Here is a 230,686-nt window from a genome sequence, read left to right as displayed (position 1 = left end):
GAGCGGAGTGGTCGCCGGATACAGCATCGACACCGCATGGCCGAAGTCCGCGCAGCGGCGCAGCACCTCGGTCATCAGCGCCCGGCCGAGCCCCCGCCCGCGCGCCTCGGGCACCACCGCGACCCCGCCCACACCGCCCATCGACACCCGGCGGCCGTGCCACCACTGCCCCATGTCGTGCAGCCGCGCGGTGGCGACCAGCCGGCCGTCCTCATAGGCGCCGAACAGGCGGCCGGTCTCCAGAAGCGGCCGGGCGCCGCGGACGGATCGCTCCCAGTCGGCGTCGGTGATGGCACCGAACGCCTGGGCGAGCACGGCACGGGTGGGCTCATAGTCGTCAAGGGTCAGTGCGCGGATGTCCATGTGCCGACGTTAGAGCACAAAACGCCGACGCCGCCGGACCCCTGCGGGGTGCGGCGGCGTCGGCGGAGACGTACCGTCAGGCGTCGATGGAGGCCATGACCTCGTCCGAGACGTCGAAGTTGGCGTAGACCTCCTGGACGTCGTCGGAGTCCTCCAGCGCGTCCAGCAGGCGGAACACCTTGCGGGCGTTCTCCTCGTCCAGCTCGACCGACACGGTCGGCAGGAACTTGCTCTCGGCCGACTCGTAGTCGATGCCGGCGTCCTGCAGCGCCTTGCGGACGGCGATCAGGTCGCCCGCCTCGGAGACGACCTCGAACTCCTCGCCGATGTCGTTGACCTCCTCGGCGCCCGCGTCCAGGACCGCCATCATGACGTCGTCCTCGCTGGTGCCGTTCTTGGGCACGACCACGACGCCCTTGCGGTTGAACATGTAGGACACCGAGCCGGGGTCGGCCAGCGAGCCGCCGTTGCGGGTCAGCGCGACGCGCACCTCCGAGGCGGCCCGGTTGCGGTTGTCGGTGAGGCACTCGATGAGCACCGCGACGCCGCCGGGGGCGTAGCCCTCGTAGGTGATGTTCTGCCAGTCGGCGCCGCCCGCCTCCTCACCGGCGCCGCGCTTGCGCGCGCGCTCGATGTTGTCGTTCGGCACCGAGCTCTTCTTGGCCTTGTAGATGGCGTCGTAGAGCGTCGGGTTGGCCTCGGGGTCACCGCCGCCGGTGCGGGCCGCGACCTCGATGTTCTTGATGAGCTTGGCGAACAGCTTGCCGCGCTTGGCGTCCAGCGCGGCCTTCTTGTGCTTGGTCGTCGCCCATTTGGAATGGCCGGACATTCGTTACTCCTCCTCCATCGCCCGGCGCACCAGATCGGCGAAGTAGTGGTGCACGCGGTGGTCGCCCGTCAGTTCAGGGTGGAACGAGGTCGCCAGGAGACGGCCCTGACGGACGGCGACGATCCTACCGACGTTCGGGCCGCCCTCGGCACGTCCGAGCACCTCGACACCGGCGCCGACGCTCTCCACCCAGGGTGCGCGGATGAAAACGGCGTCGAACGGCGTGTCCCCCATGCCGGTCAGCCGCACCCGCGACTCGAAGGAGTCGACCTGGCGGCCGAAGGCGTTGCGGCGCACCGTCATGTCGATGCCGCCGATGGTCTCCTGGCCGGCCATGCCGTCCTGGATGCGGTCCGCCAGCATGATCATGCCGGCGCAGGAGCCGTAGACGGGCAGGCCCGCCTCCACCCGCTTGCGCAGCGGCTCCAGCAGGTCGAAGGAGCGGGCCAGCTTCCACATCGTGGTGGACTCGCCGCCGGGGATGACCAGGCCGTCCACCCGCTCCAGCTCCTCGGGGCGGCGGACCCGCAGCGTCGCGGCCCCGGCGCCCTCCAGCGCCTGCGCGTGCTCGCGCACGTCGCCCTGCAGGGCGAGGACACCGATGGTGGGCACAGCGGTCACAAGGCACCTTCCGGAAGAATATCGGGGGGTCGTCGCACCCCTGGATGTTGGCTACAACGCTCCTGGGAGCGGGGGTTCTTCCCCTCAGGAGAGCTTGAAGCGGCGCAGCGGCAGCTCCAGCGGCAGGAAGCCGTCGTCGCCGCGGTCGGCGATGCCGCGCCCGAACATGTGGGCGCGGGCGAGGGCCAGGCCGAACTCCTCGGGGTCGAACGGCAGCGGGACGTCGCCCGCCTCGCCGACGGCCGCCCAGAAGGGGGCCTCGGCGGGCAGCCGGTCGCCCTGGTCGACCACCACGCCGTCCTCGGCGGTGACGAAGACGTCGCGGCGCAGCTCGCCGGAGTCGTACCAGCGGAACCAGCAGCCCGCGATGACGCTGTGCAGGACCAGCACGCCGCAGCGGGCGCCGGGCAGCGCCGCGGCGGCCGTGTCGGCGATGCGGCGGGCGTCGTCGTCCAGGCCGAACAGCCGCCGGTCGCACAGCAGCAGGGCCCGGTCGAACACCCCGGCGAACAGCTCGTCCTCGTAGGGCCACAGGGCGAAGTCCAGGACGGTCTCGCCGGTCTCGGTCAGCCGGGCCCCGGGGTACAGGGCGCCGGCCAGGGCCGCGGCGGCCTCCGGGTCGGGCACCAGGCCCGGCCGGAACACCTCGGCGGGTTCTCCCCTGCTCGCGCAGGCGAGCGCGACCGACCAGCCCATGTCCAGCCCCTTCCCGCGGCCGCACACAACGCCGGCAAGACCCTGACGCCCCCCGGGCCGGCCGCGCCGTCAGCGTAACCCTCCGGCCGGGCCCTGTGGAGGGCGCCCGGCCGGTAACCGCCCGGTCAGCGGACCGGGCGGCCGCCCGCCTCGTCCGAGACCCCCGCCGGGGCCGGGGTCACCAGCCGCGGTGCGCGAACTTCTGGTCCTCGCCGAGGGAGGCGACGTTGATGCCGACCATGGCCTCGCCGAGCCCGCGGGAGACCTTGGCGATCACGTCGGGGTCGTCGTGGAAGGTGGTGGCCTTCACGATCGCCTCGGCGCGCTGGGCCGGGTTGCCGGACTTGAAGATGCCCGAGCCGACGAACACGCCCTCGGCGCCGAGCTGCATCATCATGGCGGCGTCGGCGGGGGTGGCGATGCCGCCCGCGGTGAACATCACGACCGGCAGCCTGCCGTTGCGGGCCACCTCGGCGACCAGCTCGTAGGGCGCCTGCAGCTCCTTGGCGGCGACGAACAGCTCGTCGTCGCGCAGCGCGCCGAGCGCCCGGATCTCGCCGAGGATCTTACGCATGTGCGTGGTGGCGTTGGAGACGTCGCCGGTGCCGGCCTCGCCCTTGGAGCGGATCATCGCCGCGCCCTCGGTGATGCGGCGCAGCGCCTCGCCGAGGTTGGTGGCGCCGCACACGAACGGCACGGTGAAGGCGTGCTTGTCGATGTGGTTGGCGTAGTCGGCCGGGGTGAGCACCTCGGACTCGTCGATGTAGTCGACGCCGAGGGCCTGCAGCACCTGGGCCTCGACGAAGTGGCCGATGCGGGCCTTGGCCATGACCGGGATGGAGACGGCCTGGATGATCCCGTCGATCATGTCCGGGTCGCTCATCCGGGAGATGCCGCCCTCGGCGCGGATGTCGGCGGGGACGCGCTCCAGGGCCATGACGGCGACGGCGCCGGCGTCTTCGGCGATCTTGGCCTGCTCCGGGGTGACGACGTCCATGATCACGCCGCCCTTGAGCTGCTCCGCCATGCCGCGCTTGACCCGCGCCGTCCCGGTGGCGGGTGCGGTGTTCTCAGAAGCCGGGCTGGAAGTGGACACGGGCAATCCTCACATGAACGGATGACAAGTCGGGTTCCATGATATTGCCTGCTAGGGCCACCTCTCGACCCGGCAGAGTGTCAGCGTGGCCGCCCGCCCTGTTACGGGATGTAGGGCTTTCCGTCGTTGAGCAGCACGATCCACACCTGGCCGGTCGCGAACGTCATCGGTTTGCCGTCGGCGGTGGTGAAGGAGGTGCCCTTGTCCTCACTCGGCCGCGACCACCTGGCGTCGTAGGACTTGCCGTCGCGCAGCACGGTGGCGCGGCCGGTGCCGGTGGTGTGGATCAGCGGGGTGTAGCTGCCGAGGAAGTCGTGGAACTTGGACCGGGTGGTCCTGGCGTACTGCAGGACGACGGTCTGCCCGCCGAGACGCCCGCCTTCGGCGGCCATGTCGGGGGTGCCGCCCCAGGAGGCCAGCCAGCGCTTCTCCTTGGCCGACCAGGTGAACCCCATGTTGGCGGCGGGCCACTTGGCGCTCGCCGTCGTGACGGGCTTGCCGCCCTCGGGCGCCGGGCCGAACCGGAAGCCGATGTCGCGCGGGCCTTCGGCCTTCGGGGCCTGCTTGAGCAGGTTCCTGGGGTCGGCGTACAGGTTGTAGGGGGGCCGGGCGTTGGCGCCGCGGAAGTAGGCCGAGCCGCCGTTGTCCTGGGAGATGTCGTCCACCGGCGCGCGGCGGATGTACTTCTTCATCTTGCTCTGCACGCCGGAGAAGGCGAAGGCGGGGTGGCCGAACTGCGGGAGCAGGTGCAGGTCGGAGATGCGGGCGCTGCGGACGGGGCCGACCTTCTTCGGCAGCTGGGAGGAGTAGACCGCCATCAGGCGGGTCTCGCCGCCCTCGACCTGCTCGACGTAGACGATGTCGGCGGCCTTGACGCCGCTCTGCGGCATCGCGGGGCGGGTGTTCTCGATCTTGACGGCGAGCACCGGGTTGCGCAGCCCGCTCTTGCCGCCGGTGAAGGGGTGCACGGTGGGCGCCGCGGCGGGCGTGCCGGCGGCGCCGCCGGTGCCGCCGGACGGGGCGACCTTGGCCGGTCCGTCCGAGCCCGAGCACGCGGTCAGCGCGGTGGCCAGGACCGCCGTCCCGGCCGTGGCGGCCATCCGCCCGGGCACCGACCGTACACCGACGAAAACCACCAGTTACCCCCTACTTCGGCAAAGTCAGCCTGAGGGTAGCGAATTGGTCAAAACCGGGGCGGCTCTACATCGATCTCGAAGAAGCCGGGCAGCGGCGCGCGGCCCGCGAGCGGCAGCACCCGGATCAGCAGCCTGCGGCGGGCGGCGCGGGCGGCGGCGACCGCGTCGTTGTAGAAGCTGCGCGCGTAGACCACCTTGGCGGCGGCGGCGGCGAGCTCCTCCAGGGTCTCCGCGCCGTCCGCGCGGCCGGCGAAGGCGGCGGCGAAGCCCGGCTGGTCGACCACGGCCCGCAGCGCCCGCGACAGGTCGCTCTCGGCGAACTCGCGGCGCTCGGCGTCGGCGGTGCGCGCCTCGTGCGCGGCGGTGGCGAGCACCAGGCTGGTCGCCGGGTCCAGCAGCCGGGACGCGGCCAGCTCCAGCGCGACGGCGGCGCGGCGCACCAGGGCGGCGTCGAGCGCGGCGCGGGCGGTCTCCACCCGCACGTGCAGCCGGTCCAGCCGGGTCGCCCGCCACGACACGTACACGCCGACCAGGAAGACGACCGCGACCCAGAACAGCACGTCGATGATCCAGTCGTAGGACACCGGTCCTCCTAGTCGCCGCGCCCGGCGACGACGGCGCCGGCGCCCGCGGTGACGGTCTCGTAGACGCGCAGCACGTCGCGGGCGACCGCCGACCAGTCGTAGGCGCGCACGGCCGCGCGGGCCTCGGCCGACAGCTGCTTGCGGCGCGCCGGGTCGTCCAGCAGCGCGGCGGCGGCGTCCGCGAGCGCCCGGTGGTCGCCGGCCGGGAACAGCGCGCCGGCCCGGCCGCCGAGCAGCACCCGGTCGAACGCCTCGATGTCGCTGGCCAGGATCGGCGCGCCCGCCGACATGGCCTCGGCGAGCACGATGCCGAAGCTCTCGCCGCCGAGGTTGGGCGCGACGAAGGCGTCCACCGAGTGGTAGGCGCGGACCTTGTCCTGCTCGCTGACCATGCCGAGCAGGACCACCCGGTCGCGCAGCCCGGGCGCGACCTTGGCGGTCACGTCCGCGGCGTCGCCGGGGCCGGCGATCAGCAGCCGCAGCCCGGGGCGGCCCGGGGCCAGGATCTCGAAGGCGCGCAGCAGCACCTGCAGTCCCTTGCGGGGCTCGTCCATGCGGCCGAGGAAGCCGAGCGCGCCGCCCTCGCCGGGCCAGCCGGGCAGCGGTTCGGCCATCGCGTAGCGCTCGGTGGCCACCCCGTTGGGGATCAGCACCGCGTCGCCGCCGAGGTGCTCGACCAGGGTGGTGCGGGCGGCCTCCGACACCGCGATCCGCCCGGTGATCTTCTCCAGCCCGCTCTGCAGGATGGGCGCGGTCACCGACACCACCCGCGACTTCTCGTAAGAGGCGTGGAAGGTGCCGACGATCGGCCCGTCGGCGGCCCAGCAGGCCAGCAGGCCGAGGGACGGCGCGGCCGGCTCGTGCACGTGCAGCACGTCGAAGCCGCCGTCGTTGATCCAGCGGCGGACCCGGGCGGCCGACAGGAACCCGAACGCCAGCCGCGCCACCGAGCCGTTGTAGGGCACCGGGACGGCGCGGCCCGCCGGGACCGCGTACGGCGGCAGCTCGGCGTCGTCGTCGGCCGGGGTGATCACCGACACCTCGTGGCCGAAGCCGATCAGCGCCTCGGCCAGGTCGCGGATGTGCTGCTGGACGCCGCCCGGCACGTTCCAGGTGTAGGGGCAGACGAGGCCGACCTTCACCGCGCGGCCCCCGGCAGGTCCGCCACCCAGACCTTCTGCAGCATGTGCCAGTCCTCGGGGTGCGCGGCGATGCCCTCCTGGAAGGCGGACGCGAGCTCCTGCGTCATCGCCCTGATCTTCTCCTGCCTGCCGCCGCCGTCGGGCACGGGGATCTCCTCGTGCACCCGGGCCCCCCAGTACTCGCCTTCGTACCACAGCGTCACCGGGAACAGCGCGGCGCTGGTCTGGACGGCCAGCGCCGCCGACACCGCGGGCATCCGCGCGGTCTGGCCGAAGAACTCCACGTCCACGCCGCTGTCGGTGAGGTCGCGGTCCACCACCAGGCAGACGGGCCGGCCGGCGCGCAGCCGCTGGGCGAGCCGCCCGAACGCCGAGGCGCCCTTGTGCGGCAGCACCTCCATGCCGAGGCTCTCGCGGAACTCCACGAAGCGGTCGAACAGCGACTCGGGCTTCAGCCGCTCGGCGACGGTGGTGAACGGGTAGCCGCTGTGCACCAGCCAGGCGCCGGCCTGCTCGTAGTTGCCCATGTGCGGCAGGGCGAGGATCGCGCCGCGGCCGGAGTCCAGGGTGGCGAACAGCTTCTCGTGGCCGGTGACGCGCATCCGGCCGACGATGCGGTCGCGGTCGTACTCGGGGAGGCGGAACACCTCCAGCCAGTACCGGAAGTAGGAGCGCAGCACCTTCTTGCTGAGGACGCGCACCTCGTCGTCGACGGCGTCCTTGCCGAGGACCCGGCACAGGTTGCGCTCCAGCTGCCGCACGCCGCCGCCGTGCTGGTGCCAGGTGCGGTCGGCCAGGCCGGTGAACGCCAGCCGCGCGGCCCGCTCGGGCATCTTGCGGACGACGGTCCAGCCGAGCGCGTAGGCGGCGTCCATGACCTCGTCGCGGATGCCGGCCGGGCCTGGCAGGGGGCTCATGCGCGGGGCTCCGCGGCCACCGGCGCCTCGCGCGCCTGCTTCCACACCGTGGCGAAGCGCTGCCCGACGGTGACGGTGCTGAGCACCGCCAGCACCCAGAGCGCGCCGGTGAGCACGTAGGGCAGGCCGAGGCCGTCGAGCCCGGCGGCGACCAGCGCGATGACCAGCCGCTCGGAGCGTTCGGCGATGCCCACGTTGCAGGTGTAGCCGAGGCCCTCGGCGCGGGCCTTGGCGTAGGACACCACCACGCCCGAGACCAGGCAGAACAGGGCGACGCCGGCCAGGGTGTGCTCGCCGTGCCGGTCCAGGCCGATCATCAGCCCGGCGAAGATGGCGGCGTCGGCGACGCGGTCCATGGTGGAGTCCAGGAACGCGCCGAACTTGGAGGTCTTGCCGGTGACCCGGGCGACCGCGCCGTCCAGCATGTCGAACAGCACGAAGGCGGTGATCACCAGCGTGCCCCAGAAGAAGGAGTGGCGGGGGAACCAGCCGAGCGCGCCCGCGACGACGCCGGCCGTCCCGATCAGGGTGATGGCGTTGGGCGAGACCCCGGTCCGCGCGACCGCCTGTCCGACGGGGGTCAGGACGCGTCCGATCGCGGGCCGCAGTTTGTTGAGCATCGCCGTCCGTTCGTGAGTGCGGATTTTCAGGGCCCTTCGGCCACGGGCGCGCCCATCGTAGTGGGCATGTCCGGCACCCGGGACGAGCCGCGGCACGCCGAGCGAAGTGACAACCCCGACATCGGGCCCCCTCTCTCATCAACACCCCGCTCATTGCCCCGCACCCCTTGTGATCCTGGCCCGGGCGGGAAAAGGTGGTGGTACGGGTGTGACGACGGTCACGCACGTCGCTGAGGCCGGACGCCGCACTCGGACGCCGGGGCCGGGCCCGGGAAGGGCCGGGCCCGAGCCGCACGCGGCCCCCGTCCCGGGGGCCCCGTCCGAGGAGGTAGTCATGGCGGACAAGGGAGGCCATCCGGGAGCCCCCGGCAGGGCACCGGAGGCCGGCCGGCCCGACAAGGTGCGCAACGTCGTGCTGGTCGGCCATTCGGGGGCGGGCAAGACGACCCTGGCCGAGGCGCTGCTGGCCGAGACCGGCACGATCCAGCGGGCCGGCCGGGTCGAGGAGGGCACCACGGTCGGCGACTTCGACGAGGTGGAGGTGCGCCAGCAGCGCTCGGTCAACCTGGCGGTCGTGCCGTTCATGGCCGGCGACGTCAAGGTCAACCTGATCGACACGCCCGGGTACGCCGACTTCACCGGCGATCTGCGGGCCGGGCTGCGGGCCGCCGACGCGGCGCTGTTCGTGGTCTCGGCGGTGGACGGCGTCGACGGGGTCACCCGGCTGCTGTGGGAGGAGTGCGCGGCGGTGGGGATGCCCCGCGCGGTCGTCATCACCAAGATCGACCAGCAGCGCGGCGACTTCGACGAGGTGCTGGCGACCTGCCAGGACGCCTTCGGCGAGGGCGTGCTGCCGTGCTACTTCCCGGTCGGCGAGGGCGACCGGCCGACCGCGCTGGTCGGGCTGCTCACCCAGCGCTGCTTCGACTACTCCGGTGACGGGCGGCGCGAGTGCGACCCCGACCCGGCGCTGCTGGACCGGATCGCCGAGCTGCGCGGCGCGCTGATCGAGGGGATCATCCAGGAGAGCGAGGACGAGTCGCTCATGGAGCGCTACGTCGGCGGCGAGGAGATCGACGTCAAGGCGCTCATCGCCGACCTGGAGACCGCGGTCGCGCGCGGCAGCTTCTACCCGGTGCTGACCACCTCGGTCCCGCACGGCGACCACCCCGGGCCGGTGATCGGGATGCGCGAGCTGCTGGAGGTCGTCACGCAGGCGTTCCCGTGCCCGGCCGAGCACGCCGTCCCGCCGGTGACCGCGGTGAAGGGCGGGCCGCCCAAGGCGGTGGCGTGCGATCCGGACGGGCCGCTGGTGGCCGAGGTGATCAAGACGACGTCCGACCCCTACGTCGGCCGGATCTCGCTGGTGCGGGTGTTCTCCGGGACGCTGCGCCCCGACACGGTGGTGCACGTGTCCGGGCACGGCCTGGCGGACCGCGGCCACGAGGACCACGACGTGGACGAGCGGGTCGGCGCGCTCGGCTCCCCGCTCGGCAAGGCGCAGCGCCCGATGGCCTCGTGCGCGGCGGGCGACATCTGCGCGGTGGCCAAGCTGACCCGGGCCGAGACCGGCGACACCCTGTCGGACCCGGCCGCGCCGATGCTGATGGCGCCCTGGTCGATGCCCGACCCGCTGCTGCCGGCGGCGATCCGGGCGCGGTCCAAGGCCGACGAGGACAAGCTCGGCCAGGCGCTGGCCCGCCTGGTCGCCGAGGACCCGACGCTGCGGCTGGAGAACAACGCCGAGACCCACCAGCTGGTGCTGTGGTGCATGGGCGAGGCGCACGCCGACGTGCTGATCGAGCGGCTGCGCACCCGTTACGGCGTGGAGGTGGAGCGGGTCGAGCCGCGGGTGCCGCTGCGCGAGACGTTCGGCGGGCGGGCCGAGGGGCTCGGCCGGCACGTCAAGCAGAGCGGCGGGCACGGGCAGTACGGCATCTGCCAGGTGGAGGTGGAGCCGCTGCCGCCCGGGTCGGGCCTGGAGTTCGTCGACAAGATCGTCGGCGGGGTGGTGCCGCGGCAGTTCATCCCGTCGGTGGAGAAGGGCGTGCGGCAGCAGATGGCGCGCGGCGTGGCCGCGGGGTACCCGCTGGTTGACCTCAAGGTCACCCTGTTCGACGGCAAGGCGCACTCGGTCGACTCCTCCGACATGGCCTTCCAGGCGGCGGGCGCGCTCGCGCTGAAGGACGCCGCGGCCAAGGTGCCGGTCCTGCTGCTGGAGCCGGTGGACGAGGTCGCGGTGCTGATCGCCGACGAGTACGTGGGCTCGGTCATGTCGGACCTGTCCGCGCGGCGCGGCCGGGTGCTCGGCACCGAGACGGTGCCGGGCGGCCGCACCCTGATCAAGGCGGAGGTGCCGCAGCTGGAGATCGTCCGCTACGCCACCGACCTGCGGTCGCTGTCGCAGGGCACCGGCACGTTCAGCCGCGCGTTCCTGCGGTACGAGCCGCTGCCGCCGCAGCTGACCGACAAGGTCGCCGCCGCCGAGCGGGCCGGCTGACCGGCCGGAGGACGCCGCCGTCCTGCCGCCGGCCCGTATAAGCCGGTGGCAGGACGTTCCCTCATTCTTCAGGTTGACATCAGGCGGCGTTCAGGTCGTTCATCGGGCCGATGACCGTGTCTCCCCGCCGTGGGATTCTGAAAAGGTCATGGGGCGCACACGGGATTCACAACCACATAACTCCCCATCGGCGGACATATCTCCGCCGGCCCGGCCGGACCGCCGCTCACTGGTCAAGGGGCTGCTGATCGGGGCGGGCGGGGTGGCGCTCGGGGGCGGCGCCGGGGCCTTCGCGCAGCGCGCGTTCGGTGAGGACGGCACGCCGGCGTCGGCCGCGTCGGTCGACTCCTGGATGGCGCCCGAGCGGCAGGTCGACATCATCTGGTCGGTGAACACGGCCGAGCGGCTGGTCGCGCTCACCTTCGACGACGGGCCGCTGCCGCGCTGGACCCCGCTGGCGCTGGACGCGCTGGAGGAGGCGCGGGTCCGGGCGACCTTCTTCGTGGTGGGCTCCCGGCTGGAGCGCCACGCCGCCGGGCTCGGCGCCCGGCTGGCCCGGCACGAGCTCGGCAACCACACCTGGGGCCACGACGACCTGTCCCGGCTCGGCCGCACCGCCGGGTACCGCACGGTGCACCGCACCCACGTGGCGATCACCAGGCTCACCGGCAAGGAGCCGCGGCTGCTGCGGCCGCCGTGGGGGCGCCTCGGCGGCACCACGGTGCACGTGGCCGCCCAGCACGGCTACGACATCGCGCTCTGGTCGCTGCTGGTGCAGGACAGCAGGCTGGCCCGCGACCCGCGGGCCCTGGTCGAGGGCGTGGTCGACAACGCCCGGCCGGGCACGGTGCTGCTCGCCCACGACGTCGGCCGGCCGAGCCGGCTGGAGGCGATCCGGCGGCTGCCCGAGATGATCGCCGGGCTGCGCCGCCGCGGCTTCGAGTTCGTCACCGTCTCCGAGCTGCGGCAGGCGGGCGTGCGCTCCCCCGGCCGCACTCCGCGGCCCTCGTGATCGGGCCGCCGGACGGCGTTAGGCTAGGCCCGTGAATCCGGGGGTCGCGCAACTCAGCACGCTCGGCCGGCTGTGGCGTTCCCTCGCCGCGGCGGCCGTCATCGGGGCCCTGTTCTACACCAGCTCCTACGGCACCGACGACGACTTCCCGATCGGCCCGATGAGCCAGTTCGCCTTCTCGGTGAAGAGCGACGGCGGGGAGATCAACTCGCACTGGCTGGAGGCCGACACCGTGGCCGGGACGCACGTCAAGCTGTCCATGGACGCCGTCGGCGCCGGCATGAAACGCGCCGAGGTGGAGGGGCAGATGGGGCGGTTCGTCCGCGACCCGTCGCTGCTGCAGGGCATCGCCGACGCCCAGCGCCGGCTGCGCCCGGACGCGCCCCGCCTGACCAGGATCTATGTGGTGTCGCAGGTGAAGACCTTGGAGCACGGCCGCGTCGTCGCGGTCCGCACGAGCAACCGCGTCTCCTGGGACGTGCGGTGACCGGCCCCGCCGCCGCCTGGCGGCACTGGTGGTACGCCCCGGTCCCCCGCGCCCGGATCGCCTGGCTGCGCGTCCTGGCCTACGGGTTCCTGCCGTTCGACATGCTGCTGCTGACCAACAGCACGCTCGCGCACGCCGAACTGCCCGCCGACCTCTACCAGCCGGTGCGCCTCGCCCGCTGGCTGCACATCCCCGCCCCCGCCCCGGGCGCGATGTACGCGCTGCTGGCCGTGGTCGTCGTCGCCGGGCTGGTCGCCGCGACCGGGCGCCTCACCCGCGTCGCGGGGTTCACCGCCGCGTTCGGCTACCTGTGGTGGGTGCTGGTCAGCATGTCCTACGGCAAGGTCGACCACGACCACCTGGCGCTGGTGGTGGCGCTGCTGGTGCTGCCGACCGCCGGGCGGGCCGGGCTGCGCGACCGGGCCGGGACCGAGGCCGGCGCCTGGGCGGCGCGCTGCGTCCAGGTCGCGGTCGTCGCCGCCTACTTCCTGTCGGCGTGGGCCAAGGTGCGCTTCGGCGGCTTCCCCGCCTGGCCGAACGGGTCCACCACGCAGTGGGCGCTCAGCCGCCGCGGCTCGCCGCTCGGCCGCCTGCTCATCGACTACCCGGTGCCGCTGAAGATCAGCCAGTGGTTCACGATGGCCGCCGAGACCGCCTCGCCGGCGCTGCTGTTCCTGCGCGGCCGCCCGCTCCACCTGGCCGTGCTCGGCTTCGCCGGCTTCCACGCGGTCACCTACGCGCTGATGAGCATCCACTTCCTGCCGCACGCGATCTGGCTGGCCGCGTTCCTGCCGCTGGAGCGCCTGTCGGAGCGGCTTCCCGGCGGGAGGCCGCAGGGCGCCGAGCCCGCGGCGGCCGTCCCCGCGGGGACGCCGCTCGCGTCGTCCTAGCCGCCCGTGCCGGGCCGCTGCGCGGCGGGCAGCGCGCACGCGGCGGTGCCGCCGGGCATCCGCTGGCGGTTGTTCGCGACCAGCCGGTAGACGGCGTGCGCGACCCAGCTCACCGGCGCGACCCGCATGAGCACGCCGGGCACGCGCCAGAGGCCGCCGGCGTCGGTGAGCAGCCGCCCGATCGCCTCCGCGCCGCCCGACACCCGCCCGTCGCGGGCGACCCACAGCACCTCGTACCCGGCCCGCTCGGCGGTGACGCCGAGCGCGTCCAGATCGGCGAACTGGTACGCCACCACCTCGGCCGAGGTGGGCACCCGGCGCTCCAGGAACCGCACCGAGGTGGTGCAGAAGCCGCAGTCGCCGTCGTAGACCAGCACCGGGCGTTCCCGCGGGGGCATGTCGGTCCGGGCCATGTCAGTCCTCTCCCGGCCAGGCGTCGGCGATGATCTGGCGGGTGTCGCGCAGCAGCTGCGGCAGCACCCGGGTGTGCCCGACCACCGGCATGAAGTTGGTGTCGCCGCCCCACCGCGGCACGATGTGCTGGTGCAGGTGCGCGGCGATGCCGGCGCCCGCGACCTGGCCGAGGTTCAGGCCGACGTTGAAGCCCTGCGCGCCGCTCGCCTTGCGCAGCGCGGTGAGCGCCCGCCGGGTCAGCTCGGCCAGCTCGGTGTACTCCCCGGCGTCCAGCTCGGTGTAGTCGGCGACGTGCCGGTAGGGGACGACCATGAGGTGGCCGGAGTTGTAGGGGTAGAGGTTCAGCACCGCGTAGACCGCGCGGCCCCGGGCCACGATCAGCCCGTCCTCGTCGGACATCTTGGGGATCTCGCAGAACGGGCAGCCGTCCTCGGCGCCGGCCCCGGTCGGCTTGTTCTCGCCCTTGATGTAGGCCATCCGGTGCGGCGTCCAGAGCCGCTGGAAGTTGTCGGCGACGCCCGCGCCCCCGCGTTCCTCCTCGAACAGGGGCTCCGGCACGGGCTGCGGGCCCGGTCCGGGCGCGTCCGAGCGCGCCTCCTGCACCACGTGCTCCTCCGGCTCTACGCTCAAGGCGGCGCTCTCCTTTGTTCACGGCCTGTCCAGCAGCATAGAGAGAGATGGGCGATGCCCTGTATCCGGGCTCCCCGGCGACGCCCCGGAACACCCGGCGTGAACAAGTCCGGACGGTATGTTCCCCGGGTATCGACGGGCGTCGTGCGCACCCGGCACCATGGACCGGCACAGGGACGACCGACACGCTCTGGGAGCCGCGCGATGACCGACCTCGGCAAGGGCCATCCGGACGGCGGCGGGCAGGACCCGTACTCCGAGGGCAGGTCCATGCCCTTCTTCCCCGGCCCGCCCGGCGGCCCGCCGCTCGCCGCGCCGACGGCCGCGCCGCCCGTTCCGCCCGCGCCGGGCCTCGCCTTCGGGGGGACCGCCTCCGCCACGGACCCGCCGGGCCTGATCAACATCGAGGACGAGGTCGTCGAGAAGATCGCCGTGCTGGCCGCGCTGGAGGTCGCCGGGGTCGCCGGGCTCGGCGGGCGGCGCGCGGACGGCGCCGGGCCCGCGGGCGCCGCGCGGCCGGACCGGCCCGGGGTGCGCGTCCTGCTGCGCGACGACGAGGTGACGCTGGACCTGCTGGTGGCCGTGGAGTACGGCAGCGTGATCATGGAGGTGGCGCGCAACGTGCGGGCCAACGTCACCCGCGTCGCCGGGCTGATGCTCGGCCGGCGGGTGGCCGCCGTCAACGTGACGGTCGAGGACGTGCGGCTGCCGGGCGCCTGAGCGCCGGCCCGCCCCGGATCAGGAGGCGGGACGGGCGTAGCAGGTCTCCATCGCGGCGCCGATCGACACCGTGGTGATCTTCACCCGCTGCACCAGCGCCGGGGAGATCCCCTGGAAGCGGAAGGTGTGCGGCCGGCCCGCCTTCACCGTGGCCTGCCTGACCTCCGGCTCGCGCCCGCCGAGCGTCATCTCGGCCCGGACCAGGCCGCTCGCGGTGACGCTGATCAGCAGGTCGACGCCGCCCTGCACCGCCCGGTAGACCGCGGTCCCCTCCGGGCACCAGGTGAGGGCGGTCCCGCCCGGCGCGGGGTACTGCGGCCCGATGTTGGGATTGCCGCCCTGCTGGTTCTGCTGCGGGGTGCGGCCGCCGGGATACGGCCGGCCGCCGTTGTTCTGCTGCGGCACCGGGTTGCCCGGGGTCGTGGGCACGCCGCCGCCCTGCCCGGGCACCGTCCCGGGCCCGGTCCCCTGGGCCGGGCCCGCCCCGGCCGCCGGCCCGCCGCCCACCGGGTCCTTGTCGAACAGCGGCATCAGCAGCACCGCCACGGCGATGACCACGAGCAGCCCGGCGCCGCCGTAACCGGCGACCCGGCCCCAGATCGGCCGCGCACCACGGGCACCTCTCGTGGACTTCATCCGCATTCTCCCCGGGTCGTGACAAGTGACCGCTGAGGCTACCAACTCCGCGCCGCCCCGGCGCCCAGGCCGGCGGCGGCCGGCCCCCGCGCGGGCGGGGGCCGGCCGCACGGCCCGGTCAGATCTGGACGCGCGCCTCGACGGTCTTGACGATCTCCTCGACCGCCTCCTCGATCGAGACGCCGTTCTTCTGCTCGCCGCTGCGGTAGCGGAACGACACCGCGTCCTTGGCGACGTCCTCGTCACCGGCCAGCAGCATGAACGGGACCTTCTGCTTCTGCGCGTTGCGGATCTTCTTCTGCATCCGGTCGGCGGAGGTGTCCACCTCGACCCGGATGCCGCGCGCGCGCAGCAGCCCGGCGATCCGCTCCAGGTGCGGGACGTGCGCGTCGCCGATCGGGATGCCGGTCACCTGGACGGGCGCCAGCCACGGCGGCATCGCGCCCGCGTAGTGCTCCAGCAGTACGCCGAAGAACCGCTCGATCGACCCGAACAGCGCCCGGTGGATCATGACGGGACGCTGCCGGGTGCCGTCGGCGGCCTGGTACTCCAGGCCGAACCGCTCGGGCTGGTTGAAGTCGACCTGGATGGTGGACAGCTGCCAGGTCCGGCCGATCGCGTCGCGGGCCTGCACCGAGATCTTGGGGCCGTAGAACGCCGCGCCGCCGGGGTCGGGCACCAGGTCCAGGCCGGTCTCCACCGCCGCCTCGCGCAGCGCCTCGGTGGCGGTCTCCCAGTTCTCGGCCGAGCCGATGAACTTCTCCGAGTCGTCCCTGGTGGACAGCTCCAGGTAGAACTCGTTCAGGCCGTAGTCGCGCAGCAGGCCGAGCACGAACCGCAGCAGGCTCTTGATCTCGCCGCCCATCTGCTCGCGGGTGCAGTAGATGTGCGCGTCGTCCTGGGTCATGCCGCGGACGCGGGTGAGGCCGTGCACCACGCCGGACTTCTCGAACCGGTAGACGCTGCCGAACTCGAACAGCCGCAGCGGCAGCTCCCGGTAGGACCGCCCGCGCGCGTCGAAGATCAGGTTGTGCATCGGGCAGTTCATCGGCTTGAGGTAGTAGTCGGCCCCGTCCACCTCCATCGCCGGGAACATGTCGTCCTTGTACCAGCCGAGGTGGCCGGAGGTCTCGAACAGGTGCCCCTTGGTGATGTGGGGGGTGTTGACGAACTCGTACCCCTCCTCCTCGTGCCGGCGGCGCGAGTAGTCCTCCATCACCCGGCGGACCACGCCGCCCTTCGGGTGGAAGACCGCCAGGCCGCTGCCGATCTGGTTCGGGAAGGAGAACAGGTCGAGCTCGGCGCCGAGCTTGCGGTGGTCGCGCTTCTCGGCCTCCTCCAGCATCTTCAGGTGCTCGTCCTGGCGCTCGCGCGACTCCCAGGCGGTGCCGTAGATGCGCTGCAGCTGCGGGTTCTTCTCGCTGCCGCGCCAGTACGCGCCGCCGGTGCGCATGAGCTTGAACGCCGGGATGACGCGGGTGGTCGGCAGGTGCGGGCCGCGGCACAGGTCCTTCCACTGCAGCTCGCCCGACTTGGCGTCCAGGTTGTCGTAGATGGTGAGCTCGCCGGCGCCCACCTCCACGTCGGCGCCGTCGTCGGAGGACGCCGCGCCCTTCAGCCCGATGAGCTCCAGCTTGTAAGGCTCGCCGGCCAGCTCGGCGCGGGCCTCGTCGTCGGAGACCACCCGGCGCGCGAACCGCTGCCCCTGCTTGACGATCTCGCGCATCCGCTTCTCGATGCGCTTCAGGTCGTCGGGGGTGAACGGCTCGGCGACGTCGAAGTCGTAGTAGAAGCCGTTCTCCACCGGCGGGCCGATGCCGAGCTTGGCCTCGGGGAACAGCTCCTGGACGGCCTGCGCCATCACGTGCGCGGCGGAGTGGCGCATGATCGCCCGGCCGTCGACCGAGCCGATCTCCACCGGCTCGATCCGCTCGCCGTCCGCCACCGGGTACTCCAGGTCGCGCAGCTCGCCGTCCACGCGGGCGGCGATGACGGTGCGGCCGTCGGCGTCCAGGGCCTGCCCGGCGGTCGTGCCGGCGGGCACCACTCGATCGCTCCCGTCGAGATTGATGCGCAGCTCTGACACGGTGGACACGGGTTTCTCCCTCGGGTGTGCGGACAGTGGGTGTGGGTTCAGCGGGCTCAGATTAGCGACTCGCAAAGCAGCAAGGCCCCGGGAACGGATTCCCGGGGCCTTGCCGTCTGCACGTTCAGGACATGCGACCGCGGCGCCGGGGCGTACCCGGCGTCGTCGTCTCCTGCGCGGCCGCCATCATGCCTCCCATGTTAGCGCACGGGCTCCTCGCCCGTACGGGACCGGCCGTGGCCCGGCGCGTGCAGGGAGTCCATGTCCTCCAGCTCGCGGCCCTTGGTCTCGGGCACCGCCTTGAAGACGAAGACGAAGGCCAGGGCGGCGAACACCGCGTAGGTGCCGTAGGCCAGGCCGAGGCTGACCGAGGCCATGCCGGGGAAGGAGGTGGTGATGATCCAGTTGGCGATCCACTGGGCGGCGGCGGCGACCGCGAGGGCCGAGGTGCGGATCCAGTTGTTGAACATCTCGCCGAGCAGCACCCACACCACCGGGCCCCAGGTGGCGCCGAAGGCGAGCACGTAGAGGTTGGCGGCGATCAGCGCGGTGGGCCCGGCCACGTCGCCGAGCGCGGGCTTGCCGTCCACCAGCGGGGCGGTGGCGAAGCAGACCGTCATCACCGCGAGCGTGACCGTCATGCCGGCGGCGCCGGCGAGCAGCAGCGGCCGGCGGCCGACCTTGTCCACCAGCGCGATCGCGATGAGCGTGGTGACGATGTTGGTGATCGAGGTGATCACCGAGGTGAGCATGGCGTCGCCCTCGCTGAAGCCGACCGACTGCCACAGCGTGGAGGAGTAGTAGAAGATCACGTTGATGCCGACGAACTGCTGGAACACCGACAGCAGGATGCCGGTCCACACGATCGGCTTCAGCCCGAACCGGTCGCCCTTGAGGTCGGACAGCCGGACCCGCCGGTCGCTCTTGACCGACTTGACGATCTCGCCGACCTTGGCGTCCACCTCCGGCGGCGGCATCAGCCGGCCGAGCACCTGGCGGGCGCGCCCGAGCTCGTGCTTTTTGACCAGGTAGCGCGGCGACTCGGGGATGGTGGTGGCGATCGCCCCGTACAGCAGCGCGGGCACGGCGGCGCTGGCGAACATCCACCGCCACGCCGAGCCGCCCCAGGGGAAGTCCCCGGCCGCGCCGCCGTCCGACACCTCGGCGATGATGTAGTCGGCGACGAGGGCGGCGAAGATGCCGAGCACGATCGCCAGCTGCTGCAGCGAGCCGAGCCGGCCGCGCATCGAGGCGGGCGCGACCTCGGCGATGTAGGCGGGCGCGATGACCGAGGCGGCGCCGATGGCCAGGCCGCCGACCACCCGCCAGAAGGTGAGGTCGACGGCGTTGAAGGCGAGCGCCGAGCCGACCGCGCTGACGAAGAACAGCAGCGCCGCGATCTGCATGACGCGGATCCGGCCGAGCCGGTCGGCGAGCGGCCCGGCGAACCAGGCGCCGACCGCGCAGCCGAGCAGCGCCGCGGAGACCACCAGGCCCACCACCACCGAGTTCAGGTGGAACTGGGACTTCAGGGCGTCCACGGTGCCGTTGATCACCGAGGTGTCGTAGCCGAAGAGGAAGCCGCCGAGCGCGGCCGCGCACGCCAGCAGCGCCGCGGTGGCCGTCGCGTGGGACGGGCCGTCCTCTTTCGATGCCGGGGACGGCTGCGCACCGCTACTGTGAGTGGCCATATCGTGAATCTTCCCCATCGCCCTGGCCTTATGCAGGAAGATCCATTGCCGCAGGCCAGCCACATGCCGCAGTACCGGCGGCATGCGCGGCGGCCGGGCGGGGCGGCGCGCGCCGGGGAACGGGGACCTCCGCCGCTCACGCAGCGTGAAGCCGGCGCCGGTGATCCGGCGGGCGGTACCGGGGGCGGTGGTCGCGATCTCCCTCTCAGGAGGCACGCGGGACCGGGGGCGCGCGGCCTAGGCTCGCCTCAAATGAACGACTCCGATCCCGCCCGGCACCGGCCGGGCACCGCCCTGGCGCACGGCGTCCGTCAGGCCCTCCTGCCCGGCCCCGACGACCCGCCCGGCGCGCGTCTGCCCTGGCCGCTGTGGGCGCGCGTGCTGTTCCTGACCCTGCTCACCGGGGCGACGGTGGGCCTCACCGGCGGCACGATCGCCATCCCGCTCACCGTCTTCCGCCCGCCGCCGCCCACCACCGTCGCCTGGCTGCTCGCCGCCGCGCAGGTGGTGCCGCTGCTGGCCTCGGCGCGCTGGCCGCTCGCCGCCTGGCGGGTGAGCGCCCTGGGGTTCCTGGTCGGCGGCCTGGTCCTCAGCGGCCGCTACTTCTTCCCCTGGCCGGTGCCCGGCTGGATCGCGTTCCTGGTCCTGCTGTTCCTGGTGGCGCTCGCGGGCGCGCGGGAGGCGACGGCGGGCGTCGGCGCGGTCACCATCTTCGGCGTCATCGCGCCGGTCGTGCTGGTCGGCGCGATGCCCGGCTGGTTCGGGGTGATCCTGTCGGGGATGGTGGTGCTGGCGCTGATCCTCGGCGACGCGATCGGCGGCCGCAGCTCGGCGGAGGCCGAGCTGCGGGTGCGCACCGAGCAGCACCGCCAGGACCTGGCCCGCCAGGCGGTGCTGGAGGAGCGCGCCCGCATCGCCCGCGAGCTGCACGACGTGGTCGCGCACCACATGTCGGTGATCGCGATGCAGGCCGAGGCGGCGCCCTACAAGATCACCGACATGCCGCCCGCGGCCCGGCAGACCTTCGAGGTGGTCCGCGACGCCGCGCGCGAGGCGCTCACCGAGACCCGCCGGGTGGTCGGGCTGCTGCGCTCGGACGACGAGGGCGCCGAGCGCGCCCCGCAGCCCGGCCTGGAGCGGCTGGACGACCTGGTCGCCACGGCCCGCCGCTACGGGCTGACGATCGAGGTGGCGGTCGTCGGGATGCCCCGGTCGCTCGGGGCGGGCGTGGACCTGTCGGCCTACCGCATCGTGCAGGAGTCGTTCAGCAACGCCGCCCGGTACGCGCCGGGCTCGGCCGTGCGGGCCGAGATCCACTACGGCCCGCAGGCGCTGCGGGTGGAGGTGACCGACGACGGGCCGCGCGGCGAGGCCGCCGACTCTCCCGGCGGCGGCGAGAACGGCGCCGACAAACACGGCGGCGGGCACGGCCTGGTCGGCATGCGCGAGCGGGTGACGATGCTCGGCGGCCGGCTGGCCGCCGGGCCGCGCGGACCGGGCTGGTCGGTCGTCGCCGAACTTCCGTACGGCGATCCGGATTAGGGTGCAGGCGTGACGATTCGGGTGCTGATCGCTGACGATCAGGTGATGATCCGCGACGGGCTGGCCGCGCTGCTGTCCTCCGACCCGCAGATCGAGGTGATCGGGCAGGCCGGCAACGGGCGCGAGGCGGTCGACCTCGCCCGGCGGCTCGATCCGGACGTGGTGGTGATGGACATCCGGATGCCGGAGATGGACGGGCTCGCCGCCACCGCCGAGCTCTGCCGGGACCATCCGGCGGGCGCCGATCCGGCGGAGCTACGGCCGAAGGTGCTGGTGCTGACCACCTTCGACCTGGACGAGTACGTCTACGAGGCGCTCGGCGCGGGCGCCAGCGGGTTCCTGCTGAAGGACGCCTCGGCCGCCGACCTGATCGCCGGGGTGCGGATCGTGGCGGCCGGCGACGCGCTGCTCGCGCCGTCGATCACCCGCCGGCTGATCGGCGACTTCGCCCGCCGCCGGCGGCACGAGCGCCCGAGCCCCGGCGCGACCGCCGGGCTGACCCCGCGCGAGCTGGACGTGCTGCGGCTCATCGCGCGGGGCCTGTCCAACGCCGAGATCGCCGCGGAGCTGGTGCTCGCCGAGCAGACGATCAAGACCCATGTCGGGCACGTGCTGACCAAGCTCGGCCTGCGCGACCGGACCCAGGCGGTCGTGTACGCCTACGAGAACGGCCTGGTCGGCCAGCAGGGCTAGGGCGTGTTCTATGGATCTATGTCCTGTTGCGCGACGCCCAGGCACGCACCTCGCCGCGTTGTCGTCGGTCACCGGCCGAACCAGGCCGGCTCCCTCCTCCGCCTTGCGATGCACGCACCTGGACGCCGCTCACGACGAACAAGATCCATAAAACACGCCCTAGCGGGAGGGGTCGATCACCAGCTTGCCGCTGGTGCGGCGGGCGCGCAGGTCCTCGTGCGCCCGCCGGGCCTCGCCGAGGCCGTACTCGCCGCCCGCCACCACGCGCAGCCGTCCCTCGGCGACCAGGGCGAACAGCTCGTCCAGGGCGGTGCGCATCACGTCGCCGGGCAGCTGGAACACGTGCGCGAGCCACATCCCGGCGATGGTGGTGGAGTGCGCCATCAGGTTGGCCGGCTGCACCGGCTGCGGCGCGGTGCGCGAGGCCATGCCGTAGAAGGCCAGGCGGCCGAACGGGGCGAGCGCGCGCAGGCTCTGGTCGGTGACGGTGCCGCCGGTCATCTCCAGGACGACGTCGACGCGGCGGCCCTCGTTGGCCTCGATGAGCGCGGCCTTCATGTCGGGCTCGGCGGCGTCGATCGCCACGTCGGCGCCGAGCTCCAGGGCCAGGTCCCGCTTGTCCTTGGAGGAGGCGGTGGCGATGACGCGGCCCGCGCCCCAGGCCTTGGCGAGCTGGACGGCGAGGGTGCCCACTCCCCCGGCGGCGGCGTGCACCACGACCGACTCGCCCGGCGCCAGGTGCACGCTGCGGCGGAGCAGCAGCCACGCCGACGCGCCCTGCACGATCATGCCGAGGGCGGTCACGTCGTCGATGGCGTCCGGCACGTCCCAGGCGAGCGCGGCGGGCGCGACGGCCTTCTCGGCGTAGCCGCCGGTGCCGACCAGCGCCACCACGCGGCGGCCGTCGGGGGTGCGGCCGACGACCTCGCCGCCGGGCACGAGCGGCAGCTCGGCCTTGGACAGGTAGCTGTTCTCGGCCTGGTGGGTGTCGGCGTAGTTCACCCCGGCGCGCGAGACCTCGACCAGCAGGTGGCCGGGACCGGCGACGGGGTCGGGCAGCTCGGCGAGGTTCAGCACCTCGGGGCCGCCGAACTCGGTGATCTGGATGGCGCGCATGTGCGTTGACTCCTAACGGGGGCCGGGGACACCACGGAACTTGAACGGACCGGGCTCGCGCCCCGGCACCACGAACCACGCCTCACCGCTGTCCTGCCCGGCCAGGATCGCCATGAACGCGTCCACCACGGCGGACACCTCCAGGATCGGGAAGCCGGTCTCGTCCAGGTGCTCCTTCAGCGGGACGAGGATGTCGGTGTCGGCGAACGAGGGGCACAGGGCGTTCACCCGGACGCCCTCCCCCGCGTGCGCGGGGCCGAGGGCGCGGACCAGGCCGACCACGGCGGCCTTGTTGGCGCCGTAGATCGGGTCGAAGGGGGTCGCGGTGAGGCCGGCCATGCTGGCCGTCGCGACGATGTCGCCGCCGCCGCGGGCGCGCAGCGCGGGCAGCGCGGCGCGGACGCCGTAGACGACGCCGTCGAGGTTGATCGCCATCGCGCGGCGGTACAGCTCGGGGTCGAAGTCGGCGTCCAGCGTGCAGCCGGAGGCGACGCCGGCGTTGAGGAAGGCCAGGTCGAGCCCGCCGTGGGCGTCCACGGCGGCGGCGACGGCGGCCAGCGAGTCGGCGGGGTCGCGCACGTCGCAGCGGACGAACACCGCGTCCAGCTCCGCCGCCAGCGCGGTGCCGCGCTCGGCGTCGACGTCGGCCAGCACCAGCCGCCAGCCCTCGCCCGCCAGCCGGCGGGCGGCCGCCGCGCCGATGCCGTTGGCCCCGCCGGTGATCATTGCCACCTTGCTCGCGGTCATCCGGACTCCCTCTCCCAAGTAACTGACTGGTCAGTTACTATAGCGCCATGGACTTCGGTTTGAGCGAGCGGGCCCAGGAGTACTACGGGCGACTGCAGGAATTCATGGACTCCCACGTCTACCCGGCCGAGCCGCGCTACGCCGAGCAGCGCGCGGAGCTGCGCGCCGCCGGCCAGGAGCACACGGTGCCGCCGGTGGTCGAGGAACTCAAGGCCGAGGCCCGCAGGCGGGGGCTGTGGAACCTGTTCCTGCCCGACAGCACCGACCCCGCGCACGGCCTCTCCGTCACCGACTACGCCTCGCTGGCCGAGGTCACCGGCCGCTCCCCGCACCTGGCGCCCGAGGCGACCAACTGCGCCGCGCCCGACACCGGCAACATGGAGGTGCTGCACCTGTTCGGCACCCCCGAGCAGAAGAAGCGGTGGCTGGAGCCGCTGCTGAACGGCGAGATCCGCAGCGCCTTCGGCATGACCGAGCCGGAGGTGGCCAGCTCCGACGCCACCAACATCGCCACCTCGATCGTGCGCGACGGCGACCACTACGTCATCAACGGCCGCAAGTGGTGGATCAGCGGTTCGGCCGACCCGCGCTGCAAGATCATGATCGTGATGGGCAAGACCGACCCCGACGGCCACCCCTACCTGCAGCAGTCGATGGTGCTGGTGCCGCTGGACACCCCCGGCGTGGAGATCGTCCGGCCGCTGCCGGTGTTCGGCTACTCCGACCAGCACGGGCACTGCGAGATCACGCTGACCGACGTGCGCGTCCCGGTGGAGAACCTGGTCGGCGAGGAGGGCGGCGGCTTCGCCATCGCGCAGGCCCGCCTCGGGCCGGGCCGCATCCACCACTGCATGCGCGCCATCGGCATGGCCGAGCGGGCGCTGGAGCTGATGTGCCGGCGCGCGGTGGACCGGGTCGCGTTCGGCAAGCCGCTCGCCGCGCAGGGCGTCGTGCGCCAGCAGATCGCCGAGTCGCGGATGGCGATCGAGCAGGCGCGGCTGCTCACCCTGAAGACCGCGTGGCTGATCGACAAGCAGGGCGTCAAGGCGGCCCGCTCCGAGGTCGCCGCGATCAAGGTGATCGCGCCCCGGGTCGCGCTGGAGGTGGTGGACCGCGCCATCCAGATCCACGGCGGCGCCGGCGTGTCCGACGACACCCCGCTCGCGGCGATGTGGGCCGGTCTGCGCACGCTGCGGCTCGCCGACGGGCCCGACGAGGTGCACGTCCGCTCCGTCGCGCGCGCCGAACTGGGTAAGTTCACCGGGAGATGACGAACGGCACGGGGGACGCGGAACCGGGGGTGCGGCGGCGGATGCCGCACGCCCGGCGCCGCGAGCAGCTGCTCAGGGAGGCGCTCGGCGAGTTCGGGCGCCGCGGCTACCACCTCACCCAGATGGAGCACGTGGCCACCGCCGCCCAGGTGTCCAAGGCGCTGCTCTACCAGCACTTCGCCTCCAAGGAGGAGCTGTTCGCCGAGGTCACCGAGGCCGTGGTGGCCGAACTGACCGGCCGGCTGAACCGCGCGGTGCTGGCCGAGCAGAGCTCGGTGGAGGGCATCCGGGCCATGGTGCGGGTGCTGTTCGACTACGCCACCGCCGAGCCCGACGCCTGGCACCTGGTGATCCGGCACCTGGACAAGGACGAGGTCGGGCTGGAGCTGCGGGGGCTGCGCGACCGGCTCGGCGAGGCGTTCGCCGACCTGCTGCTGCGCAAGCGGCGGGTCGACCCCGAGCTGTCGCCCGCCGCGCTGGCGGTGAACGAGCGCCGGGCGCGGCTGCTGGTGCCGCTGATGTACGGGTCGATGCTGTCGATGGTGTCGTGGTGGCTGGAGCACCCCGACACCCCCCGCGAGCGCGCCGAGTCCATGGCGGTCGAGTTCATCTGGCTCGGCCTGGACCGGCTGCGCTCCGGGGAGCGCCTGGACCGCGCGCCGCGTTAACCGGCGGTGCGCGGGACGGTCAGCGACGCCTTGGCCACCTCGACCCACCCGGTCGCCTTCTGGCCGGTGAACAGGCCGGTGGCCGGGGTGATCTGCAGGACCAGCCGGCTGGCCGGCCCGATCTTCCAGGAGACCGCCTCCAGGTCCCGCACGACGGTGCGGCGGCGGCCGTCCAGCCGGATCGGCAGCGGGGTGGCCTGGTTGCCGACGACCAGCCCGGTCGTCTTGTCGACCAGCTGGGCGTACACCGCGGTGCTCCCGTGCAGGGCACGGCCCTGGTAGGTCAGCTTCAGGTGCGGGACGCCGGCCGCCGTTCCGGGGGTCGCGGGCGCCGGGACGGGCACCTCGATCGCGTTCTCAGCGGGCTGCGCGACCGTCGCGGTGCCCGACTTGTCCAGCGGGGAGAGCGTCATCCTGCCCTTCCCGGCCGCCTTGAGCGTCCCGGCCGGGGGCGGCGGATAGGCGGCGGCGGAGTGGTAGGCGCCGTCCTGGTCGATGTACTCGAAGCCCGGCCCGGTCGGGACGGAGGCGTCGCGCTTCAGATAGCGGGCGAACCAGGCGAGCGTGGCGGTGGCGAGCTTGGCCGGGTCGCCGGGCTTGGTGGTGCACTGGCCGTGGCCGCCGCAGAACCAGATCATCTTCACCGGCGCGCCGTGCGCCTTGATCGGCCGGTAGAAGGTGAGGCCCTCGCGCAGGGTGAACAGGGTGTCGACGGTCCCCTGCAGGATCAGGGTGGGGATGCGGATCCGCTCGACCAGGTCGTTCGCGCCGGCCCGGTCGAACCACTGCTCCACGTCGGGGGTCAGCGTCCCGGACGCCGCGCCGGTGGCGCAGCCCTTCAGCACCTGCGGCGCGACCCGGTTGCCGCTCACCACGCCGCCGAGGCAGAGGTTGCCGCCCCAGCCGGCCCGGTAGATCCGGTCGCGGTACAGGCTGCGGGTGACGCTGCGGAACGCCACGGTCGGGACGATGACGTCCACCCGCCGGTCCAGCCCCGCCGCGACGAGCTGGATGCCGCCGCCGTAGCTGCCGCCCGCCATGCCGAGGCGCGGGTCGCCGGGCCGGTCGAGCAGCACCTCGGGCTGGCGGGCGGTCCAGTCGATCAGCTTCAGCACGTCGCGGCCCTCGACGGCCGGGGCGTCGACGTTGGCGGCGCCCTCGGAGCCGAACCCGCGCGCGTTCCAGGTGACGACGTTGTAGCCGGCCGACAGCAGCAGGCCGAGCTGCCCGGCGGCGGGGTCGGTCTCGCCGCGGCCGCCCCAGCCGTGCCCGAGCAGCACCGTCGGGGCCCTGCCGCCGGGCGGCAGGCCCTTGGCGGGGAAGAAGTTCGTGACGATCCGGGTGCCGTCGAACGAGGTGATGTTCAGCGTCCGGTTCCCCGTCGTGGCGGGCGCCGGTGCGGCGTGCGCGGGCAGGACGGGAAGGACGAGCAGCCCGCCGGCGAGGACGGCCGTGACCGCTGCGGAACGTGAGGACATGGGGGGACTCCCGGGATCACCGTGGAATAAGCACCTGATTCCTACCACTCGCTAGAGCGACGTTCTAGAGCAGAGCCACGGAAATTCCGGCTTATCGCCCGGTGTCGGCGCGGGGATTGCGCAAAGAATCCTTCATGGCGTCCCGGACGCACCGGGCGGCGTCCTTCCGCTGGTTAGGCTCGACCGCCGTGACGGCGGAGTCGGGGGACGCGCAGAACGGCGCACGGAACGGCGCGGGCGGCGACGGCGGGGACGAGCGCGCGAACCAGGGCGGCAACGAGTTCGCCGCCATGGAGACCGCCCTGCGCGGCGGGCACGAGCCGGGCGTCGGCGGCGACTCCTACGCCGCCATGGACCTGGCGCTGCGGATCGGCGAGCTGATGCTGGCGGGCGGCGACACCGCCGAGTCGGTCGACCTGGCCATCACCCGGATCGGCCGCGCCTACGGGCTGCCGCACCCGGAGGTGAACGTGACCCTCGCCGTCGTCGGGATGTCCTACCTGCCGCGCGGCGGCCGCCCGCCGGTGACCGCCGAGCGCCGGGTGCGCCGCCGGCTGCCCAACTACACCCGGCTCGCCGCGGTCGCCGACCTGGTCCGCGACGCCACCGCGCAGCGGCTCACCCTGCAGCAGGCCCGGTTCGCGCTCGGCGACATCATCGGCCGCCGCGCCGCCTACCCGGGCTGGGCGCAGGTCGGCGCGCTGTCGCTGCTCGGCGCGGCGGGCGCGGCCCTGGTCGGCGGCGGCCCGCTGGCGATCTGCGCCGCGTTCGTGGCGACGCTGCTGGGCGACCGGACCGGCGCCTGGCTCGGCCGCCGCGGCATCGCCGACTTCTTCCAGATGGGGGTGGCCGCCGCGATCGGCACCCTGGTCACCGTGCTGCTGGTGTGGAGCAGCGCCGACGTGCGGTCCGGCACGGTGATCATCGGGGTGCTGATCGCGCTGATCCCCGGCCGCGCCCTGGTGGCGGCGATGCAGGACGGCATCGCCGGCGACCTGGTCACCGGCACCACCCGGCTGGTGGAGGTGCTGTTCACCATCACCGCGATCCTCGGCGGGGTCGGCCTGGTCACCTACCTCGGCGCCCGCGCGGGCGTCCCGGTGTCGCTGCACGACCTGCCGCAGGCGCCGTTCTCGGTCGCGGCGCCGCAGACGCTCGGCGCGGCCGTCATCGCGATGGCGTTCGCCGTCTACCACCTGGTGTCGCGCGGCTACCTGCCGCCGGTCGCGGTCGGCGGCGTGCTGAGCTGGTCCGTCCTGGTGGAGCTGCGGGCGGTGCACCTGCCCGCCGCGCCCGCCACCGCCGTCGCGGCGACGCTGGTCGGCGTGCTCGGCACGCTGCTGGCCCGGTGGCGGGGCGTCCCGGCGCTGGTGTGCGTCACGCCGTGCATCGCGCCGCTGATGCCCGGCACGCTCATGTACCGGGGGATGCTGGAGCTCACCGTCGGCGACAGCGGCCGGGGCGCGCTGATCCTGGTCGAGGCCCTGGCCACCGCGCTCGCGATCGGCACGGGCGTCTACATCGGCGGGGAGCTGCTGCGGCTGGTCCGGCCGGTCCGCCGGGCGCTGCGGCCGGCCCGGCGGGTGCCGGTGACCCGCCGCTGAACCGGCCGGACCTGCGGGAACGCGGAAGGCCCGCACCGCTGGGACGCGGTGCGGGCCTTCGCTGAGGCTTGGATGCCTCGGTCGAGATGCGACCTTAGAGCGGGTAGACGCCCTCGGCCTGCGGGCCCTTCTGGCCCTGCGTGATCTCGAAACCGACGCGCTGGTTCTCCTCAAGGCTGCGGTAGCCCTGAGTGGCGATCGCCGAGTAGTGGACGAAAACGTCCGGGCCGCCGCCGTCGGGGGCGATGAACCCGAAGCCCTTTTCGGAGTTGAACCACTTCACGGTGCCTTCGGCCATGCTGACTTTCTCCTTGGGTATTGCTTCACCGGCCGCCACCTCGACGGTCGGGGCTGCGTGCGGACCGTGTCTTGCAATCCGCCGGGTTACCGGAGAAAGCAAAAAACGCCCGCTGTCTAGAAACTTCCGCGGGCGCCCATTGAGCAACGTTCGAGGAAACTACGACTGCAACGTGCTCCACACTATCCGACGATCGGCGGTTGGCAAGCCTCCCCGGGTAAAAAACAGCGCCAAGCCCGGTCCCCGGGCGGTTGCGGCCCGGGAACCGGTGGCGAAGGGGACTCAGGCCCACATAAGGGACGTCAGAGGCCGGAGTTGCGGAAGGGGGCCGAAGGGGCGCCGAGCCGCGGCTTGCCGATCAGCTGGCGCGACGACAGCGCGTAGATGCCGTCGTTGGTCAGCACCCAGACGATCTTGCGGTCCCACTCGACGTAGACGCCGTGGGTCTGGTTGCCGAGGGCCCAGTCCGGGACGTCCTTGCTGTAGCCGACCGGCACGAACTGCCCGGCGATCTTGGGGTGCCTCTTGTCCTTGACGTCGAAGAACTGCACGCCGGCGTTGTAGAAGCCGTAGGTCAGCAGGCCGTTCGGCGGGGTGCCGGGCGAGGTGTAGTAGCCCGTCCGCTTCGGCCCGAAGCTGCCGCCGCGCTGGCAGAAGTCGGTGAGCCCGGACGAGCGCGGCGGGACCGGGCGCGGCAGGGCGCCGACGATGCGCGGCTTGGCCGGGTTGCGGACGTCGACCTGGAAGATGTCCTTGTAGGGCTCGTAGCAGTCCTCGCCGAGCGGGTAGCCGCTGACGTAGACCATGCCGGTCCTGGCGTACTGCGAGACGTCGATGTTGTCGGCCTCGGTGCCGCCGACCGACATCGGCAGGTCGATGTGCGACACGGTCTTCATGTGCGCCGGGTCGGAGATGTCCAGCACGCTGAAGCCGAACCCGCCCTGCGCGGCGAAGCCGTACCGGCCGCCCTCCTCGACGGGCTTGGGGATGAACAGCGGCATGCGCGCGCCGTTCCAGGACGTCTGGTTGCCGCAGCGCGGGTTCTTGCGGTACGCGGCCTCCTCGCCCTTGACCTGGCCGGGCAGGTGCCACTCGCCGAGCTTGCGCGGGTGCGCGGGGTCGGACATGTCGTAGGAGAGGTAGCCGGCCGAGTACAGGTTCGTCGGGACCTCGCTGTTGCCCCAGCTGTCGCGCGGCGCGGCGGCGATGAACATGTACTTGCCGCCGGTGTAGTACGGCACGTCCAGCGAGCCGGAGCCCTGCTGCCCCTTGGTCATGTCGGAGTTGTAGGGGTCGCGCTGGGTGGCGTCGGTGCTGACGGTGGACAGCAGCTTCCAGTCCTTCTTGCGCGGCCCGTCCAGGCGGTAGACCTTGAAGCCCTTCAGCTGGACGGTCTTGCGCAGCGCGGCGACTCCGGCGGGGTTGCCGAACTTGCTGCGCTCGGGGCTGTCGCCGAGCTCGGCGACCTGGCGCTTGGCCTCGAAGCTCTGCACCATCACGTAGGCGTTCAGCTTCTTGTTCCACTGGACGGTGGAGGCGCCCCACATGTCGTGTGCGGCCCAGGTGCCGTTGGCCTTGGACTCGTCGCCGTCCACGTCGTCGCGGGTCATCTTCTCGACGACCTTGACCTTGCGGACGTCGGTGATGTCGTAGACGCGGCCCTCGCTGCGGTCGTACTGGAACAGGTAGCGCCGGCCCTTGAAGTCGACGATGTTCTGCCAGGTGTGGAAATAGTCCGGCGTGAACTCCTTGCCGCGGTAGGAGGCCTCCAGCTTGACCGGCCCGGAAGTGTAAGATTTCGGGTCATAGCCCTTGGTCTTCGGGAAAAGATCCTGCGCGCCGCCGGGGAACGGGTGCCGCTCCTCCCCCGGCGGGGTCAGCGACGGGTGCCGGAAGGTCCCGTCCAGCTGCATGCCGTAGCCGGCGGGGTCGGCCTCCTGGGGACGCCGGTCGCCGCAGACCGTGGGGACGTAGGGGTCCTTCGGCGCGGCCTGCGCGCCGGTCGCCACCAGCGGGGCGAGGACGGCGGCCGCGGAGCCCGCGGCCACGGCCGTCAGGCGAATTCTCCTCATACGGAATGCCCTTTCGTCTTCCCCCGAGCGATCACCTGTGTTCAGGTAGCCGAAATCATCGTCGGCGCGCGCCATAACGGCTAATACCTATATTCGCGGGCGCTATAGCCAACCGGTTATCACGGGAAAAGGGAGAAAAAGGCAAGGCTCCGCCCGTCCCGGCGCGGTGTCCGGGGCGGGCGGAGCCTGGCGGGGCGCCGCTCAGTCCTGCTGGGCGGTGAGGACGGTGAGGGCCTCGGCGACGCGGTGGCAGTCGTGGAAGGTGCAGTACAGCGGCACCGGGGCGAGCCGGATCACGTCCGGCTCGCGGGCGTCGGCGATCACGCCGTGCTCGGCGGCGAGCCGCTGGACCAGCCCGCGCGTGTCCGGGACGCGCAGCGACAGCTGGCTGCCGCGGTCGGCCTCGCTCTCCGGGGTGATCAGCTCGACGCCGCGGACCGGGACCAGCCGGGCGGCCAGGTAGCCGGTGAGCCGCCGGCTCTTGGCGCGCAGCGCCTCCATGCCGACCCGGTCGAAGATCTCGTAGGAGGCCAGCACCGGCGCCAGCGCCAGGATGGGCGGGTTGGACAGCTGCCAGGCGTCGGCCGAGGCCGGCGGGGTGATGTCGGGCGCCATCCGGAACCGGATGGCCGGGTCGGTGCCCCACCAGCCCGACAGCTTGGGCACCGAGGCGTCGCGGACGTGCCGCTCGTGCACGAAGCAGCCCGCGACGGCGCCGGGCCCGGCGTTGAGGTACTTGTAGGTGCACCAGGCGGCGAAGTCGACGTCCCAGTCGTGCAGCCGCAGCGGGACGTTGCCGGCGGCGTGCGCCAGGTCCCAGCCGACGACGGCGCCCGCGACGTGCCCGGCCTTGGTGATGGCCTGCATGTCCATCAGCTGGCCGGTGAGGTAGTTGACGCCGCCGAGCATGAGCAGCGCGACGGTGTGGCCCTCGCGGGCCAGGAACGCCTCGATGTCGGAGGTGCGCAGGTGCTCCTCGCCGTCGCGGGGCCGCAGCCGCACGACGGTCTCGGCCGGGTCCAGGCCGTGGTGGACGGCCTGGCTCGCCACCGCGTAGGAGTCGGAGGGGAACGCGCTGTCCTCGATGACGATCTTGGTGCGCTCCCCCGCCGGGCGGTAGAAGCTGGCCATCATCAGGTGCAGGTTCACCGTCAGGGTGTTCATCGCGACGACCTCGTGCGGCAGCGCGCCGACCAGCCGGGCGGCGGGCTCGCGCAGCAGCTCGTGGTAGTCCACCCAGGGGCGGCGGCCCTCGGTGTGGCCCTCCACGCCGAACCGGGCCCAGTCCGCCAGCTCCTCGGTCAGGTACCGCGCGGTCGCGCGCGGCTGCAGGCCGAGGGAGTTCCCGGCGAAGTAGGCCGCCTCCTCGTAGGGGCCTCCCGGCGCGGGCGGGATGAGGAACTCGCCGCGCAGGGTGGGCAGCGGGTCGATCTCGTCGAGGCGCCGGGCGTTGTCTTCGTTGTTCACGTGCTCTTTCCTTCGGCCAGGTCCAGCGCGATGTCCACGATCATGTCCTCCTGGCCGCCGACCATGCCGCGGCGGCCGACCTCGACGAGGATGTCGCGGGTGTCGAGCCCGTAGCGGCGGGCGGCGTCCTCGGCGTGCCGCAGGAAGCTGGAGTACACCCCGGCGTAGCCGAGGGTGAGGGTCTCGCGGTCCACCTGGACGGGGCGGTCCTGCAGCGGCCGGACGATGTCGTCGGCGGCGTCCATGAGCGCGAAGACGTCGCAGCCGTGCTTCCACCCCATGAGGTCGGCGACGGCGACGAACGCCTCCAGCGGGCAGTTGCCGGCGCCCGCGCCCATCCCGGCGAGGGAGGCGTCCACCCGCCGCACGCCGTTCTCGACGGCGACGACGGAGTTGGCGACGCCGAGGCCGAGGTTGTGGTGGGCGTGGATGCCGATCTCGGTGGCGGGGTCGAGCACGTCGCGGTAGGCGCGGACGCGGTCGCGGACGCCGTCCATGGTCAGCCGGCCGCCGGAGTCGGTGACGTACACGCACTGCGCGCCGTAGGACTCCATCAGCTTGGCCTGGCGGGCCAGCTCCTCGGCGGGCGCCATGTGCGACATCATCAGGAATCCGGCGACGTCCATGCCGAGCTCGCGGGCGGTCGCGATGTGCTGGGCCGAGATGTCGGCCTCGGTGCAGTGGGTGGCGACCCGCACCGAGCGGACGCCGAGCTCGTAGGCGCGCTTCAGCTCGGCGATGGTGCCGATGCCGGGCAGCAGCAGGGTGGTGAGGACGGCGCGCTCCATCACCTCTGCGGCGGCGGCGATCCACTCCTCGTCGAGGTGGGCGCCCGCGCCGTAGTTGACGCTGGAGCCCGCGAGGCCGTCGCCGTGCGCGACCTCGATCGCGTCGACACCGGCCGCGTCGAGCGCGGCGGCGATCCGCTGAACCTGCTCCACCGAGTACTGGTGGCGGATGGCGTGCATGCCGTCCCGCAGGGTGACGTCCTGGACGTACAGCTCGTGGGTCATCGGTCGGCCAGCCTTTCCGCGACCCGCAGCGCCGCCGAGGTCATGATGTCCAGGTTCCCCGCGTAGGCGGGCAGGTAGTGCGCGGCGCCCTCCACCTCCAGGAACACCGACACCAGGTGGCCGCCGCCTCCCGCGAGGCCGGCCAGCGGGTCGCCGGCGCCGATCGGGCGGATCTGCACCTGCTGCTTCAGCCGGTAGCCGGGCACGTAGGCGGCCACGTCGCCGATCATCTTCTCGATGGAGGCGGTGACCTGCGCGGGGTCGTGCTCGCCGATCACGCAGTACACGGTGTCGCGCATGATCAGCGGCGGCTCGGCCGGGTTCAGCACGATGATGGCCTTGCCGCGGGCGGCGCCGCCGACCTTCTCCAGCGCGCGGGAGGTGGTCTCGGTGAACTCGTCGATGTTGGCGCGGGTGCCGGGCCCGGCCGACTTCGAGGCGATGGACGCGACGATCTCGGCGTAGCGGACCGGCGTCACCCGCGACACCGCGGCGACGATCGGCACGGTGGCCTGGCCGCCGCACGTCACCATGTTCACGTTGCCGGCGTCCAGGTGCTCGTCCAGGTTGACCGCGGGCACCACGTAGGGGCCGATCGCGGCCGGGGTGAGGTCGACGATCCGCTTGCCGTAGGGCGCGAGCACCTCGGCGTTGTGCAGGTGCGCCTTGGCGGAGGTGGCGTCCAGCACCACCTTCACGTCGGCGAACCCGGGCATGGCGACCAGGCCCTCGACGCCTTCGTGGGTGGTGGCGACGCCGAGCCGGCGGGCCCGGGCGAGGCCGTCGGAGTCAGGGTCGATGCCGGCCATGACGGCCGGCTCCAGGGACCTCGAGGTGCGGATCACCTTGATCATCAGGTCGGTGCCGATGTTGCCCGATCCGATGATCGCGACGCGCTGCGCGTCCGGCATGGCCGTCCCTCCTTTCCTTCGTTGTCCGAGCCTTGGCAGAAGGCGGCGAACGCCGCCGTGGCGTCCCGGCCGAGCGCGGCGGCGCCGGGGCCGGTGAGCCGGGAGATCCGCTCGTCCTGGTAGGTGCCCAGCTGGAGCGGCACGTCCACCAGGTGGGCGGCGCCGAGCGTGACGCCGGCGCGGGCGAGCGGCGAGCGGTGGCCGAAGCGGACCCGGCGGACCGGCGCGCCGTGCGCGCGGTGCCAGCGGGCGAGCTCGGCGGCGGGCCGGTCGAACACCACCTCGGTGCGCACCCCGGCGCGCGAGAGGCCGTCGGGATCGAGGGCGGCGAACAGCCGCATCTCCTCCTCAGCGGTGGTGACCAGCAGCGGCACCCGCGCCGCGGCGCCCGCGCGGACGGCGTCCATCGGGTGGCGCGGCAGGAACTCCCCGTCCACGACCGGCGCGACGGGCAGCACGCCCTCGACCGGCGGCCGGGCCGCGACCGCGGCCTCCTCGGCGCCGAGCACCGAGCGCAGCCGCGCCGAACGCGGCAGCGCCCGGCCGAGGGACCGCAGGAACGCGCCGGTGATCGCGCGGGCCCGCTCGGTCGAGGCGAACCCGTAGGGCAGGGCGCTCATCAGCGCGGCCCGCGCGAACAGGCCGCGCGCGGCGGGCGCCGCCATCAGGGCGAGGACGCTGGTGCCGCCGGCCGAGTGGCCGGCCAGGGTGACCCGGTCCGGGTCCCCGCCGAAGGCCGCGATGTTCGCGCGCACCCACTCCAGCGCCGCGACCTGGTCGCGCAGCCCGAGGTTGGCGGGGATGTGGTCGTTGCAGGCGAAGCCGAGGAGGCCGAGCCGGTAGTTCACCGTCACCACGACCAGGCCGTGCTCGCGGGCCAGGACGTCGCCGCGGTACATCGGCTGCGCCCCGGAGCCGGACACGAACGCCCCGCCGTGCAGGAAGACCAGCACCGGGCGGTCTCCGGGGCCGGGCGTCCAGACGTTGAGGGTCAGGCTGTTCTCGCGGCCCGCCTCCGGGTCGATCTCCAGGCCGGGCACCCAGGACATCCGGCCGGGGCGCTGGGCGGCGGGCGGCCCGAACGCCCGCGCCTCCCGCACGCCGCGCCACGGGACGGGCGGCGCGGGCAGGGCGAACCGGCGGGCGGGGGCCGCGTAGGCGACGCCCCGGAAGACGGTGACGCCGTCCTCGCGGCTGCCGCGCAGCAGGCCGGCCCGGGTGGCGGCCTTGGTCTGCGCGCCCGCGTCCAGGGCGAGGGCGCTCATGGGACGCTCCCGGCGACGGGGGCAGGTGCGGGGGCGAAGAACGCCTCAGCGTTGCCGCCGAGCAGCCGCGCCTGGCCGGCCTCGTCCAGGAAGTCACATGCCCGGATGGTCGAACCGGGGATCTGCTCCCCCAGGGGGAAGGGGTAGTCGGTGCCGAGCATGACCCGCTCGACGCCCATCACTTCGACCAGCAGCCGGAGCGCGCGCGGGTCGAACACCGCCGAGTCGACATAGAAGCGGTCGGTGTACTCCGAAGGCGGGCGCGAGGAGTCGGCGCGGACGATGTCGCGGTTGTGCCAGGCGTTGTCGGCGCGGCCGAGCAGGAACGCGAAGCTGCCGCCGCCGTGGCAGAAGCACAGGCGCAGCGACTCGGGGAGCCGCTCGAACGCACCCGACAGCAGCAGCCCGAGGATGCTGAGCTGCGTCTCGGCGGGCATGCCGACCAGCCACGGCAGCATGTGCCCGCGCATCCGCTCGGTCGCCATCATGTCCCACGGGTGGGCCAGCACCGGCAGGCCGATCGTGGCGCAGTGCCGCAGGAACTCCACGATCTGCGGGTCGTCCAGGTTGCGCTCGCCGACGTGGTTGCCGATGTGCACGCCGCGGTGCCCGGCGGCGGCGGCGCGGGTGGCGACCTGGCAGGCCAGCGCGGTGTCCTGCAGCGGCACCTGGGCCAGCGGCAGCAGCCGGTCCGGTGCTCCGGCGCAGTAGGCCATGATGCGGTCGTTGACCAGGTCGCACCAGTCGGCGGCGCGCGCGGGCTCGGCGTCGTAGCCGAACATCAGCGGCGTCGAGGAGACGGCCTGGACGTCGACGCCGGCGGCGTCCATGTCGGCGACGCGCCGCTCGGGCTCCCAGAGGCCGGCGTGCACCGGCCGGTACTCCTGGTCGCCGCTCATCATCATCCCGGTGCCGTCGCCGTGGACGCGCAGCCACGGCTCCCCGGTACCGGTGAGGACGCGGCCCTCGGCGCGGGTGAGGTGGGGGAAGACGTGGGCGTGGACGTCGATGACAGCCACTGGGGCCTCCGTTCACGGGCAGGCTCCCGCGCGCGCACGGCGGCGCACGGGGACCGGGATGGGCAGGGGACGCGGGTCAGGCGCGGGGCGACGTGGTCGGGATCTTGTCGTCGGGCCACTGCTTGCCCGGGTGGACCGCGCCGCAGTTGCCGCAGCGGCGGTCGTCCTCGCTGTCGTAGAACGCCTGGAAGACCGGCGGCAGGTCGTCCACGATCGAGCGGACCTGCAGCTCCGCGCGGTGCACCAGGTGGTCGCACTCCATGCAGTACCACTCGAACGCCTCGGTCAGCCCCTCGGGCCGCGCCACCTCGACGACCAGGCCGATCGAGCCCTCCTCGGGCCGCTGCGGGGAGTGCCGGACGTGCGGCGGCAGCAGGAAGACGTCGCCCTCGTTGATCTGCACGTCGACCGGGGGCTTGCCCTCCTCCTCCATCACCCGCAGGACCATGTTGCCCTTCAGCTGGTAGAAGAACTCCTCGGTCGGGTCGTCGTGGAAGTCGGTCCGCTTGTTCGGGCCGCCGACGACCATGACGATCAGGTTGGCGTCCTGGAACACCTGGACGTTGCCGACCGGCGGCTTCAGCAGGTCGCGGTGCTCGTCGATCCAGCGCTCGAAGTTGAACGGCTGGCCGAACACCATCTTCGGCAGGGTCATGAACCGGCCTCCTTCACAGGGATGTGGGCCACACAGGAGATCTCGACGAGCAGGTGCGGGTGCGGGAGCTGGTGGACCGCGACCGTGGTGCGGGCCGGCCCGGTCTCGTCGAAGTAGGTGCCGTACACCTCGTTGTAGCCGCCGAAGTCGTTCATGCTGACCAGGTAGGCGGTCACGTTGACGACGTCGGACAGGTCTCCGCCGGCGGCGCGCAGCAGGTCGGCGATGTTCTCGATGACCGCGCGGGTCTGCTCGCGGATGTCGAGGTCGGTGACGCCCATCGGGTCGGCGCTCGCGCCGGCGAAGGTGCCGTCGGGGCGGCGGGAGCTGGTGCCGGAGACGAAGACGAGGTCCCCGGCCCGCTTCACGTGCGGGAACCTGCCCCGCGGCTTGGCCTTGCCCGCCACGAGGATTGCGTCATTCACTTCGTCGTCACCTCCACGCTGCCGAGGCCGGCACCGGTGACGCGGACGTGCGCGCCGGCGGGCAGCGGGATCGCGGCGGTGGCGGCACCGGCGAGGACGACCATGCCCGGCTCCAGCGCGATCCCGGCCTCCAGGGCGAGGCGGGCGGCGGCGCGCAGCGACCGGTAGGGGTCGCCGAGGATGGCCGCCGACGAGCCGGTCGCGACGGTCCGGCCGTCGATCTCCATGAGCAGGCCGACGTTGGCGATGTCGCGCGGGGCGTGCCAGGAGCCGACGCCGAAGCCCGACGCCGAGGCGTTGTCGGCGATCACGTCGGGCAGGGTGAACTTGAAGTCCTGGTAGCGCGAGTCGAGCACCTCGTAGCCGACCGCGACGCCGTCCACCGCGGCCTCCACGCCCGCGACCGAGCGGACCTCGCGGCCGATCAGGAACGCGATCTCCGGCTCGATGCGCGGGTGAATGAGCCCGCTCGTGTCCACGGCCGACTCGATCAGCATGGCGTCGGTGAGCAGGCCCCAGATGAGGTCGTCGACGCCCATCTGGACCATCTTGGCGCGGCTGGTGAAGCCCATCTTGACGCCGGCGATGTGCTCGCCGCGCGCCGTGCGCAGCCGGATCCCGGCGCGCTGGATCTTGTAGGCGGCGGCGACGTCGAACGGCTCGGCGTCGGTGAGCCGCGGGATCGCCGTGATGTCGCGGGCCGCGCGGTCCAGGGTGGCGGCGGCCGCCTTGACGTCGATGCTCACTTCTCCTCCTGGGCGAACGCGACGCGCACGTCGCCGAGGCCGTCGATGCGGGCCTCCAGGACGTCGCCGGGCGCGGCGGCGACCATCGGGCCGAGCGCGCCGGTGAGGACGGTGTCGCCGGCGCGCAGCGGGCGGCCGACGCGGGCGAGGGTGTCGGCGAGCCAGAGCGCGGCGTTCAGCGGGTGCCCGAGGCAGGCCGCGCCGGTGCCGGTGGACACCTGCTCGCCGCGCCGCTCCAGGACCATGCCGCACAGGCGCAGGTCCACCCCGGCGAGCGGGACGGGCCGGTTGCCGAGCACGTACATGCCGCAGGAGGCGTTGTCGGCGACGGTGTCGGCGAGGGTGATGTCCCAGTCGCGGATGCGGCTGCCGACGACCTCGATCGCGGGCAGCGCGAACGCGGTGGCGCGGATCAGGTCGGCGACGGTGTGCCGCTCGTGCGTCAGGTCGTGCTCCAGCACGAGGGCGACCTCGGCCTCGGCCTTGGCCTGCATGACGGCCCCGGCCGGGATCTCGGCGCCGTCGGGGACGGCCATGTCGGCGAACAGCATGCCGAAGTCGGGGCTGTCCACGCCGAGCTGCTTTTGCACCGCGGCCGACGTCAGGCCGATCTTGCGGCCGACCAGCCGGCGGCCCGCGCCGATCCAGCCGCGGGTGAGCCGCTCCTGGACGGCGTAGGCCTCCTCCGCCGAGCCGATCAGGTCCCGGACGGGCGCGCACGGCACACCGGAGGCGTGCGCCTCCAGCAGCCGGTCCGCGGCCTGGTCGATGGTCGAAATCGCTGTCTGTGTCACGTCACCGCTCTCAGATCTGGATGCACACGTTGACGGGCTCGGAGAAGAAGTCCAGGGAGTACTCCCCGCCCTCCCGGCCGATCCCGGAGGCCTTGACGCCGCCGAAGGGGGTGCGCAGGTCGCGCAGGTTCCAGCAGTTCACCCAGACGATGCCCGTCTCGATCTTCGGCGCGACCCGGTGCGCGCGCGACAGGTCGCGCGTCCACACGGTCGCGGCGAGTCCGTAGGGGCTGTCGTTGGCGAGCCGGACCGCCTCGTCCTCGGTGTCGAACGGCGCGATGTGGCAGATCGGCCCGAAGACCTCCTCGCGGACGGTGCGCGCGGTGGGCGGCAGGCCGGTGATGACGGTCGGCTCGACGTGGAAGCCGGAGTCGCGGTCGTCGCCGAAGACCGGGACGCCGCCGCCCGCCACGACCGTCGCGCCCTCCTCCACCGCGAGGCGGTAGTACGACAGGACCTTGTCGCGGTGCTCCGCCGAGATCATCGGCCCGTAGCCGTCGAGCTTGCGGGCCCGCTCGCCGACCGCGGCGACGAACTCCTCGAAGATCGGGCGCTCCACGTAGACCCGCTCGGTGCACAGGCAGATCTGGCCGGAGTGGGTGAAGGAGGAGCGGACCGTGCCGTCCACGGCGGCCTCGAAGTCGGCGTCGGCGAACACCAGCGCGGGGTTCTTGCCGCCGAGCTCGAACGAGACGGGGGTGACGTGCTCGGCGGCGCTCCGCATGATGGCCGCGCCCGTGGCCGACTCGCCGGTGAAGGCGATCGCGTCCACGCCGGGGTGGCCGGTGAGGAACGCGCCGGCGGCGTCCGCGCCGTGGCCGTGCACGAGGTTGAAGGCGCCGGCGGGCAGCCCCGCCTCGTGGATCACCTCGGCGAGCAGCGTCGCGGTGGAGGGGGTCTCCTCCGAGGGCTTGGCGACCACGGCGTTGCCGCTCGCCAGCGCCGGGGCGACCTTCCAGGTGAGCAGCAGCAGCGGCAGGTTCCACGGCGAGATGATCGCCACGACGCCGAGCGGGCGGCGCACGGTGTAGTTCAGCGCCTGCCCGGTGCCGGCGCTCCAGCCGGGGATCCGCGTGGTGTAGGCGCGCTCGGGGCGGGCGTACAGCAGGTCGGCGTAGGCGCGGAAGTTGCCGACGGCGCGCGGGATGTCCACGGTCGCGGCGAGCTCGCGGGGCTTGCCGGTGTCGGCGACCTCGGCGTCGACGAACTCCTCGAACCGGGCCTGGATGCCGTCGGCGATCCGGCGCAGCAGGGCCGCGCGCTCCTCGGCGCCGGTGGCGCCCCAGCCGGCGTCCAGGGCGCCGCGCGCAGCCCGGACGGCCTCGTCGACGATCTCGCGGGTGGCCTCGGGGACCCGGCCCGCCACCGAACCGTCCGCGGGGTCGATCAGGGGGAAGGTGTCCCCGCCCGGCCGGAACGTCCCGGCCACGTAGTGCGCGAGCACTCTCCGCCCCATCTGCGATCCCTTCTCGACGTTCTCCGACAGGCACATCATCCGCCCGGCAGCTATGCCTGTCTAATACCGAGTACATCGCAAGCTATGACCAGCTTGTGATAGTAAATCGGCATGCGCGCCATCGACCTGCTGAACGGACGGCTGAAGCTGCGGCACCTGGTGCTGGTGGTCGCCGTCGCCGACCAGGGCAGCGTGCTGCGCGCCGCCGAGCACCTGCGCCTCGCCCAGCCCGCGGTGACGCGCAGCCTGCGCGAGGTCGAGCAGATCCTCGGCGTGGAGCTGTTCAGCCGCGGGCCGCGCGGGATGACGCCGACGCTGTTCGGCGAGGCGTTCGTCGAGCACGCCCGCGCCGTGCTGGCCGAGCTGCGCCGGGCCGGCGAGCGGATCACCGGCCTGGCCGACGCCGCGGTCGGCACCGTCACCATCGGCACCCTGCTGGCCGGCTCGAACGTGCTGCTGCCGCGCGCGATCGCCGCGCTGAAGCGGGACCGGCCCGGCATCACCGTGGTCGTCCAGGAGGCCGCCTTCGACGCCCAGGTGCCCCGGCTGCTGGACGGCGAGATCGACCTGATCCTCGGCCGGCTGAACCCGATCGGGGACGTGCGCGGGCTGCGCCAGATCACCCTGTACAGCGAACCGGTCCGGCTGGTGGCGCGCCGCGGCCACCCCGCGCGCGAGCGCGCCGGCCTCACCCTGGCCGACCTGATGGACTACCCGTGGGTGCTGCCGCTGGAGCAGACCGCGCTGCGGCACGAGCTGGAGCAGCTGTTCCGGTCGGCGGGCCTCGGGCTGCCGGCCGACCTGGTCGAGTGCACCTCGATCCTCACCATCCGCTCGCTGGTCTGCGACACCGACATGATCGCCGCGCTGCCCGAGCTGGTGGCCCGCACCGACGCCGCGATCGCGCCGCTGCCGGTCGCGCTGGAACCGGTCCGCCGGCAGGTCGGCGTCACCCTGCCCGACCAGCGCGCGCTGACCCCGTCGGCCCGGCTGATGCTGCAGCACCTGCGCCGCGAGGCCGCCGAGATCAGCGCGCTGGTCACAGGGAGCGGATCAGATCCAGCAGAGCGCGGCTGACGTCCGTCGCGGGGTCGGCGAGATCCAGCACGTTGTAGGCGACGTCCAGTTCCTCATCGGACAGGTCCCTGCCCGGCCAGTCGTCCACGTCCATGACCGCAGCCTGGCCCGACGCGCCGGGGCGGGCGAATACCGTTCGGCGCGCAGGCTATGCCCCCGGTGTTATGCCCGCGGCCCGCCCCTACTTCTTGGCGGGCTTCTTCGCCTTGCCCTTGGCGGCCTTCTTGACCGGCTTCTCCACGGCCTTCTCAACCACTGCCTTCGCGGGCTTGGCCGCCTTCTTCTCGGACTTCTTCTCGGGCTTCTTCGCCTCCGCCTTCTTCTTGCCCTTCTTGGGCTTGGCGGGCGACCCGGCGATTTCCGCGGGCGCCTCCGGCGCCTCCTCTTCCGCGGCCGCGCCGTTCTGCTGCGCGACCCGGTTCTTGAAGGTCTGCCCGATGCGGAAGCGCGGGACCTCGGCCGCCGGGACCTCGATCGGCAGCCCGGTGCGCGGGTTGCGCGCGGTGCGGGCCGGGCGGGACTGGCGGTCGAAGGTGCCGAATCCGGTCACCAGCACGCGCTCGCCCGCGGCCACGTTCTCCATGATGGCCTCGAACACCGCGTCCACATGGCGGCGCGCCGCCGCGTGGTCGCTTCCCGCGCGCGCCGCGACGGCCTCGATCAACTCGGTTCTGTTCATTTCGCCGTTCCTTAAGCCAGGCCGCCTTGATTGGGGCCAGGCTAGACCAGAAAACCCTTCCCAGGTAGCCGGAAAAGCCCCCGGAGGAGCGCGTTCTCCCGTGATCCTCAAGGAACCGGGGCGGCCGGGCACCGCCGCCCTCCGCCGCGTGCCGCCCGGCCGGCCCCCGCCGGTGCGGCCGGTCGCTACCAGATCGTGATCATGTCCGTCACCTGGCCGGAACCGGTGCGGCGGACCTGCCGGTTCGACCGGATCCTGGCGGCCCGTCCCCATGGCGCACCGGACGCCGTTAACATTCCCGGAGTGCCAAGATCCTGTTGGCATGCTCTGTACCGGAACGGCGTGAAATGGATGACCTGGATCTCCGGCAGCACCTGCCGGGCAACCTGCCGCAGCTGTTCGCCGACGCCTCCGTCCCGCGGACGCTGTCGGTGCCGCTGCCCGCGGGTGACGTCGTCTGGCCGGATCCGGGCTATCCGCAGCGCCAGCTGACCCTGCGCCCGGCGTTCTGGGTGAGCGACGACCCGGTCCCGGGCGAGCTGTGGGCGCGGCTGCGGGCCGAGCACGAGCGCTCGGGCCTCTGGCCGCTGCTGCTCGACGAGTCCGACCAGCCCTGGGCCGCCGGGCAGGTCGCCCCCGAGCCGGTCTCCGAGATCGGCAACTACGCGCCCATCGCGTTCATGTCCGAGGTGTGGAGCGACTGGGCCGAGCAGGTCGCCGACGAGGACGCCGAGGACCTGGCGCCGTTCGGGCTGCAGTGCCCCGGCCCGGCGCCGCGCGGCATGGCGCTGGAGGACCCCGGCGTGGTCGCCGACCGGCACGCCCGCGCGCTCGCCGGGCGCGGCATGTCGCTCGGGCTCGTCGCGGTGGAGCGCAGCGCCGACGTCCTCGCCGCCGTCGGCTGGCAGGGCGCGCTGAACCACAACGAGTGGACCGCGCCGCTGTCGGCGGTGCTGCGCGGCTGGGAGGAGCGGTTCGGCGCCCGCGTCGTCGGCCTCGGCTTCAACACCCTGGAGCTCAGCGTGGCCGGGCCGCCGGTCACCACCCGGCACGCCCTGCAGGTCGCCGCCGAGCACTGGGCGTTCTGCCCCGACATCCTGTTCCAGGGGCCCGGCACCCTCGCCGGGTACGCCGAGGAGATCCGCGGCCGCACCAGCTGGTCGTTCTGGTGGGACTGAGCTAGCCGTCCCGGCCGGGCCGCAGCATCCGGACCGCCAGGTGCGCGTACAGGGCGCCGATCTCCTCCGGCGAGGCCGCGCCCTCGGGCCGGTACCAGCGGCACACGTCGATGGCGAGCGAGGCCAGCGCGCGGCCCGTGCCCGCCACGTCGGCGACGTCGAACACCCCGGCGGCGACGCCCGCCTGGATCTCCTCGTGCAGCACCGCCCGCACCCGGCGGCGCATCCCGGCGATCGTCCGCGCCGGCCCGGCCTCCAGCGCGCCGAGCTCGTTCTGGATGACGCGGGCGGCCCGGTGGTGGCGGGCGTGCCAGCAGGCGAAGGCGTACATCAGGGCCCGCACGCGCGCCGTGGGCCCGTGCACGTCCGCGAGCGCGTCGCGCAGCGCGGCCAGCACCGATTCATGGACGAGCTCCGCGATCCGGTACAGCAGATCGGCCTTGGTCCGGTAGTGGACGTACAGGGCCCCGGCGCTCATCCCGGCCCCCGCCGCGATCTGCCGCGTCGAGGTGCCGTGGTAGCCGAGCTCGGCGAACGAGTCCACGGCGGCGATCAGCAGGCGCCGGGAGGCGTCGGGGACGACACCGGCCCACATCGCTTCGTCGGAGGTCACCCGCCGACTCTAAGCGATCGCTCAGTACACTGTCCGGCGAGCCACGCCGGACCAGGAGGAAGCACATGCGCCGCACCGTCTACGACGCCGACCACGAACTGTTCCGCGAGTCCGTGCGGGCCTTCGTCGAGCGCACCCTGCTGCCCTTGGACGAGGACATCCGTAATGAGCGGATGCTCAGGCGCGAGGTCTGGCTGGAGGCCGGCCGGCAGGGCCTGCTCGGCATGCAGGTGCCCGAGGAGTACGGCGGCCAGGACGCCGGCGACTTCCGCTTCAACGCCGTCATCGGCGAGGAGCTGGCCCGGGTCGCGGCGGCCTACAACTCCATCGTCAGCATCCACGTGGACATCTGCGCGCCCTACCTGCTGGAACTGGCCACCGACGAGGCCAGGAAGAGGTGGCTGCCGGGCTTCTGCACCGGCGAGCTGATCACCGCGATCGGGATGACCGAGCCGTCGGGCGGCTCGGACCTGGCCGCGCTGAAGACCACCGCGGTCCGCGACGGCGACGCCTGGGTGATCAACGGCGGCAAGACCTTCATCACCAACGGCGGCCACGCCGACCTGATCATCGTCGCGGCCAAGACCTCCCCCGAGCGCGGCGCCAAGGGCATCACCCTGTTCGGCGTCGAGGCCGGCATGCCGGGCTTCACCCGCGGCACCAAGCTGGACAAGGTCGGCCAGCCCGAGGCCGACACCTCCGAGCTGTTCTTCGACAACGTCCGCGTCCCCGACTCCCACGTCATCGGCGAGCTGGACCGCGGCTTCATCCACATGATGGAGCGCCTCCCCCAGGAACGCCTGTCGTGCGCGATCGCCAACGTCGCCCACGCCCGCGGCGTCCTGGAGGAGACCGTCGCCTACGTCAAGGAGCGGCAGGCGTTCGGGCGGCCGATCGGCGCCTTCCAGCACAACAAGTTCCTGGTCGCCGAGCTCACCACCAAGCTGGACGTGGCGCAGGCCTTCGTCGACCAGTGCCTGGCCGCCCACGTGGCCGGCGAACTGGACGCGGTCGACGCGGCCAAGGCCAAGTGGTGGACCTCCGACGCGCAGAACCAGATCATCGACGGCTGCGTCCAGCTGTTCGGCGGCTACGGCTACATGCGCGAGTACCGCGTCGCCCGCGCCTGGATGGACGCCCGCGTCACCCGCATCTGGGCCGGCTCCAACGAGATCATGAAGGAGATCATCGGCCGCGCCGAGGGCCTGTAGCCCTGGCCCGCCACTTCACGTCTTCGCTACAGCGGCACCCCGACACTCCGACTCGCCGACCTGTGAGCGGCCTTGACCGCCCTTGGCGTCGACCTGATGGAGCTGCCAACCGCGAACGAGGGATACGGCGAGGACTGGCAGCCGGACCCGGCCGCCCACCTCCTCAGCCTCGGCGGCGAGGTCGAGCGGATCACTGCTCCCCTCGCCGCCGAGGCCGTCGCGAGCAGGTGCGGGGCTGCCTTGTCTGACGGGGGGTCAGGCCGGGGTGGGTATGGGGGTGTGGCCTAGGGAGCCGGTCGCGTGGTCGGTCCAGAGGCGGACGTCTTCGGTGCGGGAGCGGATGAGGATGGAGCGGGCGTTGCGGGGGTCGGGCGGGCCGACGACGACCTGGTGGAGGATGTCGGTCTGCGCGGTCAGGACGATCGGGGCCTGCAGGACCATCTCGTCGATCTGGTCGCAGCCGGTCGCGGCGGCGGCGTGGAGGGCCAGTTCGACGAAGACCGTCGCGGGGAGGACGGTCGCGCCAGCGATGGCGTGGTCGGCGAGCCACGGGAAGGACCGCATCGACAGGCGGCCGGTGAAGAGGAAGCCGCCGTCGGGCAGTTCGGTGCTCGTGGCCAGGAGCGGGTGGTCGGCCGGTTCGAGGCCCAGTCCGGCGGCGTCGCCGGTCGCCGAGGCCGCCTCCAGCCAGTAGCGTTCCCGCTGGAAGGCGTAGGTCGGCAGCGCGACGGTGCGGGCGCCGGGGTAGACGGCGTTCCAGTCGGGGTCGGCGCCGCCGATGTAGGCGGCGCCGAGGGCGGCCGCGACGCAGGCCGCTTCGGGGCGTCCCGGCCGCATCGAGGTGCCGAACACCACGTCGGGCCGGTCGGCGAGGGCGTTCTTGGCCAGGGTGGTGAGGACGGGGCCGGGGCCCAATTCCAGATAGGTGGTGGCGCCGAGGGCCCGCGTGGTCTCGATGCCGTCGTGGAAGCGCACGGCCTCGCGGATATGCCGGACCCAGTACTCCGGAGTCGTGATCTCCTCACCCGCCAGAGCGCCGGTCAGGTTCGAGACGATCGGAACGACCGGCGCACGATAGGTCAGCATACGCGCGACGTCGAAGAACGCCTCCAACGCGCCGTCCATATGCGGGGAATGGAAAGCATGACTGACGGTCAGCCGCCGCGACTTCGCAAACCCCGACGCCACCCCCAGCACCGCCTCCTCATCACCGGAGACCACCACCGAGCGGGGGCCGTTCACCGCCGCGACCGCGACCCGGTCCGCAAGACCCGCCATGGCGGCGCGGACCTCATCCTCCGCCGCCGGCAGCGCGACCATCGCGCCCCTGGCCGGCAGCTCCTGCATCAGCCGGGCCCGCGCCGCGACCAGCGCACACGCGTCCTCGAGGTCGAGCACGCCCGCCACATGCGCGGCGGCCAGCTCCCCCACCGAATGCCCCAGCAGCAGATCAGGGGACAGACCCCACGACTCGTACAACCGGTACAAGGCCACCTCAAGCGCGAACAGCGACGTCTGGGCGTACACGGTCCGGTTCAGCAGGGCGTCGTCCGCGCCGAACATGACCTCGCGCAGCGGATGCTCCACATGCCCGGCCAGGCGGGCGTCCACGAGCGCGCACACCTCGTCCAGCGCCGCGGCGAAGACCGGGTGGGCGGCGTGCAGCTCCCGGCCCATGCCCGGACGCTGCGCCCCCTGACCGGTGAACAGGTAGACCAGGCGGCCGCCGCCCGCGGCGCCCTCGACGACGCGCGGCGTCGCCTCGCCCCGAGCCAGTTCCCCGGCGCCGAGACGCAGGTCGGCGCCCGCCTCGCCGATCACGACGGCCCGGTGGTCGAAGACAGAGCGGGTCGTGGCCAGGGAGTAGGCGATGTCGGCGGGCCGCTCGCCCGACACCGACGCCAGCCGGGCGGCCTGGCCGCGCAGCGCCTCGCGGGTCTTCGCCGACAGCGGCCAGACGACCGGGAGGCCGGCCGGCTCGGGAGCGGGCTCCGGAGCCGGCTCCGCGCCGGGCACCTGCTCGATGATCACGTGGGCGTTGGTGCCGCTGATCCCGAACGACGACACCGCGGCGCGGCGCGGACGCCCGGTCTCCGGCCAGCGCTGCTCCTCGGTCAGCAGCCGGACGCTCCCCGCCGACCAGTCCACGTGCGGCGACGGCTCGTCGATGTGCAGGGTCCGCGGCAGGATGCCGTGCCGGATCGCCTGCACCATCTTGATGACGCCGCCGACGCCCGCGGCGGCCTGCGAGTGGCCGATGTTCGACTTCAGCGAGCCGAGCCACAGCGGCCCCCCGGCCCGGTCGCGGCCGTAGGCGGCCATCAGCGCCTGCGCCTCGATCGGGTCGCCGAGCCTGGTGCCGGTGCCGTGCGCCTCGACGGCGTCCACGTCGGCGGCCGACAGGCCCGCGTTGGTGAGCGCCTGGCGGATCACCCGCTCCTGGGCGAGGCCGTTCGGCGCGGTCAGCCCGTTGCTGGCGCCGTCCTGGTTGACGGCGCTCCCCCGGATCACCGCGACCACGGGGTGGCCGTTGCGCCGGGCGTCCGACAGGCGTTCCAGCAGCAGCATCCCGGCGCCCTCGCTCCAGCCGGTGCCGTCGGCGGCGGCGGAGAACGCCTTGCAGCGGCCGTCCGCCGACAGGCCGCGCTGGCGGCTGAACTCCACGAACGTCGACGGGGTCGCCATGACGGTCACCCCGCCCGCCAGGGCGAGGGAGCATTCGCCGGAACGCAGCGCCTGGCTCGCCAAATGCAGGGCCACCAGGGACGACGAGCACGCGGTGTCGACGGTGATCGCCGGGCCTTCGAGGCCGTAGGTGTAAGCGACGCGACCTGAAGCGACGCTCGGCATGCTCCCGCTGCCCACATACCCTTCGAACCCGTCGGGGGCGGACGGACGCAGCCGGGCGCCGTAGTCGTCGTACATGATGCCGGTGAAGACTCCCGTGCTGGTGCCGCGCAGCTCGGACGGCACGATCCCGGCCCGTTCGAAGGCCTCCCACGCGGTCTCCAGCAGGAGCCGCTGCTGCGGATCGATCGCGAGCGCCTCGCGCGGCGAGATCCCGAAGAACGCCGGGTCGAACTCGGCGGCGTCGTGCAGGAAGCCGCCGTGCCGGGTGTAGGACTTGCCGGGCCGGTCGGGGTCGGGGTCGTACAGGCCCTCCAGGTCCCAGCCGCGGTCGCCGGGGAACGCCGACACCGCGTCGGTGCCCTCGGCGACCAGGCGCCACAGGTCCTCGGGGGCGCGGACGTCCCCGGGGTACCGGCAGGCCATCGCGATGATCGCGATCGGGTCGTCGGCACCGGCCGCGGGCACCGGGGCGGGCGCGGCCGCCGCGGCCTCGGGACGGCCGAGGAGTTCGGCGCGGATGTGCGCGGCGAGCGCGGCGGGATCCGGGTGGTCGAACACGACGGTCGTGGAGAGGATCAGGCCCGTCGCGGCGTTCAGCTGGTTGCGCAGCTCGACCGCGGTGAGGGAGTCGAAGCCGAGGGCCTTGAAGGCGCGCCGGGGTTCCAGGCCGTCGGCGGAGGGGCGTCCGAGGACCGCCGCGGTGGTGGCCAGCACCAGCCGCCGCACCCGTTCGAGCTGCTCCTTCTCCGGCTCCCCGGCGAGCTGCCGGGCCAGCGGAAGCGCGGTCCGCGCCGCGGCGGCGGCCTTGCGCAGCGGCAGCCGCACCAGGTCGCGCAGGACGGCGGGCGCGGCGCCGGCGGCGCGCAGGGCCGCGAGGTCGAGCCGGGCCGCGACCAGCGCCGGCAGACCGGCCGCCTGCGCCTGCTCCAGCAGGGCGAGCCCCTGTTCGGCGGGCAGCGGGGCGAGCCCGGCCCGCCGCCACCGCGCCTGGTCGGCGCCGGACAGCTCGCTGGTCATGCCGGTCCGGTCCCACGGGCCCCAGGCGATGGAGGTGGCCGGGAGCCCCAGGGCATGGCGGTGCTCGGCGAGCGCGTCGAGGAAGGCGTTCGCGGCCGCGTAGTTGGCCTGGCCCGCCGTGCCGACCACCCCGGCCACCGAGGAGAACAGCACGAAGGCCGACAGGTCCAGTTCCCGGGTCAGCTCGTGCAGGTGCCAGGCCGCGGTGGCCTTGGCGTCCAGGACGGCCGCGAGCCGTTCGGGGGTGAGGGAGCCGACGATCCCGTCGTCCAGCACTCCGGCGGCGTGCACGACCGCGGTCAGCGGGTGCTCGGCCGGAAGGCCGGCGAGCAGCCCGGCCAGGGCGGCCCGGTCGGAGACGTCGCAGGCGGCGAAGGCGACCTCCGCGCCGAGCGCGGTCAGCTCGGCCTCCAGCCCGGACGCGCCGGGCGCGGCGGCCCCGCGCCTGCTGACCAGCAGCAGCCGGCGGGCGCCGCCCTCCTCGACCAGGTGCCGGGCGCACAGCGCGCCGAGCGCGCCGGTGGCCCCGGTGACCAGCACCGTGCCCTCCGGGGCGAGGCGGGGCAGGGCCGTCTCTGCGGCGCCGACCCGCGCCAGGCGCGGCACGTGGCAGGTCCCGGCGCGCAGCGCGAGCTGCGGTTCCCCGGTGGCGAGCGCGCCGCCGACCGCGGCGGCCGATTCCGGGGTGTCGTCGAGGTCCAGCAGGACGAACCGGTCGGGGTTCTCGGTCTGCGCCGACCGCACGAGCCCCCATACGGTGGCGGTGGCCGGGTCGGCGGGCTCGGTGTCCGGGCCCGCGGCGACGGCGCCCCGGGTCAGGAGGACCAGCCGCGATGCGCCGAAGCGGTCGTCGGCCAGCCAGTCCTGCACCAGGCCGAGGGCCCACCGGGCCGCCTCCGCCGCCCGTCCGGCGGCCGTGTCCGAAGCGCCGGCCGGCGGGCAGGGCACGAGCACGAGGTCGGGGGCGCCGGCCGCGGCCAGCGCGGCGAGGTCGGGGTGGGTCTCGTCGGCCGCGGGGTGCCCGGTCGTTCCGAGCGCCGCGGTGCGGGCCGCGCCGGGCGCGCCGGTCGGGACGGTCCGCCAGGCGAGGTGGAAGAGGGTGTCCCCGGTGGGGGCGGTGTCGGCGGCGAGGCGTTCGGCGGTGGTGGGCAGGAAGACGAGGGACTCGGCCGAGGCGAGGACGGCGCCGTCGGGGCCGGCGAGGGCCAGCGCGACGGTGTCGGCGCCGGTCCTGGTGAGGCGGACACGGATCCGGTCGGCGCCGGCCGCGCTCAGCCGCACCCCGGTCCAGGAGAACGGCAGCAGGAGCCGGCCGGTGTCGCCGTCGGCGGCCAGCAGGGTCTGCAGGGCGGCGTCGAGCAGGGCCGGGTGGAGGCCGTAGGGTTCGGCGGACGGCACCGAATCGGGCAGCGCGACCTCGGCGTACAGGTCGGCTCCGCGCCGCCAGACCGCTTCCAGGCCCTGGAAGGCGGGTCCGTAGGCGTAGCCGCGGGCAGCGAGCCGTTCGTACAGGCCGGCGGTGTCGACCGGGTCCGCGCCGGCGGGCGGCCACGCGCCGGTGAGCGCGGCGGGCTCGGCGGGGGCGTCGGCGGCCAGGACGCCGGTGGCGTGCCGGGTCCAGGGCGTTTCGGCGCCGGAGCGGGCGTGGACGGTGAAGTCGCGGCGGCCGACGGCGTCGGGGGCGGTGACCGCCACCTGCAGCTGGACGGCCTGCCGTGCCGGCAGGACGAGCGGAGCGTGCAGCGTGGCCTCGGCGACCTGGGCGCAGCCGGTCGCGGCGGCGGTGTGCAGCGCGATCTCGATGAAGGCGGCGGCCGGCAGCAGGGTGGCGCCGACGATGGTGTGGTCGGCGAGCCACTGTTCGATCCGCGCCGACAGCCGCCCGGTGAGCAGGAAGCCGCCGTCGGGCAGTTCGGTGGCGGTGCCCAGCAGCGGGTGCTCGGCGGGGTCCAGGCCGAGTCCGGCGGCGGCGCCGGCCACGGCGGGCGAGGCCAGCCAGAACCGTTCGTGCTGGAAGGCGTAGGTGGGCAGGTCGACCGGGCGCGCGCCGGGGAGCACCACCTCCCACCGGATCTCGGCTCCCGCGGTGAAGGCCGTGCCCAGCGCCGTCAGCGCGGACGCGGCTTCGGGACGTCCGGTGCGCAGGGCCGCGCCGAAGACCGCGCCGGGCAGATCGTCGAGGGCGTTCTGCGCGAGGGTCGACAGGACGGGGTCGGGGCCGAGTTCCAGGAAGGCCGTGGCGCCCTCGGCGCGCAGGGTCCGCAGGCCGTCGTGGAAGCGCACGGCCTCGCGGATATGCCGGACCCAGTACTCGGGAGTCGTGATCTCCTCGCCCGCGAGAGCGCCGCTCAGGTTCGAGACGATCGGAACGGCCGGCGCACGGTAGGTCAGCATACGGGCGACGTCGAAGAACGCCTCCAACGCGCCGTCCATATGCGGGGAGTGGAAAGCATGGCTGACGGTCAGCCGCCGCGACTTCGCGAACCCCGACGCCACGGCCAGCACCGCCTCCTCATCACCGGAGACCACCACTGAGCGGGGGCCGTTCACCGCCGCGATCGCGACCCGGTCCTTCAGGCCGACCAGAGCCTCCTCCGCCTCGTCCTCGCCGACGGGCAGCGCGACCATCGCGCCCCCGGCCGGCAGCTCCTGCATCAGCCGAGCCCGCGCCGCGACCAGCGCACACGCGTCGTCCAGATCCAGGACCCCGGCGACATGCGCGGCGGCCAGCTCCCCCACCGAATGCCCCAGCAGCAGATCGGGGGACAGACCCCACGACTCGTACAACCGGTACAAGGCCACCTCAAGCGCGAACAGCGACGTCTGGGCGTAGAGGGTCTGGTCCAGGAGCGGATCGCCGTCCGCGAACACCACCTCGCGCAGGGCACGCTGGGCGTGCCCGGCCAGCTGCACGTCGATCCGCGCGCAGACCTCGTCCAGCGCCGCGGCGAAGACCGGGTGGGCGGCGTGCAACTCCCGGCCCATGCCCGGACGCTGCGCCCCCTGACCGGTGAACAGGAAGGCCAGTCGGCCGCCGTCGGGCGTTCCCCGAACAGCCCCGGACGCGGTCCCGTCCGCCAGGCCGGCCAGGCCGGCCAGCAGCTCCTCGCGGTCCTCGCCGACCACCACCGCACGCCGTTCGAGGGCGGCGCGGGTCGTCCCCAGCGCGAACCCGACGTCCCGGACGGACAGCTCCGGACGCTCCTCCACGAACGCCTTCAGCCGCGCGGCCTGGGCGCGGACGGCGGCCTCCGTCGACCCCGACACCACCCACGGCACCGGCCCGCCGACGTTCTCGGCCTCCGGTTCCGGCCGCTCCTGCGGCGCCTGCTCGACGATGACATGGGCGTTGGTGCCGCTGATCCCGAACGACGACACCCCGGCCCGGCGCGGACGCCCGGTCTCCGGCCACTCCCGCTCCTCGGTCAGCAGCCGGACGTTGCCCGCCGACCAGTCCACGTGCGGCGACGGCTCGTCGGCGTGCAGGGTCCGCGGCAGGATGCCGTGCCGGATCGCCTCGACCATCTTGATCATGCCGCCGACACCGGCCGCGGCCTGCGAGTGCCCGACGTTCGACTTCAGCGAACCGAGCCACAGCGGCTCCCCGGCCCGGTCCCTGCCGTAGGCCGCCATCAGCGCCTGCGCCTCGATCGGATCGCCGAGCCGGGTCCCGGTGCCGTGGCCCTCCACCGCGTCCACCTCGGCGGCCGACAGACCGGCGCCGGCGAGCGCCTGGCGGATCACCCGCTCCTGGGCGGCACCGCTGGGCGCGGTCAGCCCGTTGCTGGCGCCGTCCTGGTTGACGGCGCTCCCCCGCAGGACGGCGAGCACCCGGTGGCCGTTGCGGCGCGCGTCCGACAGGCGTTCCAGCAGCACCAGCCCGGCGCCCTCGCTCCAGCCGGTGCCGTCGGCGTCCGCGCCGAAGGCCTTGCAGCGGCCGTCCGCCGACAGGCCGCGCTGGCGGCTGAACTCCACGAACAGGCCGGGCGCCGCCATAACGGTGACGCCGCCGGCGAGGGCGAGCGAGCACTCACCGGAACGCAGCGCCTGGCTCGCCAGGTGCACCGAGACCAGCGAAGACGAGCAGGCGGTGTCGGTGGTGATGGCCGGTCCCTCGAAACCGAAGGCGTAGGAGATCCGGCCGGACGCGACGCTCGGGGTGTTGCCGGTCAGCAGGTAGCCCTCGGTGCCGTCCCGGGCGGGCCGGTTCAGCGAGGCGTACTCCTGGCCGAACATCCCGGCGTAGACGCCGGTGCGGCTGCCGCGCAGCGAGCCGGGGTCGATGCCGGCCCGTTCGAAGGTCTCCCAGGCCAGCTCCAGCAGGACCCGCTGCTGCGGCTCCATCGCGAGGGCCTCGCGCGGGGAGATGCCGAAGAAGTCGGCGTCGAAGCCCGTCGCGTCGTAGAGGAACCCGCCGTGCCTGCTGTAGGAGGTGCCGGGCCGCTCGGAGTCGGGATCGTAGAGGGCGTCGAGATCCCAGCCGCGGTCGCCGGGCAGCTCGCCGATGGCGTCCACCCCGCCGGCGACCAGCCGCCACAGGTCCTCGGGTGAGCGCACGCCGCCCGGGTAGCGGCAGGCCATGCCGACGATCACGATCGGATCGCCGTCGTCTCCGGCGGCCGCCGGGACGGGCGCAGCGGGCTCGGGGTCCGCGCCGGTCAGCCGGTCGTGCAGATGCCGGGACAGCGCCGCGGGGGTCGGATGGTCGAAGGTGATCCCGGTCGGGAGTTCCAGGCCGGTCGCCGCGCTCAGCCGGTCGCGGAGCGCGACGGCCATCGTCGAGTCGAGGCCGAGGTCCTTGAAGGTGCGGCCGGTGCCGACCGCGTCGGCGGTGACATGGCCGAGCACGATCGCGGTCTGGGTGCGGACCACTTCGAGCAGAGCGCGCCTCCGCTCGGCCGGCGGCAGCCCGGCGACGGTCAGGCTCTCCGCCGGCTCGGGCACGGCGGCCTCGGCGGTCGCCTCCAGAGCGGGCAGGCCGGCCCATTCGCCGTCCTCCCCCGACGGCCAGAAGCGCGTGCGCTGGAAGGCGTAGGTGGGCAGCGCGGCCCGGCGCGGCGCCCGCCCCTCGAACACGGCCGGCCAGGCAACGGGGATCCCGCGCACGTGGAGTTCGGCGAGCACGCCGAGCAGCGGCGGCCAGGCGGCCTCGTCGCGGCGCAGCGTCCCGGCGGCGAACGCCTCCGGCACCGTCTCCTGGACGCCCAGCGTCAGCACCGGGTGCGGGCTGCTCTCGACGAAGGCGGTGTGCCCGTCGGCGGCCAGGGCGCGCACGGCCTGCTCGAACAGCACGGGGCTTCTCAGGTTCGTGTACCAGTACCGGGCGTCGAGCGGCTCGTCGCCGAGAAGCCCGCCGGTGACCGTCGAGTAGAAGGCGATCCGGGGCGTCCGAGGTTCGATGCCGGCCAGGTCGGCCAGCAGGCGCTCGCGGATCGGCTCGACCTCCGGCGAATGGGAGGCGTAGTCCACGGCGATCCGGCGGGCCCGCACCCCGTCCGCCTGGCAGCGCTCCACCAGCTCGGCTACGGCGTCCTGGGCGCCCGACACGACGGTGAGGGCGGGGCCGTTGACGGCGGCGACGCCGACCAGCCCGGCGTAGGGGGCGATCAGGTCGGCCACGTCGGCGGCGGGCAGCGGCACCGAGGCCATCGCCCCGGCCCCGGCCACCTCGACCAGGGCCCGGCTGCGCAGCGCGACCACCAGGGCGGCGTCCTCCAGGCTGAGGGCCCCCGCGACACAGGCCGCGGCGATCTCCCCCTGGGAGTGGCCGACAACGGCGTCCGGCCGCACGCCGAGCGACTCCCACAGCCGGGCGAGGCCGACCATGACGGCGAACAGGGCGGGCTGGACGACGTCCACCCGCGGCGGCAGCGGCCCGCCGAGCACCTCCAGCAGCGACCAGCCCGTGTGCGGGGCCAGCGCGGCGTCGCATTCCGCCATGCGCTCGCGGAAGACCGGCGAGGTCGCCAGCAGTTCGCGGGCCATCGCGTCCCACTGCGAGCCCTGGCCCGGGAAGACCAGCACGGTGCGGCCCGGCTCGTCGGCTACGCCCCGCACCACGCCGGGCGCGTCGGCGCGCCGGGCGACGGCGGCCAGCCCCGCGAGCAGGGCGGGACGGTCGGCGCCGAGCACCACCGCGCGGTGCTCGAACGCGGTCCTGGACGTCGCGAGCGTCCAGCCGACGTCCTCGGCGGCGAGTTCTTGCCGCTCCGCGAGGTGCGCGGCCAGCCGTTCGGCCTGCGCCCGCAGCGCGCTCTCGCTGCGGCCGGACAGGATCCACGGCAGCACCGGCACCCCGGTCTCCCCCGCGGGCCGCTCGGCTGCGGTCCCGGCGGGCGGCTCGGCGACCACGACGTGGCAGTTCGTGCCGCCCATGCCGAAGGAGCTGACCCCGGCGACCAGCGGAACGGCGGGCCGCGGCCAGGGGCCGAGCTCCCGCTGCACCCGCAGGTTCAGGGCGTCCAGGTCGATCCGCGGGTTCGGGGTGGCGAAGTTGAGGCTGGCGGGCAGCTCGCGGTGCCGGACGGCGAGCAGCGTCTTCAGCAGCCCGACGATGCCGGAGGCGCCCTCCAGATGGCCGACGTTCGTCTTGGCCGAGCCGACCGGCACCGGGGCGGGGGCGTCGCGGAGGATCCGGCCGAGGCCGTCGGCCTCGATCGGGTCGCCGACCGGGGTGCCGGTGCCGTGCAGCTCGACGTACTGCAGCGCGCCGGCCGGCACCTCGGCGCGCTCGCAGGCCAGCCGGATCACCTCGGCCTGGGCGGCGGCGCTCGGCACGGTCAGCCCGTCGGTCCCGCCGTCGTTGTTGACGGCGCTGCCGAGGATCAGCCCGTGCACCTCGTCGCCGTCCGCGACGGCCCGGGCCAGCGGCTTCAGCACGAGGACGACGCCGCCCTCGCCGCGGACGTAGCCGTTGGCGCGCGCGTCGAAGGTGTAGCAGCGGCCGTCCGGGGACAGCCCGCCGAACCGGGCGACGTTCAGGGCGCTCTCCGGGACGATGTTCAGGCTGACGCCGCCCGCGATGGCGAGCGCGGCGTCGCCGGACCGCAGGCTCTGGCAGGCCAGGTGCACCGCGACCAGGGAGGAGGCCTGGGCGGCGTCCACGGTCATGCTGGGCCCGTGCAGGCCGAGCTGGTAGGAGACCCGGTTGGCGATGATGCCCCGGTGGGTTCCGGCCAGGGTGTGCTGGGTGACGGCGTCGGGGCCGCCCCGGTGCAGCAGCGTCGCGTAGTCGCTGGAGATCGCGCCCAGGAAGACGCCGGTGCGGCTGCCGGCCAGGGTTCCCGGCACTATGCCGGCGTCCTCCAGCGCCTCCCAGCTCAGCTCGGCGACCAGCCGCTGCTGCGGGTCCATCAGCGCGGCCTCGCGCGGCGAGATCCCGAAGAAGGCGGGGTCGAATCCGTCGACCCGGTCGAGGAATCCGCCGTACCGGGTCGCGGCCCGGTCGGCGGGCGAGGCGAACGAGCCCGGGTCCCAGCGGTCGGCGGGGACCTCCGTGATCGCGCTCGTGCCGGCCCGCAGCAGCCGCCAGAAGGCTGCCGGGTCCGGCGCCTGCGGGAGCCGGCACGACATGCCGATGACGGCGATCGTGTCGGGTCCGGCGGGCCGCGTGTTGGATTCGGCGTGATCGAGTTCGCCCGTCATGGCGCCGAGCGCCTCCCTCGTCATTGGCGGAGCACCGGGGCGCCGCGGGGGTGCCGGGCGGAACCGCCCCTACACCGCTCGCAGGCGCGCCGCTACCGCTGATGGCCACCGCTTGTTCTGGGTAGATCGTTGGTCCACCCCTGCCGCCGCCACCACCCGTAGGGCACCCCTACCCTGCCCCGATCGCCCCTCTGTCCTCCAGGGGCGGGAAAGGCCCGGCCCCGGGACGCCGAAGCGCTCCGGGGCCGGGCTGCGGGCCGCTGCCGGGACGGTCAGTCGGAGCCCAGCTCCTGGGCCGCGCGCAGCAGTTCCGCGACGTCCATGTCCTGGAGTTCGGCGGTGCGGTCCGCCCGCTCCGGCTCGCCGAGGGCGTCCGGGACCGGCTCGGGCGCTTCGTCCGGGCCGACGAGCTCCGCCAGGACGAACCCGGCCAGGGCGAGGGCGGTCGGATGGTCGAAGACCAGGGTCGCCGGCAGCCGCAGCCCGACCGTCTCGCTCAGGCTGTTCCGGAACCGCACGGCCGCCAGCGAGTCGAAGCCCATGTCCCGGAAGGTCTGCTCGGGTTCGATCGCCTCGGGCCCCGCGTAGCCGAGAGTGGCCGCCGCCTGGGTGCGCACGAGCTCCACCAGCAGCGCTTCACGGCGAGCCGCCGACAGGTCCGCGAGCCGGTCGGTCAGCGATCCGGACGGCGCCGCGACGGCCGCGACGCCCCGGCGGGCGGGCGTCCTGACCAGGCCGCGCAGCGTATACGGCACCGGCCCCGCGGCCAGTTCCGCCAGGTCCAGGCGGACCGGGACGAGCAGCGGGTCGTCCAGCGCGCAGGCGGCGTCGAACAGGGCGAGGCCCTCCTCGGTGGCCATCGCGACCACGCCGCCCTCGGCCGCCGCCGCGGCGGTCATCCCGCTGGCCTCCGCCCACAGGCCCCACGCCAGCGACTGCGCCGGCAGGCCGAGGGCCCGCCGATGCGCGGCCAGCCCGTCCAGGAAGGTGTTGGCCGCCGCGTAGTTGGCCTGGCCCTCGCCGCCGGCCACACCGGCGGCCGAGGAGAACAGCACGAACGCCGTCAGGTCCATCCCGGCGGTCAGCTCGTGCAGGTTCAGGGCCGCGTCCGCCTTGGGCCGGAGCACGGTGTCGATCCGCCCCGGGGTCAGCGAGGCGATCACGCCGTCGTCGAGGACACCGGCGGCGTGCACGACCCCGCTCAGCGAGCGGTCCGCCAGCAGTGCCGCCAGCGCGTCGCGGTCGGCGGCGTCGCACGCGGCGATCTCGACGTCGGCGCCGAGCGCGGTCAGCTCCGCCGCCAGGTCGGCGGCGCCGGGCGCGTCCGGGCCGCGGCGGCTGGTCAGCAGCAGGCCGCCGACGCCGTGGGCGGTCACGAGGTGGCGGGCGACCAGCCCGCCCAGGGTGCCGGTGCCGCCGGTGACCAGGACCTGCCCCGGTCCGCCGAAGCGGGTGGCGGGCGCGGTGCCGTCCGGTGCGGCCGGGGCGGGCAGGAGGCGCGGGGTGAGCGCTTCCCCGCCGCGCACCGCGAGCTGCGGAGCGCCGGCCGCCAGGGCCGCGCCCAAGCCGCCGTCCTCGGCCGGGTCGCCGTCCTCCAGATCGGCCAGGACGAACCGGCCGGGCTCCTCGGCCTGGGCGCTGCGGACCAGACCCCAGACGGCCGCGCCGGCCAGATCGGTGACGTCCTCGCCCGCGGTGGAGACGGCGCCGCGGGTGACGACGACCAGCCGCGACCCGGCGAACCGGGCGGCCGACGACCATTCCTGGAGGACCGCGAGGACCTCGTGCAGCACCGGGCCGGCCGCCGTGCCGGGGCCGCCGGCCCGCAGGACGACGGTCTCGGGCACCGGGCCGTCCGGGACGAGGTCCGTCCACTCCCCTGCCGGGGCGGGAGCCTCCGCGGCGCCGGCCGGGCTCCAGCCGAGCCGGTACAGGTCCCGGTGGGCGGCGCGGCCCGGCCGGACCGCCGCCAGGTCGCCGGTCAGCGGGAGCAGCGCCAGCGACCCGATCGTCGCCACCGGCCGGCCCGTCTGGTCGGCGAGCCGCAGGACCACCTGGTCGGCGCCGGCCGGGGTCATCCGCACCCGCAGCGCCGCCGCGCCCGCGGCGTGCACCTCGACGTCCGTCCAGGCGAACGGCAGGGTGACGCGGTCGGTGCCGGCGTCGAGCAGGGCGGTGGCGTGCAGGGCCGCGTCCAGCGCCGCCGGATGCAGGACGAACCGCCCCGCGTCGTCCGCTGCCCCGTCGGGAAGGGCGACCTCCGCGAAGACGTCGCCGCCGGCGCGCCAGGCCGCCCGCAGCCCCTGGAACACCGGGCCGTAGGCGAGCCGGTCGGAGTTCCGCTCGGGGTAGAAGCCGTCGAGCCCGATCGGCTCGGCGCCGGGCGGCGGCCACTCCGCCAGGTCGAACGCCGGCTCCGCCGCGCCCGGCGCGAGGAATCCCAGGGCGTGGCGGCTCCACTCCCCGGCCCCGGCGTCCTCGGGACGGCTGTACACCGCGACCTCCCGGCGGCCGCCGGCGCCGGACGCGCCGACGGCGACCTGGACGGCCACCCCGCCGCGTTCGGGCAGGACCAGCGGCGCCTCCAGGGTCAGCTCCTCGACCCTGCCGCAGCCCGCCTCGTCGCCGGCCCTGACCGCGAGTTCGACGAAGCCCGCGCCGGGGAAGACCGGCGCGCCGCCGACGCGATGGTCGCCGAGCCACGGCTGGGCCCGGACGTCGAGCCGCCCGGTCAGCAACACCCCGTCGGTGCCCGCGACGGCCACCGCCGCGCCCAGCAGCGGATGATCCGCGGTGGCCTGGCCGAGCCCGGCGGCGTCGCCCGGCGTCCGCGGCACGTCCAGCCAGTAGCGCTGCCGCTGGAAGGGGTAGGTGGGCAGGTCCACCCGGCGGGCGCCGGGGAGCAGCGCCCGCCAGTCGACGGGCGCGCCCCGCACGTACGCCTCGGCCAGCGAGGTGACGACCTGCGCCATCCCGCCTTCGCCGCGCCGCAGCGTGCCGGCCAGGACCGCGTTGGCGCCGGCGGACGCGACGGTCTCGTCGAGGCCGACCAGCAGCCCCGGGTGCGGGCTGGCCTCGACGAAGACGCCGTAGCCGTCGTCCAGCAGCGCCCGCACCGCCTCCTCGAAGCGGACGGTCTGCCGCAGGTTGGTGTACCAGTACTCGGCGTCCAGGGCCGCGTCGTGCGCCTTGCCGGTGACGGTCGAGTAGAACGCGATGTCGGGGGCCTTCGGGGCGATCGCGGCCAGTTCGGTCAGCAGCCGGTCCCGCAGCCCCTCGACGTACCGCGAATGCGAGGCGTAGTCGACCGGGATCCGCCGGGTCTGGACGTTGTCGGCCTCCATCCGGACGCGCAACTCCTCCAGCGCCGCCGGGTCGCCGCAGACGACGACGGACCGCGGGCTGTTCACGACGGCGACCTGGAGGCGGCCGTCCCAGCGGGCGATGCTCTTGGCCGCGTCGGCGGCCGGCAGCGCGACCGACATCATGCCGCCCTGCCCGGCGAGGTCCTCGCGGATGGCGCGGCTGCGCAGCGCGACGACCTTCGCGCCGTCGGACAGGGTGAGCGCGCCGGCCACGCAGGCCGCGGCGATCTCGCCCTGGGAGTGGCCGACGACGGCGTCCGGGACGATGCCGGCGGCCCGCCACACCTCGGCCAGCGCCACCATGATCGCCCACAGGACGGGCTGGACGACGTCCACGGCGTCCAGGGAGGGGGCGTCCGGTCCGCCGCGCAGCACCTCCAGCAGATCCCAGTCGACGAACGGCCGGAGGGCCTCGGCGCACTCGGTCAGCCGGGCGGCGAACACCGGCGAGGACTCGAGCAGCGCCACTCCCATGCCCGCCCACTGCGAGCCCTGGCCGGGGAAGACGAACACGGTGCGTCCGGGGTCGCCGAACCCGGTGCCGCGCACGGCCGCGGCCGCGGTGCCGCCCGCCGCGACCTGGTCGAGCGCGGCCAGCAGCGCCGCGCGGTCGCCGCCGGTCACGACGGCGCGGTGCTCCAGGTCGGCGCGCCCGGCGACCAGCGAGAACGCCACGTCCACCACGTCGAGCGCGGGGTCGTCGCGCAGCAGCGCGGCGAGCCGGCCCGCGAGCGCGGGGACGGCCTCGGCGGTCCGGCCCGACAGCACCAGCGGCACGGCCTCGGGTCGGCCGGCGCCCAACGCCGGCCCGGCCGGCGCCGCGACCGGGGCGGGCGGCTCGTCGGGCGCCTGCTCGATCACGACGTGCGCGTTGGTGCCGCTGACCCCGAAGGACGACACCCCGGCGCGCCGCGGCCGGGCGTGGCCGGGCCAGTCGCGGGCCTCGGTGAGCAGCTCGACGGCGCCCTCGGACCAGTCGATGTGCGGCGAGGCGGCGTCGACGTGCAGGGTCTTCGGCAGCAGCCCCGCGCGCATCGCCTCGACCATCTTGATCACTCCGGCGACGCCGGCGGCGGCCTGGGTGTGGCCCACGTTGGACTTGACCGAGCCCAGCCAGAGCGGCTCCCCGCCGGGGCGCTCCTGCCCGTAGACGGCCATGAGCGCCTGCGCCTCGATCGGGTCGCCGAGGCGGGTGCCGGTGCCGTGCCCGTCCACGGCGTCCACGTCCGCCGGAGTCAGGCCGGCGTTGGCCAGCGCCTGCCGGATCACCCGCTGCTGCGACGGCCCGTTGGGCGCGGTCAGGCCGTTGGAGGCGCCGTCCTGGTTGACGGCGCTGCCCCGGACGACGGCCAGCACCGGGTGGCCGTTGCGGCGCGCGTCGCTGAGCCGCTCCAGCAGCACCATGCCGGCGCCTTCGCCCCAGCCCGTCCCGTCGGCGGCGGCCGCGTAGGACTTGCAGCGGCCGTCGGCGGCCAGGCCGCTCTGCAGGCTCATGTCGAGGAACGTCTCGGGGGTGGCCATCACCGTGACGCCTCCGGCCAGCGCCAGGGTGCACTCGCCCTGGCGGAGGGCCTGCACCGCCCAGTGGAGGGCGACGAGCGAGGAGGAGCAGGCGGTGTCGACGGTCACCGCGGGGCCTTCGAGGCCGAGGGTGTAGGAGATCCGGCCGGAGGCGACGCTGCCCGAGCTGCCGTTGCCGATGAAGCCGGCGACGTCGGCCGGGATCGCGCCGAGGCGGGTCGCCCAGTCGTGGTACATGACGCCCGCGTACACGCCGGTGCGGCTGCCCTTGACTGCGAGGGGGTCGATGCCGGCCCGCTCCAGCGCCTCCCAGGAGATCTCCAGCAGCAGCCGCTGCTGCGGGTCCATGGCGAGGGCCTCGTTGGGGCTGATGCCGAAGAACACCGGGTCGAAGTCGGCGGCGTCGTGCAGGAAGCCGCCCTCCCGGACGTAGGTGCGGCCGAGCTTGCCCGGTTCGGGATCGTAGATGTCGGCCACGTCCCAGCCGCGATCCTCGGGGAACGGGGTGATCGCGTCGTTCCCGCCGGACACCAGCCCCCACAGCTCCTCCGGCGTGGTGATCCCGCCGGGGTAGCGGCAGGCCATCGCGACGATCGCGATCGGCCCGTCGCCGGAGGCTGCCGTCGCGGGGACGGCGGCCGTCCCGGCCGGGACGGCGTTGAGCGCCTTGTCCCTGACGTGCTCGGCGAGCGCCTTCGGGGTCGGATAGTCGAAGATCAGCGTGGAGCCGAGCCGCAGGCCCGTCGCGGTGGTGAGGGCGTTGCGCAGTTCGACCGCGGCGAGCGAGTCGAAGCCCAGCTCGGCGAAGGCCCGTTCGGGCCGGACGGCCGCGGGCCCGTCGTGGCCGAGGACGGCGGCGACCTGGGCGCGGACCAGGTCGAGGGCGGCCCGGTCGCGGTCGGCCTTGCCGAGTCCGGCCAGCCGGTGTCCGAAGCCCTCGGCGCCGGCGGCCGCCGCCGCGATCTGCCGCCGGGCCGGGGCGCGGACCAGGCCGCGCAGCATCACGGGCGGACCGTCGGGCAGGGCGCGGAGCGCGGCGTGGTCGAGGCGGACCGGCACCACCGCCGGTTCCGGCGCGACGACGGCGCGGTCGAGCAGCGCGAGGTTCTCCGCCGGGCCCAGCGGCACGATCCCGGAGCGGGCGGCGCGGCGCAGCGTCACCTCGTCCAGGCGGCCGCCCATGCCGGCCTCCCCCGCCCACAGCGCCCAGGCGAGCGAGGTGGCCGGGAGGCCGGCCGCCGCGCGGTGCCCGGCGAGCGCGTCGAGGAAGACGTTGGCGGCGGCGTAGTTGCCCTGGCCGGCCGCCTCGAAGGTGCCCGCGCCGGAGGAGAACAGCACGAACGCCGTGAGGTCGAGGTCGCGGGTGAGCTCGTGCAGGTGCCAGGCTCCGTCGGCCTTGCCGCGGAAGACGGCGGCGACCTGCTCGGCGGTGAGGGTCGCGGCCAGGCCGTCGGCGAGGGAGCCCGCGGTGTGCACGACCCCGGTCAGCGGATGGCCGTCGGGGACGGCGGCCAGGACGGCGGCGAGCGCGTCCCGGTCGGCGGCGTCGCACGCGGCGACGGTGACCTGCGCGCCGAGCGCCGCCAGCTCGGCCCGCAGGTCGGCCGCGCCCGGGGCGTCGGGCCCGCGCCGGCTGGTCAGCACGAGGTGGCGGACGCCGTGCTCGGCCACCAGGTGCCGGGCGACCAGGCCGCCGAGGCCGCCGGTCCCGCCCGTGACCAGCACGGTTCCGCCCGGCCGCCACACGCCCGCGGGGGCCTCCTCGGGTTCGGCCGCGGGGACCAGGCGCGGCACCAGGACGGCGCCGGCCCGCACGGCGAGCTGGGGTTCGCCGGAAGCGGCCGCCGCGCGCAGCACGGCGAGGGAGGCTTCGGCGCCGTCGTGGTCCAGCAGCACGAACCGGCCGGGGTTCTCGGCCTGCGCGGCCCGGACCAGGCCCCAGAGCGGGGCGGTCGCCAGGTCGGGCGTCTCGCCGGGACCGGCCGCCGCCGCGCCCCGGGTGAGCAGGACCAGGCGGGAAGAGGCGAAGCGGTCGTCCGCCGACCAGGCCTGCAGGAGTTCGAGGGCGGCGACGGTGGCGTCGCGGGCGGCGTCGGCGGGCCGGTCCGAGACCGGTGCCGTGATCGGGGCGAGGACGATCTCCGGCGCCGGCCCGGCGCCCGCGAGTGCGCCCAGGTCGCGGTGGACGCCGTCCGCGCCGAGCCCGTCAGCCAGCGCGGCGACCCGGACCGCGGGCGTCTCGTGCGGCGGGAGGGGCTGCCACGCGATCCGCAGCAGCAGGTCGGGGCGGTGGCCGAGGGCGCGCAGCCGGCCGGCGGGGACGACCCGCTCGACGATCGAGCCGACCGTGGCGACCGGCGCCCCGGTGGAGTCGGCGAGGGCGACCGCGACGGACTCCGGCCCGGTCGGGGTGATCCTGACGCGCAGGGCCGACGCCCCGGCGGCGTGCAGCTCGACGCCCGTCCAGGCGAACGGCAGCCGCGTCTCGGCGCCCCCGGAACGGGACCCGGCCAGGTCCGCGGGGTGCAGGGCGGCGTCCAGGAGGGCCGGGTGCAGGCCGAACCCGCCGGCGAGCGTCCTGGCCTGGTCGTCCAGGCCGATCTCGGCGAACACCTCGGCGCCCCGCCGCCACGCCGCCCGGACGTTCCGGAAGGCCGGGCCGTACTCGTAGCCCTGCTCGGCCTGCCGCTCGTACAGGTCGGCGGTCTCCAGCGGCTCGGCGTCCGGCGGCGGCCACTGGGCCAGGCCGAAGGCGGCCGGGTCCGGGACGGCCGCCGCGGACGGCGCGAGCACGCCGCTACCGTGGCGGACCCACTCCTGCTCACCGCTCCGGGAGTACACCTCGATGGACCGGCGGCCGGTGGCGTCGGCGGCGCCGACGACGGCCTGGAGGGCCACCCCGGCGCCGTCGGCGGGCAGGGCCAGCGGCGCTTCGAGGGTCAGCTCGTCCAGGACGCCGCAGCCGGCCTCGTCACCGGCCCGGATCGCCAGCTCCACGAAGGCCGTGCCGGGCAGCAGGACCGTCCCGGAGATCACATGGTCGGCCAGCCACGGCTGCGAACGCACCGACAGGCGGCCGGTCAGCACGATGCCGTCGGCGGCCGCGAGGCGGACGATCGCGCCCAGCAGCGGGTGTTCGGCGCGGTCGAGTCCCGCGGTGGCGACGTCGGCGTCGGGACGGGCGTCCAGCCAGAACCGCTTGCGTTCGAAGGCGTAGGTCGGCAGCGGGACCCGGCGGGCGCCGCGCCCGGCGAAGAAGGCGTGCCAGTCGACGGCCGCGCCGCGGCTGTGGGCGAGGGCGACGGCCGCGACGGTCTCGCGCTCGTCGTCGCGCCCCTCCCGCAGCAGCGGCGCGAACGCGGCGTCGGCGTCGGGATCGGCGAGGCAGTCGCGGCCCATCGCCGACAGGACCGGGCCGGGGCCGAGCTCGAGGAACGTGGTGACGCCCTGGGACTCCAGCCAGCGGACGCAGTCCTGGAACCGGACCGGTTCGCGCACGTGCCGCACCCAGTGGTCGGCGTCGGGGGCGACGGGCAGGCCGGTCAGGTTGGAGACCAGCGGGATGCGCGGCGCGTGGTGGGTCATGGCCGACGCGACCCGCCGGAACTCGGCGAGCATCGGCTCCATCCGGGCGGAGTGGAAGGCGTGGGAGACCGTCAGCGCGCGGGTCCGGCGGCCGTCGGCGGAGAAGACCGCGGCGATCTCGGTGAGCACGTCGGCGTCGCCGGACAGCACGACCGCCCGCGGCCCGTTGACGGCGGCCAGGTCCACCTGCGCGGTGAGGAACGGGGTGATCTCCTCCTCGGTGGCCTGGATCGCGACCATGGCGCCGCCGGGCGGCAGTTCCTGCATCAGCCGGCCGCGGGCGGCCACCAGCAGCGCGGCGTCCTCCAGCGACAGGACCCCGGCGGCGTGCGCGGCGGCCAGTTCGCCGACCGAGTGGCCGGTGACGTGATCCGGCGTGATCCCCCACGACTCCAGCAGGCGGAACTGGGCCGTCTCGACGGCGAACAGCGCGCACTGGGCGTACCGGGTCTGGTGCAGCAGGTCGGCCTCGGGGCTGCCGGGTTCGGCGAACAGCACGTCCCACAGCGGCACTTCGAGCTGCAGGTCCAGATAGCCGATCGCCTCGTCCAGGGCGTCGGCGAAGACCGGGAAGGCCTCCACCAGACCGGCGCTCATCCCCGGCCGCTGGCTGCCCTGGCCCGTGAACAGGAACGCGGTCGGACCCGACGGCACCGTGCCGCGCAGCGCGGGCGCCGTCCCGGCGGCGATCGCCTCCAGCGCGCGCACGGCCTCGTCGCGGTCGGCGGCGACGATCGCGGCCCGGTGCTCCATGGCGGCGCGGGTGGTGGCCGCCGAGTAGGCGACGTCGCCGAGCGCGGGGGCGTCACCGGTGAGCAGGGCGCTCAGGCGGGCGGCCTGCTCGCGCAGCGCGGTCTCGGTGCGCGCAGACAGCAGCAGCGGCACCGCCCGGTCGGCGGGCGGACCGCCGGCGGCCTCGGCCGGCTCCGGCTCTTCGATGATGACGTGGGCGTTCGTGCCGCTCGCGCCGAAGGACGACACGCCCGCCCGGCGCGGGGCGCCGCCGGTATCCCACGGGACCGGCTCGGTGAGCAGCCGGACGGTCCCGGCCGACCAGTCGACGTGCGGGGTCGGCGCGTCGACGTGCAGCGTGCGGGGCAGGGTGCCGTGCCGCATCGCCTGCACCATCTTGATCAGGCCGGCGGCGCCGGCCGCGGCCCCGGTGTGGCCGATGTTCGACTTCACCGAGCCCAGCCACAGCGGCCGCTCGGCGGTGCGCTCGCGGCCGTAGGCGGCGATGAGCGCCCCGGCCTCGATCGGGTCGCCGAGGCGGGTGCCGGTGCCGTGCGCCTCGACGGCGTCGATCTCGGCGGCGGCCAGGCCGGCGTCGGCGAGGGCGTCCTGGACGACCTGCCGCTGGGCGAGGCCGTTCGGCGCGGTCAGGCCGTTGCTGGCGCCGTCCTGGTTGATCGCGGTGCCGCGGACGAGGGCCTGGACGTCGTGGCCGGCGGCCCGGGCGTCCGACAGGCGCATCAGGACGAGCACTCCGGCGCCCTCGGCGAAGCCGGTGCCGTCGGCGGCGGCGGCGAACGCCTTGCAGCGGCCGTCGGCGGCCAGCCCGTTCTGGGTGCTGAAGGCGGCGAACGTGCCGGGGCTGGACAGGACGGCGACGCCGCCGGCCAGCGCCAGGTCGCACTCGCCGGAGCGCAGGGAGCGGACGGCGAGGTGCAGCGCGGTCAGCGAGCCGGAGCAGGCCGTGTCGACGGTCAGCGCGGGGCCTTCGAGGCCCAGCGTGTAGGCGACGCGGCCGGACACGATGCTCGGCAGGGTCCCCGACATCACGTAGCTGTCCATGCCTTCGGGCGCCTCGTGCACCCGGGGGCCGTACTCGTGCGGTTCGACGCCGATGAAGACTCCGGACCGGCTGCCGTGCAGGGTCGCCGGGTCGATTCCGGCCCGTTCGAGCGCCTCCCAGGTCGTCTCCAGCAGCAGCCGCTGCTGGGGGTCCATGGCGAGGGCCTCCTTCGGGCTGATCCGGAAGAACGCGGCGTCGAAGTCGGCGGCGTCGGGAAGGAACCCGGCCTGCCGGACGAGGCTCGCGCCGGGCGCGCTCGGGTCGGGGCCGAACAGGCGCTCCAGGTCCCAGCCGCGGTCCTCGGGGAAGTCGGAGATGGTGTGGACGCCGTCGTCCAGCAGCCGCCACAGGTCGTCGGGGGAGGCGACGCCGCCGGGATAGCGGCAGCCGATGCCGACAATGGCGATCGGCTCGTCGGCGGCGGGCCGGATCGGGGAGGGCCGCTCGGCGGGCGCCTCGTCCGCGCCGAACAGGACCTCGCCGAGGTGGCGGGCGAGGACCGCGGGCGTCGGGTGGTCGAACCCGATCGTGACGGGCAGCTCGGCCCCGGTCGCGGCGGTGAGCCGCGCGTGCAGCGAGACGAGGCCGAGCGAGTCGAGGCCCGCTTCGAGGAAGGGCCGGGCGGCCTCGACGGCGGTCGTGCCGTCCGGGTCGACCCGGCGCAGGACCGCGGTGGCCTCGGTGAGGACCAGGTCGAGCAGCGCGGCCCGCCGCCCGGCGGCGGGCAGATCGCCCACCTGCGCTGCGAAATCGAGGTTTTCAACCGGCTCGGCCATTTACGCACCCCGTAATCACGGCAGATTCCAATGAATGGCGTTTGTCTAACATGACCTAATTAATGCCCACAAGAACCCCTAGCCGGTCTTACGGCAACTTAGGGGGCTATAGGGGCTTCATTAGCAATCGCCCCAACGCGAGACTGCACAGGCGGCATAGCCGAAATATGCCAATTCGTCATGAAGGGTTGGGGAATATGGAGCACGAGACCGGAACCGGTGCCCGCGGCGCCGTCGTCTTTCCCGGCATCGGCCCGGCGCGGTTCGCGGACGCGGCCAAGTTCATGCTCCTCAACCCGGTGGCGCGGCGGCTGACGGCCGAGGCCGACGACGTCCTCGGCTACTGCCTCACCGACCGCTACCAGAGCAGCGAGGCCGCGTTCTCCGAAGCGGCCCGCATCTCCTTCCTGCTCAACTGCGTGGCCCTGGCCGAGTGGTCGGGAGCCGCCCCCGAGGTGTGCGCCGGCGCGAGCTTCGGCGGCATCCCCGCCGCGGTCCACACCGGGGCGCTGGCGTTCGCCGACGCCGTGCGGATGACCGCCGAGTGGGGCCGCCGCACCGAGGCCTACTTCGCCCGCGAGCACACCGACGTGGTCACCCTCTCTTTCGCCCGGGTGCCGGAGGAGCGGCTGGCGGAGATCCGCGCCGAACTCGACGCGGAGGGCGCCTGGCACGACGTGGCCTGCCACGTCGACCACGACTTCCACATGCTGTCGGTGCGGCAGGAGAGCGTGGAGCCGCTGCGGGCGCGGCTGCGCTCCGCCGGCGGCCTCCCCCTGTACGAGATGCGCCCGCCGATGCACTCCGCGGCCTTCACCGCCCTGCGGGACGAACTGGCCGCCGAGGTCGCCGCCGGGGCCGGGTTCCGCGATCCCGCGATCCCGATCGTCTCCGACCACGACGGCTCCCTGGTGCGGACCGCGGACGGCGTGCGCTCCCTGCTGCTCGACGCGGTCGTCCGGACGGTGCGCTGGCCCGCCGTGACCGCCACGCTGCGCGGCCTCGGCGTGGAACGGGTCCATGTCGTCGGCCAGGACGCGCTGTGGGGCCGGGTCGCCTGCATGACCGGGAACTTCGAGATCGTCGCCGTCAGGCCCGAGACCGCGATGCGCCCGCGCCGGCGGACCGCCGCCGCCTGACCCCGGCCGCGCCGGCCGTCACACCCTGTGGAGGGGAACCATGTCCGAGCCCTCGGGCCGAGCGCTGCACGAGAGGTTCCTGCGGGGCCTCGCCATCTCCCCCGCCGGGGAGGCCGTCAGGGCCGGCGACCGGTCGATCACCTATGAGGCCGCCCACGAGCGGGCGCTGCGCTGGGCGGGCGCGCTAACCTCCGCCCCCGCCGGGCCGCCGGGCGCGGTCGGGATCCTGGCGGACAAGAGCGTCGAAGCTTACGTCGCGGTGCTGGCCGCCCTGTACGCGGGCGCCACCGCCGTGCCGCTGCACCCGAAGTTCCCCGCGCTCCGCACCCGCCGCATGCTGGACGACGCCCAGGTGGGGGCGGTGCTGGCCGACGGCGCCGGCCGGGCCGCCCTCGCGGAGACCGGTCTCGACCTGCCGGTCCTCGACCTGGCCGCGCCCGCGGCGGGGCCGGCGCTGGACGCGCCGCTGCCGGCCAAGCCGTCGGACGTCGCCTACATGCTGTTCACCTCCGGCTCCACCGGCCGCCCCAAAGGCGTGCCGATCACCCATGGCAGCACCGCCCACTACTTCGACCTCATGGACCGGCGCTACGACTTCGGTCCCGAGGACGTGTTCTCCCAGTCGGTCGAGCTGAACTTCGACTGCGCCATGTTCGAGCTGTTCTGCCCGTGGGGCGTGGGCGGCAGCGCCCACGCCGTGCCCGCCCGCGCCTACCTGGACCTGCCCGCCTTCCTCGCCGAACGCCGCATGACCGTGTGGTTCTCGGTGCCGAGCGGCATCGGCCTGGTCCGCCGGATGGGCGGCCTCGCGCCCGGCTCGCTGCCGTCGCTGCGCTGGAGCTTCTTCGCCGGCGAGGCCCTGCTGTGCTCCGACGCCGCCGCCTGGCAGGAGGCCGCGCCGAACTCGGCGGTGGAGAACCTGTACGGGCCGACCGAGCTGACCATCACGGTCACCCGGCACCGCTGGTCGGCGCGGTCGCCCGGGCTGGCGGTGAACGGCGTCGTCCCGATCGGCGGGCTGCACCCCGGGCACGCGATGCTGCTGCGCGCCGACGACGGCGCGTCCGCCGAGACCGAGGGCGAGCTGTGCATCGCCGGGGAGCAGATGACGGCCGGCTACCTGAACCCCGAGGACGACCGCGGCCGGTTCCTGGAGCGGGACGGCCGGCTCTGGTACCGCACTGGCGACCGGGTGCGGCTGCTGCCCGGCGGCGAGCTGGCCTATCTCGGCCGCCTCGACTCCCAGGTGCAGGTGCAGGGCTGGCGGGTCGAGCTGGCCGAGATCGACCACGCGGTGCGCGGGTTCGACGGCGTCCAGGCCGCGGTGACCACCACCCGGCCCGCCCGGGACGGCCTTGAGCTCGTCGTCTTCTACACCGGGACCCGCGTCCCGCCCGCCGGTCTGGCGCGGCGGCTCCGCGAGGTCCTGCCCGCCGGAATGATCCCCAAGGACTTCCGGCATCTGGCGGAGTTCCCCCTGAACTCCAACGGCAAGGTCGACCGCCCCCTTCTCGCGAAGTGGGCCGAGGCACAGGACTGACGGCCCCGCAGGGCGATCAGAACGTCGGGGTCTCCAGCTCCTGATCGAGGATGTCGAACAGGTCTCCGGCGCTGGCCTCGGCGAGGTCGGCGCCGGTGTCCTCGGCTTCCTCGGGGCGGTGGGCGCCGAGCCAGCGCGCGGTGAGCGCCCTCAGCCGGGACGCGATCCGGTCGATCTCCGCCTCGTCCGGTGCGGCCGACTCCAGCAGGGACTCCAGCCGGGCCAGGCCGGCGTCCAGCGGTGCCTGCGCCGGCGCCGCGTCCGGTGCCAGTTCCGCCAGCAGCAGGGCCGTGATGGCGTCCGGGGTGGGATGGTCGAACACCAGCGTCGCCGGAAGCCGCAGCCCGGTCGCGGCCCGCAGGCCGTTGCGCAGCTCGACGGCGGTGAGGGAGTCGAATCCGAGGTCCTGGAACGCGCGGTCGCGCGCCACCGCTCCCGTCCCCTCGTGGCCGAGGACCGCGGCGACGTGCGTGCGGACCAGGTCCAGCACGACCCGTTCGCGTTCGGCGGCGTCGGCGAGCCCGGCCAGCCGGCTCCGCAGCGCCGCCGAGCCGTCCTGGCCGGCGGTCCGCCGGGCCGGGGCCCTGACCAGGCCGCGTAGCAGCGCCGGCAGTTCGGCGGCGCGGGAGCGGAGCGTCGGCAGGTCCAGCCGGATCGGCACGACCAGTGCCTCGTCCACGGCCAAGGCGGCGTCGAACAGGGCCAGGCCCTCCGCGGCGGGCAGCGGCGGGTAGCCGAGGCGGACCAGGCGCTTCAGGTCGGCCTCGGTGCTTTCGCCGAGGCCGGTGGCGACGTCCCAGAGCCCGTAGGCCAGGGCGGTGCCCGGCAGTCCCGCGGCCCGCCGGGTCTCGGCGAGGGTGTCGAGGAAGAGGTTCGCGGCGGCGTAGCCGCCCTGCCCGGCGGCGAGCACCAGCCCGCCCGCGGAGGAGATCAGCACGAACGCCGTCAGGTCCAGGTCGCGGGTCAGCTCGTGCAGATGCCAGGCCCCGGCCACCTTGGGGGTGAGGACGGCGGTCAGGTCCTCGGGACGCAGCGCCTCGACGAGCCCGGTGTCCGCGACGCCCGCGGCGTGCACCACGCCGGTGAGCCGCCGGTCGGCGGGGATCGCGTCGAGGACGGCGGCGAGCGCGTCCCGGTCGGCGACGTCGCAGGCCACGACCTCGGCGGCCGCGCCCAGCTCGGACAGCCCGGCGACCAGTTCGGGCACGCCCGGCGCGGCCGGGCCGCGGCGGCTGGTCAGCAGCAGGTTCCGGGCGCCGTGTTCGGCGGCCAGATGGCGGGCCATGAGGGCGCCCAGGCCGCTGGTGCCGCCGGTGACCAGCACCGTCCCGGCCGGATCCCAGGCCGGACGCGCCGTCGTCTCGGCGGCGGCGATCCGCGCCAGGCGCGGCGCGAAGGCCGCATCCGCCCGGACGGCCACCTCGGGCTCGCCCGCGGCCAGCGCCACCGGGACGGCCGCGGCGGGATCGCCGTCGGTCTCCAGCAGCAGGAACCGGCCGGGATTCTCGGCCTCGGCCGCCCGGACCAGGCCGCGCGCCGGGGCGTGGGCCGGTTCGCCGGGCCGGACGACCACGACCAGCCGGCCCGTCGTCTCGGCGGAAAGATGCGCCTGGACGGCCGCGAGGGTCCGTTCGGCCACGGTGTAGGCGGCGCCGGGCAAGCCGCCGGAGTCCTCCGTGCAGACGAACACGCCGTCGGCCTCCTCGGGCTCGGCCGCGCCGGAAGGCACGGGCGCCCAGGCGACCCGGAACAGCGACTCGCGATGGCCACCGCCGCCGAGCTGGTCGGCCGACACCGGCCGCGAGACCAGCGCCTCCACCGACAGCACCGGCCGTCCGGTCTCGTCGGCGGCCTCCACGCTCGTGGCGCCGTCCGCGCCGGTCGCGATCCGGACCCGGAGCGCCGCCGCGCCCGCGGTGTGCAGGTGGACCCCGTTCCACTCGAACGGCAGCTCGGTGGTGTCGCCGCCCTCCATCAGGCCGGCGTGCATGGCGGTGTCGAGCAGCGCGGGATGCAGGCCGAACCGGCCGGCCTCGGCCCGGTCGGGCAGGGCGACCTCCGTGAACAGTTCGTCGCCCCGCCGCCAGGCCGCCTTGAGGCCCTGGAACATCGGACCGTAGGCGTAGCCGCGGTCCTTGAGCCGTTCGTAGGCGCCGTCGATCCCGACGGGGACCGCGCCTTCGGGCGGCCACACCGCCAGGTCGGGCGGCGCCGCCGCGGGGCCGGGCACGAGCAGGCCGGTGGCGTTGCGCAGCCACGGCAGGTCGTCGGCCCCGTCGGCGCGGGAGAACACCTCGAAGCGGCGGCCGCCGGACCCGTCGGGGCCCTCGACCACCATCCGGACGGCGGTCCCGCCGCGCGCGGGCAGGGTGAGGGGCGCTTCCAGGACGAGTTCGGCCAGGCCCGGGCAGCCGGTCTCGGCGCCGGCCCGCAGCGCCAGCTCGACCAGGCCGGTGCCGGGGAGCAGGACCGTGCCGAGCACGTCGTGGTCGGCCAGCCACGGCTGGGTGTCGACCGACAGCCGGCCGGTCAGCAGGACGCCATCGGAGCCGGGCACGGCGACGACCGCGCCGAGCAGCGGGTGTTCGGCCGAGCGCAGGCCGGCCGAGCCGAGGTCGCCGGGGCCGGCCCCCGCGCCGGACCGCCAGTAGCGGCGCCGCTGGAAGGCGTAGGTCGGCAGTTCCACCCGGACGCCGCCCCGCCCGGCGAAGAACCGCTCCCAGTCCACGGTCGCCCCGCCCGCGTAGGCCTGGGCGAGGCCGGTCACCAGCTGGCGGACCTCGTCCCGGTCGCGCCGCTGGAGCGCGACGAACCGGGCGTCGGGTGCGCACTCGGTGCCCATCGCGCTCAGGACGCCGTCCGGGCCGAGTTCCACGAACGTCGTCGCGCCCTCGGTCTCCAGCGTCGCGACGGCGTCGGCGAACCGGACGGGTTCGCGCACGTGCCGCACCCAGTGCTCCGGATCGGTCAGGTCGGCGTCGCCGCCGGTCAGGCCCGACACGACCCGAACAGCGGGTTCGGTGTAGGCGAGGTCCGCGGCCACGGCGCGGAAGTCGGCGAGCATCGGTTCCATCAGCGGCGAGTGGAAGGCGTGCGAGACCTTCAGCCGGCTCGTGCGCCGGCCCAGGTCGGCGAAGTGGCCAGCGATCGCGGTGACGGCGTCCTCGGCCCCGGACAGCACGAGCGATCCGGGAGCGTTGATCGCGGCGATGCCCGCCTCGGGGCCCAGGAACGGGAGGGCCTCGTCCTCGGCGGCCTGCACGGCGATCATCGCGCCGCCCGGCGGGAGCGCCTGCATGAGGCGGCCGCGCGCCGCGACGAGCCGGGCGGCGTCGGCGAGGGAGAACACCCCGGCCGCGTGCGCCGCCGCGATCTCCCCGACGGAGTGCCCGGCCAGGAGATGGGGGCGGACGCTCCAGGACTCCAGCAGCCGGAACAGCGCCACCTCGAACGCGAACAGGGACGCCTGGGCGTGGACCGTCTGGTTCAGCTCCGCCGCGTCCGCGGTCCAGGCGGCCTCCTTGACCGGCCGGTCGAGGTGGGCGTCCAGGGCGTCGCACGCGGCGTCGAAGGCGGCCGCGAACGCCGGGAAGGCGGCGTGCAGGTCCCGCGCCATGCCGGGACGCTGGGCGCCTTGGCCGGTGAACAGGAACGCGAGCCTTCCCTGGCGGGCCGTGCCGGTCACGGCCCCGGTCCCGGTGAGGGCCTGGAGCAGCTCGTCGCGTTCTCCGCCGACGGCGACGGCGCGGTGGGCCATGGCGGTGCGGCCGGTCGCCAGCGAGCGGGCGACGTCCAGGGGGTCGAGGCCGGGATCGGCGGTGACGGCCGCGGCGAGGCGGCTCAGCTGCTCCTCCAGCGCCTCGGGGTCGCGGGCCGAGACGATCCAGGGGATCGCCGGGGGCGGAGTGCGCGGACCGGCCTCCTCGGCGGGCGGCGGCTCCTCGATGATGACGTGGGCGTTGGTGCCGCTGATGCCGAAGGCGGAGATCCCGGCGCGTCGCGGACGTCCGTTCGCCGGCCACTCCCGGGCCTCGGTCAGCAGGCCCACCTTCCCCGCCGACCAGTCGACCTGCGGGCTCGGCGCGTCGACGTGCAGGGTCTTCGGCAGCATGCCGTGGCGCATCGCCAGCACCATCTTGATGACCGCGGCGGCCCCGGCGGCGGCCTGGGTGTGCCCGATGTTGGACTTCACCGAGCCCAGCCACAGCGGCTGCTCGCGGTCCTGCCCGTAGGTCGCCAGCAGCGCCTGGGCCTCGATCGGGTCGCCCAGCGCGGTGCCGGTGCCGTGCGCCTCGACGGCGTCCACGTCGGACGCCGACAGCCCGGACAGGGCCAGGGCGCGGCGGATCAGGCGCCGCTGGGACGGGCCGTTCGGCGCGGTCAGGCCGTTGGACGCGCCGTCCTGGTTGGTGGCGGAGCCGCGCACGACGGCCAGCACCGGATGCCCGGCCCGGCGCGCGTCGCTGAGCCGTTCGAGCAGCAGGACGCCGACGCCCTCGCCCCAGCTGGTGCCGTCGGCGGCGGCGGCGAACGCCTTGGCCCGCCCGTCGGGGGCGAGGCCGCGCTGCCGGCTGAACTCGATGAAGCTGTCCGGGGTGGCCATGACGGTCACCCCGCCGGCCAGGGCGAGCGTGCACTCGCCGGAGCGCAGCGACTGGGCGGCCAGGTGGAGGGCGACGAGGGAGGAGGAGCAGGCGGTGTCGATGGTGACGGCCGGCCCTTCCAGGCCGAGGGTGTAGGCGACCCGGCCGGAGACGACGCTGCCGCTGTTGTCGCCCGGGTAGTCGTGGTACATCACGCCGGCGAACACTCCGGTGGGGCTGCCCTTGAGCGTCGCCGGGTCGATCCCGGCCCGCTCCAGGGCCTCCCATCCGGCTTCCAGCAGCAGCCGCTGCTGGGGGTCCATGTCGTGGGCCTCGCGCGGGCTGATCCCGAAGAAGGCCGCGTCGAAGCGGGCGGCGTCGTAGAGGAATCCACCGTCCCGCACGTAGGTGCGGCCGGGCACGCCGGGCTCGGGGTCGTAGATGCGCTCGGTGTCCCAGCCGCGGTCGGCCGGGAATCCGGCGATGCCGTCGCCGCCTTCGGCGACCAGCCGCCACAGGTCGTCCGGTGAGGCGACGCCGCCCGGCAGTCGGCACGCCATCCCGACGATCACGATGGGGTCGTCGTCGGCGGCCGCGACGATGTCCGTGGCGCCGTCCCGGCCGCCGCCCGACAGCTCGGCGACGAGCCGGCGGGCCAGGACGGCCGGTGAGGGATGGTCGAAGACGAGGGTGGCGGGCAGCCGCAGGCCGGTCGTCCGGGCCAGCCGGTCGCGCAGTTCGATCGCGGTGAGCGAGTCGAAGCCGAGATCGCGGAAGGCCCGGTCGGGGTCGATCGCGTCGGCGTCGTCGTGCTGGAGCACAGCGGCGGCCTGGGCGCGCACGACCTCGATGAGCGCGGCCACCCGGTCGGCGGGGTCCAGCGCGGCGAGGCGCCGCCGCAGCTCGGCCGAGCCGGTCCCGGCGACCCGCCGGGTCCTGGCCGGGACGAGCCCGCGCAGCATCGCGGGCGGTTCGGCGGACGCGCGGAGCGCCGCCCGGTCCAGCCGCACCGGGACGAGCGCGGGCTCCTCGACCGCGGCGGCGGCGTCGAACAGGGCGAGTCCCTCGGCGGTGGCCAGCGGCACCATCCCGGTGCGGGCCAGCCGCCGCCGCTCGACCTCGGAGAGCGTTCCGGCCATGCCGTCGGCCCACGGCCCCCAGGCCAAGGAGCGGGCGGGCAGGCCCCGGTCGCGGCGGTGCCGGGCCAGCTCGTCCAGCCAGGCGTTGGCGGCGGCGTAGTTGGCCTGGCCGGGGGCGTCGACCACGCCCGCGACGGAGGAGAACAGCACGAACGCCCGCAGGTCCAGGTGTTCGGTCAGCTCGTGCAGATGCCAGGCGGCGTCGGCCTTGGGCCGCAGGACGGCGCCCAGGCGGTCCGGGGTCAGCGCGCCGACCACCCCGTCGTCCAGCACACCCGCCGCGTGGACGACCGCGCTGAGCGGGCGTTCCGCCGGGATGGCGGCGATCACCGCGGCCAGGGCGGCGCGGTCGGCGGCGTCGCAGGCCGGGACCGAGACGCGGGCGCCGAGGGCCCGCAGCCGTCCGGCCAGTTCGGCGGCGCCGGGCGCGTCGATGCCGCGGCGGCCGGTGAGGACCAGGTCGCGCACCCCGTGCCCGGTGACCAGATGGTGGGCCAGCAGCGCGCCGAGGGCGCCGGTGCCGCCGGTGATCAGGACCGTGCCGTCGCCGCTCCACGGGGCGGGCGGCTCGTCGGGGATCCGCACCGGGGCCAGCCTCGGCACCGTGACCGTTCCGGCGCGCACCGCGGCCTCGGGTTCGCCGGTGGCGAGCGCGGCCCGCACCGCCTCGGCGGGGTCGGCGCCGGGGTCGGTCTCCACCAGCAGGAAGCGGCCGGGGCTCTCGCCCTCCGCCGCCCGGACGAGCCCCCGGACGGCCGCGTGCGCGAGCCCGCCGTGGTGGACCACGGCCAGCCGGCCGGAGTCCTCGCCGGCGAGGTGCTCCTGGACGGCCCGCAGGACCGCCTCCGCCGAGGCCCGGACGTCGGCGAGGACGTCGCCGGTGCCGGGCGGGCAGCGGAACACCGCGGGTTCGGCCTGCTCGGAGGCGGCGGCCGGGGCTGGGGCCGGCTTCCATTCCACCCGGAAGAGCGCGTCGGTGCCGGCCGCGGGCGGGCCGGCGGACAGGGGCAGCAGCCCGAGGGATTCGACGGCGGCGACCGGGACGCCCGCGGCGTCGGCCAGGTCGAGGGACAGGGAGCCGCCGTCGAGGCCGCGGATCCGGACCCGCAGCTCGTCGGCGCCGACGGCCCACAGCGACACGCCCGCCCAGGTGAAGGGCACCAGCGGGGGTCCGTCGCCGGCCGGGCGGGCGGCGTCGGCGGCGTGCAGCGCGGCGTCCAGCAGGGCCGGATGCAGGCCGAAGCGGTGGCCGGGCTCGGGCAGGGCGACCTCGGCGAGCACGTCGCCGCCGTCGTGCCAGGCGGCGCGCAGCCCCTGGAACAGCGGGCCGTAGGCGAGGCCGGTGCCGGCGAGCCGCTCGTACAGGCCGTCGAGATCGAGCGGCCGGGCGCCGGGCGGCGGCCAGGCGGCGGGGCCGGGCGCAGGGGCGGGGACGCTCTCGGCCAGAGTGCCCTCGGCGTGCTGGATCCACGCTCCGCCGGCGTGGGAGACGACGCCGACGGGGCGGCGGCCGGCGCCGTCGGCCGCGCCGACCACCACGCGGAGCTTCACTCCGCCGTGGTCGGGCAGCACGAGGGGCGCCCGCAGGGTGAGCTCCTCGACGCGGCCGCAGCCGACCTCCTCGCCGGCGCGCAGCGCGAGTTCGACGAACGCGGTGCCCGGCAGCAGCACCGCGCCGAGGACGCTGTGGTCGGCCAGCCACGGCTGGTCGTCCAGCGACAGGAGACCGGTGAGCACGACGCCGTCGTCGTCGGGGAGGCTGACCAGCGCGCCGAGCAGCGGATGGTCGGCGGCGGCCAGCCCCGCGGCGGCCACGTCGGCGGACGCCGAGCGCCGGGTGCGCCAGTAGCGCTGCCGCTGGAAGGCGTAAGTGGGCAGGTCGACCCGCCGGGCGTCCCGGCCCGCGTAGAGGGCGGGCCAGTCCGGGCGGACCCCGCCGGCGTGCAGCAGCCCGACGGCCTCGAGGAGCGCCGCCGGCTCGGAGCGGTCCTTGCGGAGCGCCGGGACCGCCGCGGCGGTCTCTGCGCGCAGGACGCGCCGGGCCAGACCGGTGAGGACGCCGTCGGGGCCCAGTTCGAGGAAGGTGGTGACGCCCTCGCGCTCCAGGTGGCCGATGCCGTCGGCGAAGCGGACCGCCTCGCGGACGTGCCGGACCCAGTAGCCGGGGTCGGTGACGTCGGCGGCGCCGCCCGTCACATTGGACACGATGGGGACGGAGGGGGCGCTGTAGGCGAGGCTCTCGGCCGTCTTCCCGAACTCGGCCAGCATCGGCTCCATCAGCGGCGAGTGGAAGGCGTGCGACACCTTGAGCCGGGTGGTCCTGCGGCCTTCGCCGGTGAAGTGCTCCGCGATCGCGGTGACGGCGGCGTCCGCGCCGGAGACCACGACCGCGTCGGGGCCGTTGACGGCCGCGATCCCGGCCTCGCCAGTGAGCAGCGGCAGCACCTCGGCCTCGGACGCCTGGACGGCGACCATCGCGCCCCCGGAAGGCAGCGCCTGCATCAGCCGGCCCCGCGCCGCGACCAAACGGGCGGCGTCGGCAAGGGAGAACACCCCGGCCACATGAGCAGCCGCAATCTCCCCGATCGAATGCCCCGCCACAAAATCCGGACGGATCCCCCACGACTCCACCAAGCGGTACAGGGCCACCTCGAACGCGAACAACCCCGCCTGGGCGTGAACCGTCTGGTTCAGCGCCTCCGCATCGCCCCACACCACCTCCCGCAGCGGCCGGCCGGGGAGCCCGTCCAGCTCGGCGCAGACGGCGTCGAAGGCCTCGGCGAACACCGGGAACGTCTCATGGAGTTCCCGGCCCATGCCGACCCGCTGGCTACCCTGCCCCGAGAACAGGAACGCGGTGAGGCCGACGCCGGGACGGACCCGTCCGCGCACCAGCCCGGCCCGGGAGGCGCCCTCTGCGAGGGCGGCGAGGCCCGCCAGCAGCTCGTCGCGGCCGGAGCCGATCACGGCGGCGCGGTGGTCGAGGGCGGCCCGCCCGGTCGCCAGCGACAGGCCCACGTCGGACGGCCGCAGCTCCGGGCGCTCGGCCAGGTGGGCGTGCAGCGCCGCGGCCTGGGCGGCGAGCGCCTCGGCGGTCTTGCCCGCGACCGGCCACAGCACGGGGCCGCCGGGGTCGGCGCCGGCCGCCGGCGGTGCCGGCTCGGGCGGCTGCTCGATGATCACGTGGGCGTTGGTGCCGCTGACGCCGAAGGACGACACCGCGGCCCGGCGCGGCGCGCCCTTGTCGGGCCACTCGCGCGCCTCGGTCAGCAGCCGGATCTCCCCGGCCGTCCAGTCGACCTGCGGGGTCGGCGCGTCCACGTGCAGGGTCTTGGGCAGCACGCCGTGGCGCATCGCCTCGACCATCTTGATGATCCCGGCGACGCCCGCGGCGGCCTGGGTGTGCCCCAGGTTCGACTTGATCGAGCCCAGCCACAGCGGCCGCTCGCGGTCCTGGCCGTACGTCGCCAGCAGCGCCTGCGCCTCGATCGGGTCGCCCAGCGCGGTGCCGGTGCCGTGGCCCTCGACCACGTCCACGTCGGCGGGGGCCAGGCGGGCGTTGGCGAGGGCCTGGCGGATGACCCGGCGCTGGGACGGGCCGTTCGGCGCGGTCAGGCCGTTGGACGCGCCGTCCTGGTTGACGGCGGAGCCGCTGACGACCGCGAGGATCGGACGGCCGTCGCGTTCGGCGTCGGAGAGCCGCTGCAGCAGCAGCATCCCGGCGCCCTCGCCCCAGCCGGTGCCGTCCGCGGCGGCGGCGAACGAGCGGCACCGGCCGTCGGGGGACAGCCCGCGCTGTTCGCTGAACTCCACGTAGGTGTCCGGCGTCGCCATCACTGACACCCCGCCCGCCAGTGCGAGGGCGCAGTCGCCCGACCGCAGCGCCTGGACCGCCCAGTGCAGGGCGACCAGCGACGAGGAGCAGGCGGTGTCGACCGTGACGGCCGGACCCTCCAGGCCCAGCGTGTAGGCGACCCGGCCGGACACCAGGCTGCCGTCGCTGGAGGTGATGCCGTAGTCGTGGTACATCGCCCCGGCGAACACCCCGGTGCGGCTGCCGCGCAGCGCCAGCGGGTCGATACCCGCTCGCTCCAGCGCCTCCCAGGAGATCTCCAGCAGCACCCGCTGCTGCGGGTCCATCGCGAGGGCCTCGCGCGGGCTGATCCCGAACAGTTCGGGGTCGAAGTCGGCCGCGTCGTGCAGGAACGCGCCGCGGCGCACGTAGCTCTTGCCCGGCTTGCCGGGTTCGGGGTCGTACAGGCCCTCCAGGTCCCAGCCGCGGTCGGCGGGGAACGCCGAGGTGGCGTCCACTCCCCCGGCGACCAGCTCCCACAGCCGCTCCGGGGTCGCGGCCCCGCCCGGATAGCGGCACGCCATCCCCACGATCGCGATCGGCGCGGACGCGGCGGCGGCCAGCCTGGTGTTGCGCTGCCGGAGGCGCTCGTTCTCCACGAGGGAGTTCCGCAGCGCCTCGACGACCTTCTCGACGGACGTGTCCATGCCGGTGCTCAGCCTTCCGTCGCGGTGGTGTCCAGGCCGCCCAGGAAGTCCAGCATCAACGTGCCGAACCGGTCGGGCTCCTCAAGGTGGGGCGCGTGGCTGGAGTCCTCGAAGATCTCCCAGCGGGCGCCCGGGATCAGGTCGTGGTAGGGCCGGACGGTCCTGGGCGTCGCCTCGTCGTGACGACCCGAGATCACCAGGGTGGGGACGTCGATGTCGGGCAGGACGCCCGTCACCGACCAGTCCTTCAGCGTCCCGATGACGTGGAACTCGCTCGGGCCGTTCATGGCGTGGTAGACGGTCGGATCGTTCGACGTCTCCATGAGCGTCGCGAGGTACTCTCGCGGCCAGGGGTCGAGCCGGCAGACGTGCTTGTCGTAGAAGACCATCATCGCGGTCTGGTACTCCTCGCTGGCGGTCGTGCCGGCCGCCTCGTGCCGCAGCAGCGTCTCGTTGACGCCGGGCGGGAGCCGGGCGCGCAGCACCTCCATCTCCTCCAGCCACAGCCGGTAGGAGGCGGGCGCGTTCGCGACGACCAGCCCGCGCAGCCCCGGCGGCCGGTCGGCGGCGTGCCGGGCGGCCAGCATCCCGCCCCACGACTGGCCGAACAGCACGTAGCCGTCGGCGATGCCGAGCCGCTCCAGCAGGTTGTCCAGCTCGTCGAGGAACAGCCGGACGGTCCAGAAGTCGGCGCCGCGCTCGGGCAGATGCGTGGAGCCGCCGTTGCCGAGCTGGTCGTAGTGCACGACGGGCCAGCCGTGCTCGGCGAACGCCGCCAGGCCGACGAGGTAGTCGTGGGTGGCGCCCGGCCCGCCGTGCACGGCGACGAGCGCCGGACGCCCCCGGTGGAGTTCACCGGTGACGCGGTACCAGGTCCTGAACTCCCGGAAGGGGACCGTGCCCTTCGCGCTGGGCGTCAATGCCATTCTTGAAACCACCTGACTCGGCTCGATTCCCACTTTTTATGCGGGGTCTCCGGGCGGTGGACACCCCTGTGTTCTTCCGGCGACCCCTAATCTCCTGCCGGGGTCCGTCCGATGGATCCGAGCCATTCCTCGATGATCGCCGCGGTCGTGGGCGCGTCCTGCTCGCCGAGCGTGAAATGGCTGCCGGGCGCGGTCCGCAGGGTGTGTCCGGGGTCCCAGGGGGCGGGCCGGGTGTCGCCGGAGCCGCCGGGCAGGACGATGAAGGGGTCCTCGGCGCGGACGAACAGGACCGGGGCCCGCAGGGGGGCGGGGGTGAATCCGGTGAGCAGGGTGACGTAGTGGCTCATGCCCGACAGCCGGGCGCCGTCGAAGCGGCCGTAGGTCGCCTCCTGGCCGAGCAACGCGACGATGAGCTGTTCGAGCCCGGCGCCCATGGCCTCGTCGCCCGTCCGGTAGGTGTCCATCATGACGACGCCCGCCGGCCCGGCGTCCGGGGTGCGCTCCAGCCGGGCGGCGGTCAGATGCGCGACGAGGCCGCCCGAGGAGTGGCCGAGCAGGATGTAGGGGTCGCCCTCGGCGGCCTCCAGCACGCCGCGGGCCAGCACCTCGGCGATGGTGTCGAGGGAGCCCGGCACGCGTTCCCCGCGGGCGAACCCGGGCAGCGGCAGCGCCGAGACCTGACGAGAGCCGCGGAACTGGGCGGCGAGCCTGGCGTGCTGGTGGACCCCGCCGCCTGCCATCGGGGTGGCGAGGCAGATCAGCCGGGGCCGCAGCGGGCCGTCGGCGAGCCGGACGGCGCCCTGCCAGGGGCCGAGGTCGGCGGCGGAGGCGAACCGGGGGCGCAGCGCGGCGGCGGCACTCAGCAGGGTGAGTCCCTCCGCGGTCCGGCCGCTGTGCACGGCGGTGCGGAACAGGGCGCCGAAGGAGTCGTCGGGGTCCTCTTCGTCCTGGCCCGGGCCGGTCTCGGTCAGCAGACCCGCCAGGCCGTCGCGGAGGTGGCGGGCCAGTTCGGCGGGGTTCTTGTTGTCGAAGACGGCCATCGCCGACAGGCGCAGCCCCGTCGCACCGTTGAGGACATTGCGCAGCTCCATCGCGGTGAGCGAGTCGAAGCCCGACTCGAGGAAGTCACGGTCGGGGTCCACGGCCTCGGGGCCGTCATGGCCGAGGAGGGCGGCCGCGTGCGTCAGGACGAGCGCGCGCAGCTCGCTCTCCTGGTCGGCGGGGGGCAGCCCGGCGAGCCTGCGGCGCAGGGCGGCCGGGTCGCCGGCCGCCCGCGCCGGGCTGCGCCGCACGGCGGGCACGAGGTCGCGCAGCAGGTACGGGGCCTCGCCCGCGGCGCCCAGCGCCCGCGGGTTCAGGCCCATCGGGACGAGCACCGCTTCGCCGGCGGCCGCGGCCGCGTCGAACAGGGCCAGGCCGTTCTCCCCGGTGAGCGGCGGCAGGCCCATGCCGTTCATGCGGCGCAGGTCGGCGTCGCTGAGGCCGCCCGCCATGCCGCTGCCGTCCGCCCACAGGCCCCAGGCCAGCGACTGGGCGGGCAGGTCGCGGACGCGCCGGTGCGCGGCCAGGGCGTCGAGGAAGGTGTTGGCCGCCGCGTAGTTGCCCTGGCCGGGCGCGCCGAAGACGCCGGCGGCCGAGGAGAACAGGACGAACGCGGTGAGGTCGAGGCCGAGCGTCAGCTCGTGCAGGTTCCAGGCGGCGTCGGCCTTCGGCCGCAGCACGGCGTCGAGGCGTTCGGGCGTCAGGGCGGAGATCATGCCGTCGTCGAGGACGCCCGCGGCGTGCACCACGCCGGTGAGGGGGTGCGCCGCGGGGACGGCCGCGAGGAGGGCGGCCGTCGCGGTCCGGTCGGCGACGTCGCAGGCGGCGAGGTCGACGTCCGCGCCCAGCGCGATCAGCTCCGCGGCGAGCTCGCGGGCGCCGGGCGCGTCCGGGCCGCGGCGGCTCACCAGCAGCAGCCGCCGCACCCCGTGCGCGATGACGAGGTGGCGGGCGACGAGCGCGCCGAGCCCGCCGGTGCCGCCGGTGACCAGCACGGTGCCGCCGGACTCCCAGGGCGGGGCCGCCTCGGGCCGCGGCGTGCCGGCGCGGACCAGGCGGGGGGTGCTGAGGACCCCTTCACGGATCATGATCTCGGGTTCTGCTGAGGCCACGGCGTCGGCGAGGCGGAGCCGGGAGGTCTCGGCGCCGTCGAGGTCGATCAGCGCGAACCGGTCGGGATCCTCGGCGCGGGCGGCCCGCACCAGGCCCCAGAGGGCGGCCTGCGCCGGGTCCGCGCCGTCGAGCGCGCCGCTGGTGACGACGGCGAGGCGGGAGGCGGCGAACCGGGCGTCGGAGATCCACGCCTGGACCGCGGCCAGCCCCTGGTGGAGGGCCGCGCGGACCGTCTCCGGCACGGTCGTCCCCGGCGCGCTCTTCTGGAACGGCATCAGGACGACGTCCGCGGGGACGGGGGTCAGCGCGGCGGCGTCCGCCAGGTCGGTGAAGACCGGGACCTCGGGGCCGGGCGCGGCGGTGAGCGGGGCCCAGTCCAGCCGGAACAGGTCGCCGGGCGCGGCCGGTGCGAGCCCGCCGGGGGCGAGTTCGCGCACGACGAGCGACGTCACGGAGGCGATCGGGGCGCCGGCGGGGTCGGCGAAGTCGAGGGCGAGGGCGCCGTCGTCCGACCGGGTCAGGCGGACGCGGGCGGTGGACGCGCCCGCGCCGTGGACGCTGACGCCCGTCCAGACGAACGGGAGGACCGGCCCGGAGCCGTCGTCGTCGCCGGCGGTGAGGAAGGTGGTGTGGAGGGCGGCGTCCAGAAGGGCCGGGTGGAGCCGGAACCGGTCCGCCGCCGCGGGGTCGGGCAGAGCGACCTCGGCGAACAGTTCGCCGCCGCGCCGCCATGCCGCGCGCAGCCCCTGGAAAAGCGGTCCGTAGGAGTAGCCGAGGGACCGCAGGTGGTCGTAGACCCCCTCGACGGGCAGTTCGGCGGCGCCGGGCGGCGGCCACTCGGTGAGGGCGGCCGGGGTGGGGGCGGCCGCCCCGGTCAGGGTTCCTTCGGCGTGGACGGTCCAGGCGTCGTCCTGCCGCGAGCGGACGGTGACCGGGCGGCGGCCGGACGCGTCGGCCTCCCCCACCAGGACTTGCAGGTCGACGCCGTTCTCTCCGGTCAGCACCAGGGGCGTCTGGAGGGTGAGTTCCTCGACGACGGAGCAGCCGGTCTCCTCGCCTGCGCGGACTGCGAGGTCGACGAAAGCGGTCCCCGGCAGCAGCACTGCGTCCAGCACGGTGTGGTCGGCGAGCCAGGGCTGGTCGGTCAGGGACAGCCGGCCGGTGAACAGCAGTCCGTCACCGCCGGGAAGCGGCACCATCGCGCCGAGCAGCGGATGGTCGGCGGCGGCCAGGCCCAGCGCGGCGGGGTCGCCGCCGGCGGCGGGTTCCTGCGCCCAGTAGCGGCGGTGCTGGAAGGCGTAGGTGGGCAGGTCGACGGTGCGGGGGGCGCGGTCGGCGAGGAGGGCGGCGGCGTCCAGCGGCAGGCCGGCGGCGTGCAGGCGGGAGAGACCCAGCAGTAGGGTGGCGGGTTCGGGCCGGTCCTTGCGGAGCGTCGCGGCCGCCACCGTGTGCTCGCCGGTGATCGACTGGGCGGCCAGCCCGGTCAGGACCCCGTCGGGGCCGATCTCCAGGAACCGGGTCACCCCTGCCGACTCCAGGGTCCGCATCCCGTCGGCGAACCTGACCGCCTCACGGACATGCCGCACCCAGTACCCGGGATCCTGAAGGTCGTCCGCAACGGCCGCACCGGTCAGATTCGACACCAGGCGAATCGACGGCGGCCCGTAGGACAGCCCCTCGGCGACCTGCCGGAACTCCGCCAGCATCGGCTCCATCAGCGGCGAATGGAACGCATGCGACACCTTCAGCCGCGAGGTCTTACGGCCCTGTTCGGCGAAGACCGCCGCGATGTCCAGCACCGCGGCCTCGTCGCCGGAGACCACCACCGACTCCGGGCCGTTGACGGCCGCGATTCCGGCCTCGCCGGTGAGCAGCGGCAGTACCTCGGCCTCTGTCGCCTGGACGGCGATCATCGCCCCGCCGGAAGGCAGCGCCTGCATCAGCCGGCCGCGCGCCGCGACCAGACGGGCGGCGTCGGCGAGGGAGAACACCCCGGCCACATGAGCGGCCGCGATCTCCCCGATCGAATGCCCCGCCACGAAGTCCGGGCGGATGCCCCACGACTCGACCAGGCGGTACAGAGCCACCTCGACGGCGAACAGTCCCGCCTGGGTGTGGACGGTCTGGTTCAGGGCCTCCTCGTCGTCCCAGACGACCTCGCGCAGCGGCCGGTCGAGGTGGCCGTCCAGTTCGGCGCAGACCTGGTCGAAGGCCTCAGCGAAGACCGGGTGGGCGGCGTGGAGTTCGCGGCCCATGCCGACCCGCTGGCTGCCCTGCCCGGAGAACAGGAAGGCGGTCAGCCCGGTGAAGCGCGCCCTGCCGTGGACCACGGCGCTGTTCCGGCGGCCATCCGCGAGGGCGGCGAGGCCGGCGAGGAACTCATCGCGGTCGGTTCCGACGACGACGGCGCGGTGTTCGAGGGACGCCCGTCCGGTCGCCAGAGAGAAGGCGATGTCGGCCGGGTCCAGGTCGGAGCGGGCGGCGGCGAAGGCGTGCAGGCGTCCGGCCTGGGCCGCTAGGGCCTCCGGCGTCTTGGCGGAGAGCGTCCACGGCACGGGGGCGGTGGGCGCCGGACGGTCGGGGGCGGGCGCGGGGGCCGGGCCCTGCTCGATGATCACGTGGGCGTTGGTGCCACTGATGCCGAAGGAGGAGATGCCGGCCCGGCGCGGACGATCGGTCTCGGGCCAGTCGCGGGCCTCGGTCAGCAGGCTGATGTCGCCCTCGGACCAGTCCACCTTGGAGGTCGGCCGGTCCACGTGGAGAGTCCTGGGCAGCACGCCGTGGCGCATCGCCTCGATCATCTTGATGATCCCGGCGACGCCGGCGGCGGCCTGGGTGTGCCCGATGTTGGACTTGATCGAGCCCAGCCACAGCGGAGCACCCTCGAGACGGTCCTGGCCGTAGGTCGCGAGCAGTGCCTGGGCTTCGATCGGGTCGCCCAGGGTCGTTCCGGTGCCGTGTGCCTCGACGGCGTCCACGTCGGCGGTCGTGAGGCCCGCGTTGGCGAGCGCGGCCCGGATCACCCGGCGCTGCGACGGCCCGTTCGGGGCGGTCAGGCCGTTGGACGCGCCGTCCTGGTTGATCGCGCTGCCGCGCAGGATCGCGTGGACGGTGTGGCCGTTGCGGACGGCGTCCGACAAGCGCTCCACGACGAGGACGCCGACGCCTTCGCCCCAGCCGGTGCCGTCACTGGCCTCGGCGAAGGACTTGCACCGGCCGTCGGCGGAAAGGCCGCGCTGCCGGCTGAACTCGATGAACGTGCCCGGGGTGGCCATCACCGTCACACCGCCGGCCAGCGCGAGGGAGCACTCCCCCGCCCGGAGCGCCTGCGCGGCCAGGTGCAGTGCGACCAGCGAGGAGGAGCAGGCGGTGTCGACGGTGACGGCCGGGCCCTCAAGGCCGAGCGAGTAGGCGACCCGGCCCGAGACGATCGAGCCCGAACTGTTGTTGAAGGCGTAGTCGTGGTACATCAGGCCCGCGAAGACGCCGACCGGCGCGCCCTTCAAGGACTGCGGGTCGAGTCCCGTCCGCTCCAGGGCCTCCCAGGACACCTCCAGGAGGAGCCGCTGCTGCGGGTCGATGACCAGCGCCTCGTTCGGCGAGATGCCGAAGAACCCGGCGTCGAAATCGCCCGCGTCATAGAGGAAGGCGCCCTCCCGCGTGTAGGTCTTGCCCTCGGCGCCGGGCACCGGGTCGTAGATCGACGCCACGTCCCAGCCCCGGTCGTCCGGAAACAGGGAGATGCCGTCGCGGCCGTCGGCGACCAGGTCCCACAGGTCCTCGGCCGACCGGACGCCGCCGGGATAGCGGCAGGCCATGCCGACGATGACGATCGGGTCGTCGTCGGCCGCCGACCCGGCGGCGGGGAGGGCGGGGCCCGCGTCGGCGCGGCCGGACAGTTCGGCGAGCAGGTGATCGGCGAGCACGACCGGTGCCGGATGGTCGAACACGAGCGTCGCCGGCAGGCGCAGACCGGTCGCCTGGGCGAGCCGGTTGCGCAGTTCGACGGCCGACAGCGAGTCGAAGCCCAGGTCGCGGAACGCCCGTTCGGGCTCGACCGCCTCGGCGCCGGAGTGGCCGAGGATCGCGGCGGCCTGTGTGCGGACCAGGTCGAGGAGCATGCGGGCGCGTTCGGCGGCGGGAAGCCCCGCCAGGGTGCCGCGCAGTTCAGTGGTGGCGGCGGCGTCGGGCTCGGCTCGGCGGCGCGCCGGGCCGCGGATGAGGCCGCGCAGCACGTCGGGGGCCTCGTCGGCGCGCAGTCCCGTCAGGTCGAGCCGGATCGGAACGAGCAGCGGATCGTCGAGGCCGAGCGCGGCGTCGAACAGGGCGAGCCCTTCGGCGGGGGTGATCGGCAGGACGCCGCCCCGGCCGAGCCGGGTCCGGTCGGCGCCGTCGAGAGCGGCGGCCATGCCGTCCTCCCAGAGCCCCCAGGCGAGGGAGTGGGCGGGCAGGCCGCGGGCGCGGCGGTGGGCGGCGAGCGCGTCCAGCGAGGTGTTCGCGGCGGCGTAGTTGCCCTGGCCCGGGGCGCCCATGACGCCCGCCGCCGAGGAGAACAGCACGAACGCCGCCAGGTCCATCGCGCGGGTCAGCTCGTGCAGGTTCCAGGCGGCGTCGGCCTTGGGGCGCAGCACCTTGGCGAGGCGTTCAGGAGTGAGGGAGGAGATCACTCCGTCGTCCAGGACTCCGGCGACGTGGACGACGGCGCCGAGGCGGCGTCCGGCGAGCAGCCCGGCCACCGCGGCGCGGTCGGCGACGTCGCAGGCGGCGGTCTCGACCGCGGCGCCCAGCCCGGTCAGCTCCGCGACCAGGTCGGCGGCGCCGGGCGTCTCCGCGCCGCGCCGGCTGACCAGCAGCAGTTCGCGGACGCCGTGCGCGGTCACCAGATGCCGGGCGAGCAGCCCGCCGAGCGCGCCGAACGCGCCGGTGACCAGCACCGGTCCGGCGCCGGGCAGGACCTGCTCCGGCGGTGGTCCCGGCCGGACCCTGGCGAGGCGGGGCGCGTGGACGGTCCCGGCCCGCACCACCACCTGGGGTTCGCCCGAGCCGAGCGCCGCGGCGAGGGCCGCCGGGTCGTCGTCGAGGTCGGCCAGGACGATCCGGCCGGGCTCCTCGGACTGGGCGCTGCGGACCAGGCCCCACACCGCGGCCCCGGCCGGGTCGGTGACGTCCTCGCCGGGCAGCGCCATCGCCCCCGACGTCGCCACCACGAGGGTCGCGGCGGCGAACCGCCCGTCGGACAGCCAGGCCTGGACGGCGTCGAGCGCCGCGAACACGTCCGCGGGACGGGCGACCACCATCTCCGGCGCCGGGCCTTCGGACGGGACGGCGTCCCAGGCGACGGCCCGGACGGCGGCGGGCACGGCCGGGACGGGAACCCAGTCGAGCCGGAACAGCGCCTCGTGGGCGGGGGACGGCGCCGGGTCCGCGGCGGAGAACGCGCGCAGCGCCAGCGCTTCGACCGACACGACGGGCCGGCCCGCGCCGTCGGCCGCGGTGAACGCGGCGCGGCCCTCGCCGAGCCGGGTCAGGTGGAGCCGCAGCAGGGCCGCGCCGGAGGCGTGCAGTTCGACGCCCGCCCAGGCGAACGGAAGGGCCGCCGCGCCTGCGCTGGCGGTGAGGGCGATGCCGTGGAGGCAGGCGTCCAGGAGGGCGGGGTGCACGCCGTAGCCGCCGGTGTCGGTCTCGACGGGCAGCGCGACCTCGGCGAACACCTCGTCGCCGCGCCGCCAGGCGGCGCGCAGGCCCCGGAACACCGGGCCGTACCGCAGGCCGCTTTCGGCGAGTCCCTCGTACAGTCCGGTCAGGTCGACGGCGGTGGCGCCTTCGGGCGGCCATGCCCCGGCCGGTTCCTCGCGGGGCGCGGTGGCGGCCGTCAGGGTGCCGGTGGCGTGCCGGGTCCAGGGCAGGTCCGGGGAGTCGTCGGGGCGGGAGAACACCTCGACCGGGCGGCCTCCCCCGCCGTCCGTCTCGCCGACGACGACCTGGACGGCGACGCCGCCGCCGTCCGGCAGGACCAGGGGTGCTTCGAGCGTCAGTTCCTCGATCCGGGGCAGGCCGACCTCGTCGCCGGCCCTGACGGCGAGTTCGACGAAGCCGGTCCCGGGGAACAGGACGGCCCCGCCGATGGAGTGGTCGGCCAGCCAGGGACGCGACCCGGCCGACAGCCGTCCGGTCAGGACGATCCCGTCGGAGCCGGCCAGCGGGACGGCCGCGCCGAGCAGCGGGTGGGCGGTGCCGGTCAGGCCGATCGAGGCGGGGTCTCCGCCGGAGGCCGGGTCGGTCAGCCAGTAGCGGCGGCGGTCGAAGCCATAGGTCGGCAGGTCCACCCGGCGGCCCCGGCCCGCGAGCAGGTCCGCCCAGCCGACGGGGACGCCGCAGGCGTGCAGGCCGGCGACGGCGGCCAGCAACGAACTTTCTTCGGGCCGGTCCTTGCGGGACGCCGCCACGAGGACGGCCTTCTCCGACTCCACCGACTGGGCGGCCAGCCCGGTCAGGACCCCGTCGGGGCCGATCTCCAGGAACCGGGTCACCCCTGCCGACTCCAGGGTCCGCATCCCGTCGGCGAAGCGGACCGCCTCACGAACGTGCCGCACCCAGTACCCGGGATCCTGAAGATCGTCCACGACGACCGCACCGGTCAGATTCGACACCAGGCGAATCGACGGCGACCCATAGGACAACCCCTCGGCCACCCGACGGAACTCCGCCAGCATCGGCTCCATCAACGGCGAATGGAACGCATGCGACACCTTCAGCCGCGAGAACTTGCGGCCCTGTTCGGTGAACACGGCGACGAGCTTCGCGACGGCCGCCTCCTCCCCGGAGACCACCACCGATGCGGGCCCGTTCACGGCCGCGATCCCGACCCGGTCGGTGAGCAGCGGCAGCACCTCGGCCTCGGACGCCTGGACGGCGACCATCGCGCCCCCGGAAGGCAGCGCCTGCATCAGCCGACCCCGCGCCGCGACCAAACGGGCGGCGTCGGCAAGGGAGAACACCCCGGCCACATGAGCAGCCGCGATCTCCCCGATCGAATGCCCCGCCACGAAATCGGGACGGATGCCCCACGACTCGACCAGGCGGTACAGGGCCACCTCGAACGCGAACAATCCCGCCTGGGCGTGAACCGTCTGGTTCAGCGCCTCCGCATCGCCCCACACCACCTCCCGCAGCGGCCGGCCGGGGAGCCCGTCCAGCTCGGCGCAGACGGCGTCGAAGGCCTCGGCGAACACCGGGAACGTCTCATGGAGTTCCCGGCCCATGCCGACCCGCTGGCTACCCTGCCCGGAGAAAAGGAAGGCGAGCTTGCCGTCGCGGACCGCGTCCACGGCCGTCCCGGGGAGGGGCCGTCCCCCGGCAAGGGCGTCGAGGGCGGCGAGCAGTTCGGTGCGGTCCTCGCCCAGGACGACCGCCCGGTGCTCCAGCATCGCCCGCGACGCCGCCAGCGAGAAGGCCACGTCACCGACAGGAACGTCGGGGTGGGAGCGCAGATGGTGGGCGAGGCGTCCGGCCTGGAGGGCGACCGCTTCGGCGGACCGGGCCGAGACCAACAGCGGCGTGGTCAGTCCGGCGTCCGGAGCGGGCTCGGGCTCCGGCTCGGCGGGCGGCGCCTGCTCGATGATCACGTGGGCGTTGGTGCCGCTGATGCCGAAGGAGGAGATGCCGGCCCGGCGCGGACGGCCGTCCGCCGGCCAGTCGCGGGCCTCGGTCAGCAGGCTGACGTCGCCCTCGGACCAGTCCACCTTGGAGGTCGGCTCGTCGACGTGGAGCGTCTTCGGGAGCACCCCGTGCCGCATCGCCTCGACCATCTTGATGATCCCGGCGACCCCGGCCGCCGCCTGCGTGTGCCCCAGGTTCGACTTGATCGAGCCCAGCCACAGCGGCCGCTCGCGATCCTGGCCATACGTCGCGAGCAGCGCCTGGGCTTCGATCGGGTCGCCCAGGGTCGTCCCGGTGCCGTGCGCCTCGACCGCGTCGACCTGATCGGCCGACAGCCGGGCATTGGCCAGCGCCGCGCGGATCACCCGCCGCTGCGACGGCCCGTTCGGCGCGGTCAGCCCGTTGGACGCGCCGTCCTGGTTGACCGCGCTCCCCCGCACGATCGCGTGCACCTTGTGGCCGTTGCGGAGAGCGTCCGACAGGCGCTCCACGACCAGCACGCCGACGCCCTCACCCCAGCCGGTGCCGTCACTGGCCTCCGCGAAGGACTTGCACCGGCCATCGGCCGACAGACCGCGCTGCCGGCTGAACTCGATGAACGTGCCGGGCGTCGCCATCACCGTCACACCGCCGGCCAGAGCGAGAGAGCACTCCCCCGACCGCAGCGCCTGAACCGCCAGATGCAGCGCCACGAGCGAGGAGGAGCAGGCGGTGTCGACCGTGACGGCCGGCCCCTCCAGGCCGAGCGAGTAGGCGACCCGACCCGACACGATCGAGCCCGAACTGTTGTTGAAGGCGTAGTCGTGGTACATCAGCCCCGCGAACACACCGACCGGCGCGCCCTTCAGCGACTGCGGGTCGACGCCCGCCCGTTCCAGCGCCTCCCAGGACACCTCCAGAAGGAGCCGCTGCTGCGGATCGATGACCAGCGCCTCGTTCGGGCTGATCCCGAAGAACCCGGCGTCGAAATCGCCCGCGTCATACAGGAAGCCACCTTCCCGCGTGTAGGTCTTACCCTCGGTGCCGGGCACCGGGTCGTAGATCGACGCCACGTCCCAGCCCCGGTCGTCCGGAAACAGGGAGATGCCGTCGCGACCGTCGGCGACCAGGTCCCACAGGGATTCCGGGGAGTCCACGCCGCCGGGGAAGCGGCACGCCATGCCCACGATCGCGATGGGCTCGCGGGACGCGGCCTCCAGCTTGCGGTTGCGCTCCCGCAACCGCTCGGTCTCCTTGAGTGAGGCGCGCAGCGCCGTCACCAGCTTGTCGTCGGACCCGCCGGCCATGTCACGCCTCCCGCATCAGGTCGTCGAGGCCGGAGCCGTCGAGCGCCATGTTGATCAGATCCTCGGTGTCCATCGTGTCGATCGAAACGTCGTCGGCCTCGGCCTCGGCGGGGTGGCCGTCCGGCCGTCCGGTGCCGAGGCCCGCGAGTTCCAGCAGGCTGTCGAGCAGGCCCGCGTCGCGGAGGCGGTGCAGGGGGATGTCGCGCAGGGCCACGCGGACCGCGGCCTCCTCGCCCGTGCCGTCGGCCTCCGCCGGGACGAGCACCTCCAGCAGGTGGTCGGCGAGCTCCCGCGCGCTCGGATGGTCGAACACCATCGTGGCGGGCAGCCGCCTGCCGACGATCGCGCCCAGGCTGTTGCGGAGCTCGACCGCCGCCAGCGAGTCGAAGCCGAGGTCGCGGAAGGCCCGTTCGGGTTCGATCGTGTCGGCCCTGGTGTGGCCGAGCGCGACCGCCGCCTGGGTGCGGACGGTGTCCAGGACCAGGTCGTCGCGGTCGGCCGGGGACAGCGCGGCGAGCTTGCGCTGGAAGGCCTCGCCCGCGCCGGAGTCGGCATGGGCGGTGCGCCGCGACGGTCCGCGGACCAGGCCGCGCAGGATCTCCGGCGCCTCCGCCGCGGTGAGGCCGGTCAGGTCGAGCGGCATCGGGACGAGCAGGGGCGTGCCCAGGGCCAAGGCGGTGTCGAACAGGCCGAGGCCTTCCGCCGGGGAGATCGGGACGACTCCGCCCCGGCTGAGCCTCGTCCGGTCGGCGCCGTCCAGGCCCGCGCCCATGCCGTCCTCCCACAGGCCCCAGGCCAGGGACTGGGCGGGCAGGCCCCGGGCGCGGCGGTGGGCGGCGAGCGCGTCGAGGGAGACGTTCGCCGCCGCGTACGCCGCCTGGCCCGGCGCGCCCATCACCCCGGCAGCGGAGGAGAACAGGACGAACGCGGCCAGATCCATGCCGAGCGTCAGTTCGTGCAGGTTCCAGGCCGCCTCGGCCTTCGGCCGCAGCACCCGCGCCAGCCGGTCCGCGGTCAGCGCGGAGACGACACCGTCGTCCAGGACGCCCGCGGCATGGACCACCGCGCCGAGCCGGCGCCCGTCGAGCAGTTCTTCCACGGCCGCCCGGTCGGCGACGTCGCACGCCACGACCTCCACGACCGCGCCCAGCCCGGTCAGCTCGGCGACCAGCTCGGCCGCGCCCGGAGCCTCCGGACCGCGCCGGCCGGTCAGCAGCAGCTCCCTGACCCCGTGAGCCGTCACCAGATGGCGGGCCAGCAACCGGCCGAGCGCGCCGAGCCCGCCGGTGATCAGGACCGGCCCGTCGGCGACGAGGACGTGGTCGGCGGCGCCGTCCGTGAGGCGGGCGAGCCTCGGCACGTAAGCCGTGCCGTCCCGGACGACGACCTGTGATCCGTTCGCGGCGAGCGCGAGCGGCAGGGCGGCGTCCTCGTCGAGGTCGGCGAGGACGATCCGGCCCGGATCCTCCGACTGGGCGCTGCGGACCAGGCCCCACACCGCGGCGCCCGGCAGGTCGGAGACGTCCTCGCCGGGCAGCCCCATCGCCCCCGACGTCGCGATCACCAGGGTCGCGTCGGCGAACCGGTCGCCGCCGAGCCAGTCCTGGACGATCCCGAGCGCCGCCGCGGCGTCGGCGGGACGGGCCACCACCACCGCGGGCACCGGGCCGTCCGCCGGGATCTCGCTCCAGTCGACCGCCTCGGCGTCCGCCGGGACGGCCGGGACGGGGATCCAGTCGACCTGGAACAGGCCGTCGTGGACGGGGGCGGCCGCGGCGAGCGCGTCCGCCGGCAGGGGGCGCAGGACCAGGGAGCCGACGGAGGCCACCGGATGGCCGGAGGCGTCAGCCGCGCTCAGCGAGAACCCGCCGTCCCCGGCCGGGGAGACCCTCAACCGCAGGGCGTTGGCGCCGGTCGCATGCAGTTCCACCCCGGTCCAGGCGAACGGAAGGGCCGCCTCGTCGCCGCCCGAGGACAGGGCGATGGCGTGGAGGGCGGCGTCCAGGAGGGCCGGGTGGAGACCGAATCCGGTGGCGTCGGTGTCGGCGGGCAGCGCCACCTCGGCGTAGACGTCGGCGCCGGCCGACCAGGCCGCGCGCAGCCCGCGGAACACCGGGCCGTACTCCAGCCCGCCTTCCGCGAGATCGGCGTAGAGGCCGTCGAGCGGGATCGGCCGTGCCCCGGCCGGCGGCCACTGCGTGAGCCCCGACGGCCGTTCGGCGGCGGCCGTCAACAGGCCTTCGGCGTGCCGGATCCAGGTCCGGCCGGACCGGGAGTGGACGCTGACGGTGCGGCGGCCGGTGCCGTCGTCGCCACCGACCGTCACCCGGATCGGGACGGCGGACCGCTCGGGCAGCACGAGCGGCGCTTCCAGGGTGAGCTCCTCCACCCGGGACAGCCCGATCTCGTCCCCGGCCCGGACCGCGAGCTCCACGAGCCCGGCGCCGGGGAACAGGAGCGTGCCGCCGACGGCGTGGTCGGCGAGCCAGGGCTGGTCGGCCACCGAGAGCCTGCCGGTGAGGACGAGGCCGTCGGTCGCGGGCAGCACCATCGACGCGCCCAGCAGCGGATGGGTCACCGCCTCCAGGCCGGCGGTGTCGGCGCCCGTCCCGTAGGACGACTCGATCCAGAACCGCTCCCGCTGGAAGGCGTAGGTCGGCAGATCGACCCGGCGGCCGTCGGCGAGGAGCCGTTCCCAGGCGAGCCCGACCCCGTTGACGTGCAGCCCGGCGATGGCCGTCAGCAGGGTGCGGGCCTCGGGGCGGTCGCCGCGCAGCGCGGCCGCGGTCAGTGCCTTCTCTGACGCGGCCGACCGGGCGGCCAGCCCGGTGAGGACCCCGTCGGGGCCGATCTCCAGGTAGCGGGTGACGCCGGCGGACTCCAGGTGGCGGATGCCGTCGGCGAACCGGACGGCCGCGCGGACGTGCCGCACCCAGTAGTCCGCGTCGGCGGCGTCGAGGAGCCCGCCGGTCACGTTCGACACGACCGGGATCGCCGGCGGCCGGTACTCCAGGGCCTCGGCCTCCCGGCGGAACTCCGCCAGCATCGGCTCCATCAGCGGCGAGTGGAACGCGTGCGACACCCGCAGCCGGCTGGTCTTGCGTCCCTGCCCGGAGAAGATCTCCGCGATCTTCGTCGTGGTGACGGCTTCGCCCGAGACCACGACCGAGCGGGGACCGTTGACCGCCGCGATCCCCACCTCGCCGGTGAGCAGCGGCAGCACCTCCTCCTCGGTCGCCTCGATCGCGATCATCGCTCCGCCGGGTGGCAACGCCTGCATCAGCCGGCCGCGCGCGGCGACCAGACGCGCCGCGTCGGCCAGCGAGAGGATCCCGGCCGCGTGGGCGGCGCCGATCTCGCCGATCGAATGGCCCGCCACGAAGTCGGGGCGGACGCCCCAGGACTCCAGCAGCCGGTAGAGGGCCACCTCGAACGCGAACAGTCCGGTCTGGGTGTAGACCGTCTGGTTCAGGGCCTCCTCGTCGCCCCACGCCACTTCCCGCAGCGGCCGCTCCAGCAGACCGTCGAGTTCGGCGCAGGCCGCGTCGAAGGCCTCCGCGAACACCGGGAACGCCTCATACAGCTCCCGCCCCATGCCCGGCCGCTGGCTGCCCTGACCGGAGAACAGGAACGCCAGCTTGCCGGAGGCGGCCGAGCCGGTGGTGAGGCCGGCCGCCGGGACGCCGTCGGCGAGCGCCGTGAGCCCGGCGAGCGCCTCGGCGCGGTCGGCGACGACGACGATCGCCCGGTGCTCCAGTGCGGCCCGCAGGGTGCCGAGCGAGTACGCGACGTCCAGCGGTTCCAGGTCGGGACGGTCGGCGAGGAAGTCGCGAAGCCTGCGGGCCTGGCCCCTGAGCGCCGCGGCGTCCGGGGCCGTCACCGGCAGCGGTACGGGAGCCTTGGGCTCCGGGCGCGGCGCGGGCTCGGCGGGCTCCGGCGCCTCCTCGATGATCACGTGGGCGTTGGTGCCGCTGATGCCGAAGGAGGAGATCCCGGCCCTGCGCGGACGTCCGTTCACGGGCCAGTCGCGGGCCTCGGTCAGCAGGCTGACGTCGCCTTCCGTCCAGTCGACCTGGTGGGTCGGCTCGTCGACGTGCAGCGTCTTGGGCAGCACGCCGTGCCGCATCGCCTGCACCATCTTGATGATCCCGGCGACGCCGGCCGCGGCCTGGGTGTGCCCGATGTTGGACTTGATCGAGCCCAGCCACAGTGGGGAGTCCTCGGGACGGTCCTGGCCGTAGGTCGCCAGCAGCGCCTGCGCCTCGATCGGGTCGCCCAAGGTGGTTCCGGTGCCATGCGCCTCGACGGCGTCCACGTCGGCGACCGTAAGGCCCGCGTTGGCAAGCGCCGCGCGGATCACCCGCCGCTGCGACGGCCCGTTCGGCGCGGTCAGGCCGTTGGACGCGCCGTCCTGGTTGACCGCACTCCCCCGCAGGATCGCCAGCACGGGATGGCCGAGCCGGCGCGCGTCCGACAGCCGCTCCACCACCAGCGTTCCGACGCCCTCGCCCCAGCCGGTGCCGTCGGTGGACGCGGCGAAGGACTTGCAGCGCCCGTCCCTGGCGAGGCCGCGCTGCCGGCTGAACTCGATGAAGGTCTCCGGCGTCGCCATGACCGTGACGCCGCCGGCCAGCGCGAGGGAGCATTCCCCCGCCCGGAGCGCCTGCGCGGCCAGGTGCAGCGCCACCAGCGAGGAGGAGCAGGCGGTGTCGACCGAGATGGCCGGCCCTTCGAGGCCGAGGGCGTAGGCGATGCGGCCGGAGACGATGGCGCCCGTGCTGTTGTTGAAGGTGTAGTCGTGGTACATCACCCCGGCGAACACGCCCGTGGAGCTGCCCTTGAGGGTGGTCGGGTCGATCCCGGCCCGCTCCAGCGCCTCCCACGACGCCTCCAGCAGCAGCCGCTGCTGCGGGTCGATCGTCAGCGCCTCGTTCGGGCTGATCCCGAAGAACCCGGCGTCGAAGTCGCCCGCGTCGTAAAGGAATCCGCCCTGGTCGGTGTAGGTGGTCTCGGGGCGCAGTCCTTCGGGGTCGTAGATGCGCTCCAGGTTCCAGCCGCGGTCGTCGGGGAACGCCGAGATACCGTCGGCGCCTTCGGAGACCAGCCGCCACAGGTCGTCGGGGGACTCGACGCCGCCCGGATAGCGGCAGGCCATCCCGACGATCGCGATCGGCTCGTCGCTCGTGGCGGCCCTGGCGACCGGCACTGCCTCCTCGGCGCCGGACCCCAGCAGTTCGTCGTGCAGGAACCTGGCCAGGACGGGCGGGGCCGGGTGGTCGAAGACGAGCGTCGCGGGCAGCCGCAGCCCGGTGACCTCGGCGAGGCCGTTGCGGAGCTCCACCGCCGACAGAGAGTCGAAACCGAGGTCGCGGAACGCCCGGTCCTCGATCGCGTCCGCGCCGGCGTGGCCGAGGATCGTCGCGGCCAGGTCGCGGACCAGGTCGAGCAGCGCCTCCTCACGGTCCTGGACGGGCAGCGCCGTGAGCTGCTCGCGGAACCGGGAGGCGGCGGCCGACCGCGCTCCGGCCGAGCGGCGGGACGGGCCCCGCACCAGGCCCCGCAGGACGGCCGGCACGTCGGCCGTGTCCTGTCCCCGCAGATCGAGCCGCATCGGCACCAGCAGCGGTTCGGCATGGCCGATCGCGGCGTCGAACAGGGCCAGTCCCTGTTCCGGTGTGAGCCCGGTCGTGCCGGTGCGCTGCCGGTCGGCGTCGCTGAGGTCGGCGCCCATGCCGGTGCCGGTGTCCCACAGGCCCCAGGCGAGAGCCTGGGCCGGCAGGCCGAGGGCGCGGCGGTGGTAGGCGAGGGCGTCGAGGTAGGCGTTGGCGGCGGCGTAGCTGCCCTGTCCAGGAGAGCCGACCACACCGGCCGCGGAGGAGAACAGCACGAACGCGGCCAGGTCCATGCCGAGCGTCAGGTCGTGCAGGTTCCGGGCCGCCTCGGCCTTCGGCCGCAGCACCCGCTCCAAGCGCTCCGCGGTGAGCGAGGAGATGACCCCGTCGTCCAGGACGCCCGCGGCATGGATCACCGCGCCGAGCCGGCGCCCTTCGAGCAGGTCGGCGAGGGCCGCGCGGTCGGCGGCGTCGCACGCCACCGCCTCGACGGCCGCGCCCAGGCCGGTCAGCTCGGCGACCAGCTCGGCCGCGCCCGGAGCCTTCAGACCGCGCCGGCCGACGAGCACCAGTTCCCGCGCTCCGTGCGCCGTCACCAGATGGCGGGCCAGCAGCCCGCCGAGGGTGCCCAGCCCGCCGGTGATGAGGACGGGACCGGTGCCGAACGCGGGTGCGTCCACGGGGTCCCCCGCCGGGCGGGCCCGGGTGAGGCGCGGCACGAGAACGGTGCCGTCCCGCACGACGACCTGCGGTTCCGCGGCGGCGACGGCCGCCGCCAGCGCCGCGGGCCCGTCGAGGTCGGCGAGCAAGATCCGGCCCGGATCCTCCGACTGGGCGCTGCGGACCAGGCCCCACACGGCGGCCGCCGCCGGATCGACCGGGTCCGCGCCGAGGGGCCCCATCGCGCCCGACGTCGCCACGACGAGCGTCGCGTCGGCGTACCGGTCGCCGCCGAGCCAGTCCTGGACGATCCCGAGCGCCGCCGCGGCGTCGGCGGGACGGGCCACCACCACCGCGGGCACCGGGCCGTCCGCCGGAAGGCCGGCCCACTCCGCCGCCGTGATCTCGGCCGGGGTGACGGGGACGGGCGTCCACTGGAGCCGGAAGAGCGCCTCGTTCACGATCGGCCGGGACAAGGCCTCCTCGGCGGCGGCGAGCGGCCGCACCGTCAGGGAGCTCACCGAGGCGACCGGTGCCCCGTCGGCGCCCGCCGCGTCGAGCGCCACGACGCCGTCGCGGAGCGGGCGGATCCGCAAGCGGAGCTCCGCCGCACCGGAGGCGTGCAGCTCGATGCCCGACCAGGCGAACGGCAGCGCCGGCTCCTCGCCCCGCTCGGCGGCCGTCAGCGCGATCGCGTGCAGGCCCGCGTCGAGCAGCGCCGGGTGCAGGCCGAAGGCGTCGGCCTCGGCGCCGTCCGGCAGGACGGCCTCCGCGAAGATCTCGCCGCCGGAACGCCAGGCCGCCTTCAGCCCCTGGAAGACCGGGCCGTAGGCGAGGCCGCCTTCCGCCAGTCCGGGGTAGAGGCCGCCGAGCGGGATCGGCTCGGCGCCCGCCGGCGGCCAGGGGCCGGTCCCGGCGGCCGGGGCCGCCGCTCCGCGGGTCAGGGAGCCGGCGGCGTGCCGGGTCCACGGAAGGTCGGGGGCGTCGTCGACGCGCGAGAACACCTCGACGGTGCGGTGCGGGCCGTCCTGCGGGCCGACGACGACCTGGACGGCGACGCCGCCGCGCTCGGGCAGCACCAGCGGCGCCTCCAGGGTCAGTTCCTCGATCCGCGGCAGGCCGACCTGGTCGCCCGCGCGGACGGCGAGTTCCACGAACCCGGTGCCGGGGAAGATCACCGTGCCGGCGACGACATGGTCGGCGAGCCAGGGCTGGGCGGCCGCCGAGAGGCGTCCGGTCAGTACGACGCCGCCGGTTCCGGCGAGGGCCACGGCGGCGCCGAGCAGCGGATGGCCGGCGTCGTCCAGGCCGATCGAGACCGGGTCGCCGCTCGCGGCGGAGTCCGTCAGCCAGTAGTGCTGCCGGTCGAAGGCGTAGGTGGGCAGGTCGACGCGGGTGCCGGCGAGCATCCGCGCCCAGCCGACCGGGACGCCCACGCTGTGCAGCCGCGCCAGGGCCGCCAGCACGGAGCGCGCCTCGGGCCGTCCCTTGCGCAGGGTCGCCGCCAGGACCGCGTCAGTGGACTCGACGCTCTGCTGGGCGAGGCCGGTCAGGACCCCGTCGGGGCCGATCTCCAGGTAGCGGGTGACGCCCTCGCCCTCCAGATAGCGGATGCCGTCGGCGAACCGGACCGCCTCCCGGACGTGCCGCACCCAGTACTCGGCGGACGCCACGTCGGCCACGCCGCCGGACACGTTCGACACGACGGGAATCCGCGGCGCCAGGAACTCCAGCCCCTCGACCACCTGCCGGAACTCCGCCAGCATCGGCTCCATCAGCGGCGAATGGAACGCATGCGACACCTTGAGCCGCGACGACTTGCGGCCCCGCCCGGAGAAGACCTCCACGACCTCCGCCACGGCCGCCTCCTCACCGGAGACCACCACCGACGCGGGCCCGTTGACGGCCGCGATCCCCACCCCGCCGGTGAGCAGCGGCAGCACCTCCTCCTCGGACGCCTCGACCGCGACCATCGCCCCGCCCGAAGGCAGCCCCTGCATCAGCCGGCCACGAGCCGCCACCAGACGGCAAGCGTCCGCCAGCGAGAGGATCCCGGCTGCGTGGGCGGCGCCGATCTCACCGATCGAATGCCCCGCCACGAAATCGGGGCGGACACCCCACGACTCCAGCAGCCGGTACAGGGCCACCTCGAACGCGAACAGTCCGGTCTGGGTGAACACCGTCTGGTTCAGGGCCTCCTCATCACCCCACACCACTTCCCGCAGCGGCCGCTCCAGCAGCCCGTCCAGCTCCGCACACACCGCATCGAAAGCCTCAGCGAACACCGGGAACGCCTCATACAGCTCCCGCCCCATGCCCGGCCGCTGGCTGCCCTGACCGGAGAACAGGAACGCCAGCCGGCCGAGGACGGCCCGCCCCGCGAAGACCGCCGCCGAGCGCTCGCCCGCGGCGAGCGCCGCCAGGCCCGCCAGGAGTTCCTCGCGGTCAACGCCGACGACCACACCGCGGTGTTCGAGCACCGACCGGCCGGTCGCCAGCGAGAACGCCACGTCGGCCGGGTCCAGGTCCGGCCGCTCCTCGACATGGGAGCGCAGGCGGGCGGCCTGCGCGGCCAGCGCCTCCCGGGTCCTCCCCGACACGAGCCACGGCACCGCTCCCCCGGGGACGGCGGCGGGCGCGGCGGGCTCCTCCCCCGGCACGTACTCGATGATCACGTGGGCGTTGGTGCCGCTGATCCCGAACGACGACACCCCGGCCCGGCGCGGACGCCCGGTCTCCGGCCACGGGTGCTCCTCGGTGAGCAGGCGGACGTCACCGGCGGTCCAGTCGACCTGCGGGGTCGGCTCGTCCACGTTCAGCGTCCTGGGCAGCACCCCGTGCCGCATCGCCTCGATCATCTTGATGACGCTCGCCGCGCCGGCCGCCGCCTGGGCGTGCCCGATGTTCGACTTCACCGACCCCAGCCACAGTGGACGCCCCTCGGGACGGTCCTGCCCGTAGGTCGCCAGCAGCGCCTGCGCCTCGATCGGATCGCCCAGCATCGTTCCGGTGCCGTGCGCGTCGACCGCGTCGACCTCCGCCGCGGTCAGCCCGGCCACCGCGAGGGCCTGCCGGATCACCCGCCGCTGCGACGGCCCGTTCGGGGCGGTCAGGCCGTTGGACGCGCCGTCCTGGTTGACCGCGCTGCCCCGCACGATCGCGTGCACCTTGTGGCCGTTGCGGACGGCGTCCGACAGGCGTTCGACGAGCAGCACGCCGACGCCCTCGCCCCAGGCGGTCCCGTCGGCGCCGGCCGCGAACGCCTTCACCCGGCCGTCGCGGGCCAGGCCGCGCTGCCGGCTGAACTCCACGAACGTCTCCGGCGTCGACATCACCACGACACCGCCGGCCAGCGCCAGCGAGCACTCCCCCGACCGCAGCGCCTGCGCGGCCAGGTGCAACGCCACCAGCGACGACGAACACGCGGTGTCGATCATGATGGAGGGGCCTTCGAATCCGAAGGTGTAGGAGACCCGGCCCGCGAGCAGGGCCCCGGTGCTGCTGCTGTGCGCGTAGTCGTGGTAGGTCATGCCGGCGAACACGCCGGTGGCGCTGCCGCGCAGGGTCGCGGGGTCGATGCCGGCCCGCTCCAGCGCCTCCCACGACACCTCCAGCAGCAGCCGCTGCTGCGGGTCCATGAGCAGGGCCTCGTTGGGGCTGATGCCGAAGAACCCGGCGTCGAAGCGGGCCGCGTCGTAGAGGAAGCCGCCCTGGTCGACGTAGCTGGTGTCGGGGCGGGTCTCGGTGGGGTCGTAGATCCGGTCGGCGTCCCAGCCCCGGTCGCCGGGGAAGCCCGCGATGCCCTCCCGGCCCTCGGCGACCAGCCGCCACAGGTCCTCCGGCGATCCGACGCCGCCGGGATAGCGGCACGCCATGCCGACGATCACGATCGGGTCGTCGTCCAGGGCCGCGACCGGCAGCACCGCGCCGTCGTCGACGGCGCCCGCCAGCTCGTCCAGGAGATGCCCGGCGAGCACGGCCGGCGTCGGATAGTCGAACACCAGGGTGGCCGGCAGGCGCAGGCCGGTCGCCTCGGCGACGCCGTTGCGCAGCTCGACGGCGGCGAGGGAGTCCACGCCCAGCTCGCGGAACGCCCGGTCCGGCTCGATGTCCTCGCCCCTGGCGTAGCCGAGGACGGCGGCCGCCTGACGGCGCACGATGGCCAGCAGCGCGCCGGACCACTCGGTCTCCGGCAGCCCCGCCAGCAGGCTCCGCAGCGCCGCCGACCCGGCCGAGGCGTCGGCCGCGCGCCGCCTCGTCGCCGGGACCAGCGCGTGGAAGATCTCCGGGAGCTGCTCCTCGGCGCGCAGGCCCGCGAGGTCCAGCCGGATCGGGACCACGGCGGGCAGGCCGGTGCGGCCCGCCGCGTCGAACACCTCAAGGCCCTGCTCGGGCGGCATGGCGAGCATGCCGCCGCGCGAGTGCCGGGCGCGGTCGGCACCGCCGAGCGCGCCCGCCATGCCGCCGTCCAGGTCCCACAGGCCCCAGGCGAGGGCCTGCGCGGGCAGACCGGCCGCACGGCGGTGGACGGCGAGCGCGTCCAGGTAGGCGTTGGCGGCGGCGTAGTTGCCCTGGCCCGGCGCGCCGATCACGCCGGCGGCGGAGGAGAACATCACGAACGCCGTCAGGTCCATGTCCCTGGTCAGCTCGTGCAGGTTCCAGGCGGCGTCGGTCTTCGGGCGCATCACGGCCTCGAGCCGCTCCGGAGTCAGCGACGCCAGGACGCCGTCGTCCAGGACGCCCGCGATGTGCAGGACCCCGCCGAGCCGGCGGCCCGCCAGCAGCGCGGCCACGGCTTCGCCGTCGGCGACGTCGCAGGCCGCCACCTCCACCCGCGCGCCCAGCCCGGCCAGCTCCTCGGCCAGGTCGGCGGCGCCCGGGGTGGCGAGGCCGCGGCGGCCGGTCAGCAGCAGCTCCCGCACCCCGTGGACGGTGACGAGGTGGCGGGCCAGCAGCCCGCCCAGCGCGCCGAGCGCACCGGTGATCAGGACGGGTCCGGTGAACACCGTGACGGGGCGGGGTTCGTCCGGGTCGATCGCGACCCGGCTCATCCGGGGCGCGTGGAGGCGTCCGCCGCGGACCGCGAGATGCGGTTCGCCGGTGGCCAGCGCGGCGGGGACGGCCGACAGGTCCGCCGGGTCCTCGACATCGATCAGGACGACGCGTCCCGGCTCCTCCATCTGGGCGCTGCGGACCAGGCCGGCGACGGCCGCCCCGGCGAGGTCGGTGACGTCGCCGGCGGGCACGGCGACCGCGCCGGACGTCACCACGGCGAGCGTCGCGGCGGCGTGGCGGTCGTCGGCGAGCCACTCCTGGACGACGGCCATGGCCCGCTCGGCGGCGGCCCGCGCCTCCGGCCCCGTCGTGCCGGGCGGGGAGGCGAACACCACGGCCGCCGGGACGTCCGCGCCGGCTTCGCGTTCGTCCCAGGCGACCGGCGCCGGCCCGGTGGTCTCCGGAGCGGTGACGGGCACCCACCTGACCCGGTACAGGGACTCGTGGCGGGGCGCCCGGGAGAGCCGGTCGCGGACCTCGGCGACCGGCGCGGCGGCCAGGGACCCGGCCGACAGCACGGGCCTGCCGGCGGAGTCGGCGGCGGCCGCCTCCAGCAGGCCGTCCCCGATCGGGCGGAGCCGGATCCGCAGGGCCGCGGCGCCCGCGGCGTGCAGCTCCACTCCGGACCAGGCGACCGGGACGGCCGCCGTTCCCACCCCGGTCAGCGCGACGGACTGGAGGACGCCGTCGAGGAGGGCAGGGTGCAGCCCGTAGGAGCCGGGCGCGGTCCCTTCGGGCAGGGCCGCCTCGGCGAACACCTCCTCGCCGGACCGCCACGCCGCCCGCAGCACCCGGAAGACGGGCCCGTGGTCGAGGCCTTCTTCGGCGAAACGCTCGTACAGCCCCGCCAGGTCGACCGGTTCCGCTCCGGGCGGCGGCCAGGCCGCGAGACCGGATGCGTCGGCTTCGGCCCGGACGGCGCCCAGCGCGCCGGTCGCATGCCGGACCCACGGCAGGTCGGGGGCGTCCTCACCCCGCGAATGGATCTCCACGGGGCGGCGGCCGTCGGCGCCGGGGGCTCCGACGAGCACCTGGAGGACGATGCCGCCCCGCTCGGGCAGCGGGAGAGGCGCCTCGAGGGTGAGTTCCTCGATCCGGGACAGGCCGATCTCGTCGCCGGCGCGGACGGCCAGGTCGACGAAGGCGGCGCCGGGGAACACCGGGGTGCCGTCGATGGCGTGGTCGGCGGTCCAGGGGTGGGTTCCGGCGGTGAGACGGCCGGTGAGGACCAGTTCACCGGAGGCCGCCATCGTGACGGCCGCGCCGAGCAGCGGGTGGTCGGGGGCGCTCAGGCCGACCGCCGACAGGTCGCCGGTGCCGGCGCCCGACGGCAGCCAGTAGGTCTGCCGTTCGAAGGGGTAGGTCGGCAGGTCCACCCGGTGGGCGTCCCGGCCGGCGAAGAACGCCTCCCAGGCGACCGGGACCCCGTTCACGTGCAGTCCCGCGACCGCGGACAGCAGGGATCGCACCTCGGGCCGGTCCTTGCGGGACGCCGCCACGAGGACGGCCTTCGCCGACTCCACCGACGCGGCCGCCATCGCGGTCAGCACCCCGTCGGGACCGATCTCCAGGAAGCGGGACGCCCCGGCCGCCTCCAGTGCCCGCACCCCGTCGGCGAACCGGACCGCCTCACGGACGTGCCGCACCCAGTGGTCGGCGGAGGCCAGCTGCTCGGTGGAGGCGGCCCCGCCCGTCAGCGTCGACACCAGGCGGATCGTCGGCTGCCCGTAGGACAGCCCCTCGGCGACCTGCCGGAACTCCGCCAGCATCGGCTCCATCAGCGGCGAATGGAACGCGTGCGACACCTTGAGCCGCGAGGTCTTGCGGCCCCGTTCGGCGAAGGCCTCGACGATCTTCGCGACGGCGCCCTCGGCGCCGGACACGACGACCGCGTCGGGCCCGTTCACGGCGGCGATCCCGATCTCGCCGGTGAGCAGCGGCAGCACCTCGGCCTCCGCAGCCTGGATCGCGGCCATCGCCCCGCCGGCGGGAAGCGCCTGCATCAGCCGGCCGCGCGCCGCGACCAGGCGGGCGGCGTCCCGCAGCGGCAGAAGCCCCGCCACATGCGCCGCGCCGATCTCGCCGATCGAATGGCCCGCCACGAAATCGGGGCGGACACCCCAGGACTCCAGCAGCCGGTACAGGGCCACCTCGAACGCGAACAGTCCGGTCTGGGTGTAGACCGTCTGGTTCAGGGCCTCCTCATCACCCCACACCACTTCCCGCAACGGCCGCTCCAACAGGCCGTCCAGCTCCGCACACACCGCCTCGAAAGCCTCCGCGAACACCGGAAACGCCTCATACAGCTCCCGCCCCATGCCCGGCCGCTGGCTGCCCTGACCGGAGAAGACGAACGCGAGCCGCCCCGCCCCCGCCTTGCCGGAGATGGCGGACGCCGAACGGCCGCCGTCCGCGAGCACGGCGAGACCGTCCAGCAGCTCGGCCCGGCCCTCGCCGACCACGACCGCCCGGTGTTCGAGCGCCGCGCGCCCCGCCGCCAGGGAGAAGCCCACCGACGCCGGGTCGAGATCGGGGTCGGCCGCGACATGGGCGTGCAGCCTGCGCGCCTGCGCGGCCAGCGCCTCCGGCGTCTTCCCGGACACCGGCCACGGCACGGCACCGGTCGAGGAGACCTCGGGGACCGGTTCCGCCACCGGCTGCTCGATGATCACGTGGGCGTTGGTGCCGCTGATCCCGAAGGAGGAGATCCCGGCCCGCCGCGGGCGCCCGTCCCGCGGCCACTCCCGCGCCTCGGTCAGCAGCCGGACGTTCCCCATCGACCAGTCGACCTGGTGGGTCGGCTCGTCGACGTGCAGCGTCTTGGGCAGCACGCCGTGCCGCATCGCCTGCACCATCTTGATGATCCCGGCGACGCCGGCCGCGGCCTGGGTGTGCCCGATGTTGGACTTGATCGAGCCCAGCCACAGCGGGGAGTCCTCGGGACGATCCTGGCCGTAGGTCGCCAGCAGCGCCTGCGCCTCGATCGGGTCGCCCAGCGTCGTCCCGGTGCCATGCGCCTCGACGGCGTCCACGTCGGCGACCGTAAGGCCCGCGTTGGCCAGCGCCGCGCGGATCACCCGGCGCTGCGACGGCCCGTTCGGCGCGGTCAGGCCGTTGGACGCGCCATCCTGGTTGACCGCGCTCCCCCGCAGGATCGCCAGCACAGGATGGCCGAGCCGGCGGGCGTCCGACAGCCGCTCCACCACCAGGACGCCGACACCCTCGCCCCAGGCGGTGCCGTCGGCCGCCGCCGCGAACGGCTTGGGCCGGCCGTCGGGGGCGAGGTTGCCCTGCGTGCTGAACTCGACGAACGTGTCCGGGGTCGCCATCACGACGACGCCCCCGGCGAGGGCCAGCGAGCACTCCCCCGACCGCAGCGCCTGCGCGGCCAGGTGCAGCGCCACCAGCGAGGAGGAGCAGGCGGTGTCGACCGTCAGCGCCGGGCCCTCCAGGCCGAGGGCGTAGGAGACCCGGCCCGCGACGATCGATCCGGTGTTCGTGTTGTAGGCGTAGTCGTGGTAGGTCAGCCCGGCGAACACGCCGGCCGAGCCGCCCTTCAACGAGTGCGGGTCGATCCCGGCCCGCTCCAGCGCCTCCCACGACGCCTCCAGCAGCAGCCGCTGCTGCGGGTCGATGACCAGCGCCTCGTTCGGGCTGATCCCGAAGAACCCGGCGTCGAAGTCGCCCGCGTCGTGCAGGAAGCCGCCTTCCCGCGTGTAGGTCTTGCCGGGCCGGCCGGGCTCGGGGTCGTAGATCCCGTCGGTGTCCCAGGACCGGCCGGCGGGGAACCCGGTGATGCCTTCGCCGCCCTCGGCGACCAGCCGCCACAGGTCCTCGGGCGACGCGACGCCGCCCGGGTAGCGGCACGCCATGCCGACGATCACGATCGGGTCGTCGTCGGCCCTGGCGACGGTCCGCGCCGGCCCGTCGTCGGCGGCGCCGAGCAGCTCGTCGGCGAGGAATCCGGCCAGGACGACCGGCGTCGGATAGTCGAAGACCAGCGTGGCGGGCAGCCGCAGCCCGGTCGCGGCCGTCATCACGTTGCGGTACTCGACGGCCGACAGCGAGTCGAACCCGAGGTCGCGGAAGGCACGGGCCGGGTCGATCCCGTCGGTTCCGGCATGGCCGAGGACGGCGGCGGCCTGGACCCGCACGATCTCTAGCAGCAGGTCGGCGCGTTCGGGTTCGGTGCGGCGGGCCAGCTGCTCCCTGAGTTCCGAGGTGGCGCCGGAGCCGGACTCGGCGTGCCGCCGGCCGGTGCCGCGGACGAGGTCGCGCAGCAGGTCGGGGACGTCGGCGGCGCGCAGCCCGGCCAGGTCGAGGCGGACCGGCACGAGCAGCGGCCGGTCGACGCCGGTGGCGGTGTCGAACAGGGCGAGGACCTCTTCGGTGGAGAGCGTCCCGCCGATCCGGTGCCGGGCGCCGCTCGGGTCGCCCGCCCATGGGCCCCAGGCCAGCGACCGGGCCGGCAGCCCCCGCGCCCTGCGGTGCGCGGCGAGGGCGTCGAGGCAGGAGGCGGCGGCCGCGTGCGCGCCCTGCGCCGGAGCGCCCAGGACACCGGCGGCCGAGGACAGGAGCACGAACGCCGACAGGTCCATGCCGAGCGTCAGTTCGTGCAGGTTCCACGCCGGGTCCGCGTCGGCGCGCAGGACCGCGGCGACCCGCTCCGGGGTGAGCGAGGAGAGGACGCCGTCGTCCAGGTGGTGCGCGGTGTGGACGACGGCGCCCAGGCTCCGGCCGTCCAGGAGGGCCGCGAGCGCGGCGCGGTCGGCGGTGTCGCAGGCGGCGGTCTCCACCCGCGCGCCGAGCGCGGTCAGCTCGGCCGCCAGACCGGCGAGGACGTCGGTGCCGGGGGCGGTCAGCAACAGGTCGCGGACGCCGCGTCCGGCGACGAGATGGCGGGCCAGTGCGGCGGTCCTGGCATCCTGCGCGCCCGTCACGAGGACGACGCCCGTGATGGCGTCGGGCTCGGCCGCCGCGCCGCGGGGGATCCTGGTCAGGCGGGGAGCGTGGACGACGCCGTCACGGATCATGACCTGGGGTTCGGCGACGGCCAGGGCCAGGTGGGCCGTTTCGGGATCGTCGACGTCGGCGAGGACGATGCGTCCGGGGTCCTCGGACTGGGCGGAGCGGACGAGGCCCCAGACCGCGGCGCCGGACGGGTCCGCGACGTCCTCGCCGTCCCGGGCGACGGCGCCCGAGGTGACCACGAGCAGGGCGGCGCCGTCGGAGCGTCCGCCGGACGACCAGGCGTGCAGGGCGTCGAGGGCCTCGTGGACGTCCGCGGGCCTGGCCGTCTCGACCCGTCCGGGAACGGGAGCGCCGGCGGGGACCGGGACCCAGTCGACGGCGAAGAGCGCGTCGTGGAAGCCGGTGCGGGCGGCGGCGAGCTCGGCGGTGGAGACCGCCCGGAGGGTGAGGGCCCGCACCGAGACGACGGGCCGGCCGGCCGGGTCCAGCGCTTCGAGGGACAGCTCGCCCTCGCCGCGCGGGGTGAGGAGGACGCGGAGGGCGCGGGCGCCCGAGGCGTGCAGTTCGACGCCCGACCAGTGCGCCGGCAGGACGGTGCCGTCGCCGGCGAGCGCGAGTCCCGCGCCGAGCAGCGCCGGGTGCAGGCCGAAGGCGTCCGCGTCGGCCGAGGCGGGAAGCTCCACCTCGGCGAGCAGGGTGTCGCCGTGCCGCCAAGCGGCGCGCAGCCCCTGGAAGACGGGGCCGTATTCGAGGCCGGCGGCCGCCAGGTCGTCGTACAGGCCGGTGACGGACAGCGGTTCGGCGCCGGCCGGCGGCCAGGCCGCGCCGGCGGGCTCGCCGGCGCGGGGCGCGGCGGCCGTGAGCGTGCCGGCGGCGTGGCGCGTCCAGGGCAGGTCGGGGTCGTCGCCGGGACGCGAGTAGATCTCGACGGTGCGGCCGGCCGTGCCGCCGGCGCCCACGACGACCTGGACGGCGACGCCGCCGCGCGCGGGCAGCACCAGCGGCGCCTCGACCTCCAGGTCGGCGACCTGGGGAAGGCCGACCTCGTCGCCCGCCCGGACGGCCAGCTCCACCAGTCCCGCGCCGGGGAAGACGATGGACCCGCCGATGACGTGCTCGGCGAGCCACGGATGGGTGTCGACCGACAGCCGTCCGGTGAGGACCACGCCCTCGGTTCCGGCCAGCATGACGGCCGCGCCCAGCAGCGGATGTCCGGGGACGCCGAGCCCGAAGGAGACGGGGTCGCCGCCGGCGGAGGGGCCGGCCAGCCAGTAGTTCTCGCGGTCGAAGGCGTAGGTGGGCAGGTCGACCCGGCGCCGGCCCGCGCCGCCGTAGAAGGCGGTCCAGTCGACCGGAACGCCGGAGGCGTGCAGGCGCCCGGCGGCCAGCAGCAGGGTGCCGGGCTCGGCGCGGTCCCGGCGGCCGGAGGCGGCCAGGACCGCGTCCTCGGACTCGACGTTCTGCTGGGCGAGGCCGGTCAGGACCCCGTCGGGGCCGATCTCCAGGAAGCGGGTGACGCCCTCGCCCTCCAGATAGCGGATGCCGTCAGCGAACCGGACCGCCTCCCGGACGTGCCGCACCCAGTAGTCCGCGTCGGCCGCGTCGAGGAGCCCGCCGGTCACGTTCGACACGACGGGAATGCGCGGCGCCCGGAACTCCAGCCCCTCTGCCACCTGCCGGAACTCCGCCAGCATCGGCTCCATCAACGGCGAATGGAACGCATGCGACACCTTCAGCCGCGAGGACTTACGGCCCTGTTCGGTGAACACGGCGACGAGCTTCGCGACGGCCGCCTCCTCCCCGGAGACCACCACCGATGCGGGCCCGTTCACGGCCGCGATCCCGACCTCACCGGCGAGCAGCGGCAGCACCTCGGCCTCCGTCGCCTGGACAGCGACCATCGCGCCCCCGGAAGGCAGCGCCTGCATCAGCCGGCCCCGCGCCGCGACCAAACGGGCCGCGTCGGCAAGGGAGAACACCCCGGCCACATGAGCAGCCGCGATCTCCCCGATCGAATGCCCCGCCACAAAATCCGGACGGATCCCCCACGACTCCACCAGGCGATACAGAGCCACCTCGAACGCGAACAACCCCGCCTGGGCGTGAACCGTCTGGTTCAGCGCCTCCTCATCACCCCACACCACCTCACGCAGCGGCCGCTCCAGTAACCCGTCCAGCTCCGCGCAGACCGCATCGAAAGCCTCCGCGAACACCGGAAACGCCTCATACAGCTCCCGCCCCATGCCCGGCCGCTGGCTGCCCTGACCGGAGAACAGGAACGCCGGCCTCCCGGCGGAGTCGGCCTTCCCGCGGACGACGTTGGCCGCCGGGACGCCCTCCGCCAAGGCGGCCAGGCCGCGCAGCAGCCCGTCCCTGTCCTCGCCGACCACGACGCCGCGGTGTTCCAGCGCCGCCCGCCCGGACGCGAGCGAGAACCCCACGTCGGAAAGGTCGAGGCCGGGGCGTTCGGTCAGGAAGGCGTGCAGCCGCCCCGCCTGGGCGGCCAAGGTCTCCGGGGTGCGGCCGGACACGACCCACGGCAGCGCCCCGCCGGCCGGACCCGCCGTGGCGGGGGCCTCCTCCGCCGGAGCCTCCTCGATGATCACGTGCGCGTTGGTGCCGCTGATGCCGAACGACGACACCCCGGCCCGGCGCGGCCGTTCCCCCTCCGGCCAGGCGCGCGCCTCGGTGAGCAGCCGCACGTTCCCGGTCGTCCAGTCCGCCTGCGGGGTCGGCTCGTCGACGTGCAGCGTCTTGGGGAGCACGCCGTTGCGCAGCGCCTCGACCATCTTGATGACGCTCGCCACCCCGGCCGCCGCCTGGGCGTGCCCGATGTTCGACTTCACCGAGCCGAGCCACAACGGGGCGTCGTCCGGGCGGCCCTGGCCGTAGGTCGCGAGCAGCGCCTGCGCCTCGATCGGGTCGCCCAGGGTCGTGCCCGTGCCGTGCGCCTCGACCGCGTCGACGTCGGCGAACGACAGGCCCGCGCCGGCGAGCGCCGCGCGGATCACCCGGCGCTGCGACGGCCCGTTCGGCGCGGTCAGGCCGTTGGACGCGCCGTCCTGGTTGACCGCGCTGCCCCGCACCACCGCGAGCACCGGGTGGCCGAGCCGCCGCGCGTCCGACAGCCGCTCGACGACGAGCATGCCGACGCCCTCGCCCCAGCCGGTCCCGTCGGCCGCGGCGGCGAACGCCTTCACCCGGCCGTCGGGGGCGAGCCCGCGCTGCCTGCTGAACTCCACGAACGTGCCGGGCGTCGCCATGACGGTCACACCGCCGGCCAGCGCCAGCGAGCACTCGCCCGCCCGCAGCGACCTGACCGCCCAGTGCAGCGCCACCAGCGACGACGAGCACGCGGTGTCGACGGTGATCGCCGGTCCCTCGAACCCGAAGGAGTAGGCGACCCGGCCCGAGACCAGCGCTCCGGTCGTCGTGCTGTCGGGGTAGTCGTGGTAGACGAGCCCCGCGAACACCCCGGTGGGGCTGCCCTTCAGCGCCGAAGGGTCGATGCCGGCCCGCTCCAGCGCTTCCCACGACACCTCCAGCAGCAGCCGCTGCTGCGGGTCGGTGATGAGGGCCTCGTTCGGGCTGATCCCGAAGTGGGCGGCGTCGAACGCGCCCGCGTCGTAGAGGAAGCCGCCCTCCCGCACATAGCTGGTGCCGGGACGGCTCGACTCGGGGTCGTACAGTCCGGGGTCCCAGCCGCGGTCGGCCGGGAACTCCCCGACGGCGTCGACCCCGCCGGCCACCAGGTCCCACAGCTTCGCCGGGCTGTCGGCGCCGCCGGGGAACCGGCACGCCATCCCGACGATCGCGATGGGCTCGTGCTCCCGCTCCTCGACCTCCCGAAGGCGCCGCCGGGTGATCTGCAACTCGGCCGTGGCCCGCTTCAGATAGTCGCGGAGCCTGTCATCAGTCGCCATCGAAAAAGTCACTCCAATACCGGGGTCGTCGCAGAGCTGGTGCGAGGCGGCGCTAGGAAAGTCCCAGCTCCCTTTCGAGGACCTCGAAGAGTTCGCCGTCGGTCGCCGACTCGAGGTCGGCCACGGGGTCCTCCGACGGAACGGGTCCCGACGGGTCGCGCCATCTGCGCAGGAGCGCTTCCAGGCGGGCGGTGACCAGTGCGCGGGTGGCGTCCTCTGGAGCAAGGGCGCTGAAGGAGGCTTCGAGCCGGTCGACCTCGCCGATCAGCCGCTGCGCCTCGTCGGCACCGTCGGCGGAGTCCAGCGACTCCGCGAGGTGGCGGGCGACCGCGCGGGCCGTCGGATGGTCGAAGACCAGGGTGCTCGGCAGCCGCAGGCCGCTCTCGCCGTTGAGGGCGTTGCGCAGCTCGACCGCGGTGAGCGAGGTGAAGCCCAGCTCGTTGAACGCCCGGTCCGGGTCGACCGCGGCGCCGCCGCCGTGGCCGAGGACCCGGGCGACCTGGGCGCGTACCAGCTCCAGCAGGATCCGGTCGCGGTCGGGTCCGGAGAGCCCGGCCAGCTTGCGCAGCAGGGCCGAGCCGTCGCCGCCGGACCGGCGGGCCGGTACCCGGACCAGGCCGCGGAGCATCGCCTGCACCACCGGCTGGGTCCGCAGGACCGCGGGGTCGAGCCGGACCGCCACCGGGACGGGCTCGGCCCCGCCCAGCGCGGCGTCGAACAGGGCGAGGCCCTCCGCCGGTTCCAGCGCGGGCATCCCGGTGCGGCGCAGACGCTCCACGTCGGCTTCGCCGAGCCGGTCGGCCATACCGCCGACGTCGACCAGCGGCCCGAACGCCACGGACGTCCCGGGCAGGCCCTGCCCCTGACGGTGCCGGGCCAGCGCGTCGAGCCAGGCGTTGGCCGCCGAGTAGTTCGCCTGGCCGGGGCCGCCCAGAGTGCCGGCGACCGAGGAGAACAGCACGAACGCCGACAGGTCCATGCCGAGGGTCAGCTGGTGCAGATGCCAGGCGCCGTCGAGCTTGGGGCGCAGCACCCGGTCCATCCGGTCGGCGGTGAGCGAGGCGATGACGCCGTCGTCGAGCACGCCCGCCGAGTGGATCACCGCGGTGAGGCTCCGGCCCGCCAGCAGCCCGGCGACGGCCGCGCGGTCGGCGACGTCGCAGGCGGCGATCTCCACGTCGGCGCCCAGGGCGGCCAGCTCGGCGGCGAGTTCGGCCGCGCCGGGCGCGTCGAGACCGCGGCGGCTGGTGAGGAGCAGGCCGCGCACCCCGTGCCGGACGACCAGATGCCGGGCGACGAGCGCGCCCAGGCCGCTGGTGCCGCCGGTGATGAGCACCGTGCCGCCGGGCGCGAAGCCGGCCGGGGCGGGCTCGGCGGTGATCCTGCGCAGCCGGGAGACCTGGAGGGCGCCGCCGCGGACGGCGAGTTCGGGCTCATCGGAGGCCAGCGCGAGGTCCAGCGGGCCGGGGCCGCCGTCCCAGGCGATCAGGGCGAACCGGCCGGGGTTCTCGGCCTCGGCGGCCCGCAGCAGCCCCCAGACGGGCGCTTCGCCCAGGTCGCCGTCGCGGAGCACGACCGCGAGCTTCGCGGCGGCGAACCGGTCGTCGGCCAGCCACTCCCGGACGGTCTCCAGCATCGCGTTCACCGCCGCCCTGACCTGCTCGGGGGCGTCACCGGAGGGGGCGGGGCAGGGCAGCACCACCCGGTCGAAGCCGCCGTCGGCGAGCGCGGCCAGATCGGGGAAGAGCGGGGCGGCCAGGCCGAGGGGGTCGGCGCCGAGCACGGCCCAGCGGCCCTCGGCGGCCGGCGTCCGCGCGGCCGGAGCCCAGTCCACCCGGTACAGGTCGCGAGCCCCGCCCTCCGGCGGATCGAGGGAGAGTTCGCCGCGGGCCACCGAGGCGGCCGACAGCACGGGCAGGCCATCGCCGTCGGCGACGCTCAGCCGGATCGCGCCCTCGGGGCCGGCGTCGATCCTGACCCGGGCCGTGCCGGCGGCCGTGCCGTGCCGGGCCACCCCCGTCCAGGCGGTGGGCAGGAGCCGGCCGCCGTCCAGGTCGAGGGCGGCGGCGTGCAGGGCCGCGTCGAGCAGCGCCGGGTGGGCGCCGAAGCCGTCCGTCGCGGTCGACTCCTCCAGCACGATCTCGGCGAACAGGGTCGCGCCCGCGCGCCAGGCCGCGCGCAGGCCCTGCAGGGCGGGCCCGTAGCCGTGCCCCCGGGCCAGGAGCCGGTCGTAGGCGTCCTCGACGTCCACCGGGACGGCCCCCGCGGGCGGCCAGACCGGGAACTCGAAGGACGGCTCGGCGGCGTCGGGGGACAGGGTGCCGGTGGCGTGCGTGGTCCAGCCGTCCGCGCCGGTCCGGCGGGAGCGCACGCTATAGCGGCGGCGGCCCGCCTCGTCGGCGGCGCGCACCACGACCTGGACCGCGACGCTCCCCTCCTCGGGCAGGAGCAGCGGGCTATGCACGGCCAGGTCGGCGACGGCCGGCAGCCCGAACCGCTCGCCGGCGTGCAGCGCCAGTTCCACGAACGCGGCGGTCGGCAGCAGCGGAACGCCGAGCAGGTCGTGGTCGGCGAGCCACGGCTGCCGGTCGGCCGACAGGGAGCCCGTCAGCACGGCCCCGTCGCCGTCGGGCAGATCCAGGACGGCGTCGAGCAGCGGGTGGTCGGCGGCGGCGAGGCCGAGCGCGGCCGGGTCGCCCGCCGCGGCCGGCGCGGCCGCCCAGAACCGCTGCTTCTGGAAGGCGTAGGTCGGCAGGTCGACGCGGCCCGCCCCGGCGAAGACCGTCCCCCAGCGCACCGGCGTCCCGGCGGCGTGCAGCCGGCCAAGGCCGTCGAGCAGGGCGGTCCGCTCGGGGCGGTCGCGGCGCTGCAGCGGCACGAACCGGAGGCCGCCCGCGTCGGCGCTCTGCTGGGCGAGGGCCGCCAGCACCCCGTCGGGGCCGATCTCGGCGAACCGGGTCACCCCCGCCTCCGCCAGCGCCCGGACCCCGTCGGCGAACCGGACGGCCTCCCGGACGTGCCGCACCCAGTGGTCGGCCGAGCCCAGCTCCTCCGGAGCGGCCGGCGCGCCCGTCACGAGGGAGATCACCGGGAGGCCCGGGCGCCCGTAGGCCACGGACTCGGCGACCCGCCGGAACTCCGCCAGCATCGGGTCCATCAGCGCCGAGTGGAAGGCGTGCGAGACGCGCAGCCGGGTCGTCTTGCGGCCCTGCGCGGCGAAGACCTCCATGATCTTCGTGACGGCGGCGTCGTCGCCGGAGACCACGACCGACCGGGGGCCGTTCACCGCGGCGATGCCGGCCCCGCCGCCGAGCAGTGGAGCCGTCTCGGCCTCGGTGGCCTCGATGGCGGCCATCGCGCCGCCGGGCGGAAGGGCCTGCATGAGGCGGCCGCGGGCGGCGACGAGCCGGGCGGCGTCGGCCAGCGAGAACACCCCGGCGACGTGCGCCGCGGCGATCTCGCCGATCGAGTGCCCGGCCAGGTGGTCGGGGCGGACGCCCCACGACTCCACCAGCCGGTACAGCGCCACCTCGAACGCGAACAGGCCCGCCTGGGTGTAGACCGTCTGGTCCAGGGCGTCGGCGTCGTCCCAGGCGACCTCGCGCAGCGGCCGGTCCAGCAGCGGGTCCAGAGCGGCGCAGACCGCGTCGAAGGCCTCGGCGAACACCGGGTGCGCGGTGGACAGCTCCCGGCCCATTCCGGCCCGCTGGCTGCCCTGCCCGGAGAACAGGAAGGCCACGAGGCCCTCCTGGGCGGCGTCCACGGTCAGGCCGGGGGCGGGGTCTCCCGCGGCGAGCGCGGCCAGCCCGGCCAGCAGCCCGGCCGGCTCCTCCCCCACGATGACGGCGCGGTGCTCCAGGGCGGCGCGGCCGGTGGCCAGGGAGAAGGCGACGTCGGCCGGTTCGGCGGACGGGTCGAGCGCGTCCGCCAGGCGGGCCGCCTGCGCCCGCAGCGCGGCCGGGCTCTTGGCCGAAAGCGTCCACGCGACCGCGCCCGGCGGCACCGGGCCGCCGTCCTCGGCGGGCTCCTCGGCGGGCGGAGCCTCCTCGATGATCACGTGCGCGTTGGTGCCGCTCAGCCCGAACGACGACACCCCGGCCCGGCGCGGACGCCCCGTCTCCGGCCACGCCCGCTCCTCGGTGAGCAGCCGGACGTCGCCCTCGGTCCAGTCCACCTGCGGGGTCGGCTCGTCGGCGTGCAGGGTCCTGGGCAGCGCGCCGTGCCGGATCGCCTCGACCATCTTGATCACTCCGGCGACGCCGGCGGCGGCCTGGGTGTGCCCCAGGTTCGACTTGATCGAGCCCAGCCACAGCGGGAACCCCTCGGGGCGGTCCCGGCCGTAGGTCGCCAGCAGCGCCTGCGCCTCGATCGGGTCACCGAGCGCGGTGCCGGTGCCGTGGGCCTCGACGGCGTCGACCTGGTCGGCGGTCAGCCGGGCGTTGGCCAGCGCCGCCCGGATGACCCGCCGCTGGGACGGCCCGTTGGGCGCGGTCAGTCCGTTGGAGGCGCCGTCCTGGTTGAGTGCGCTGCCCCGGACGACGGCCAGCACCGGGTGGCCGAGGCGGCGGGCGTCGTCCAGCCGCTCCAGCAGCAGCACGCCCACGCCTTCGGAGCAGCCCATGCCGTCGGCGGACGCGGAGAACGCCTTGCACCGGCCGTCGGCCGCCAGACCGCGCTGGGTGTTGAAGTAGACGTACATGTCGGGCGTGCTCATGACGGTCACCCCGCCCGCCAGCGCGAGCGAGCACTCCCCCGAGCGCAGCGCCTGCGCGGCCAGGTGCAGCGCCACCAGCGACGACGAGCACGCGGTGTCGACGGTGACGGCCGGCCCCTCCAGGCCGAGGGTGTAGGCGACCCGGCCGGAGACGAGGCTGCCGCCGCTGCTGCTGTCGGCGTAGTCGTGGTACATCACCCCGGCGAAGACCCCCGTCGGGCTGCCCTTCAGGGAGGTCGGGTCGATGCCCGCCCGCTCCAGGGCCTCCCAGGACGCCTCCAGCAGCAGCCGCTGCTGCGGGTCGGTCTCGACGGCCTCGCGCGGCGAGATGCCGAAGAAGTCGGCGTCGAAGTCGGCGGCGTCGTAGAGGAAGCCGCCCTCGCGCGTCACGCTCTTGCCTGGCTTGCCGGGTTCGGGGTCGTAGAGCCCGGCGAGGTCCCAGCCGCGGTCGGCGGGGAACGGGGCCACCGCGTCCGTCCCGGCGGCCACCAGGCGCCACAGGTCCTCCGGAGTGGCGACGCCGCCCGGATAGCGGCACGCCATCCCCACGATGGCGATGGGGGCGAATTCCCGCTTTTCCTTCTCCGCGAGGCGCTTTCGCGCGTCCCGCAGATCCGCGGTCGCCCTCTTCAAATAGTCGAGAAGCTTTTCCTCGTTGCTCACAAAAGCCACCCCGGTCGAATGTCGCCACGCAAGACGATCACCATCAAGCTAGTTATCGGGAATGGGGCCACCAACCCCTAGCTCGCCCCTAGGTCTGGGCCTCAGCGGGACGACCAGGCGCCCGGTGGGCGGTAGCCGGCCGGTCGGCGCCAGCCCGCCGGCCGCGCCGGCGCGGGACGCGCCGCGGACTCCGCCCGTCCGCGCAGCAGCGCGAGGATCGCGACCGTCACGGCCGCCAGTTCCGCCGCGTCGGGGGCTCCGGCGACGACGCGCAGCAGCGGGCTCGCGCCGTCCGGTTCGGGTCCCGCCATCACATCGGGAGGTTTCCGTGCTTGCGGGACGGCAGGGCCGCTTCCTTGTGCCGGAGCGCGCCGAGCGCGTCGATGAGGGCGGCGCGGGTGTCGGCGGGGTCGATGACCTCGTCCACCAGGCCGCGTTCGGCGGCGTAGTAGGGGTGCATCAGCTCTTTCTTGTACTCCTTGATGCGCTGCGCGCGGGCCGCGGCGGGATCGTCGGCCGCGGCGATCTCCCGGCGGAACACCACGTTGGCGGCGCCCTCGGCGCCCATCACGGCGATCTCGTTGGTCGGCCACGCGAACGACAGGTCGCAGCCGATCGACCGCGAGTCCATGACGATGTAGGCGCCTCCGTAGGCCTTGCGGAGGATCACCTGGACGCGCGGGACGGTCGCGTTGCAGTAGGCGTACAGCAGCTTGGCGCCGTGCCGGATGATCCCGCCGTGCTCCTGGTCGCGGCCCGGCAGGAAGCCCGGCACGTCCACCAGGGTGACCAGCGGGATGCTGAAGGCGTCGCACATCTGGACGAACCGCGCCGCCTTCTCCGAGGAGTGGATGTCCAGGACCCCGGCCTGGGAGTAAGGCTGGTTGGCGACGATCCCCACGACGTGGCCGTCGAGCCGGGCCAGCGTGCAGATGATGTTGGTCGCCCAGGTGGCGTGCACCTCCATCATCTCGCCGTCGTCGACGATCTCCTCGATGACCAGCCGCATGTCATAGGCGCGGCTCGGGTCGGCCGGCACCAGGTCCAGCAGGGCTTCGACCCGCCGGGCGGGGCTGTCGGACGGGGCCACCGCGGGCGGCAGCTCCCGGTTGTTGGCGGGCAGCAGCGACAGCAGGTACCGCACCTCCTCCAGGCACTCCTCCTCGGTGTCGCAGGCGATCGACGCCACGCCGGAGACCGAGGCGTGCACGGCGGCGCCGCCCAGCTCGTCGTGCGAGATCACCTCGCCGGTCACCGACTGCACGACGTCGGGGCCGGTGATGTACATCTGGGAGATGTCCCGCACCATGAAGACGAAGTCGGTGAGGGCGGGCGAGTAGGTGGCGCCGCCCGCGCAGGGGCCGAGGACGACGCTGATCTGCGGGATCACCCCGGAGGAGGCGACGTTGCGGCGGAAGATGCCGCCGTAGCCGGCGAGCGCGGTGACGCCCTCCTGGATCCGGGCGCCGGCCCCGTCGCTCAGGCTGACCAGCGGGGCCCCCGCGGCCGCCGCCAGGTCCATCAGCTTGTGGATCTTCGCGGCGTGGGCCTCGCCCAGCGAGCCGCCGAAGATGCGGAAGTCGTGCGCGTAGGCGAAGACGGTGCGGCCGTGGACCTCGCCCCAGCCCGTCACCACCCCGTCGGTGTGCGGGCGGCGGTCCTCAAGGCCGAACCCGGAGGCCCGGTGCCGGCGGAACCGCTCGATCTCCCGGAACGTGCCCGGGTCGAAGAGCAGCTCGACACGCTCCCGGACGGTCAGCTTGCCGCGGGCGCGCTGCTGCTCGGTCGCCCGCTCGGACGGCCCCGCCAGCGCCTGCTCCCGCAGCGCCCGCAGCTCCGCCGCCTTGAACCGCGTGTCCTCGATGTCGGCGGCGGCGTCGCGCTCCGCCCCGACGTCCACGACCTCGGTCACCATACCTCCCGCTATTTATGGAAATGACCTGACTGGTCGCATTCGATTGAATCCGGGGGACTCTTGCCGCGCCAAGGACCGCGCACCCCACAAAAGCACGCGCGCCACCCCTATCGCCGCGATTGCAGGGGCCGGTAGGGGTGGTGCCGCGCGTCGCGCCGTTGCCAGCATTGGCCCGGAAGTGACCGGGAGATGACATCGGGCGGGTCGAGCGGACTCCGCCGGGATGAGGAGTTGACGGCGATGACCGGCCCCACCGAGAGCGACACCTGGATCAGGCGTTTCCACCCGGTGCCGGAGGCCGCCGTCCGGCTGGTGTGCTTTCCGCACGCGGGCGGCTCCGCCACCTACTACTTCCCCGTCTCCACCGCGCTGAGCCGCTCGGCGGACCTCGCGCAGAAGGTGGAGGTGCTGGCCGTCCAGTACCCCGGACGCCAGGACCGCCGGCACGAGACGCCCTTCACCGACCTCGGCCTGCTGGCCGACGCCGTCCACGAGGCGCTGCTCCCCTGGCAGGACGACCGGCTGGTGTTCTTCGGGCACAGCATGGGCGCGTCCCTGGCGTTCGAGGTGGCCCGGCGGATGGACCGGCCGCCGGTGGCGCTGGTCGCCTCCGGGCGGCGGGCGCCGTCGACGCCCCGCGACGAGTCGGTGCACCGGCGGGACGAGGCCGGCGTCATCGCCGAGCTGAAGCGGCTCAGCGGCACCGACCCGAGCCTGCTCCAGGACGACGAGCTGCTGCGGCTGTTCCTGCCGGCGATCCGCGCCGACTACCAGGCGATCGAGACCTACCGCTGCCCGGCGGGCACGACCGTGCCGTGCCCGGTGACGGTGTTCGTCGGCGACAGCGATCCGCACGTCACCATGGACGAGGCGCGCGCCTGGGCCGGGCACACCACCGGCGGCTTCGGGATGGAGGTGTTCGAGGGCGGCCACTTCTATCTGAGCGCCCGGCCGGCCGCGACCATCGAGCGGCTCTCCGCGGTGCTGCGCGCCCATGTCTGAGCCCGCCCTGTACGCGATCAGCGACCTGCACGTCGGCCACGAGGAGAACCGGCGGCTCGTGGAGTCGCTCCGCCCCTCGACCGGGGCCGACTGGCTGCTCGTCGCCGGCGACGTCGGCGAGTTCGCCGAGGACGTCGTGTGGGCGTTGCGGACGCTCAGCGAGCGGTTCGCCACCGTGGTGTGGACGCCCGGCAACCACGAGCTGTGGACCCCGCCGACGGACCCGGTGCCGCTGCGCGGCGCCGCCCGCTACGACCACCTCGTCGCGGAGTGCCGCCGCCTCGGCGTGCTCACCCCCGAGGACCCCTACCCGGTGTGGACGGGCGCGGGCGGTCCCGTGGTCGTCGCCCCGCTGTTCACCCTCTACGACTACAGCTTCCTGCCGGCCGGAAGCCGCTCGAAGGCGCACGCGCTGCGGCTCGCCTACGACGCCGGGGTCGTCTGCACCGACGAGATCCTCCTGCACCCCGACCCCTACCCCACCCGCGAGGACTGGAGCCGCGCCCGGATCGAGGAGACCGAGCGCCGGCTCGGCGATCTCGATCCCGATCTGCCGACCGTCCTGGTCAGCCACTGGCCGCTGGTGCGAGAGCCCACCGACATCCTGACGCACCCCGAGTTCTCGCTGTGGTGCGGCACCGAACGCACCGCGCAGTGGCATGTGAAGTTCCGGGCGAAGGCCGCGGTCTACGGCCATCTGCACATCCCCCGCAGCCTCGTCGTGGACGGCGTCCGGTTCGAGGAGGTGTCGGTCGGCTACCCGCGCGAGTCCCGGCGCTGGCCGCAGCGGCCGCGCCGGCTGCACCGCGTGTTCCCCGGCGATCCGGCATGATCGAACGGATCGTCCCGGAGGCCGTCGTGGCGGTCGAGGCCTTCGGCGACGCCCGCACCGACACCTGGCTGTTCCCCGAGGAGCGGGCGGTGATCGCACGCGCCGTCGACAAGCGGCGCCGCGAGTTCACCGCCGCCCGCGGCTGCGCCCACGACGCGATGGCGAAGCTCGGTGTGCCCGCCGCTCCGCTGCTGCCCGGCGAACGCGGCGCCCCCGCCTGGCCGGCCGGGGTCAACGGCAGCATCACCCACTGCGCCGGCTACCACGCCGCGGCCGTCGCGTCCGCCGGGGAGGTCGCGGCGCTCGGCATCGACGCCGAGCCGCACGCCCCGCTTCCCGGCGGCGTCCTGGACGCGATCGCCCTGCCCGGCGAGGCCGCCCGCCTGCGGAACCTGTCGGCGGCCGATCCGTCGATCAGCTGGGACCGGCTGCTGTTCAGCGCCAAGGAATCGGTCTACAAGACCTGGTTCCCCCTCACCGGCCGGCCGCTCGCCTTCGAGGGCGCGGACCTGGCGTTCGAGCGCGACGGCACCTTCACCGCCCGCATCCTCGTGCCCGGAGTGCCGGCCGTCCTCGGCCCGCCGCTTCGGGGCCGCTGGCTGGTCGGGGCCGGTCTCGCGATGACGGCGATCGCCGTCCCCACCCCTGTTCCCACCCCATCTCCGAAGGAGACCACCCATGACGGCCGGCGCTGAGCTGGGCAAGCAAGTTCACGAGGACGACCGGGCGCACGTCTTCCACTCCTGGTCGGCGCAGAGCCTCATCGATCCGCTCCCGGTGGCCGGCGCGGAGGGCTCCTACTTCTGGGACTTCGAGGGCAACCGCTACCTCGACTTCTCCGCCCAGCTCGCCAACGTGAACATCGGCCACCAGCATCCGCGGGTCGTCGCGGCGATCCGGCGGCAGGCCGGCCTGCTGTGCACGATCAGCCCGCACGTCGCCAACGACGTGCGCGGCCGGGCCGCCCGGCTGATCGCCGAACGCGCCCCGGCCGGGCTGGACCGGGTGATGTTCACCAACAGCGGCGCGGAGGCCGTCGAGAACGCGGTCCGGATGGCCCGGCTGCACACCGGCCGTCCCAAGGTCCTCGCCCCCTACCGCTCCTACCACGGCTCCACCGGCACGGCCATCGGCCTCACCGGCGACCAGCGGCGCATCCCCAACGACGCCGCCGGCCACGCCGACCCGCTGGTCCGCCACTTCTTCGGCCCCTACCTCTACCGGTCGGCGTTCCACGCCACGACCGAGCCGGAGGAGTGCGAACGGGCGCTCACCCACCTGCGCGACCTGATCGAACTGGAGGGGCCGGCGACGATCGCGGCGATCGTCATGGAGACCGTCATCGGCGGGTCGGGGCTGCTCGTCCCTCCGGACGGCTACCTCGCCGGGGTCCGCGAGCTGTGCGACCGGTACGGCCTGCTGCTGGTCCTCGACGAGGTCATGTGCGGCTTCGGCCGGACCGGCGCCTGGTTCGCCTTCGACCACTGGGGCGTCGTACCCGATCTGGTCACCTTCGCCAAGGGCGTGAACTCCGGCTACGTCCCGCTCGGCGGCGTCATCGTCTCCCAGCCGGTCTACGACACGTTCGCCGAGCGCGCCTACCCGGGCGGCCACACCTACTCGGGGCATCCGCTGGCCTGCGCCGCGGCGGAGGCGGCCATCGAGGCGATGGCCGAGGAGGACGTCATCGGGAACGCCGGCCGCCTGGGCGGCGAGGTGCTCGGCCCCGGCCTGCGCGCGCTCGCGGGCTCCCACCCGTCGGTCGGCGACGTCCGCGGGATCGGCGCGTTCTGGGCGGTCGAGCTCGTCAAGGACCGCGCCACCCGGGAACCGCTCGTCCCCTACGGCGCGGCGGGCGCGGCGAACCGGCCGATGCTGGAGCTGCTGGCGGCCTGCCGGTCCCAGGGCCTGTGGGTCCTGGCCGGCGGCAACCGCGTCCACGTGACGCCGCCGTGCACCCTGACGGCCGCCGAGGCCGCCGACGGCATCGCCGTCCTCGACCGGGTCCTCGACCTCGCCGACCAGCACGGAGCCGGCTGATGATCCGCAGCGCGCTCACCGCGGCGGGCCGCGGGCTGTCCCTGTTCGCGCTGGGCTTCGCGCAGCTCGCCGCCTTCGTCTGGACGGTCACCGCGCTCGCCCTGCTGCCGGCGTTCGCCGGGATCTTCCTCGTGCCCGGGGCGGTGGCGGGGATGCGCCTCGTCGCCCGGATCTCCCGGCACCGGGCGCGGGCGTGGAGCGGGGTCGACATCCCCGAGCCGTACGCCCCGGTGCCCCGCTTCAAGACCGGCCTCGTCGGGCAGATCGAACGCTGCCGGTACGTGCTGCTCGACATCGCGACCTACCGCGATCTGATCTGGTCGCTGGCCGACCCGGTGATCGGCAGCGTGCTCGCGGTGCTGCCCGCCGCCCTGCTGCTGTACGGGGTGGAGGGCATCGTGATGCCGGTGCTCTGGGAGAACTTCCACCCGCACGGCTTCCGCGACTGGTACGTCGGGATCCACGTCACGAACCGGACCGCCGCCTGGGTATGCGTACCGCTCGGGGCGGTGATCCTGGTGGCGGCCGTCCGGAACGCCGAACGGCTGCTCGGCGTGCACGCCCGGTGGACCCGGGTGCTGCTGGCGCCGATGGCAGGGCTCGCACCCGAGCCGCGCCCGCGCGTCTCCGGCGGCCAGCAGGCCGAGCTGCGCCGGATCGAACGGGATCTGCACGACGGCGCCCAGGCCAGGCTCGTCGCGATGGGCATGAGCCTGGACGCCGTCGAACAGCTCCTGGAACGCGACCCGGCCAAGGCCAGGCTGCTGCTGACCGAGGCCCGGCAGGCGTCCGCGACGGCCCTCAGCGAGCTGCGCGACCTCGTCCGCGGCATCCACCCGCCGGTGCTCGCCGACCGCGGGCTCGGCGCCGCCGTACAGTCCCTCGCCCAGGACAGCCCGCTGGACGTCGCCGTCGTCGCGGAACTGGACGGCCGGCTGGACCCGCCGGTGGAGGCCGCCGCCTACTTCGCCGTCGCCGAGGTCCTGGCCAACGCCGCCAAGCACGCCGCCGCCCGGCGGGTCCGGATCCGGCTGCGGCACGGCGCGGGCCGCCTCCACCTGACCGTCAGCGACGACGGCCGCGGCGGCGCCTCCGTGGCCGCGGGCACCGGGCTGGCCGGCGTCCAGGAGCGGCTCCGGGCACTGGGCGGCCACCTCACCCTGGACAGTCCCCCGGACGGGCCGACGATCGTGATGATGGAGTTGCCGTGCGAGTTGTCCTCGGCGAGGACCTCTTCCTCCTGAGATACGCGCTCGAGCGGCTGCTCGAGACGCACGGCTGCGAGATCGTCGCGGCCGTCGGCACCGGTCCCGACCTGCTCCAGGAGCTCCTGCGGCAGCGCCCGGACGTCGCCGTCGTGGACGTGCGGATGCCGCCGACCTTCACCGACGAGGGCCTGCGCGCCGCACTGGAGGCCCGGCGCAGGGTGCCGGGCCTGCCGGTGCTGGTGCTGTCCCAGTACGTGGAGCCGCTGTACTCCCGTGAGCTGCTCGCCGACCCGGCGGGCGGCGTCGGCTACCTGCTCAAGGACCGCGTCATGGAGTCGGGCCCGTTCATCGACGCGGTCCGCCGGGTCGCGGCCGGCAGCGTCGCCCTGGACCAGGAGGTGATCGCGCGGATGCTGGCCGGCCAGACCCGCGACGAACCGCTCGCCCGGCTGACGGCCCGGGAGCGGACCGTCCTGGAGCTCATGGCGGAGGGCCTGTCCAACTCCGGCATCGCCCAGCACATGAGGGTCAGCGGCCGCGCGGTCGCCAAGCACATCGCCAACATCTTCGCCAAGCTCGGCCTGCCCCCCTCCGACAGCGACAACCGGCGGGTGCGCGCCGTCCTCGCCTACCTCGGCAGAGGATCCGCGGCGACCGGGTAGGGGTGCTTTCGACGCACCCCTACTAGGGGTGCGCCAAGGCCATTGCTCGACCTTTGACGTCTTGTCAGACTTGAGTCATGACGACGACCGGTTCAGGAAAGGCGGACGGATGCGCGTCCGGCTGAAGTCCGAGGTGGAGGTCACCCTGCTCCGCGACGGGAGTCTGCGGCTGTTCTGCGAGGTGACGGGCGCCGACTACACGGGCGAGCCGGCGGCCGCCGCCATGTGGGTCGCCCTCGTCCAGCACGACGGCGACTCCCGTCAGGCGGCCGACCTGCTCGCCGAGACCTGGGACACCGATCCCGCCTACACCCGGGCGTCCATGGAGGTGTGGATCGAGGAGCTGTGCGCCCTCAGCCTGGTCCGGCTGGAGATCTGACGGCGACCGAACCCCGCGGAGCAGGGTCGGGTAGGGGTTGTGCCGGGGCTGCGGCGCAGGTTGGCTCGATGACGATCCGCAACCATCCGCCGGACCCTGAGGACACCGAGGTAGCGATGTGGGATGAACAGTTCGAGAGCATTCTGCGCCAGCATCTGCCGTTCCTGGCGGCCGACGGCCCGCTCGAGGCCGACCTGAGCCTGCGCGACTTCGGCCTCGACTCGATGGGCACGGTCGAACTGCTGTCGAAGCTGGAGCGCGTCTACGCCGTCAAGTTCGTCGACGACGCGCTGAACGCGGAGAACTTCGCCGCCCCGGGCGCGCTGTGGGCCACCGTCCGCGAGCTACGGTGACCGCCCGCCCCTACCCGGTCGACAACTTCCGCGACTACCTGCTGGCCGCCGGGCTCACCACCCCGGACAAGGCCGCGGTCGTCGAGGTCGACGCCGAGGGCGTGCCGCGGCCGCTCAGCTACCGGGAGCTGACGGAGCGGACCGACGCCTACGCGGCGGCTCTGGACCGGCTCGACCTGGAGGTCGGCGACCGGGTCATCGTCGAGGCGCACACCAGCGGTTCGGCCATCGCCGCCCTGCTGGCCTGCGCGACGCTCGGCCTGCCCTTCATCCCGGTCAGCCCCGACACCCCCGACAAGCGCCTGCTGACGATCGTGGAACTGGCCCGTCCCGCGCTGTTCCTCGCGGCCGAGGGCGGTGTCAGGGAGGGGCTGCCGCAGGAGGTCGGCACCGGCGTCTTCGGGCCCGGCGGACTGACCGTCGAGCGGGCGCCCGCCCCCCGGGACCGGCACCGCCGGCGGCCGGTCGGCACCGACCCCGCCTACCTGATCTTCACCTCGGGTACGACCGGCCGGCCCAAGGGCGTGGTGATGAGCCATCGCGCCAACATCGCCTTCTACGACGGGCTGCACGCCCAGAACGTGGTCGACCCCGACGACCGGGTCGCGATCGCCGCGCCCTTCCACTTCGACCTGTGCCTCGGCGGCCTCGCGATGACGCTGAGCCGCGGCGCGACCGTCGTCCCGGTGCCCCGCGAACGGCTCGACTGGCCGCGCCGCTTCGCCGGCTTCCTGCGGGAGGCCGAGGTGACCCACGTCCAGGGGGTGCCGTCGATCTGGCGCATGCTGATCCGGCACGAGCCCGCGGAGCTGGCGTCGCTGGAGCTGGTGCGGCGGGTGTTCTTCACCGGCGAGGAGTTCCCGCTGGCGGAGCTGCGCGAGTTCCAGCGGCTGCTGCCGGGGCGGCGCGTCATCAACTGCTACGGGGCCACCGAGTCGATGGCGGCGTCCTTCACCGACGTCCCCGAGCCGCTCCCCGATGACCTCGAGCGGCTGTCCATCGGCCACGCCCACGCCGGCGCCGAGTGGACGATCCACGACGAGGACGGCCGGCCGATCCGCGAGGTCGGCGTCACCGGGCAGATCTATCTGCGCAGCCCCGCCCTGTTCTCGGGCTACTGGGACGACCCGGAGGCCACCGCGAACGCCCTGGTGCCCGACCCGCTCAACCCCGCGAGCGGGCAGCGGGTCCTGCGCACCGGCGACCTCGCCTACCGCGGCGCCACCGGCGAGCTCTACTTCTGCGGGCGCGCCGACTCCCAGGTGCAGGTCCGCGGCAACCGGGTCGAGCTCGGCGAGGTCGAGCGCAGGATCCAGGAGCACCCCCGGGTCGCGGCGGCCGTCGTGCTGCTGCCGCCACGGGCCGACGGCCAGGCCGAGCTGAGCGCGTTCGTGGTCATGAAGCCCGGCGAGGACCCGGTCAGCCTGGTCGAACTGCGGGCCTTCTGCCTGGAGACCCTGCCCGCCTACATGGCGCCGCGGGACCTGCGCGTGCTGTCGGATCTGCCGGTCACCGCGAACGGGAAAGCCGACCGCAAATCCCTGGCCGAACGGTTCTTCGAGGCGGTCTCTTAGGGGTCCGCTAGGGGTTAGAAGGGAGTTCTCCGCGACGTTACCGTGAGCGCATGGATTCTTCGGTGATCGCGCAGGAACGCACCACGCAATACCCGAACGACGACGAACTCCTGACACGCGTAATGACGCCGTACCGGTCGAAGAACTGCGTGTACCTGAAGGAAGCCCTGGTCACCGTCGAAGGGGAGCCCCTGGAGAACGGCAGGATCTTCGCCGGCTGCCGCTTCGAGATCCCCGAATCGTGCTACATCGACGACACGGGCCATTTCAACTCCGTGGAATTCAACATCTGCTACAACCAGATGGCCTACTACCTCATCGCCAAGTCCATCAAGGAAGGGCTCGTCCACCCTTTCTCCCAGTGGTCGATGGACGAGTTCTGGAACGCCCAGCTCGGTGACATCCTGATCACCGACTTCCGGAGCATGTTCCGCACGCAGATGCGCGGCCGGTTCTTCCGCGGCGAGATCGAGCTGGTGGAGACCGTCGCGTGGGACGGCAGCGACCTGCGCGACTCGCTGGTCGTGGTCCGCACCAAGTGCCGCTACTGGGACGACTTCGGCGGCGACTCCCGCGGCGAGGTCAGTGCCGCGATCACCAACCCTCCGCCGCTTGCCGGGAGCTGACGATGATCGGCTACGAGGAGACCGTCCTCGACCACGACACGCCCGCCTCCTGGCCGCCGGCCGGCGTCCAGGAGATCGACACCGCCGACCTCTACTCCAGGCTCGACGCCCGCGGCTTCGCCTACGGCCCGGCCTTCCGCGGCCTGCGCGCGGCGTGGCGCGGCGGCGACGACATCTACGCCGAGGTGGATCTGGCGACCGCGCAGCCCGCCACGGGACCGTCCTACGTGATGCACCCGGCGCTGTTCGACTCCGCGCTGCACGCCGCCCTCGCTCCCGTCCTCGACCGGGAGGACGGCGTGTTCCTGCCGTTCATCCTGCGCGATGTGCGGGTCCACGCGCCCGCTGCGCGATCCCTGCGGGTCCGTCTCTCCGCCACGGGCGAGGACACCCTGTCCCTGTCGGCGACCGACGAGAGCGGCGCGGCCGTCGCGTCGATCGGATCGCTCGCGCTGCACCGGGTCGACACCCGCGAACTCACCGCCACCGGGCAGAGCAGCCGGCTGCTGCGGCTGGCCTGGAAGCGGTGCCGGCTCTCCCCCGCCGGCGCCGACGGCGGCCGCTGGGCCCACCTCGGCACCGACCACCTGGGCCTCACCGGGGCACTGAAGGCCGCGGGCCGGCAGATGGGCGCCTACTCCTCCCTGCACGCGCTCGACGCCGGGCTGCGCGGCGGCGACCCGGCGCCCGACGTCTTCATCGTCTCCTGCACCGACGAGGGCGGCGAGAGCGGTGCCGGCGCCGCGGTGCGGACCGCCGTCCAGCGGGCACTGGTGCTGGTCCAGGAGATGGCCGCCGACGACCGGCTCGCCGGCTCCCGGCTGGTGGTCGTCACCCGGGGCGCCGTCGCCGCCGCCCAAGACGAGGGCTGCCCCGACCTGGCCGGCGCGGCCGTGTGGGGGCTCATCCGCAGCGCCCAGACCGAATACCCCGGACGGTTCGCGCTCATCGACGTCGACGACGAGGAGAGCTCCGAGCAGGCCGTCCTCGCCGCCGTCGCCACCGGCGAACCTCAGCTCGCGGTGCGTCGCGGCGCCCTGCTGCGGCCCCGCCTGACCCGCGGGCGGCCCGCGGCCAGGAACGCCGAACGGGCGGCCGGCCGCTGGAACCCCGACGGCACCGTCATGATCACCGGTGGGACGGGCGCTCTCGGCGCCCTCATCGCCCGGCACCTGGTGCGCCGGCGCGGCGTCCGGCACCTCCTCCTGCTCAGCCGGAAGGGCCCGGCGGCCCAGGGCGCCGCCGAACTGGTCGAGGAGCTGACCGCGCTGGGCGCCGAGGTGCGCGTCGCGGCGGGCGACGCGGCCGACCTCGCCGACCTCGGCCGGGCCGTCGCCGGCCTGCCCGCCGCGCACCCGCTGACCGCGGTGGTCCACAGCGCGGGCGTCGTCGCCGACTGCACCCTCGCCGCCCTCACGCCCCGCCGGCTGCAGCAGGTGCTCCGGCCGAAGGTCGATGCGGTGCTCGCGCTGCACGAACTGACCAAGGACCTGCCGGACTGCGATCTCGTGCTGTTCTCCTCGGTTTCCGGCCTGTTCGGCGGCGCGGGACAGGCCAACTACGCAGCGGCCAACGCCTTCCTCGACGCCATGGCGCACCGGCGCCGCGCCCTCGGTCTGCGCGCCGTCTCCCTGGCCTGGGGCCTGTGGGAGTCGGGCGACGGCATGGGCGGCGGCCTGGGCTCGGCCGACCTCCAGCGGATCTCCCGGCTGGGGCTGGCCGCGATGACGGCCGAGGAGGGCCTGGCGCTGCTCGACGCGAGCATCGCCCGGCCCGAAGCGCTGCTCGTGCCCGTCAAGCTCGACGATGCCGCGCTCCGCGAGGGCGGCCCGTCCCTGCCGGCGCTGCTGCTCGACCTGGTCCCCGACAGCGCCGCCGGACGGCGTTCCGACGCGGGCCGGGACGACGCCGAAGCGCTGCGGGAACTGCTCGCCCGGCTGCCGGACGAGGAGCGGGAGCAGGCCGTCGTGGCGTTCGTGTGCGCCCAGGCGGCGGTCGTCCTCGGCCATCAGGGCGCGGAGGCCGTCGATCCGGAGCAGGAGCTGGCGGCCGTCGGCTTCGACTCGCTGACCAACCTGGAGCTGATCAGGCGGCTCGCTTCGGCGACCGGCCTGCGGTTGCCGGCCACCCTGGCCTTCGACCATCCCACGCCCCTGCAGCTCGGGCGCCACCTGCGCCGGCTCCTGCAGTAGCACCGGGCGGAAGATCATCTTGTCGGGAACGAGCGGCCGGGGGCCGAGCATGCATGTGGTCATCGTCGGTGGCGGAGTGATCGGTCTGAGCACCGCGTGGCGCGCTCTGGAGCGCGGCCTCGAGGTGACGGTCGTCGACCCCGCGCCGGGCAGCGAAGCGTCGCACGCGTCGGCGGGGATGCTCCCGCCGGCCAACGAGCTGATCCTCGAGCAGGAGGACCTGCTGAGGCTCTGCCTGTCCTCCCGCGAGCGGTACCCCGCCTTCGTGGCCGGCCTCGAAGCGGTCTCGGGGCGGTCGGTCGGTTTCCGCCGCGACGGCGTCCTCGACGTCGCCTTCGACCAGGACGGCCTCGCCGCCCTGGAGGAGGTGCGCAAGCTCGAGGAGTCGCTCGGCATCGCCATCGAGCGGCTCGACCCCGGCGAGTGCCTCGCCCACGAGCCGGCGCTGGCGCCCACCGTCACCGGCGGGCTGCTGGCCCCCGACGACGGCGCGATCGACCCGCGGGAGATGACGCCCGCGCTGCTGGCCGCGATCGACGCCCATGGCGGCCTGCTCCTGCGGGAGCGGGCCATCGAGGTGATCATGGAGGGCGACCGGGCCGCCGGGGTGCGGCTGGCCGGCGGCGCGTCCGTGCGCGGCGACAAGATCGTGCTGGCGGCCGGCTGCTGGACGCACGGGATCGGCGGCCTGCCGCCGGGCGTCGTCCCGGAGATCCGGCCGGTCAAGGGCCAGATCCTGCGGCTGAGATCGGCGGAACCGTACCTCAGGCGGACGACCCGGGCCGTGGCCGGCGGTTCCGCCGTCTACCTCGTGCCGAGGAGCAACGGCGAACTCGTCGTCGGCGCCACCTACGAGGAGCGCGGCTACGACACGACCGTCACCGCGGGCGGCGTCTGCGAACTGCTGGACAAGGCGCGCAAGGCGCTGCCGGGGGTGGGCGCGCTCGAACTGGCCGAGGCGGGCGTCGGGCTGCGGCCCGCGGCCCCCGACGACCTGCCCGTCCTCGGCGCGACCGCTGTCCCCGGGCTGCTGCTGGTGACCGGGCACTCGCGGATCGGGGTGCAGCTCACCCCGGTGACCGCCGACCTGATGGCCGGCCTGCTCGCCGACGACCTGGTCGCCGGCCTCGCCGAGCCCTTCGCGCCGACCCGCTTCGCCGGCTGACCTCAGCGACGAAGAAAGACCTGCGGAGCCCACCTTCCGCAGGTCTTTTCCCGTCTCGGGACCGCGTCAGGCCAGGCCGAGCAGGCGCTCGATCTCCGGTACGTCGCGGCCCGGGTCGGCGAACGGCAGCGCGATCATGCCCAGCGCCTCGGCGGGCGGCAGGTGCGACCGGTTGTCGTCGGTGAACACGCAGTCCTCCGGCGCCACGCCGAGCTTGTCGAGGACCAGGCGGTAAGCCGGCTCCTCGGGCTTGCGGACGCCGACCAGATGCGAGATCACGACGACGTCGAAACGCCGGTCGAGGTCGTACCCGGCGTGGATGTCGTGGGCGCCGGGGCCCGCGCCCCAGTAGTTCGACAGCACCGCCGTGGCGACGCCCGCGGCCCGGGCGCGTCCGGCCAGGTCGAGGACGGGGGCGCTGGGACGCAGACCGGCGGTCATCCGGGCGGACAGGCCCTCGGCGGGCAGGCCGAGCCCCGCCCCGAGGACGGCGTCGAACTCCCGCTGGGAGATGCGTCCGCACTCGGCGTCCGCGACCGCCTTCCTGGCCCGCGCGTCGGTGCGCACCAACTGCTCGATGGCGTCGGGCGGGAGTCCCTCGGCTGCGCAGAAGTCGCGCAGCGTGCCGAAGAAGTCCGTGGTGAGGACGCCCGCGAAGTCGAGGATCAGTCCTCTGCGGCCGGGCACGGGAGGGTCGACGCGCATGGTGGGAGATCCCATCTGGTCGAGGGTTCGGATCAGGCGAAATTGGCGGGCAGTTCCTGGCGGTGCCGGATGTTCAGCTTGCGGTAGACCCGCGTGAGGTGCTGTTCGACCGTCGAGACGGTGATGAACAGCTTGTTGGAGATCTCCCGGTTGGTGAATCCCTGCGCGGCCAGCGCGGTCACCCGCATCTCGGCCTCCGACAGCAGCCGGGTCACCCCGTGCGGCGCGGCGGTCTCGCCGGCCGGCTCGGGCTCCTCGCCGCCCGCGGGCTTGGGCATCAGCGTGGTCTGGAGTTCCTCCGCCCCGCATTCCTTGGCCATGTACCACGCCTGGCGGATGATCAGCCGGGCCCGGCCGGCCCGGCCGTGCCGCTGATAGGTCCGGCCCAGGTCGGCGAGCGTCAGCGCGGTCTCGTACCGGTCGCCGGTGGGCTGCAGCATCTCCAGGCTCTTGCTGAGCTGCTCCAGCTGCTGGGACGGCGGCCGGGTCGCCGCCGCCGCTCGCAGCGCGATGCCGTGGGTGCGCCGCTGCCCGGTGCTGGCGAGGGCGAGATGCTCGTCGGCGATCTCACCGGCCCGTTCCCGCTGTCCGCGCACGAGCAGCGCCTCCGCCGCGCCGACCCGCCAGGGCGCCAGGACCGGCGAGTCCAGGCCCCAGGCGCGGGCCTTCTCCCCGCAGGCGAGGAAGTCGGCGAGCGCGACGTCGTGATCGCCGTTCGCGAGGTGGTAGCGGCCCCTGGCGTACAGGTAGTGCAGGCCGAACCGGGTCAGGAACAGCGACTCCGGCACCGGGCGGTTGACCAGGTCGGCGCTCGCCTTGTAGTCGCCCATCGCGGTGCGGGCCTCGACCAGCACCGCCAGCGGCATCCCGATCCCGACGCCCCACGCCTCCTCGGGCATCAGGTCGAGCGCGGTCTCCGCCAGCTCCGTCGCCCGGCCCAGACCGCCCTGGCGCAGCGCGATGAGCGCCCGGCTCGTCAGCAGCTGGGCCGTCCACATCGGGACCTCGCGGTCCGCCGCCCTGGTCAGCACCTGGTCGCACCAGCTGGCCGCGGTCTTCAGCCGGTCGGCGTAGACCAGCGTCATCACGGCCGAGACGATGCTGTCGATCGTCCGGTCGCCGATCGGGAGACTCTGCAGCACCCGCTCGGCGTCGGCGACCACGCACTCGTCGGCGCCCTTCGTCAGGGTGAGCCACAGGGCGCGGTTGGCGCCGACCCGGAGCACCGCGGTGTGCCGCGCCGCGGCGGGCTGCTGCCCGGGCGGCCGGCCCAGCGCGCCGGCCAGCCGGTCGGCGACGCCCGGATAGGTGGACGCCAGCCATAATCGGGCGATGTCCATCTCGGCGGCGAACTGCCGGTCGGTGGTCCGCTCCTCGCCGAGCAGCTTGAGGATCTCGACCGCCTCGTCGACCTGCCCGCGCATCAGCAGGCCGTGCGCCACCTTGATCCGCACCACGCCGGGCACGTTGCCCTCCTTGGCGGGGCCTGCGAGGTCCTGCAGGATCCGGGTGGACGCCTCCGGCCGGACCCGGCGCATGATCTGGGCCAGGCCCATGCTGATCAGATGCCGCTGCTTGTCGTCGGTGCAGCTCGTCCCGGCGAGGCCGAGGAACCTGGTGGCCTGCTCGACCTGGTCGGCCGCCAGGGCCTCGTCGGCGGCCGCCACGAGCAGGCGCACCGCCCAGTCGTCGCGGACCGTGCCGCACGCGAGCAGGTGGGAGGCGACCGCGGTCGTCGCCGCGCCCTCCTCCCACAGCAGCGAAGCGGCCTTGCCGTGCAGGCGGGTCCGGTCCTCGGCCGGGATCTCGTCCAGGACTCCGCCGCGGATCGTCGGATGGCGGAAGCGCGTGCCGTCCAGGAGCCGGGCGTCGGACAAGACCTTCAGGGCCGAGCGGACGTCCCGCTCGCCGAGGCCGACGAGCTGCCCCAGCAGCGCCGTCGAGCCCGCGCCGTTGAGCACGGCGATGCCGCGGGCGACCCGCAGCGAGTCGCGTCCGCTGCGGTGGACGCAGGCCAGGGAGGCGTCGCGGAAGACGTCGCCGGGGGCCGGGCGCAGGTCGCCGTCGAGGGCCGCCTGTACCGAGTGGTCGTGCAGCAGCGCCTGGACGAGCAGCGGGTTCCCGCCGCTCACGGCGTAGAACTCGCGGGAGCGCTGATCGGCCGAGCCCACGCCGAACCGGTCGACGACCAGCCGGGCGACGCCCTCCCGGGACAGCGCGGTCAGGCTGAGATGCCGGATCCCCGGCCGGCACGCGAGCTCGGCCAGCAGGGTCTGGGACTCTCCGGGATCGGTGGAGCCGCAGGCCAGGAAGACCGTGACCGGCGCCCGCCGGCAGCGCCGGATCAGATGCAGCAGGCAGCGTAGCGATTCGGGATCGGCGTACTGGGTGTCGTCGATGGAGATCGTGACCGGTGCCAGGTCGCCGATCTCCCGCAGCGTCCGGTAGGCCGCCTGCATGATCTGGGCCGGGCTGACGTCCGGGCGGGACATCGTGGCCCGTTCCAGCAGATCCAGGAGGCCGGCGCCGTTCTCCGTGTGCTCCACACTGTGGAAGAGCTGCTCGAGCACCGTGTAGGGGAATTCGGACTCAGCCCTCGATCCGACGGCGCCGAGGATCGTGTGCCCCCGTTGCGCCGCCCTTTCCGCGACCGCCTCCAGCAGCGCCGTCTTGCCCATTCCGACGCCGCCGCTGATGATGACGGTCGCCCCCAGTCCCTCCGTGCATTCCTTGAAGAGCGGTTCGATCCGCTCCATGAGCTCATCGCGTTCCACTAACAACCGAGAGTCACCCCAACCTCACCGCCCGCCAGAAGCACAGATCGCCGGGCCGTTCTTTCGGTCGTGAAACAGCCTCCGCGCACGCCACAACTGCCGCCGCACCGCTTCAGCCGATTGACTTCACGCCGTTACTGCGAATTCTTGTGGCCACAAATTAACCTAATGGCCATCCTCAAGAGAACCCCGAAGAGCCCCCGATTACTACGAATATGTTACATAAAACTCGCGATCGCCGGACGCGCCGCGAGTCATATCCACGCGCACAGTTTACACAGGTCATCCCGGCCATCAACGGGGGCCGACTCCACCGTCCAGCCCGGGATTCGCCCTTAGTTCAGGCCCTGAACTGCAAGAATGCCGAAGGCGGGCGATCCGCCGCGCACCGCCTCCGACCTGGCCTCATTAGGTCAGTCGGCTCCGGAAATAAATCCGGACCGCCCGCCGAGCCGTTTTACCGGCAAGTCAAATCCGGGCCGCCACCGGCGCATGACGACACGAAATGGAAGTCCCAGGCCCGGGAGACCTCCGTTCCCAAGGCCGACCCGGCGCCTCCGCCGCACACAGTGCGGAATTTCCAGTAGCAGTGGTGGGGCGGCGACGAGCGGCGTGAGAGCCATTGGCAGCAGAAGAGCCCCTGGCAGAACGGGCGATCTCTCACAACCCACCGCTCGAACCAGAGGCTCCGCATGCTTTTCTACCGCGCTTCGCTGCCGTTGCCGCGTCAGACCTTGACCTATGTGGCTGGTGCGGTCCGCCGCGACCGCGCCAGCCGAGGCAGCCGCCGGCACCAGGCACTGCCACCGGGGCAACAGCCTTGATGGCGCTGGTGTACCTGCGCAAGGGCGGGACTTTCGCTGCCCTGGCCTGCGGGTTCGCCGTCTCGACCGCCACCGCCTGGCGCTATGTGCACCGCACCGTGGACCTGCCGGCCGCCCGCGCGCCCGATCTCGGCACCGCACTGCGCCGCGCGGCCCGCGGCCGGCTGCTGTATGCGGTGTCGGACGGCACCCTGGTGCCGATCGGCTGTTCTACTCGGGAAAACACCACAAGCACGGCGCGAACCTGCAAGTGCCGGCCGCTCTCGACGGGCGGCTGCTGTGGGTGCCGGGATGCCTGCCCGGCAGTGTGCACGACCTGACCGCCGCCCGGATCCGGGGTCTGCCCCGCCACCTGCGCGCCGCCGGGCTGCTGGTACTGGCGGACAAGGGCTATCAGGGCATGGGCGAGGCCAAAGTGCCCTACAGGGGCCGGGGCAAGCCCGGGTCACAAAAAGACGCCAACCGTTCCCATGCCCGGCTGCGCGGCCCGGGTGAGCGGGCCAACACCCGACTGAAGTCCTGGCACGTCCTGGACAAGCTGCGCTGCTGCCCCCACCGCGCCGGGCGCCTGGCCAAAGCCATCCTGAAAAGGCTCATTGCAAAGGATCCTCAGAGCCTCGACGCTTTTTTCACAGAGGCCGAGCTCGCCAAGGGCTCGGACCACCACCCCGACACCGCTATCGACCAGGCCATGGACCTCTTCACCGACTTGGAGACGGTCGAAATGCGCGCCCGCCGCATCGCCGAGCACCTCACCCTTCATCATTGCCGGTCAGGCACGGTCACCCAGCCGTCGCCGACGCCTTCTGCACGACCCGGCTCGGCGGTGACTGGGGCATCGCTTACGGCCCCCTGCCGCCCGGCCTGGGCCTCGCCCCGATCATCGAACGCGCCGTCCCGAAGAATTCTTAACCGACCAAAGAAATGCAATTAACCGCTCTAGACCTCATCACAAAAAAGTTCTCAGGCGGACACACTCTCACCCAACAGCGAAGATCATCCGTTAGTGACCTCGTTAGCAGCAGGCCGTCTGGACACATCACTGGCGCCTCGTGGTGCCCAGTGCGACGGCATGGCGTACTTCGCTGTCCCGCTGGCGGCCGACCGACACGACATCGGGGCCGCATCGAAGGCAACACCAGATCAAGTTCACATCGACCAAGTTGTATTCACATGATGCGCTTGAGGCCAGCTGGACCATGCCGAACATGTACGACGCGTCACCAGTTCACCCCACGGACGTGGGGAGCACAACGTCACCGACGCCGAGCGCATCGCTCGCCGCAGACCACCCCCACGTGCGGAGAGGACGACGCCCAGCTGGAATGCGGCCTCCACGTGGCCGGCTCACCTCCGCGTGCGCGGGGCAGGTACCGGCATCCCTGGCGCGTCAGCGGCGTGGAGTGGTGGTACTTCAGGGAGCGCTCGTCCCCGAACTCGCGGATCGTCGCGGACGGAGTCTTCGGCAAGCGCAGCGTTCAGCCCCGGTCTGCCGGAACGGCGGTCGGTCTAGGCATCGCCACCTTTTGGAATGCATAGATTTATCAATTGCATGCGTGTTGCGGTAGCGGGGCATGGCGATCCCCGACCGAGACAGGGCGATGCGGAAGGTTGCGGGTCATGCCGCTAGCGGGGCTGCGCGGGGGCTCCAGGGATCCCGTGGGTCTGTACCGCGGACGGCGCGGGGAACAGCGCCGAGATCCACGAGACGCCGCACCGGATCTCCCTGACACCGCAGGCCGGCAAGACCCCTTTCCCCGATGAAGCAAATAAGGCGACCTTCGCGATCGATGCGCTCAAGACGAGGATCGATCGCCGTCATGGACGGGTCTTTCATGCGATCCGTCCAGCAAGCAACCCCTATCTGATCTGCGCGTTCGCGCCGAGTGAGTCCGATCCCGATTGACGCAGGCATTGCGGCCTGAAATGCGGGCGCATCTTGCGCGCACGCAGTCTCCACCCGAACCATCCAGGTGAACGACCATAGGATTTCCGTGACACAGACATTGACCCGGCCATCGACAATGACCATGGGAAGTCTGCAGGCCTGGCTGAAGCAGCTCAGCGCGCCGGACGGGCTGGAGATCCCCGGTGGGCTTCCTCCCGAACTGGGGGCCGTTCAGGCCGCCATCGATCTGAGCGTCATCAAGGACTGGTTCGCCGAGCTCGCCAGGACGACGACGCTCATCGGAATATCGGTGAACGCCACTAAGTTGGCGGAGTTGTCGCTGCGTGGCACGGTCACCGGCACGAAGCTGGAGCTGACCGTCCGGTTCGTCGCCGGAAGCGACAAGCCCAAGGCCGACGACCCGGTCGCCGGTGTCGTGGTGAGCCTGTCGCTGGCCGGGAAGGACAAGTTCGCGCTCCTGGCGGACGTCCTGAAGACGGTGAACCTCGACTTCGAGGTACGGGTGGTGGACGGCGCGACGCGGCGCCGCTTGTCCATTTCCACGAAGTTCCAGATCTCCAGCGACAAGACGCTGACGGCCACCGCCGAACTGGACGCCAAAGGCGCCGCCAAGAAGGAGGACTCCAAGGCCACCCCCAAGGGAGACTCCAAGGGCACCGCCAAGCTGGACACCAAGGCCACCGCCAAGAGCTTCGAGTTCACCGTGGCGGCGTCCAAGCCGATCTCGGTGGCCGACGCGCTGTACGCGCTCGGCTTCACTGAGGCTCAGTCGCTGACGTTCCTTCCGTCGTTCACCGGCATCGCACTGCGCTACGACGTCCCGGAGACGGGCCGGCACCGCATCGTCGTCCATCCGACCGGGACGGAGAAAGAGACGGTGGCGTGGGCCGCCGCGGTACTGCCCAAGGAGGGCGGGGAGAAGAGCCGGCCCGTCGTGGCCTCGGCGATGGTGCCGTTCGGCTCCAAGACGCGGCTGTCCGATCTGGATCTGCTGCGCGGGCAGGTCCCCGCCGACAGCGATCTCCAGATCGGCCTCCAGGCCGTCTACGCCTCCCAGGACCTGAAGGTGAAGCGGATCAAGGCGCTGAACGGCGCCTTGGGCGAGTCGGCGGCGCCGCTGCCGGAGGCCGCGGACCTGGCGGCCGGGACCACTTTGACCGCGTGGGTGACGATCGGCGACAAGACCCACAAGATGCCGGTGCGCGAGCCCGCTTCCGGGCGGTCCCGGCGGAGCGGTGACGGGAAGCAGGCCGGTGACGGGAAGCAGGACGAGTCCGGCGGTGACCCGCAGGCGGTGCAGAAGGTCGAGCGGGCGCTGGGGACGCTGCATCTGCGGCAGGTCGAGGTCCGGCTGGTCCCCGCGGGCGACGGCCGGGCGGCGAGGCTCCTCGTGGGCCTGGACGCGGGGTTCGTCGCGGCCGGCTTCGAACTGCAGGCGACCGGCCTCGGCATGGAGATCGAGCTGACCGAGGACCCCGCCGTCCGGGTGGTCCTGCGCGGGCTCGGCGTGACGTACGCGCGGGACCCGCTGCACGTGGTGGGCACGCTCGCGGCCCGTCCCCCCGACCGCGGGTACGAGTTCGCCTACGACGGGCTGATCATGGTCAAGGCCGCCACATGGGGGCTCATGGCCGTGGGGTCCTACGCCCGCGTCAAGAAGACGGACCAGCACCCCGCCTACACCTCGCTGTTCGTCTTCGGCGCGTCGGAGGGGAAGATCGGCGGGCCGCCGCCCGTGGTCTTCACCGGGCTGGCCTTGGGTTTCGGTTACAACAGCAGGCTCGCTCTGCCCGCGGCCGACAAGGTGGCCCGGTTCCCGTTCGTGCGGGCCCTGGGCAACATGAAGGAGCTGACCGGGACCGAACCGGACAAGCCGATCAGCCCCACCAAGGTGCTGGAGAAGGTCACCGGCGGCGCCGACGCCGTCGTGTCACCGGCCAACGGTGTGCTGTGGCTGGCGGCCGGTGTGCGGGCCTCGGTCGCCGAGACGGTGGACCTGGCGGGACTGCTGATCGTCCAGTTCAGCGACCGGGACTTCCTGGTGGCGCTGCTCGGGACGATGTCGGCGGACTTCCCGGCGCGTTCGGCCGGGTCCGAGAAGGCGCCCAGCGTCGCCCACATCGAGCTGGGGTTCCGGGCGCTGTACGAGCACGCCGAGCGGCGGTTCTCACTGACGGCGGCGCTCGGCGACAACTCCTGGATCTTCCACAAGGACTGCAAGCTGTCCGGCGGCGCCGCCCTGTGCGTGTGGTTCCCCGGCAGCGTCCACGAGGGCGACTTCGTGGCCACGGTCGGCGGCTACCATCCCGCCTTCACGAAACCCGACCATTATCCGGCGGTGCCGCGGCTGGGGCTGAGCTGGTCGGCGAGTTCCGAGGTCGCCGTCAAGGGCGAACTGTACGTCGCCGTCACTCCCGAGGCGGGCATGGTCGGCGGGCGGCTGGAGGTCGGCTACGACGCCGGGGGGCTGCGCGCCTGGCTGGTGGCCTACTTCAACGTCATCGTGTGGTGGGCGCCCCTGTACTTCCACGCCGACATCGGCATCACCATCGGCGCGTCCTACACCCTGGACTGCGGGCTGTTCAGTGTGACCGTCCGGGTGGAGATCGGGGCCACGTTGCAGGTGTGGGGCCCGCCCGCCGGTGGGCGCGCCCGCCTGAAGGCGGGCCCGTTCTCGGTGACCATCGGCTTCGGGGCCGAGGAGGACCGGCGCTCGCAGCAGCTGGCGTGGAAGGAGTTCCGGAGCAGGCAGCTGCCCGCGGCACCGGTGACCCTGTCGGTGCTCGACGGCCTGCTCACCGATCCGGCCATGGTCAAGAAGGCGGTGCCGGGGAGCTGGATCGTGTCCACCGACGGGTTCGCGTTCACGACCCGCACCGCGATCCCCGCCACGCAGGTCGGCTACAACTCCGCGCGGCAGGCGCTCGAGGACGAGCCGAAGGTCGGCGGAGTCAGGCGCCACCGCAAGAAGCAGCTCGACGTGCGGCCCATGCGCTACACCGGGAGACCGTCGAAGGGCTCCGCCCACACCGTGTCGGTCGTGAAGGACACGCGCGGCGGATACCAGGACGCCGAGCGGTACGCCGACGCCGACGACTGGATCGCCGTCCCCCAGTACTCGGCGGTCCCCAATGCGCTGTGGGGCACGGTGACGGACGCGCCGCCGCGCCCCGAGGACGTCGCGGCGTGCCCCACCGAGGTGTACGCGACCGGCCTCCAGGTGCGGATGCCGGCGCCGCAGCTGGTCGGCGCCAAGGTCGACACGTCCGTGGAGGTGATCCGGGAGCGGCCGTGGACGGGACCGGTCAACCCGCTCCGGCACGCCGCGTCCCAATGCCCTGCGCCGCGCCCCCCGAGGCTCCCCCGCGAGACCGCGTTCAACGAGATGAGCAAGGCGCTCACCGGACTGGGGCTGCTGGAGGTCCTGACATGACCACGCGTCCTCTGACGTTCGCCGACAACCAAACGCCGTCCGTTGGCCGGGGCACCTACACCATCACCGTCACGCAGAAGCTGCCGGACGACCTGCCGCTCGGCGGCGAGGCGCCGCCGGCGCCCGTCACCCAGCAGATCGAGGTGACGGGCCTGCGCCTGCACATAGGAGAGCAGGAGGTCCACGGCGCCTACCCGCCGCCCGGCTCCAGCGGCCCGCTGCACACCGTGCTGCCGCACATCGCCTTCGAACGGCGCGTACTGCCCTGGGAGAACCGGCTGGACTGGAAGGCCGGCCAGGAGGAGAACCGGAAACGCCCCTGGCTGGCGCTCCTGCTGTTCACCCGTGGCGAGCTCGTCGACGACCCGGAGGCGGCCGGCCTGACCACCGCGGGCACGGCAGGGGAACTACTGGTCGACGCCGCGGATGTGACGGTGCCGGTGTTCGCCCCGGAGCTCACCGCCGACGAGAGGGCCCAACCGGTTCGCACCATTCGCCTCACCAAGCAGACCTTCGCCCAGATCGCCCCGCGCGCGGGCGAGGTCGCGCACCTGGCGCACGTCCGCAGCGCTCTGCCCGAGGGCACAGGGGACGACGCGGCCAGGCGGGCGGCCGAGTACTCGTTCATAACGGCCAACCGCGTCCCGTCCAGGACGACCGGCCCCTACGTGGCGCACCTGGTCTCGCTCGAAGGGCACACCGAACGCTTCGCCGACCCGGGCACGCTCACCCGTGACATCCGGCTCCTGTCCCTGTACTCGTGGACCTTCACCTCCGAGCCGGACGGGCATGCGAGTTTCTCGGGACTACGTGAGCAGCTGCTCCGGTCGGCGATGCCGACCGGACGCACGGACAATTCGAGGTGCCTGCTGCTGCGCCTGCCGCAACCGGAGACCACCGACACCGGCAACTACACCCAACACATCCGATACCGGCTGGACAACGGCTTCGTCCCGGTCGCCCACGACAGCGAGAAGCCGGCGGACTTCGCCTGGTACCGAGGGCCGCTGGTGCCCTACAAGGTGACCGGCCCGTCCCCCACCGACGCCAAGTACGGCGTCGACGACCTCGGCTACCAGGCCGCGCACGCCCTGGGCCGGGGGCTCGTCCTGACCGACCAGAACATCGCCGCCGCGCTGGCCTCCTACCTCGACCGTGCGCACGCCCGCCTCGCGAACGCCTGCAGCATCATCGCGCCCCGGATCCCTGCGGCGGCGCCGGCAGGGGCGGCCGATGGGGGCGCTGAGAACCTGCGGCAGGCGGTCGTCTCGCTGCTCGAACAGGCCGGCGACACCTGGCACGCGGCGTTCCGGAGCGTGGTCGTGGACGGTGAGCCCGCCCACTACCACGTCGCCGACCTGGCCGCGGACGCCCCGGCCGCCGACGGTCCGGCCGGAGCCGGATCCGAAGCCGACCTGGTCGCGACGCTCCGCGAGGGCGACCTCGGCTCGGTTGCGGCACCGGCCATGACAGAGCTGATGAGCGCGTTCCTCGCCGCTGACGATTCGGTCCTGGGCGGCCTCGCCGCGCAGGCCGTGGCGTCGGCCGGCCCGGGCGACACCGAGGCCGCCGAGAGCACCGACCCGGACGAACCGACGATCGTCCAGTGGCTGGACCGGCTGCGCCGCCTGGAACAGGTGCCGTTCGACCACCTCGTGCCGCACCCGGAGATGCTGCCGGAAGAGAGCATCCGCGTCTTCCGGGTCGACGCCGCATGGCTGGACCACCTGATGGACGGTGCCTTCGCCGTGGCCGAGCGTTCGAGCATCGATCGCAAGGCGCTGGAGAAGCTGCGCGACAGCTACCTGGAGAGGCCCGGCAGCCCTCCCCGGTCCGGGATTCTGATCCGCTCGCAGCTGGTGTCGGCGTACCCGGAGACGCGGGTGAGCGTCTCCGCCGAGCAGGCCGACGGCGCCGCTCCGGCCGCCGGGGAGGTGCTGCGGTGCGACCGGGTCGCCCCCGATGTCCTGCTGTGCCTGTTCGACGGCCTGCCCAGCAGGATCGCCCTGCACGAGCCGATGCAGGGCCTGCACATCGGCATCCAGAAGGCCGACGGCGACGAGGACGACTGGGTCGGCCTGCGCACCCTGGTGGACAGCGGCAAGCTCAAAGCCGGCCAGGCACTGCCGTCCACCGCGCGGGTCAAGGTCCCCTACCGCTCGGCCGGAGGCGCCGGCGCCACCGTCCTCAACATCAACGACGGCGCCTCAGGCCTGGCGACGGCGATCGCCAAGGAGCTCGGCGCCGGCCACAAGCCCGCTGGCACCGCACGGCTCAGCCCGAGCCAGCTCGCCCTGCAGATGGTCCAGTCACCGGAAACGGCGACCCTGACCGTCTTCCCCGGCTGACCGCCGTCCCGATTCCCATCGACGCACCGGCCCGGAGACCGTCCGGGACGTGCCTGCGAGGAGCGCCCTGTGAGCAACCCGGAAGCCGTCATCGTGCCCGTCCGCGTCACGGCACTGATGGTCAACGACGCCGTCCGCAACCAGGACTGGCGCCGCTGGCGCCCCGACTTCACCACGCCGGGACACCTCGGCCCGGAGCCGGATCCGCTGAGCCGGCCGGTGAGCCGCCCCGACACGGGCGTGCTGGTGCACTGGGAACTGCCGGCCGCCTTGCGCAACGGCACTCTGCAATCTGACGGAATGACGACCTACGCGGCGGTCCCCACCCGGTGGCTCGTGGTGCGCTACGGCGGCAAGTCCCACACCGATGAGCGTTCCGCCGCCGGATGGCTGGTCCACAGCGATTGCCTGAGCGACCGCGAAGCCGCTGACAACTCCCCCTATGCCATCCCGGCGTCCGACACCGACCCGACACCGGTTCCCAAGCGCATCGGACGCGTCCGGCCGCTGGACGGCGACCTGGCCGAGCCCGCCGGGGTCCGGCCCGGCCCGCTCACCGCGGTCGGCCCCGGCCTGCCGACCTTCGCGACCTACCAGCCCTACAACCTGGGCGCCTTCTCGATGCACGACCCCCTCACGGGGCTCACCGGCGACACACTGGACCTCAGCTACCTGGTCATGGGCTGGTACGGCACCGACGCAGACGATCCGTTCGCCGACATCACCGCCAACCCACCCACCAGATTCCAGGAGAAGATCACCGAGCGGCTCGAGCGCCTCGGCTGGGACTGCCCGGTGCCGGCGGCGCCGGTCCGCACCGTCTGCGCCGGCGCCGCCGTCGGCGTCCGCTGGGAGAAGACCGGCGTGCCGGGGCCGAACCGCGACGAGGCACCCGCCACCGTGGACGACCCGAAGAAGCGCCCCGTCACATACGGCGTCGCCGAATCGTCGGTGGACGGGATCAGCGCGCTGGCCCTCGCCCACGACATCGGCTTCTGGAAGGACCCGAACCGGCTCCGGCGGCTTCAGGCCCTCCAGTACGGACTGCTGCATCAGCTCGACACCCGGGACGGCATGGCGGTCGTACAACAGCGCACGCGCGAGGCACGGTTCGAGCCGGTGGCGGGCGGCTTCACCTGGGACCTCACCACCCCGCGCTCGGCCAAGGGCAAGGAGTCGCAGCCGGTCCGGCCGCTGCCCGAGCCGGAGCGGACATGGCTGGCGGACACCAACGAGGCCCAGCGGGCCCACGACGCCGCCGCTCGGCGACTCACCCGCCGCCAGGAACGGCTCTACGAACTGTGGTGGTACGCCGAGCGGCTCGAAGCGATGATCCCGTCCGCCAAACCGAAGGTGGTCAAGGACCGGCTGAAAAAGCTGAAGCAGAAGGTCGATACGGACCTGACCTCCCTCACCGGCAAGGTCAAGGCCGAGCGTTCCGCGCTGACGCAGGCCCCGGCGCTGCTGCAGGCCGTGACGCCCGAAGACCTGGACACCGCGATCGACGCCGAGGTCAAGCGGCTCACCGAGCTGTGGAAGCGCGCCCCGGAGGGGCGGCCGACCCGGGCCCCTCGGCCGGTATTCCACAACGCCCGCGAGCCGGTCGTCCTCATCAAGGGAGCCAAGGCGACCCGGCTGCTCGACGACCCTGCGGTCATCCCGTGCCGGCTGTCGGAGCAGACGGTGACCAAGGCCGGTAGGAACGCCGCAGTCACCACCGTGCGGCCTCCGGGCTGGGCGGCGTTGAAGAAGAAGATCCCCGCCAAAATCCCCACCGGCCTGCCCGAGAATCTGCTGACCGAATTCGCCGTGCTCGACCGGCACCGCGCCCCGGCCACCGTCATCTTCGGTGACCAGGCAACACCCGTCGCCTGGTCCGCCCCTGACCGGCGGGCCCTCGCCGCCCGCCGTGCGACCGCGCCGTGGAAACAGCCGTGGACTCCACTGCTGCTGGTGTGGGAGGCGGACTACTTCGCCGTCCCCTACCACCACTATCAGGACGTCGAGAAGTCCACCCCGCGCCGGAACTGGGAGTTCGGAGAGGACTTCTACCAGTGGCGCGGCGAAGGCGACGCGGCCGAGAACGAAGCCGTCCCGCGCAGCGTCTCGGGTTCCATCCTGTTGTCGGCGCACGCTGTGCACAACATCGCCGAACGCCTCCAACGCGTCGACGCCGAGGCTCCTGGACAGAGCCAGGAGTTCCTCGACGCGGTGGGCGACCTCGCCGGTCACCTCGCCGATGGCAGCAGCGGCACCGACCTGATCTCGCAAGCCCTGGGCGGCTTCACCGCACAGCTCACCGGCCGCGAATCCAAGGTCCGCCCACGCCCGAAGGCCACCGTCGCCGACATCCTCGACGGACACCACACCTTCGCGCCGAGAGCCCTGTCCGCCGCCACCAAGAGACCGGCGGACCCCGCCCCGGACGAGAACTGGGTCGCCGCCCCCTACTACGAGCCCTACCGAGCAGGCCAGTTCCGATTCCGCCGCCTGTTCCTGGTCGACCGCTTCGGCCGCGGATACGAGATCGTCCACACGGCCGACCGGCCCGATCAGCGCCCGGCGCCCGCCAGGGCCGCGACGGTCGTCCCCGATGCCAAGGACCCGCGCAAGCCGGGTGACGCCGACGCGCTCGTCCACATCGGGCAGCAGAGATCCTGGGCGCGGCACCTGTTCCAACTCCGGCCGCGGCTCCCGCAGCCCGCCCGGCTCGGCTTCGACTTCATCTCCCGGCTGGACGACGCGCAGGTCGCGTTCAGTGCCGACGCCGGCGACCAGATCAGCGCCTGGATCGTTCCCAACTACTTCGACGGGGCCCTGCTGTGCATGGCGCCCGACGGCCTCCTGCTGGGGGAACTGCGCTCCGCGCAGAGCACCCTCGTCTTCGAGCGATATCACCCGGACGCCCCCACCCTCGGGCAGAACAGCGCCGAACACCCCAACCTCGCTCGTTTCCTCAACGGTCTCGACGCCAGGGACGACCGGGTGGCGTCCCTGACGGACCTGATCGCCACGGTCGAGACGGCACGGCTGGCCATCGTCCCGGACCGTCCGTCGTCGTCACATCCCACGCTGCGGATGCTCGGCCACCCGCTCGCGCTGATGCGCGCCCGGCTCGAACTGGAGGGCGATGCCGAACCGATCGTCCCGATCCTGCCCAGCCGGCTGGCGGCCGACCCTCCCGCCGCCGACTACCAGGAATACGCCTGGCCGATCCTGCTCGGCTCGAACGCCTCGTTCGAGGACGGCCTCATCGGCTACTTCGACCAGAACGACCACACCAGACTCCACGCCGTGGCTCCTCCGCACAACTCACGGGAGGGCTACGTGGCCGGACGGGACAAGGGGGCCGGCCTGGCCCTGAGGTTGGGCGAGTCGCGCCTGGTCACACTGCTCGCCGACCCATGGGCAGGCGTCCAGGCCGAAACCCATATCCTGCCGACCGGTTTCCTGCGCCCCGATGTCGACTACATCGCCCATGCTCTCGCGCAGATGGACGCCGTCTTCCACATCGGCCCGGCCCTGGGACGCCTCCAAGGCGTCACCGTCGAACGCGGTGACGGCACCGAGACCGTCACACAGGCCTTCAGCCTTCCGCTACCGGTGGTGGAGAGCGGCGAGTGGACCTGGAGGCGGCCCGACGGGACCACGATCGCCGTCACCGCCACCGACACCACCGCTCGCATCACGCCCGAAGCCCGCGCGCACCTGCGCACCGGGCTGCTGCATCTCGCCAACGGCATGACCCGGCACCGCGACTCGACCACTCGCCCGTAACCCGATCACTCACCAGGAGCCCAGCATGACCAGCACCATCGCACCGCCCGACACCGGCACCGAAGAGCTCGACTTCCCGTTTCGTTCCAGCATCAGCACCCACCCCGCGCCGATGACGGTCTCCATGAACTCCAACACGCCGACAAAGGCGTCCTTGGACCTTCTGATTTCCAATGACGGCTTTTCCGAGATCGAGATCGAATCCCTGACGATCACGTTCACCGTCGCCGACGACAACTGGGGTGAGGACGCCTCCGGCATCCTCACCCCGGTATGGAACAAGGTCAGCCGGCCAAAGCCCGAACTGCCCCCCGGCTGGACCGAGGACACCAGCAGCCCGGAACCGGGCCGGTTCACCTTCAAACCGAAGAACAAGAAGGCCCAGCCGGATGACGCGCTGCGCCTGCACCTCGACGACATCCATGTCAGTGCCATCAAGGGCATCACCGACGTCGTCATCTCCATCGAGACTCCCGGCGGTCGACCAGAATTCAAGGAAGCCACTCATTCGATCGGAAAGTTTCCCGTCGGTTTCGAGCTGAAGAACTTCCGCGCCGATGACCCGATCGTGGAAAATGGTCAGTCGACAAAAATCAACTGGACGGTCGGCGGCGACCGCGACGTCCATTATCAATTTTTCGTGAACGGCGTCGAGAGGAAAAACAGAAGCGGCAGAATCGAACCACCCTTCAACACCGGTCCCCTGCATGCCACAACGATCTACAAGATCATCGCCAAGCAGCAGGTCGGCAACGACTGGCTTCCCTACTCCGACTCGGCCGTCGTCCACGTCCACGGCGGTGAGATCACCGCCGCCAACGCACTCATCGCCGACCTGCGGCCCGCGCTCCTCGCGACTCTGACGACCGGAGAGCATCGAAGTTCCAATGGTCGGAGATTTACTCCCAACCAACAGTACAGGGGCAAATTCAGAGGACCCGGCGACGGTCTCATCGTGGGCGTTTTGAAAATATCAGGCGAAGGTAACGCGAAAGCGGAAGTCACGGCGCTGCTGGCATGCGAGGGGTTTCCCGCTACCGAGGTAAAGGCGTCGATCGGCGACAGCGGCTATTCCAAGCAGCACATCATCATGCCGCTTCCCGGCGGGGAGCTTTGTAGAGTAAGAGTCATACCAAAATCGCACAACAACCTGAGTGCCACGGTTCAGTTCGCGCTCCACTGGGTCTCTCTGTCCGGTGACACCCGGGCCCCGGATGTTGTGTATCCTGTGTACGATTGACCGGGTTGCTTCTTTGACAACACGGCAGCCGAGCAAGGATGCAAGCACCGAAAGTCCTGGACCACCGTACCGAGGGCTCACCTTCTGAGGTGCAAGGAGCCGATGGACGAATCCGGTCCTGCGGGCCCGGTGCACCGCCCCGATAGCGCCACCGGCCTCTGCTCCGCAGGGACCGTCCGGAGTCGATGAAGGGCTTGAACGCCCCGAGCCGTTGCGGTCCTCCGCTCCCGGAGAGTTTCCTCGATCCAGGCGTCTGACCGCGTCCTGATCGTCGGCGCGGCCGGCGCGGGAGGCGGTGGCGTGGGGGTGCGGCAGGCGGTCCTAGGTGTGTTGTCCTGACAGGTTGGTGACGCGGCTGGCGGGTGTTTGGCCGTTGATGCCGGTGTGGGGTCGGTGGTGGTTGTACCAGCCCAGCCAGTCGGGGAATGCCGCTTGGCGTTCGGTGTCTGAGGTGCAGGGCCGGATGTAGGCCCGTTCTTCGAGCAGGGTGCGGTGGAAGCGTTCGACCTTGCCGTTGGTCTGCGGCCGCCAGGGCCGGGTCCAGCGCGGGCCGATGCCCAGTTCGTGGCAGGAGAGGCGCCAGGTGGACTTGGTGCAGGCCCAGGCGTTGTCGGTCAGCACCCGTTCGAGGGTGATGCCGTGTGCGGCGAACCAGGCGGTGGCCCGGCGCAGGAAGGCGGCGCAGGTGGCTGCGGTCTCATCGGGCAGGGCTTGGGTGCAGGCCAGGCGGGAGTGATCGTCCAGGACGGTGTGCAGGTAGGTGTAGCCGACGCCGGTCCGATGGCGGCGGCCTTCGGGCTGCTCGTGCCGGGCGGCAAGGCGTACCAGAGCACCGGCACGCAGATCAGCGACGCCCAAGCGGTGGCGGTGATCGCCGCACCTGCTGACGATGAGAGCGTTGCGCATCGGGTGAGGCCAAAGTCCTTCCCGGCTTCCCGGAGCGGCCGCGAGGTGGCTGAGGGATTCACCGGGCTGCCGGCGGCCGCCCAATGGCCGAAGTCGCTGCCGGCTCCAAGCTGGACAGCTGTCCCCAGGCCTCGTCTGGGGACGCAAGACCTGGGGCACCCTGATCACTTTGCAGCAATACGCTTCCGCTGAACACGCTGCACTCACCACGGCCGACACCTCAGCCGGCATCACGGCCGAGGCCGGCGGCGCACTGATCAGCGCGAACACCATCGCCCTGGGCGAATCCAGCCGGGTGAACGACGACGAACGCTACCGCCGCCGCCCACGTCCGCCAGGTCGTCCAGGCCGAGGCCGCACTCCTCCACATGCTCATCGCGAAGCGCCGCCGGTCTGGTGCGTCGGCGAGTGGCCCAGCAGGACGTGTTCCATGCGTTCCGACTCCTCGCGGACGGCGACGAGGTCCGCTCGATGCTGCGGACGGAGTGTCGGTGCGATGGGCGTGCTTCTCTCGCTCAGCCCCTGTGGTTAGCTCTGCAAGCGTGGATGATTCGCAAGTTCCTGCTCAGCCATCGGATCTGAGTACCTACGCGCGTATCCGGAACGCCGCGTTGCAGGGGTTCGCCGCCAAGGGCGTCGCCGCGACGTCGATCCGGGACGTCGCCGCCGCCGCCGGGTTGTCGCCGGGGCTGGTGCAGCATCATTTCGGCACCAAGGCCCGGCTGCGCGAGGCGGTCGACGAGTACGTGGTCGCGGTCGCCGTGGAGACCTTCCGTGATCTAGTCCAGGGCGGCGGCGAGGCGGAGTGGGACGCGATGGGCGACACGGTGACGGCCTGGGTCCGCGACAACGCGGTCGCGCTGCGGTACCTGGCGCGGGCGCTCGCCGAGGGGGACGAGGAGGCGGCGAAGATCTTCGACGCGCTGGTCGGGATCGCGCGCACCGGCTGGCTGGCGCCGCTCGAGCGCGAGGGGCGGCTGCGCGACGGCGCCGACCGGGAGTGGGCCGCGATCCACGTGGTGGTGTTCAACCTGGCCTGCGTGTTCTTCGAGCCGGTCATCAGCCGGCATCTTCCCGGGCCGTTCTTCGATCCCGAGCAGCTGCGCCGGTGGAACACGGCGACGACGGAGCTGTACCGCCGGGCCCTGACCACCTGACCGATGCGCTTGTATTGCAAAAAATACACTTGTATCGTGGCGGCATGACGCGGTTCGTGCGGTTCTGGAAGGACGGCGGCGGTGCGGCCGGCGACGGCCCGGTGCACGTCAGCATGAACGACTACCTGGTGCACCGCTTCCGCGACGTCCCCCGCGTGGCGAGGGCCGGGTTGCGGTTCCGCCGCGCCTGGCCGGAGACCGAGGGGGCGCTCGGCCTGTGGCTCGCCACGGCGGGCGACGGGCGGCGGCAGATCTCGGTCTCGGTCTGGCGGGAGCCGGCCGACCTCAAGCTCTTCGTCCACTCGCCGAGCCACCGGCAGGTGGTGCGCGACTTCCGTGACGCCGGAGCGCTCATCACCACCGCCTGGACAGCCGAGCGACTCGATCGCCGGCTGATCTGGGGCCAGGCCGTGGAGCGCCTCACCGGCGCGCTGCCCGAGGCCCGCCACCACTAGAGGCGACCATGGCCACGGTGCTGGTGCTGGGCGGTTACGGCGCGGTCGGCCGCCACCTCGTCACACGGCTGCGGCAGGACGGGCATACCGCGCTCGCGGCCGGCCGGGACGCCGTCCGCGCCGACCGGACGGTCGACCTCGCCCGGCCCGGCCTGCGCTCCTACCGGTCCGCGCTGAGCGGCGTGGACGTCGTGGTCAACGCCTCGGGCGTGGAGGAGCCGCGGCTGGCCGAGCAGGCGACGGCGCGGGGCGCCGCGTTCGTCGACATCACGGCCACCGCCTCCTACATCGCCGCGCTGGAACGGCTCGACCCGCCGCGGCCGGTGCTCCTCAGCGTCGGGCTGGCCCCCGGCCTGACCAATCTGCTCGCCGCCGCCGTCCACCGCGCCGCTCCCGGCCCGGTCGACGTGGCCGTCCTGCTCGGAGCGGGCGAACGGCACGGCCCGGCGGCCGGCGAATGGACCTACCGGCTGCTCGGCAGGCGTTTCCACCACCACGGCGACACGATCCGCAACTTCACCCGGCCCCGGCGGTTCGACCTGCCCCGCCTCGGCCGCAGGCGGCTCTACCGCCTGGACTTCTCCGATCAGCACACCCTCAGCCGGGACCTGGGCGTCCCGGTGCGCACCTACTTCGGCCTCGACTCCAGGGCGGCGACCACCGCCCTGGCCGCCCTGACCTGGCTGCCCGGCGGCTCGCGCCCGCCCCGCGGCCTGCACGTCCCGGGCGGCGACGGCTGGCTCGTCCTGGCCCGCGGCCACGACGGCACCACGCGATGGGCCCGCGGGCGCGGCCAGTCCCACGGCACGGCGGTCATCGCGGCCGCCGCCGTCGGCCTGGCGACCGCGCTGCCGCCCGGAACCCGCCATCTCCACCACGGCCTCGGCCTCGGCGACCTCCCCGCGGGCCGGGGCATCGAGTTCGGCGCCCCGGCCGGACGCTGAGACGGGCCCCGGGTCAGCGGCGCAGGCCGTGCAGGAGTGCCAGGACGGCGGGCTCGGCTTCGGCGCGGGCGGCGGCGGGGTCGTCGGCGGCGGCGATGAGCAGGCCGGCCTCGCCCAGCCCGGCGAGGAGCACATGGGCGAGGGGCCGGAGCGGGACGTCGTCGCGCAGCAGCCCGGCCGCCCGGCCCGCTTCGAGCCCCGCGACCACGACGCCGAGGGCGTAGCGCTCGTCGATGTCGCGCCACTCGGCCCAGCCGAGCACGGACGGCGCCTCGACCAGGCCGATGCGCGCCCGGTCCGGCTCCACGCAGGACCGCAGGAAGGTCCGCGTCCCCGCTTCGAGGGCCGCCAGCGGGTCGGCGCCGCCCAGGCCGGCCATGTCCGCGGCCACCCGCTCCATCAGCTCCTGCTGGAGCTGCTCGTACACGGCCCGGAACAGGTCCTTCTTGTCCTTGAAGTGGTGGTACATGGCGCCCCGGGAGCTGCCGGCGCGCTCGACGATCTCCGGGGTGCCGACCGCCGCGTAGCCGCGCTCGGCGAACAGCGCGCGCGCCGCCGCGATCAGGTTGGCACGGGTCGCTTCGGACTTCTCGGCCTGCCGGCTCATCGCTGGTCTCTCCATGGTTCGTCCGCCGCCCTTTAAAACAGGCAGCCTGTTTGTTATCTTCGCTTCCGGACCCATTCTCTCGGCAAGGGGCGTGGAGATGAGCGATGCACGGACCGCCACCCCGGCGCGGTGGCGTGACGCGGACCTGGGCGCACGGCGCGAGATCGAGGTGCCGGGCGGGCGGATCGCGGTGTTCGAGGCGGGCGAGGGCGCACCGGTGGTGTTCGTCCACGGCGTCCTGGCCAACGCCAACCTCTGGCGCCGGGTGGTGGCGCGGCTGTCGGACCGCTACCGCTGCGTGACGCTGGACCTGCCGTTCGGCGCGCACACGACGGCGATGCCCGGCGCCGACCTCACCCCGCCGGCCCTGGCCGCCATGGTCGCCGCCGCGATCGAGGCCCTGGACGCCGGGCCGGTCACCCTGGTCGGCAACGACAGCGGCGGGGCCGTCTGCCAGATCGTCGCGACGACCCGGCCCGGCCTGGTCGGCCGGCTCGTGCTCACCTCGTGCGACGCCTACGACAACTTCCCGCCGCGGTTCTTCGGCTACCTCAAGGTCGTGGTGCGCGTCCCCGGCGGGATCGGGGCGCTGCTGAACACGCTGCGCCTGCTCCCGCCGCTGCGCCGGCTGCCGATCGCCTTCGGCTGGCTGGCGAACCGTCCGCTGCCGCGCGCGGTGAGCGACTCCTACGTCCTGCCCGCCTGCGTGGACCCCGGCGTCCGCGACGACCTGCACCGGGTGCTGCGCGGCCTGGACCGGCGGCACACCATCGCCGCCGCGAAGCGGTTCGGGGACTTCACCTCGCCGGTGCTCATCGCCTGGTCCGAACGCGACCGCTTCTTCCCCGCCGCCCACGCCGAGCGGCTGGCCGCCGACCTGGCCGGCGCCCGGCTCGCCTGGATCCCCGGGGCGCGCACCTTCTCCCCCGAGGACCAGCCCGCCCGCCTGGCCTCCGCGATCGCCGGGTTCGTCCCGGAGCAGGCCGCCCGGTGAGCACCCGGCCCCTCCCCCACCTGGACGGCGTCGAGCACCGGTTCGTCGACGTCGACGGCCTGCGCATGCACGTGGCCCTGGCCGGGCGGGGCGAACCGCTGGTCCTGCTGCACGGCTGGCCCCAGCACTGGTGGCAGTGGCGGCACCTCATCGGCCCGCTCGCCGAGCACCACCGGGTCATCTGCCCGGACCTGCGCGGCCTCGGCTGGACCGCGGCCCCGCCGGACGGCTACAGCCCCGCCGCCATGGCCGACGACGTGATCGGCCTGCTCGACCGGCTCGGCGTGCCCGCCTTCGCCCTGATCGGGCACGACTGGGGAGGGGCCGCCGGGTACGTCCTCGCCCTCCGGCATCCCGGGCGGGTGACACGCCTCATCGCGATCAACACCGCGAACCCCTTCCTGCGCCCGACCCCGCGGGTCCTCGTCGACGGAACCCGGCTGTGGCACATCGTCGCCAACGCCGCCGGCCGCCGGCCCGCGGGATCGGTGATACCGCGCTGGGCGCTGCGCCACTGGGCGACGCGTCCCGGCGCGCTGTCCCCCGAGGACCGGCTGGTCTTCCTGGCCCAGTTCTGCGAACCCGCGCGGGTGCGCGCCACCGTCCGCTACTACCGGAACCTGCTGCTCCGGGAGATCCCGTCGCTGCTGGCGGGCCGGTACCGGTGGGCGCGCCTGACCGTTCCCACGCTCGTGCTGTCGGGCGACCGGGACCCGCTCCTGCCGCCCGGCCAGATGTCCGGCTTCGGCGGGCACGCCACCGACCTGCGCGTGGAACTCCTCGAAGGCGTCGGCCACTTCCCGGCCACCGAGGATCCCGCCGAGGTCGTGCGGCGGATCCTGCGGTTCCTCGCGGCCAGGCCCCTGCCATGGGCCGGCGAGCCGTCCTTGAAGTAGTCCCGCGGCGTCTTCGCCGGGATCACCTCACGGGGTGCCCGAGGAGGTCGCGAGGCGGGCGGCGATGAGGGCGCTGTTGATGGAGATCTCGCCGCGCATCCCCGGAGCGGCGACCATGTCCCCGGCCAGGAACACGCCGTCGCCGCGATCGATGGCCGGACGGTCGCGCCAGGTCCGGCCGGGCAGGTCGAGCGCGCCGGTGCGGCCCTTGGCGATCGCGGAGCGCTGGAAGGTGACCCGGCCGGCCCATCCGGGCAGGAGCCGGTCGGCGAAGGCGCGCAGGCGCAGGTGCGCCTGCTCGTGCGGCTCGGCGGCCCGCACGGGCATCTGGAGCTGGTAGAGCGACTCGCCGCGGGGGGCGATGGTGTCGTCCTGCATCGTGTAGCTCTCGTGGAAGCCGCCTTCGTCGAGGTCGAAGGCCAGGGTGCGGTCGCGGCGGTCGGCGGTGACGGCGATGTCGAGCAGAGCGGTGTGGCCGCTGGTCCACTCCAGCTTCTCGCCGAGGAGCCGGGACGCCGCGGACAGCTCGGTGGCCACGATGACCGGTCCGCCCTCGGGCAGGGAGTCGATGCGGGCGCCGGTCTCGATCTTGACACCGAGCCCCGCGGCGTGCGCGGCCATGCGGTCGAGCACGGTCTGCCAGCCGCCGCGGACCCAGCGGATCGCGGGCGGGTTCGGCCCGAGCACCCGCTGGAACAGGTCCCAGACGAACGCCGCCGACAGGCGTCCCGTGCCGGCGTCGTAGGTGACCACGCTGATGGCGTTGGCCATCTGCCGTGCGGTGCCCTCGCCCCAGCGGCCCGAAGCCCAGGCGTGGAAGTCCTCGTCGACGGGGGCTTGGAGCCGGCGCCGCGACTGCGCGCGCAGCATCCGGGCCGGCGGGGCCAGGCGCAGGCGGCCGTCGACGCGGAAGCGCGCGCGGGCGAAGGCGGCCGGCGACGGCCAGCCCAGCCCCTTGACGAAGCCGCGTTCGGCCAGCCACGTGTAGTGGGGTCCGTCCGCGTAGAACACATGGGCGCCGTCGTGGGCCACGTACGGCGCGGGCGTCGCCCTGCCGCGCCCGCCGAGCGCGCGGTGCGCCTCGTACAGCAGGACGTCGGCGCCGGCCTCCGCGCAGGCGATGGACGCGGTCAGGCCCGCCAGGCCGCCGCCGATGATGGTGATGTCGGTCGTCATGCCGTCAAGGACGCGGCACCGGCCCGGCTTGTGACATGCCCGCGGATTCCCCGGCGGCAAGACGCAGCTCGCCGTGGAGACCACCGCCCAAGCCGCGCGGCAATGGGGCGAGGCCATCGACGCCATCGAGGGCGCGTTTCTGCTGGCGCGTACCCGGCGCGACATCGCCCAAGAGCTCCCCTCCCCAACGGACGCGGTCGCCGATCAGGCCTAAGGCGTCTCACCGAAAGAAGCACCGGCACTGATCGTGGCGGTGGCCGACGCTCGACTACTTCTCGCTCGCACAGGCCGACGGCGCCGACTCCCAGGGCATCCTCGCCAAGCGAAGCACCCACGAGCGGGAACTCAGGAAACTGTGCAACGGATGATCGGCTGCAATGGCGACCGTCCTGCGATCAGCGCGCGAGGGCCTTCAGCGGGTCATTTCCAGCTATGGATGTAGACACCGGGCGCGGTGAAGGAACCGCCGGGAGCGATGGTGATGACGTCACCCTTGCAGCCGCCGCCGGTATAGAAGGACCGGAACTGGTTGTCATGGTTGACGACGGACCGGGCGGGGCGCGCAGGAGTGGGCCCGCAGCCGGGGGACGAGGGCTTGGGGACGGCCACCATCTCACCGGCGAAAGCGCCACCGCTCCAAAAGCACACAGAGCCATCGGGGCAGGAGCCGGGCCCGGTCGGCCGCGTCGCGCCGGCCGGAGCGGCCGGCACGATCGTGACCGCCCAGGCCAGCGCGATCGCCGCGGCGGTGAATCTGGGGCGGGAGACGGACCGGTAGACGGGCATGGTTCCTCCGAACGGCAAGGCGCGCGGTCATTTCGGCAGGCAGGAGCCGCAAAAGGCGGCCTATCCTGTAATGAATTGACTACTCTGGGTGATGATATCGCACGCGGTGTACAGCGGTGAGGAAGCGCGCGCTGAGGGATGCCGCGCTCCTGCTTGGCCGACTCCAGCCATAGATCGGCGACCCGCGCTTCTGGCGCGTGGATCTGCTGTCATGTAGACGACCCGGTCCACCCACATCCGTCGTCCGCCCCCCAGGCGGCAGAGCGGACGGCACGGAGGCGCGCTATGACCACCCAATCCCCGCCCGGCGGCCCGATCGACACCTCCGTGCCGCACTCGGCCCGCATCTGGAACTACTGGCTCGGCGGCAAGGACAACTACCCCGTGGACCAGGAGGCCGGCGACGCCTACGCCAAGGTGTACCCCGACATCGTGCACCTCGCCCGGGCCTCCCGGGCGTTCCTCGGCCGCGCCGTACGCCACCTCGCCGGCGAGCACGGCGTGCGCCAGTTCCTCGACATCGGCACCGGCCTGCCCGTCGAGGAGAACACCCACCAGGCCGCCCAGCGCGTCGCCCCCGAGAGCCACATCGTCTACGTGGACAACGACCCGCTCGTCCTCGCCCACGCCCGCGCCCTGCTCACCAGCAGGCCCGAGGGCGCCACCAGTTACATCGACGCCGACCTGCACGACCCCGACGGCATCATGGACCAGGCCGAGCCGCTCCTGGACTTCTCCCGTCCGGTCGCGCTGATGCTCATGGGCATCCTCGGCCACATCAACGACGACGACGAGGCCGTCCAGATCACCCGCCGCCTCCTGGACCGGCTCCCGCCGGGCAGTTTCCTCACCCTCTACGACGGCGCCGCCACCGACGAGGCCTTCGTCGAGGCGCAGGAGGAGTACGACGACACCGGCGCCATCCCCTACCGCCTGCGCTCCCCCGACCAGATCCGCGGCTTCTTCGCCGGCCTCGACCTCATCGAGCCCGGTGTCGTGCCGCTCCACGCCTGGCGCCCCGCCCCCTCGCCCGCGCCTCCCCGGGAGGTCGACGGCTACGGAGGCATCGGCCGCAAGCGGTGAGACGCCGTCGCCCCGGGGCCGCCGAGGCGGTCCCGGGGCGACGGGCGGGCGCCTACTCGGCGGCCGGGGCGGCCGGGGAGAGGGTGCGCGGCAGCAGGGCCACGATCGCCGCGCCGAGCACGGCGGGGATCATGAAGGCGATGAAACCGGCCCGCGGCGAGACCACCAGGGCCGTCGCCAGCGACAGGTAGGACGGCCCGGCGATCGCGCCGAGCCGGCCGACGCCGAGGCCGACGCCGAGGCCCGTGCCGCGCAGGTGCGGCGGGTAGAAGGCCGACATGTACGCGATGATCATGTTCTGGCAGCCCAGCGAGCCGAGCCCGGCGAGGGCCGAGACCACCAGCAGCAGCGGGCGCGGCTGGTTGGAGCTGAGGGTGAGCAGGGCCACCGCGGCCAGGGCGAAGGTGCCCATGGTGACGTACTTGAGGTGGCCGCGGTCGGCGAGCAGTGAGACCAGCAGGCCGCCCGCGCTCGCCCCGACGGTGAAGGCGATCATGAACTCCAGGGACGAGCCCAGGTTGTAGCCGCTCTTCATCATGATCGTCGGCAGCCACGCGGTGGTGCTGTAGACCAGCGCCATGCTCATGAACGTCGCCACCCAGAGCAGGACGGTGCCGCGCCGGGCCTGCGGGGTGAACAGCTCCGCGACGGGGCGGCGGGCGCCCTGGGCCGGTTCGGGCCGCCCCGCCGGGACCGTCAGCCAGATGGCCGGCACGAGGAGGACGGGCAGGACGCCGATCCAGAACAGGGTCTGGAAGTGGTGCCCGGGGAGCAGGAAGCGCCCGAGCAGCGCCGAGGCGGTGCCGCCGACGCCGATGGAGCCGAGCGCGATCGCCAGGTGCAGGGTGCGGCGGCCGGCCGGGGCGCCGTCGGAGACCAGCGCCGAGACCAGCGGCGCGAGCGCGCCGATGCCGATGCCGGTGCAGAACCGGGCGGCGCCCAGCTGGGTGAGGTCGCCCGCGAGCGCGGCGGCCAGCATCGCCGCCGAGATCCAGGCGACCGACACCGCCAGCGGGGTGCGGCGGCCCCACCGGTCGGCGGCCCAGCCCGCCAGGACGGACCCGAACGGCATCCCCATGGCCGTGACGCTGCCGAGCGTGCCGAGGGAGGAGGGCACCGCGCCCCAGGACCGGTCGTGCATCAGGCTCGGGCCGATGGTGCCGAGGGTGAACAGGTCGTAGCCGTCGATGAACAGGACGAGGCACGCCAGGGTGAGCATGCCCGCTCGCGTGCGTGTCGCTGGAGGCGCGAGGGTCGCGGTCACGGGTTCTCCTTACGCGAAGGCCCCGCTCCCGTGCCGGGGCGGCACGGACGGGTGTGGCGGGGCCTGGGTGGGGGTGGGCGGAGCGGGCGGGGAGCGTGTCAGGAGGGGACGGGAGCCCGGCACGGGAGCTGGACCACGGCGCCGGACTAATTCATAGTAATGATTAGAGTGATAATGCTCACTCGCTCACCCCGGCGTCAAGAGCCCGGGACCGACAATGTTCATGATGAATAGGCTTGTTTTGTCCGGCCGGTTCGTCAGTCCACCGGCGGGGTGCCGTGGCGGTGGAAGGACTCGATGGTCTTCAGGCCCCACGCCTGGCCCTTGGCCCGTTCCGCCTCGGTCCAGGTGACCACCTGCCAGTCCGGTGCCAGCATCATCCGGGCCCCGGCGTTGCACAGCTCGATGCGGTTGCCGCCCGGCTCGTAGACGTAGAGGAAGAACGTCTGCTGGATGGCGTGCTTGTGCGGGCCGGTCTCGATGTGGACGCCGGCCTCCAGGAAGACGTCGGCGGCGCGCAGGATGTCCTCGCGCGTGTCGGTGGCGAACGCGACATGGTGCAGCCGGCCCGCGGTGCCCGTCCGGTCGCCGGTGTAGACCAGGTCGTAGGTCTTGTCCGAGACGGTGGTCCAGAAGCCCGAGACCTCGCCGCCGTCGAGCATGATCTGCTCGGTCGGCCTGGCCCGGATCCGCTCGGTCAGGAAGGACCGGGCGCCCGGCATGTCGGCGGCCAGGTAGTTGACGTGGTCCAGGCGGCGGATGTTGGCGCCCCGGCCGGGGAAGCGGGCGGCCTGGTTCTTCAGCGCCGGGCGCTGCCCCTCCCCCGGCCGGTACCACTCGGTGTCCCAGTACAGGCCGAACTCGTGGCCGTCGGGGTCCTGGCACAGGTAGACGTCGCCGAGGCCGAACTCGCCGGTGACCCAGCGGCCGCCGGGCAGTTCGGCCACCCGGCGCCGCAGCGCGTCCGGGCCGGCCGCCCGCAGGTAGGTGCGGCCGATGCCGGACCGGTCCCGTTCGGTGATCTTGACGGTGAACCGCTCGTAGTCGTCCCAGGCGTGGACGTAGACCGACCGGCCGTCGCGGCCCACCTCCTCCATGCCCATGAGGCCGGTGAAGAAGGCGGTGGTGGCGTCGGCGTCGGGGGTGAACAGCTCGACCGAGCCGACATGGGCGATGTCGCGGCAGCGTTCGGTGAACTCGGCGGGCGGGATCTGCGGCATGGGTCAGCTCCGGTGGAGAGGGCGGGGCCAGGCGGTCCCGTCGGACAGCAGGCGGGCGGTGCGCAGGACCGCCGCACCCCCCGAGGGGGTGCGGCGGGTGTCGAAGCGGCCGGTCGGGTGCTCCAGCCGGACCAGGTCGGTTCCGGTCGCGTACGGCGCGGCCACCGACCCGGGCAGGCCCACGGCGGTCGCGACGCTGACCGCGCCGAGCACGCCGATCGCCGTATGGCAGCGGTGCGGGATGAAGGTGCGGGTGGCCAGCGTGCCGCCCGCGCGCGGCGCGGAGATCAGGGTGACCTTGGGGACGGTCGCGTCCGCGACGTCGCCGAGCCCCATCAGCTCGCCCGCCCGGAGCCGCACCCGTTCCCGGCGGGCGGTCAGTTCGCCGTCGGCCTCCAGTTCGGCGGGCGTCTCGTGGCCGGTGAGCCCGAAGTCGGCGGCGGCGGCCACCACGACCGGCATCCCGTTGTCGATGCAGGTCACCGGGATGCCGTCGATCTCGTCGCGGACGTTCCCGGTCGGCAGCAGGTCACCGCAGACCGACCCGGCGGTGTCCTGGAACTCCAGCGCGACCTCGATCTCCTCCCCCGGCGCGCCGGGACCGAGCACCGCGGTGACCAGCCCGCCGGTGTTGACCATGCGGATGCGCACGGTGCCGGCGTCCGGCGCGACCAGGCCGCGCAGCCGGGCGTACGGGCCGATCCCGGCCAGGATGTTGCCGCACGGCTGCTCGGCCGACACCAGCGGCCGGTCGACGTGCACCTGGAGGAACAGGTAGTCCACGTCCGCGGTGGCCGGGTCGGCGGCGGGTGACACCACGGCGACCTTGCTGGTCAGGGGGTGACCGCCGCCGAGGCCGTCGATCTGCCGCTCGTCCGGCGAGCCGAGCAGCCGCAGCAGCAGGTCGTCCCGTTCGGCCGGATCGGCCGGCAGGTCGGCGGCGTTGAGGTAGACGCCCTTGGAGGTGCCGCCGCGCAGCACGGCCGCCGGGATCATCCGTCCTCCCCTTCCGGGGTGTACGGCACGTACCGGACGCCGAGCCGCTCCAGCAGCGGGCGCAGTTCGTAGCGGTCGAGCCCGAGCTGGCCGCCGGCCAGTGCCGCCCGGGTCCGCTCCTCGCGTTCGGCCCGGGCCTGTGCGGCGGCGGCGACCTCGGCGGCGCGCGGCCGGGGCACGGTCACCACGCCGTCGTCGTCGGCCACCACCACGTCGCCCGGCCGCACCAGCCGGCCGCCGATGACCAGCGGCACGTTCACGCTGCCGGCGGTGGCCTTGACGGTGCCCTGGGCGCTGACGGCCGTGGACCAGACGGGGAAGCCCATCGCGGTCAGCGGGCCGACGTCGCGCACGCCGGTGCCGATGACCAGCCCCCGCACGCCGCGCGCGCGCAGCGAGGTGGCCAGCAGCTCGCCGAACAGGCCGTCGGTGCACGGCGACGTCGTGGCGACCACCAGCACGTCGCCGTCGCGGCACTGCTCCACGGCCACGTGGATCATCAGGTTGTCGCCGGGGTGGCACAGCGCGGTGACCGCGGTGCCCGCGAGCGCCGCCCCCGGGTAGATCGGCCGGAACGACGGGTCGAGCAGCCCCTCGCGGCCCATGGCCTCGTGCACGGTCGCGACGCCGTGCCCGCCGAGCGCCCGGACGTCCTCGGCGGCGGCGCGCGGCGTCCCGGTCACCACGATCGGCGTCATGCCAGCACCCCGGCGACCTGCGGGTAGACGCGCTGGTACGCCTCGGCGTAGCGGATGGCGCGGTCCCCGCCGTTGCGGACGGCCTGGACGCCCCGGCGGCGCGCCAGCTCGGTGTAGTAGTCCCAGAGGTGCTCCTGGGCGTTCATGCACTCCATGGCGGCGCGCTTGACGTCGAACACCTCGGTGATGTCGACCAGGACGTCCGGCTGGAAGCCGCACATCTCGGGCTGGTGCGGTTCGAAGCGGAAGACCGGCGGCGCGCCGATGATCGGGTGCTCGCTCGGGTAGCCCTCGGCCTGCGCCAGGATGCGCGCCTCCAGGGCCAGTTCGGCGGCGCGCGGGTGGTCGGCGTTGTAGGGGTCGGCGGCGCTGTGCACCAGGATCGCGGCGGGCCGCACGGCCCTGATCCGCTGCACCAGGGCGTCCATCAGCCCCGCGTCGGCGCGCGGCAGCGGGTAGTCCCCGGCGTCCAGGAAGGTGATCTGCGCGCCGAGCGCCTTCGCGGCGGCCTCGGCCTCGGCCCGCCGGGCGGCCTTGACCTGCTCCAGCGTCGCGCCGGACTTCCACAGCGCGGCGGACTCCCCGCGCTCGCCGTAGGAGAGGCAGACCACGTGCGCGCCGGCGCCGCGCCGGGCGGCGAGCGCGGCGTAGCCGCCCGCCCGCCAGACGAAGTCCGCCGCGTGCGCGCTGACGATCAGTACGGGTCCATCGGACATGGACGGCTCCTCAGGTGGCCGAAGGGGTGTGCCGGGAACCCTAGAATTCTGTCGCCAAGATTGTCAATAATCTTGTATCCAATCCTGGGAGGGCTGGATGATCGCGGTGATGGGGCCGGAGTCGCCGGCGGCGGCGCGGGCGGCCGGACGTGAGCCCTGGATGCGGGACAATCTCGAACGGGAGCCGGGCGTCGGCCTGGTGCGCCGCCCGGAGACCGGCAGCCGCGCGCACGCGGTCCGCCGGGTGGCCGAACCGGCCGGGAAGGGAGCGGTGGATGACTGAGGCGACGGTGCTGGACGGGATCCGCGGGGGCATCCGGCACGGCGAGTTCGTCCCGGGCCAGCGGCTGGTCGAGGCCGACCTGATGGAGCGCTTCACCGCCACCCGGGCCGGGGTGCGGCAGGCGCTGGCCGACCTGGCCGCCGAGGGCCTGGTCGAGCGGGTGCCGAACAAGGGCGCGCGGGTCCGCGTGGTCAGCGTCGCCGAGGCCGTGGAGATCACCGAGTGCCGGATGGCGCTGGAGGGCCTCTGCGCGGCCAAGGCCGCCGAACGGGTCACCGAGGCCGACCGCGCCGGGCTGACCGGGCTGGTGGCCAGGATGCGCGCCGCCGTCGAGGCCGGCGACCCGCTCGGCTACTCCGACCTCAACCACCAGGTGCACGGGCGCATCCTGGAGATCTCCGCGCAGCGCACGGCCGTCGCCACCATCGAGCGGCTGCGCGGCCAGCTCGTCCGCCACCAGTTCCGGCTGGCGCTCCAGCCCGACCGGCCGCAGCGGTCACTGGCCGAGCACGAGCGCGTCGTGGCGGCCGTGCTCGCCGGGGACCCCGCGGCGGCCGAGGCCGCGATGCGCGACCACCTGCGCCACGTGATCGACGCCTTGGCGGCCGGCGTCCGGTGAGCCGCGGCGGCTCACCGGACGCCGCGCCGGGAGGCGGCCGGTCTCACTCCCCCGCGGGCAGGTGCCGGTCGAGGAAGGCGTGGGTGCGCGTCCAGGCCAGTTCGGCGGGCTCGTCGCGGTACATGTGCGGGCGGGCGTCGCAGGCGAAGGCGTGGCCCGCACCGGGATAGACGTGCTGGACGAAGTCGGCGCCCGCCGCGGTGAGCGCGTCCTGGATCGCGGTGACCTGCTCGGCCGGGATGGTGGGGTCTTCGGCGCCGACGTGCAGCAGCAGCGGCGCGTCGATCGCCTTGGCGCGGTCGAGCACGGCATGCGGTCCGGCGGCGATGCCCGGGCCGTAGAACACCACCGCCGCGCCCAGACCCGGGATCGCGGTGGCGGCGGTGAACGCGGCACGCCCGCCGAAGCAGAAGCCGACGACGGCGGTCCGCCCGGCGTCAATGCCCTCCTCCTCCAGGAGGCCGAGGGCGGCGCGCACATCGGTGACGATCGCGTCCGGCCCGATGGCCCCGATCAGCGGCATCGCCTCGGCGTGCTGGTCGTAGCCCAGCGTCCCGGCGCCGTTGCGGTGGAACAGGTCCGGGGCTACGGCCAGGAAACCGCGCTCGGCGAACCGGCGGGCGATGTCCTGGATGTGGTCGTTGACGCCGAACGCCTCCTGCAGGACGACGACGGCGCGCGTCGCCGGCGTGGCGGGACGGGCGACGTACACGCGCATCGGCCCGTCAGCGGTCTCGACGGTGGTCCATTCGGTCATGCGGTAAAGCTCCCAACACAAGGGGAAAGAGGAACGGGGAACGCGGTCAAGGGCGGATGACGCCCATCCACATGGGTTCGCTGCGTTCGTTGAGGGCCGTCAGAGCGGCGCCGATGTCGTCGAGCGCGAACCGGTGCGTGATCAGCCGCTCGGCCTGGAGCTTGCCGGAGGCCAGCAGGCTCAGCACGGTGTCGGTGTCGCCGCGGGTGCAGGCCCGGGTGCCGACGAAGCGCCAGCAGCCGAGCATCGTCTCCCGCATCGGGACGGCGATCGGGGCGGGGTTGCCGCCCATGTGCACGAACACGCCCCCGTTGGCCAGCGACCGCAGGGCCTGCTCGCCGCCGGGGCCGCCGGGCAGGTAGTCCAGCACCGCCTCGGGCCCGGCGGGGACCAGCTCGCGGATGCGGGCGGTGAGCCCGCCGGCCGTCTGCCAGTCCGGGCCGAGGTCCTCCAGCGCGATCGTGTCCGCGCGCAGGTGGGGGACGAGCTCGCGGGCGGCCCGGAGCCGCTCGGCGGACCGGCCCACCAGGACCAGGCGGCCGATGCCGAAGTGCTCGGCGAGCATGATGGTGGCGGTGCCCATCGTGCCGGTGGCCGCCGTGACCACCACGGTGGCCGCGCCGAGGTCGCCCGCGCACTTGAGCGCGCGGACGGCGTTGCCGAGGTCGTGCACCTTGGCGGCGAGGTCGAAGCTGACGTTGTCGGGGATCTCGTCGATCAGCCAGTGCGGCGCCCGGACGAACTCGGCGAGCCCGCCGTCGTGGTAGCGGGCGTACAGCTCCAGGGCCCCGGTGCCGAAGGCGCCCTGGCCGATCATGGCGGCCTCGGCGCACATCTGCTGGCGGTCGCTGGTGCAGTAGCCGCACTCGCCGCACGACAGCATGGGGTGGACCCGGACGCGCCTGCCCAGCAGGGCCGGGTCGACTCCGGAGCCCACCCGCTCCACGGTCCCGGCCGCCTCGTGGCCCGGGACGGTGGGCAGGTGCCGGAACATGCCGGCGGCCAGCAGCTTCATGGTGCTGGGCGCCAGTCCCGCGGCGGCGACGCGGACCAGCACGTCGTGCTCGCCCGGCTCCGGAACGGGCACCCGCTCCAGGTGGAGGACATCGGATCCCTTGTGGGCACGCGCGGCTTTCATCTCAGACATGGCGATGACCTTTCGATGCGGGGGGGGGCAGGGTCGGCCGTCATTCGGCGGGGCGCAGCCGGTCCAGCTCGGGGACGTCCAGCACCCGCCCGGTCTTGTTCGTCTCGGCGACCTGCGGCACGGTCAGCGCGGACAGCACGGTGAGGTGCTCGCTCGGCTCGGTCACGATGCTGGTGAAGGCGACGCCGACCGGGATGCGCACGAAGTCGCCGGGTTCCAGCTCCAGCGCGCCGAGCTGCGTGACCAGCAGGCGCCGCCCGCTGATCTGGTACTGGATGTCGTCGGCGTCGCGGTGGGTGCGGTACAGCCGGCCGTCCGACCGGCCGACCGCCGTGTGGCCGATCCTGATCTGCGCGGAGCGGTAGAGCCAGTCGGTCCCGTCGGCGTCGGCGGACTCGGCGGACGGGCGGAGCACGTTGATGCGTTCCGGTTCGGACCTGGCCTGCTCCAGCAGCAGCTGCTCGTCGACGGGCGTCATGACGATGTCGTGCTCGGGGCCGCCCAGGCACTCGGTGGTCATGAGGTTGCGCACCTCGGGCTCCCACCCGGCGAACGGCGGGAACACCGGCTCGGAGGTGCGGACGGGCGGGCTCAGCTCCGCCACGTGCGCGGGCACGTAGAACAGGATGTGGATGTCGTCGTGGGCGTGGTTGTCGTGCGCGACCGTGACCGGGATCCGGGAGAAGTCGCCGGCGACCAGGTCGACGCTGCCCAGCTCCGTCATGAGCGTGCGCGTGCCGTGCACCTGGTAGGACAGCTCGTCGACGTCGCAGTTGCGGTGGTAGAAGGGCTGCCGGAAGCCGGCCATCGTCTGCCGCTCGATCCGTACGTGGTCGCTCTCGAAGATGCCCTTGGGCGGCTCGAACCCCTGCGGCACGAAGTGCGCCGGGAAGTGGACGGCCTCGATGGGCCGGTAGGAGCGCGGCGGCCGTTTGGGCGAGGGCAGGGGCGCGCCCAGCAACAGCTCCTCTCGCCGGGCGACCCGCCGGACGGGCTCCGCGGGGTCGAATCCGTCGATGATCTCGTGCACGAGTCCCACGGGGCCCACTCCTCGATCTCGGGTGCGGCTGCGCCGACGCCGGGATGAAAATTAATCATAATGAATTCGATACCGGTATGATGGTCAGCTCCGGCCGGAGCCGTCAAGGCGGTGCGGGCGATCGATCGCGATGGAGGAACCGTGGCCCCGAAGGCGACCTTGCGGGAGGAGCGGGGCGGGCAGCGGCCGGCCGGGCGCGCGGAGGAGGCGGCGGCGCACGTCTCCCGGCTGCTGGCGCGGCTGGAGCCCGGCGCCCGGCTGGGCACCAAGGAGCAGGTCCGCACGACGTGCGGCGTCTCGGCCGGCACCTTCAACGTGACCCTGCGGCTGCTCCAGGAACGCGGCCTGGTCGTGGTCCGGCCGGGCCCCGGCGGCGGCCTGTTCGCCCCGGAGGGGCCCCCGGGCCCGGGGGCGGCCCGCCACGACGCGGACGACGAGGACGCGGCCGCCGCGCTGCGCGACGCCTTCCGGGTCCGCGAGGCGATCGAGCCGCTGATCATCGAGGACGCGCTGTGGCACGGCTCGCCCGCGGACTTCGCCGAGCTGCGCGAGTTCACACGGGCGATGGGCGAGGCCGCCGACCGCTCGGACGGCACCGCCTACGTGCACGCCGCCTGGCGGTTCCACGCGCGGCTGGCCGCCATCAGCCCGGGCCCGCTGCTGCGGGACTGCTACCTGCGCGCCCAGGAGGTGATCGAGACGCGCACCGGGGCGATCCTGCCGGACGGGGAGCCGGCGGAGGGCTTCCTGCGGCGCCGCTGCGAACTGCACGCCGCCCTCGTCGACGCGCTGGACCGCCGCGACCGCGAGGCGATCATGGGCCTGCTGGGCGAGCACAACGACGGCTGAATTCGTATATTGATTATTATTGATTCCTGTGATGGAGTCGCCGTCGTGACCGGGCGGGCGCCCAGGCGGCGCGCCGGGCCCTCCCGGAGGGGCCGACGCCCCGGCACGACCACGCCTCTTCGCTAGGAGCGACCATGCCTCCGCCCGCACCCTCCCTCGGCCGCTCGGTCTCCCTGCACCTCCAGGGGGACTGGGGCACCGCGAACCTGCACCGCGTCTGCGGGTGGATCGCCCAGGAGCTCACCGACCGCTGCGGGCCGCACACCCGCGTCGGCATCTGGAGCGGCCGCGGCGGCGCCGACGCCGCCCGCGCGGTCGGCCGCGGCCAGGTCCACCTCGCCCTGACCACCCCCGCCGCCTTCGCCGCCGCCGCGCTGGACGGGCGGGGCCCGTTCGCCGGCGAGGCCGTCCCCGACCTGCGCGCGCTCGGCGTCCTCCCCCAGCGCGACCGGCTGGTGGTGGGCGTGGACAGGTCCCTCGGCATCACCTCCTTCGCCGAGCTGCGGGCGGCCCGGCCCGCGCTGCGGCTGGCCACCGGCCCGCACGACGGCACCAACCTCATCGGCTGGGCCGCCCATGAGGTCCTGCACCGCTCACAGGTCGACGTGACCGGCTGGGGCGGCCGGCTGCTGACCGACGAGCGGCCGCGGCAGACCTTCGAACGCGTCATCAGCGGAGAGGCCGACGCCATCGTCCACGAGGCGTACATGCTGCCGCCCTGGCAGGAGTTCGGCGCCCGGATGGCCTTCCTGCCGGTCGAACGCCACGTGCTGGACGGGCTGGAGGCCGACTACGGCTGGCCGTCCGCGACCGTGGCGGAGGGCCATTTCCCCGGCTGCCCGCGGTTCGAGACCCTGGACTTCTCCGACTTCCTGGTGCTGACCCGGTCCGACCTGCCCGACGACCTGGCCCATCTGATCGCCTGGATCCTCGGCGAGACCCGCGCGACCATCGAGGCCCAGTACCGGCACATCCCGCCCGAGCGCAGCCCGCTGACCTACCCGCTCGACCCGGTGGCGATGGGCCGGACACCTGTTCCGCTGCACCCCGGGGCCGCCCGCTACTACCGATCGCTGGAGGCGTCATGAAGCAGAGCGTGCTGCAGGCCGGCCGCGTCCTCGCCATGGCCGGGCACGGCGACATGGTGTGGGGCCATGTCGCCGTCCGCGACCCCGGCGGCCGCGGTATCTGGATCAAGGCGCCGGGCCGGGGGCTGGAGGAGGTCCAGGACCGGCACCTGCAGCTGGTGTCGTTCGACGCCGAGGTGCTGGAGGGCGCGGGCACGCCGCACATCGAGGCCCACATCCACCTGGAGATCATGCGGCGGAACCCCGCGGTGACCTGCACGGTGCACTCCCACGCCCAGGCGGCCGTCGCGTTCGCGGCGCTCGGCACGCCGCTGCTGCCCATCTCGCACGACGGCGCCCTGTTCGCGGGGCAGGACGTGCCCCGCTTCACCGCCACCGGCGCGCTGGTCTCCACCGCGGCCCTGGGCCGGGCGCTGGCGGACACGCTCGGCGGCGCGCCGGCGGCGCTGATGCCCCGGCACGGCCTGGTCGCCGCGGGCGCCGGCGTCCACGCCGCCGTCATGCACGCGGTCCTGCTCGAACGCGCCTGCCGCGTCCAGCTGACCGCGATGGCCGCCGGGCCGGTCCGCGACTTCTCCGACCCCGCCGAGGCCGAGGCCAAACGCCGGCAGTGCTGGTCGGAGACCCAGCTGAAAGCCGGCTGGGACTACCTGCTGCGCCAAGCGGAGCGGGGCGCGCAGACGGCCGCGGACCTCCTGCCGCCGTCCCCCTGACCGAGGCGTCAGAGAGGCGTCCGGTGCTTGACCGTGCTGTGCTCGCGGATCAGGCGCGCCGCGGCCGCGCGGTCGTGGGCGGCGATGGCGTCCACCAGGTCGGCGTGCAGGCGGTGGCGTTCGCGCAGATAGGGCGGGAGGGGCTCGTCCCCGTCGGGCAGCACCGACAGGGTGTGCGACTCGATGAGGTCCAGCAGGCTGGCGTACAGCGACCGCAGGAGCACGTGCGGGCTGGTCTCGGCGATGCGGTTGTGCAGCCGCCAGTTGGTGTGCACGAAGGCGGTCGCGTCGCCGGCCTCGGCGGAGCGGCCCATCTCGTCGACGACGGCGCGCATCTCGGCGATGTCGGCGGGCGAGGCGTGCCAGAGGGCGTCCTCGATGAGCAGGGGGTCGAGGGCGTCGCGGATGCGGATGGCCTCGGCGACGGTGGTCTGGTCGGCGTCCAGCGCGAGCACCGAGTTGCCGAGCCGGACGATCGGCGACTGCTCGGCGGCGAACAGGCCGCCGCCGGGGCCGGGGCGGACGGTGACCAGGCCGCGCGCCTGCAAGAGGCGCAGCGCCTCGTTGAACGTGCTGACCGAGACGCCGCAGAGCGCGCGCAGGTCGTTCTTGGTGCCGAGCCGCGCCCCGGGCTCGCGGTCGCGGACCAGGCCGGCGATGCGCTCGGCGGCCTGTTCGGCACGGCCGGTGGTGCTCGGGCCGTCCAGGTGTCCGAGGCTCAAGCGGCCCTCCCGCGCTCTCCGGCGAATTCACCATGCACATTATCAGACCAAGGTCTTGACGGCCTGGCGGCTAGGTGAGCATCATCACCATAATCATCATGCTGAATTGGAGTCGAGATGCGAGTGGCCAACCTTGACGGCCGGGCGGTACTGATCGCGGCGGACCGGGCCGTGGACGTGGAGCACGCCAGCGCGGGCCGCTTCGGCCACGAGCCGCAGGCGCTCTACGACGACTGGGACGCGTTCGCCGCCTGGGCGCGCGAGGCCGAGCTGCCGGCGGGCCGGGAGTTCGACCACGCGCGGCTCGGCGCGCCCGTGCCCGCGCCGCGGCAGATCATCGCGGTCGGGCTGAACTACCGCGACCACGCCGCCGAGTCCGGGTTCGCGGTGCCCGAGGGACTGCCGCCGGTGTTCACCAAGTTCGTCTCGTCCCTGTCGGGCCCGGTCACCCGGGTCGTGCTGCCCGAGGGCGGCCACACCGACTGGGAGGTCGAGCTGGTCGCCGTCATCGGCCGGACCGCCTCCAACGTCACCGAGGCCGAGGCGTGGGACCACGTCGCCGGCCTGACCGTCGGGCAGGACCTCAGCGAGCGGGTGTCCCAGCTCGCCGGGCCGGCGCCGCAGTTCAGCCTCGGCAAGTCCTTCCCCGGGTTCGCGCCGACGGGGCCGTGGGTCGTCACGCCCGACGAGCTCGCCGACCGCGACGACCTGGAACTGCGCGCCGCCGTCAACGGCGAGGAGGTGCAGAAGGGCCGCACCCGCGACCTGGTCTTCTCCATCCCCGCGCTGGTCTCGCGGCTGTCGGCGGTGCTGACGCTGCTGCCGGGCGACCTGCTGTTCACCGGCACCCCGGCGGGCGTCGGCCTCGGCCGCGACCCGCAGCGCTGGCTCGCCCCCGGCGACGAGCTCGTCAGCCACGTCGCGGGCATCGGCGAGCTGCGCCAGTCGTTCGTCTCGGCCTGATCGGAGGAAGACATGGGCCTGCACCGCCTCAGTTCCGTCACCATCGGGGTCCCCAACCTCGCCGAGACCGCCGGCTACTACGCCGACTTCGGCCTGGCCCCCGGCGCCGGCGGCTGGTTCGCCACCCGCGACGGCGGCGACCAGCTCCGCCTGGTCACCGCGCCCACCCGGCGGCTGGTCGAGCTCGTCGTCGGCGTCGACGACTTCGACGACCTGGACCGCGCCGCCCGGCGCCTGGAGGGCCTCGGCGTCGCCGCCCGGCGGAGCGCCGACGCGCTGGCGGCCCGCGACGCGGTGACCGGGGTGCGGGCCGTCCTGCGGGTCGAACCGCGCGTGCGCCAGCCGGAGGTCCCGGCCACCCCCTACAACGGCCCCGGCCGGGTCGAGCGCGCCGGGGCGCGGGCGCCGGGCGTGCTGCGCGCCGGCCCGGTCCGGCCGCGCAAGCTCGGCCACGCGGTGGTCGGCACCACCGACTTCGCGGCGACGTCGGCGTTCTTCCGCGACGGCCTCGGCTTCAAGACCAGCGACATGATCGGCGACGCGGGGGTCTTCCTGCGCTGCTCGACCGACCACCACAACGTGCTGGTCCTCGCCGCGCCCGTCGCGTTCCTGCACCACACCTCCTGGCAGGTCGACGACGTCGACGACGTCGGCCGCGGCGCGTCGGCGATGCTGGAGGGCCACCCCGAACGGCACGTGTGGGGCCTCGGCCGCCACCACGCCGGGTCGAACTTCTTCTGGTACCTCAAGGACCCGGCGGGCAACTTCGCCGAGTACTACTCCGACATGGACACCGTCCTGGACGACCAGCTGTGGACCCCCGAGACCCTGGAGGGCGCCAAGGGCCTGTTCAACTGGGGGCCGCCGCCCCCGCCCTCGTTCCTGCACCCCGACGACCTGGCCGCCCTCATGACCGGAGCGCACAGCCGATGACCCCCGACAGCGCACACGTCCCGGTCCTGATCGCCGGCGGCGGCCCGGCCGGGCTCGCCACCGCGCTGGAGCTGGCCCACCACGGCGTCGCCTCGCTGGTGGTCGAGCCGCGCGAGGAGGTGTCGTGGCTGCGCCCGCGCGCCAAGACGACCTCGGCCCGCACCATGGAGCTGTTCCGCCGCTGGGGCCTGGCCGCCCGCGTCCGGGAGCGGGCGGCGCTGCCGGTCTCCTGGTCGGACGAGGCGGTGTTCACCACCGGGCTGCTCGGCCGCGAGATCACCCGCTTCCGCGGCTGCTTCGGCCTCGACCTGACCGGCGACGACCGGGCCGCCGAGGCGGGGCAGCAGATCGGCCAGCCCGCCGTCGAGCAGGTCCTGCGCGAGGCGGTCGCCGCGTCCCCGCACGCCGAACTGCGCACCGGGTGGTCCCTCACCGGCCTGGCCGAGGACGCCGGCGGCGTCACCGCGACGCTGGCCGGCCCCGGCGGGGCCGTCCGCGAGGTGCGCGCCGGCTACCTGGTGGGCGCCGACGGCGCGTGGAGCACGGTCCGCGACGCCATCGGCGTGTCCTACGAGGGCAGCGCCGACGAGCGGCCCAACTTCAACATCGTCTTCCGCGCGCCGGGCCTGGCCGGCCGCGTCCCGCACGGACCGGCCGTCCACTACTGGGTGCTCCACCCCGACCGGCCCGGGCTCGTCGGCCGCCTGGACCTGGACGACCTGTGGTGGTGCATCGCCCAGGGCGTCACCCAGCAGGAGGGCGAGGCCGACCCGCTGCGGCTGGTGCGCGCCCTGGTCGGCGGCGACGTCGACGCCGAGATCGTCGCGACCGACCCGTGGAAGGCCAAGATGCTGCTGGCGCAGCGCTACGGCACCGCGCGGGTCTTCCTCGCCGGGGACGCCGCCCACCTGAACCCGCCCTGGGGCGGGCACGGCTTCAACACCGGCATCGGCGACGCGGTCAACCTCGGCTGGAAGCTCGCCGCCGTCCTGTCCGGCTGGGCGCCCCCCGCCCTGCTGGACAGCTACGAGGCGGAGCGCCGGCCGGTCGCCGCGCGGACGATCGCCGAGGCCGCCCGCAACATGGCCACCCTGGCGCCCGAGCTCGCCGACCCGCGCCTCACCGGCACCGACACCGAGTTCGCCGCCGCCCGCCCGGCCGTCGCCCGCGCCGTCCAGGAGACCAAGGACGCCGAGTTCCACAGCCTGGACCTGGTCCTCGGCTACACCTACCACGGCACGCCCCTCGTCACCGGCCCGGCCGGCGGGCGCCTCGCCCACCGCTGGCTCGCCCCCGGCGACTCCCTGTTCGACCACCTCGGCCGCGGCTTCACCCTGACCGGCGACCTGGACCGGCCCGAGGCCGAGGAGTTCGTGAAGGCCGCCGCCGCCGAGGGCGTCCCGCTGGAGCTGTTCCACCACCCGCCGGCCGGCCTCGCGCTGGTGCGGCCCGACCAGCACGTCGCCTGGACCGCGGCCGGCGACGGGCCGGCGGACCCGCGCGAGATCCTGCGCCGTGCCGTCGGCCACCCCTGACCGCCCCGGCTTCCGGGGGCCCGATTCCGGCCAGTACAGTGCGGGAATGGCGAACCTACGGGAGCAGATCCTCGCCGAGCTCGGCGTCAAGGCGACCATCGTCCCCAAGGACGAGATCCGGCGGCGGGTCGAGTTCCTCAAGGACTACCTGCGGTCGACGCCCGCCAAGGGCTACGTGCTCGGGATCAGCGGCGGGCAGGACAGCACGCTGACGGGCCGGCTCTGCCAGCTCGCCGCCGAGGAGCTGCGCGCCGAGGGGCGCGAGGCCACCTTCGTGGCGGTGCGGCTGCCCTACGGCGTGCAGGCCGACGAGCACGACGCGCAGATCGCGCTGGAGTTCGTCCGGCCCGACCGGTCGATCGCGGTGAACGTCAAGCCGAGCGCGGACGCCGTCGCCGCCGAGGCCGCGCTCGGCCTGCGCGAGCTGCTGGGCGAGGAGCCCCGGCTGCGCGACTTCGTGCGCGGCAACATCAAGGCCCGCGAGCGCATGGTGATCCAGTACGCGATCGCCGGGCAGCTGAACCTGATCGTCGTGGGCACCGACCACGCGGCCGAGGCGGTGACCGGCTTCTTCACCAAGTACGGCGACGGCGGCGTCGACGTCACCCCGCTGACCGGGCTGACCAAGCGCCAGGGCGCCGCGCTGCTGCAGGAGCTCGGCGCGCCGCCGAGCTCCTGGCAGAAGGTGCCGACCGCCGACCTGGAGGACGACCGGCCCGCGCTGCCCGACGAGGTGGCGCTCGGCCTGAAGTACGCCGAGATCGACGACTACCTGGAGGGCACCGACGTCACGCCGGACGTGGCGGCGAAGGTGGAGTCGGTCTACCTCGCGACCCGGCACAAGCGGGCCGTCCCGGTCACCCCGCTCGACGACTGGTGGCGGGGCTGACCCGCCCGGTCAGCCCCCGCTCTCCTCGGCGCTGACGACGGCCAGCAGCGACCCCGACACCGCCGTCGCGCACAGCAGGACGACGCCCGCCAGGAGCGCCCAGCCGTCGCCGACGACGACGGTGAGGACGAGGCCCAGCACGAGGCAGACGACGGTGAACGCGCCCAGCGCCTTGGACCGGTGCTCCACCGGGGCGGCGGGCACGTCGGGCCCCTCGGGCCCGTCGCCGGCCAGCTGCCCGCGCAGGAACAGCCGGAACAGCAGGAACAGCGACGGTAGGAGGATGACGGCGCCGGCCAGGACCGAGATGACCACGGCGGCCAGCGTCTCGCGGCCGGCCGCGGCCTGCTTCACGGTGAGGTCGCGCAGGAAGTAGGGCCGCTGCGCGGCCGCCCACCCGGCCACCAGCGCCGCGACGGCGAGCGCGGCCGAGGCGCGCGCCTCGTCGAAGCGGTTGCGCCCGACGAGCAGGAAGGTCGCCAGCCCGGCGGCGGCCGACACGACGGCCATGACGAGCCCGGCGCCGCCGGTGAGGCCGTCCCAGAGCGGCCGGGCGTCCGCGCGCGCGACGAACAGGCCGGCGATGGCGATCGCCCCGGTGACCACGCCGGTCACCAGCGCGCGCGTCCGGAAGTCGTGCTCCAGGTCCTGCTCGCCCAGCCGGCGCGCGTCGGCGGCCAGGTAGACCGCGGCCAGGTAGGCCGAGACCGCCACCGCGAGCACCCCCACCAGGATCGAGGTGGGGTTCAGCCAGCTGGTGACCAGGTCGCCCGCGGCGTTGCCGGTGGGCACCCGCCGGGAGGCGATGCCGCCGGCGACGGCGCCCATGGCGAACGGCGTCAGCACCGACGAGAGCGCGAAGACGTCGTCGACGGGCCGGCTGCCGGGCGCCGCGTCGAGCGTGCCGCGCAGCGCGTACGCGGTGCCGCGCAGGATGATCCCGACCGCGGCGGCGAACAGCGGGATCACGAGCGTGGAGGTGATCGAGGCGAAGGCGACCGGATAGGCGGTCCAGGTGACCACCAGCACGAAGATCAGCCAGACGTGGTTGGCCTCCCAGACCGGCCCCATCGCGTGGTGGGCGTGCGCGCGGGTCGCGGCCGCGCCCGCCTTCCCGCCGCCGGGCAGCAGGGTCCAGACGCCGGCGCCGAAGTCCGCCCCGGCGAGGACGGTGTAGGCGGCGATGCCGATGAGGACGAAGACGATCGGGAGTTCAGCGAGCATGCCGGCCCTTCCCCTCCTGCGGCCCGGCCGGCGCGGCCTGCCGCGCGTCGGCCTCCAGCGGGACCCGGCTGAACCGGTACAGCAGCCAGGCCACGGCGCCGGCCAGCGCGAGGTAGACGACCACCAGCGTCCACAGGCCGACCGGGACGCCGCGGGCGCCGGTGACGGCCTGCCCGGTGCGCATCACCTGGTACACCACCCAGGGCTGCCGCCCGACCTCGGTGGCCGTCCAGCCGGCCTCCAGCGCCACCACCGACAGCGGACCGGCGACGATCAGCGCGCGGTAGAACCACGGTGTCTCGGGCAGGCGCCGCCGCCGGAACCGTACGTACAGGTAGAAGACGCCGATCAGCGCGAGCAGTGTCCCGATCCCGACCATGGCCTGGAACGCGTAGCGGACGACGTTGACCGGCGGCCGGCCGTCGGGCGGCACCGTCTCCAGCCCCTGCACCCGCGCGTCGGGATTGTGGTAGGCCAGCAGGGACAGCAGCTTCGGGACCTCGATCCCGTACTTGACCTCGCCGCCCGTGTACCAGCCGCCCAGGTGCTCGGGGGCGCCCTCGGTCGTCCGCCCGAGCCCCTCCAGCGCGGCGAGCTTCACCGGCTGGTGGTCGGCGACCTCGCGGGCCGCCCAGTCGCCGATCGCGACCTGCAGCGGCGCGGCGACCGCCGCGATCGACAGCGCGATCACCAGCGCCGTCCGGTGGTAGCGGTCCCGGCGGCCGCGCAGGAACCCCCACGCGTAGGCGCCGGCGATCACGAAGCCGGCGACGACGAAGGCGGCGAAGTACATGTGCACGAACTCGTGCCAGAAGTAGGAGTTGGCGAACAGCGCCGACCACGGCTCGGCCTGGACGGCGCGCCCGTCGCGCACCGTGAACCCCGACGGGTGGTTCATCCAGGCGTTGACCGAGATGACGAAGAACGACCCGGTCATGCCGGTGACGCACACGACGGCGCCCGACAGCATGTGCGGCAGGGTCGCCATCCGGCCCCAGCCGTACACGTAGATCGCGCTGAAGATCGCCTCCATGAAGAACGAGAAGCCCTCCAGCGCGAACCCGAGCCCGAACACGTTGCCGAAGCTCGCCGTGAACGCCGGCCACAGCAGCCCGAACTGGAAGCTGAGGATGGTGCCGGTGACGACGCCCACCGCCAGCAGCGCGATCATCACCTTCGACCAGCGCTTGGCGAGCAGGCGGTAGACGTGGTCGCCGGTGCGCAGGTAGCGCCACTGCGTGAACAAGATGATCACCGGGAACGCGATCCCGAAGCAGACCAGCGGGATGTGCACGACGAACGACAGCGCCTGCATCTGCCGGGCCTGGAGCAGGTAGTCCTGGTCCACCGGCGGGAAGCCCGGGCCGTGGCGGGCGGACAGGGCGCCGGCCGATGACACGGCGTGCGCGATGGCGTGCATGATCATGTCTGCTGGCTCCCCCTGAAGCGTCGGCGCCGACGTCCCGCCCACCGGCCGCGTTCAGGGGCGTACCCGCTGGTCAGCGCTTTCGCACCTGATGATCTAGGCACCGGAGTGCCGGGCGCCCGGCGGCGGCGCCGCGCGCACCTGGCGGAAGTCACCATGTTCCGCCGGGTGATTGTGTGGACCGGCCACATGGGTGCGGCCGCGGGGGCTTTCTATCGTGCGGCCATGGAACCCAACGCGGAAGCGAGACCGCTCGCCGGGCGCACGGCGCTGGTCACCGGCGCCGCCGGCGGCATCGGCCGGGCCTGCGCCGTGCGGCTCGGCGCGGCGGGCGCGCGGGTGCACGTCGTCGACCGGGCCGGCGAGGCCGCCGAGAAGGTGGCCGCGGAGGTCGGCGGCGTCGCGCACGTCGTCGACCTCGCCGATCCCGGCGCGGCCGACGCGCTGCCCTCGGACGCCGACATCGTCGTCAACAACGCCGGCCTCCAGCACGTCGCGCCCCTGCACGAATTCCCCCCGGACACGTTCGCGCTGATGCAGCGGGTCATGGTGGAGGCGCCGTTCCGGATCCTGCGCCGCACCCTGCCGCACATGTACCGGCGGGGCTGGGGGCGCGTCGTCAACATCTCCTCGGTGCACGGCCTGCGCGCCAGCCCCTACAAGTCGGCCTACGTCACGGCCAAGCACGCGCTGGAGGGCCTCAGCAAGGTCACCGCGCTGGAGGGCGCCCCGCACGGGGTGACCAGCAACTGCGTCAGCCCCGGCTACGTCGCGACGCCGCTGGTCACCGGGCAGATCGCCGCGCAGGCCGAGGCGCACGGGATCCCCGAGGACCAGGTGGTCGGGCAGGTCCTGCTCGCCCGCAGCGCCATCAAGCACCTGGTCGCGCCGGACGAGGTCGCCGAGGCGGTGCTGTGGCTGTGCGGCCCGCACTCGGGGCACATCACCGGCGCCTCCCTCCCTCTCGACGGCGGCTGGACCGCCCAGTAGCCCGCTCCACCCCCACCCCCCTGAGAACGGTGAAGCCATGACCGACACCTCCCCGCCCACGACCGCGCCCGGCGCGCTGCGCCGCGTCGTCGCCGCCAGCCTCATCGGCACCACCATCGAGTGGTACGACTACTTCCTGTACGGGTCCGCCGCCGCCCTGGTGTTCGGGCACGTCTTCTTCCCCAAGTCCGACCCGCTCACCGGGACGCTGCTGGCGTTCCTCACCTACGCCATCGGCTTCGCCGCCCGGCCCGTCGGCGCGCTGGTGTTCGGCCACTTCGGCGACCGGATCGGCCGCAAGAACCTGCTGGTCGTCAGCCTGCTGCTGATGGGGGGCGCGACCACCCTGATCGGCCTGCTGCCCGGCTACGACTCCATCGGCGTCGCCGCGCCGCTGCTGCTCACCGTGCTGCGCCTCGTGCAGGGGTTCGCGGTCGGCGGCGAGTGGGGCGGCGCGGTGCTGCTGGTCTCCGAGCACGGCGACGCCCGGCGCCGCGGGTTCTGGGCGTCCTGGCCGCAGGGCGGCGTCCCGGCGGGCAACCTGCTCGCGGCCGGCGTGCTGTCGCTCATGACCGCCGTGCAGGACGACGCGGCGTTCCTGTCGTGGGGCTGGCGGGTGCCGTTCCTGCTGTCGGCCGTCCTCGTCGGCGTCGGCCTGTGGATCCGCATCTCGGTGGACGAGTCGCCGGTGTTCAAGGAGGCCCTCGCCGAGGCCGGGCGGCGCGAGGCCGCCGCGCCCGAGCAGCCGCCCCTGCTCGCGGTGCTGCGCCACCACTGGCGCGACGTGCTGGTCGCCATGGGCGCGCGGATGGCCGAGAACATCTCCTACTACGTGCTGACGACGTTCGTCCTCGCCTACTGCGTCGAGCACCTCGGGCTCGGCAAGCAGACCGCGCTGAACGCCGTGCTCATCGCCTCCGCCGTGCAGTTCTGCCTGATCCCGCTGTTCGGCGCACTGTCGGACAAGGTCGGCCGCAGGCCGGTCTACCTCGCCGGGGCGGTCGGCGTCGGCGCCTGGGCGTGGGCGTTCTTCGCGCTGGTCGACACCAAGTCGTTCCCCCTGCTGACGCTCGCCGTCACCGTCGGGCTGGTCTTCCACAGCGCGATGTACGCGCCGCAGGCGGCGTACTTCTCCGAGCTGTTCTCCACCCGCACCCGCTACTCGGGCGCCTCCATCGGCGCGCAGTTCGCCTCGGTCGCCGCGGGCGCCCCCGCGCCGCTCATCGCGACCGCGCTGCTTAAGTCCGCCGGGGACTCCACCCCGATCTCGGTGTACGTGTCGCTCGCCGCGCTCGTCACCGTCCTCGCCCTGCTCGCCGGACGCGAGACCCGGGGCCGCGACCTGGCGGCGGCCGGCTCCGGCACGGCCGCCCGGCCCGCCTCCCCGGCGTCGACCTGAGGTCCGCGCCCGTGCCACGATGACCGGACCGATGTCAGCAGAACCCGTCCCGGCCGCCGCGTACGCCCGCCGCCTGCTGGAGCTCCTCGCCGAGGACGCCCCGGCCGGGGCGTTCGGCGCCGTGGCGGCCGAGGCGCGCGCCCGGGGCGCCGCCGAACGCGACCTCACCGAGGTGGAGCTGGCCACCGCCACGGCCCTGCGCCTGCGCGACGTGCTGCACCAGCACCGCCGCCGGGAGGCCGAGCTCACCGCGCTGTTCGACACCGCCGGCGACCTGGCCGCGCTGCGCGACCTGGACGCGGTGCTGCGGTCGATCGTGCGGCGCGCCCGGATGCTGCTCGGCACCGACACCGCCTACCTGACGCTGCCCGACGAGGACGCCGGCGACACCTACATGCGCGTCACCGACGGCTCGGTCTCCCCGCTGTTCCAGAGCCTGCGGCTCAGCCTCGGCGACGGCCTCGGCGGCCTGGTCGCCCAGACCGCGCGGCCCTACGCCACCCCCGACTACCGCACCGACACCCGGTTCCGGCACACGCCGGCCATCGACGCCGGGGTGCTGGACGAGGGCCTCGTCGCGATCCTCGGCGTCCCGCTGCTGCTCGGCTCGGGCGGCGGGACGGGCGGCAAGGTCATCGGCGTGCTGTTCGCCGCCGACCGCACCCCGCGCGCGTTCTCCCCCGACGAGGTGGCGCTGCTGTGCTCCCTGGCCGCGCACGCCGCCATCGCCATCGACACCGCCGGCGTCATCGCCGGCAACCGGGCGACGCTGGCCGACCTCGCCGAGGCCAACGCCGTCATCCGCGCGCACTCGGCGGCGATGCAGCGCGCCGCCGAGGCCCACGACCGGCTCACCGACCTGGTGCTGCGCGGCGGCGGGGCCGGCCAGGTCGCCGCCGCCGTCGCCGAGCTGCTGGACGGCGCGATCACCGTGCACGACGCCGGCGGCCGCGAGCTCGCCGCCGCCCCGGACGGCCCGGCTCCCCCGGGCCCCTCCCCCGCCGGGCTCGCCGAGGCCGCGGCCGAGTCCCGCGCGTCCGGGCGGGCGGTCCGGCGCGGCGGGCGCTGGGTGTGCGCCGTCCTCGCCGGCCCCGAGCCGCTCGGCGCGCTCGTCCTGCACGGGCGGCCGCGGCTGGACGACCCCGACCGGCGGCTGTTCGAGCGGGCGAGCGTGGTCACCGCGCTGCTGCTGCTCCTGCGCCGCTCGGTCGCCGAGGCCGAGAACCGGGTCCGCGGCGACCTCATCGTCGACCTGCTCACCGCGCCGGGCCGCGACCCGCGCGGGCTGGTCGAGCGCGGCCGCCGCCTCGGCGTCGACCTGGACCGCCCCCACCTGGTCCTGCTCGCCGAGGGCGACGCCCCGCCGGGCGCGCTGGCCTCGGCCGCCCGGCAGTACCTGTTCGGCGGCGACCGGGTGAGCGCCGACCACGCCGGGGCCACCGTCATGCTCCTCCCCGCGAACAGCAGTACGGGCGACGGCACGGGCGGCACCGCGCCCGGCGCGGCCGCCCGGACCGCCGCCGCGCAGCTCACCCGGCTCGCCGGCGTGCCCGTCACCGTCGCCGCGGCGGGCCCGGCGGCCGGGCCCGCCGCGCTGGCCGCCGCCCACGCCGAGGCGGCGCGCTGCCTGCGGGCGCTCACCGCGCTCGGCCGCACCGGGGACGGCGCGAGCGCCGCCGACCTCGGCTTCCTCGGCGTCCTGCTCGGCGACGTCCACGACCTGGACGGCTACGTCACCGCGACGCTCGGCCCGGTCCTGGACTACGACGCCCGGCGCGGCACCGGCCTGGTGCGGACGCTGCGCGCCTACTTCGCCTGCGGCGGCAGCCTCGCCCGCGCCAAGGACGAGCTGCACGTGCACGTCAACACCGTCGTGCAGCGCCTGGACCGGGTGGCGGCGCTGCTCGGCCCGGACTGGAACTCCCCCGAGCGGGCCCTGGAGATCCAACTCGCTCTGCGTCTGAACGATCTCTCTCGGTGACCGACCCTGGCCAATCGGTGCGCCGCAAAGCCCCGGTGGACATGAGCGGCGGGTGCCATGGTGAGGAGATCGCCAGCCGGAGGGGGAGACCATGGCCGAGGTGATCAGGAAAGCGCTGCCGGGATCGGCGGGAGAGCACGAGCTCCAGCTGCGCTGGGGCACGGCGGAACGCGCCCGGCGTTTCTACGACGACCAGGTGCTGGACCATCTGAACCCCGCGATGGCGGAGTTCGTGGCCCGCCAGGAGATGGCGTTCGTCGCCACCGCCGACGAGGGGGGTGAGTGCGACTGCACCCTGCGCGCCGGGCCGCCGGGGTTCCTCAGCGTGCTGGATCCGCGGACGGTCGCCTATCCCGAGTACCGGGGCAACGGCGTCATGGCCAGCCTCGGCAACATCTCCAGGAACCCCTACGTCGGCATCCTGCTCGTCGACTTCTTCAAGGACGTCATCGGGCTGCACATCAACGGCATCGCGCGGATCGCGGACGACGCCGGCCTGCGCCGCCTGTACCCCGAGCTGCCCGCCCCCGACATGCCCGGCCGCCGCGCCGAGCGCTGGGTCGTGGTGTCGGTGCAGGAGGCCTACATCCACTGCTCCAAGCACATCCCACTGCTGGCCAAGCTGCCGCGGGAGCGGTACTGGGGCAGCGACGACCTCAAGCGCAAGGGCGGCGACTTCTTCGGGGCCAAGGGCACCCCGCGCCTCTGAGCGCGGGGTCCGCCGCGGGCCCGCCCTCCTGCGCCACCATGGGGAGGACGAGGCCTGGAGTGTTCGCACGCCGGTGCCGCCGCCCTCTTCCCGTGGCGGGACAGGGCCCCCGATCCTGTCCCGCCGGATTGCGCCGGCCCTGAAGGGCCCGGCCACGCTTTACCGGCCGTCCCGCAGGCTGCCGGTCTTCGCCCGCGGCGGCGGGTCAGCCCCGGGGCCGGGCGGCGTCGCGGCGGCGGCGCCCGGTCAGCAGCAGGCCGCCGACGCCGCCGAGGGCCAGCCCCACGGTGCCGGCGATCATCGCGGTGCCCGCCGCGTCACCCGAGGCCGGGGAGTCGTTGGACGCCGGACGGCTCTTCAGCGCGACCTGGTCGTCGTGGTGGGTGTGCGGGGGCGCGATGGGCGCGCAGGGGCGTCCCGGCTGCGTCGGCGCGGGCTTGGGCTTGGCCGTGGGCTTGGTGGACGGCTTGCCCGCGCCGCCGCCCGCCGAGCCGCCGGTCCCGCCGAACACCACGTCGGAGCAGGAGTAGAACGCCTCGGGGCTGTCGGTGCGCTGCCAGATCATGTAGATCAGGTGCCGGCCCTTCTTCCCGGCGGGCAGCTTGCCCGGCAGGGTGTAGACGCCGCCGGAGGCCACCGGGTCGTTCTTGGTGAGGAACGGCTTGCTCTCCAGGTTCGCCCAGGTGAGCGGCTTGCGGGGGTCGTAGCCGTTCTTGGTGATGTAGAGCTGGAAGCCGCCCCGGTGCTGGGCCGTGACCCGGAAGCGGAAGGTGTAGGCCGCGCCCGACTTCAGGTTGGTGGCCGGCCAGTCGGCCCGGGCCAGGTCCAGGCCGCGGAACGCGGGGTCGCCCGCGCTGCACAGCTTGCCGTTCGGGACGACCTGCCGGTGCCGCCCGGCGGCGTTGGCGCTCCGCACGCCGTTCCAGTCGTAGAACGGCTGCGGGCCGCCCGCCGCGACCGCGGCCTTGCAGGCCGCCGAACGCGGCGACTCGGGGTTCTCCTGGTAGCAGGCGAGCGAGCGGCTGATCGGGTTCTGCATCGTCCCGTGGGCCAGGGCGGGCGAGGCGGCCAGCGTGAGGCCGGCGACCGGGGCGGTCGCCGCGGTGACGGCCGCCGCGGTCCGCCCGAAGGTCTTCACACGATTGTTCATCGGGGCTCCAAAGGGGATTCCGTTGTGTCGGACGCCCGGCAGCCTAAGTCGAGAAAATGCCGGAAAACGCCTTTTCAGAATCCCTTAAGAGAGCCCTCAACAGCGCCTAATGCCTCGTCGGCGACCCTGCTTAAGAACCACTGATGATCACCTTAAGAGTTGCGGAAGACGGCACATTCCGCCTTGTGAAGGAGTATTTGTGAACAATCTTCGGGTTTGCGTGGTCCGGTCGCCGCTGGAGCGCACCGGCGGCGCGGCCCTCCGACAGCGCTTTTCGGTACGGGGTTGTAACGATGATGCTCGGTTCTGGCGGTGCCCATGCCGTTTCGGCCAGGGAGCGCCGCGCTCGCCATGCACGACGGGGACAGGGGGCGCACCGCGCACCGCGCGAGTGGAGCGCCCCGCTCCTCGCGACCGAACCGCCCGCGATCCCGCCCCGCGCCCTCGGCGGCGCGCTCGCCGCCGGCGGCGCGGCCCTCGCCGGCGCGTGGACGGCCCATCCGGCGGACGCCCTGACGGCCGGCGCGCAGCTGACCGGGCTCGGCGCCGGCTACGGGCTGCTGGTGATCCTGCTGCTGTGGGCCCGCATCCCCGCGGTCGTGCGGGGCATGGGCCGCGACCGGATCGCCTGCTGGCGCGACTGGGCCGTGGCCTGGGTCATGGCGTGCACGCTGGCGCACGCGGTGCTGATGGCCGGCACGGCGGACCTGTGGCGGCCGGTGGTCGTCGCGGCCATGCTCGGCCTCGGGCTGCTGGTCGGGGCGGTCGCGGTGACCTTGAACGTCCTTCGCGAACGCGCCGGGCACGGCGTCCGCCGGACGGTGCGCGGTCTCGTCTACGGAGGCGCCGCGCTGAGCTTCCTGCACCAGTCCGGGGACGCCGGCATCGGCGCGCACGCGACGCTGACGCTCCTGTGGACGTGGCTGCACACCCAGGTCGCGGTGCTGATCGTGTGGTATCGGCTGGTGCAGCCCTACCGCAGGGCCGCCGTGCCGTCCCCCGCGTCGGCCGCCACCCGGCTGCACCGGCTGGCGGCCACGGTGTGGCTCGTGAACGCCGCGCTCGTCGCCGCGGCGCTGTTCCTGGCCGCCCGCTGAGCGCGCCTCAGGAGGGGGCCGTACCGCGCCGGGCGGCCCGCCGGGCGGCGCGGCGGGCCGCCCGGCGGGGCTCGGCCTTCGGCACCGTGCGCAGCCACACCTCGATCTGCGCGCCGCCGAGCGGCGCGGCACCGACCTTCAGCGAGCCGCCGGTGGACTCGGCGAGCCGGCGGGCGATGTCCAGGCCGAGCCCGGTGGACCCGGCGCCGCTCGTGCCGCGCCGCAGCGCGGCCTCGGCGTCGGGGATGCCCGGGCCCGCGTCGCTGAACAGCAGGCCGGTGGAGTGGCGGCCGCGGTGGAGGGTGAGCGAGAAGGCGGTGCCGTGCGGGGTGTGCCGGAAGATGTTGCCGAGCAGCGCGTCGACGACCGCGGCCAGTTCGGCGTCGGGCACCGGGACCGGGACCGGCTCCTCGGGCGCGGTCAGGTTCCAGGCCCGCTCCTGGTCGTCGGCGAGCGCCGACCAGAACTCCAGCCGCCGCCGGACCACCGCGGCGGCGTCGCAGCCCGCGGGCGCCCGGTCCGGTTCCCGCGCGGTCGCGATGAGGGCGTCGACGGCCTCCTCCAGCCGCCCGAGGGCGGCCTGGCTCTGGGCCAGCCGGGTGAGGTCGCCCGGGTGGTCGGCGAGCCCGGTGAGGTTCAGCCGCAGCGCGGTGAGCGGGGTGCGCAGCCGGTGCGACAGGTCCGCCGACGCCTCCCGTTCGGCGACCAGCAGCCGGACCAGCCGGTCGGTCATCTGGTTGAACGCCTCACCGGCGGCGCGCAGCTCGGCCGGGCCGTCCGGCTCGATCCGGGCCGACAGGTCGCCGCCGCCGACCCGGGTCACCGCGAGCGCGAGCCGGTCGGCGGCCCGCACCACCCGGGTGGCCAGCCGGTCGGCCATCGCGACCGACACCAGGACCAGGGCCAGCGCCACCAGCGCCAGGATCACCCAGGACTTCAGCACGCCCCGGGTGAGCTCGGCCTCCGGCACGTACGCCTCGACGACCGCGAGCCCCCCGCTCTTCAGCGCCACCGGGCGCAGCAGCACCGTGCCGCCGCGCGCCCCGACGGTGAGGGGGCGGCCGAGCCGCCGGACCCTCGCCAGGTCGGCGGGCGCGGCGTGCGGGGCGCCGACGCCGGGACCGGCCGGCAGGTGCAGCGCGAGCCGTCCCGCCGCGCCGGCCGGGATCGACCCGAGCGCGCCGGCGAGCGCCGCCGGCTCCGCGGTCACCGTCAGCACCGGCACCAGCGCCGACGCCTGCCGCTCGGCCGCGATGAGCGCCTGCTCGCGCGCCATCTGGCCGTTCAGCAGGCCGAGCGGAACGACGAACGACAGTGCCACCATCGCCGTCACCGCCGTCGCGACCCGCGCGAGCGCGCCCCTCATCGCCGTCCCCCCAGCCCCTCCGTACCCGTCGCCGCGGACGATGTCCGGCGGCCCGCACAGACATAATGAGGCATATGCGGCCACGAATCGGTTTCATCGCGGTCTGGATCGCCGCCACGACGGCGGGCACGGCGATCAGCTGGGCCGGCGTGGGCGACGCGCTGCGCGGCACCGTCCTCGCCGCGCCCGATCCGGCGGTCGACGTGCCCGTGCGGCAGGAGCGGCCGCCCGCGCCGGCCCCCTCTCCCGAGCCCCTGCCGTCGACCGGGCGGCCCTCCGCCCCGGCCACGCCGAGCGGCGGCCCGACCGCCCGGCGCATGCCGCCCCGGCGGACGGCCCCGAGCGCCCCGGACGGCCGGATCCGCACCTACGTGGTCAAGTCCGGCCGGGTGACGCTGTCGCTGTCGGCCACGTCGGCGCGAGTGGTTTCGGCCACCCCCGGCAGCGGCTTCCAGGTCAGGTCGTGGCGCAAGGAGAAGGACGGGTGGCTGCGCGTCGACCTGACCGACGGCACCCACGGCTCGGCGGTCTTCGCCACCTGGAACGGCCACCCGCCGCTGGTGGAGACCTACGAGTACTGACCGGCCTCACTCCGGCTCGGTGAGCATCACCCCGACGCCGCGCACGGTGTGCAGGTAGCGGGGGGAGGCCGCGCTCTCGCCCATCTTGCGGCGCAGCCACGACAGGTGCACGTCGATGGTCTGGTCGTCGCCGTAGGGCTGCTGCCACACCTCGGCCAGCAGCTCGCGGCGGCGGACGACCCGCCCGGCGTTGCCGGCCAGGAACGCCAGCAGGTCGAACTCGCGGCGCGACAGCTGGAGCGGCACCTCCTCCAGCCACGCCTGCCGCCGGTCCGCGTCCACGCGCAGCCCGCCCACCACGAGCGCGTCCCGGCGCGGCGCCGTCCGGGCGCGGCGCAGCACCGCCTCGATGCGCGCGTTCAGGTGCCCGGCCGAGAAGGGCTTGACCACGTAGTCGTCGGCGCCGGAGCCGAGCAGCCGGATGATCTCCTGCTCGCCGTCCCGGGCGGTCGCCACGATCACCGGCACGTCCGAGACCGCGCGCATCATCTTCAGCGCCTCGCCGCCGTCCAGGTCGGGCAGGCCGAGGTCCAGCACCACGACCTCGGGGACGTCGGCGGTCACCTCCCGCAGCGCGTCCAGGGCGCGGCCCGCGCTGCGCACGGCGTGGCCCATCTCGCGCAGCTCGCGCAGCAGCGCCTGCCTGACGTGATCGTCGTCTTCTACCAGCAACACTGTGGCCACGATCGGACAATAGGGCATCGCCCGCCGTCGCGTGATCGTTCCGGGCGGACCCGGCGGCGGCCCGCCGCCCCGGCCGCGCTCGGCCCATCGGGCGCCGTCCGCCCGTAGGATGCCGAAGGAGAAGATCGGTTGCGGGCCCCTCCCCGCAGCCGGCTCGTCACTGCTGCAAAGGACGGACGCCGAGTGCGCGGATATGCGAGGCCGGGTGAGGGCGGGTTCGTGCGGAGGGGCAGGCTGTTCCCGGCCGCGGTGGGCGCCGCCCTGCTGGTCACCGTCGCCGCCGACGTCGCGGTGCTGGCCACCGGGCGGGTCGGCGGCCCGGACCGGCGCGATCCCGCCGGCGACGGGCATCTGGTGTCGGTCACCCAGAACGCCGGGCCGCCGCGCGCCACCGTCGCGCCGCTCGGGCGCCGGCTCGTCCCGCACCTGCTGGTCGCCGGGACCGCGCCGCTGCCCGGGGAGACGGTGGAGCGGGCCCGCCGGCTGAAGGGCGTGGCGGGCGTCGCGGTGGTCGACGCGGCCCAGGCCCAGGTCGCCGGGCGCCGCGTCGGGCTGCTCGGCGTGGACCCCTCGACGTTCCGCGCGTTCGCGCCCGCCCAGACCGCCGAGTCCGACCAGCTGTGGCAGACCGTGGCGACCGGCGGCCTGGCGGTGTCGTTCGATCTCAGCCAGGACGGCTCGCTGCCGCTCGGCGGCGTCGTGCAGGCCGGCAGCTCCGAGCATCCCGGGCAGGTCCGTGTCGGCGCCTACGCCTCGATGGGCATCGCCGACGTCGACGCCGTGGTGTCGCGCGAGCAGGCCCGCACCCTCGGCATGCCCGACGGCAACGCGCTGGTGCTGAGCACCGCCAAGGCCGACCCGAAGAAGCTCAGCAGGCAGCTCCGCAAGATCCTGCCGCGCGACACCAAGATCGCGCTGCTCGGCGCGCAGAGCGGGCAGGTCCCCGCCAAGGGCCCCAAGGCGCAGCCGCAGGTCACCGGCCGCCCCGACGGCGTGACCGGGCCGCGCACCCTGATCACCGGCAACCAGATGACGCCGACGATGCGCAACCTGGTGCTGGCCGTCGACGGCATGTTCGGCCCGTTCTCCGTCATCGGCTGCTACCGGGGCGGCGCCGACGCCCAGGACCACGCCCTCGGCCGCGCCTGCGACTTCATGGAGAGCACCGGCGGCCGGATGCCGAGCGCGAGCGCGCAGCGGCACGGCGACCAGGTCGCCCAGTACGCCATCAGCAACGCCCGGCAGCTCGGCATCTCCTACGTGATCTGGAAGCAGCACATCTGGAACGTGCGCGGCGGCGGCTGGCGGCAGATGGAGAACCGCGGCGGCATCACCGCCAACCACTACGACCACGTGCACATCTCGGTGCTGCGCTGACGCCCCGCCCCGCTACGGCAGCTCCTGCTCGCACCAGACGGCCTTGCCGCCGGGGGTGCGGCGCACGCCCCATCGGTGGGCCAGCCGGCTGACCACGTTCAGGCCGCGCCCGGACTCGGCGGACGCGGCGTCGGTGTCGCAGCGGATGCGCGGCCGTCCGTCGGAGGCGTCGAACACCTCGCAGACCAGGCCGCCCTCGCGCACCAGCCGCAGCGTGATCCGCCCGCCCGCGTGCCGGACCGCGTTGGTGACCAGCTCCGAGGCCAGCAGCGCGGTGGTGTCGGCCAGGCCGGCCAGGTCCCAGCGCGCCAGCCGGTCGCGGACCAGGCCGCGGGCGCGGCGCACCGCGGCGGCCTCGGCGGGCAGCTCCCAGGAGACGTGGTCATCGGCGGGGATGCGGCGCAGCCGGGCCAGCAGCATCGCGATGTCGTCGCGGTGCTGGTCGTCGTAGACGCCGTCCAGGGCGGCCTGGCAGAGGCCGTCCAGCGACGGCGCGCCCCGGTCGAAGGTGCGGCGCAGCCGGTCCAGGCCGTCGTCGATGTCGCGGGCGCGGTTCTCCACCAGCCCGTCGGTGTACAGGAACAGCAGCGTGCCGTCCTGCACGGTGAACTCGCGGCTGACGATCGGGCCGTCGCCGATGCCGAGGGGCGGCGCGGGCGGCACGTCCAGGTAGGCGGCGGGCGCGCCGGGCGGCACCAGCAGCGGCGGCAGGTGCCCGGCGCTCGCCACCTCGCAGCGGCCGCTCACCGCGTCGTAGAGCACGTAGGCGCAGGTCGCGAAGTGCGGCTCGCGCTCGCCGAGGCTGCGCATCAGCGAGTCCAGCCGCTCCAGCGCCTCGGCGGGCGGCAGGTCCAGCCCGGCCAGGGTGTGGATGGCGGTGCGCAGCCGGCCCATGGTGACGGCCGCGCGCACGCCGTGCCCGGCGACGTCGCCGACGACGAGCGCGACCCGGGCGCCGGGCAGCGCGATCGACTCGTACCAGTCGCCGCCGACCTCGATGAGCCGGCTGCCGGGCAGGTAGCGGTGCTGCACCTCCACCGAGGACGGCGCCGACAGCCCCGTCGGCAGCAGGCTGCGCTGCAGCGTGAGCGCGGTGGCGCGCTCGCGGCCGAACCGGCGGGCGCTCTCGACGAACCCGGCGGCGCGGGAGGCGAACTCCATCCCGATCTCGACGTCGTAGGCGTCGAACGGCCGGTGCGCGGTGTCGCGGGTGCAGGCGAAGAAGCCGAGCGCCGCGTCCCCCGCCATGATCGGCAGGAGCAGCAGCGAGGCGCCCTTCAGCAGGGCGGCGACGGGCGGCCGGTGCCACGCCTGCGCGATGGCGGCGGCCTCGTCGCCGACCGGGCCGGCCAGCACCGCCTCGCCGCCGCGCAGGCACCGCATGTGCGGGGTGTCCTCGGGGTAGGCCACGGCCTCGCCGGTCGGGAAGGCGGCGTCCCAGGCCGGATCGCCGTCGTCGCAGGCGACCGCCATCCGGCGCAGCAGCGGGGCGCCGCCCGCGGGCGGCTCGTCGGCGTCGACCAGGCTGTCGAGCAGCAGCAGCGCGCCGGTGTTGCAGAAGTGCGGGACGAGGATGTCCATCAGCCCGCGCGCCAGCAGGTCCAGGTCCAGCGTCGCGCCGACGCGCGGCAGCGAGCCCTCCAGCAGGGCGCGCCGGATGACGGCCGGGTCCAGGAACCGGTCGGCGAGCGGCACCGGCACCCGCACGACGGCGAGGGCGGCCGCCTCGGACCCGCCGCCGGCCATCGGGTGGACGGTGACCACGGCGTCGCAGGCGGCCCCGCCGGGAGTGCGCAGCGTGAGCATGACGGTGCGCTCACGGCCGCTGCGGACGGCCTCCAGCAGGGGCTCGCGCGCACCGGCGATCACGTCGTCCAGTTGCGCTCCCGGCTCCGCGCCCAGCACCGCGGCGGCGTTTCGGTCGAACTGGAGAACCTTCCCCGTCGAATCCGTGCCGAGAATGAGAATTCGGGTGGACGACTCCATCGCTCGATTATGGGACACGCGATGCCCTTGGCGAGGCGATACGGCGTCCCAAATACGTCTCGGCGATTCGGTCTTCTGGTAATTGCCGATGCGTCCTGACTTAATGCCGGGTCCGAGGTCAGCCGCGGCCGAACAGCTGGGGCGGCGGGGCCGGCACGTCCACCCCCTCGGCGGCGCGGATGGGGGCGCCGCCCGCGACGAACGCGGTGAGGTCCGCGCCCTCGACCAGCCGGGCGCGGGCCAGGCCGCCGGCCGCCAGCCGGCCGAGCGCGGCGACCGGCAGCGGCCGCCGGGACCCGGCGAGGACGAGGTTGCCGAAGCGGCGGCCGCGCAGCACGCCGGGGTCGCCCATCAGCAGCGCGTGCGGGAACACCTCGCCGACGGTGGCGGCGACGCGGCGGGCGAACATCAGCCGGAACCCGTCGGCGATGTTCATCAGGTAGACGCCGCCGGGCCGCAGCACCCGCGCCACGTCCGCGGTGAACTCGGCGGTGACCAGCTCGGCGGGGACCTTGGCGTCGGCGAAGGCGTCCAGCACCGCCAGGTCGTCGGCGGCGTCCGGCAGCGCGGCGATCCCGGCCAGCCCGTCCACGACGCGGATGCGCAGGCCCGGCACGTTCTTGACGGGCAGCCGCTCGCGGACCAGCCGCACCAGCCCGGCGTCGGGCTCCAGCACCACCTGCCGCGAGCCCGGCCGGGTCGCGGCGATGTAGCGGGGCAGCGTGCAGCCGGCGCCGCCGATGTGCACCGCGTCGAGCGCCTCGCCCTCCAGGCCGAGGCTGTCGACGATGTCGCCGAGCAGCCGCATGTACTCGAAGTCCAGGTGGGTGGGGTCGGTCAGGTGCACGTAGGACTGCGGCACGCCGTCGACGCAGAGCACCCAGCCGCCGTCGCGGTCGGTGTCGCGCAGCAGCTCGGCCCGGCCGCTGCTGATCTCGTACGTGTCCCGCGGCGACTCCGCCGCGTTCCTGCCCTTACGCCCCATCCCTCTACCTTACGGATGCCGTTCTGTCGGTGCCCTCTCCTAGCGTTCGGGGCGTCGGCCATGGATGTGCGCGGAGGCGGAGCGATGACACAGCAGACCACCTATCTGGAGCTGTCGGAGACGGGCGGCGGCGCCCACAAGTTCTACGAGGTGGTGGTGGACGGCACCGACGTCACGATCTCCTACGGCCGGATCGGCGAGCGGGGGCAGCGCAAGACGACCGCGTTCGCCACGCCGGCGAAGGCGCAGGCCGCCGCGGCCAAGAAGGTCGGCGAGAAGCTGCGCAAGGGCTACGCGCACGCGGTGCGCGGGGGCCGGCAGGCGCGGCCGGTGTCGCGGCGGCCGGTGGTCAGCACCCGGTCCACCGCGCGCCAGGCGCCGGTGCTGTGGCGGTTCGCCAGCGGCGCCGCCGCGTTCGGCGTCTTCGTGGACCGGGACCGCTGCCTGGTCGGCAACCAGCACGGCGACGTCTACACCGTCACCCACGACGGCACGGTGACCGGCCGCTTCCACCTGCCCGACGGCGTCAAGTGCATCGTCGCCGACGACTTCTGGATCTACGCGGGCTGCGACGACGGCCGGGTCTACGACCTGAGCGGCAAGGTCCCCCGGGTCGCCTACGAGATCTCCGCCGATGTCGACATCTATTGGGTCGACATCCATGACGGCGTGCTCGGGGTGTCGGACCGCAACGGCCGCGCCACCGTCATCGACCACGAGGACGAGTTCCAGTGGGCGCGCGACGTGGACGGCGACTCGGCGTGGATGGTGCGCTGCGACGGCGACGCGGTCTACCACGGCCACTCGGCGGGCGTCGCGCGCTACGAGGCCGTGGGCGGGCGGCCGGTGTGGCAGACACCGGTCGGCGGGAACGTGCTGTTCGGCTGGCAGGAGCGCGACTCGGTCTACGCCGGGACCGGCACCGGCCAGGTGCACCGCCTCGCCAAGGCCGACGGCCGCACCGAGGCGGTCTACCGCTGCGACGCGGCGGTGTACTCGTGCGCCGCCGCCCCCGACGGCCGGTACGTCTTCGCGGGCGACTACACCTCCTCGGTGTACTGCTTCGACCGCGACGGCACCCGCCTGTGGAAGCTGGCGACCGGCTGCGGGTCGGCGTTCTCCATGCAGTTCCTGGACGACCGCCTCTACCTGGTCACCACCAACGGCTCGCTGGCCTGCGTGGACGTGAGCGAGCAGGCCATCCGCGACGCCGAGCAGGGCTCGGTGCCGACGCCGCTGGACGTCAAGGCCACCGCCGGGCTGGTGGCGGTGGAGCCGACGCTGACGGTGGAGACCGCCACGTCCGCCGACGAGGGCGTGGTCGTCGAGTGCTACCGGGACGGCTCGCGGCTGCGCGTCCGGGTGCTCGACGCGGGTTATGACAGCGGGTGGAACGTGCAGTTCCCGAAGGGCATCCGGGAGCCCGGCGCCCGTTATCTGGTGCAGGAGGTGCGACTGTCCGAACGCGGGGGCTTTTACCGTGCTTATGGCGATATCAAGCGTCTTCGCTGACCACCCGCTCCGCCGCGAAATGGCAGGCGCTCGGGTGGGCCGAGCCCGCGCGGGGCACGAGCGCCGGCTCCTCGGCGGCGCAGATCTCCGCCGCCTTCCAGCAGCGGGTGCGGAAGCGGCAGCCGGAGGGCGGGTCGATCGGCGACGGCGGCTCGCCCTCCAGCAGGATCTGCCCGGCCCAGCCGGGCGCGCCGGGGTCGGGGATGGGCGCCGCAGACAGCAGCGCCTGCGTGTAGGGGTGGGTCGGGTGGTCGTAGATCCGCTCCCGCTCCCCCGTCTCCACGATCCGGCCGAGGTACATGACGGCGATCCGGTCCGACAGGTGCCGGACGGCGGCGAGGTCGTGCGCGATGAACACGTAGGCGAGGCCGAGCTCGCGCTGCAGCCCGGCGAGCAGGTTCATCACCTGGGCCTGGACGGAGACGTCCAGCGCCGACACCGGCTCGTCGCACACCACCACGTCGGGCCGCAGCGCGAGGGCGCGGGCGATGCCGACGCGCTGGCGCTGCCCGCCGGAGAACTGGTGCGGATAGCGGCCGACGTGCCCGGCGTCGAGGCCGACGAGCTCGAGCAGTTCGCGCACCCGCGCGCGGCGGTCGCCCTTGGGGGCGGCGTCGGGATGGATCTCGAACGGCTCGCCGACGATGTCGCCGACGGTCATGCGGGGGTTCAGCGAGGAGTAGGGGTCCTGCATGACGAGCTGGACGCGGCGGCGCAGGGCGCGCAGCTCGCGGCGCGGCAGGGCGGACAGGTCGCGGCCGGCGAAGCGGACGGTGCCGGCGGTCGGGCGCTCGGCGGCGAGCAGCAGCCGGGCGAGGGTGGACTTGCCGCAGCCGGACTCGCCGACGACGCCGAGGGTCTCGCCGGGCCGCAGCGCCAGGTCGACGCCGTCGACGGCCTTCACCTGCCCGACCGTCCGCTTGAACAGCACGCCGCGGGTGACGGGGTAGTGCTTCACCAGCCCCTCGGCCCGCAGGATCGGTTCGTCACTGTCCATCGCGCACCTCCCGGGCGCCGTGCTGTTCGACCGCGAAGTGACAGGCGGCGGCGTGCCCCGGCGCGACGGTGACGAGCGGCGGCCGTTCGGCCGCGCACACCGCCTCGGCGCGCGGGCAGCGCGGGTGGAAGGGGCAGCCGGGCGGCAGCGCGGCGGGGTCGGGCGGCGCGCCCTTGATCGGGGTGAGCGGCCCGGCGGGCCGGTCCAGGCGCGGCACCGAGGCGAGCAGCCCGGCGGTGTAGGGGTGCGCGGGGCGGGTGTACAGGGCGCGGGCGGGGGCCTGCTCGGCGACCGACCCGGCGTACATGACCACGATCCGGTCGGCGACGCCCGCCACCACGCCGAGGTCGTGGGTGATGAGGACCAGGCCCATGCGCAGCTCGTCGCGCAGGCTCGCGAGCAGCCGCATGATCTGGGCCTGCACGGTGACGTCCAGGGCGGTGGTCGGCTCGTCGGCGATGAGCACGTCGGGCTCCAGCGCCAGCGCCATCGCGATCATGATGCGCTGGCGCATGCCGCCGGAGAACTGGTGCGGGTGGTCCGACAGGCGCCGCGCGGCCGAGGGGATGCGCACCCGCTCCATCAGCGCGGCGGCCTCGGCGCGGGCGGCGCGGCGGCGCATGCCCCGGTGCACCTGGAACATCTCGCAGATCTGGTCGCCGACGGTGAAGACGGGGTTGAGGGCGGTGAGGGCGTCCTGGAAGACCATCGCGATCCGGTCGCCGCGGAACTCGCGGCGGCGGCGCTCGGGCAGGCCGAGCAGTTCGGCGCCGCGCAGCCGCACCGACCCGGCGGTGACGCGGGCGGGCGGGGTGTCCAGGATGCCCATCACCGCCTGCGCCGCGACGCTCTTGCCCGACCCCGACTCGCCGAGGATCGCGACGGTCTCCCCCTCCCCCAGGTGGTAGGTGAGGTCGTTGACGGCGCGGACGGTCGCGCCGCGCACGGCGAACTCCACGCTGAGGCCGGTGACCTCCAGCAGCCGGTCGGCAGGTTCCATCGTCACCGCAGTTTCGGGTCGAGGGCGTCGCGGACGGCGTCGCCGAGGAGCAGGAGCGCCAGCACCGTGGCCGACAGGAAGACGGCCGGGAACAGCAGCAGGTGCGGGTGGTCGACGACGTAGGACTGCGCCTGGTTCAGCTGCAGCCCCCACGACACCTGGGGGTACTGCAGGCCGACGCCGAGGAAGTCCAGCGTCGCCTCGCCGGAGATGACGTTGCCGACGCTGAGGGTGGCGACCACGATCACCGGCGCGATCGCGTTCGGCAGGATGTGCCGGCGCATGATCCGCGCGTCGGAGGCGCCGAGCAGCCGGGCGGCCTGCACGTAGTCGGCCGAGCGCACCGCGATGACCTGGCCGCGCATGATGCGGATCATCGTGGTCCAGCCGAGCAGCACCAGCACCAGCGTCATCGCGCCGACGCCGTGGCCGGGGAAGGCGACCAGGATGACGGTGGCGCCGAGCACGAACGGCAGGCCGAAGAACACGTCGGTGAGCCGCGCCACGACCGTGTCCAGCAGGCCGCCGTAGTAGCCCGACAGCGTGCCGAGGACGACGGCGATGAGCGTCGCGAACGCGGTGACCGCGATGCCGATGAGCAGGGTCGGGCGGGCTCCGTGCACGACGTGCGCGAAGTAGTCGCAGCCCGCCACGTCGGTGCCGAACCAGTGCGCGCCGGACGGCCCGAGCTTGGCGAGGTTGGGGTCGCAGCCCTCGTTGGCGCCCCGCGAGGTGAACAGCCGGGGGAACGCCGCCATCACCGTCACCAGCGTGAGCTCGGCGGTGCAGGCCCAGAACAGGCGGCGGCGCCGCAGGTCCTGCCAGGCGTCCCCCCACAGCGAGGCGGCACGGCCGGTGACCGGGCCCGCGGCCTCGGCGACGACGGCGGCGACGCCGGGATCGGGGGCGCTCATTCGTACCGGATCCGGGGGTCGAGCAGCCCGTACAGCAGGTCCACGGCCAGGTTCACCACCAGGAAGATCAGCACGAGCAGGGTGACCGCGCCGACCACGACGGGCCCCTCCTTCAGCTGGATGGACTGGAACACCTGCTGGCCGATGCCGGGCAGGTTGAAGATGCCCTCGGTGACGATCGCGCCGCCCATCAGCGCGCCGAGGTCGACGCCGAGGTAGGTCACCACCGGGATCAGCGAGTTGCGCAGCGTGTGCCGGCCGACGACGCGGGCCCGCGACAGGCCCTTGGCGCGGGCGGTGCGCACGTAGTCGGCGCGCAGGTTCTCGGCGAGGCCGGTGCGGGTGAGCCGCGCCACGTAGGACAGGCCGAGGGAGCCGAGGACCATCGCGGGCAGCAGGTAGCCGACCGGCCACCCCTCGTCGGTGCCGGCGGAGGGGAAGACCGGCCAGCGCACCCCGAACAGCAGCTGCGCGCCGTAGCCGAGCACGAACACCGGGACGGCGATGAGCAGCGTCGTCCCACCGAGCACGAGTGTGTCGGCGAGGCGGCCGCGGCGCAGCCCCGCCCACACCCCGAGCGCGATGCCGAAGACCAGCTCGAACGCCCACGCGGTGACCGCGAGCCGCAGCGTCACGCCCCACCGGCCGGCCAGCATGTCGGCGACGCGCTGCCCGTCGTAGTTCTCACCGAGGTCGCCGTGCAGCAGCCCGATCATGTACTTGCCGTACTGGACCAGCAGCGGGTCGTCGAGGTGGTAGCGGGCGCGCAGGGCCGCCACCACCGACTCGGGGACGGGCTTGTCCCCGGCCAGGGCGTTGATCGGGTCGCCGGGCAGCGCGAACACCATCAGGTAGATCAGCAGTGTGGTGCCGAGGAAGACCGGGACGGCCTGCAGGAGCCGCCGCAGGGTGTAGCGCCGCATCGCGGGTCACTTCACCGTCACTTCGTGGGCGAGCAGGCCGTTGGAGTAGGCGGTGATGGTGACGTTGTCGACGCGCTTGGAGCGGCCGCCCTGCCCGGCCCAGGTCCACAACGGGATCTGCGGCATCTCGCGCAGCGCGACGTCCTCGGCCTGGTTGTAGAAGCGCAGTGCCTCCTGCTCGCTGCCGGCCTGGTTGCCCTTGGCGATGAGGTCGTCGAACTCCTTGCTCTTCCAGCCCATCTTGTTGCCCGCGCCGCCCCACATGTTCTCCAGATAGTTCTGGGCGCTCGGGTAGTCGGCCTCCCAGTTCTGCCGGTAGGGGCCCTTCTCGGCCTTCTTGGACAGCGTCGAGAAGTAGTCGGCGGCCGGGATCTGCCGGAACTGGATGTCGGTGATGCCGAGGTTCTGCTTGAGGGAGTTGGCGACGATCTGCATCCACTGGGCGTAGGTCGGCTGCGCGCTGGAGAAGTACAGCTCCAGCGTCCCCTTGAAGCCGCCGGCCTTGTCGAACAGCTGCTTGGCCTTGGCCGGGTCGTAGGTGCACGCCTCGCCGCACGCGTTCGGGCGGTGCCCGGGGATGACGGCGGGCAGCAGCGAGTCGGCGGGGATGTAGTCGCCGTTGTAGACGGCCTTGTTGATGCCCTGGCGGTCGATGGCCATGGAGATGGCCCTGCGCAGGTCGGGGCTGTTGAATCTTCCTGTGAACAGGGGGAAGCCGAGGTAGTCGGTGGTGCCCATCTGGCGGGTGAGGAAACGGTCACCGAGAATGCGCTTGGCCTCGGGTACCTTGGCGGCGGGAATGGTCTGCATGATGTCGATGCGGCCCGCGCGCAGGTCGGTGTAGGTGGTGTCGGCGTTGGAGTAGCTCTTCCAGGTGACGCCCTTGTTCCGCGGCTTGCGGGTGCCGGTGTAACCGGCGAAGGGGACCAGCTTGATCGCCCCGTTGCGCTGCCAGTCGCCGCTCATCTGGTACGGACCGTTCCCGATCGGGTGGTTCTCGTAGGCCTTGAGGTCGGTGAAGGCGGCCTTGGGCATCGGCGCGAAGGCGGGGTAGGTGAGCAGCAGGGGGAACTGGCTGAACGGCGCGCTCAGCGTGACCTTCAGGGTGGACTCGTCGACGGCCTGCAGGCCCGACAGCTTGTCGGTCTTCGGCTTGGTCTTGCCGTCCTCGGGGTTGAGATCGGCGTAACCCAGGAAGTGCGAGAAATAGTCGTTGGCCTCGTAGGCGTTCGGGCCATAGGCGGCGTTGTTCCAGGCGTCCACGAAGCTGGTGGCCGTGACGGGCTCGCCGTTGTGGAACCGCTGCCCTGGCCTGATCTTGATCGTCCAGACCTTCTGGTCGGTGCTGGTGACGGACGCGGCGGCCTGGTTCACCGTCTTGCCGTCCTTGGTCAGCCCGACCAGGTTCTCGAACAGCCCGCTCAGCACGTCGAAGGCGTACGAGCTCGTGGTGTTCCCGGGGACGAGGTGGTCGGGTTCGGCATGGCCCACGACGAAGGTCCCGTCTCCGGACCTTGCGCCGTCTCCGCCGCACGCGGCGGCCGCGGTCACTACGGTGAGCATGATCGCCGTGAGCCCGGCGACGTTCCTGAGGTGGGTCATGGTCCTCCTCACGCGTTGATCGGGAGTCGTACCCCGGGCCGTCACGCGGCCCCGGCACTGATCAATTCGCAATCCGATCGAGACAACGCGGGCGAAGAACGGGAAACGGAAGGCGGGTAGATGACCCAGACCGAGGTGTGCGAGCGCACGGCGGCCGACGAGGTGGCCGGCATCTGTGCCGGGCTGCTGCGGATCGACACGACCAACGAGGGCGAGGGCGCGGGCCGTCCCGAACGCCCGGCGGCCGAGCACGTCGCCGGGCTGCTGGAGGAGGCCGGCGCCGACCCCGTCGTGGTGGAGTCCGCCCCGGGCCGCGCCAGCACGCTGGTGCGCATCCCCGGCACCGACCCGTCCGCCCCGGCCTTCCTGATCCACGGCCATCTGGACGTCGTGCCCGCGGATCCGGCCGAGTGGAGCGTGCACCCGTTCGCCGGCGAGGTCCGCGACGGCTGCCTGTGGGGACGCGGCGCGGTCGACATGAAGGGGTCGCTGGCGATGACGCTCGCCGTCGTCCGGCAGCGCCTGCGCGAGGGCCGCCGCACCCGCGGCGACCTGGTGCTGGCGTTCCTGGCCGACGAGGAGTGCACCGGCGACTACGGCTCGCGGTACGTGGTGCGCGAGCACCGCGACTTCTTCACCGGCTGCACCGAGGCGATCAGCGAGTCCGGCGGGTACAGCGTGACCGCCGCGCCGGGCAAGCGGATCTACCCGATCGCCGCCGGCGAGCGCGGCACCGCGTGGATGCGGCTGACCGCGCGCGGCACCGCCGGGCACGGCTCCAAGCCGGCGCCCGACAACGCCGTCGCCGAGCTGTGCCACGCGGTCTCCCGCCTGGCCTCGCACACCTGGCCGGTGCGGCTGACGCCGGGCGTGCGGGCGCTGCTGGACGGCCTGGCGGGCGCGCTCGGCACCACCATCGACCACGACCGGCTGGACGCCGAGGCGGCGCGCCTCGGCCAGGTCGGCCGGCTGTTCGCCGGCACGGTCCGCAACTCGGCCAACCCGACCCGCCTGGACGCCGGCTACAAGGTCAACGTGGTGCCCGGCACCGCGTCCGCGCAGGTCGACGGGCGGTTCCTGCCCGGCACCGAGGAGGAGTTCCTGGCCACGGTGGACCGGCTGCTCGGGCCGCGGATCGTGCGCGAGTTCATCAGCCACGACCCGGCGCCCGTGGCCGACCCGTCGGGCCCGACGTTCGCCGCGCTGGCCGGGTCGCTGTGCGCCGAGGACCCCGCCGCGCACCCGGTGCCGTTCGTGATGACCGGCGGCACCGACGCCAAGTCGTTCGCCCGGATCGGCATCAAGAGCTTCGGCTTCGCGCCGCTGCTGCTCCCGCCGGAGCTGGACTACCAGGCCATGTTCCACGGCGTGGACGAGCGCGTCCCGGTCGAGGGGCTGAAGTTCGGCACCCGCGTGCTGGACCGCTTCCTCGACTCGCGCTGACCCGCCCCGGATACCAAGCGGTTGGTACCAATGAAGTAGGTTCTGCCCGGATTATCGTGGCGACGGAGGGGGACACGGTGGCAGCACCGATCTTGGAGCAGCCCGCGGACTGGACCGAGCCGGGGGCCCACCCGGTCGCCCCGGGGGTGCACCGCGTCCCGCTGGCGCTGCCGATCCCGACCCTGCACGCGGTGAACGTGTACGTGATCGAGGACCCCGGCGGCCTGGTCGTGGTCGACTCGGGCTGGTCGATGCCCGACTCGCGCGCGGCCCTGGCGGACGCGCTGCGCACCCTCGGCCACCGGCTGGACGACGTGACCCAGTTCCTGGTCACGCACGCGCACTGGGACCACTACTCCCAGGCGCTCGCGCTGCGCGAGTCGTTCGGCAGCCGGGTGCGGATCGGGCGCGGCGAGCGGCCCTCGATCGAGGCGTTCGACACCCGCCGGGGCCTGCACCCGCGCCAGGTCGAGCTGCTGCGCCGCTGCGGCGCGCCGGAGCTGGCCGGCCAGGTCGCCGGGCGGCCGGTGAACGCCGAGGAGCGCGAGGTCCCGCACACCATGCCCGACTCCTGGATGGACGACGGCGAGCGGATCGCGCTCACCCGCCGCGATCTGGACGTGTTCGCCACCCCGGGCCACACCCGCGGGCACGTGGTGCTGCGCGACGCCGCCGCCGGGCTGCTGTTCGCCGGCGACCACGTGCTGCCGCACATCAGCCCCTCGATCGGGCTGGAGACCGAGCCGGAGCCCAAGCCGCTGCGCAGCTACCTGGCGTCGCTGCGGATCGTCCGCGACATGCCCGACACGCTGCTGCTGCCGGCGCACGGCCCGGTGACGCCGAGCGTGCACACCCGCGTCGACGAGCTGCTCCGCCACCACGAGGAGCGGCTGGACACCGCCGCCGCGCAGGTCCGCGCGGGCTGCGCGACGGCCTACGAGGTCGCCGCGGCGATGCCGTGGACGCGGCGCCGCCGCAAGCTGGACGAGCTGGACGTGTTCTCGCAGATGCTGGCCGTCCTGGAGATCGACGCGCATCTGGACGTCCTCACCGACCAGGGCGTGCTGGACGCGCAGGAGACCGGCGGCGTCCGCCGCTACGCGCCGAGGGCCTGACCGGGGTCGCGGCCGAGGAAGGCGACCAGCCGGTCGCCCGGCGGCGCGCCCGGCGGCGGCTCGGCGGGCGCCGCGAACAGCCCCTCGCGCCCGCCGGCGGCGAGGGTCGCCGCGACCGGCAGCAGCGCCGCGGCGAGCGCCCGCGGGATCGGCCGGCGGCCGCCGAGCGCGCGGGAGGCGTCCCAGCCGTGCACCGCGATCTCGACGGCGCCCGCGCCCGCGACCAGGCCGGCCTGCAGCGGGCAGGCCCCGACGGTGACCGCGCGGCCGGTGCGGGCCGCGGCGGTCCAGGCGCCGACCAGCCGCGCCGCGCCCGCCCGGCAGGCCGCCACCGGGTCGCCGGGGGCGGGCGGCGGCGAGGCCGGCGCGACCGATCCGGCGTCGACGGCCTCGTGCAGCGCGGCGAGGGAGTCGTCCAGGTGCCACAGGAGCATCCCCAGGTCCCAGCCGGCGCACGGCGTCGGCCGGGACAGCGCCGCGGGCGTGACGTCGTGCAGGACGACCAGCGTGTAGGCGACCGCGCGCTCCAGCAGCCCCGCGTGATCAAGCCGAAGCGCCGTCACCGCGTCGTCCATGGCCTCTCCCCTCACCGAAAGGGTTGACCGCGACGCCGCCGGAAAGTCATCGATGAGTTCTCCGCCGTCGCCGGGTCCCTACCTACGGAAGGCATCCGCGACGAAGGAGGACCCATGGCGCTCCCGGAGATCGCCACACGGGAGGAATGGCTGGCCGCCCGCAAGGAGCTGCTGGTCAAGGAGAAGGAGCTGACCCGCGCCCGCGACGCGCTGAACGCCGAGCGCCGCCGTCTGCCGATGGTGCGGATCGACAAGGGGTACGTCTTCGAGGGCCCGGACGGCGAGGCGTCCCTGCTCGACCTGTTCCAGGGGCGCGACCAGCTCATCGTCGGCCACGTCATGTGGGACCCGGCCTGGGACCGCGCCTGCCGGAGCTGCTCGTCGGGCCTCGCCGAGATCTCGGTCGGGCACCTGCGGCACCTGAACGAGCGCGCCACCACCTACGCGGCGGTGTCGCGCGCCCCGTACGCCAAGATCGGGCCGTTCAGAGAGGAGATGGGCTGGGTGTTCCCCTGGTACTCCTCCCACGGCAGCGACTTCAACTACGACTTCGGGGTCTCGCTGGACCCGGCGGTCGCGCTGCCGGAGTACAACTTCCGCCCGATGGAGATCGACGAGCCGTACGAGATGCCCGGGATGAGCTGCTTCCTGCGCGACGGCGACACCGTTTACCACACGTACTCGATGTACGCGCGGGGCGCCGAGACGATCGGCGGCTCGTACTACTTCCTGGACCTCACCGCCCTCGGCCGCCAGGAGGAGTGGGAGGAGCCGAAGGGCCGCGCGTCCGGCGGCATGGGGGCCGGGTCGAAGCTGCCCTACCCCGACGAGTACGACGACGAGTACGCGGGCTAGCCGTCCAGCGCGGCGGTGAGGTCGCGCATCGCGCGCTCGCCGAGGTCGGCGGGCGAGCCGGGCCCGGCGGCGGGGGCGTCCCCTTCCGCCCAGGTCTCGATCGCGACCCTGATGGCGGCCGTCGCGGCGGCCGCCGTCAGGCGGGTGCGCAGGTCGCGCCCGTCCAGGCCGGTGCGGGCGGCGAGCACGGCCCGCAGCGCGTCCTCGGACTCCTGGTTGACCTTCAGCCACACCGCGCGCAGCGCGGGATCGGCCGCGGCGGCCCGCAGCAGGCCGCGCGTCCACCGGTAGGCCTCGCGCTCGGGCTCCCCCGGCGCGGCCAGCGCGTCCCGCGCCGCGCCGGCCAGGGCCTGCGGCACCGTCAGCCCGGCGGGCGCGGCCGCCAGCAGCTCCAGCCACCGCGCGGCCCCGCCCGCGAGCAGCGGCGCGACGGCCTCCTCCTTGGTGCGGAAGTAGCGGTAGAAGGTGCGCGGCGACACCCCGGCCCGCCGCGCGATCTCCTCGGCCGTGACGCCGTCGGCCCCCCGCTCGGCGAACAGCGCGGCCGCCTCGCGGGCGATCTCCAGCTGGGTGGCGGCCTTGCGCCGCTCGGTCAGCCCCATGCCCCGATCCTAGGCATAAAACGCCTGGGTGGCACGTTGTGCCATGTAGACATAAGCTGCCAACAGCATCGATCGGGGAGGAACCACCATGAACCGCTTCCAGGACCGCCGCGTCATCGTCACCGGCGCGGGCTCGGGCATCGGGCAGGCCACCGTCCTGCGCATCCTGGCCGAGGGCGGCCGGGTCACCGCCTTCGACGTCAGCGAGGAGGGCCTGCGGGCCACCGCCGAGCAGGCGGGGCCGGACGCCCCGCTCACCACCGCCGTACTGGACATCTCGGACGAGGGCGCGGTGCGCGCCGGCGTCGCCGCCGCCGTCGCCGCCCTCGGCGGCCTGGACGTGCTGGTGAACGCGGCGGGCATCCTGCGCTCGGCGCACACCCACGAGACGACCCTGGACTTCTGGAACACCGTGCTGAAGGTCAACCTCACCGGCACGTTCCTGATGACCCGCGAGGCGCTGCCCGCGCTGCTGGCGTCCGGGCACGGCGTCGTGGTCAACTTCAGCTCCACCTCGGCGAGCTTCGCGCACCCCTACATGGCCGCCTACGCCGCGTCCAAGGGCGGCATCCAGTCGTTCACGCACGTGCTGGCGGCCGAGTACGCCAAGCAGGGGCTGCGCGCGGTGTCGGTCGCGCCCGGCTCGATCTCCAGCGGCATGACCACCGGCCGCGGCCCGGGCCTGCCCGAGGACGCCGACATGAGCCTGTTCGGCAAGCTCCTCCCGGCGATCGGCCAGGGCTTCGCCGGCCCCGAGACGGTCGCCGGCGTGGTCGCGATGCTCGCCTCCGACGACGGCGCGTTCGTCACCGGCACCGAGGTGCGCATCGACGGCGGCACCCACATGTGAGCCGGCCGCTTTGCCCGGCCGTTGCGCCGCGGCGGGGTTGCCGCGGCGCGGCGGTGATCACGATAGGGACGTGGCGGACCGCGGACCCGCGCCGGAACTGGCGGCCGAGCGGCTGACCGAGCGCATCTACGCGACCATCACCATGCTCGCGGTGCTGGTCGGCCTCTCCTTCGCGCCCGCCGTGAGCCCGGGCGAGGCGGCCGCCACGATCGCGATCACCGCGCTCGGGCTCTGGCTCGCCTCGCTGGTCGCCGAGGTCCAGGCGCACAAGACCGTGCACGGCGAGCCGCTGGACCACACCGGGCTGCGCAGCACGCTGTACGTCAGCTCGCCGCTGCTGCTGTCGGCCGCCGGCCCGCTCCTGATGACCGGGCTGGCGGCCCTCGGCGCGCTCGGGCTGGTGGCGGCGCTGCGGGTCTCGATCGTCCTGGACGTGTTCTCGCTGTTCCTGTGGGGTTTCCTCGGCGGCCGCCGGATGGGCAACGGGCCGCTGGTCGCGACTCTGGCGGGGACGGCCGACCTGGTGATCGGCCTCGCCGTGGTGTTCGTCAAGTCCCTCGCCGGCCACTGACGCGGCCCACGACGTCTCCCGTCAGATCTTTCCGATGCCGAGGGTGTTCTCGGCGGGCAGCAGGCCGCTGCCGATGGCCGCGACCCACACGGGGCCGAGGAGTTCGGCGAGCCGCTCGGTGTCCTCGGCGCCAAGGGCCCGCCAGGGGCCGAGGGCCAGCTCGTCGGTGCGGGTCTCGATGTCGCGGCGCACCCGGCGGCCGGGTTCGGTGAGTTCTCCGGCCGCGTCCAGCAGGCCGCGCTCGCGCAGCCGCTCCGCCGCCTCCTTCCACTCCCGCTCGCTCCAGCCGCGGCTCGCGAAGACCTTCTCGGGGGCGGCGCCGAACGCGGCGAAGGAGACGAGCGACTCGGCGGGGTCCAGCCCGGCGGTGAGCAGCGCGGCGACGTGCCCGTCCCCGCGGTGCTCGCGCAGGATCGTGGCGGCCTGCCAGAGCACCTGGTGCGGCTCGTCCGGCCAGGGCAGCGCGGCGTTGGCGGCGGCGAGCGGGCGCCCGGCGGTCTGCGCCGCCTCGGCGGCGCGGCGCGCCAGCGCGGCGGCCTCCGCCAGTCCGGGCGTGCCGAGCTGCTCCCCGAGCAACCGCCGGTAGACGGCGTCCATGGCGCGCTGCCGCGCCGCCAGGACCGCCTCGGGCGAGGCGATCCTCCAGGCGGGCTCGACGTGCCGGCGGACCATGCCGGGCTCGAAGCTGTAGAAGGCGGCGGTGACCAGCTCGGGCGTGGCGGCATCGAGGGGCGCGGCGCGCCAGGCGAAGTAGCTCGGCCAGCGGGGCTCAGTCGCGTAGCCGAGGGACGCGGCCTCGGCGAACACCTCGGGGGCGTAGTAGAGCAGCGCGTGCGCGGGCTCCAGCAGGTGCCAGAGGCGGCGGGAAGTGCTCGGGTCCATGACGTCCTCCACTCGGATCTTTCCACTGACAAGATGCACCTTCCGGGCGAACTTGTCAATGGAAAGATCCCCGGTAGGCTGGCGGCATGACCAGTGCCCGCCCCTACCACCACGGCGATCTGCGCCGCGCGCTGCTGCGCGGCGCGGTCGAGCTCATCGCCGAGCGCGGCCCCGCCGCGCTCAGCCTGCGCGACCTCGCCCGCCGCGCGGGCGTCTCGCACGCCGCGCCCGCCCACCACTTCGGCGACAAGACCGGGCTGTTCACCGCGATCGCGGCCGAGGGCTTCGAACTGCTGGCCGCGCGGCTGGCGGACGGCCCCGCCTCGCTCAGCGCCCTCGGCGGGCGTTATGTGGCGTTCGCTACGGCGCACCCGTGCCACTTCGAGGTCATGTTCCGCGCCGACCTGCTGCACATCGGCGACCCCGCGCTGGTGGAGGCGCAGACGCGCGCCTACGCCCTGCTGCGCGACGCCATCGCCGCGAGCGCCTCGGCGGAGGAGACGCAGACGGCGGTGCTGGCCGCCTGGTCGCTGGCGCACGGGTTCGCCTCGCTCGCCAACTCCGGCAACCTGCGCGACGTGCTGGACGGCGCCGACCCGGCCGCCTTCTTCCCCGCGATCGCCCGGGCGGCGGCGGGCCTGGCCGACTGAAACCCGCCGGAACGGCCGTACTACGCTGGCCGTCCAGCCCCCCGGCGTGAGGAACAGCGATGCCCCTGCCCACGGAACTGGCGGAGATCGGCTCGGCGGAGGAACTGCGCGCCCTGCTCGGCGAGGTGAACCCGCGGGCGGCGGTCAAGGAGCGGATCCGGCTGCACCCGCGCGACCGCGAGTGGCTGGCGCACTCGCCGCTCTGCCTGATCGCCACCAGCGACGCCGCCGGCAACTGCGACGTCTCCCCCAAGGGCGACCCGGCGGGGTTCACCCTCGTCCTGGACGACACCACGCTGGCCATCCCCGAGCGCCCGGGCAACCGCCGCGCCGACGGGTTCCACAACATCCTGGGCAACCCGCACGTCGGCCTGATCTACCTGATCCCGGGCCGCAAGGAGACGCTGCGGATCAACGGCCGGGCCCGCCTGCTCCGCGACGCGCCGTTCTTCGACGACATGGTCGTCAAGGGCCACCGCCCCGCGCTCGCCCTGCTGGTGGAGATCGAGCAGATCTTCTTCCACTGCCCGAAGGCGTTCATGCGCTCGGAGGTCTGGAGGCCCGAGACCTGGAACCCCGACGCGCTCCCCTCGCACGCCCGGATCAGCAAGGACGTCCTCCCGACGGAGGAGTCCCTGGAGGAGCTGGAGCACTACTACGGCCCCGGCTACGCCAAGCGCCTCTACGCCGGCTGATCCCGGCGGAACGGACGCCGGAAAAGAATGCGGGCCCCGGCGATCCGGCCGCCGGCCGTTCCGCCTTCTGGCGGCACCGGCCGGGCGGCCTTGCGGCGGGGCCCGTCAGGGGTCAGCCGCTCTTGCGGCGGAACTGGCGCTGGTGATCGGCGCGGGCGTGAGCCCCGCGCACCTTGCCGTTCTGCGCCCCGCCGCCCGCGTTGCCTTCGGCCGCGGCGCCGCGCTTACGGTCCAGGGCCTCCCGGAACCTGCGCTTCACCTCGTCCTCGGCGCCTTCGTGTTCGGCACGCTCTTCGGCCATGTGGACCTCCAGCTCTCGTTGGGCACCTCCTAGCCTCGCACGTCCGGACGCCGGGTGCCGGACCGGGTGCCGCGAGATATTTCGCATCAAGTCGGGTCAGGACGGGCGAACTCCCCTAGAGTCTCTGCCTGATGGAGCCACAGATCACCCCGGCGGAGCCCGCGCCGCCGCATCCGCCGCTGGCCGAGATCATCGCCGAGCCGCTGCTGACGCGCGACTACGAGACCCGCCCGGCCCTCTTCTACGAGGGCCTGCGCGCCCGCTACGGGCCGGTCGCCCCCGTGGACGTGATGGGGGTCAACGCCTGGCTCGTCCTCGGCTATCCGCAGGTGCTGGACATCATGCGCGACACCCGGGGCCTCTGGAGCAAGCGCATGGACTCCTGGCGCGCGCGCAACGAGGGCCGGGTGCCGCCGGACTGGCCGCTGCTGCCGGCGTTCGAGCTCGGCAGCTCGGTGTTCACCGACGGCAAGGAGCTGTCCCGGCTGCGCGGGGCGTGGAGCGCGGGCCTGAAGCCCTTCCAGGACCGCACCCGGCCGCAGGCGCGGGCGCTGGAGCAGGCGGTCGCCCGGTACGCCGACGACCTGATCACGCTGATCACCGAGGGCGGCGGCCGGACCGGCACCGCCGACCTGGTCGCCCAGTACGCCCGGCCGCTGCCGCTGATGGTCGTCAACCGGCTGCTGGGGTTCTCCGCGGCCCGCGGCGAGGAGCCGCTGATGGACATGTGGCGGCTGCTGGACGCGGGCCCCGACTCGCCCCAGATCATGGCCCGGCTCGGCGCCGCGGTGGCCGAGGTCTGCGCGCAGAAGCAGGCCGCGCCCGGCGACGACCTGCCGTCCGCGCTGTTCGCCGCGGTGCCCGACCTCACCGTGGACGAGGCCACCCGCGAAATGATCATGATGGTGGGGCTGATCGGCGACCACACCGGGACGCTGATCGGCAACACCGTCGCCGAGGTGCTGGTCGGCGGCAGCGGGGTGCGCGCCAGCCTGTCGGCCGGCCTGCTCGCCGAGGCGGTGAACCGGGCCGCGATCGCGGCGCCGCCGATGGCGAACCTGACGTTCCGCTGGCCGCGCGCCGACGTGCGGATGGGCCGGTTCCACATCGCCGCCGGCGATCCGGTGATGCTGTCGCCCGCCGCCGCGCACACCGACCCCGCCTTCACCGGCGACCGGCCCCCGGACGCGATCTACAGCTCCCGGGCCCACCTGGCCTGGGGCGCCGGGCCGCACTCGTGCCTCGGCCGGGACCTGGCGACCACCATCACCACGATCGCGGTGGAGCGGCTGTTCGACCGGTTCAGCGCGCTCAGCCTGGCGCTGCCCGCCGACCGGTTGCCCCGGCGCTCCTCCCCGATGATGCGCGGGCTGCGGGAACTGCCGGTGCGCTACGAGCTGGCCGCCGATCCGGCGCCGCCCGCCCCCGCCCCGGCGCCCGCCCGGCCCGCCGCGGAGCCGGAGGCGTCGGCGCCGTCGCTGATCAGGCGCCTGCTGCAGGCGGTGCGCCGCTGACCCGCCGCCCGGTCAGGCGCGCGCCACGGCCTCGCTGATCTTCTGCCAGGCCGCCCGGACGTGCCGCCCGGTCGTGGCGGGCGCGCCGATCGCCATCCGCAGCACCACCCGCCCGCCGACCCTGGTGTGGGTGAGGTACAGGTCCCCCGACGCGTTCAGCCGCTCCATCAGGTCCAGGGTCGCGGCGTCGGCGTCCTCGTCCGGCAGCCCCTCCCAGCGGGGCCGGAAGCACACCAGCCCGAACGGGTGGTGCGGGAGCACCTCGAACGCGGGATCGGCGGCGATCCAGCCGGCCAGGTCGTCGGCCAGCCGGACGCCGGTGCGGATGTGCTCGCGCAGCCCCTCGGCGCCGTACCAGCGGATCACCGCCCACAGCTTCAGCGCGCGGAAGCGGCGGCCGAGCGGGATCTGCCAGTCGCTGTAGTCGACGACCTCGCCGGACGCGGTGGCCCGGTTGCGCAGGTACTCCGGCAGGATCGACAGGGCGGCGGTCACCGCTTCCCGGTCGGCCACCCACAGCACGGTGCAGTCGAAGTTGGTGAGCAGCCACTTGTGCGGGTTGGTGGCGTAGGAGTCGGCGTGCCCGGCGAGCCCGTCGTTGATCCAGCGCAGCTCCGGGCAGACCGCCGCGACGCCCGCGTAGGCGGCGTCGACGTGCAGCCACACCCCGTGGCGGCGGCACACCTCGCCGATCGCGCCGACCGGGTCGATCGCGGTGGTGGAGGTGGTGCCGATCGTCGCGCAGACCAGCACGGGCACCGCGCCCGCCGCGACGTCGGCGGTGATCAGCTCGTCCAGGTGCGCGGGGTCCATGGCCAGGGTGCCGGGGTCGACGTCCACCACCCGGACGTTGCCCGCGCCGATCCCGGTGACCCGGGCGCCCTTCTCCAGCGACGAGTGGGTCTGGGAGCTGACGTACAGGGTGTGGCGTCCGGTGATCCCCTCGCGGGCGGCGGCGGGGTCGGCCCGGTGCAGCGCGGCGCGGATGGCGACCATGCAGGCGCTGGACGCCGAGTCCTGGATCACCCCGTTGCCGCGGAGCTCGGCGGGCAGGTCCAGCAGCTCGGCGAGCCAGCCGGTCACCCGGGTCTCCAGCTCGGTGCAGGCGGGGCTGGTCGCCCACAGCATGCCCTGCACGCCGAGCCCGGCCGACAGCAGCTCGCCGAGGATCGACGGGCCGCTGGCGTTGGCGGGGAAGTAGGCGTAGAAGCCCGGGTGCTGCCAGTGCGTGATGCCCGGCATGATCACCTCGTCGAGGTCGGCGAGCACGCCCGCGAACCCCTCGCCCGCCTCGGGCGGGTGCGCGGGCAGGGCGGCCAGGACGTCGCCGGGCCCGACCTGCGACCGCACCGGGTGGGCCTCGACCTTCTCCTGGTAGTCGGCGATCCAGTCGATGACCTGCTTGCCGTACCGGCGGAACTCCTCCGGCGTCATGTGCCCGCTCACGCTCTCGCTCCCCCTGGGGTCCCGCTCGTCCCGTGCGAGATGATCATGCCGGGCCGGCCTGCGGAGCGCCACCGTGCCACACGTCCCCGATGGCGACGACCTCCACCGCCCACACGTGCTCCATGACCTCCGACAGGACGAGCCGGACCGACAGCGCCGACCGGCCCTCCCGCGCCGTCCACAGCGGGACGTCCAGGAGGTAGGAGTGCTCGCACCCGGCGTCCGGGACCCGCTCGGCCGGGCGCAGCCCGGCGAGGGCGGCGGCGGGCGGGCTGATCAGGACGTGCCCCCGCAGGGCCTCGCGCATCTGGTGGGCGCTGAGGCGGCGGCCCTCGGTCAGGGACTCCAGCTCCTCGTACTCCCCCGCGACGAGCAGCGCGATCACGGCGCGCACGGCGTGCGCGGCCTCCTGCGACGGCATCGCGGCCCCTCTCCCCCGGCGGCTCCACCCTAGATCGCCCGCCTTCGTTTAGCGGGCGTCGCGCAGGAAACGTCCCTCATCGTCCGTTGAGAAGGGGGAACGACATGGGTGACAGCACCGGTAAGCACGGGGCCAGGGTCGACGACCAGCTGGAGCGCGACAGCAAGGACCTGGTGAGGGGCGGCCACGGCACGCGCTCCGAGGACTGGCGGGAGGCCGAACCGGTCTCCGCCGAGGCCTCCTGGGACCCCGCCGCGGGCGAGGACCCGGCGACGCTGGGCTCGTCCGGCGGGCAGGTCGGCACGCCCCCCGGCATGACGGCGGCCGACGTGGACGAGCGCAGCGCGCTCGCGCGGCTGCTCGTCGGCGTGCGGTACCCGGCGCGGGTGAAGGACCTGGTCGAGCACGCCTCCAAGCCGGGCGAGACGACGGCGGCCGCGGACGCGCTGCGGTCGCTGCCCGACCGCGAGTACGAGAACCTCGCCGACGTGGCCGAGGAGCTCGGATACGGCCGGGAGGAGCGCCGCTTCTAGAGCGCGCCGCCTCCCGAGCGCGCGACGGCGGGGACCCCGGTCCGGGGTCCCCGCCGTCGCGTGTGCCGGGCGGTTCACCGTTGCCGGCGCTCGTGGGCGTGGTGCTCGGCGGGCGGCCCGCACCAGCGGGTGAGGGCGTCGCGGATCTCGGCGGCGCGGCGGTCGGGCGCGGTCTCGCCGGTGGCCCAGGCGATGTACCCGTCGGGGCGGACCAGCGCGGTGGTGCGGGTGGCGCCGCCGGCGAGGGCGCAGTGCACCCGGTCGGCCCAGCGGCGGGTCGCCAGGTAGGTGACGGCGGGGTCGTTGGCCGCCACGATCAGGACGAACCGGCCGTCGCGCAGCGCCTCGAACAGCCGGCCCGGCTCGCCCGCGAGCGGCACGTCGGGGGCGCGGCGGCCGATGAGGGGGTGCGCGCCGCGCGGCGCGGGGTAGGCGATGTCCAGGCCGGCGACGGTGCGGGCGAGGCGCCGGGCCAGCGGCGGCGTGCCGGTCGCGGCCCGCGCGAGGACGCTGCGGGCGGCGCGCAGCGGGCGGGGCCGCAGCAGCGCGCCGCGCAGCAGGGCGCCGCTGCCGCGCAGCACCCGCCGGCCGACGGGATGGCGCTCGGCGTGGTAGCCGTCCAGCAGGTCCGGGGGCGCCCAGCCGTGCAGTTCGGCGGCCAGCCGCCAGCCGAGGTTCGCGGCGTCCTGCAGACCGGTGTTCATGCCCTGGCCGCCCGCCGGGGAGTGCACGTGCGCGGCGTCGCCGGCGAGGAACACCCGGCCCACGCGGTAACTCGGCACCTGGCGCTCGTCGCTGTGGAAGCGCGAGGTCCAGCGCGGGTCGTGCATACCGTGGTCGGTGCCGTGCGCACGGCGGACGGTGGCGCGCAGTTCCTCGAAGTCGACGGGCTCGGTGTCGGCGGCCTGGTGCGCCCGGTTCCAGGCGATCACCCGGTACCAGCCGTCGCCGAAGGGCGCCAGGAACGCGAACACCTCGCCGTCCGCGCCGACGGTGAGGACCTCGCGGGGCTCCTCGGTGAGGCGCACGTCGGCGAGCATCACCGAGCGGACGGCCGACCGGCCGGGAAAGGGCAGGCCGAGCGCCTGGCGGACAGTGCTGCCCACCCCGTCCGCGCCGACGACGTAGGCCGCGCGGACGATGCGCGGCGGGCCGTCCCCGTGGCGGACGCGCAGGTCGACGCCGTCGTCGCGGCGGCGCAGCCCGACGACCTCGGCGCCGCGCACGATCTCGGCGCCGGCCGCCAGGGCGCGCCGCTCCAGGACCCGCTCGGTCTCGTACTGCGGGGTGACGAGCACGTAGGGGAAGCGGCCGGGCAGCCGCGCCAGGTCGAGCCGGGCGCCGCCGAACAGCCGCAGCCACCGCACCTTCTCCCCGGTGCGGATCAGCTCGCCGGCGACGCCGCGCATCTCCAGCAGTTCCAGCGTGCGGGCGTGCACGGCGAACGCCCGGGTCAGGCCGGACCCCTCGGCGCGGCGCTCCAGCACGGTGCACGGGACTCCGGCCGCGGCCAGGTCGCCGGCGAGCAGCAGCCCGGTCGGGCCCGCCCCCACGATCACCACGTTCCCGGTGCCGGTCATCGCCTGCCCCTCTCCTCGCCGATCCTCTGCCGACCTTGCCCCGGGAAAGGGGGCCCTGAACCCCTTGGGCGCACCGGATGCGGACCGGTTGCGGCAGCCGCCGCCGGGCCCGTCAGCCCTCGCCGGCGAGGCCGTTCAGCAGCAGCCCGGTGAGCATGTCGACGATCTGCTCGTCGGACGCGTCCGGGCCCTGGTCGCCGGCGGTCAGCACCGCGTACCCGAACATCGAGATCAGCGCGCCCATCGCGGCGGCGACCAGGGCGGGGTCGCCGGGCAGCGGGTGGCCGCGTTCGGCGAGCCACTCCAGATGGTCGCGCAGCACGGTGGTCTCGCCGGACAGGTTCCGCCACGGCGCCCCCGAGCCGGGCTCCTGCCCCATGACCTGCTGCATCCGGGCCGCCACGACCGGCAGGTGGTCGCGCATGACGCCCCAGCTGACGGCCACGTGGGCGCGCAGCTCGGCCCGGTCGGACAGGTCGTGGTCGCGCGGGTGCCCGTGCGCGCCGATCTCCTCGTCGGCCTGCTCCGCCATGTCCGCCATCAGCGCCTGCAGCAGCTCGTCCTTGCCCGCGAAGTGGTCGTAGAACGACCCCGTCGCGCGGCCGGCCGCCGCGGTGATGTCGGTGATCTTGGTGTTCGGGTAGCCGCGCTCCATGAACAGCCGCCGCGCGGCGTCCTTCAGCGCCTCCCGCGTCTCGGCCGCCCGCTCCTTGCGCACTCCCACCGGTGCCGCCCTTCCCCTCGCTTGACCGTCGCTCGCCCGGCCAGCATACTGAACCCGAATTCGCCGAATAGAGATTCGGTGAATCGAGATTCAGGGAGTAGGCATGCGAGTCATCGTGGCGGGCGGCGGCGTGGCGGGGGCGGCGACGGCGATCGCGCTCGGCCGGGCCGGCGCCGAGGTACGGGTGTACGAGTCCCACGCCGACCCGGCGGGCCCGGTCGGCTCGTTCGTGAGCCTGGCGGCCAACGGGCTGCGCGCGCTGCGGTCGCTCGGCGTCCTGGAGGCGGTCCAGGACGCCGGGTTCCCCGTCGAGCGGCAGCGCATGTGGTCAGGGAGCGGCCGTCTCATGGGCGACCTGCCGCGTGGCCGCCTGGCGGACGATCCGCTGCGCAGCGTCACGCTCATGCGCGGCGACCTGGTCGAGGCGCTGCGCGCCGAGGCGGTCCGATCGGGCGCGGAGATCGTCACCGGGGTGCGGGTGACCGGCGCCGCGCACACCGCGGACGGCGTCCGCGCCGAACTGGCGGGCGGCAGCGCCGAGGCCGACCTGCTCGTCGGCGCGGACGGCATCTGGTCGGCGACCCGCCGCGTCCTGGACCCGGCGGCGCCCGAGCCCGCCTACGCCGGCCAGTACTCGGTGTCGGGCGTCGCGCGACCCGTCCCCGGCGTCGAGGCGGGGACGTTCAACATGGTGTTCTGCTGGGCCGGCGCGTTCGTCGCCATCGCCGCCCCCGGCGCGGTCTGGTGGTCGGCGCAGGTCACCGCCTCGGAGGCCCCCGACCTCGGCACCACCGGCGTGGACGCGCTGGCCCGGCTCTTCCGGCACGAGGAGATGCCCTCGGCGGTGCTGCGCGCGGTGACCGCGACCCACCGGCCGACCCTGCACCACGTCCTGCCGCCGGTGCGGGTCTGGCGCGACGACCGGACCGTGCTGGTGGGCGACGCCTCCCACCCGGTCGGCGCCGGGCAGGGCGCGTCCATGGCGATCGAGGACGCCGCCGTCCTCGCGCACGCCCTGCGCACCCAGGGCACGGTCGCGGCCGGCCTGGCGGCCTACGAGGCCGACCGGCGCGCGCGGGTCGCGAAACTGGTCAAGATGGCCGCCGCCAACCGGGACGCCAAGACGGCCGGACCGCTCGCCCGGCGGGTGCGCGACGTGGTGATGCCGGTCGCGCTCCGCCTGTTCCACGAGCGGTCCACCGCGTGGCTCTACACCGGCGGGCCCGTCCTGGACGGGCCCGCGGTCACTGGCTCCGCAGGCTGAGCCCGAGCGCGCGGAACTGCTCGACCGGCCGGTGGTAGCCGCGCTCGATGTGGTGCACGCCGCGCAGCGTCGACGGCCCCTCGGCGACCGCGGCGGCGAGCACCGCCGAGAACCCGGCCCGGATGTCGGGCATCGTCACGTCGCCGCCGCGCAGCTTGGACACCCCGCGCACCACGGCCGAGTGCACCGCGCCGGTGTCGTGGTAGCGGCAGGCCGGACCGCCGAGGCAGGTGTCGTACACCTCGATCTCGGCGCCCATGCTCTGCAGCGCCGGCACGTAGGCGAGCCGGTTCTCGTACACCGTCTCGTGCAGCACCGACATGCCGTCGGCCTGGGTGAACAGCACCATCAGCGGCGTCTGCCAGTCGGTGGCGAACCCGGGGTGGGTGTCGGTCTGCACCGCGGCCGGGCGCAGCCCGTGCGGCGCCGACGCCATGATCCAGTCGTCGGTGATCTCGAACCGGGCGCCCATCCGGGCCAGCGTGGTGATCGGGGTGACCAGCCGGTCCTGCGGGCAGCCGTGCACCCGCACCTCGCCGCCGGTGACCAGGCCGGCGACCAGGTAGGAGAACGCCTCGATGCGGTCGCCCGCCAGCCGGGTCTGCGCGCCGCCGAGCCGCGGCACGCCCTCCACCACGATCCGGCGGTCGGGGCTGAAGGAGATCCCGGCGCCCATCCGCTGCAGGAACAGCGCCAGCTCGATGATCTCCGGCTCGGTCGCGGCGTTGCGGATGACGGTCTTGCCCTGCGCGAGGACCGCGGCGAGCAGCACCGTCTCGGTGGCGCCGACGCTCGGGTAGGGCAGTTCGATGCGGGTGCCGACGAGCCGCTCGGCGCGCGCGTGGATGCCGTCCTCGGCGATCGTCACCTCGGCGCCGAACGCGCGCAGCGCCTCGACGTGGAAGTCGACCGGGCGGCGGCCGATCGGGTCGCCGCCGACCAGCGGCACGAACGCCTCCCCGGCCAGGTGCAGCAGCGGGCCGAGCATCAGGATCGGGATGCGGTTCAGCCCGGTGAACGCCTTCGGCACGTTGGGGTCGGCGACCGGGCCGGGCACGATGGTGATCTCCTCGCCGGACCGCTCCACCCGCATGCCGAGGTGCTCCAGCATCGCCGCGGTGATCCCCACCTCGCCGACGTCGGGCGCGTTGCGGATCGTGCTCGGTTCCGAGCCGAGCATGGCGGCCACCATGTGCTTGCTGACCGCGTTCTTGGCCCCGCGCACGGTGACGTCGCCGCGCAGCGGCCCGGACGGCTCGATCTTCCACAGCTTCTCGGTCATCCGTGCAGCCTAGAGCCGTCGCGCACGCCGTCCAAGCCGCCCGTCACGAACATCCCTCGAACTCCGGGACGGTCTCCACCAGGTTCAGCCCCGAGGACCCGAACCAGGTGTGCAGCAGCCGGGACGCGGTGCCGTCCTGGTACATCAGGGTGAGCGCCCGGTTGACCGCCTCGCACCCGTCGATGTCGCCGCGGCGCAGGCCGACGCCGTAGCGCTCGTCGGTGAACGGCGCGTTCAGGATCCGCACCCCGCCCTTGCGGACGAACCCGGCGAGGACCAGGTCCCCGGTCGACACCACGTCCACCTGCCCCGCCACGAGCCTGTCGTAGCACTCGCCGTAGGAGCCGGCGGGCACCAGCCGGGGTCTGATGCCGAGCCCGTCGGTGATCCGCTCGGTGGAGACCGACCCGCTGGCCCGGCACATCCGGCGCCCGGCCAGGTCCCGGACCGTGTGGACGCCCTGCTGGGAGCGGCGGACCATGATGTCCTGGTGCGCGACGTAGTAGGGGCCGCCGAAGGTCACCTGCCGCAGCCGCTCGGCGGTGATCGAGTACGAGGCGAGCACCAGGTCGACCTTGCGCTCGCGCAGCAGGCGCTCGCGGTTCTCGGAGGTGACGGCCCGGAACCGCACCTGCGAGGCGCCCATCCGGCGGGCGACGTACTTGCCGACCTCCACCTCGAACCCCTCGAAGGAGCCCCCGGCGGTGGCCTGCCCGAGCCCCGGCTGGTCGGCCTTGACGCCGATCACGACGGCGTCCTTCCCCGCGATCGAGGCCGAAGCGGCCGACACGCACCCCGACAGTCCGAGAACGAGCCCCACGGCAGCGCCCGCGCGCACGACGACAGATCTCACCCGCCACAGGTACCGCCCGAAGGCGGACGCCCCGTGAACTCCAGGCGTCGCGGACGCTACGAAGCCCGTTCAGGCGGGGCCGGGCCGGAGCACGAACACGCCCCAGCCCAGATACCGCCGGTTGTAGGCCAGGTAGGAGTGGCGCGCGTCATGGGCGAAACGCCGCATGGCCTCGGCGTCGGGATGACCCGGGTTGGCCTTCAGCCACTCGTGCACGGTCCACCACTGGGAGGCCACGTAGCGGTCCCAGTCGTCCTGGTCGGCCAGGACCATCTCCACCAGCTCGGTCCCCGCGGCCTCGAACCTCTTCAGCGTGTCGGGCAGGGTGGCGAAGTCGTCGGGCGCGCAGCCGAGCGCGGCGTAGGCGCCCGGCGGCGGCGGCTCGTTCCAGTACGGGTCCCCGATCATGAGCAGGCCGCCGGGAGCGAGGGCGGGGCGCATGAGCTCGATCGTCCCGCCCACGCCGCCGCCGATCCAGGTCGCGCCGATGCACGAGACCACGTCGTAGGCGCCCGGCTCCGGGCGGTACCGGCCGGCGTCGCCGTGCTCGAAGCCGGCCCGGTCCGCCACGTCCAGCTCCCGGGCCCGCTCCCGCGCGGCCGCCAGGAACACCTCGCTCAGGTCGACGCCGTGCCCCCGGGCCCCGAACGCGGCGGCCCACTGGCAGAGCAGCTCACCCTTGCCGCAGGCCAGGTCGAGGACGCGCGTCCGCGGCCCCACCCGGCCGACCTCGCCGAGCAGCCGCAGCTTCCCGGCGCTGAACGGGTTGAGGATGCGATGACCGGCCTCAGCGATCTCGTGGTGCCGCAATTCGGGCAAGGTTCCGCCCCCGGGGTCCGAACGTATGGTGACGCCCCATGCTGCCCGACGCCCGGACGCTGCGTGACCCGTTCGTCACGCCCGGCTCAGAGCCAGTGCGTGTCGTGCCGCAGATAGAACTCGGTCAGTTCCTCGTCGCTCGGGCGCCCGGAGATCGCGAACTCCGCCAGCCCCTCGAAGTAGCCCTCGCGCGGCGCACCGGGGGCGAAGTGCAGCAGCATCGACGCCGGCTCCCCCGACTCGTTGCGGAAGGCGTGCACACCGCCCTCGGGGACGTGCACGAAGTCCCCCGGCCGGGTGTCGATCCAGCGGGAGCCGTCATAGATCCGCACGGTCCCGGCGAGGATGTAGAACGACTCGGAGATCGACTTGTGGAAGTGCGCGTCGGGCCCGCTCGGCTCGGGCCCCATCTCCCACCGGTAGAGCCCGAACTGCCCGTTGGTGGTGGCACCGGTGGCCAGGTAGTGGACGGTGTTGCCGGTGGTGGGGTAGGTCAGCTCCGGCTCGTGGCCGTCGGGCCGGTAGGTGGCGTTGATCTCCCCCTGGTCGCCGAGGTAGCGGGGTGGCGGGTAGGTCATCGTGGCGGCTCTCTCAGCTGGACGGCGGCACGAACGGGATGATCATGCCGGAGCAGGATGATACGCCGCGGGGCCTGTGATCCAGCTCATCGGCCGGCGGCTTGAAACTCACATCAATGTCAGGTTCCACCATGTCCGGCATGCGAACCGACACCACCGAGCCCGCGCCGCCGGCCGCCTCCGCCGGCCGCGGGCTCCCCCTCTCCGCGCTCCTCGCGCTCGCCACCGCCGTCTTCATCACCAGCCTGACCGAGACGCTGCCCGCGGGCCTGCTGCCCGCGATGAGCGCCGACCTCGGCGTCGGCGAGTCCGCCACGGGACAGACGGTGACGATCTACGCGATCGGCACCGCGCTCACCGCGATCCCGCTGACCGCGGCCACCGCGGGCTGGCGGCGCAAGCGCCTGCTGCTGACGGCGGTGGCGGGCTTCGCCGTCGCCAACACCGTCACCGCCCTCTCGGCGAACTACCCCCTGACCATGGCGGCCCGCTTCGTCGCCGGGGTGGCCGCGGGCCTGGCCTGGGCGCTGCTCGCCGGGTACGCCCGCCGCATGGCGCCCGTCCACCTGCAGGGCAAGGCCATCGCGATCGCCATGGCCGGCATCCCGGTCGCGCTGTCGCTCGGCGTGCCCGCGGGGACCTTCCTCGGCAAGGTGGTGAACTGGCAGACGGCGTTCCTGACGATGACCGGCCTCACCATCGCCCTGCTCGCCTGGATCGTCGCGTCCGTCCCGGACCATCCCGGGCAGCGCGCCGGGAGCCGCCCCCCGATGCTGCGCGCGCTCACCGTCCCCGGCGTGCCCGCGGTCCTGTTCGTCACCCTGGTCTTCGTCCTGGCCCACACCATCCTCTACACCTACATCGCCACGTTCCTCGCCCACCTCGGCATGGGCGGCTCCACCGACCTCGTGCTGCTGGTCTTCGGCGTGGCCTCCATGGCGAGCATCTGGATCGTGGGCGTCCACATCCACCGCCGGCTGCGCGCCCTCACCATCGCCAGCGCCCTGCTCGTCGCCGTGGCGGCGGCCATCCTGGCCGTCCCGGCCGAAAGCCCCGCCCTGGTCTACGTCGCCGTCACGCTCTGGGGCCTCGGCTGGGGCGGCGCGCCCACCCTCCTGCAGACCGCCGTGGGCGACGCGGGCGGCGAGGCGGCGGACGCCGCGCAGGCCATGCTCGTCACCCTGTGGAACGTGGCCATGGCCGGCGGCGGGGTCGCCGGCGGCGTCCTCCTCGGCCTGCTCGGCACCACCTCTTTGCCGTGGAGCGTCCTCGCGCTCCTGGTGCCGGTGCTGATCGCCGTCCTCGCCGCCCGCACCCACGGCTTCCCCGCCAAGCGCGAAGGGACGACCCCATAAAACGCCCGCACGACCCCCCTCGCCCGGCCGCCCCCGGGCGAGGGCGGCATCGCCCGGCGCGTCCCCGCTTCAACCCAGATCAAGGTGATCAGCGGTCGGCCGGGCACCGGCGGTTCGTGGACTCCGCATCCAAGCCCGAGACTGGACAGGTGACCGACGACCTGACCACAGGAAGACGGGCGGACCGTGAGCGCGCCATGGCCTTCCTGCGTGATGCGGCGACCGTCCCCGAAGCCGCTCAGGCCGCCCTGGGCGGCCTGACGCACCCACGCCATTGGCTTGCGCTGGACTCGGCGGTGCGCAGCGAATGGTGGGTCGAGGGCTGGACTTCCGTCCTGCGCAGCGAGACTCCCCTGGCTCTGGCGCTCAGTGCCTGCGACCGCGACGGACGGAATCGCGAGCGCGCGACCACTCTCCTTACCCGCGACGACCTGCTGCCGGTGCTCGCCATCCGCGCCACCGATTGGGTGGCGCCTGTCCGGGACACCGCACTGCGCCTCCTGGCGGAACTCCTGGCCGATCCGGCGCCGCACCGCTTCCAGGTCCTGCTGACGATGGCTGCGGCCATGCGCGACCGCAGCAGGGCGGCCGAACTGATCTCCCTCGTCGGTGCCGCGCTACATCGTTTCCCCGACCGCCTGCTGGAGCCCGCCCTCTCCTGCCGCGACAGGAACGCCCGCAGGCACACCGTCCAGATCGCCGTCGAGGCCGGTCTCCTGCCCACCGAACGTCTCCTCCGCGCGGCCGTCGAGGATCCCGACCAGATCGTCGCGGTGCGCTGCGCCGAGGCGGCCGCCGCCCTGACGGAGGACGCCGCGGCGCTCTTGCCCCTCCTGCGCAGCCCGGTCCCGACCATCCGGGCCCTGGCCCTCACCCGGCCCGCGCTGGACGGGGACGCCGCGCTCTGCGCCCCGCGTCTGGACGACCGAGCCCGCGTGGTCCGCGAGACGGCCCACCTGGGACTGCGCCGCGCCGGCCTCGACCCGGCGGAGCACTACCGCGTCGCCCTGCGCGTCCAGGCGACCCCCGCCAGGATCGCAGGACTGGCGGAGACCGGGACCCGCGAAGACGCCCCCTTCGCGCAGGCCGCGCTGGAGGATCCACGCCCCGCCGTGCGCGCCGAAGCGGTGCGCACGCTGCACACCCTGGGAGCCGATGATCCGGACACGCTCGTCGCGATGCTGCACGACCCGTCGGGCCGCGTGCTCCGCCAGGTCAGGCGCGCTCTCCGCGACCACCCGGTGCCGGAGGAGAAGCTGTGGCCGTTGATCGCCGCCGGGCTCCCCCCGGCCACCCGCCGCGCCGGACAACGGCTGCTGCTCGATCAGGGCCCCTGGATCCGGCTCAGGGCCGACCTGCTGCTGATCGAAGACGTAGACCCGGCGATCCGGACCGTGGCGGCCACCGATGTACAAGCATGGCTGCAAACCCAGCAGTACCTGCCACCGGTTCCCCAGGACATGGCCGGCCTGGTCGATGATGCCGCCGGCGCATTGAACGAACGGACGCTCAAAGGGCTCCGTTTCATACTCGGCCTGCGTTCCCCAGCGCCGCAGTCCCAGCCAGGCACTCCACGGCACTGGTTCCTGAAATGGCGGAGGAAATAAGAATCGCCTGCCAGCAGATCCAGATTGACGACTTGGTGTACGGCCGGCTCGTGGTCATGATCGTGCCCTGGCAGAGTAGGGCCGCAGCCGTCGGCGGGCGGCCTGCTTGAGTGGCGATGTCCTGGAGGGAACCGTGCTGGAGAAGTTGCCGGATGGCCTGTGGGCCACTCGGTATGTCGGTGAGCGTTTTCCGGGGTCGCCCCTAGTGGCCGACAGACCAGGGCTCGCCGACGGGGCCAACTGCCAACTGTTCGCGTATGAGGTGCTCAGATTGTTCGGGTTCGACCCGCCTGACCTGCGGTCGAGCGAGCTTTGGACCGATGCGGAATTCACCGAGCGGGTCGCAGTGGCCTGCCCTTTGGACCTGGTCCTGTTCAACGCTGACCAGGATGCATGGGGCGCCCACGTGGGAGTCTGCGCCGGGGAGGACCAGATCCTGCACTTGTGCGCCGAGGTCGGATACCCCACCGTGTGGAGTTGGCAGGACTTCAAGGACCGGAAGCGATACGGGACTTTGGTCGGCATCAAACGGGTCGTGCGTCGCCTGAACGAACCTCCGCAGCCTCCGGCGGCATAGGCGTCCCTATCGCTCGCGAGGGTCAGAGCCCTTCACCACCGCCCGCCTGCGCCGTTCCCGACGTCAGGGAGGCGGCGTAATGGTCGAAGAACAACCGGGCGGTCAGGTCGCCGCGTGAACCGGTGCCGGATTTGGCGAAGATCGACTTCAGGTGGTCCTGCACGGTGTACGACGACACGCGCAGCCGGCCGGCGATCTGCTTGGTGGACAGGCCCTGGGCCACCAGTTCGGTGACCCTGCGCTCGCTGTCGGTGAAACCGTAGGCGTCGACCATCAGGGGCGCCATCTCCGCGGGGCGGGCGGCTTCCAGCATCACCGCGACCTGCGGTGGCGGGCCGTCGTTCAGCAGCGAGCCCCGGACGATCAGCCACCGGCCGGCCCGGGTGCGCGCCCGGGCCCTGGCCGGCCGGGCATCGGCCGGCGCGGGCGCCGCACCCGTCGCCGGGCCGCAGAGGGAACGGGCCTGGCGGGCGACGGCGGAGACCACCAGGGGCAGCCGGGCGCCCGGCCTGTCGCCGGCGCTCAGCTCGTCCAGCAGGTGATCCGCCGCCCTGTTGGACATGCGCACGCCGTCATCGGCGTCGAGGACCAGCAGGCCGACGTCGTCGTCACCGGCCTGCGCGTCGCCGAGCAGCAGGCCGCGCCGCAGCCCGTCGGTGATCAGGCCGGCGATCGACGACACGAACTCCACCTCGGCCGGGGAGAAGTGCGGACGGCCCGCCTCCCGGAACACGGTCAGTTGTCCCCATGTCCCGGTGCCGCCGGCGAGCACCACCCGCAGCTCATCGGCGAATCCCCCGGGGCGGCGGATCTCCCGCTGCCGCAGGCTGCGGTCGAGATCACCGGCGGTGGCCTCGCTCAGGCTGCCGGCCGGGCGGCCGGCGCGGGCGAGCCGCGCCCACGTGTTGAAGTCCGGCTCGCGCACCTCGATCTCCACGAGCCGCAGCAGTGCGGCCGCCGGCAGGCCGTTCTCCACGAACTCCGCGGTCGGGAGCATGGTCGCCGGGTCGGTCGTCATCAGGCAGGTGCCCTCGGCGGGCACGGCCCGGACCAGGGCCTCGCCGACGGCCCGCGCGAAGTCCGGCACGGCCAGCCCCCGGTGGACCAGCCTGACGATTTCGTCGCGGACGCGCGCATGCGTCGCCGATGCGTTGACCACGATCGGGAGTTTATGGCGATCGGCGGCGGCTTTCCCAGAAATCTGGGATACAACCCGGCCCGGCGGTCTCGCATGCTGGACGCACACATCGGTGCCCGTCCGGCAGGCCGGGCCGCGCAGAGGGAGCCCTCACCACATGATCGCCGTCGATTCCGTCCTCACCGCGGGCACCTGGGTCGGTGACCCCGTCCATTCCGACGTCTCGTTCAAGGTCCGCCACATGGGCGTCGGCAAGGTCAGGGGAAGGTTCGCGCTCGCCTCGGCCGCGCTGACCGTCGGCGACGACGGCGGCCGGGTGACCGCCCTCATCGATCCCGCCTCGGTGGACACCGGAAACCGGCAGCGGGACCGGCACATCGCGTCCGCCGACTTCCTGGACGTGGCGAACCATCCCCAGATCGAGTTCACCTCGACCGAGGTCCGCGGCTTCGACGGCGAGACCTTCGTCCTGGCGGGCGAGCTGACCCTGCACGGTGTCACCAGGACCGTCGAGCTGGAGGCCGAGTTCCTCGGCGTGGTCGACGACCCGTCCGGCGTGCGGCGCACCGGGTTCTCGGCGACCACCACCATCAGCCGCGCCGCGTTCGGCGTCGACATCCGGCTCGGCTTCGGCGTCGGCGGCGCCGTGGTCGCCGACGCCATCGAGATCGCCATCGAGATCGAGTTCACCAGCGCCGGACCGGACCCGCGATGACCGTTCCGGCACACCGCCGCGCGTATCGAAAGGATGGGGAACATGAGTAAGACCGTGCTGTACATGTCGATGTCGGTGGACGGGTTCATCGCCGGACCGAACGCGGCGCCGGGCAACGGCCTCGGCGACGGAGGGCAGCGGCTGCATGAGTGGTTTCTGCCGGACGGCGACGCCGAGCACCGGGCAGGCGACCGCTCGGCAGGCGTGAACCGCGAGATCATGGACGAGGCCATGGCCACCGGGGCGGTCGTCGTCGGCCGGCGGACGTTCGAGCTCGCCGGCGGCTGGGGCGGCGACCACCACGACGGCGTACCGATCTTCGTGCTGAGCCGCCGCCCGCCCGATCCCGGCCTGCGATGGCCCGGGGTCACCTACACGGGCGACGTCACGGCCGCGGTGAGCCTGGCCAAGGACGCGGCCGGCGGCAAGGACGTCCTGGTCCACGGGGCCCGCACCGCCCGGTCGGCACTCGCCGCCGGGGTACTCGACGAACTGCAGATCCACCTGGTTCCGGTCCTGCTCGGGCAGGGCGAACCGCTCTTCGCGGACATGCCGCCCGACCACCTCGAACTCGAACTGCTCCGCGCCGTGGACGGGCCGGGCGTGGCGCACCTGCGCTACCGCGTGAGAGCGGCGGGCTGAGACGATGGCACTCATCCGCCTGTACATGACCATGTCCCTGGACGGCTACGTCACCGGGCCGCAGGACGGCCCGGACAACCCGATGGGCATCGGCGGGTTCCGCCTTTTCGACTGGCTCGACCAGCGCAACGACCCGGGCCCGAGCGGACAGGTGTACGCCGAGGCGCTGGCCACCCGCGCCGTCATCTCCGGCCGCCGCACCTACGAACACGCCGGCCGCTGGCAGGGCGACCATCACGACGGTGTCCCGATCTTCGTCCTGACCCGCGCCGTCCCGGACGACCCGCCACCGGGCAGCGTCCGCTATGTCACCGACGTGCACGAGTGCGCGGCGCAGGCCCGCGCGGCGGCCGGAGACGGCGACGTGATGGTGCACGGCGCCGGGGCGGCGCAGGCGCTGCTGCGAGCCGGGCAGCTCGACGAACTGGAACTGCACGTCGTACCGGTCCTGCTCGGGCAGGGGCGGAAGCTGTTCGACCACCTGCCCGCCGAGCACATCGAGCTCGAGGCGGTCCGCCGGTTGACCACTCCGAGGACCGAGGATCTCACGCGGCACGTCATGCACATGCGCTACCGCATCCGCCGCCCGTGACCTGAAGCCTGTGGACGGCCGAAGAGGCATGGCACCTGGCCGTTCCACACACCCCGCGGAGACATCCGCCGTGCTGTGCGGCGAAGGCCCGCGGGCCGGTCCTGTCCCCCATGCGAGCTACACGTGAATGTCCTCCCTGCGGGGAAGATCGCGGCTACGCCGGTTCCCTAGCGTTCTTCCCGGCCGCGGTGATCAGGCCGCGGAATCTCGCAGGGAGTCGGCATGCGTTTGTTGAAACAGCTCCTGCCCGTCGTGGCGGTCGCTTTCGTCGGCGGCCAGGTCGTCGTGACGGTGAAAGGAAACGCGCTTCTGAGCCTGGTCATCGGTGTCGTGACGGCCGCGCTCGCGGTGTTCGTCTATGCCCGGATGGTGCGGTGGTCCGAACACCGGGCACCGGCCGAGGTCGCCGTCAAAGGCGCCGTTCCCCGCACCCTGCTGGGGGTGCTGATCGGTGCCGGGTGGTTCGCGGCCGTCATCGGGAACATCGCCTTCCTCGGCGGTTACCGGATCGACGGGTTCGGGACGGTGGCCGGCCCGGTCGGCCTGTTCGGTTTCATGGCCGCCGCCTCCGTGACGGAAGAGCTGATGTTCCGCGGCGTCCTGTTCCGGCTCATCGAGGAACGCCTCGGCACCTGGGCGTCGCTGGTGCTGACCAGCGTGCTGTTCGGCCTGTGGCACATGCTCAACCCCGACGCCACCCTGTGGGGCGCGGTCGCCATCGCGGTCTCGGCCGGCGGGGCGCTCGCCGCCGCCTACGCCGCCACCCGCAGCCTCTGGGTGCCGATCGGCCTGCACTTCGGCTGGAACTTCGCCGAGGCCGGCGTCTTCGGTGCCGCGGTGTCGGGCAACGGCAAGTCGGAGGGGCTCCTGCGCGGCGTGATGTCCGGCCCGGAGCTGTTCACCGGCGGCCGGTTCGGACCGGAGGCGAGCCCGTACACGGTCGTGTTCGGCGTCCTGCTGACGATCGCGTTCATGTGGCTGGCCCGCCGGCGGGGCAACCTGGTCCCCCGCGGGCGCCGCGCCTCCGCCGCCGTGCCCGCTAGCCTTGCCCGGTGATCGATCTGCGACGGGCCCCGGCCCGGTGGCGGCGGTGGGACGTGACGGTCCGGGACCTCCCGCTCGCGCTGCTGGTCGCCGTCACCTCGTTCCTGCCGGTGTTCCGCGGCCACGAGACGCAGGTCGGCGAACTCCCGGCCCGTCCCTTCGACGCGGCGGCGATCGTGGCGTTCGCTCTCCTGTGCGCTCCGCTCGCCGTGCGACGGCGGTGGCCGGCCGTGTGCCTCGCCCTGGTATCGCTCGGTTTCGTCAGCGCGGAACTCCGCGGCTACCACATGGTCGCGGGGACCGCGCTGCCCCTCGCACTGCTGAGCGCGGGCGCCCACCTGGCCCACCACCGGCGTATCACCGTGATCGTCCTGTCCGCCGCGTACGTGCCACTGGCGGTCGCGCTCGACCGGCTCGGCGGCGCCGAGCGGCTGGACGGCTACGTGACGTTCTACCTGGGGCTGGCCGTCATCTGGGTCATCGGGTCCTGGCTGCGTTCCACGCGGACCGCCGAGGCCGAACGCCGGATCCGCCTCGCCGAGGCCGCCCGCGCCGCCGAACGCACCCGCATCGCCCGCGAACTCCACGACGTCGTGACCCACCACGTGACGGCGATGGTGGTGCAGGCCGAGGCGGCACGGTACCTGACCGCCGTGCCCGACCGCCTCGACGAGACCTTGAGCGCCATCACCGGCACCGGCCGGCGGGCCATCGCCGACCTGCGGCACCTGCTCGACCTGCTCGACCCCGGCCACGGCACCACGCGCGAGGGCCACGCCATGCTGCCGTCCACCGGCGACCTCCGCACGCTGGTGGAGCAGACCCGCCTGGCCGGGCAGCCGGTGGAGTTCACCGAGGAGGGCGAGCCGGCGGAGTCCGCCGGCAGCGCCGAGTTCGTGGCCTACCGCGTCGTGCAGGAAGCCCTGACCAACGCCCTCAAGCACGCCCACGGCAACCGCACCGTCACCCGGGTGCGCTACGCCGAGAAGGAGATCACCGTGGAGGTCGGGACCGACGGCCCCGCGGACCGGCCCGGCTCCCCCGCCGGAAGCGGGCGGGGCCTGGCCGGGCTCGGTGAACGGGTCGGCGCCCTGGGCGGCGAGTTCAGCGCGGCCGGCCGACCCGACGGCGGCTTCGTCGTACGGGCGCGCATCCCCGCGGGGAGCCCGGTGTGACCGCTCCGGTGCGGGTGCTGGTCTGCGACGACCAGGCGCTGATCCGCACCGGCTTCGCGACGATCATCGACGCCCAGCCCGACCTGGCGGTGGTGGGCGAGTGCGGGGACGGGCGCGCCGCGGTGGACCTGGCCCGCCGGCTGAACCCCGACATCGTGGTGATGGACGTGCGGATGCCGGTGCTCGACGGCATCGCCGCGACCCGCCTGCTGGCCGGCGCCGGTGTGCCGGACCCGGTCAAGGTGCTCGTGGTGACGACGTTCAACCTGGACGAGTACGTCTACGAGGCGCTGCGCGCGGGCGCGAGCGGCTTCCTGCTCAAGGACGCCCCGCCCGCGCAGCTCCTCCACGGCATCCGCACCGTCGCGAGCGGCGCCGCGCTGCTCGCACCCGAGGTGACCCGGCAGCTCGTCGGCCGGTACGCGGCACGGATCCGCCCCGCCGGGCCCCCGGCCGCCGGCGCGCTGACGCCCCGGGAACTGGAGGTGCTGCGCCTCATCGCCGACGGCCTGTCCAACAGCGAGATCGCCGCGGTACTGGTGCTCAGCCAGGAGACCGTCAAGACCTACGTGTCGCGCATCCTCACCAAGCTCGACCTGCGCGACCGCGTGCAGGCCGTCGTCTACGCCTACCGCAACGGCCTGGTCACCTAGCGCCCCGGGCCTCGGACGGCTCGGCGAGGAGGCGGAGGACAACCTGATCGTTCTCGGCGGAGAGATCGAGGCCCGCCAGCATCTCGCGCCGGACCGCCAGTTCCCGGAGAACCCGGCCGGGACCGTAGCGGGAGATCGCAAAGCCGTCCTCCGGATAGACGGCGGTCTCCCACAGCGGACGACCGGCACCGTCGATGACCAGGCCCTGGCCGTCCTGACGCTCCACCTCCCGCCAGGCGAAATCCAGGCCGGCTTCCTCGGCGGCCTCACGGGCCAGGCGCTCCTGGTCACGCCACCGCTCCAGCAGAAGATCGACGACGGGATCGGCGGGAGCAGGGCCTCCGGCGAAGTCCGGCCGCCACGCGGGCCGGTAGCCGGACATCCCGGCGTACACGTAAGCCATCAGCCGCAGGAACACGGGACGCTGGGCGCAGCAGACCCGGATCTCCCGGCCGGCGCGAGCCCAGGCGGTCGAGCTCCGAGCGCAGGCGCGCAGATGGCACCCGAGCGCCCGCGGCAGCGGAGGGCACTCATCCAGGTCCATTCGCCCGCCGTACTTGGCATCCTCGGCGAGCTGCCGGTCAAGGAACCTCTCGATGACGTTCAATGGGCGCTCCCAGGCACGCAGAGCCGGCGAGAACGGCACGAGCCGACGGACGTACGGTAGAGCTTTCCAGCCGATCATGCCCGAGCTGAACATGAGGGCGATGCTGCGGGACTGATGAAAGGACTCCGCCGTCCATCGAGCGAGGTTGACCGCGTGCGACCAGTGCTGGTGGGATCTATGGGCTTTGTGGCCACGTGGCCGGCCGCTTCGCGCGGTGCGTAGGGCACCTTCGCGGGGTCATCCCGGCGACGGTCATCCAGACGGCGCCGCAACGCCGCGGCACCGGCGCGTATCCCGTACCTGATCGGCTCTTCCATCCGGCACTGGGTCCAATACTTCAGCGCCTAAGCCCGCCGGCTCCAGGCCCTCGCCTCCGGCACCTGATCAAGAACATTGGTGTTGGCCTGGCCAGAGACCCCCACAGCACGCTCCTCATGTCACCACTCCTGGCCGAGCATCGCCTTCGCCGCTCGAGTACACCGCTTGGCTGGAGGAGGCGCTGACTTCCAGTTGCTCGGCCACGGGCACCGGCAAGCGTCCGGCACTTCCGGAGAGCCTTCTCCCCTGTGACGTCGTTTCCTTTGGCCGAAGTCCGTGCTGCTGAACGGCCGGATGAGTGTCAGTGCGGCGTGAGAGCCTCCGGGTATGTCTTATGACCTGGCTGTCTGGGAAGGCGACAGGCCAGCGGATGACAAGTCCGCCGGGCTGGTCTTCAGCAACCTGTACGACCGCTACATCGGCGGCGAGACGGAAGAGCCTCCGTCCGAGCGCATCGCAGCCTACGTGGCCGCGCTGCTTGAGCGGTGGTGCGACCTGACCGAGGACGAAGAGGACACCTCGCCCTGGTCGACCGGCCCGCTGATCAACGAGGCGAGCGGACCGCTGATCTACTTCCCCATGCGGTGGAGCATGGCCGAGGAGGCGTCGGCATACGCGGCAGCGGTGGCGGAGTCCATGGGGCTGGTCTGCTTCGATGTGCAAGAGGACCGGCTCAGACCCTGAGCAGCAGGGCCGGCCGACGGTAGCCGATGAGGGGCGCGGCTATACCGACGAAGGCGAGGGAGCGTTCAGCCTTGCGTTCGTCATCGCCTTCTCCAGGATGCGTGCCACCGCTCGGACCAGAGGCTCCGCATGCTGTTCTACAGTGCTGATCCGCCGTTGACGTGTCAGCCCTTGGCTTACGCCACCGGAGTGGTGCGCTGTGACCGCGCCACTCGGAGCGCCGAGTGTGGCCGCCGAGCCGGCAGGCGCTGATGACGCTGATCCACCGGCGCAAGGGCAAGACCTTCGGTTCTTCCCCGGGAATACAAAAGGCCCTGCCAGTGACCAGCGGACCCTCAGCGTGGTCACGCCCAAGCCGGCAGGCGCAGCCCTGCGCCGGCTCTGATCACTCGGATACGCCACACCGGCAGAGCCAGTCGCCGGCAGAGCTTTCGGTCGAGCGCGATCACGTCCGCACCAGCGGGCTCGGACATCCACCAACTCTGATCAACCAGGCAGAACCCACCGGCAAGCCTGGCACCTCTTTCCCAGGAAAGCGAAAGGCGCCGCCAACAACCGTCGGGGCCTCCAGCAAAGCGCGTTCATGCCCACGCCGGCAGGCGCAGTCCCACACCGGCTCTGATCACCCGGGACACGCCGCATCGGCACGCCGGGTGCTTCTTTCCAGGGAATGCGAAAGGCCCGCCGGCACTGGCGGGCCTTGGCAAGGAACGATCCCTCCCGTACCGGCAGCACGGACGCCAGCCCGTTCTTCCCGGGAACGCGAAAAGCGCTGCCAGTAACTGATGGAGCCTCCGTCAAAGCGTGGTCACGCCCGCGCCGGCAGGCGCAGCCCTACACCGACGCTGATCACCTGGGACACGCAACGCCAGCATGCGGGTTCCTCTTCCCTGGGAAGGTGAAAGGCCCTGCCAGTGACCGGCGGGGCCTCCGTCAAAGCGTGGTCACGCCCGCGCCGGCAGGCGCAATCACACGCCGGCTCAGATCACTCGGACGCGCTGCGTCCATGGGACAGGTGATTCTTCTCCGGGAATGCGAAAGGGCCCCGCCACAAGTGGCGGGGCCCTTTCTTAATATGAGTCCGGCGGTGTCCTACTCTCCCACACGGTCCCCCGTGCAGTACCATCGGCGCTGAAGGGCTTAACTTCCGGGTTCGGGATGGGACCGGGTGTTTCCCCTTCGCCAAAACCACCGAACGATCAACGCCAGGTCGGCTTCACAGCCAGACCGGCAAGTCTCGTCCGAGCTCAAGGCTCAGTAGATTCTATTATAGCGGGTTCCCGGTTGTTTCCTGGGAACCGCACAGGGACGCGAACAAACACGCAGCTCAAACCGTCTTGCTAAGTTGTGTTCAAGCCGCTCGGCCTATTAGTACCGGTCGACTCCACACGTTACCGCGCTTCCATCTCCGGCCTATCAACCCAGTGGTCTGCTGGGGGCCTTACCCCACCCCAAAGGAGTGGGAGGGAGAACTCATCTTGAGGCAGGCTTCCCGCTTAGATGCTTTCAGCGGTTATCCCTACCGAACGTAGCCAACCAGCCGTGCCCCTGGCGGGACAACTGGCACACCAGAGGTTCGTCCGTC

157 protein-coding genes, 2 rRNA genes and 3 pseudogenes (1 of these 162 cut by a window edge) are annotated in these 230,686 nt (G+C 74.0%); 76 read left to right on the top strand and 86 right to left on the bottom strand.

What is annotated here, in order from left to right:
- The 10 genes from ACRB68_RS39385 to pgsA form a co-directional block, all read right to left on the bottom strand.
- Positions 1–363 carry the beginning of a GNAT family N-acetyltransferase gene (locus tag ACRB68_RS39385; protein WP_153542008.1) on the bottom strand. It extends 789 nt beyond the left edge of the window, so 363 of the gene's 1,152 nt are visible here — the first part of the coding sequence; its start codon is at positions 361–363; its stop codon lies beyond the left edge, outside the window.
- Between the two features lie 76 nt (positions 364–439).
- Positions 440–1,192: a YebC/PmpR family DNA-binding transcriptional regulator gene (locus ACRB68_RS39380; protein WP_153542005.1), complete on the bottom strand. Its 753-nt coding sequence runs from the start codon at positions 1,190–1,192 to the stop codon at positions 440–442.
- Positions 1,193–1,195: 3 nt separating this feature from the next.
- A complete protein-coding gene (gene pdxT, locus ACRB68_RS39375) occupies positions 1,196–1,813 on the bottom strand; it encodes a pyridoxal 5'-phosphate synthase glutaminase subunit PdxT (RefSeq protein WP_328595335.1) in 618 nt (205 codons plus the stop codon).
- 84 nt (positions 1,814–1,897) lie between these two features.
- Positions 1,898–2,509 (bottom strand): DUF6928 family protein, encoded by a 612-nt coding sequence (locus tag ACRB68_RS39370; protein WP_153542003.1) that lies wholly within the window; start codon positions 2,507–2,509, stop codon positions 1,898–1,900.
- 178 nt (positions 2,510–2,687) lie between these two features.
- Complete coding sequence (gene pdxS / locus ACRB68_RS39365; protein ID WP_407924340.1) at positions 2,688–3,605, bottom strand: pyridoxal 5'-phosphate synthase lyase subunit PdxS; 918 nt, start codon at positions 3,603–3,605, stop codon at positions 2,688–2,690.
- Between the two features lie 101 nt (positions 3,606–3,706).
- Entirely contained in the window at positions 3,707–4,741 is a 1,035-nt protein-coding gene (locus tag ACRB68_RS39360; protein ID WP_328595334.1) for a DUF3048 domain-containing protein, read from the bottom strand.
- A 47-nt stretch (positions 4,742–4,788) separates the two neighbouring features.
- Complete coding sequence (locus ACRB68_RS39355) at positions 4,789–5,325, bottom strand: hypothetical protein (protein ID WP_328595333.1); 537 nt, start codon at positions 5,323–5,325, stop codon at positions 4,789–4,791.
- An 8-nt stretch (positions 5,326–5,333) separates the two neighbouring features.
- Positions 5,334–6,467: a glycosyltransferase family 4 protein gene (locus tag ACRB68_RS39350; protein WP_328595332.1), complete on the bottom strand. Its 1,134-nt coding sequence runs from the start codon at positions 6,465–6,467 to the stop codon at positions 5,334–5,336.
- On the bottom strand, positions 6,464–7,384 hold the full coding sequence (locus ACRB68_RS39345) for a phosphatidylinositol mannoside acyltransferase (RefSeq protein ID WP_153541999.1): 921 nt from the start codon (positions 7,382–7,384) through the stop codon (positions 6,464–6,466). The genes ACRB68_RS39350 and ACRB68_RS39345 overlap by 4 nt, the downstream gene beginning before the upstream one ends.
- Positions 7,381–8,004 (bottom strand): phosphatidylinositol phosphate synthase, encoded by a 624-nt coding sequence (gene pgsA, locus ACRB68_RS39340; RefSeq protein WP_153541997.1) that lies wholly within the window; start codon positions 8,002–8,004, stop codon positions 7,381–7,383. The genes ACRB68_RS39345 and pgsA overlap by 4 nt, the downstream gene beginning before the upstream one ends.
- A gap of 334 nt (positions 8,005–8,338) precedes the next feature.
- On the opposite strand from pgsA, the gene ACRB68_RS39335 reads away from it, so the two are divergent.
- From ACRB68_RS39335 to ACRB68_RS39320, 4 genes are all read left to right on the top strand, one after another.
- Positions 8,339–10,504 carry an elongation factor G-like protein EF-G2 gene (locus tag ACRB68_RS39335; protein WP_153541995.1) on the top strand — a complete coding sequence of 722 codons (2,166 nt, stop codon included), beginning with the start codon at positions 8,339–8,341 and terminating at the stop codon, positions 10,502–10,504.
- A gap of 262 nt (positions 10,505–10,766) precedes the next feature.
- Positions 10,767–11,516 (top strand): polysaccharide deacetylase family protein, encoded by a 750-nt coding sequence (locus tag ACRB68_RS39330; RefSeq protein WP_194293622.1) that lies wholly within the window; start codon positions 10,767–10,769, stop codon positions 11,514–11,516.
- A gap of 31 nt (positions 11,517–11,547) precedes the next feature.
- A complete protein-coding gene (locus ACRB68_RS39325) occupies positions 11,548–12,003 on the top strand; it encodes a hypothetical protein (RefSeq protein ID WP_153541991.1) in 456 nt (151 codons plus the stop codon).
- A complete protein-coding gene (locus ACRB68_RS39320; protein ID WP_153541989.1) occupies positions 12,000–12,893 on the top strand; it encodes an HTTM domain-containing protein in 894 nt (297 codons plus the stop codon). Before ACRB68_RS39325 ends, ACRB68_RS39320 begins: the two co-directional genes overlap by 4 nt.
- On the opposite strand, the gene ACRB68_RS39315 is transcribed toward ACRB68_RS39320, so the two are convergent.
- Positions 12,890–13,306: a thiol-disulfide oxidoreductase DCC family protein gene (locus ACRB68_RS39315; protein WP_235960964.1), complete on the bottom strand. Its 417-nt coding sequence runs from the start codon at positions 13,304–13,306 to the stop codon at positions 12,890–12,892. The two genes, ACRB68_RS39320 and ACRB68_RS39315, sit on opposite strands and share 4 nt — an antisense overlap.
- Before the next feature lies 1 nt (position 13,307).
- A complete protein-coding gene (locus tag ACRB68_RS39310) occupies positions 13,308–13,937 on the bottom strand; it encodes an HIT family protein (protein ID WP_407924339.1) in 630 nt (209 codons plus the stop codon).
- A 204-nt stretch (positions 13,938–14,141) separates the two neighbouring features.
- Here ACRB68_RS39310 and ACRB68_RS39305 point away from each other — a divergent pair, with 204 nt between their 5' ends.
- A complete protein-coding gene (locus tag ACRB68_RS39305) occupies positions 14,142–14,657 on the top strand; it encodes an Asp23/Gls24 family envelope stress response protein (protein WP_153541987.1) in 516 nt (171 codons plus the stop codon).
- Between the two features lie 18 nt (positions 14,658–14,675).
- Here ACRB68_RS39305 and ACRB68_RS39300 read toward each other — a convergent pair whose 3' ends face one another.
- The 3 genes from ACRB68_RS39300 to ACRB68_RS39290 all read right to left on the bottom strand — a co-directional run bounded on the left by ACRB68_RS39300 (position 14,676) and on the right by ACRB68_RS39290 (position 19,070).
- On the bottom strand, positions 14,676–15,293 hold the full coding sequence (locus ACRB68_RS39300) for a hypothetical protein (protein WP_153541985.1): 618 nt from the start codon (positions 15,291–15,293) through the stop codon (positions 14,676–14,678).
- Positions 15,294–15,411: 118 nt separating this feature from the next.
- Entirely contained in the window at positions 15,412–17,388 is a 1,977-nt protein-coding gene (gene thrS, locus ACRB68_RS39295; RefSeq protein ID WP_328595331.1) for a threonine--tRNA ligase, read from the bottom strand.
- A gap of 191 nt (positions 17,389–17,579) precedes the next feature.
- Positions 17,580–19,070, bottom strand: coding sequence for a sugar porter family MFS transporter (locus ACRB68_RS39290; protein WP_153541983.1), 1,491 nt, complete (start codon positions 19,068–19,070; stop codon positions 17,580–17,582).
- 252 nt (positions 19,071–19,322) lie between these two features.
- On the opposite strand from ACRB68_RS39290, the gene ACRB68_RS39285 reads away from it, so the two are divergent.
- Both ACRB68_RS39285 and ACRB68_RS39280 read left to right on the top strand, forming a co-directional pair.
- Positions 19,323–20,612, top strand: a complete 1,290-nt coding sequence (locus tag ACRB68_RS39285) for a sensor histidine kinase (RefSeq protein ID WP_153541981.1) — start codon at positions 19,323–19,325, stop codon at positions 20,610–20,612.
- Between the two features lie 9 nt (positions 20,613–20,621).
- On the top strand, positions 20,622–21,305 hold the full coding sequence (locus tag ACRB68_RS39280; RefSeq protein WP_328595330.1) for a response regulator transcription factor: 684 nt from the start codon (positions 20,622–20,624) through the stop codon (positions 21,303–21,305).
- Positions 21,306–21,464: 159 nt separating this feature from the next.
- On the opposite strand, the gene ACRB68_RS39275 is transcribed toward ACRB68_RS39280, so the two are convergent.
- Entirely contained in the window at positions 21,465–22,421 is a 957-nt protein-coding gene (locus ACRB68_RS39275; protein WP_153541979.1) for a quinone oxidoreductase family protein, read from the bottom strand.
- Positions 22,422–22,433: 12 nt separating this feature from the next.
- A complete protein-coding gene (locus ACRB68_RS39270; RefSeq protein ID WP_153541977.1) occupies positions 22,434–23,168 on the bottom strand; it encodes an SDR family oxidoreductase in 735 nt (244 codons plus the stop codon).
- Positions 23,169–23,215: 47 nt separating this feature from the next.
- Between ACRB68_RS39270 and ACRB68_RS39265 the strand changes: the two genes are divergently transcribed.
- A complete protein-coding gene (locus ACRB68_RS39265; RefSeq protein ID WP_153541975.1) occupies positions 23,216–24,439 on the top strand; it encodes an acyl-CoA dehydrogenase family protein in 1,224 nt (407 codons plus the stop codon).
- Positions 24,436–25,107 carry a TetR/AcrR family transcriptional regulator gene (locus tag ACRB68_RS39260; RefSeq protein WP_153541973.1) on the top strand — a complete coding sequence of 224 codons (672 nt, stop codon included), beginning with the start codon at positions 24,436–24,438 and terminating at the stop codon, positions 25,105–25,107. The genes ACRB68_RS39265 and ACRB68_RS39260 overlap by 4 nt, the downstream gene beginning before the upstream one ends.
- On the opposite strand, the gene ACRB68_RS39255 is transcribed toward ACRB68_RS39260, so the two are convergent.
- Positions 25,104–26,585 carry an alpha/beta hydrolase family protein gene (locus ACRB68_RS39255; RefSeq protein ID WP_153541971.1) on the bottom strand — a complete coding sequence of 494 codons (1,482 nt, stop codon included), beginning with the start codon at positions 26,583–26,585 and terminating at the stop codon, positions 25,104–25,106. The genes ACRB68_RS39260 and ACRB68_RS39255 overlap by 4 nt on opposite strands.
- 188 nt (positions 26,586–26,773) lie before the next feature.
- On the opposite strand from ACRB68_RS39255, the gene ACRB68_RS39250 reads away from it, so the two are divergent.
- Positions 26,774–28,189, top strand: coding sequence for a threonine/serine exporter family protein (locus tag ACRB68_RS39250; RefSeq protein WP_328595329.1), 1,416 nt, complete (start codon positions 26,774–26,776; stop codon positions 28,187–28,189).
- A gap of 94 nt (positions 28,190–28,283) precedes the next feature.
- Here the strand turns inward: ACRB68_RS39250 and ACRB68_RS39245 are convergent, their stop codons facing one another.
- The 12 genes from ACRB68_RS39245 to ACRB68_RS39190 all read right to left on the bottom strand — a co-directional run bounded on the left by ACRB68_RS39245 (position 28,284) and on the right by ACRB68_RS39190 (position 40,310).
- Complete coding sequence (locus ACRB68_RS39245; RefSeq protein WP_153541966.1) at positions 28,284–28,487, bottom strand: cold-shock protein; 204 nt, start codon at positions 28,485–28,487, stop codon at positions 28,284–28,286.
- Positions 28,488–28,789: 302 nt separating this feature from the next.
- Positions 28,790–30,559 (bottom strand): LVIVD repeat-containing protein, encoded by a 1,770-nt coding sequence (locus ACRB68_RS39240; protein ID WP_153541964.1) that lies wholly within the window; start codon positions 30,557–30,559, stop codon positions 28,790–28,792.
- Between the two features lie 201 nt (positions 30,560–30,760).
- Positions 30,761–32,026 carry a kynureninase gene (kynU, locus tag ACRB68_RS39235; protein WP_328595328.1) on the bottom strand — a complete coding sequence of 422 codons (1,266 nt, stop codon included), beginning with the start codon at positions 32,024–32,026 and terminating at the stop codon, positions 30,761–30,763.
- The gene (gene dmpG, locus ACRB68_RS39230; RefSeq protein WP_153541962.1) at positions 32,023–33,039 is read right to left on the bottom strand and encodes a 4-hydroxy-2-oxovalerate aldolase; all 1,017 of its coding nucleotides are present in this window, start codon (positions 33,037–33,039) and stop codon (positions 32,023–32,025) included. The genes kynU and dmpG overlap by 4 nt, the downstream gene beginning before the upstream one ends.
- Entirely contained in the window at positions 33,036–33,950 is a 915-nt protein-coding gene (locus ACRB68_RS39225; protein ID WP_153541960.1) for an acetaldehyde dehydrogenase (acetylating), read from the bottom strand. Before ACRB68_RS39225 ends, dmpG begins: the two co-directional genes overlap by 4 nt.
- Positions 33,893–35,215, bottom strand: coding sequence for a carboxylesterase/lipase family protein (locus tag ACRB68_RS39220; RefSeq protein WP_153541958.1), 1,323 nt, complete (start codon positions 35,213–35,215; stop codon positions 33,893–33,895). The genes ACRB68_RS39225 and ACRB68_RS39220 overlap by 58 nt, the downstream gene beginning before the upstream one ends.
- On the bottom strand, positions 35,212–36,234 hold the full coding sequence (locus tag ACRB68_RS39215; RefSeq protein WP_328595327.1) for an amidohydrolase family protein: 1,023 nt from the start codon (positions 36,232–36,234) through the stop codon (positions 35,212–35,214). The genes ACRB68_RS39220 and ACRB68_RS39215 overlap by 4 nt, the downstream gene beginning before the upstream one ends.
- A 76-nt stretch (positions 36,235–36,310) precedes the next feature.
- Entirely contained in the window at positions 36,311–36,889 is a 579-nt protein-coding gene (locus tag ACRB68_RS39210) for a 3-hydroxyanthranilate 3,4-dioxygenase (protein ID WP_153541956.1), read from the bottom strand.
- On the bottom strand, positions 36,886–37,314 hold the full coding sequence (locus ACRB68_RS39205) for a RidA family protein (RefSeq protein WP_328595326.1): 429 nt from the start codon (positions 37,312–37,314) through the stop codon (positions 36,886–36,888). The genes ACRB68_RS39210 and ACRB68_RS39205 overlap by 4 nt, the downstream gene beginning before the upstream one ends.
- Positions 37,311–38,060, bottom strand: coding sequence for a 2-keto-4-pentenoate hydratase (locus ACRB68_RS39200; protein ID WP_328595325.1), 750 nt, complete (start codon positions 38,058–38,060; stop codon positions 37,311–37,313). Before ACRB68_RS39200 ends, ACRB68_RS39205 begins: the two co-directional genes overlap by 4 nt.
- On the bottom strand, positions 38,057–38,854 hold the full coding sequence (locus ACRB68_RS39195) for a 2-keto-4-pentenoate hydratase (RefSeq protein WP_328595324.1): 798 nt from the start codon (positions 38,852–38,854) through the stop codon (positions 38,057–38,059). Before ACRB68_RS39195 ends, ACRB68_RS39200 begins: the two co-directional genes overlap by 4 nt.
- 10 nt (positions 38,855–38,864) lie before the next feature.
- Positions 38,865–40,310 (bottom strand): 2-hydroxymuconic semialdehyde dehydrogenase, encoded by a 1,446-nt coding sequence (locus ACRB68_RS39190; RefSeq protein WP_207709995.1) that lies wholly within the window; start codon positions 40,308–40,310, stop codon positions 38,865–38,867.
- A gap of 111 nt (positions 40,311–40,421) precedes the next feature.
- Here ACRB68_RS39190 and ACRB68_RS39185 point away from each other — a divergent pair, with 111 nt between their 5' ends.
- Positions 40,422–41,387: a LysR family transcriptional regulator gene (locus ACRB68_RS39185; RefSeq protein ID WP_153541954.1), complete on the top strand. Its 966-nt coding sequence runs from the start codon at positions 40,422–40,424 to the stop codon at positions 41,385–41,387.
- Here ACRB68_RS39185 and ACRB68_RS42315 read toward each other — a convergent pair.
- On the bottom strand, positions 41,350–41,481 hold the full coding sequence (locus ACRB68_RS42315) for a hypothetical protein (RefSeq protein ID WP_268890566.1): 132 nt from the start codon (positions 41,479–41,481) through the stop codon (positions 41,350–41,352). The two genes, ACRB68_RS39185 and ACRB68_RS42315, sit on opposite strands and share 38 nt — an antisense overlap.
- Before the next feature lie 87 nt (positions 41,482–41,568).
- Complete coding sequence (locus tag ACRB68_RS42755; RefSeq protein WP_194293621.1) at positions 41,569–42,066, bottom strand: HU family DNA-binding protein; 498 nt, start codon at positions 42,064–42,066, stop codon at positions 41,569–41,571.
- A gap of 347 nt (positions 42,067–42,413) precedes the next feature.
- Here ACRB68_RS42755 and ACRB68_RS39175 point away from each other — a divergent pair, with 347 nt between their 5' ends.
- A complete protein-coding gene (locus ACRB68_RS39175; RefSeq protein ID WP_153541950.1) occupies positions 42,414–43,244 on the top strand; it encodes a DUF4253 domain-containing protein in 831 nt (276 codons plus the stop codon).
- A gap of 1 nt (position 43,245) precedes the next feature.
- On the opposite strand, the gene ACRB68_RS39170 is transcribed toward ACRB68_RS39175, so the two are convergent.
- The gene (locus ACRB68_RS39170; RefSeq protein ID WP_328595323.1) at positions 43,246–43,857 is read right to left on the bottom strand and encodes a TetR family transcriptional regulator; all 612 of its coding nucleotides are present in this window, start codon (positions 43,855–43,857) and stop codon (positions 43,246–43,248) included.
- Positions 43,858–43,922: 65 nt separating this feature from the next.
- On the opposite strand from ACRB68_RS39170, the gene ACRB68_RS39165 reads away from it, so the two are divergent.
- The gene (locus ACRB68_RS39165; protein WP_153541948.1) at positions 43,923–45,068 is read left to right on the top strand and encodes an acyl-CoA dehydrogenase family protein; all 1,146 of its coding nucleotides are present in this window, start codon (positions 43,923–43,925) and stop codon (positions 45,066–45,068) included.
- 255 nt (positions 45,069–45,323) lie between these two features.
- Here ACRB68_RS39165 and ACRB68_RS39160 read toward each other — a convergent pair whose 3' ends face one another.
- Together ACRB68_RS39160 and ACRB68_RS39155 are read right to left on the bottom strand one after the other, a co-directional pair.
- Entirely contained in the window at positions 45,324–56,603 is an 11,280-nt protein-coding gene (locus ACRB68_RS39160) for a type I polyketide synthase (RefSeq protein WP_153541946.1), read from the bottom strand.
- Between the two features lie 248 nt (positions 56,604–56,851).
- Positions 56,852–67,582 carry a type I polyketide synthase gene (locus ACRB68_RS39155; protein WP_207709994.1) on the bottom strand — a complete coding sequence of 3,577 codons (10,731 nt, stop codon included), beginning with the start codon at positions 67,580–67,582 and terminating at the stop codon, positions 56,852–56,854.
- A gap of 236 nt (positions 67,583–67,818) precedes the next feature.
- On the opposite strand from ACRB68_RS39155, the gene ACRB68_RS39150 reads away from it, so the two are divergent.
- A complete protein-coding gene (locus ACRB68_RS39150; RefSeq protein ID WP_194293620.1) occupies positions 67,819–68,760 on the top strand; it encodes an ACP S-malonyltransferase in 942 nt (313 codons plus the stop codon).
- 40 nt (positions 68,761–68,800) lie between these two features.
- Complete coding sequence (locus ACRB68_RS39145) at positions 68,801–70,300, top strand: AMP-binding protein (protein WP_153541942.1); 1,500 nt, start codon at positions 68,801–68,803, stop codon at positions 70,298–70,300.
- Between the two features lie 16 nt (positions 70,301–70,316).
- Here the strand turns inward: ACRB68_RS39145 and ACRB68_RS41875 are convergent, their stop codons facing one another.
- The 8 genes and pseudogenes from ACRB68_RS41875 to ACRB68_RS39110 all read right to left on the bottom strand — a co-directional run bounded on the left by ACRB68_RS41875 (position 70,317) and on the right by ACRB68_RS39110 (position 120,060).
- Positions 70,317–80,522, bottom strand: coding sequence for a type I polyketide synthase (locus tag ACRB68_RS41875; RefSeq protein ID WP_153541940.1), 10,206 nt, complete (start codon positions 80,520–80,522; stop codon positions 70,317–70,319).
- A gap of 8 nt (positions 80,523–80,530) precedes the next feature.
- Positions 80,531–81,448, bottom strand: a complete 918-nt coding sequence (locus ACRB68_RS39135) for a proline iminopeptidase-family hydrolase (RefSeq protein ID WP_153541938.1) — start codon at positions 81,446–81,448, stop codon at positions 80,531–80,533.
- Between the two features lie 86 nt (positions 81,449–81,534).
- Positions 81,535–92,547, bottom strand: coding sequence for a type I polyketide synthase (locus tag ACRB68_RS41870; protein WP_153541936.1), 11,013 nt, complete (start codon positions 92,545–92,547; stop codon positions 81,535–81,537).
- 1 nt (position 92,548) lies between these two features.
- Positions 92,549–112,768 carry a type I polyketide synthase gene (locus tag ACRB68_RS41865; RefSeq protein WP_235960963.1) on the bottom strand — a complete coding sequence of 6,740 codons (20,220 nt, stop codon included), beginning with the start codon at positions 112,766–112,768 and terminating at the stop codon, positions 92,549–92,551.
- Positions 112,769–112,820: 52 nt separating this feature from the next.
- Entirely contained in the window at positions 112,821–118,031 is a 5,211-nt protein-coding gene (locus ACRB68_RS39120; RefSeq protein ID WP_456356043.1) for a type I polyketide synthase, read from the bottom strand.
- A 45-nt stretch (positions 118,032–118,076) separates the two neighbouring features.
- Positions 118,077–118,145, bottom strand: a pseudogene (locus ACRB68_RS42995) (polyketide synthase docking domain-containing protein); the annotation flags it as partial.
- A 101-nt stretch (positions 118,146–118,246) separates the two neighbouring features.
- Positions 118,247–118,456, bottom strand: coding sequence for an acyl-CoA carboxylase epsilon subunit (locus ACRB68_RS39115; RefSeq protein WP_153541934.1), 210 nt, complete (start codon positions 118,454–118,456; stop codon positions 118,247–118,249).
- Positions 118,456–120,060 (bottom strand): acyl-CoA carboxylase subunit beta, encoded by a 1,605-nt coding sequence (locus tag ACRB68_RS39110; RefSeq protein WP_153541933.1) that lies wholly within the window; start codon positions 120,058–120,060, stop codon positions 118,456–118,458. Before ACRB68_RS39110 ends, ACRB68_RS39115 begins: the two co-directional genes overlap by 1 nt.
- A gap of 240 nt (positions 120,061–120,300) precedes the next feature.
- Between ACRB68_RS39110 and ACRB68_RS39105 the strand changes: the two genes are divergently transcribed.
- The 12 genes from ACRB68_RS39105 (at position 120,301) to thiO (ending at position 132,093) form a co-directional block, all read left to right on the top strand.
- Entirely contained in the window at positions 120,301–121,062 is a 762-nt protein-coding gene (locus tag ACRB68_RS39105) for a thioesterase II family protein (protein WP_153541931.1), read from the top strand.
- Positions 121,055–121,894 carry a metallophosphoesterase family protein gene (locus ACRB68_RS39100; RefSeq protein ID WP_153541929.1) on the top strand — a complete coding sequence of 280 codons (840 nt, stop codon included), beginning with the start codon at positions 121,055–121,057 and terminating at the stop codon, positions 121,892–121,894. Before ACRB68_RS39105 ends, ACRB68_RS39100 begins: the two co-directional genes overlap by 8 nt.
- Complete coding sequence (locus tag ACRB68_RS39095; RefSeq protein ID WP_153541927.1) at positions 121,891–122,589, top strand: 4'-phosphopantetheinyl transferase family protein; 699 nt, start codon at positions 121,891–121,893, stop codon at positions 122,587–122,589. The genes ACRB68_RS39100 and ACRB68_RS39095 overlap by 4 nt, the downstream gene beginning before the upstream one ends.
- Entirely contained in the window at positions 122,573–123,934 is a 1,362-nt protein-coding gene (locus ACRB68_RS39090; RefSeq protein WP_153541926.1) for an aspartate aminotransferase family protein, read from the top strand. The genes ACRB68_RS39095 and ACRB68_RS39090 overlap by 17 nt, the downstream gene beginning before the upstream one ends.
- A complete protein-coding gene (locus tag ACRB68_RS39085) occupies positions 123,934–125,178 on the top strand; it encodes a sensor histidine kinase (RefSeq protein WP_153541924.1) in 1,245 nt (414 codons plus the stop codon). The genes ACRB68_RS39090 and ACRB68_RS39085 overlap by 1 nt, the downstream gene beginning before the upstream one ends.
- Positions 125,142–125,804 carry a response regulator transcription factor gene (locus ACRB68_RS39080; protein WP_328595321.1) on the top strand — a complete coding sequence of 221 codons (663 nt, stop codon included), beginning with the start codon at positions 125,142–125,144 and terminating at the stop codon, positions 125,802–125,804. Before ACRB68_RS39085 ends, ACRB68_RS39080 begins: the two co-directional genes overlap by 37 nt.
- Before the next feature lie 109 nt (positions 125,805–125,913).
- Positions 125,914–126,183 carry a hypothetical protein gene (locus tag ACRB68_RS39075; protein ID WP_153541922.1) on the top strand — a complete coding sequence of 90 codons (270 nt, stop codon included), beginning with the start codon at positions 125,914–125,916 and terminating at the stop codon, positions 126,181–126,183.
- A gap of 68 nt (positions 126,184–126,251) precedes the next feature.
- Positions 126,252–126,536: an acyl carrier protein gene (locus tag ACRB68_RS39070; RefSeq protein ID WP_207709993.1), complete on the top strand. Its 285-nt coding sequence runs from the start codon at positions 126,252–126,254 to the stop codon at positions 126,534–126,536.
- Positions 126,533–128,110, top strand: coding sequence for an AMP-binding protein (locus tag ACRB68_RS39065; RefSeq protein WP_207709992.1), 1,578 nt, complete (start codon positions 126,533–126,535; stop codon positions 128,108–128,110). The genes ACRB68_RS39070 and ACRB68_RS39065 overlap by 4 nt, the downstream gene beginning before the upstream one ends.
- Before the next feature lie 50 nt (positions 128,111–128,160).
- Positions 128,161–128,736, top strand: a complete 576-nt coding sequence (locus tag ACRB68_RS39060; protein WP_153541920.1) for an FcoT family thioesterase — start codon at positions 128,161–128,163, stop codon at positions 128,734–128,736.
- Between the two features lie 2 nt (positions 128,737–128,738).
- The gene (locus ACRB68_RS39055; protein WP_153541918.1) at positions 128,739–130,928 is read left to right on the top strand and encodes a type I polyketide synthase; all 2,190 of its coding nucleotides are present in this window, start codon (positions 128,739–128,741) and stop codon (positions 130,926–130,928) included.
- A 49-nt stretch (positions 130,929–130,977) separates the two neighbouring features.
- Positions 130,978–132,093: a glycine oxidase ThiO gene (gene thiO, locus ACRB68_RS39050; protein WP_153541916.1), complete on the top strand. Its 1,116-nt coding sequence runs from the start codon at positions 130,978–130,980 to the stop codon at positions 132,091–132,093.
- A gap of 66 nt (positions 132,094–132,159) precedes the next feature.
- On the opposite strand, the gene ACRB68_RS39045 is transcribed toward thiO, so the two are convergent.
- Both ACRB68_RS39045 and ACRB68_RS39040 read right to left on the bottom strand, forming a co-directional pair.
- Positions 132,160–132,813 (bottom strand): HAD-IA family hydrolase, encoded by a 654-nt coding sequence (locus ACRB68_RS39045; RefSeq protein WP_153541914.1) that lies wholly within the window; start codon positions 132,811–132,813, stop codon positions 132,160–132,162.
- Between the two features lie 17 nt (positions 132,814–132,830).
- On the bottom strand, positions 132,831–135,572 hold the full coding sequence (locus ACRB68_RS39040) for a helix-turn-helix transcriptional regulator (RefSeq protein ID WP_328595320.1): 2,742 nt from the start codon (positions 135,570–135,572) through the stop codon (positions 132,831–132,833).
- A gap of 692 nt (positions 135,573–136,264) precedes the next feature.
- On the opposite strand from ACRB68_RS39040, the pseudogene ACRB68_RS39035 reads away from it, so the two are divergent.
- From ACRB68_RS39035 to ACRB68_RS39015, 5 genes and pseudogenes are all read left to right on the top strand, one after another.
- Positions 136,265–136,979, top strand: a pseudogene (locus ACRB68_RS39035) (transposase family protein); the annotation flags it as partial.
- Between the two features lie 1,447 nt (positions 136,980–138,426).
- Positions 138,427–141,738: a DUF6603 domain-containing protein gene (locus tag ACRB68_RS39030; protein ID WP_153541910.1), complete on the top strand. Its 3,312-nt coding sequence runs from the start codon at positions 138,427–138,429 to the stop codon at positions 141,736–141,738.
- Positions 141,735–144,086, top strand: a complete 2,352-nt coding sequence (locus ACRB68_RS39025; protein WP_153541908.1) for a hypothetical protein — start codon at positions 141,735–141,737, stop codon at positions 144,084–144,086. Before ACRB68_RS39030 ends, ACRB68_RS39025 begins: the two co-directional genes overlap by 4 nt.
- 69 nt (positions 144,087–144,155) lie before the next feature.
- Positions 144,156–147,863 (top strand): hypothetical protein, encoded by a 3,708-nt coding sequence (locus ACRB68_RS39020; protein ID WP_153541906.1) that lies wholly within the window; start codon positions 144,156–144,158, stop codon positions 147,861–147,863.
- A 25-nt stretch (positions 147,864–147,888) separates the two neighbouring features.
- The gene (locus tag ACRB68_RS39015) at positions 147,889–149,103 is read left to right on the top strand and encodes a hypothetical protein (protein ID WP_153541904.1); all 1,215 of its coding nucleotides are present in this window, start codon (positions 147,889–147,891) and stop codon (positions 149,101–149,103) included.
- A gap of 321 nt (positions 149,104–149,424) precedes the next feature.
- Here the strand turns inward: ACRB68_RS39015 and ACRB68_RS39010 are convergent.
- Positions 149,425–149,871, bottom strand: a pseudogene (locus ACRB68_RS39010) (integrase core domain-containing protein); the annotation flags it as partial.
- A gap of 749 nt (positions 149,872–150,620) precedes the next feature.
- Here ACRB68_RS39010 and ACRB68_RS39005 point away from each other — a divergent pair.
- The 3 genes from ACRB68_RS39005 to ACRB68_RS38995 are packed head-to-tail and all read left to right on the top strand — an operon-like array spanning position 150,621 to position 152,565.
- Positions 150,621–151,166, top strand: coding sequence for a TetR/AcrR family transcriptional regulator (locus ACRB68_RS39005; protein ID WP_194293619.1), 546 nt, complete (start codon positions 150,621–150,623; stop codon positions 151,164–151,166).
- 44 nt (positions 151,167–151,210) lie between these two features.
- On the top strand, positions 151,211–151,621 hold the full coding sequence (locus ACRB68_RS39000; RefSeq protein ID WP_153541900.1) for a hypothetical protein: 411 nt from the start codon (positions 151,211–151,213) through the stop codon (positions 151,619–151,621).
- 8 nt (positions 151,622–151,629) lie between these two features.
- Complete coding sequence (locus tag ACRB68_RS38995; protein WP_194293618.1) at positions 151,630–152,565, top strand: NAD-dependent epimerase/dehydratase family protein; 936 nt, start codon at positions 151,630–151,632, stop codon at positions 152,563–152,565.
- Between the two features lie 13 nt (positions 152,566–152,578).
- Here the strand turns inward: ACRB68_RS38995 and ACRB68_RS38990 are convergent, their stop codons facing one another.
- Positions 152,579–153,172 carry a TetR/AcrR family transcriptional regulator gene (locus ACRB68_RS38990; RefSeq protein ID WP_153541898.1) on the bottom strand — a complete coding sequence of 198 codons (594 nt, stop codon included), beginning with the start codon at positions 153,170–153,172 and terminating at the stop codon, positions 152,579–152,581.
- Positions 153,173–153,269: 97 nt separating this feature from the next.
- Between ACRB68_RS38990 and ACRB68_RS38985 the strand changes: the two genes are divergently transcribed.
- On the top strand, positions 153,270–154,166 hold the full coding sequence (locus ACRB68_RS38985; RefSeq protein ID WP_153541896.1) for an alpha/beta fold hydrolase: 897 nt from the start codon (positions 153,270–153,272) through the stop codon (positions 154,164–154,166).
- Positions 154,163–155,062 (top strand): alpha/beta fold hydrolase, encoded by a 900-nt coding sequence (locus ACRB68_RS38980; protein WP_153541894.1) that lies wholly within the window; start codon positions 154,163–154,165, stop codon positions 155,060–155,062. Before ACRB68_RS38985 ends, ACRB68_RS38980 begins: the two co-directional genes overlap by 4 nt.
- Before the next feature lie 27 nt (positions 155,063–155,089).
- On the opposite strand, the gene ACRB68_RS38975 is transcribed toward ACRB68_RS38980, so the two are convergent.
- Positions 155,090–156,238 carry an NAD(P)-binding protein gene (locus tag ACRB68_RS38975; RefSeq protein WP_153541892.1) on the bottom strand — a complete coding sequence of 383 codons (1,149 nt, stop codon included), beginning with the start codon at positions 156,236–156,238 and terminating at the stop codon, positions 155,090–155,092.
- Positions 156,239–156,311: 73 nt separating this feature from the next.
- Between ACRB68_RS38975 and ACRB68_RS38970 the strand changes: the two genes are divergently transcribed.
- Positions 156,312–156,452: a hypothetical protein gene (locus ACRB68_RS38970; RefSeq protein ID WP_153541890.1), complete on the top strand. Its 141-nt coding sequence runs from the start codon at positions 156,312–156,314 to the stop codon at positions 156,450–156,452.
- Positions 156,453–156,658: 206 nt separating this feature from the next.
- Here the strand turns inward: ACRB68_RS38970 and ACRB68_RS38965 are convergent, their stop codons facing one another.
- A complete protein-coding gene (locus ACRB68_RS38965; protein ID WP_153541888.1) occupies positions 156,659–157,024 on the bottom strand; it encodes a peptidase inhibitor family I36 protein in 366 nt (121 codons plus the stop codon).
- Between the two features lie 285 nt (positions 157,025–157,309).
- Between ACRB68_RS38965 and ACRB68_RS38960 the strand changes: the two genes are divergently transcribed.
- Positions 157,310–158,107: an SAM-dependent methyltransferase gene (locus ACRB68_RS38960; RefSeq protein WP_153541886.1), complete on the top strand. Its 798-nt coding sequence runs from the start codon at positions 157,310–157,312 to the stop codon at positions 158,105–158,107.
- Between the two features lie 52 nt (positions 158,108–158,159).
- Here ACRB68_RS38960 and ACRB68_RS38955 read toward each other — a convergent pair whose 3' ends face one another.
- The 5 genes from ACRB68_RS38955 to ACRB68_RS38935 all read right to left on the bottom strand — a co-directional run bounded on the left by ACRB68_RS38955 (position 158,160) and on the right by ACRB68_RS38935 (position 163,001).
- Positions 158,160–159,371, bottom strand: a complete 1,212-nt coding sequence (locus ACRB68_RS38955) for an MFS transporter (protein ID WP_153541884.1) — start codon at positions 159,369–159,371, stop codon at positions 158,160–158,162.
- A gap of 257 nt (positions 159,372–159,628) precedes the next feature.
- A complete protein-coding gene (locus tag ACRB68_RS38950; protein WP_153541882.1) occupies positions 159,629–160,591 on the bottom strand; it encodes a VOC family protein in 963 nt (320 codons plus the stop codon).
- A gap of 3 nt (positions 160,592–160,594) precedes the next feature.
- Complete coding sequence (locus ACRB68_RS38945) at positions 160,595–161,587, bottom strand: PrpF domain-containing protein (RefSeq protein WP_153541880.1); 993 nt, start codon at positions 161,585–161,587, stop codon at positions 160,595–160,597.
- Positions 161,584–162,285: a 4-carboxy-4-hydroxy-2-oxoadipate aldolase/oxaloacetate decarboxylase gene (locus ACRB68_RS38940; protein WP_153541878.1), complete on the bottom strand. Its 702-nt coding sequence runs from the start codon at positions 162,283–162,285 to the stop codon at positions 161,584–161,586. The genes ACRB68_RS38945 and ACRB68_RS38940 overlap by 4 nt, the downstream gene beginning before the upstream one ends.
- Positions 162,282–163,001, bottom strand: a complete 720-nt coding sequence (locus tag ACRB68_RS38935) for a PIG-L deacetylase family protein (protein ID WP_153541876.1) — start codon at positions 162,999–163,001, stop codon at positions 162,282–162,284. Before ACRB68_RS38935 ends, ACRB68_RS38940 begins: the two co-directional genes overlap by 4 nt.
- A gap of 97 nt (positions 163,002–163,098) precedes the next feature.
- Between ACRB68_RS38935 and ACRB68_RS38930 the strand changes: the two genes are divergently transcribed.
- Together ACRB68_RS38930 and ACRB68_RS38925 are read left to right on the top strand one after the other, a co-directional pair.
- On the top strand, positions 163,099–163,284 hold the full coding sequence (locus ACRB68_RS38930) for a hypothetical protein (protein ID WP_153541874.1): 186 nt from the start codon (positions 163,099–163,101) through the stop codon (positions 163,282–163,284).
- On the top strand, positions 163,277–163,903 hold the full coding sequence (locus ACRB68_RS38925) for a GntR family transcriptional regulator (protein ID WP_153541872.1): 627 nt from the start codon (positions 163,277–163,279) through the stop codon (positions 163,901–163,903). The genes ACRB68_RS38930 and ACRB68_RS38925 overlap by 8 nt, the downstream gene beginning before the upstream one ends.
- Positions 163,904–163,946: 43 nt before the next feature.
- Here the strand turns inward: ACRB68_RS38925 and ACRB68_RS38920 are convergent, their stop codons facing one another.
- Genes ACRB68_RS38920 through ACRB68_RS38910 form a run of 3 tightly spaced genes read right to left on the bottom strand, consistent with a single transcriptional unit; the run spans position 163,947 to position 166,846 of the window.
- Positions 163,947–164,660, bottom strand: a complete 714-nt coding sequence (locus tag ACRB68_RS38920; RefSeq protein ID WP_153541870.1) for a dienelactone hydrolase family protein — start codon at positions 164,658–164,660, stop codon at positions 163,947–163,949.
- 46 nt (positions 164,661–164,706) lie between these two features.
- Positions 164,707–165,807, bottom strand: coding sequence for an alcohol dehydrogenase catalytic domain-containing protein (locus tag ACRB68_RS38915; RefSeq protein ID WP_153541868.1), 1,101 nt, complete (start codon positions 165,805–165,807; stop codon positions 164,707–164,709).
- 40 nt (positions 165,808–165,847) lie between these two features.
- Positions 165,848–166,846: a hypothetical protein gene (locus tag ACRB68_RS38910; RefSeq protein ID WP_207709991.1), complete on the bottom strand. Its 999-nt coding sequence runs from the start codon at positions 166,844–166,846 to the stop codon at positions 165,848–165,850.
- 141 nt (positions 166,847–166,987) lie between these two features.
- On the opposite strand from ACRB68_RS38910, the gene ACRB68_RS38905 reads away from it, so the two are divergent.
- The 3 genes from ACRB68_RS38905 to ACRB68_RS38895 all read left to right on the top strand — a co-directional run bounded on the left by ACRB68_RS38905 (position 166,988) and on the right by ACRB68_RS38895 (position 169,496).
- Positions 166,988–167,695: a FadR/GntR family transcriptional regulator gene (locus tag ACRB68_RS38905; RefSeq protein ID WP_328595319.1), complete on the top strand. Its 708-nt coding sequence runs from the start codon at positions 166,988–166,990 to the stop codon at positions 167,693–167,695.
- Between the two features lie 134 nt (positions 167,696–167,829).
- Positions 167,830–168,783, top strand: coding sequence for a TAXI family TRAP transporter solute-binding subunit (locus tag ACRB68_RS38900; RefSeq protein WP_153541866.1), 954 nt, complete (start codon positions 167,830–167,832; stop codon positions 168,781–168,783).
- Positions 168,780–169,496 (top strand): class II aldolase/adducin family protein, encoded by a 717-nt coding sequence (locus ACRB68_RS38895; RefSeq protein WP_153541864.1) that lies wholly within the window; start codon positions 168,780–168,782, stop codon positions 169,494–169,496. The genes ACRB68_RS38900 and ACRB68_RS38895 overlap by 4 nt, the downstream gene beginning before the upstream one ends.
- Before the next feature lie 8 nt (positions 169,497–169,504).
- On the opposite strand, the gene ACRB68_RS38890 is transcribed toward ACRB68_RS38895, so the two are convergent.
- Positions 169,505–170,218 carry a FadR/GntR family transcriptional regulator gene (locus ACRB68_RS38890; RefSeq protein WP_153541863.1) on the bottom strand — a complete coding sequence of 238 codons (714 nt, stop codon included), beginning with the start codon at positions 170,216–170,218 and terminating at the stop codon, positions 169,505–169,507.
- A 117-nt stretch (positions 170,219–170,335) separates the two neighbouring features.
- Between ACRB68_RS38890 and ACRB68_RS38885 the strand changes: the two genes are divergently transcribed.
- Genes ACRB68_RS38885 through nadE form a run of 4 tightly spaced genes read left to right on the top strand, consistent with a single transcriptional unit; the run spans position 170,336 to position 174,538 of the window.
- The gene (locus tag ACRB68_RS38885) at positions 170,336–171,181 is read left to right on the top strand and encodes a fumarylacetoacetate hydrolase family protein (protein ID WP_153541861.1); all 846 of its coding nucleotides are present in this window, start codon (positions 170,336–170,338) and stop codon (positions 171,179–171,181) included.
- Positions 171,182–171,193: 12 nt separating this feature from the next.
- The gene (locus ACRB68_RS38880) at positions 171,194–172,114 is read left to right on the top strand and encodes a VOC family protein (RefSeq protein ID WP_153541859.1); all 921 of its coding nucleotides are present in this window, start codon (positions 171,194–171,196) and stop codon (positions 172,112–172,114) included.
- The gene (locus ACRB68_RS38875) at positions 172,111–173,649 is read left to right on the top strand and encodes an FAD-dependent monooxygenase (protein ID WP_153541857.1); all 1,539 of its coding nucleotides are present in this window, start codon (positions 172,111–172,113) and stop codon (positions 173,647–173,649) included. Before ACRB68_RS38880 ends, ACRB68_RS38875 begins: the two co-directional genes overlap by 4 nt.
- A gap of 46 nt (positions 173,650–173,695) precedes the next feature.
- Positions 173,696–174,538: an ammonia-dependent NAD(+) synthetase gene (nadE, locus tag ACRB68_RS38870; RefSeq protein ID WP_153541855.1), complete on the top strand. Its 843-nt coding sequence runs from the start codon at positions 173,696–173,698 to the stop codon at positions 174,536–174,538.
- A gap of 9 nt (positions 174,539–174,547) precedes the next feature.
- Here the strand turns inward: nadE and ACRB68_RS38865 are convergent, their stop codons facing one another.
- Both ACRB68_RS38865 and ACRB68_RS38860 read right to left on the bottom strand, forming a co-directional pair.
- Positions 174,548–175,762 carry a cytochrome d ubiquinol oxidase subunit II gene (locus tag ACRB68_RS38865; protein ID WP_153541853.1) on the bottom strand — a complete coding sequence of 405 codons (1,215 nt, stop codon included), beginning with the start codon at positions 175,760–175,762 and terminating at the stop codon, positions 174,548–174,550.
- The gene (locus ACRB68_RS38860) at positions 175,752–177,188 is read right to left on the bottom strand and encodes a cytochrome ubiquinol oxidase subunit I (protein WP_207709990.1); all 1,437 of its coding nucleotides are present in this window, start codon (positions 177,186–177,188) and stop codon (positions 175,752–175,754) included. The genes ACRB68_RS38865 and ACRB68_RS38860 overlap by 11 nt, the downstream gene beginning before the upstream one ends.
- 225 nt (positions 177,189–177,413) lie before the next feature.
- On the opposite strand from ACRB68_RS38860, the gene ACRB68_RS38855 reads away from it, so the two are divergent.
- The 4 genes from ACRB68_RS38855 (at position 177,414) to ACRB68_RS38840 (ending at position 182,267) form a co-directional block, all read left to right on the top strand.
- Positions 177,414–178,178, top strand: coding sequence for a 3-hydroxybutyrate dehydrogenase (locus ACRB68_RS38855; RefSeq protein WP_235960962.1), 765 nt, complete (start codon positions 177,414–177,416; stop codon positions 178,176–178,178).
- A 37-nt stretch (positions 178,179–178,215) separates the two neighbouring features.
- Positions 178,216–179,577, top strand: a complete 1,362-nt coding sequence (locus tag ACRB68_RS38850) for an MFS transporter (RefSeq protein ID WP_153541849.1) — start codon at positions 178,216–178,218, stop codon at positions 179,575–179,577.
- Positions 179,578–179,608: 31 nt separating this feature from the next.
- Positions 179,609–181,558 carry a helix-turn-helix domain-containing protein gene (locus tag ACRB68_RS38845; protein WP_235960961.1) on the top strand — a complete coding sequence of 650 codons (1,950 nt, stop codon included), beginning with the start codon at positions 179,609–179,611 and terminating at the stop codon, positions 181,556–181,558.
- A 91-nt stretch (positions 181,559–181,649) separates the two neighbouring features.
- A complete protein-coding gene (locus ACRB68_RS38840; protein ID WP_153541845.1) occupies positions 181,650–182,267 on the top strand; it encodes a pyridoxamine 5'-phosphate oxidase family protein in 618 nt (205 codons plus the stop codon).
- A 205-nt stretch (positions 182,268–182,472) separates the two neighbouring features.
- On the opposite strand, the gene ACRB68_RS38835 is transcribed toward ACRB68_RS38840, so the two are convergent.
- Positions 182,473–183,417 (bottom strand): lytic polysaccharide monooxygenase auxiliary activity family 9 protein, encoded by a 945-nt coding sequence (locus tag ACRB68_RS38835; RefSeq protein ID WP_153541843.1) that lies wholly within the window; start codon positions 183,415–183,417, stop codon positions 182,473–182,475.
- 293 nt (positions 183,418–183,710) lie between these two features.
- Between ACRB68_RS38835 and ACRB68_RS38830 the strand changes: the two genes are divergently transcribed.
- Positions 183,711–184,514, top strand: a complete 804-nt coding sequence (locus ACRB68_RS38830; RefSeq protein ID WP_153541841.1) for a hypothetical protein — start codon at positions 183,711–183,713, stop codon at positions 184,512–184,514.
- Positions 184,515–184,521: 7 nt separating this feature from the next.
- Here the strand turns inward: ACRB68_RS38830 and ACRB68_RS38825 are convergent, their stop codons facing one another.
- Positions 184,522–185,880 (bottom strand): HAMP domain-containing sensor histidine kinase, encoded by a 1,359-nt coding sequence (locus ACRB68_RS38825; protein ID WP_153541839.1) that lies wholly within the window; start codon positions 185,878–185,880, stop codon positions 184,522–184,524.
- A 74-nt stretch (positions 185,881–185,954) separates the two neighbouring features.
- Here ACRB68_RS38825 and ACRB68_RS38820 point away from each other — a divergent pair, with 74 nt between their 5' ends.
- Positions 185,955–186,461 (top strand): hypothetical protein, encoded by a 507-nt coding sequence (locus ACRB68_RS38820; protein ID WP_153541838.1) that lies wholly within the window; start codon positions 185,955–185,957, stop codon positions 186,459–186,461.
- Between the two features lie 6 nt (positions 186,462–186,467).
- On the opposite strand, the gene ACRB68_RS38815 is transcribed toward ACRB68_RS38820, so the two are convergent.
- Positions 186,468–187,145 (bottom strand): response regulator transcription factor, encoded by a 678-nt coding sequence (locus ACRB68_RS38815; protein WP_328595318.1) that lies wholly within the window; start codon positions 187,143–187,145, stop codon positions 186,468–186,470.
- Positions 187,146–187,364: 219 nt separating this feature from the next.
- Here ACRB68_RS38815 and ACRB68_RS38810 point away from each other — a divergent pair, with 219 nt between their 5' ends.
- Positions 187,365–188,522 carry a hypothetical protein gene (locus ACRB68_RS38810; protein WP_328595317.1) on the top strand — a complete coding sequence of 386 codons (1,158 nt, stop codon included), beginning with the start codon at positions 187,365–187,367 and terminating at the stop codon, positions 188,520–188,522.
- A 12-nt stretch (positions 188,523–188,534) separates the two neighbouring features.
- Here ACRB68_RS38810 and ACRB68_RS38805 read toward each other — a convergent pair whose 3' ends face one another.
- Positions 188,535–190,508, bottom strand: coding sequence for an ATP-binding SpoIIE family protein phosphatase (locus tag ACRB68_RS38805; RefSeq protein WP_153541835.1), 1,974 nt, complete (start codon positions 190,506–190,508; stop codon positions 188,535–188,537).
- A 118-nt stretch (positions 190,509–190,626) separates the two neighbouring features.
- Positions 190,627–191,493 carry a spermidine synthase gene (locus tag ACRB68_RS38800; protein WP_153541833.1) on the bottom strand — a complete coding sequence of 289 codons (867 nt, stop codon included), beginning with the start codon at positions 191,491–191,493 and terminating at the stop codon, positions 190,627–190,629.
- A gap of 84 nt (positions 191,494–191,577) precedes the next feature.
- On the opposite strand from ACRB68_RS38800, the gene ACRB68_RS38795 reads away from it, so the two are divergent.
- On the top strand, positions 191,578–193,005 hold the full coding sequence (locus ACRB68_RS38795) for a WGR domain-containing protein (protein WP_153541831.1): 1,428 nt from the start codon (positions 191,578–191,580) through the stop codon (positions 193,003–193,005).
- On the opposite strand, the gene ACRB68_RS38790 is transcribed toward ACRB68_RS38795, so the two are convergent.
- From ACRB68_RS38790 to ACRB68_RS38770, 5 genes are read right to left on the bottom strand one after another with little or no spacing between them, the layout of a single operon-like run.
- Positions 192,989–194,002, bottom strand: coding sequence for an ABC transporter ATP-binding protein (locus ACRB68_RS38790; RefSeq protein WP_153541829.1), 1,014 nt, complete (start codon positions 194,000–194,002; stop codon positions 192,989–192,991). The two genes, ACRB68_RS38795 and ACRB68_RS38790, sit on opposite strands and share 17 nt — an antisense overlap.
- On the bottom strand, positions 193,992–195,002 hold the full coding sequence (locus tag ACRB68_RS38785) for an ABC transporter ATP-binding protein (protein ID WP_153541827.1): 1,011 nt from the start codon (positions 195,000–195,002) through the stop codon (positions 193,992–193,994). Before ACRB68_RS38785 ends, ACRB68_RS38790 begins: the two co-directional genes overlap by 11 nt.
- A 2-nt stretch (positions 195,003–195,004) precedes the next feature.
- Positions 195,005–195,916, bottom strand: coding sequence for an ABC transporter permease (locus tag ACRB68_RS38780; RefSeq protein ID WP_153541825.1), 912 nt, complete (start codon positions 195,914–195,916; stop codon positions 195,005–195,007).
- Positions 195,913–196,839 (bottom strand): ABC transporter permease, encoded by a 927-nt coding sequence (locus ACRB68_RS38775; protein WP_153541823.1) that lies wholly within the window; start codon positions 196,837–196,839, stop codon positions 195,913–195,915. The genes ACRB68_RS38780 and ACRB68_RS38775 overlap by 4 nt, the downstream gene beginning before the upstream one ends.
- 6 nt (positions 196,840–196,845) lie before the next feature.
- Positions 196,846–198,441 (bottom strand): peptide ABC transporter substrate-binding protein, encoded by a 1,596-nt coding sequence (locus ACRB68_RS38770; RefSeq protein WP_153541821.1) that lies wholly within the window; start codon positions 198,439–198,441, stop codon positions 196,846–196,848.
- A 120-nt stretch (positions 198,442–198,561) separates the two neighbouring features.
- On the opposite strand from ACRB68_RS38770, the gene ACRB68_RS38765 reads away from it, so the two are divergent.
- Complete coding sequence (locus tag ACRB68_RS38765; protein ID WP_153541819.1) at positions 198,562–199,884, top strand: M20/M25/M40 family metallo-hydrolase; 1,323 nt, start codon at positions 198,562–198,564, stop codon at positions 199,882–199,884.
- A 77-nt stretch (positions 199,885–199,961) separates the two neighbouring features.
- A complete protein-coding gene (locus tag ACRB68_RS38760) occupies positions 199,962–200,999 on the top strand; it encodes an MBL fold metallo-hydrolase (protein WP_328595316.1) in 1,038 nt (345 codons plus the stop codon).
- Here the strand turns inward: ACRB68_RS38760 and ACRB68_RS38755 are convergent.
- Entirely contained in the window at positions 200,981–201,574 is a 594-nt protein-coding gene (locus ACRB68_RS38755) for a TIGR03086 family metal-binding protein (protein WP_153541817.1), read from the bottom strand. The genes ACRB68_RS38760 and ACRB68_RS38755 overlap by 19 nt on opposite strands.
- 114 nt (positions 201,575–201,688) lie before the next feature.
- Here ACRB68_RS38755 and ACRB68_RS38750 point away from each other — a divergent pair, with 114 nt between their 5' ends.
- Positions 201,689–202,429, top strand: a complete 741-nt coding sequence (locus tag ACRB68_RS38750; protein ID WP_153541815.1) for a DUF899 domain-containing protein — start codon at positions 201,689–201,691, stop codon at positions 202,427–202,429.
- On the opposite strand, the gene ACRB68_RS38745 is transcribed toward ACRB68_RS38750, so the two are convergent.
- The gene (locus ACRB68_RS38745) at positions 202,426–203,031 is read right to left on the bottom strand and encodes a TetR/AcrR family transcriptional regulator (protein ID WP_153541813.1); all 606 of its coding nucleotides are present in this window, start codon (positions 203,029–203,031) and stop codon (positions 202,426–202,428) included. The two genes, ACRB68_RS38750 and ACRB68_RS38745, sit on opposite strands and share 4 nt — an antisense overlap.
- Before the next feature lie 88 nt (positions 203,032–203,119).
- On the opposite strand from ACRB68_RS38745, the gene ACRB68_RS38740 reads away from it, so the two are divergent.
- A complete protein-coding gene (locus ACRB68_RS38740; RefSeq protein ID WP_153541811.1) occupies positions 203,120–203,881 on the top strand; it encodes an SDR family NAD(P)-dependent oxidoreductase in 762 nt (253 codons plus the stop codon).
- 70 nt (positions 203,882–203,951) lie between these two features.
- Positions 203,952–204,452, top strand: coding sequence for a hypothetical protein (locus tag ACRB68_RS38735; protein WP_235960960.1), 501 nt, complete (start codon positions 203,952–203,954; stop codon positions 204,450–204,452).
- Between the two features lie 21 nt (positions 204,453–204,473).
- On the opposite strand, the gene ACRB68_RS38730 is transcribed toward ACRB68_RS38735, so the two are convergent.
- A complete protein-coding gene (locus tag ACRB68_RS38730) occupies positions 204,474–205,334 on the bottom strand; it encodes an SCO6745 family protein (protein WP_153541809.1) in 861 nt (286 codons plus the stop codon).
- Positions 205,335–205,420: 86 nt separating this feature from the next.
- On the opposite strand from ACRB68_RS38730, the gene ACRB68_RS38725 reads away from it, so the two are divergent.
- Together ACRB68_RS38725 and ACRB68_RS38720 are read left to right on the top strand one after the other, a co-directional pair.
- Positions 205,421–205,984 (top strand): TetR/AcrR family transcriptional regulator, encoded by a 564-nt coding sequence (locus ACRB68_RS38725; RefSeq protein ID WP_153541807.1) that lies wholly within the window; start codon positions 205,421–205,423, stop codon positions 205,982–205,984.
- A gap of 59 nt (positions 205,985–206,043) precedes the next feature.
- Complete coding sequence (locus ACRB68_RS38720) at positions 206,044–206,679, top strand: pyridoxamine 5'-phosphate oxidase family protein (protein WP_153541805.1); 636 nt, start codon at positions 206,044–206,046, stop codon at positions 206,677–206,679.
- A 112-nt stretch (positions 206,680–206,791) separates the two neighbouring features.
- On the opposite strand, the gene ACRB68_RS38715 is transcribed toward ACRB68_RS38720, so the two are convergent.
- On the bottom strand, positions 206,792–206,980 hold the full coding sequence (locus ACRB68_RS38715) for a DUF5302 domain-containing protein (RefSeq protein ID WP_153541803.1): 189 nt from the start codon (positions 206,978–206,980) through the stop codon (positions 206,792–206,794).
- 131 nt (positions 206,981–207,111) lie between these two features.
- Here ACRB68_RS38715 and ACRB68_RS38710 point away from each other — a divergent pair, with 131 nt between their 5' ends.
- Complete coding sequence (locus ACRB68_RS38710) at positions 207,112–208,494, top strand: cytochrome P450 (protein ID WP_153541802.1); 1,383 nt, start codon at positions 207,112–207,114, stop codon at positions 208,492–208,494.
- Positions 208,495–208,506: 12 nt separating this feature from the next.
- On the opposite strand, the gene ACRB68_RS38705 is transcribed toward ACRB68_RS38710, so the two are convergent.
- Together ACRB68_RS38705 and ACRB68_RS38700 are read right to left on the bottom strand one after the other, a co-directional pair.
- Positions 208,507–209,940: a pyridoxal-dependent decarboxylase gene (locus tag ACRB68_RS38705; RefSeq protein ID WP_328595315.1), complete on the bottom strand. Its 1,434-nt coding sequence runs from the start codon at positions 209,938–209,940 to the stop codon at positions 208,507–208,509.
- Positions 209,941–209,983: 43 nt separating this feature from the next.
- On the bottom strand, positions 209,984–210,361 hold the full coding sequence (locus ACRB68_RS38700; RefSeq protein WP_153541800.1) for a DUF7668 domain-containing protein: 378 nt from the start codon (positions 210,359–210,361) through the stop codon (positions 209,984–209,986).
- 104 nt (positions 210,362–210,465) lie between these two features.
- Here ACRB68_RS38700 and ACRB68_RS38695 point away from each other — a divergent pair, with 104 nt between their 5' ends.
- Positions 210,466–210,894: a DUF2795 domain-containing protein gene (locus tag ACRB68_RS38695; RefSeq protein WP_153541798.1), complete on the top strand. Its 429-nt coding sequence runs from the start codon at positions 210,466–210,468 to the stop codon at positions 210,892–210,894.
- 74 nt (positions 210,895–210,968) lie between these two features.
- On the opposite strand, the gene ACRB68_RS38690 is transcribed toward ACRB68_RS38695, so the two are convergent.
- Together ACRB68_RS38690 and ACRB68_RS38685 are read right to left on the bottom strand one after the other, a co-directional pair.
- A complete protein-coding gene (locus ACRB68_RS38690) occupies positions 210,969–212,474 on the bottom strand; it encodes an FAD-dependent monooxygenase (protein WP_153541796.1) in 1,506 nt (501 codons plus the stop codon).
- 112 nt (positions 212,475–212,586) lie between these two features.
- On the bottom strand, positions 212,587–213,198 hold the full coding sequence (locus tag ACRB68_RS38685; RefSeq protein WP_328595314.1) for a TetR/AcrR family transcriptional regulator: 612 nt from the start codon (positions 213,196–213,198) through the stop codon (positions 212,587–212,589).
- A 103-nt stretch (positions 213,199–213,301) separates the two neighbouring features.
- Between ACRB68_RS38685 and ACRB68_RS38680 the strand changes: the two genes are divergently transcribed.
- The gene (locus tag ACRB68_RS38680; protein WP_153541794.1) at positions 213,302–214,462 is read left to right on the top strand and encodes an FAD-dependent oxidoreductase; all 1,161 of its coding nucleotides are present in this window, start codon (positions 213,302–213,304) and stop codon (positions 214,460–214,462) included.
- Here the strand turns inward: ACRB68_RS38680 and murA are convergent.
- The 4 genes from murA to ACRB68_RS38660 all read right to left on the bottom strand — a co-directional run bounded on the left by murA (position 214,443) and on the right by ACRB68_RS38660 (position 217,994).
- Positions 214,443–215,744, bottom strand: a complete 1,302-nt coding sequence (gene murA / locus ACRB68_RS38675) for a UDP-N-acetylglucosamine 1-carboxyvinyltransferase (protein ID WP_153541792.1) — start codon at positions 215,742–215,744, stop codon at positions 214,443–214,445. The genes ACRB68_RS38680 and murA overlap by 20 nt on opposite strands.
- A gap of 43 nt (positions 215,745–215,787) precedes the next feature.
- Positions 215,788–216,534, bottom strand: a complete 747-nt coding sequence (locus ACRB68_RS38670) for a glutamate ABC transporter substrate-binding protein (protein ID WP_328595313.1) — start codon at positions 216,532–216,534, stop codon at positions 215,788–215,790.
- 132 nt (positions 216,535–216,666) lie between these two features.
- Complete coding sequence (locus ACRB68_RS38665) at positions 216,667–217,416, bottom strand: SAM-dependent methyltransferase (RefSeq protein WP_153541788.1); 750 nt, start codon at positions 217,414–217,416, stop codon at positions 216,667–216,669.
- 86 nt (positions 217,417–217,502) lie between these two features.
- A complete protein-coding gene (locus ACRB68_RS38660) occupies positions 217,503–217,994 on the bottom strand; it encodes a cupin domain-containing protein (RefSeq protein ID WP_153541786.1) in 492 nt (163 codons plus the stop codon).
- 140 nt (positions 217,995–218,134) lie between these two features.
- Here ACRB68_RS38660 and ACRB68_RS38655 point away from each other — a divergent pair, with 140 nt between their 5' ends.
- From ACRB68_RS38655 to ACRB68_RS38645, 3 genes are all read left to right on the top strand, one after another.
- Positions 218,135–219,349 (top strand): MFS transporter, encoded by a 1,215-nt coding sequence (locus tag ACRB68_RS38655; protein ID WP_153541784.1) that lies wholly within the window; start codon positions 218,135–218,137, stop codon positions 219,347–219,349.
- Positions 219,350–219,498: 149 nt separating this feature from the next.
- The gene (locus ACRB68_RS38650) at positions 219,499–220,956 is read left to right on the top strand and encodes a HEAT repeat domain-containing protein (RefSeq protein WP_153541782.1); all 1,458 of its coding nucleotides are present in this window, start codon (positions 219,499–219,501) and stop codon (positions 220,954–220,956) included.
- Positions 220,957–221,089: 133 nt separating this feature from the next.
- Positions 221,090–221,533 carry a C40 family peptidase gene (locus tag ACRB68_RS38645; RefSeq protein ID WP_207709988.1) on the top strand — a complete coding sequence of 148 codons (444 nt, stop codon included), beginning with the start codon at positions 221,090–221,092 and terminating at the stop codon, positions 221,531–221,533.
- A gap of 22 nt (positions 221,534–221,555) precedes the next feature.
- On the opposite strand, the gene ACRB68_RS42750 is transcribed toward ACRB68_RS38645, so the two are convergent.
- A complete protein-coding gene (locus tag ACRB68_RS42750; protein ID WP_153541780.1) occupies positions 221,556–222,692 on the bottom strand; it encodes a helix-turn-helix transcriptional regulator in 1,137 nt (378 codons plus the stop codon).
- Between the two features lie 136 nt (positions 222,693–222,828).
- Between ACRB68_RS42750 and ACRB68_RS38635 the strand changes: the two genes are divergently transcribed.
- The 6 genes from ACRB68_RS38635 to ACRB68_RS38610 all read left to right on the top strand — a co-directional run bounded on the left by ACRB68_RS38635 (position 222,829) and on the right by ACRB68_RS38610 (position 227,492).
- Positions 222,829–223,386 (top strand): YceI family protein, encoded by a 558-nt coding sequence (locus ACRB68_RS38635; protein ID WP_153541778.1) that lies wholly within the window; start codon positions 222,829–222,831, stop codon positions 223,384–223,386.
- 42 nt (positions 223,387–223,428) lie between these two features.
- Complete coding sequence (locus ACRB68_RS38630) at positions 223,429–224,028, top strand: dihydrofolate reductase family protein (protein WP_153541776.1); 600 nt, start codon at positions 223,429–223,431, stop codon at positions 224,026–224,028.
- A 4-nt stretch (positions 224,029–224,032) separates the two neighbouring features.
- Complete coding sequence (locus ACRB68_RS38625; RefSeq protein ID WP_153541774.1) at positions 224,033–224,620, top strand: dihydrofolate reductase family protein; 588 nt, start codon at positions 224,033–224,035, stop codon at positions 224,618–224,620.
- 222 nt (positions 224,621–224,842) lie between these two features.
- Positions 224,843–225,676, top strand: coding sequence for a CPBP family intramembrane glutamic endopeptidase (locus tag ACRB68_RS38620; protein WP_153541772.1), 834 nt, complete (start codon positions 224,843–224,845; stop codon positions 225,674–225,676).
- On the top strand, positions 225,673–226,839 hold the full coding sequence (locus ACRB68_RS38615; protein WP_328595311.1) for a sensor histidine kinase: 1,167 nt from the start codon (positions 225,673–225,675) through the stop codon (positions 226,837–226,839). Before ACRB68_RS38620 ends, ACRB68_RS38615 begins: the two co-directional genes overlap by 4 nt.
- On the top strand, positions 226,836–227,492 hold the full coding sequence (locus ACRB68_RS38610) for a response regulator transcription factor (RefSeq protein WP_328595310.1): 657 nt from the start codon (positions 226,836–226,838) through the stop codon (positions 227,490–227,492). Before ACRB68_RS38615 ends, ACRB68_RS38610 begins: the two co-directional genes overlap by 4 nt.
- On the opposite strand, the gene ACRB68_RS38605 is transcribed toward ACRB68_RS38610, so the two are convergent.
- Positions 227,485–228,192, bottom strand: a complete 708-nt coding sequence (locus ACRB68_RS38605) for a hypothetical protein (protein ID WP_153541770.1) — start codon at positions 228,190–228,192, stop codon at positions 227,485–227,487. The genes ACRB68_RS38610 and ACRB68_RS38605 overlap by 8 nt on opposite strands.
- Positions 228,193–228,744: 552 nt before the next feature.
- Here ACRB68_RS38605 and ACRB68_RS38600 point away from each other — a divergent pair.
- Complete coding sequence (locus ACRB68_RS38600) at positions 228,745–229,101, top strand: hypothetical protein (protein WP_153541768.1); 357 nt, start codon at positions 228,745–228,747, stop codon at positions 229,099–229,101.
- Between the two features lie 1,079 nt (positions 229,102–230,180).
- Here ACRB68_RS38600 and rrf read toward each other — a convergent pair.
- Together rrf and ACRB68_RS38590 are read right to left on the bottom strand one after the other, a co-directional pair.
- Positions 230,181–230,297, bottom strand: a 5S ribosomal RNA gene (gene rrf / locus ACRB68_RS38595).
- Positions 230,298–230,448: 151 nt separating this feature from the next.
- Positions 230,449–230,686 (bottom strand): 23S ribosomal RNA (locus tag ACRB68_RS38590); the annotation flags it as partial.

The sequence above is a fragment of the Actinomadura macrotermitis genome (genome assembly GCF_009604375.1).
Taxonomy (GTDB): Bacteria; Actinomycetota; Actinomycetes; order Streptosporangiales; family Streptosporangiaceae; genus Spirillospora; species Spirillospora macrotermitis.
Note: the sequence above shows the minus strand (reverse complement) of the source record. Positions and strands in the feature narration are given on the sequence as shown.

Excerpts from the sequence above, each read along its gene's own strand:
- ACRB68_RS38825 (WP_153541839.1), bottom strand. The coding sequence starts at position 185,880 with ATGAGGGGCGCGCTCGCGCGGGTCGCGACGGCGGTGACGGCGATGGTG.
- ACRB68_RS38965 (WP_153541888.1), bottom strand. The coding sequence starts at position 157,024 with ATGCCCGTCTACCGGTCCGTCTCCCGCCCCAGATTCACCGCCGCGGCG.
- murA (WP_153541792.1), bottom strand. The coding sequence starts at position 215,744 with ATGACCGAGAAGCTGTGGAAGATCGAGCCGTCCGGGCCGCTGCGCGGC.
- ACRB68_RS38805 (WP_153541835.1), bottom strand. The coding sequence starts at position 190,508 with ATGGAGTCGTCCACCCGAATTCTCATTCTCGGCACGGATTCGACGGGG.
- ACRB68_RS39345 (WP_153541999.1), bottom strand. The coding sequence starts at position 7,384 with ATGAGCCCCCTGCCAGGCCCGGCCGGCATCCGCGACGAGGTCATGGAC.
- ACRB68_RS39270 (WP_153541977.1), bottom strand. The coding sequence starts at position 23,168 with ATGACCGCGAGCAAGGTGGCAATGATCACCGGCGGGGCCAACGGCATC.
- ACRB68_RS39335 (WP_153541995.1), top strand. The coding sequence starts at position 8,339 with ATGGCGGACAAGGGAGGCCATCCGGGAGCCCCCGGCAGGGCACCGGAG.
- ACRB68_RS38770 (WP_153541821.1), bottom strand. The coding sequence starts at position 198,441 with ATGACCCACCTCAGGAACGTCGCCGGGCTCACGGCGATCATGCTCACC.
- ACRB68_RS38785 (WP_153541827.1), bottom strand. The coding sequence starts at position 195,002 with ATGGAACCTGCCGACCGGCTGCTGGAGGTCACCGGCCTCAGCGTGGAG.
- ACRB68_RS38635 (WP_153541778.1), top strand. The coding sequence starts at position 222,829 with ATGATCGCCGTCGATTCCGTCCTCACCGCGGGCACCTGGGTCGGTGAC.
- ACRB68_RS39275 (WP_153541979.1), bottom strand. The coding sequence starts at position 22,421 with ATGCGCGCCATCCAGATCACCGAGTTCGGCGGCCCCGAGGTGCTGAAC.
- ACRB68_RS39260 (WP_153541973.1), top strand. The coding sequence starts at position 24,436 with ATGACGAACGGCACGGGGGACGCGGAACCGGGGGTGCGGCGGCGGATG.
- ACRB68_RS38845 (WP_235960961.1), top strand. The coding sequence starts at position 179,609 with ATGTCAGCAGAACCCGTCCCGGCCGCCGCGTACGCCCGCCGCCTGCTG.
- ACRB68_RS38880 (WP_153541859.1), top strand. The coding sequence starts at position 171,194 with ATGGGCCTGCACCGCCTCAGTTCCGTCACCATCGGGGTCCCCAACCTC.
- ACRB68_RS39285 (WP_153541981.1), top strand. The coding sequence starts at position 19,323 with ATGAACGACTCCGATCCCGCCCGGCACCGGCCGGGCACCGCCCTGGCG.
- ACRB68_RS39300 (WP_153541985.1), bottom strand. The coding sequence starts at position 15,293 with ATGAAGTCCACGAGAGGTGCCCGTGGTGCGCGGCCGATCTGGGGCCGG.
- ACRB68_RS38950 (WP_153541882.1), bottom strand. The coding sequence starts at position 160,591 with ATGCCGCAGATCCCGCCCGCCGAGTTCACCGAACGCTGCCGCGACATC.
- ACRB68_RS38730 (WP_153541809.1), bottom strand. The coding sequence starts at position 205,334 with ATGGACCCGAGCACTTCCCGCCGCCTCTGGCACCTGCTGGAGCCCGCG.
- ACRB68_RS38625 (WP_153541774.1), top strand. The coding sequence starts at position 224,033 with ATGGCACTCATCCGCCTGTACATGACCATGTCCCTGGACGGCTACGTC.
- ACRB68_RS38830 (WP_153541841.1), top strand. The coding sequence starts at position 183,711 with ATGATGCTCGGTTCTGGCGGTGCCCATGCCGTTTCGGCCAGGGAGCGC.
- ACRB68_RS38900 (WP_153541866.1), top strand. The coding sequence starts at position 167,830 with ATGCCTCCGCCCGCACCCTCCCTCGGCCGCTCGGTCTCCCTGCACCTC.
- ACRB68_RS38860 (WP_207709990.1), bottom strand. The coding sequence starts at position 177,188 with ATGATCATGCACGCCATCGCGCACGCCGTGTCATCGGCCGGCGCCCTG.
- ACRB68_RS39000 (WP_153541900.1), top strand. The coding sequence starts at position 151,211 with ATGACGCGGTTCGTGCGGTTCTGGAAGGACGGCGGCGGTGCGGCCGGC.
- ACRB68_RS42755 (WP_194293621.1), bottom strand. The coding sequence starts at position 42,066 with ATGAACAGAACCGAGTTGATCGAGGCCGTCGCGGCGCGCGCGGGAAGC.
- ACRB68_RS38885 (WP_153541861.1), top strand. The coding sequence starts at position 170,336 with ATGCGAGTGGCCAACCTTGACGGCCGGGCGGTACTGATCGCGGCGGAC.
- ACRB68_RS39265 (WP_153541975.1), top strand. The coding sequence starts at position 23,216 with ATGGACTTCGGTTTGAGCGAGCGGGCCCAGGAGTACTACGGGCGACTG.
- ACRB68_RS38915 (WP_153541868.1), bottom strand. The coding sequence starts at position 165,807 with ATGTCTGAGATGAAAGCCGCGCGTGCCCACAAGGGATCCGATGTCCTC.
- ACRB68_RS39055 (WP_153541918.1), top strand. The coding sequence starts at position 128,739 with ATGATCGGCTACGAGGAGACCGTCCTCGACCACGACACGCCCGCCTCC.
- ACRB68_RS39380 (WP_153542005.1), bottom strand. The coding sequence starts at position 1,192 with ATGTCCGGCCATTCCAAATGGGCGACGACCAAGCACAAGAAGGCCGCG.
- ACRB68_RS38945 (WP_153541880.1), bottom strand. The coding sequence starts at position 161,587 with ATGATCCCGGCGGCCGTGCTGCGCGGCGGCACCTCCAAGGGCGTCTAC.
- ACRB68_RS39160 (WP_153541946.1), bottom strand. The coding sequence starts at position 56,603 with ATGACGAGGGAGGCGCTCGGCGCCATGACGGGCGAACTCGATCACGCC.
- ACRB68_RS38715 (WP_153541803.1), bottom strand. The coding sequence starts at position 206,980 with ATGGCCGAAGAGCGTGCCGAACACGAAGGCGCCGAGGACGAGGTGAAG.
- ACRB68_RS38895 (WP_153541864.1), top strand. The coding sequence starts at position 168,780 with ATGAAGCAGAGCGTGCTGCAGGCCGGCCGCGTCCTCGCCATGGCCGGG.
- ACRB68_RS39105 (WP_153541931.1), top strand. The coding sequence starts at position 120,301 with ATGACCGGCCCCACCGAGAGCGACACCTGGATCAGGCGTTTCCACCCG.
- ACRB68_RS38765 (WP_153541819.1), top strand. The coding sequence starts at position 198,562 with ATGACCCAGACCGAGGTGTGCGAGCGCACGGCGGCCGACGAGGTGGCC.
- ACRB68_RS38790 (WP_153541829.1), bottom strand. The coding sequence starts at position 194,002 with ATGGACAGTGACGAACCGATCCTGCGGGCCGAGGGGCTGGTGAAGCAC.
- ACRB68_RS39210 (WP_153541956.1), bottom strand. The coding sequence starts at position 36,889 with ATGACCCTGCCGAAGATGGTGTTCGGCCAGCCGTTCAACTTCGAGCGC.
- ACRB68_RS41870 (WP_153541936.1), bottom strand. The coding sequence starts at position 92,547 with ATGGCCGGCGGGTCCGACGACAAGCTGGTGACGGCGCTGCGCGCCTCA.
- ACRB68_RS41865 (WP_235960963.1), bottom strand. The coding sequence starts at position 112,768 with ATGGCGACTGATGACAGGCTCCGCGACTATCTGAAGCGGGCCACGGCC.
- ACRB68_RS39290 (WP_153541983.1), bottom strand. The coding sequence starts at position 19,070 with ATGGCCACTCACAGTAGCGGTGCGCAGCCGTCCCCGGCATCGAAAGAG.
- ACRB68_RS38750 (WP_153541815.1), top strand. The coding sequence starts at position 201,689 with ATGGCGCTCCCGGAGATCGCCACACGGGAGGAATGGCTGGCCGCCCGC.
- ACRB68_RS38725 (WP_153541807.1), top strand. The coding sequence starts at position 205,421 with ATGACCAGTGCCCGCCCCTACCACCACGGCGATCTGCGCCGCGCGCTG.
- ACRB68_RS39315 (WP_235960964.1), bottom strand. The coding sequence starts at position 13,306 with ATGGCCCGGACCGACATGCCCCCGCGGGAACGCCCGGTGCTGGTCTAC.
- ACRB68_RS39110 (WP_153541933.1), bottom strand. The coding sequence starts at position 120,060 with ATGGTGACCGAGGTCGTGGACGTCGGGGCGGAGCGCGACGCCGCCGCC.
- ACRB68_RS39190 (WP_207709995.1), bottom strand. The coding sequence starts at position 40,310 with ATGGGGCGGAGAGTGCTCGCGCACTACGTGGCCGGGACGTTCCGGCCG.
- ACRB68_RS39245 (WP_153541966.1), bottom strand. The coding sequence starts at position 28,487 with ATGGCCGAAGGCACCGTGAAGTGGTTCAACTCCGAAAAGGGCTTCGGG.
- ACRB68_RS38920 (WP_153541870.1), bottom strand. The coding sequence starts at position 164,660 with ATGACCGAATGGACCACCGTCGAGACCGCTGACGGGCCGATGCGCGTG.
- ACRB68_RS38620 (WP_153541772.1), top strand. The coding sequence starts at position 224,843 with ATGCGTTTGTTGAAACAGCTCCTGCCCGTCGTGGCGGTCGCTTTCGTC.
- ACRB68_RS38775 (WP_153541823.1), bottom strand. The coding sequence starts at position 196,839 with ATGCGGCGCTACACCCTGCGGCGGCTCCTGCAGGCCGTCCCGGTCTTC.
- ACRB68_RS38925 (WP_153541872.1), top strand. The coding sequence starts at position 163,277 with ATGACTGAGGCGACGGTGCTGGACGGGATCCGCGGGGGCATCCGGCAC.
- ACRB68_RS39060 (WP_153541920.1), top strand. The coding sequence starts at position 128,161 with ATGGATTCTTCGGTGATCGCGCAGGAACGCACCACGCAATACCCGAAC.
- ACRB68_RS38700 (WP_153541800.1), bottom strand. The coding sequence starts at position 210,361 with ATGCCGTCGCAGGAGGCCGCGCACGCCGTGCGCGCCGTGATCGCGCTG.
- ACRB68_RS38835 (WP_153541843.1), bottom strand. The coding sequence starts at position 183,417 with ATGAACAATCGTGTGAAGACCTTCGGGCGGACCGCGGCGGCCGTCACC.
- dmpG (WP_153541962.1), bottom strand. The coding sequence starts at position 33,039 with ATGACCCACGAGCTGTACGTCCAGGACGTCACCCTGCGGGACGGCATG.
- ACRB68_RS39145 (WP_153541942.1), top strand. The coding sequence starts at position 68,801 with ATGTCCGAGCCCTCGGGCCGAGCGCTGCACGAGAGGTTCCTGCGGGGC.
- ACRB68_RS39255 (WP_153541971.1), bottom strand. The coding sequence starts at position 26,585 with ATGTCCTCACGTTCCGCAGCGGTCACGGCCGTCCTCGCCGGCGGGCTG.
- ACRB68_RS39115 (WP_153541934.1), bottom strand. The coding sequence starts at position 118,456 with ATGGCGGGACCCGAACCGGACGGCGCGAGCCCGCTGCTGCGCGTCGTC.
- ACRB68_RS38600 (WP_153541768.1), top strand. The coding sequence starts at position 228,745 with ATGTCTTATGACCTGGCTGTCTGGGAAGGCGACAGGCCAGCGGATGAC.
- ACRB68_RS38990 (WP_153541898.1), bottom strand. The coding sequence starts at position 153,172 with ATGAGCCGGCAGGCCGAGAAGTCCGAAGCGACCCGTGCCAACCTGATC.
- ACRB68_RS39185 (WP_153541954.1), top strand. The coding sequence starts at position 40,422 with ATGCGCGCCATCGACCTGCTGAACGGACGGCTGAAGCTGCGGCACCTG.
- ACRB68_RS38875 (WP_153541857.1), top strand. The coding sequence starts at position 172,111 with ATGACCCCCGACAGCGCACACGTCCCGGTCCTGATCGCCGGCGGCGGC.
- ACRB68_RS39165 (WP_153541948.1), top strand. The coding sequence starts at position 43,923 with ATGCGCCGCACCGTCTACGACGCCGACCACGAACTGTTCCGCGAGTCC.
- ACRB68_RS38995 (WP_194293618.1), top strand. The coding sequence starts at position 151,630 with ATGGCCACGGTGCTGGTGCTGGGCGGTTACGGCGCGGTCGGCCGCCAC.
- ACRB68_RS38850 (WP_153541849.1), top strand. The coding sequence starts at position 178,216 with ATGACCGACACCTCCCCGCCCACGACCGCGCCCGGCGCGCTGCGCCGC.
- ACRB68_RS38865 (WP_153541853.1), bottom strand. The coding sequence starts at position 175,762 with ATGCTCGCTGAACTCCCGATCGTCTTCGTCCTCATCGGCATCGCCGCC.
- ACRB68_RS39025 (WP_153541908.1), top strand. The coding sequence starts at position 141,735 with ATGACCACGCGTCCTCTGACGTTCGCCGACAACCAAACGCCGTCCGTT.
- ACRB68_RS38660 (WP_153541786.1), bottom strand. The coding sequence starts at position 217,994 with ATGACCTACCCGCCACCCCGCTACCTCGGCGACCAGGGGGAGATCAAC.
- ACRB68_RS38975 (WP_153541892.1), bottom strand. The coding sequence starts at position 156,238 with ATGACGACCGACATCACCATCATCGGCGGCGGCCTGGCGGGCCTGACC.
- ACRB68_RS41875 (WP_153541940.1), bottom strand. The coding sequence starts at position 80,522 with ATGGACACGTCCGTCGAGAAGGTCGTCGAGGCGCTGCGGAACTCCCTC.
- ACRB68_RS38820 (WP_153541838.1), top strand. The coding sequence starts at position 185,955 with ATGCGGCCACGAATCGGTTTCATCGCGGTCTGGATCGCCGCCACGACG.
- ACRB68_RS42315 (WP_268890566.1), bottom strand. The coding sequence starts at position 41,481 with ATGGACGTGGACGACTGGCCGGGCAGGGACCTGTCCGATGAGGAACTG.
- ACRB68_RS38680 (WP_153541794.1), top strand. The coding sequence starts at position 213,302 with ATGCGAGTCATCGTGGCGGGCGGCGGCGTGGCGGGGGCGGCGACGGCG.
- ACRB68_RS38740 (WP_153541811.1), top strand. The coding sequence starts at position 203,120 with ATGAACCGCTTCCAGGACCGCCGCGTCATCGTCACCGGCGCGGGCTCG.
- ACRB68_RS39175 (WP_153541950.1), top strand. The coding sequence starts at position 42,414 with ATGGATGACCTGGATCTCCGGCAGCACCTGCCGGGCAACCTGCCGCAG.
- ACRB68_RS38720 (WP_153541805.1), top strand. The coding sequence starts at position 206,044 with ATGCCCCTGCCCACGGAACTGGCGGAGATCGGCTCGGCGGAGGAACTG.
- ACRB68_RS38795 (WP_153541831.1), top strand. The coding sequence starts at position 191,578 with ATGACACAGCAGACCACCTATCTGGAGCTGTCGGAGACGGGCGGCGGC.
- ACRB68_RS38630 (WP_153541776.1), top strand. The coding sequence starts at position 223,429 with ATGAGTAAGACCGTGCTGTACATGTCGATGTCGGTGGACGGGTTCATC.
- ACRB68_RS39015 (WP_153541904.1), top strand. The coding sequence starts at position 147,889 with ATGACCAGCACCATCGCACCGCCCGACACCGGCACCGAAGAGCTCGAC.
- ACRB68_RS38655 (WP_153541784.1), top strand. The coding sequence starts at position 218,135 with ATGCGAACCGACACCACCGAGCCCGCGCCGCCGGCCGCCTCCGCCGGC.
- nadE (WP_153541855.1), top strand. The coding sequence starts at position 173,696 with ATGGCGAACCTACGGGAGCAGATCCTCGCCGAGCTCGGCGTCAAGGCG.
- ACRB68_RS38855 (WP_235960962.1), top strand. The coding sequence starts at position 177,414 with ATGGAACCCAACGCGGAAGCGAGACCGCTCGCCGGGCGCACGGCGCTG.
- ACRB68_RS39030 (WP_153541910.1), top strand. The coding sequence starts at position 138,427 with ATGGGAAGTCTGCAGGCCTGGCTGAAGCAGCTCAGCGCGCCGGACGGG.
- ACRB68_RS38780 (WP_153541825.1), bottom strand. The coding sequence starts at position 195,916 with ATGAGCGCCCCCGATCCCGGCGTCGCCGCCGTCGTCGCCGAGGCCGCG.
- ACRB68_RS38710 (WP_153541802.1), top strand. The coding sequence starts at position 207,112 with ATGGAGCCACAGATCACCCCGGCGGAGCCCGCGCCGCCGCATCCGCCG.
- ACRB68_RS39070 (WP_207709993.1), top strand. The coding sequence starts at position 126,252 with ATGACGATCCGCAACCATCCGCCGGACCCTGAGGACACCGAGGTAGCG.
- ACRB68_RS39075 (WP_153541922.1), top strand. The coding sequence starts at position 125,914 with ATGCGCGTCCGGCTGAAGTCCGAGGTGGAGGTCACCCTGCTCCGCGAC.
- ACRB68_RS38935 (WP_153541876.1), bottom strand. The coding sequence starts at position 163,001 with ATGTCCGATGGACCCGTACTGATCGTCAGCGCGCACGCGGCGGACTTC.
- ACRB68_RS38690 (WP_153541796.1), bottom strand. The coding sequence starts at position 212,474 with ATGACCGGCACCGGGAACGTGGTGATCGTGGGGGCGGGCCCGACCGGG.
- ACRB68_RS38930 (WP_153541874.1), top strand. The coding sequence starts at position 163,099 with ATGATCGCGGTGATGGGGCCGGAGTCGCCGGCGGCGGCGCGGGCGGCC.
- ACRB68_RS39150 (WP_194293620.1), top strand. The coding sequence starts at position 67,819 with ATGGAGCACGAGACCGGAACCGGTGCCCGCGGCGCCGTCGTCTTTCCC.
- ACRB68_RS38840 (WP_153541845.1), top strand. The coding sequence starts at position 181,650 with ATGGCCGAGGTGATCAGGAAAGCGCTGCCGGGATCGGCGGGAGAGCAC.
- ACRB68_RS38985 (WP_153541896.1), top strand. The coding sequence starts at position 153,270 with ATGAGCGATGCACGGACCGCCACCCCGGCGCGGTGGCGTGACGCGGAC.
- ACRB68_RS39370 (WP_153542003.1), bottom strand. The coding sequence starts at position 2,509 with ATGGGCTGGTCGGTCGCGCTCGCCTGCGCGAGCAGGGGAGAACCCGCC.
- ACRB68_RS39100 (WP_153541929.1), top strand. The coding sequence starts at position 121,055 with ATGTCTGAGCCCGCCCTGTACGCGATCAGCGACCTGCACGTCGGCCAC.
- ACRB68_RS38800 (WP_153541833.1), bottom strand. The coding sequence starts at position 191,493 with ATGGGGCGTAAGGGCAGGAACGCGGCGGAGTCGCCGCGGGACACGTAC.
- ACRB68_RS39225 (WP_153541960.1), bottom strand. The coding sequence starts at position 33,950 with ATGCCGGACGCGCAGCGCGTCGCGATCATCGGATCGGGCAACATCGGC.
- thiO (WP_153541916.1), top strand. The coding sequence starts at position 130,978 with ATGCATGTGGTCATCGTCGGTGGCGGAGTGATCGGTCTGAGCACCGCG.
- ACRB68_RS39240 (WP_153541964.1), bottom strand. The coding sequence starts at position 30,559 with ATGAGGAGAATTCGCCTGACGGCCGTGGCCGCGGGCTCCGCGGCCGCC.
- ACRB68_RS39095 (WP_153541927.1), top strand. The coding sequence starts at position 121,891 with ATGATCGAACGGATCGTCCCGGAGGCCGTCGTGGCGGTCGAGGCCTTC.
- ACRB68_RS39085 (WP_153541924.1), top strand. The coding sequence starts at position 123,934 with ATGATCCGCAGCGCGCTCACCGCGGCGGGCCGCGGGCTGTCCCTGTTC.
- ACRB68_RS39090 (WP_153541926.1), top strand. The coding sequence starts at position 122,573 with ATGACGGCCGGCGCTGAGCTGGGCAAGCAAGTTCACGAGGACGACCGG.
- ACRB68_RS38960 (WP_153541886.1), top strand. The coding sequence starts at position 157,310 with ATGACCACCCAATCCCCGCCCGGCGGCCCGATCGACACCTCCGTGCCG.
- ACRB68_RS39305 (WP_153541987.1), top strand. The coding sequence starts at position 14,142 with ATGACCGACCTCGGCAAGGGCCATCCGGACGGCGGCGGGCAGGACCCG.
- ACRB68_RS39045 (WP_153541914.1), bottom strand. The coding sequence starts at position 132,813 with ATGGGATCTCCCACCATGCGCGTCGACCCTCCCGTGCCCGGCCGCAGA.
- ACRB68_RS38745 (WP_153541813.1), bottom strand. The coding sequence starts at position 203,031 with ATGGGGCTGACCGAGCGGCGCAAGGCCGCCACCCAGCTGGAGATCGCC.
- ACRB68_RS38755 (WP_153541817.1), bottom strand. The coding sequence starts at position 201,574 with ATGGACGACGCGGTGACGGCGCTTCGGCTTGATCACGCGGGGCTGCTG.
- ACRB68_RS39135 (WP_153541938.1), bottom strand. The coding sequence starts at position 81,448 with ATGGCATTGACGCCCAGCGCGAAGGGCACGGTCCCCTTCCGGGAGTTC.
- pgsA (WP_153541997.1), bottom strand. The coding sequence starts at position 8,004 with ATGCTCAACAAACTGCGGCCCGCGATCGGACGCGTCCTGACCCCCGTC.
- ACRB68_RS38695 (WP_153541798.1), top strand. The coding sequence starts at position 210,466 with ATGGGTGACAGCACCGGTAAGCACGGGGCCAGGGTCGACGACCAGCTG.
- ACRB68_RS38940 (WP_153541878.1), bottom strand. The coding sequence starts at position 162,285 with ATGACGCCGATCGTGGTGACCGGGACGCCGCGCGCCGCCGCCGAGGAC.
- ACRB68_RS38605 (WP_153541770.1), bottom strand. The coding sequence starts at position 228,192 with ATGTTCAGCTCGGGCATGATCGGCTGGAAAGCTCTACCGTACGTCCGT.
- ACRB68_RS39220 (WP_153541958.1), bottom strand. The coding sequence starts at position 35,215 with ATGAGCGCCCTCGCCCTGGACGCGGGCGCGCAGACCAAGGCCGCCACC.